173 protein-coding genes and 1 tRNA gene (1 of these 174 only partly in view) are annotated in these 174,009 nt (G+C 62.1%); 75 read left to right on the top strand and 99 right to left on the bottom strand.

The genetic code is table 11. The features are described from left to right. Positions 1-284: 284 nt before the first annotated feature. The 3 genes from RG2_RS20470 to RG2_RS20460 are packed head-to-tail and all read right to left on the bottom strand — an operon-like array spanning position 285 to position 2,158. Complete coding sequence (locus RG2_RS20470; RefSeq protein WP_033234421.1) at positions 285-689, bottom strand: hypothetical protein; 405 nt, start codon at positions 687-689, stop codon at positions 285-287. Between the two features lie 3 nt (positions 690-692). Then, entirely contained in the window at positions 693-1,307 is a 615-nt protein-coding gene (locus RG2_RS20465; protein WP_165826381.1) for a MarC family protein, read from the bottom strand. After that, on the bottom strand, positions 1,304-2,158 hold the full coding sequence (locus RG2_RS20460) for a PHP domain-containing protein (protein ID WP_033234423.1): 855 nt from the start codon (positions 2,156-2,158) through the stop codon (positions 1,304-1,306). Before RG2_RS20460 ends, RG2_RS20465 begins: the two co-directional genes overlap by 4 nt. 120 nt (positions 2,159-2,278) lie before the next feature. Here RG2_RS20460 and RG2_RS20455 point away from each other — a divergent pair, with 120 nt between their 5' ends. Both RG2_RS20455 and RG2_RS20450 read left to right on the top strand, forming a co-directional pair. Continuing rightward, on the top strand, positions 2,279-3,349 hold the full coding sequence (locus tag RG2_RS20455) for a magnesium and cobalt transport protein CorA (protein ID WP_033234424.1): 1,071 nt from the start codon (positions 2,279-2,281) through the stop codon (positions 3,347-3,349). A gap of 136 nt (positions 3,350-3,485) precedes the next feature. Next, entirely contained in the window at positions 3,486-3,938 is a 453-nt protein-coding gene (locus RG2_RS20450; protein WP_033234597.1) for an SRPBCC family protein, read from the top strand. 19 nt (positions 3,939-3,957) lie between these two features. Here RG2_RS20450 and RG2_RS20445 read toward each other — a convergent pair whose 3' ends face one another. The 4 genes from RG2_RS20445 to RG2_RS20430 all read right to left on the bottom strand — a co-directional run bounded on the left by RG2_RS20445 (position 3,958) and on the right by RG2_RS20430 (position 7,316). Then, positions 3,958-4,542 carry a suppressor of fused domain protein gene (locus tag RG2_RS20445; protein WP_033234425.1) on the bottom strand — a complete coding sequence of 195 codons (585 nt, stop codon included), beginning with the start codon at positions 4,540-4,542 and terminating at the stop codon, positions 3,958-3,960. A gap of 71 nt (positions 4,543-4,613) precedes the next feature. Next, the gene (locus tag RG2_RS20440) at positions 4,614-5,720 is read right to left on the bottom strand and encodes a winged helix DNA-binding domain-containing protein (protein ID WP_230590144.1); all 1,107 of its coding nucleotides are present in this window, start codon (positions 5,718-5,720) and stop codon (positions 4,614-4,616) included. Positions 5,721-5,752: 32 nt separating this feature from the next. Then, a complete protein-coding gene (locus RG2_RS20435) occupies positions 5,753-6,247 on the bottom strand; it encodes a YflT domain-containing protein (RefSeq protein ID WP_033234426.1) in 495 nt (164 codons plus the stop codon). A 106-nt stretch (positions 6,248-6,353) separates the two neighbouring features. Next, on the bottom strand, positions 6,354-7,316 hold the full coding sequence (locus RG2_RS20430; protein WP_033234427.1) for an HpcH/HpaI aldolase/citrate lyase family protein: 963 nt from the start codon (positions 7,314-7,316) through the stop codon (positions 6,354-6,356). Between the two features lie 90 nt (positions 7,317-7,406). On the opposite strand from RG2_RS20430, the gene RG2_RS20425 reads away from it, so the two are divergent. The 5 genes from RG2_RS20425 to RG2_RS20405 all read left to right on the top strand — a co-directional run bounded on the left by RG2_RS20425 (position 7,407) and on the right by RG2_RS20405 (position 12,994). Next, positions 7,407-8,693, top strand: a complete 1,287-nt coding sequence (locus RG2_RS20425; protein WP_033234428.1) for a magnesium transporter MgtE N-terminal domain-containing protein — start codon at positions 7,407-7,409, stop codon at positions 8,691-8,693. Next, complete coding sequence (locus tag RG2_RS20420) at positions 8,690-9,238, top strand: DUF1003 domain-containing protein (RefSeq protein ID WP_033234429.1); 549 nt, start codon at positions 8,690-8,692, stop codon at positions 9,236-9,238. The genes RG2_RS20425 and RG2_RS20420 overlap by 4 nt, the downstream gene beginning before the upstream one ends. A 114-nt stretch (positions 9,239-9,352) precedes the next feature. Then, a complete protein-coding gene (locus tag RG2_RS20415; protein WP_230590145.1) occupies positions 9,353-10,801 on the top strand; it encodes a lytic transglycosylase domain-containing protein in 1,449 nt (482 codons plus the stop codon). Positions 10,802-10,972: 171 nt separating this feature from the next. Then, on the top strand, positions 10,973-11,833 hold the full coding sequence (locus tag RG2_RS20410) for a lytic transglycosylase domain-containing protein (protein WP_033234430.1): 861 nt from the start codon (positions 10,973-10,975) through the stop codon (positions 11,831-11,833). Between the two features lie 24 nt (positions 11,834-11,857). Then, on the top strand, positions 11,858-12,994 hold the full coding sequence (locus RG2_RS20405) for an Mrp/NBP35 family ATP-binding protein (protein WP_033234431.1): 1,137 nt from the start codon (positions 11,858-11,860) through the stop codon (positions 12,992-12,994). Between the two features lie 10 nt (positions 12,995-13,004). Here the strand turns inward: RG2_RS20405 and tatB are convergent, their stop codons facing one another. From tatB to sigE, 4 genes are all read right to left on the bottom strand, one after another. Further along, positions 13,005-13,439, bottom strand: a complete 435-nt coding sequence (gene tatB, locus RG2_RS20400) for a Sec-independent protein translocase protein TatB (protein WP_033234432.1) — start codon at positions 13,437-13,439, stop codon at positions 13,005-13,007. A 73-nt stretch (positions 13,440-13,512) separates the two neighbouring features. Further along, complete coding sequence (locus tag RG2_RS20395) at positions 13,513-15,012, bottom strand: S1C family serine protease (RefSeq protein WP_033234433.1); 1,500 nt, start codon at positions 15,010-15,012, stop codon at positions 13,513-13,515. A 90-nt stretch (positions 15,013-15,102) separates the two neighbouring features. After that, on the bottom strand, positions 15,103-15,438 hold the full coding sequence (locus RG2_RS20390; RefSeq protein WP_033234600.1) for an anti-sigma factor: 336 nt from the start codon (positions 15,436-15,438) through the stop codon (positions 15,103-15,105). Positions 15,439-15,472: 34 nt separating this feature from the next. After that, positions 15,473-16,072, bottom strand: a complete 600-nt coding sequence (gene sigE / locus RG2_RS20385; RefSeq protein ID WP_033234434.1) for an RNA polymerase sigma factor SigE — start codon at positions 16,070-16,072, stop codon at positions 15,473-15,475. A 300-nt stretch (positions 16,073-16,372) separates the two neighbouring features. Between sigE and RG2_RS20380 the strand changes: the two genes are divergently transcribed. Then, on the top strand, positions 16,373-17,008 hold the full coding sequence (locus tag RG2_RS20380) for an O-methyltransferase (RefSeq protein ID WP_033234435.1): 636 nt from the start codon (positions 16,373-16,375) through the stop codon (positions 17,006-17,008). On the opposite strand, the gene glgC is transcribed toward RG2_RS20380, so the two are convergent. Then, positions 17,009-18,223 carry a glucose-1-phosphate adenylyltransferase gene (gene glgC, locus RG2_RS20375; protein ID WP_033234436.1) on the bottom strand — a complete coding sequence of 405 codons (1,215 nt, stop codon included), beginning with the start codon at positions 18,221-18,223 and terminating at the stop codon, positions 17,009-17,011. It lies immediately after the preceding gene. 109 nt (positions 18,224-18,332) lie between these two features. Between glgC and glgA the strand changes: the two genes are divergently transcribed. Next, positions 18,333-19,508 (top strand): glycogen synthase, encoded by a 1,176-nt coding sequence (gene glgA, locus RG2_RS20370; RefSeq protein ID WP_033234437.1) that lies wholly within the window; start codon positions 18,333-18,335, stop codon positions 19,506-19,508. Here the strand turns inward: glgA and RG2_RS20365 are convergent. The 10 genes from RG2_RS20365 to dapE all read right to left on the bottom strand — a co-directional run bounded on the left by RG2_RS20365 (position 19,492) and on the right by dapE (position 27,947). Next, positions 19,492-20,361 (bottom strand): putative RNA methyltransferase, encoded by an 870-nt coding sequence (locus RG2_RS20365; protein ID WP_033234438.1) that lies wholly within the window; start codon positions 20,359-20,361, stop codon positions 19,492-19,494. The two genes, glgA and RG2_RS20365, sit on opposite strands and share 17 nt — an antisense overlap. A gap of 110 nt (positions 20,362-20,471) precedes the next feature. Beyond that, positions 20,472-20,639 (bottom strand): DUF3117 domain-containing protein, encoded by a 168-nt coding sequence (locus tag RG2_RS20360; protein ID WP_003945169.1) that lies wholly within the window; start codon positions 20,637-20,639, stop codon positions 20,472-20,474. Between the two features lie 149 nt (positions 20,640-20,788). Next, a complete protein-coding gene (locus RG2_RS20355; protein WP_033234439.1) occupies positions 20,789-21,361 on the bottom strand; it encodes a DNA-3-methyladenine glycosylase I in 573 nt (190 codons plus the stop codon). Then, positions 21,354-21,746 (bottom strand): DivIVA domain-containing protein, encoded by a 393-nt coding sequence (locus tag RG2_RS20350; RefSeq protein WP_033234440.1) that lies wholly within the window; start codon positions 21,744-21,746, stop codon positions 21,354-21,356. Before RG2_RS20350 ends, RG2_RS20355 begins: the two co-directional genes overlap by 8 nt. A 32-nt stretch (positions 21,747-21,778) precedes the next feature. Next, entirely contained in the window at positions 21,779-22,720 is a 942-nt protein-coding gene (locus RG2_RS20345; RefSeq protein ID WP_033234441.1) for a glucosyl-3-phosphoglycerate synthase, read from the bottom strand. Next, on the bottom strand, positions 22,717-23,616 hold the full coding sequence (gene folP, locus RG2_RS20340; RefSeq protein WP_051730498.1) for a dihydropteroate synthase: 900 nt from the start codon (positions 23,614-23,616) through the stop codon (positions 22,717-22,719). Before folP ends, RG2_RS20345 begins: the two co-directional genes overlap by 4 nt. Positions 23,617-23,646: 30 nt before the next feature. Continuing rightward, complete coding sequence (locus tag RG2_RS20335) at positions 23,647-25,419, bottom strand: long-chain-acyl-CoA synthetase (protein ID WP_033234442.1); 1,773 nt, start codon at positions 25,417-25,419, stop codon at positions 23,647-23,649. Positions 25,420-25,504: 85 nt separating this feature from the next. Next, positions 25,505-26,062 carry an LOG family protein gene (locus RG2_RS20330; RefSeq protein WP_033234443.1) on the bottom strand — a complete coding sequence of 186 codons (558 nt, stop codon included), beginning with the start codon at positions 26,060-26,062 and terminating at the stop codon, positions 25,505-25,507. Continuing rightward, complete coding sequence (locus RG2_RS20325) at positions 26,056-26,859, bottom strand: LOG family protein (RefSeq protein ID WP_033234444.1); 804 nt, start codon at positions 26,857-26,859, stop codon at positions 26,056-26,058. The genes RG2_RS20330 and RG2_RS20325 overlap by 7 nt, the downstream gene beginning before the upstream one ends. Before the next feature lie 17 nt (positions 26,860-26,876). Continuing rightward, positions 26,877-27,947 (bottom strand): succinyl-diaminopimelate desuccinylase, encoded by a 1,071-nt coding sequence (gene dapE, locus RG2_RS20320; protein ID WP_230590146.1) that lies wholly within the window; start codon positions 27,945-27,947, stop codon positions 26,877-26,879. A 49-nt stretch (positions 27,948-27,996) separates the two neighbouring features. Between dapE and dapD the strand changes: the two genes are divergently transcribed. Together dapD and RG2_RS20310 are read left to right on the top strand one after the other, a co-directional pair. After that, positions 27,997-28,950, top strand: a complete 954-nt coding sequence (dapD, locus tag RG2_RS20315; RefSeq protein WP_033234446.1) for a 2,3,4,5-tetrahydropyridine-2,6-dicarboxylate N-succinyltransferase — start codon at positions 27,997-27,999, stop codon at positions 28,948-28,950. Then, positions 28,950-30,341, top strand: a complete 1,392-nt coding sequence (locus RG2_RS20310; protein ID WP_033234447.1) for an amino acid permease — start codon at positions 28,950-28,952, stop codon at positions 30,339-30,341. The genes dapD and RG2_RS20310 overlap by 1 nt, the downstream gene beginning before the upstream one ends. A 12-nt stretch (positions 30,342-30,353) precedes the next feature. On the opposite strand, the gene RG2_RS20305 is transcribed toward RG2_RS20310, so the two are convergent. Together RG2_RS20305 and RG2_RS20300 are read right to left on the bottom strand one after the other, a co-directional pair. Then, positions 30,354-30,779 carry a protein-tyrosine phosphatase family protein gene (locus RG2_RS20305; protein WP_033234448.1) on the bottom strand — a complete coding sequence of 142 codons (426 nt, stop codon included), beginning with the start codon at positions 30,777-30,779 and terminating at the stop codon, positions 30,354-30,356. Positions 30,780-30,839: 60 nt separating this feature from the next. Then, the gene (locus tag RG2_RS20300; RefSeq protein ID WP_033234602.1) at positions 30,840-31,691 is read right to left on the bottom strand and encodes a hypothetical protein; all 852 of its coding nucleotides are present in this window, start codon (positions 31,689-31,691) and stop codon (positions 30,840-30,842) included. A gap of 134 nt (positions 31,692-31,825) precedes the next feature. On the opposite strand from RG2_RS20300, the gene RG2_RS20295 reads away from it, so the two are divergent. Further along, on the top strand, positions 31,826-33,097 hold the full coding sequence (locus tag RG2_RS20295) for an HNH endonuclease (protein ID WP_033234603.1): 1,272 nt from the start codon (positions 31,826-31,828) through the stop codon (positions 33,095-33,097). Here the strand turns inward: RG2_RS20295 and RG2_RS20290 are convergent. Further along, positions 33,094-33,348 carry a helix-turn-helix domain-containing protein gene (locus tag RG2_RS20290; RefSeq protein ID WP_033234449.1) on the bottom strand — a complete coding sequence of 85 codons (255 nt, stop codon included), beginning with the start codon at positions 33,346-33,348 and terminating at the stop codon, positions 33,094-33,096. The two genes, RG2_RS20295 and RG2_RS20290, sit on opposite strands and share 4 nt — an antisense overlap. A gap of 54 nt (positions 33,349-33,402) precedes the next feature. Between RG2_RS20290 and map the strand changes: the two genes are divergently transcribed. Next, on the top strand, positions 33,403-34,164 hold the full coding sequence (gene map, locus RG2_RS20285; protein WP_033234450.1) for a type I methionyl aminopeptidase: 762 nt from the start codon (positions 33,403-33,405) through the stop codon (positions 34,162-34,164). Here the strand turns inward: map and RG2_RS20280 are convergent. From RG2_RS20280 to pruA, 4 genes are all read right to left on the bottom strand, one after another. Further along, positions 34,161-35,756 carry a substrate-binding domain-containing protein gene (locus RG2_RS20280; protein WP_033234451.1) on the bottom strand — a complete coding sequence of 532 codons (1,596 nt, stop codon included), beginning with the start codon at positions 35,754-35,756 and terminating at the stop codon, positions 34,161-34,163. The genes map and RG2_RS20280 overlap by 4 nt on opposite strands. Positions 35,757-35,853: 97 nt before the next feature. Then, on the bottom strand, positions 35,854-37,272 hold the full coding sequence (locus RG2_RS20275; protein WP_033234452.1) for an acyl-CoA synthetase: 1,419 nt from the start codon (positions 37,270-37,272) through the stop codon (positions 35,854-35,856). 44 nt (positions 37,273-37,316) lie between these two features. Beyond that, complete coding sequence (locus RG2_RS20270) at positions 37,317-38,258, bottom strand: proline dehydrogenase family protein (RefSeq protein WP_033234453.1); 942 nt, start codon at positions 38,256-38,258, stop codon at positions 37,317-37,319. Next, a complete protein-coding gene (gene pruA, locus RG2_RS20265; protein WP_033234454.1) occupies positions 38,255-39,889 on the bottom strand; it encodes an L-glutamate gamma-semialdehyde dehydrogenase in 1,635 nt (544 codons plus the stop codon). The genes RG2_RS20270 and pruA overlap by 4 nt, the downstream gene beginning before the upstream one ends. A 102-nt stretch (positions 39,890-39,991) precedes the next feature. Here pruA and RG2_RS20260 point away from each other — a divergent pair, with 102 nt between their 5' ends. Then, positions 39,992-40,768, top strand: coding sequence for a cyclase family protein (locus RG2_RS20260; RefSeq protein ID WP_033234604.1), 777 nt, complete (start codon positions 39,992-39,994; stop codon positions 40,766-40,768). Then, entirely contained in the window at positions 40,765-42,417 is a 1,653-nt protein-coding gene (locus RG2_RS20255; RefSeq protein WP_116102074.1) for a thiamine pyrophosphate-binding protein, read from the top strand. Before RG2_RS20260 ends, RG2_RS20255 begins: the two co-directional genes overlap by 4 nt. Here RG2_RS20255 and dapC read toward each other — a convergent pair. The 5 genes from dapC to RG2_RS20230 all read right to left on the bottom strand — a co-directional run bounded on the left by dapC (position 42,414) and on the right by RG2_RS20230 (position 47,506). Then, positions 42,414-43,523, bottom strand: a complete 1,110-nt coding sequence (dapC, locus tag RG2_RS20250; RefSeq protein WP_033234455.1) for a succinyldiaminopimelate transaminase — start codon at positions 43,521-43,523, stop codon at positions 42,414-42,416. The two genes, RG2_RS20255 and dapC, sit on opposite strands and share 4 nt — an antisense overlap. A 5-nt stretch (positions 43,524-43,528) precedes the next feature. Next, positions 43,529-43,852, bottom strand: coding sequence for a ferredoxin (gene fdxA, locus RG2_RS20245; RefSeq protein ID WP_033234456.1), 324 nt, complete (start codon positions 43,850-43,852; stop codon positions 43,529-43,531). A 59-nt stretch (positions 43,853-43,911) separates the two neighbouring features. Continuing rightward, positions 43,912-44,670, bottom strand: coding sequence for a hypothetical protein (locus RG2_RS20240; protein WP_033234457.1), 759 nt, complete (start codon positions 44,668-44,670; stop codon positions 43,912-43,914). Then, entirely contained in the window at positions 44,670-47,222 is a 2,553-nt protein-coding gene (locus tag RG2_RS20235; RefSeq protein ID WP_033234458.1) for a bifunctional FO biosynthesis protein CofGH, read from the bottom strand. Before RG2_RS20235 ends, RG2_RS20240 begins: the two co-directional genes overlap by 1 nt. Positions 47,223-47,317: 95 nt before the next feature. Next, entirely contained in the window at positions 47,318-47,506 is a 189-nt protein-coding gene (locus RG2_RS20230; protein ID WP_033234459.1) for an Rv3202a family protein, read from the bottom strand. Between the two features lie 81 nt (positions 47,507-47,587). Here RG2_RS20230 and RG2_RS20225 point away from each other — a divergent pair, with 81 nt between their 5' ends. Beyond that, positions 47,588-48,091, top strand: a complete 504-nt coding sequence (locus RG2_RS20225) for a PH domain-containing protein (protein WP_033234460.1) — start codon at positions 47,588-47,590, stop codon at positions 48,089-48,091. Further along, positions 48,088-49,635, top strand: coding sequence for a PH domain-containing protein (locus RG2_RS20220; protein WP_033234461.1), 1,548 nt, complete (start codon positions 48,088-48,090; stop codon positions 49,633-49,635). Before RG2_RS20225 ends, RG2_RS20220 begins: the two co-directional genes overlap by 4 nt. Here the strand turns inward: RG2_RS20220 and RG2_RS20215 are convergent. The 5 genes from RG2_RS20215 to typA all read right to left on the bottom strand — a co-directional run bounded on the left by RG2_RS20215 (position 49,595) and on the right by typA (position 55,604). Then, entirely contained in the window at positions 49,595-50,440 is an 846-nt protein-coding gene (locus RG2_RS20215) for a uroporphyrinogen-III synthase (protein ID WP_033234462.1), read from the bottom strand. The genes RG2_RS20220 and RG2_RS20215 overlap by 41 nt on opposite strands. Before the next feature lie 14 nt (positions 50,441-50,454). Then, complete coding sequence (locus RG2_RS20210; RefSeq protein ID WP_033234463.1) at positions 50,455-50,880, bottom strand: hypothetical protein; 426 nt, start codon at positions 50,878-50,880, stop codon at positions 50,455-50,457. Further along, the gene (mshB, locus tag RG2_RS20205; RefSeq protein WP_033234464.1) at positions 50,877-51,758 is read right to left on the bottom strand and encodes an N-acetyl-1-D-myo-inositol-2-amino-2-deoxy-alpha-D-glucopyranoside deacetylase; all 882 of its coding nucleotides are present in this window, start codon (positions 51,756-51,758) and stop codon (positions 50,877-50,879) included. The genes RG2_RS20210 and mshB overlap by 4 nt, the downstream gene beginning before the upstream one ends. After that, positions 51,755-53,542, bottom strand: coding sequence for an ABC transporter family substrate-binding protein (locus RG2_RS20200; RefSeq protein WP_033234465.1), 1,788 nt, complete (start codon positions 53,540-53,542; stop codon positions 51,755-51,757). The genes mshB and RG2_RS20200 overlap by 4 nt, the downstream gene beginning before the upstream one ends. A gap of 154 nt (positions 53,543-53,696) precedes the next feature. Beyond that, entirely contained in the window at positions 53,697-55,604 is a 1,908-nt protein-coding gene (gene typA / locus RG2_RS20195) for a translational GTPase TypA (protein ID WP_033234466.1), read from the bottom strand. A gap of 336 nt (positions 55,605-55,940) precedes the next feature. Here typA and RG2_RS31885 point away from each other — a divergent pair, with 336 nt between their 5' ends. Continuing rightward, a complete protein-coding gene (locus tag RG2_RS31885; protein WP_092807195.1) occupies positions 55,941-56,117 on the top strand; it encodes a hypothetical protein in 177 nt (58 codons plus the stop codon). Here RG2_RS31885 and RG2_RS20190 read toward each other — a convergent pair. Further along, the gene (locus RG2_RS20190; protein ID WP_051730499.1) at positions 56,095-56,538 is read right to left on the bottom strand and encodes a (deoxy)nucleoside triphosphate pyrophosphohydrolase; all 444 of its coding nucleotides are present in this window, start codon (positions 56,536-56,538) and stop codon (positions 56,095-56,097) included. The genes RG2_RS31885 and RG2_RS20190 overlap by 23 nt on opposite strands. A gap of 16 nt (positions 56,539-56,554) precedes the next feature. Here RG2_RS20190 and RG2_RS20185 point away from each other — a divergent pair, with 16 nt between their 5' ends. The 3 genes from RG2_RS20185 to RG2_RS20175 all read left to right on the top strand — a co-directional run bounded on the left by RG2_RS20185 (position 56,555) and on the right by RG2_RS20175 (position 58,257). Then, positions 56,555-56,854, top strand: a complete 300-nt coding sequence (locus RG2_RS20185; protein ID WP_033234468.1) for a 4a-hydroxytetrahydrobiopterin dehydratase — start codon at positions 56,555-56,557, stop codon at positions 56,852-56,854. Between the two features lie 262 nt (positions 56,855-57,116). Continuing rightward, a complete protein-coding gene (locus RG2_RS20180) occupies positions 57,117-57,878 on the top strand; it encodes an Rv1157c family protein (RefSeq protein WP_033234469.1) in 762 nt (253 codons plus the stop codon). Between the two features lie 79 nt (positions 57,879-57,957). Beyond that, positions 57,958-58,257, top strand: coding sequence for a hypothetical protein (locus RG2_RS20175; RefSeq protein WP_045069448.1), 300 nt, complete (start codon positions 57,958-57,960; stop codon positions 58,255-58,257). Here RG2_RS20175 and RG2_RS20170 read toward each other — a convergent pair. Beyond that, on the bottom strand, positions 58,248-58,739 hold the full coding sequence (locus tag RG2_RS20170) for a MarR family winged helix-turn-helix transcriptional regulator (protein WP_045069445.1): 492 nt from the start codon (positions 58,737-58,739) through the stop codon (positions 58,248-58,250). The two genes, RG2_RS20175 and RG2_RS20170, sit on opposite strands and share 10 nt — an antisense overlap. 75 nt (positions 58,740-58,814) lie before the next feature. On the opposite strand from RG2_RS20170, the gene RG2_RS20165 reads away from it, so the two are divergent. Both RG2_RS20165 and RG2_RS20160 read left to right on the top strand, forming a co-directional pair. Further along, entirely contained in the window at positions 58,815-60,278 is a 1,464-nt protein-coding gene (locus RG2_RS20165) for an MFS transporter (protein ID WP_051730500.1), read from the top strand. Between the two features lie 246 nt (positions 60,279-60,524). Next, a complete protein-coding gene (locus tag RG2_RS20160) occupies positions 60,525-61,025 on the top strand; it encodes a nuclear transport factor 2 family protein (protein ID WP_033234471.1) in 501 nt (166 codons plus the stop codon). Here the strand turns inward: RG2_RS20160 and RG2_RS20155 are convergent. Further along, complete coding sequence (locus RG2_RS20155; RefSeq protein ID WP_033234472.1) at positions 61,012-61,776, bottom strand: DUF1906 domain-containing protein; 765 nt, start codon at positions 61,774-61,776, stop codon at positions 61,012-61,014. The two genes, RG2_RS20160 and RG2_RS20155, sit on opposite strands and share 14 nt — an antisense overlap. 841 nt (positions 61,777-62,617) lie before the next feature. Here RG2_RS20155 and RG2_RS20150 point away from each other — a divergent pair. Further along, positions 62,618-62,845, top strand: coding sequence for a PLDc N-terminal domain-containing protein (locus tag RG2_RS20150; RefSeq protein ID WP_033234609.1), 228 nt, complete (start codon positions 62,618-62,620; stop codon positions 62,843-62,845). Here the strand turns inward: RG2_RS20150 and RG2_RS20145 are convergent. The 6 genes from RG2_RS20145 to RG2_RS20120 all read right to left on the bottom strand — a co-directional run bounded on the left by RG2_RS20145 (position 62,833) and on the right by RG2_RS20120 (position 68,701). After that, positions 62,833-63,792 carry an antibiotic biosynthesis monooxygenase gene (locus RG2_RS20145; RefSeq protein WP_033234473.1) on the bottom strand — a complete coding sequence of 320 codons (960 nt, stop codon included), beginning with the start codon at positions 63,790-63,792 and terminating at the stop codon, positions 62,833-62,835. The two genes, RG2_RS20150 and RG2_RS20145, sit on opposite strands and share 13 nt — an antisense overlap. A 1-nt stretch (position 63,793) precedes the next feature. Further along, positions 63,794-65,194, bottom strand: coding sequence for an amidohydrolase family protein (locus tag RG2_RS20140; RefSeq protein ID WP_033234474.1), 1,401 nt, complete (start codon positions 65,192-65,194; stop codon positions 63,794-63,796). A gap of 51 nt (positions 65,195-65,245) precedes the next feature. Further along, on the bottom strand, positions 65,246-66,010 hold the full coding sequence (locus RG2_RS20135; protein WP_033234475.1) for a CPBP family intramembrane glutamic endopeptidase: 765 nt from the start codon (positions 66,008-66,010) through the stop codon (positions 65,246-65,248). Positions 66,011-66,116: 106 nt separating this feature from the next. Further along, positions 66,117-66,590, bottom strand: a complete 474-nt coding sequence (locus RG2_RS20130) for a VOC family protein (protein ID WP_033234476.1) — start codon at positions 66,588-66,590, stop codon at positions 66,117-66,119. A gap of 70 nt (positions 66,591-66,660) precedes the next feature. Next, on the bottom strand, positions 66,661-67,668 hold the full coding sequence (locus RG2_RS20125; protein ID WP_045069438.1) for an alpha/beta hydrolase: 1,008 nt from the start codon (positions 67,666-67,668) through the stop codon (positions 66,661-66,663). 10 nt (positions 67,669-67,678) lie between these two features. After that, a complete protein-coding gene (locus RG2_RS20120) occupies positions 67,679-68,701 on the bottom strand; it encodes an alpha/beta hydrolase (protein ID WP_033234478.1) in 1,023 nt (340 codons plus the stop codon). A 172-nt stretch (positions 68,702-68,873) separates the two neighbouring features. Between RG2_RS20120 and RG2_RS20115 the strand changes: the two genes are divergently transcribed. Continuing rightward, the gene (locus RG2_RS20115; protein WP_033234479.1) at positions 68,874-70,571 is read left to right on the top strand and encodes a fumarate hydratase; all 1,698 of its coding nucleotides are present in this window, start codon (positions 68,874-68,876) and stop codon (positions 70,569-70,571) included. A 61-nt stretch (positions 70,572-70,632) separates the two neighbouring features. On the opposite strand, the gene RG2_RS20110 is transcribed toward RG2_RS20115, so the two are convergent. From RG2_RS20110 to RG2_RS20080, 7 genes are all read right to left on the bottom strand, one after another. Further along, the gene (locus tag RG2_RS20110; RefSeq protein ID WP_033234480.1) at positions 70,633-70,983 is read right to left on the bottom strand and encodes a hypothetical protein; all 351 of its coding nucleotides are present in this window, start codon (positions 70,981-70,983) and stop codon (positions 70,633-70,635) included. Positions 70,984-71,035: 52 nt separating this feature from the next. Then, a complete protein-coding gene (locus RG2_RS20105; protein ID WP_033234481.1) occupies positions 71,036-71,599 on the bottom strand; it encodes a mismatch-specific DNA-glycosylase in 564 nt (187 codons plus the stop codon). A 12-nt stretch (positions 71,600-71,611) separates the two neighbouring features. Further along, positions 71,612-72,949 carry a WS/DGAT domain-containing protein gene (locus RG2_RS20100; RefSeq protein ID WP_033234610.1) on the bottom strand — a complete coding sequence of 446 codons (1,338 nt, stop codon included), beginning with the start codon at positions 72,947-72,949 and terminating at the stop codon, positions 71,612-71,614. 32 nt (positions 72,950-72,981) lie between these two features. Next, entirely contained in the window at positions 72,982-73,458 is a 477-nt protein-coding gene (locus RG2_RS20095; protein ID WP_033234482.1) for an SRPBCC family protein, read from the bottom strand. Between the two features lie 79 nt (positions 73,459-73,537). Beyond that, the gene (locus RG2_RS20090; RefSeq protein WP_230590148.1) at positions 73,538-73,882 is read right to left on the bottom strand and encodes a VOC family protein; all 345 of its coding nucleotides are present in this window, start codon (positions 73,880-73,882) and stop codon (positions 73,538-73,540) included. Between the two features lie 20 nt (positions 73,883-73,902). Beyond that, a complete protein-coding gene (locus RG2_RS20085; protein ID WP_033234484.1) occupies positions 73,903-74,286 on the bottom strand; it encodes a phage holin family protein in 384 nt (127 codons plus the stop codon). Positions 74,287-74,326: 40 nt separating this feature from the next. Beyond that, on the bottom strand, positions 74,327-75,292 hold the full coding sequence (locus RG2_RS20080) for an L-lactate dehydrogenase (RefSeq protein WP_033234485.1): 966 nt from the start codon (positions 75,290-75,292) through the stop codon (positions 74,327-74,329). A 109-nt stretch (positions 75,293-75,401) separates the two neighbouring features. On the opposite strand from RG2_RS20080, the gene RG2_RS20075 reads away from it, so the two are divergent. Next, on the top strand, positions 75,402-76,244 hold the full coding sequence (locus tag RG2_RS20075; protein ID WP_033234611.1) for a PE-PPE domain-containing protein: 843 nt from the start codon (positions 75,402-75,404) through the stop codon (positions 76,242-76,244). Positions 76,245-76,270: 26 nt separating this feature from the next. On the opposite strand, the gene RG2_RS20070 is transcribed toward RG2_RS20075, so the two are convergent. Beyond that, positions 76,271-77,197: a glycoside hydrolase family 43 protein gene (locus RG2_RS20070; RefSeq protein ID WP_051730501.1), complete on the bottom strand. Its 927-nt coding sequence runs from the start codon at positions 77,195-77,197 to the stop codon at positions 76,271-76,273. A 517-nt stretch (positions 77,198-77,714) separates the two neighbouring features. Between RG2_RS20070 and RG2_RS20065 the strand changes: the two genes are divergently transcribed. Next, entirely contained in the window at positions 77,715-78,686 is a 972-nt protein-coding gene (locus RG2_RS20065; protein ID WP_033234487.1) for a pseudouridine synthase, read from the top strand. Positions 78,687-78,771: 85 nt separating this feature from the next. Here the strand turns inward: RG2_RS20065 and ychF are convergent, their stop codons facing one another. Together ychF and RG2_RS20055 are read right to left on the bottom strand one after the other, a co-directional pair. Beyond that, positions 78,772-79,851 (bottom strand): redox-regulated ATPase YchF, encoded by a 1,080-nt coding sequence (ychF, locus tag RG2_RS20060; protein ID WP_033234488.1) that lies wholly within the window; start codon positions 79,849-79,851, stop codon positions 78,772-78,774. Between the two features lie 70 nt (positions 79,852-79,921). Continuing rightward, positions 79,922-80,365 (bottom strand): CD225/dispanin family protein, encoded by a 444-nt coding sequence (locus RG2_RS20055; protein WP_033234489.1) that lies wholly within the window; start codon positions 80,363-80,365, stop codon positions 79,922-79,924. 92 nt (positions 80,366-80,457) lie between these two features. Here RG2_RS20055 and RG2_RS20050 point away from each other — a divergent pair, with 92 nt between their 5' ends. The 3 genes from RG2_RS20050 to RG2_RS20040 all read left to right on the top strand — a co-directional run bounded on the left by RG2_RS20050 (position 80,458) and on the right by RG2_RS20040 (position 84,617). Further along, on the top strand, positions 80,458-82,035 hold the full coding sequence (locus RG2_RS20050; RefSeq protein ID WP_033234612.1) for an FMN-binding glutamate synthase family protein: 1,578 nt from the start codon (positions 80,458-80,460) through the stop codon (positions 82,033-82,035). 102 nt (positions 82,036-82,137) lie between these two features. Then, positions 82,138-84,420: a carbon starvation CstA family protein gene (locus RG2_RS20045; protein WP_033234490.1), complete on the top strand. Its 2,283-nt coding sequence runs from the start codon at positions 82,138-82,140 to the stop codon at positions 84,418-84,420. A gap of 2 nt (positions 84,421-84,422) precedes the next feature. After that, positions 84,423-84,617, top strand: coding sequence for a YbdD/YjiX family protein (locus RG2_RS20040; RefSeq protein ID WP_033234491.1), 195 nt, complete (start codon positions 84,423-84,425; stop codon positions 84,615-84,617). A gap of 7 nt (positions 84,618-84,624) precedes the next feature. Here the strand turns inward: RG2_RS20040 and RG2_RS20035 are convergent, their stop codons facing one another. Further along, positions 84,625-85,029: a hypothetical protein gene (locus RG2_RS20035; protein WP_033234492.1), complete on the bottom strand. Its 405-nt coding sequence runs from the start codon at positions 85,027-85,029 to the stop codon at positions 84,625-84,627. Between the two features lie 156 nt (positions 85,030-85,185). On the opposite strand from RG2_RS20035, the gene RG2_RS20030 reads away from it, so the two are divergent. After that, on the top strand, positions 85,186-86,382 hold the full coding sequence (locus tag RG2_RS20030) for an AI-2E family transporter (protein ID WP_033234493.1): 1,197 nt from the start codon (positions 85,186-85,188) through the stop codon (positions 86,380-86,382). Here RG2_RS20030 and RG2_RS20025 read toward each other — a convergent pair whose 3' ends face one another. Continuing rightward, positions 86,383-89,361, bottom strand: coding sequence for an AAA family ATPase (locus RG2_RS20025; RefSeq protein ID WP_033234494.1), 2,979 nt, complete (start codon positions 89,359-89,361; stop codon positions 86,383-86,385). Continuing rightward, positions 89,358-90,533: an exonuclease SbcCD subunit D gene (locus RG2_RS20020; protein WP_033234495.1), complete on the bottom strand. Its 1,176-nt coding sequence runs from the start codon at positions 90,531-90,533 to the stop codon at positions 89,358-89,360. Before RG2_RS20020 ends, RG2_RS20025 begins: the two co-directional genes overlap by 4 nt. 94 nt (positions 90,534-90,627) lie before the next feature. Here RG2_RS20020 and RG2_RS20015 point away from each other — a divergent pair, with 94 nt between their 5' ends. Beyond that, positions 90,628-91,641 carry a DUF6542 domain-containing protein gene (locus tag RG2_RS20015; RefSeq protein WP_033234496.1) on the top strand — a complete coding sequence of 338 codons (1,014 nt, stop codon included), beginning with the start codon at positions 90,628-90,630 and terminating at the stop codon, positions 91,639-91,641. Between the two features lie 66 nt (positions 91,642-91,707). Here RG2_RS20015 and RG2_RS20010 read toward each other — a convergent pair whose 3' ends face one another. Beyond that, complete coding sequence (locus tag RG2_RS20010; protein ID WP_033234497.1) at positions 91,708-92,718, bottom strand: 4-hydroxy-3-methylbut-2-enyl diphosphate reductase; 1,011 nt, start codon at positions 92,716-92,718, stop codon at positions 91,708-91,710. A 109-nt stretch (positions 92,719-92,827) separates the two neighbouring features. On the opposite strand from RG2_RS20010, the gene RG2_RS20005 reads away from it, so the two are divergent. Genes RG2_RS20005 through RG2_RS19995 form a run of 3 tightly spaced genes read left to right on the top strand, consistent with a single transcriptional unit; the run spans position 92,828 to position 94,898 of the window. Beyond that, entirely contained in the window at positions 92,828-93,403 is a 576-nt protein-coding gene (locus RG2_RS20005; protein ID WP_033234498.1) for a lipid droplet-associated protein, read from the top strand. Continuing rightward, the gene (gene xseA, locus RG2_RS20000; RefSeq protein WP_033234499.1) at positions 93,400-94,671 is read left to right on the top strand and encodes an exodeoxyribonuclease VII large subunit; all 1,272 of its coding nucleotides are present in this window, start codon (positions 93,400-93,402) and stop codon (positions 94,669-94,671) included. The genes RG2_RS20005 and xseA overlap by 4 nt, the downstream gene beginning before the upstream one ends. Further along, the gene (locus tag RG2_RS19995) at positions 94,668-94,898 is read left to right on the top strand and encodes an exodeoxyribonuclease VII small subunit (protein ID WP_033234500.1); all 231 of its coding nucleotides are present in this window, start codon (positions 94,668-94,670) and stop codon (positions 94,896-94,898) included. The genes xseA and RG2_RS19995 overlap by 4 nt, the downstream gene beginning before the upstream one ends. A gap of 24 nt (positions 94,899-94,922) precedes the next feature. Here the strand turns inward: RG2_RS19995 and RG2_RS19990 are convergent, their stop codons facing one another. Then, positions 94,923-95,492, bottom strand: coding sequence for a DUF4245 domain-containing protein (locus RG2_RS19990; RefSeq protein ID WP_033234501.1), 570 nt, complete (start codon positions 95,490-95,492; stop codon positions 94,923-94,925). 180 nt (positions 95,493-95,672) lie between these two features. Here RG2_RS19990 and glpX point away from each other — a divergent pair, with 180 nt between their 5' ends. Continuing rightward, complete coding sequence (gene glpX, locus RG2_RS19985) at positions 95,673-96,707, top strand: class II fructose-bisphosphatase (RefSeq protein ID WP_033234502.1); 1,035 nt, start codon at positions 95,673-95,675, stop codon at positions 96,705-96,707. A gap of 81 nt (positions 96,708-96,788) precedes the next feature. Continuing rightward, on the top strand, positions 96,789-98,192 hold the full coding sequence (locus RG2_RS19980; RefSeq protein ID WP_033234503.1) for a class II fumarate hydratase: 1,404 nt from the start codon (positions 96,789-96,791) through the stop codon (positions 98,190-98,192). Positions 98,193-98,251: 59 nt separating this feature from the next. Here the strand turns inward: RG2_RS19980 and RG2_RS19975 are convergent, their stop codons facing one another. Further along, positions 98,252-98,953, bottom strand: a complete 702-nt coding sequence (locus tag RG2_RS19975) for an NADPH-dependent F420 reductase (protein ID WP_255285230.1) — start codon at positions 98,951-98,953, stop codon at positions 98,252-98,254. A 279-nt stretch (positions 98,954-99,232) separates the two neighbouring features. Here RG2_RS19975 and RG2_RS19970 point away from each other — a divergent pair, with 279 nt between their 5' ends. The 3 genes from RG2_RS19970 to RG2_RS19960 all read left to right on the top strand — a co-directional run bounded on the left by RG2_RS19970 (position 99,233) and on the right by RG2_RS19960 (position 101,810). Next, on the top strand, positions 99,233-100,792 hold the full coding sequence (locus RG2_RS19970; RefSeq protein ID WP_051730502.1) for an RCC1 domain-containing protein: 1,560 nt from the start codon (positions 99,233-99,235) through the stop codon (positions 100,790-100,792). A 154-nt stretch (positions 100,793-100,946) separates the two neighbouring features. Then, positions 100,947-101,375, top strand: coding sequence for a limonene-1,2-epoxide hydrolase family protein (locus tag RG2_RS19965; RefSeq protein ID WP_033234505.1), 429 nt, complete (start codon positions 100,947-100,949; stop codon positions 101,373-101,375). Positions 101,376-101,405: 30 nt separating this feature from the next. Continuing rightward, positions 101,406-101,810, top strand: coding sequence for a carboxymuconolactone decarboxylase family protein (locus tag RG2_RS19960; RefSeq protein ID WP_033234506.1), 405 nt, complete (start codon positions 101,406-101,408; stop codon positions 101,808-101,810). Between the two features lie 44 nt (positions 101,811-101,854). On the opposite strand, the gene phoH2 is transcribed toward RG2_RS19960, so the two are convergent. The 4 genes from phoH2 to RG2_RS19940 form a co-directional block, all read right to left on the bottom strand. After that, positions 101,855-103,234, bottom strand: coding sequence for an RNA 5'-3' helicase PhoH2 (phoH2, locus tag RG2_RS19955; protein WP_033234507.1), 1,380 nt, complete (start codon positions 103,232-103,234; stop codon positions 101,855-101,857). 303 nt (positions 103,235-103,537) lie between these two features. Then, a complete protein-coding gene (locus RG2_RS19950; protein WP_033234508.1) occupies positions 103,538-104,539 on the bottom strand; it encodes a patatin-like phospholipase family protein in 1,002 nt (333 codons plus the stop codon). 75 nt (positions 104,540-104,614) lie between these two features. Further along, positions 104,615-105,922, bottom strand: coding sequence for a serine hydroxymethyltransferase (gene glyA / locus RG2_RS19945; protein ID WP_033234509.1), 1,308 nt, complete (start codon positions 105,920-105,922; stop codon positions 104,615-104,617). Further along, positions 105,919-107,190, bottom strand: coding sequence for a hypothetical protein (locus RG2_RS19940; RefSeq protein ID WP_045069373.1), 1,272 nt, complete (start codon positions 107,188-107,190; stop codon positions 105,919-105,921). The genes glyA and RG2_RS19940 overlap by 4 nt, the downstream gene beginning before the upstream one ends. A 172-nt stretch (positions 107,191-107,362) precedes the next feature. Between RG2_RS19940 and coaA the strand changes: the two genes are divergently transcribed. Then, entirely contained in the window at positions 107,363-108,295 is a 933-nt protein-coding gene (gene coaA / locus RG2_RS19935; RefSeq protein ID WP_033234510.1) for a type I pantothenate kinase, read from the top strand. 6 nt (positions 108,296-108,301) lie between these two features. On the opposite strand, the gene RG2_RS19930 is transcribed toward coaA, so the two are convergent. Beyond that, positions 108,302-109,069 carry an isoprenyl transferase gene (locus tag RG2_RS19930; protein WP_033234511.1) on the bottom strand — a complete coding sequence of 256 codons (768 nt, stop codon included), beginning with the start codon at positions 109,067-109,069 and terminating at the stop codon, positions 108,302-108,304. Between the two features lie 163 nt (positions 109,070-109,232). Between RG2_RS19930 and trhA the strand changes: the two genes are divergently transcribed. Further along, the gene (trhA, locus tag RG2_RS19925) at positions 109,233-109,901 is read left to right on the top strand and encodes a PAQR family membrane homeostasis protein TrhA (RefSeq protein ID WP_033234512.1); all 669 of its coding nucleotides are present in this window, start codon (positions 109,233-109,235) and stop codon (positions 109,899-109,901) included. Positions 109,902-109,905: 4 nt separating this feature from the next. Here trhA and RG2_RS19920 read toward each other — a convergent pair whose 3' ends face one another. After that, a complete protein-coding gene (locus RG2_RS19920; RefSeq protein ID WP_033234513.1) occupies positions 109,906-111,147 on the bottom strand; it encodes a TetR/AcrR family transcriptional regulator in 1,242 nt (413 codons plus the stop codon). A 292-nt stretch (positions 111,148-111,439) separates the two neighbouring features. On the opposite strand from RG2_RS19920, the gene RG2_RS19915 reads away from it, so the two are divergent. The 10 genes from RG2_RS19915 to RG2_RS19870 are packed head-to-tail and all read left to right on the top strand — an operon-like array spanning position 111,440 to position 121,291. Beyond that, positions 111,440-112,249, top strand: coding sequence for an MlaE family ABC transporter permease (locus RG2_RS19915; RefSeq protein WP_033234514.1), 810 nt, complete (start codon positions 111,440-111,442; stop codon positions 112,247-112,249). Further along, the gene (locus RG2_RS19910) at positions 112,249-113,106 is read left to right on the top strand and encodes an MlaE family ABC transporter permease (protein WP_033234515.1); all 858 of its coding nucleotides are present in this window, start codon (positions 112,249-112,251) and stop codon (positions 113,104-113,106) included. The genes RG2_RS19915 and RG2_RS19910 overlap by 1 nt, the downstream gene beginning before the upstream one ends. Positions 113,107-113,109: 3 nt before the next feature. Continuing rightward, complete coding sequence (locus RG2_RS19905; protein ID WP_033234516.1) at positions 113,110-114,360, top strand: MCE family protein; 1,251 nt, start codon at positions 113,110-113,112, stop codon at positions 114,358-114,360. Continuing rightward, the gene (locus RG2_RS19900) at positions 114,357-115,400 is read left to right on the top strand and encodes an MCE family protein (RefSeq protein WP_033234517.1); all 1,044 of its coding nucleotides are present in this window, start codon (positions 114,357-114,359) and stop codon (positions 115,398-115,400) included. The genes RG2_RS19905 and RG2_RS19900 overlap by 4 nt, the downstream gene beginning before the upstream one ends. Continuing rightward, complete coding sequence (locus RG2_RS19895; RefSeq protein ID WP_033234615.1) at positions 115,400-116,455, top strand: MCE family protein; 1,056 nt, start codon at positions 115,400-115,402, stop codon at positions 116,453-116,455. The genes RG2_RS19900 and RG2_RS19895 overlap by 1 nt, the downstream gene beginning before the upstream one ends. Continuing rightward, a complete protein-coding gene (locus RG2_RS19890; RefSeq protein ID WP_033234518.1) occupies positions 116,452-117,549 on the top strand; it encodes an MCE family protein in 1,098 nt (365 codons plus the stop codon). The genes RG2_RS19895 and RG2_RS19890 overlap by 4 nt, the downstream gene beginning before the upstream one ends. After that, on the top strand, positions 117,549-118,616 hold the full coding sequence (locus RG2_RS19885; protein ID WP_033234519.1) for an MCE family protein: 1,068 nt from the start codon (positions 117,549-117,551) through the stop codon (positions 118,614-118,616). Before RG2_RS19890 ends, RG2_RS19885 begins: the two co-directional genes overlap by 1 nt. After that, positions 118,613-119,833 carry an MlaD family protein gene (locus tag RG2_RS19880; RefSeq protein ID WP_033234520.1) on the top strand — a complete coding sequence of 407 codons (1,221 nt, stop codon included), beginning with the start codon at positions 118,613-118,615 and terminating at the stop codon, positions 119,831-119,833. Before RG2_RS19885 ends, RG2_RS19880 begins: the two co-directional genes overlap by 4 nt. Beyond that, on the top strand, positions 119,820-120,377 hold the full coding sequence (locus RG2_RS19875; protein WP_033234521.1) for an Rv1363c family protein: 558 nt from the start codon (positions 119,820-119,822) through the stop codon (positions 120,375-120,377). The genes RG2_RS19880 and RG2_RS19875 overlap by 14 nt, the downstream gene beginning before the upstream one ends. An 8-nt stretch (positions 120,378-120,385) precedes the next feature. Further along, complete coding sequence (locus RG2_RS19870) at positions 120,386-121,291, top strand: oxygenase MpaB family protein (RefSeq protein ID WP_033234522.1); 906 nt, start codon at positions 120,386-120,388, stop codon at positions 121,289-121,291. Between the two features lie 16 nt (positions 121,292-121,307). On the opposite strand, the gene RG2_RS19865 is transcribed toward RG2_RS19870, so the two are convergent. Next, on the bottom strand, positions 121,308-122,090 hold the full coding sequence (locus RG2_RS19865; RefSeq protein ID WP_051730520.1) for an oxygenase MpaB family protein: 783 nt from the start codon (positions 122,088-122,090) through the stop codon (positions 121,308-121,310). 147 nt (positions 122,091-122,237) lie between these two features. Here RG2_RS19865 and RG2_RS19860 point away from each other — a divergent pair, with 147 nt between their 5' ends. Next, on the top strand, positions 122,238-122,858 hold the full coding sequence (locus RG2_RS19860) for a TetR/AcrR family transcriptional regulator (protein WP_051730503.1): 621 nt from the start codon (positions 122,238-122,240) through the stop codon (positions 122,856-122,858). A gap of 16 nt (positions 122,859-122,874) precedes the next feature. On the opposite strand, the gene RG2_RS19855 is transcribed toward RG2_RS19860, so the two are convergent. Together RG2_RS19855 and RG2_RS19850 are read right to left on the bottom strand one after the other, a co-directional pair. Next, positions 122,875-123,567: a GntR family transcriptional regulator gene (locus tag RG2_RS19855; RefSeq protein WP_033234523.1), complete on the bottom strand. Its 693-nt coding sequence runs from the start codon at positions 123,565-123,567 to the stop codon at positions 122,875-122,877. A gap of 9 nt (positions 123,568-123,576) precedes the next feature. Then, complete coding sequence (locus RG2_RS19850) at positions 123,577-124,719, bottom strand: acyl-CoA dehydrogenase family protein (RefSeq protein ID WP_033234524.1); 1,143 nt, start codon at positions 124,717-124,719, stop codon at positions 123,577-123,579. 127 nt (positions 124,720-124,846) lie between these two features. On the opposite strand from RG2_RS19850, the gene RG2_RS19845 reads away from it, so the two are divergent. Continuing rightward, a complete protein-coding gene (locus RG2_RS19845; RefSeq protein WP_033234525.1) occupies positions 124,847-126,355 on the top strand; it encodes an aldehyde dehydrogenase family protein in 1,509 nt (502 codons plus the stop codon). 29 nt (positions 126,356-126,384) lie between these two features. Here RG2_RS19845 and RG2_RS19840 read toward each other — a convergent pair whose 3' ends face one another. From RG2_RS19840 to mca, 3 genes are read right to left on the bottom strand one after another with little or no spacing between them, the layout of a single operon-like run. After that, positions 126,385-128,394: a thioredoxin domain-containing protein gene (locus RG2_RS19840; RefSeq protein WP_033234526.1), complete on the bottom strand. Its 2,010-nt coding sequence runs from the start codon at positions 128,392-128,394 to the stop codon at positions 126,385-126,387. 19 nt (positions 128,395-128,413) lie between these two features. Next, on the bottom strand, positions 128,414-128,728 hold the full coding sequence (locus RG2_RS19835; RefSeq protein WP_033234527.1) for a hypothetical protein: 315 nt from the start codon (positions 128,726-128,728) through the stop codon (positions 128,414-128,416). Positions 128,729-128,730: 2 nt separating this feature from the next. Further along, complete coding sequence (gene mca, locus RG2_RS19830; protein WP_033234618.1) at positions 128,731-129,603, bottom strand: mycothiol conjugate amidase Mca; 873 nt, start codon at positions 129,601-129,603, stop codon at positions 128,731-128,733. Positions 129,604-129,787: 184 nt separating this feature from the next. On the opposite strand from mca, the gene RG2_RS19825 reads away from it, so the two are divergent. Both RG2_RS19825 and greA read left to right on the top strand, forming a co-directional pair. Next, positions 129,788-130,213 carry a DUF4307 domain-containing protein gene (locus RG2_RS19825; RefSeq protein ID WP_033234528.1) on the top strand — a complete coding sequence of 142 codons (426 nt, stop codon included), beginning with the start codon at positions 129,788-129,790 and terminating at the stop codon, positions 130,211-130,213. A 267-nt stretch (positions 130,214-130,480) separates the two neighbouring features. Then, entirely contained in the window at positions 130,481-130,975 is a 495-nt protein-coding gene (gene greA / locus RG2_RS19820; RefSeq protein WP_033234619.1) for a transcription elongation factor GreA, read from the top strand. Between the two features lie 61 nt (positions 130,976-131,036). On the opposite strand, the gene RG2_RS19815 is transcribed toward greA, so the two are convergent. Further along, on the bottom strand, positions 131,037-132,104 hold the full coding sequence (locus tag RG2_RS19815) for a C40 family peptidase (RefSeq protein WP_051730504.1): 1,068 nt from the start codon (positions 132,102-132,104) through the stop codon (positions 131,037-131,039). A 195-nt stretch (positions 132,105-132,299) separates the two neighbouring features. Here RG2_RS19815 and RG2_RS19810 point away from each other — a divergent pair, with 195 nt between their 5' ends. Beyond that, positions 132,300-132,548: a hypothetical protein gene (locus RG2_RS19810; RefSeq protein ID WP_045069867.1), complete on the top strand. Its 249-nt coding sequence runs from the start codon at positions 132,300-132,302 to the stop codon at positions 132,546-132,548. Then, entirely contained in the window at positions 132,545-133,342 is a 798-nt protein-coding gene (locus tag RG2_RS19805) for an FAD:protein FMN transferase (protein WP_033234529.1), read from the top strand. Before RG2_RS19810 ends, RG2_RS19805 begins: the two co-directional genes overlap by 4 nt. 53 nt (positions 133,343-133,395) lie before the next feature. Here RG2_RS19805 and RG2_RS19800 read toward each other — a convergent pair whose 3' ends face one another. The 3 genes from RG2_RS19800 to RG2_RS19790 are packed head-to-tail and all read right to left on the bottom strand — an operon-like array spanning position 133,396 to position 136,593. Beyond that, complete coding sequence (locus RG2_RS19800; protein WP_033234530.1) at positions 133,396-134,568, bottom strand: cystathionine gamma-synthase; 1,173 nt, start codon at positions 134,566-134,568, stop codon at positions 133,396-133,398. Between the two features lie 44 nt (positions 134,569-134,612). After that, the gene (locus RG2_RS19795) at positions 134,613-135,167 is read right to left on the bottom strand and encodes a hypothetical protein (RefSeq protein ID WP_033234531.1); all 555 of its coding nucleotides are present in this window, start codon (positions 135,165-135,167) and stop codon (positions 134,613-134,615) included. Positions 135,168-135,207: 40 nt separating this feature from the next. Continuing rightward, positions 135,208-136,593, bottom strand: coding sequence for a cystathionine beta-synthase (locus RG2_RS19790; protein ID WP_033234532.1), 1,386 nt, complete (start codon positions 136,591-136,593; stop codon positions 135,208-135,210). Positions 136,594-136,664: 71 nt separating this feature from the next. Here RG2_RS19790 and RG2_RS19785 point away from each other — a divergent pair, with 71 nt between their 5' ends. Continuing rightward, a complete protein-coding gene (locus RG2_RS19785) occupies positions 136,665-137,633 on the top strand; it encodes an SGNH/GDSL hydrolase family protein (protein WP_045069350.1) in 969 nt (322 codons plus the stop codon). Positions 137,634-137,756: 123 nt separating this feature from the next. Next, positions 137,757-138,974: an acetyl-CoA C-acetyltransferase gene (locus tag RG2_RS19780; protein WP_033234533.1), complete on the top strand. Its 1,218-nt coding sequence runs from the start codon at positions 137,757-137,759 to the stop codon at positions 138,972-138,974. A gap of 51 nt (positions 138,975-139,025) precedes the next feature. Here RG2_RS19780 and RG2_RS19775 read toward each other — a convergent pair whose 3' ends face one another. Both RG2_RS19775 and RG2_RS19770 read right to left on the bottom strand, forming a co-directional pair. After that, on the bottom strand, positions 139,026-139,769 hold the full coding sequence (locus RG2_RS19775; protein WP_033234534.1) for an enoyl-CoA hydratase/isomerase family protein: 744 nt from the start codon (positions 139,767-139,769) through the stop codon (positions 139,026-139,028). A gap of 89 nt (positions 139,770-139,858) precedes the next feature. Beyond that, entirely contained in the window at positions 139,859-140,701 is an 843-nt protein-coding gene (locus tag RG2_RS19770) for an SDR family oxidoreductase (protein WP_033234535.1), read from the bottom strand. A 115-nt stretch (positions 140,702-140,816) separates the two neighbouring features. On the opposite strand from RG2_RS19770, the gene RG2_RS31880 reads away from it, so the two are divergent. Further along, positions 140,817-141,044: a PLD nuclease N-terminal domain-containing protein gene (locus RG2_RS31880; protein ID WP_204368998.1), complete on the top strand. Its 228-nt coding sequence runs from the start codon at positions 140,817-140,819 to the stop codon at positions 141,042-141,044. Positions 141,045-141,095: 51 nt separating this feature from the next. Here RG2_RS31880 and RG2_RS19760 read toward each other — a convergent pair whose 3' ends face one another. The 7 genes from RG2_RS19760 to RG2_RS19730 form a co-directional block, all read right to left on the bottom strand. Then, entirely contained in the window at positions 141,096-141,953 is an 858-nt protein-coding gene (locus RG2_RS19760) for a Bax inhibitor-1/YccA family protein (protein WP_172937472.1), read from the bottom strand. Between the two features lie 175 nt (positions 141,954-142,128). Continuing rightward, a complete protein-coding gene (locus RG2_RS19755) occupies positions 142,129-143,262 on the bottom strand; it encodes a class I SAM-dependent methyltransferase (protein WP_033234537.1) in 1,134 nt (377 codons plus the stop codon). A gap of 57 nt (positions 143,263-143,319) precedes the next feature. Continuing rightward, positions 143,320-144,006 (bottom strand): nitroreductase, encoded by a 687-nt coding sequence (locus RG2_RS19750; RefSeq protein WP_033234538.1) that lies wholly within the window; start codon positions 144,004-144,006, stop codon positions 143,320-143,322. A gap of 52 nt (positions 144,007-144,058) precedes the next feature. Continuing rightward, the gene (locus RG2_RS19745; protein ID WP_033234539.1) at positions 144,059-144,964 is read right to left on the bottom strand and encodes a TIGR03619 family F420-dependent LLM class oxidoreductase; all 906 of its coding nucleotides are present in this window, start codon (positions 144,962-144,964) and stop codon (positions 144,059-144,061) included. Positions 144,965-144,967: 3 nt separating this feature from the next. Continuing rightward, a complete protein-coding gene (locus tag RG2_RS19740; protein ID WP_051730521.1) occupies positions 144,968-145,759 on the bottom strand; it encodes an SDR family NAD(P)-dependent oxidoreductase in 792 nt (263 codons plus the stop codon). Between the two features lie 128 nt (positions 145,760-145,887). After that, a complete protein-coding gene (locus tag RG2_RS19735; RefSeq protein WP_080711733.1) occupies positions 145,888-148,251 on the bottom strand; it encodes a putative bifunctional diguanylate cyclase/phosphodiesterase in 2,364 nt (787 codons plus the stop codon). Then, complete coding sequence (locus RG2_RS19730) at positions 148,244-150,550, bottom strand: putative bifunctional diguanylate cyclase/phosphodiesterase (RefSeq protein WP_230590150.1); 2,307 nt, start codon at positions 150,548-150,550, stop codon at positions 148,244-148,246. Before RG2_RS19730 ends, RG2_RS19735 begins: the two co-directional genes overlap by 8 nt. Before the next feature lie 393 nt (positions 150,551-150,943). On the opposite strand from RG2_RS19730, the gene RG2_RS19720 reads away from it, so the two are divergent. Both RG2_RS19720 and RG2_RS19715 read left to right on the top strand, forming a co-directional pair. Continuing rightward, positions 150,944-151,621: a TerD family protein gene (locus RG2_RS19720; protein WP_033234542.1), complete on the top strand. Its 678-nt coding sequence runs from the start codon at positions 150,944-150,946 to the stop codon at positions 151,619-151,621. Between the two features lie 306 nt (positions 151,622-151,927). Further along, positions 151,928-152,110, top strand: a complete 183-nt coding sequence (locus RG2_RS19715; protein ID WP_133637969.1) for a hypothetical protein — start codon at positions 151,928-151,930, stop codon at positions 152,108-152,110. A 52-nt stretch (positions 152,111-152,162) separates the two neighbouring features. On the opposite strand, the gene RG2_RS19710 is transcribed toward RG2_RS19715, so the two are convergent. Next, positions 152,163-152,870, bottom strand: coding sequence for a metal-dependent transcriptional regulator (locus RG2_RS19710; protein WP_051730506.1), 708 nt, complete (start codon positions 152,868-152,870; stop codon positions 152,163-152,165). Between the two features lie 104 nt (positions 152,871-152,974). On the opposite strand from RG2_RS19710, the gene RG2_RS19705 reads away from it, so the two are divergent. Then, positions 152,975-153,655, top strand: a complete 681-nt coding sequence (locus RG2_RS19705) for a response regulator transcription factor (RefSeq protein WP_033234544.1) — start codon at positions 152,975-152,977, stop codon at positions 153,653-153,655. Positions 153,656-153,711: 56 nt separating this feature from the next. On the opposite strand, the gene RG2_RS19700 is transcribed toward RG2_RS19705, so the two are convergent. Next, positions 153,712-155,118, bottom strand: a complete 1,407-nt coding sequence (locus tag RG2_RS19700) for a sensor histidine kinase (RefSeq protein ID WP_051730507.1) — start codon at positions 155,116-155,118, stop codon at positions 153,712-153,714. Positions 155,119-155,255: 137 nt separating this feature from the next. Between RG2_RS19700 and RG2_RS19695 the strand changes: the two genes are divergently transcribed. Both RG2_RS19695 and RG2_RS19690 read left to right on the top strand, forming a co-directional pair. Further along, positions 155,256-155,774 (top strand): hypothetical protein, encoded by a 519-nt coding sequence (locus tag RG2_RS19695; RefSeq protein ID WP_033234545.1) that lies wholly within the window; start codon positions 155,256-155,258, stop codon positions 155,772-155,774. A 62-nt stretch (positions 155,775-155,836) separates the two neighbouring features. Beyond that, on the top strand, positions 155,837-156,184 hold the full coding sequence (locus tag RG2_RS19690; RefSeq protein ID WP_033234546.1) for a DUF3703 domain-containing protein: 348 nt from the start codon (positions 155,837-155,839) through the stop codon (positions 156,182-156,184). Positions 156,185-156,325: 141 nt separating this feature from the next. On the opposite strand, the gene RG2_RS19685 is transcribed toward RG2_RS19690, so the two are convergent. The 7 genes from RG2_RS19685 to RG2_RS19655 form a co-directional block, all read right to left on the bottom strand. Then, on the bottom strand, positions 156,326-156,670 hold the full coding sequence (locus tag RG2_RS19685) for a TraR/DksA family transcriptional regulator (RefSeq protein WP_092807355.1): 345 nt from the start codon (positions 156,668-156,670) through the stop codon (positions 156,326-156,328). A 136-nt stretch (positions 156,671-156,806) separates the two neighbouring features. Then, positions 156,807-156,883, bottom strand: a tRNA-Leu gene (locus tag RG2_RS19680). A 100-nt stretch (positions 156,884-156,983) separates the two neighbouring features. Continuing rightward, on the bottom strand, positions 156,984-157,946 hold the full coding sequence (locus RG2_RS19675; RefSeq protein ID WP_033234547.1) for a Ppx/GppA phosphatase family protein: 963 nt from the start codon (positions 157,944-157,946) through the stop codon (positions 156,984-156,986). Continuing rightward, entirely contained in the window at positions 157,943-158,488 is a 546-nt protein-coding gene (locus RG2_RS19670; protein WP_033234548.1) for a DUF501 domain-containing protein, read from the bottom strand. Before RG2_RS19670 ends, RG2_RS19675 begins: the two co-directional genes overlap by 4 nt. After that, on the bottom strand, positions 158,485-159,153 hold the full coding sequence (locus RG2_RS19665; protein WP_033234549.1) for an FtsB family cell division protein: 669 nt from the start codon (positions 159,151-159,153) through the stop codon (positions 158,485-158,487). Before RG2_RS19665 ends, RG2_RS19670 begins: the two co-directional genes overlap by 4 nt. 22 nt (positions 159,154-159,175) lie before the next feature. Next, entirely contained in the window at positions 159,176-160,462 is a 1,287-nt protein-coding gene (gene eno / locus RG2_RS19660) for a phosphopyruvate hydratase (RefSeq protein ID WP_033234550.1), read from the bottom strand. A gap of 196 nt (positions 160,463-160,658) precedes the next feature. Next, positions 160,659-161,369 (bottom strand): lytic transglycosylase domain-containing protein, encoded by a 711-nt coding sequence (locus RG2_RS19655; protein WP_371851326.1) that lies wholly within the window; start codon positions 161,367-161,369, stop codon positions 160,659-160,661. 244 nt (positions 161,370-161,613) lie between these two features. Here RG2_RS19655 and efeU point away from each other — a divergent pair, with 244 nt between their 5' ends. Genes efeU through efeB form a run of 3 tightly spaced genes read left to right on the top strand, consistent with a single transcriptional unit; the run spans position 161,614 to position 164,939 of the window. Continuing rightward, positions 161,614-162,513: an iron uptake transporter permease EfeU gene (gene efeU / locus RG2_RS19650; RefSeq protein WP_033234552.1), complete on the top strand. Its 900-nt coding sequence runs from the start codon at positions 161,614-161,616 to the stop codon at positions 162,511-162,513. A gap of 15 nt (positions 162,514-162,528) precedes the next feature. Further along, a complete protein-coding gene (efeO, locus tag RG2_RS19645) occupies positions 162,529-163,659 on the top strand; it encodes an iron uptake system protein EfeO (protein WP_033234553.1) in 1,131 nt (376 codons plus the stop codon). Further along, the gene (efeB, locus tag RG2_RS19640; protein WP_033234554.1) at positions 163,659-164,939 is read left to right on the top strand and encodes an iron uptake transporter deferrochelatase/peroxidase subunit; all 1,281 of its coding nucleotides are present in this window, start codon (positions 163,659-163,661) and stop codon (positions 164,937-164,939) included. The genes efeO and efeB overlap by 1 nt, the downstream gene beginning before the upstream one ends. Here efeB and RG2_RS19635 read toward each other — a convergent pair. Next, positions 164,912-166,048, bottom strand: a complete 1,137-nt coding sequence (locus RG2_RS19635) for a glycosyltransferase (RefSeq protein ID WP_033234555.1) — start codon at positions 166,046-166,048, stop codon at positions 164,912-164,914. The genes efeB and RG2_RS19635 overlap by 28 nt on opposite strands. Positions 166,049-166,229: 181 nt before the next feature. Between RG2_RS19635 and RG2_RS19630 the strand changes: the two genes are divergently transcribed. The 6 genes in view from RG2_RS19630 to RG2_RS19605 are tightly spaced (at most 10 nt apart) and all read left to right on the top strand, a layout consistent with a single transcriptional unit that may run on beyond the window. After that, complete coding sequence (locus RG2_RS19630; RefSeq protein WP_165826310.1) at positions 166,230-167,999, top strand: alpha/beta hydrolase family protein; 1,770 nt, start codon at positions 166,230-166,232, stop codon at positions 167,997-167,999. Further along, entirely contained in the window at positions 167,996-169,399 is a 1,404-nt protein-coding gene (locus tag RG2_RS32380; protein WP_230590151.1) for an O-antigen ligase family protein, read from the top strand. The genes RG2_RS19630 and RG2_RS32380 overlap by 4 nt, the downstream gene beginning before the upstream one ends. Next, complete coding sequence (locus RG2_RS19620; RefSeq protein WP_230590152.1) at positions 169,345-170,367, top strand: glycosyltransferase family 4 protein; 1,023 nt, start codon at positions 169,345-169,347, stop codon at positions 170,365-170,367. Before RG2_RS32380 ends, RG2_RS19620 begins: the two co-directional genes overlap by 55 nt. A 10-nt stretch (positions 170,368-170,377) precedes the next feature. Continuing rightward, a complete protein-coding gene (locus RG2_RS19615; protein ID WP_033234631.1) occupies positions 170,378-171,967 on the top strand; it encodes a flippase in 1,590 nt (529 codons plus the stop codon). Then, complete coding sequence (locus RG2_RS19610) at positions 171,964-173,046, top strand: glycosyltransferase family 4 protein (protein WP_033234557.1); 1,083 nt, start codon at positions 171,964-171,966, stop codon at positions 173,044-173,046. The genes RG2_RS19615 and RG2_RS19610 overlap by 4 nt, the downstream gene beginning before the upstream one ends. Next, positions 173,039-174,009, top strand: partial view of a GH39 family glycosyl hydrolase gene (locus RG2_RS19605; protein WP_033234558.1) — the 5' portion only. It continues 115 nt past the right edge of the window; the window shows 971 of its 1,086 coding nt (coding positions 1-971); the start codon lies at positions 173,039-173,041; its stop codon lies beyond the right edge, outside the window. Before RG2_RS19610 ends, RG2_RS19605 begins: the two co-directional genes overlap by 8 nt.

Raw genomic sequence — 174,009 nt, 5'->3', positions numbered from 1 at the left:
ATATGACCAGCCGCACTCGGGGCTGGGTTACTGGGAAGTAGTGATCTGACGGCCGAAACAGAACGTTAGCAACGGTCAGAGTCTTTTCTTCCGTGAACAACTGCAGAGAAGAAGAGCATTCGGGTGCGCAAGAAAGTTGGCCGCAATACATCCGAAGCGTCATGGTGTTGGGCGGGTGAGCCCTGGCAGATCCATGCAATTTCTTCATGGCCGGGCTGTGGCGCCGCCTACGAAGTCCCTCCAGTTTGCCACCTGCGCGCGATCACAATCAAATCCTTCGGTCCCTAACCCCACCACTGCGTCACCAGCAGCACCCCGGCAGTTACGAGCACAACCACGGACGCGGCTATTGCGGCAACGCCGCGGCGACGGTCACAGAAGATCTGTGCGACCAGCGCCACTACCGACGCCACGATGTGCGCGGTGATCGATGTGGTGCCCGGTCCGGGAAAGCCCCGATTGCCTCCCAGATACGCCGACGCGATCACCACGACTGTGAGAACAACGATTCCAGCCGCGACGGTCCCACTGAGCGCACGCAGACCACGAATCAACGCCCACTGCTTGGTGTCCGGAGCATCGTAGTAATCGTCATAGCGGTCGTCGTAGTCGTACGAGTTGTCGTAGGCATTGTCGTCCCGGTATGCGTCGTAGCTGTTGTTGTCGTAACCGTTGTTGTCGTAAGTCACGATCTACGCTCCCGTGATGAATCCGCGGACGGACTCCGCGATGAGTTGAACGGCGATGGCGGCAAGCAGCAAACCTGCGATGCGGGCCAGCAGCGAGATTCCGCCAACACCGAGCACACGGATCAAGGCGGTCGAGAATCGCAGCACTATGAACAGAACGAGGTGAATCGAGATGATCGCCAAGGCGATCGCAAGGTACGACGCCGCGTCCCCGTCTGCCTGGGCGACAAAGACGATGACCGCGGCGATCGCGCCGGGGCCGGCCATCATGGGCGTACCCAGCGGAACCAGGGCCACGTTGACGTCGTCGGCGCCCTGCGGACGGTTGGACGTCTTGCCGGTGAGTAGTTCGAGAGCGATCAGCAGAAGGAGCAATCCGCCGGCGCCCTGCAACGCGGGTATTCCGATGTGCAGATAGTTGAGGATTGCCTGCCCGCCGACCGCGAAGACGGAAATAACGGCGAGTGACACTGCCGGGGCCTGCCACGCCGCGCGATTACGGTCGGCACGGTCCTTGCGGCCGACCAGGGACAGGAACACCGGAATGACTCCGGGCGGGTCCATGATGACAAAGAGAGTGATGAAAACCGTGAGGTAGAGCGTCGTGTCCAACATCAGTGTTTCAGCACCTCGACGCCTGTTGCCGCCGACATCAATTCCTCGAAGTCGGCGGGGTCGGTGAGCTCGTCGCCGAGGTCGATCGTCTTGTTGTCTCCGTGGTAGTCCGATGATCCGGTCACCGCGAGGCCGAGTTCGCCGGCCAGTCCGCGGAGGAGAGTCCGATCTGCGGGCGCATGATCCGGGTGATCGACTTCGAGTCCGCCGAGTCCGGAGGCCGCCAGATCGCGAATGTGGCCTAGAGCGAGAACACGACCACGGGTGCGCGCACGACCGTGAGCGATCACCGTCACTCCCCCGGCCGCTGCGACCAGTTCGACGGCGTAGTCGATCGGCGTGTCGTATTTCGGGACGTCGTAGCGCCCGCGGGTTGCCAACAAGTCCTTGAAGGCTTCACCGATGCTCGAGACCACGCCGGCCCGCAGCAGAGCCGCTGCGATGTGCGGACGCCCCACAGAAGGACCAGCCGACGCGAGGATCTCGTCCGGGTCGATCGGCAGCCCGTCGCGGGCCATCAGAGTCGCCATCGTGCGGATTCTTTCGACCCGTTCGCCGCGTAGCCGCTCGCGTTCCTTGGCGAACTCGGGGTGGTCCGGGTCGAACAGGTACGCCAGGAGGTGCACCGCGACCGGCCACCCGTCCTCACCTTCGCCTTCACACGACATTTCCATGCCACGGACGAGTCCGAGCCCGGCAGGCAGTGCGCGCTCCGCCTCCGCCCAGCCGGCGGTGGTGTCGTGATCGGTGAGCGCGACAACGTCGAGTCCGGAGTGGGCAGCGGCGCGCACCAGTTCGGCAGGGGTGTCCGTGCCGTCTGATGCGTTGGAGTGGGTGTGAAGGTCTATTCGCACCGCTCCAGTCTGTCAGCAATCCGCAAGACCATCTCGCTCCGGTCGATTGCCTGAGATCCTGACGTACGATTGCGCGGCAGCAATAGTGCGCTTCGCCTATCTGCGGAGGGAGTAGACACAGTGCCGTCACTACCGAACTGGTCGAACGGCAAATCAGCTCCGCCACCGTTGCCGAGGATTCCCGTCCCCGCAGCTCGTGCCATTGTGGATTGTGCTGTGTACGTGGACGGCACCAGGCTCCCGGGAAAGTTCACTCACAACGCCGCTCTCGATGAAGTGCGCCGACGCGGAAACGGATTCGTCTGGGTTGGTATCCATGCTCCCGACGAATCCCAAATGCAGGACGTGGCAAAGACTTTCGGTCTACACGAGTTGATGGTCGAGGATGCCGTCCACGCACACGAGCGACCCAAACTCGAACGCTACGACGACGTCATGTTTCTCGTCCTTCGAACCGTTGTCTACGTCCCGCACGATTCCGTGGAGACGGCCAACGAAATCGTGGAGACCGGCGAGATCATGGTGTTCGTCGGTCCGGATTTTGTCGTCACGGTTCGGCACGGTGACCATTCCGAACTGGCGAGTGTCCGCAAAGCCCTCGAACAGCTACCCGAGCGTCTCGCCATGGGACCGTGGTCCGTTCTCCATGCCATCACCGACCACGTCGTCGACACGTACCTGTCCGTGACACAACTGGTGGAGCAGGACGTCGACAATATGGAAGAGTTGGTGTTCAACCCACGTAACAGCGTGGCGGTTGAGCACATCTACCTGCTGAAACGGGAAATCGTCGAACTTCGACGGTCGGTCACCCCGCTCGGCATGCCACTCCTGCAACTGACACAACCAGCAGGCGGGTTGGTCCCCAAGGAGATCAGACGCTATTTCCGCGACGTCCGAGACCATCACACCATCGTCTCCGAACGCATCTCCGAGTACGACGAAGTACTGAGTTCGCTCGTGGACGCTGCTCTGGCAAAGATCGCGGTGCAGCAGAACACCGACATGCGCAAGATTTCGGCATGGGTGGCTATCGCGGCCGTACCGACCGGAATTGCCGGCATCTACGGCATGAATTTCGAGAACATGCCGGAACTGGGTTCGCAGTACGGATATCCGATGGTGATGGTGTTCATCGCGTCGGTATGCGTCGGGTTGTTCTTTCTGTTCCGCCGAAACAACTGGCTCTGACTCTGTACTTAGCCACAGTGCAAGCGGACAATGAGTTGTGGGTACCAACACGTATCACGTGTACCCGCGGGTCCCTCGCATCGAAATCACCGCACCCGAAAAATACCTTGCCACAAGCAAATTCGGAGGAGCTACGATGCCTACAGTTGAGCAGTCAGTAATCGTTTCGCGCCCGGTTCCAGAAGTCTTTCAGTACCTCAGCACCGCTGAGAATTGGCCGAACTGGGACAACTCGATTGTCGAATCCCGGCAGATCACGGACGGCCCGATAGGAGTGGGGACCCGCTGGCAGGGAGCCAGCCGAATACTCGGCAAGCGCATCGACTGGACCGCCGAGTTCACGGAATACGATGCGCCCAAGCGAAGTTCGGCAAAGTCTGTCAAAAGCCCCGTCGCTTTCACGCTGACCACTACGTGCGAGGAAGTCGAGAAGGGCACGCGCGTCACCTATCGACTCGACAGTGAAAGTGGCCTTGGCGGAGTGTTCGGCAGAATGGCAGACCCGCTTGTCACCAAGGCATTCGGCCGATCCCAGCAGGCCAGCCTGGAGAATCTGGCCGACCTTCTCGATAACGAAGCCGCACAATAAGATCGGAGCGACGCGGCAGTTAGAGCGACGCCGCCGCTCGGTGCGGATCTCGGACGTCGATGCCCGCCTCAGCCCAGGCTTCACGTAGTGCACCTGCACCGCGCAGACGGACCCAGGCTGCTTCGGTTCCGGTTATGGGGACCACGGCGAGGAACCGAACCGGATCCATCGGCTCGGGGAGCGTCAGATCTTCAATCCCGCTGTCACTGAGAAGGACTGCAGTAAAAGCTGCGCCCTTCCACAGGGGCTCCCCGAGGTCGAGCAGCGCATCGTCGAGCAACACGATGCCCTCGACCGACGGGGCCGCCGCCAGAACAGCCAAGGTGCGCGCGATTCCCGACGCAATACCGGTGCCGCCGCGCAGCGAGAGCACCAGTTCCGCCCGGGGTCCGCGTGTGGGATCGGCGACCAGATCACCCGGATCGCCCATGGGGTGCCGCGAGCACCCCAGTGTTGCGTAGTGCACCACTGAGTCGGGAGATTCGAATCTGAGCACGTCCAGCGGCTCGACACCCAGGAACGTCACCGAGGCCGCAGCCGGCTCCGGCCCCTCGATATTGGCAACGAGGTGCGCGCGGACGGAGGACACAACACTGTCAGACACGCGTCCATCTAAGCACCATCACGGCGCTGATCGCAGCGCAGAGGCCGGGGCGCTTCAGAACGCCTCTTTTGCTAGGTGAGAATTTCGACGGATATCTCGTGCTTGGAGATCGTCGGATGCAGAAATCGCAGCAATGAACGCGCTTCCCTCTCGATGGATGACATGGCGGTTTTCGACTGCTGCGAAAACAGTGACACCGTCAATCGCGCGGTATCACCTTTCGCGGATTCTGCGGTGAATCCCACAACCTTCCCTCGTACCAGCACGGCGGGTTTGATTATTCCGTTCACCGTGAAGACCCGAGTTCGGTACTGCTCATCCATGATTCGCGAGCGATCCGCATGTGAGAGCAAAATGTTGTCGAACGGAGCCAAGATCCGGACCGGTGGTGTGCCGTCGTCCGGGCGTGGAGCGTCTGGCAGGTCGAACAGTTCCGTCCCCTTCTCGTTCACGAACGTCATCAGGTTCGGACGTAGTCGCTCGAAAACCTCTGCCAGCCTGGTTAATCCCGACCACGCCTGGGCGTCCTTCACACTCGCCGGACCGAACGCAGCGAGATAGCGCAACACCAGGGCGTCTGGAACAGGAGTCGAATCCAGCTCTGTGCCCAGCCAACTCTCCAGCGTGGTCAACGCGGGCGGTCCCGATCTACCCCACAACCCGCGAGGCGGTACCTGGACCATCGGCAACAGTCCCCTGATCCCGTGCGCGAGTCCTTCCGGAGAGCGCCCTGGAAAGCGTTCGGCCAGAAGCGGCCTCATCTGCATCTGCGTAAGTGGCCCCTCGGAAACAAGTTCGCGGCCGGCCTGCGCAAGAGCGGCCAGATCCATTCCGCTCAGCGCCGCCCGGTGCGCGGTGTTGGTGTGCAGATCACGGTCCATAATCGACTGAACCGTGCCACGGAAGGGTGCGGCATCAGCGGCCGACATCACAAATACCGTTCCGCGCATCGCAACCAGACGCACCACCTGCCGACGCTCGATCAATGTCGACAACTCTTCTGCCGCAAAGTTTTTGACACGGGCCCACAGGGCAAGGTACGGCGGCGTCGGGGCCTGCGCCTGCAGACCGGCCAGGCGTTCGACGGCTTCGAGGGCAGTGACGTCAGCCCGCTCCAGCAGGAACTGACGCGCAAGAGTCGCCCGACCGAGGGCGCGATCGGTCAGTACACGCGTCACGGTTCCCTCGCGCTCACCGTGCACTGAACCGATCAGATCGCGAGCTTCGCGAGGAGATCGCGGGCAGCCTCGGCTGTCTTCGGCTCACACAGCACGTCGTACCGACCAGCCACCAACTGCATGGTCGAGGCAAAATCTCGCTGGCCGCGCGTCGCTGCGTACGGGATGGTTGTGGTGATCACGCCGAAGATGATGCCGCCGACGATGCCCGTGATCAGTGGCCCGATGAAGCTGGTCGTGAAAAGACCCAGGAGAAGGCCGAAGAACACGCCCAGCCACGCGCCGGACACCAGACCGCCGCCAATCACCTTGGGCCACGTGAGCCGGCCGAGAACCCGTTCGACCTGCATCAGATTCACACCGACGATGGTGACATCCTGGACCGAGAATTCCTGATCGGACAGGTAATCGACGGCGCGCTGCGCCTCCGCATAGGTGGGGTACGACCCGATCGGCCAGCCCGAAGGTGGTGTCGGCAACGCTCCACGGCGCGACCCATTCGGCGATTGTGCGAGCGGATTGGACATGGGTGATCGTGCTCCTTGTTTCGGGCGCGTCATCCGTGACTGAACAACGCGAGACATACAAACCTATTGTGCCCTTTACCTACCCGATTTGTTCGACCGCAGCTGATCAGGCGTGTTCTGGTGGAGTGAATTCCGTTGTCCGGGCCATACCCGCTGCCCGGCCTTTCGCGGAAATCACCAGCGCCATCTTGCGACTTGCCTCGTCGATCATCTCGTCACCGAGCATCACGGCTCCCCGCCCACCGCCGGCCGCGGAGGTGTGGAATGCGTAGGCGTCCAGGATCAATTCAGCGCGATCGTAATCTGATTGCCTCGGGCTGAACACCTCGTTGGCCGCCTCGATCTGAGTCGGGTGCAGTACCCATTTGCCGTCGAAACCCAATGCTGCAGTGCGGGCAGCGCTGCGCGTGAACGCCTCGACGTCACGAATCTGGAGGTACGGACCGTCGATGGCCTGAACCCCGTGCGCCCGCGCAGCCATCAGAATGGTCATCAGGATGTGGTGATAGGCGTCACCACGGTCGTAGCCGTCCGGCTGCTCTCCGACCACCAGGGTGCGCATGTTCAAACTCGCCATGAAATCTGCCGGCCCGAAGACCAACGCCTCGACCCGCGGGCTGGCCGTGGCAATCGCGTCGATGTTGGTCAGGCCGATCGCGTTCTCGATCTGGGGTTCGATGCCGATTCGTCCCACTTCGAGGCCGTTGGCCTTTTCCACCTGAGTCAACAACAGATCAAGTGCCTGCACGTGGCTCGCATCGGGAACTTTGGGCAGCAGAATCGCGTCGAGGTGAGCACCCGCCCGGCCGACAACCTCGACAACATCGGCGTACGTCCATTCGGTGGTCCAGTCGTTCACCCGAACCACCTTGACCTGCTTGCCCCATCCGTCCTCGGCCAGCGCGTCACCGACGGCTTCGCGTGCGGCCTGCTTCGCCAACGGTGCGACCGCGTCTTCGAGGTCGAGGAAGATCTCGTCGGCCGGCAGTCCCTTTGCCTTGTCGATCATCTTGCGACTGCTGCCGGGAACGGCGAGAACTGATCGGCGGGATCGGTTACGTGATGTCATCTCTTTTGAGTGCCCTTCAGAGGTATCGACTCGTACGTTTTCGGCGTCTCTGTTGCAGATAATGACGCGTGAGGAATTAGCCTTGCAATCATGGCAGCAGCAGGCAAGGTATTTGCAGCCAGGCTGGCCGGCCTGGTTGTCCTCGGCCCCGACGGTGAGTCGATCGGGCGAGTGCGCGATGTCGTGATCACGGTCCGCATCGGTCGCCAGCAACCGCGGGTGCTCGGTTTGGTGATCGAAATGTTCACGCGCAAACGCATTTTCGTGCCGATGTTGCGTGTCACCGCGATCGAACCGAGTGCCGTCACACTGACGACCGGCAATGTCAGTATCCGGCGATTCACCCAGCGCCCCGGCGAAGTTCTCGCTCTTGCACAGGTACTCGATTCACATGTGCGAGTGGACGACCCGGAGTTGACCGAACTCCACGGCGTCGACGCCGTTGTCGTCGATCTGGGTATCGAATCGAGGCGCACCCGCGATTGGGTGGTGTCGAAGGTGGCGGTCCGTGGCCATCGCGGACGCCTGGGTCGCCGGGCCGCGATCCACATCGTGGACTGGCAGCACGTTGCCGGCCTTACCCAGAGTGACCTGTCACTGCCGGGGCAGGGCGTCGCCCACCTGCTGCTGCAGTACGAGGGCATGCGTCCGGCCGACGTCGCCAACGCGATGCGTGAACTTCCGGAAAAGCGCCGACACGAGCTAGCCGTAGCCCTCGACGACGAGCGTCTCGCCGACGTCGTGCAGGAACTACCTGCCGACGATCAGACCGATCTCCTCATGCACCTCGAAGTGGAACGGGCGGCCGACCTCCTCGAGGCGATGGACCCGGACGACGCCGCCGACCTACTGGGCGAGTTGCCCGAAACCGAGGCGGAATCGTTGCTGCAGTTGATGGACCCGCAGGACTCGGAACCGGTGCGCCGACTCCTCGAACACTCCCCCGATACGGCTGGTGGTTTGATGACGCCGGAACCAGTGGTGCTGACGGCGTCGACCACGGTGGCGGAAGCTCTCGCCCGGGCCCGCAATTACGACGTCACGCCCGCGTTGTCCAGCATGGTATTTGTCGTGCGCCCGCCGACGGCCACGCCGACCGGACGCTACCTCGGGTGTGTTCATCTGCAGAAGTTGTTACGTGAACCGCCGGCGAGCCTGGTCGGCGGAATTCTGGACAGCGACCTACCCAGTCTCGGGGCCGACGATTCGCTTGCTGTCGTGACGCGATACTTCGCGACGTACAACCTGGTGTGCGGACCGGTGGTGGACGACGAGAACCACCTGATCGGCGCGGTCACCGTCGACGACGTTCTCGATCACCTTCTGCCCGAGGACTGGCGCGAAGACGATTCCGACGACGAGGGGTTGGTCCGATGAGCGATCGGTCTTCCAGCGCCCGTCAGCGCCTAGAGACTCCCCGTGGGAGTCGGCGGTTCCACATCGACTTCGATGTCGAAGCGGTGGGCCGGGTCAGCGAGCGTATTGCGCGTTTCCTCGGCACGGGTCGCTACCTGGCGATTCAGACGATCATCGTCATCGTTTGGATCGCACTCAATGTCTTTGCGGTCAGCTTGCAGTGGGATCCCTATCCGTTCATCCTGCTCAACCTGGCGTTCTCGACGCAGGCCGCGTATGCGGCACCGTTGATCCTCCTGGCCCAGAATCGGCAGGAGAACCGAGACAAGGTCTCGCTCGAAGAGGACCGGATTCGCGCCGAACAGACCAAAGCCGACACAGAGTTCCTCGCCCGGGAACTCGCTGCTCTGCGTATCTCCCTCGGCGAAGTCGCGACTCGTGACTATCTGCGACGCGAACTCGACGAGATCAAATTGCTCCTCACCGCCGAACACGAACCGCCCCCGAAGAAGAAGCATCGCGAATCAGGTTCCTCGAAAAAGAGTCTCGACAGCCGGGATTCTTAGCTGAGGGTTTACTGAGTTTTGCTGCATAGACCGAGACCGATATGTAACGTAAGTCACAGACTCTTATATATATCGGTGGGTACTCCGAACCCGGGCTACCAGCAAAGGGGAATCGTGCGCGTACGAGGATTGATCGCAGCGTCCACGCTACTGGGGGGCCTACTCGCGGCCACCGGACCGGCAGCCCTTACCGCAGGTAGTGCCCCTGCAACGGGATCACCGATACCCATCGCACTCGCAGGTAACGCCGTGAACGCAGCGGACAGCCCCGATTTCCTTCCGACACCTCGCACGGTGCGAACGCAACGATCGGCACCACCGAGCACTACCGCAACAACCACCGCACTGGACCCCGCAGCCGCAACAGTTGTCCTGACCTCACTTGGCATCCCCGAGATCGTCCTCAACGCCTACCGCTCCGCGGAACTGGTGATGATGACGGAGGCACCAGGCTGCGGCGTCCCGTGGCATCTTCTGGCCGGTATCGGCCGAATCGAATCGGGCCATGCCAACGGTGGACGCACCACCTCTGTCGGCACCACTGTGACGCCGATCTTCGGCCCGGTGCTGGACGGCCGCCTGGCCGGCAACCAGATCATCACCGACACCGACAAGGGCCTGATCGACGGCGACCCGACCCACGACCGCGCCGTCGGCCCCATGCAGTTCATTCCGTCGACGTGGGCGCACTACGCCAGTGACGGCAACGGCGACGGTGTTACCGACCCCAACAACGTGTTCGACGCGGCACTCTCGGCGGCCAAATATCTCTGCAGCGGCGGGCTCGATCTCCGCAACCTCGATCAGGAGACCAAAGCCGTTCTCCGATACAACAATTCCGCGGCGTACGCCGCAAACGTCATCATGTGGTCGACGGCGTACAAGAGTGGAGTCCTCCCGTCCGGATCGCTGCCGTACACCGGCGGAATCAATACCGGGAGCATCAACACCGGTAGCTCCGACGCCACGTCGACTGCGGCCATTCTCGCTGCTGCGGCGGCAGTCGATCCGACGGCCGAAAAGAAGGGCGGCGATCAGGCAACGGCCGCAGCTACTCCCGCGCCACTACTCCCCGGCCTGCCCGACATGCCGGCACTCTCGCCGGATCTCCAAGCGCTGATCCCACCCGGAGTGCTCCCCACCACACCGAACCCGTCAGCACCCGGGCTGGCCTCACCCGCCGCGCCCGGTCCTGCCACCACCCCACAGGCTCCGACCGGACCGATCATCCCACTGCCGGTACTCACGTCACGCGGCCTCGTGTGGCCGATTCTGACGCCGACAGGCTGGACGTGGCCAGACGACATGTGCGTGATCCTCCCTGATCCCGTAGCGCTCGCTCAGTTGCAGCCGGGAATCCACCTGCCGTGCGCCGTTCCGACAGCCGAGGCGTCGGCGACCACGCCGGCCCCCGCCACCGATGCCACGACAACAACTCCGTCGTCCGTCCCGGCGACTACATCCGACGCCGCGCCCGCTGCCGTGGCGCCCTCACCCGCTGCCGCACCGGCACCCGCGCCCGCACCACTGCTGCCGGGTTTGCCGTTCATGCCCGTCGCATAACGGTCACGCCGCGATAACGCTCGCGCCGGAAAAATCACGATTGAACTGCGTTGACGGCACAGATCTGCCCACTTAGATCACGGTTGAGTAACGGAAGTGCAACAAATCAGGTAGCCTCGATTCCGTCATTGAACGGAAAACCCCGATTTCGGGGTCCAGGAGGCAGTAACAGTGGGTCGGCACAACAAGAAGACAGATTCGCACATCCGTCGCAACTCGGTCATCGCGCTTTCCGGCCTCATTCCTATCGGTTTGGTTACAGCAGCGAACTCCGCCGGAGCGGCATCCGATATGCCTTTCGTCAATGCCGCCAGCGCCGAAACCGCCTTGGGGTCACTCGAGACCCCGGCCACGCAGGAGCCGCAAGCTCAGATCCTTCCCGTCGCCGACCTGGCCGCAGCGCCGGTAGTTGCCGAGCCCGCCCCGCTCGCACCGGTCCAGGCCACACCCCCACTGCCCGCTTCGATGGCCGAAGGCGCCCTCGGCATCCCCAGCGTGAGCGTCGCCGCCTATCAGAACGCCGAGCGCATCCTCGCTGTCGAGAACCCCACCTGCAACATGCAGTGGACCCTGATGGCAGGAATCGGCCGCGTCGAATCCGGCCACGCCCACGACGGCAAGGACGCCGACGCAAACGGCAACCTCTTCGAACCTGTCATCGGACTGCCCCTCAACGGCAGCCTCCCCGGCCAGGCCGTGATCATGGACACCGACGGCGGCGCACTCGACGGCGACACCGTCTACGACCGCGCAGTCGGCCCGATGCAGTTCATCCCGTCCACGTGGACGCAGTACGCCGGCGACGGCAACGGTGACGGCATCTCCGATCCGCAGAACCTCTTCGACTCGGCACTGACCACCGGAAAGTACCTGTGCGACGGCGGATTGAACATGCAGGACCTCACGCAGGCCGCCAAAGCAATCCATCGCTACAACAACTCGGCTGCCTATGTCGCCAACGTCCTGGCCTGGACTGCCGGTTACTCCACCGGCATCGTGCCCGCCGCATCGGACCTGCCTCGCATTCACTGATCTGCCGACACCTACCATGGAGTCATGTCCGCACTGACCGAGTCCGACGTTCGCTCCGCGCTCGCGCGAGTTCTCGACCCTGAGATCCGCAAACCCATCACCGAATTGGGGATGGTCAGGAACATCACGCTCGCGCAAGACAACAGCGTCGACATCGGGATCTACCTCACCACCGCAGGGTGCCCGATGCGCACCGAGATCACCGAGCGCGTCACCAAGGCAGTTGCCGACGTCGCCGGTGTTGGTGCCATTCGCGTCGAACTCGACGTGATGGACGACGCGCAGCGCACGGAACTTCGCAAGTCACTGCGCGGCGACTCCGCCGAACCGGTGATCCCCTTCGCCCAGCCCGGCTCTCTCACCCGCGTGTACGCCGTGGCCTCCGGCAAGGGTGGTGTCGGAAAGTCCAGTGTGACAGTTAATCTCGCGGCGGCACTAGCAGCACGCGGCCTGTCCGTCGGTGTTCTCGACGCCGATATCTACGGTCATTCCATCCCTCGTATGCTCGGCACCGACGCCAAGCCAACGCAGGTCGAAAAGATGATCATGCCGCCCGTCGCGCATGACGTGAAGATGATTTCCATCGCCCAGTTCACTCAGGGCAACACCCCGGTCGTATGGCGTGGCCCGATGCTGCACCGCGCGCTGCAGCAGTTCCTGGCCGACGTCTTCTGGGGCGATCTGGACATCCTTCTGCTTGACCTTCCGCCGGGAACGGGTGACATCGCCATCTCGGTGGCCCAGCTCATCCCGAGCGCCGAGATTCTGGTGGTCACCACGCCGCAGCAGGCAGCCGCCGAGGTTGCCGAACGCGCCGGTGCCATCGCACTACAGACCCGTCAGCGTGTTGCGGGCGTCGTCGAGAACATGTCGTGGCTCGAACTGCCGGACGGCACCCGCATGGATGTCTTCGGAACGGGCGGCGGCCAGACGGTATCCGATCGCCTCACCAAGGCAGTCGGCGCGAAGGTTCCGCTGCTCGGCCAGATTCCGCTCGATCCGTCGGTTCGTGAAGCCGGTGACGCGGGCACGCCGATCGTGCTGAGTGCACCGGAGAGCGCTGCCGCGAAGGCATTGACGGAGATCGCGGACAAATTGGCCGTCCGTCAGCGCGGACTCGCCGGAATGTCGCTCGGCATCAACACTGTGCGCAATATGTAGCGGGTTGCGCTCAGGTTGCGTCGAGGTCGACCGGTGGACGCTCTCCGGCTGCGAGAGGCTTGTCCTTCGTGAGTGACATCGGTTCCTGAGCGCCACTCTGGGGCTTCACACCGCTGCCGCCCTGGGGCTTGACACCGCTTTGGGACTTCTTGTCGAAGTCTCCGGTGAAGAGGGAGTCGTCTCCGTCGAGAAGATGCTGGGTGATCACAGCGCGCGGGGTCATCCCGCGCAGCTTGTTCAGATCTGCGAGTGGTTTACGCAGATCCTCGAAGTCGGTGCCCAGTTCTTCCTTGAGCTGATTCTGGGCTCCGGAAGCATATTCACGTACCTGCCTCAGTGATCGTGTAACCCAGGAGACCGCGCCCGGAAGCCGCTCAGGTCCCAAAATGACCAGAGCCGCTACGAGGAGGATCATGAACTCGCCCCAACCGATGTTGCCAAACACAGGGCAAGCCTACTGTGTGTCCGGTTGTTGCGCGCAGGTCCGGATCAACCTCACAGCAACCTCGTAGGTTCTCTCAGTCCGAAACCGGCGTGACCGATATGTCTACCTGGCGTCCCTCGCGGATCAACGCGACGTTGACCGGCTGACCGATCGACGCGGCGTTGACCGCCACAACAAATTCGTCGGCGCCTGTCACTTGCCTGTCCCCGACCTTGACGATGACGTCACCCTCGACGATTCCGGCCTGTTGCGCCGGGCTTCCGTCACGGACATTGGCGACCGCAGCACCACTGGTGGCGTCGTTGACGACGGTGCGAACATTGACGCCGATATCCGGGTGGCGTACCGAACCGTCACGGATGATGGCCTGCGCCACCTCGGTGACCGTGTCGATCGGGATCGCAAAACCGAGACCGACGGAACCGCCCGATTCGCTGAGCATCGCGGTGTTGATGCCGATGACGCGGGCTTCCGCATCCACCAGAGCGCCACCGGAATTGCCGTGGTTGATGGCTGCATCCGTCTGGACGGCGTCGATCACCGCGTTGGTATCGGTGCCCTCTCCGGACAACCGCAACGGGCGATTCAGGGCGCTGACGATTCCGCGTGTCACAGTCTTACTCAGTCCCAACGGAGAACCGACGGCCACGACGTCGTCACCCACCTGAACGTCTTCGGAGCGCCCGAGTTGTGCAACCGTCAGATTGCTCGCCGACACCTTCAGCACCGCGAGGTCCGTCTTCACGTCGCGGCCGACAATCTGAGCGTCGGTCTTGGTGCCGTCGGAAAAGATGACCTGGATCCGAGCGTTCTGGGCCGGCGGAGCGGCCGAGGAGATCACGTGGTTGTTGGTGACGATGTATCCCTTGTCGTCGATCACGACGCCCGAACCGGTGCTTCCCTGATCGCCGACGGCAACTTGGATGGAGACAACGGACGGCAGCACCGCGTCGGCGACCTTCGCGACGTCGGATTGCGGCTGTTCACCACCACCGGATTGCACCAACGTGACGTGCGAACTGGTGAGGGAACTTCGGTCGGCAGTGATCACCGTCGCGAGCAGTCCGCCCACCAGGGCAATCACAAGTGCCATTCCGGCGAGTGCAGCCAGCGCGGATGGCGCGACCTTACGCCCGAACAGTACGTCTCGGACATCCAGTTTCGGTGCGGGAGGCAAACTTTCGGGTTGGGTTTCCTGCGCGGGCGAACCAAGAGCCACCGACGACGCCGGATCACGCCACGGGTCGTTCGGGACTTCGTCTTCGGGTTCGGATTCCGTGTCGGCTTCGGGATCACGGCCGATGGATTCCGTGGCGCCCTCGGGGCGACCGAACGCCTCTGCGAGAACCGGATCGGGCGAACCGACTACAACACCGGGCGTCTGCACGCTCCGGGCAGCTGCCTGGGAGAAGGAACCGTCGACGCCGCTCGGCCTACTGAATGCCTGCTGCGACGCCTGATCGATCTGCGGCCGATACACCGGGCGGGGTTCCAGTACAGGCGCGTCTGCCGGTCGATCCACCGAACCGTTTGCCGAAGTAACCGAACCGTTCGCCGAAGTATCGGTATCCACGCCGGAATGCCCCCTCTGTCCGTCAGTCACGCGTTCCAGTATCACTGATCGGTGGATGCACGGCGTCGCTGACTGGGCCGAAAGGACAGGTCATTTACGCCAGCGGCGTGAAAGGCGTTTGCCGATCGCACCGAAACCGGCGTCCGATCCCGGTGAGGTATCGGCAGTATTGGTGGTGCAGGTCGGAATTGCGCTGAGCAGTCCGACAAGCGACAGTGGCATCGTCATCTCGCCGCTCCGCCGGAGCGCACCACGGGCCTGTTGCTGTGCATCGACCGCAGCCGTGCATTCAGCACACAAGGAGATGTGGTGTGAGGCCCGAAGATAGGCCTGCATGCGAAGTTCTCCGTCGACGTAGGCGGCAATTGCCTCACTTGCCAGGTGTTCGGTCGAACCGAACTGGCGGGGTGCCCGCGCCTCCGTCATTCGTCCCTCCAGATGATTGACCAACGTTCCCCCGTCAGACGCCGACACGTTCGGAATCACCGGCGCGTTGTGCTGCTGCCAGATGATCGCGAATCGCTTGTCGTCCACGGTGGATACGGCTCCGAACCGTTCCGAGCTTGACTCCCAGTGTGGCACCGATTTCCTCGTACGACAGACCTTCGATGTCACACAGCACAACAGCGGCACGGAAATCCGGTGCCAAGGAGTCCAGTGCGGCCTGAAGATCGGCGTCGAGACGGGCGTCGTGGTAAATCTGCTCGGGGTCCGGACCGGCTGACGGTACGCGGTCGTAGTCCTCCGGGAGCGCTTCCATGCGGATGCGGTTGCGTCGGCGAACCATGTCGAGGAACAGGTTGGTCGTGATGCGGTGCAGCCAGCCTTCGAACGTGCCCGGCTGGTAGTCGGAGAGGGAACGGAACACACGAATGAACGTGTCCTGGGTCAGATCTTCTGCGTCCTGCGCGTCGCCTGACAGGCGGTACGCAAGGCGGTACACGCGGTCACCGTGTTGGCGGACGAGTTCGTCCCACGACGGCATGGCCGACTTCTCACCCGTTGCGTCGAAAACAGCAGTACCGATCAATTCGGAATCCACAGCCGATTCCGTCGTCATTACTTCCGACTCTCGAGGGCGAGGCTCGTCGTTGATCTGGAAAATAAGTGGATCCTCCTGGTCTTTTCGCACCGCGCGGTCAGCTCACGTGATGATTCGAACAACCGAACACCGAGGCGTTTTGTTCCCGGATCACCTTTGATCAGCTCATCCATCGCCGCCGGATGTTCCGTGCACTTCCGGCGATGTACATACCCTCTCGTACCGCGGTGTGCATGCCATATGAAGAGGCTGAGGGATTCCTGAGAATCTGTCAGGGTGCGCGCCTTGCAGCGTCAATGCGACCGGCCCGATAACCTCATGAGCGTGACCCACGCCGAACAGATACTCCGCCACGTCGAGGACGTTGTTTCCGAGGACGAGATTTTTACCGCGGCGCGGGACCGAGCGTTGGACCTCGGCACCGCACCCGTGACGCCCGCAGTCGGCGCGACACTTGCGATGTTCGCCCGCATGCTCGGCGCGAGGACGGCGGTCGAGGTCGGTACAGGAGCCGGTGTGAGCAGCCTGTGGTTGCTGCACGGTATGCGCGACGACGGTGTCCTGACCACTATCGACAGCGAACCCGAGCATCAGCGCGCAGCCAAATTGACGTTCCGTGAAAGTGGAATCGCTCCCGCTCGCACCCGGTTGATCAACGGCAATGCACTCGACGTGTTGCCGCGCCTCGCCGACGGTGGATACGACTTGGTCTTCGTCGATTGCACCCCGGTCGATCAGCCGCACTACGTGCGTGAAGGTATCCGGTTGTTGCGTCCGGGCGGTGTGATCGTGCTGCACGACGCTCTTGCGGGTGGTCGCGTCGCCGACCCGTCGGCCCGTGATGCCACGACGGTGGCCGTCCGCGAAGCCGCCAAGGCCATCGCGGACGACAAGCGTCTGGTTCGGGTGTTGCTTCCGCTCGGTGAAGGACTGCTCTGCGCTAGCAAGCTCTAGCTAGATCCAGACGCCTTTACCGATTGCGACGACTCCACCGGAGCTGATCGCAAATCGTTCGCGGTCTCGTTCGAGGTCGACGCCGATGATTTCGCCGTCACCGACAACAACGTTCTTGTCGAGGATGGCGCGGCGCACGACTGCTCCCTTGCCGATGCGCACTCCTGGCATCAGGACGCTTCCTTCGACGGTGGCGCCGTCCTCGATCATCACGTTCGAGCTGAGAACCGAGTTGCGCACCGTGGCGGCAGACAGGATCGATCCGGCGCCGACTATCGACTCCTGAGCGAGGCCGCCCTTCACGAACTTGGCCGGTGCCAGGTTCTCGGTGGCGCCGCGGATGGGCCAGCGGCGGTTGTACAGGTTGAAGATGGGGTGGACGGAGACGAGGTCCATGTGTGCGTCGTAGAAGGCGTCGAGGGTGCCGACGTCGCGCCAGTAGCCGCGGTCGCGGTCGGTCGCTCCTGGAACGACGTTGTCCTTGAAGTCGTATACCGAGGCTTCGCCGGCTGCGACGAGGGCGGGGATGATGTCGCCGCCCATGTCGTGATCGGAATCGGAGTTCTCGGAGTCTGCGCGGATGGCGTCGACCAATACCTTCGTGGTGAACACGTAGTTACCCATGGAGGCAAAGGTGGAATTGGGGTCGTCTGGGGTGCCGGGCGGATGAGCCGGCTTCTCGAGGAACTGCGTGATGCGCCCCGACTCGTCGCTGTCGATGCAACCGAAGGCAAACGCCTCACTACGCGGCACCCGGATACCTGCGACGGTCACTCCGGCACCGGAGTCGATGTGGTGCTGCACCATCTGCTCGGGGTCCATGCGGTACACGTGGTCGGCGCCGAACACCACGATGTACTCGGGGTCTTCGTCGTAAACGAGGTTGAGCGACTGCAGGATTGCGTCGGCGCTGCCGGTGTACCAGCGCGGCCCGAGTCGCTGCTGCGCCGGGACCGGGGTGATGTACTCACCCGCAAACCCGGACAACCGCCACGTCTGCGATATATGTCGGTCGAGTGAATGCGACTTGTATTGCGTGAGCACACAGAGACGCAGATAGCCCGCGTTCACCAGGTTGCTCAACACGAAGTCGATCAGTCGATAGGCGCCGCCGAACGGCACCGCTGGTTTAGCTCTATCCGCCGTCAGCGGATAGAGACGTTTGCCCTCGCCCCCGGCGAGCACGATTCCAAGCACATGCGGCTGGCTTCTCACACGCTTAACCTATCCGCACTCCGGTGGTCCCGCTAGCGAAGCGGGCCGCGACACTCTCGAAGTGCGCCGGCCGGTAGCCGGATCGACCACGGGCGGTTAGGTTTAGCCGGTGCGAGTCGCGATGATGACCAAGGAATACCCACCGGAGATCTACGGCGGTGCAGGCGTGCACGTCACCGAGCTGGTCGCTCAGTTGAAACGGCTCGTCGACGTCGACGTTCACTGCATGGGAGCGCCGCGCGACGACGCGATCGTCCACTCCCCCGATCCCGCGTTGGACGGCGCCAACCCCGCGTTGACAACGCTGTCCACCGAGCTTCGGATGGCTGCGGCCGCAAGCGGTGTCGATATTGTCCATTCCCATACCTGGTACACCGGACTGGCCGGGCATCTGGCGTCGGCGCTCTACGACGTCCCCCACATTCTGACCGCGCACTCGCTCGAACCCCGGCGTCCGTGGAAGGCCGAGCAGTTGGGCGGCGGCTACCGCGTCTCGTCGTGGTCCGAGCGCACGGCCGTGGAGCATGCCGACGCTGTCATCGCGGTCAGTGCCGGAATGCGCGCCGACGTCCTCGACGCGTACCCCTCGCTCGATCCCAGCCGTATCCATGTGGTTCGCAACGGGATCGACACGAGTGTGTGGCATCCCGGTCCGGCCGGAACCGGCGAAGCGTCTGCGTTGACGGCGATCGGCGTCGATGTCAGCCAACCGATCGTGGCGTTCGTCGGCCGCATCACACGTCAGAAGGGCGTCGGCCACCTGATCGCGGCGGCACACGATTTCGACCCGTCCATCCAGCTTGTCCTGTGTGCTGGCGCTCCCGATACACCGGAAATAGCGGCCGAGACGGAGCAGGCAGTAGCGGCCCTCGCCGCGCACCGCGGCAACGTATTCTGGGTTCGCGAGATGCTGCCCACCGAACAGATCCGCGAAATACTTTCGGCCGCAACAGTCTTCGTTTGCCCGTCGGTGTACGAGCCGTTGGGGATCGTCAACCTCGAAGCCATGGCCTGCGAAACCGCTGTTGTCGCTTCGGATGTGGGCGGAATCCCCGAGGTGGTCGACGACGGCGTGACCGGGCGACTCGTCCACTACAACGCGTACGAGCCTGCTGCCTTCGAGGAATCCTTGGCCGCGACGGTCAACGAGGTTGTTGCCGACAAAACGGGTGCCGACGCGATGGGGCGGGCCGGCCGGGTCCGCGCCATCGAGCATTTCTCGTGGGCCGAGATCGCCAGACAAACCATCGACGTCTACGACGACGCGATCAGACGCCGCGGTTGACCTTGCGGTAACTGGAGATCGTCGCAGACGCGGTGATCGGTGTGAGTTCGGGCAGTTCCGCTACCGAGGCTTCGAGTTGCTGCGCCGTCAGGTGCCGCGCGGAAGGCCCCATGCCCACCAGATCGAGAACCTCGTCGTGCGTGAGGTGCATGGTGAACTCGACACCCTCGGAGTGTTCGCGCTCGAACAGTCCGGCCATGGACGATCCGAGCCGTTCCACTTTCTTGTCGTCGACGCGAACCATGCCGAGCAACTCGATCAGCTCACACAGATGCCTGTCCGTGGGCGTGAGAACCACGAGAACGCCCTCGTCGGCCAGAACGCGGTGGGACTGCTCACCGTTGCGCGGAGCGAACACACAGAGCACGTGAGAGAGCACGCCGTCACGAATCGGCAGGGGCTGCCACACGTCCGCGACGATCGACCCGATTCTGTCGTGGACCTTGGCTGCTCGCCGGGCCGCGAATTTCGAGACGTCGAGGGCAATTCCCCGAGAATCCGGGAGTCCGCTGATCACATGCTCGAGATATTGTCCTGTGCCGGAACCGATTTCGACAATCCGCGCAGGGTCGACACCCCCTGAGCGAGCACACGCCGCCGTAACCGCTTCCATCAGCGGATCAAAATGCCCACTACCGAGCAGCCTGGATCTGGCCGCAATCATCTCGGCGCTGTCGCCGGTGAATTTGGTGGACCCACCGCTGATCAGGGAAACGTAGCCCTGCCTGGCGATGTCGAATCGGTGGCCTCGGGCACATTCGAGGGCGCGGTCGATCAGATCGAGTTCAAGACTGCACTGCTGGTCCACATAGCACTGCGGGCACGCCAGCAGATCGATCACTTCGGCAAGCACACAACTGCCCTTCCGGCTCGACTCGTACACGCGCCCAGACCAACACACACTTCAGGCCCCGCACCGAAGATCGGTTGCGGAGCCTGGGTGCATTTCCTACCTGGACCCGACTAGCTGGTGACGTTTGTAAGTTCCACACCCAGCGCAGCAGCTTCATCCGGGGTCAGCTCGACGACAAGGCGTCCGCCACCCTCGAGTGGAACCCGCATGACGATTCCTCGTCCCTCTTTGGTTGCTTCGAGGGGACCGTCCCCGGTCCGGGGCTTCATGGCCGCCATCCTCTGCTCCCTCCAGATCTGCGCTGCACTTCACTGCGCGTCGACAAAACGGTGCGCCCCGCCAACGATCAGCGAGGCTCGTAGCCTCCATTGTTCCCTATCCGCCCCCGAACCGGGAATCTGAGTCACATTTACGCGTGTCCGCACTACTACGGCACTACCGGTGGAACCCAACATTCGGCAATGTGATCGTCAACCATTCCGGTGGCCTGCATGAGCGCATATGCCGTGGTAGGGCCGATAAACTTGAAGCCCAGCCGTTTGAGTTCCTTGGCCATGGCGGTTGATTCTTCGGTGATAGCGGGAACGTCTGCAATTGAAGCGAGTCGTGCGGTGCGGCGGGGCGGTGCAAACGACCAGAGCAACGCATCAAGATCCAATTCCGGTGAATTCACGAGAACCCGCGCATTGGAAATTGTTGCCTCGATTTTGGCCCGATTGCGAATTATCGAGGAATCCGCGAGCAAGCGGTCAACGTCCGCTTGGCCGTATTCGGCGACTTTCCCGGGAACAAATCCGTCGAACGCCGATCGGAAAGCATCACGCTTTCGCAAAATCGTGATCCACGACAAACCTGATTGAAATGCTTCGAGTGCGAGTCGCTCGAACAGGGCGTCACGACCGTGGAGGGGTTGCCCCCATTCCTGGTCGTGGTAATCGCGGTACAGCGTGTCTCCAGGTGATTCGATCACCCAGTCGCAGCGAACAATTCCGTCAGACATCGTCCGGGCGCTCACTCACGGCCGCCGCCGCCGAGTCACTCACGGCCGCCGCCTCCGAGCCACTCACGGCCGCCGCCTCCTGGTGCTCCACTTCTGGGGCAGCATCCGATCTTGCTTCCAATTGCGCACGGAGAGAGTCGATTTCCATCCCGAGCCGGTGCAGGGCCCAATCCACTTCACTGGCCTTGTACCCGCGCAGAACCTGCTGAAATCGTAATGCGTCGACGTCGGCGCTTGTCACACCTTCCGCGGGAAGCACCGCCGCTGTGGTGCCGGGAGGAAGCGGCGGCAGTTCTTCCGAGCGCCCGAATACTGCACTCGCGGCAAGGAAAATCATCCCGCCGACAAGCGCCATGACAATCAGGTACAGGAGGATCGTCAACATGACCCGATACTCCCATACACGTTCCGCTGCGGTCAGACCCCCGCGCTGCGGATAATCGAATTCATCGGCGGACGGTCGAGCAACGACACCTCGGTGGTAGCCGGTGCAAACGAATCACCGTCGACCAGGAACTGCGTCAATCCGGCGCCGGAATCCTCGATGCCACAGCGCCGCAGCATCGTCCCGATGATCTGCCGGCTCATCACACCCAGATCGGCAAGCGGCCGATTACGGTGTTTCCGGACACCGAGATTGACCTGACCGATCGCGCTGAGCCCCAGGGTGTCGTAGGTGTCGAGCAACAGCCCGATCTCGACTCCGTAGCCGGGTGCGAACGGCACGGCGGAGAGCAGCTCCCGGGTTCCGGCGTACTCACCGCCCAGTGGTTGCAGAACGGCCGTGAGTTCTGGTCGCAGGGCAGCCAGCATCGGCCGCGCCACCAACTCGGTGACCCGCCCACCACCGTTGGCGTCTTCTGTCCCGCTGACGCGCAACGGACGCCGGTAATACCCCTTCACCAGGTGAATACCGTCGACGGTGAGCAATGGACCCAACAGCTTCGGAACAAACGCCGGGTCCGGATTGATGAGATCGGAATCCACGAACGCGATCAGATCACCCGTGGTGGCCGCGATGGAACGCCACAGGACTTCGCCTTTGCCGGCGGCGGGAGGGAGCGACGGCACCGCGGACTCGCGGCTGATCACCCGTGCGCCTGCGGCCCGTGCCCGCTTCGCGGTGCGGTCGGTAGACCCGGAATCTAGGACGACAAGTTCGTCCACCAACCCGCCGAGCAACGGATGAATGGTGTCGACCACCGATGCGACGGTCTCCTCCTCGTTGAGCGCCGGAAGCACCACGGAGACGGTGCGGCCTGCTTTGGCTCGCTCGAGTTCCTCGACCGTCCAACTGGGGTGATCCCAACTGTTGGCTTCGGACCACGTGCGCGTGGACCCAGTGCCGGTAATGCTCATGCCAGCCCCCGAACTGTTCGAACAGGGGCGCGTCGGCCCTGAATTGCCGCCACCATGTCGACCACGCGGCGCGTAGATGCCACCTCGTGCACCCGGAACACTCGGGCACCGCCCGCCGCGGCCATTGCTGTCGCTGCCAATGTTCCCTCCAGCCTCTCGGAAAGCTCTACCCCCAGAGTCTCCCCGATAAAGTCCTTATTGCTCAGCGCCATCAGCACTGGCCACCCGGTGTTTACAAGAATGTCCACTTTTCGCAACAACTCGAGCCCGTGAAAGGTGTTCTTGCCGAAGTCGTGGGTCGGATCGATCAGAATCGCATCGCGTGGCACGCCTAATGCAAGGGCTCGTTCGGCGGCGGTGACAACCTCGCTCACCACATCGGCAACCACATCGGTGTATCGGACGCGGTGCGGACGCGTCCGCGGCACCGCACCGCCGGTGTGTGAACACACGATGCCCGCACCGGTTTCAGCAGCGACCATCACCAATTCCGGATCGGCGCCGGCCCAGGTGTCGTTGATCAGATCGGCACCTTCCTTACGCGCGAGACGGGCGACGTCGCTGCGCCACGTGTCGATGCTGATCAACAAATCCGGGAACTTGTCCCGGATCGCCGCGACAAAGGGAATGACGCGCCTGACCTCCTCGTCGGTGTCGACCAGATCGCCGGGGCCGGCCTTCACTCCCCCGATATCGACCAGATCGGCGCCTTCGTCGACCGCCCGATCCACCGCAGCCATCGCGGCAGAATCCGAGAACGTCGCACCTTTGTCGTAGAACGAGTCGGGTGTTCGGTTGACGATCGCCATGACCAATGCACGGTCGACCGCGACCGGTCGACCGCACAGAGTGGGCGCCGGATCTGACTGCGCGGATGAACCGGCCAATGAAGACATGCCTTTCATACTGGCATGACGGAACGCGGTCTAGCCCTTGGGTACCGAGCCTGCGGCCACCTCGTCGACGTAACCGTCGTACGAATCGCTGTAGCCGCTCTCACGGCCGGCGAGGACGTGCAGGGTGTCTGCGCCGACGTCGTATCCGTCGTTGCGCAACTCCACCTTGCGCGATTTGAACGTGCTGGTGTGTTCGAGGGAGTCGACGATGCGAACGAACAGCGGCACGGCGTAGCTGGGGAGCTTTCCGTACAAATGGGTGGCGATGTCACCGCCGTCGAAGGAATGACCGTCGCGCAGGGTCACTGCTGCCATACCGGCCCGCCCGTCGGTACCCGGGATCTCGACGCCGTAGACAACGGCCTCTTCGATCACCGGATGTGAACTGAGCGCACCCTCGACCTCGGTGGTTGCGACGTTCTCACCCTTCCACCGGAATGTGTCACCGAGTCGATCGACAAAGGCCACATGGCTCCACCCCTGCTTGCGCACGAGGTCGCCGGTGTCGAACCAGGTGTCACCGTCCTTGAAACCACCCCGCACCAATTTGCTGTTGGTCGCGGCTTCATCGGTGTACCCGTCGAACGGAGCTCGGTCGGTGATTTTGGAAAGCAGTAGTCCAACGGACCCCGTCGAGACTTTGCGCAACCGTCCGTCCGGACCACGCAACGCCTTACCGGTTTCCTCGTCGAATTCGACGACGGCATGCGGCAACGGGCAGATTCCGGCCGTCCGATCGACGTTGAGCGCGTTCACAAAGGCGATATTGCATTCGCTTGCACCGTAGAACTCGGCGACTCGCGCAATACCGAAACGCTCCGTGAACTCCTTCCAGATTTCCGGCCGCAGCCCGTTTCCGACCATCAGTTGAACGGAATTGTCACGGTCGGTGGGCTTCTCGGGCTGATTGAGCAGGTACCGGCACAATTCTCCGATGTAGGTGAAGGCCGTGGCTTTGTTGAGCGCGATATCGTCCCAGAATCTCGACGCCGAGAACTGCCGGCCGATGGCAAGCGTCGCACCCGAAGCCAGCACCGAAGACAACGACACCGTCAAAGCATTGTTGTGATAGAGCGGCAAGCAGCAGTACAGCGTGTCGGACGGACGTAACCGGACACCCATGAGCCCGAGACCGGACATGGACTTGAGCCAGCGGAAGTGAGTCATCAAGCTGGCCTTGGGCATTCCGGTAGTACCCGAGGTGAAGATGTAGAACGCTTTTTCCTTCGCAAGAATCTGGGCCGTCACAGCCGGATTGGTTGCGTCGGCCGTTTTTGCCAGGTCGTCGAGCTCGCTGACCAGAAGTTGCGGCGGTCCGGTAAACCCTTCCGGCAATGATTCGAGCGCTTCTTCGCTCGCATCGGCGACAACGAGCACGCGTGCGCCGAGCAGCGTAAGACTGTGTGCAAGAACGTCATCACGCTGGTTGTAATTCAGCATTCCCGCTGCCGCACCGAGTTTGACGGCAGCCAAGGCGATCAGCAGCGATTCCGGAGTGTTCTTGCCGAGGATCGCCACGACGTCGCCGCGTTGGACGCCGCGCGTGCGCAACACGTCGGCATATCGGTTGACCTGCGCGTTGGCGTCGTCGTAACTTGTTGCATGGCCCTCGAACCGGATAAACGGACGAGTCGGATGTGCTGCGGCGTTCTGCTGGAGAATGAGTCCGATGGACATCGCGGCCGAAGGCTTGCGCAGCAGGCCGGACGCCCCCTTCAGGAGTATCGGCACCTCGGTGATCATCGACGGGAGTTTCACCGCCAGATCCAGCATGCCAACTTTGTCGCGTGCTTCCGAACTCATGTCTCCCCAATCACGTATCCGGCGACTCGACGGCCACCCCCGGGGCCACCTTACTCCACGGTAAGGTGGCCCGTCACGCACTTGGTCAGGAGTTCACACAAGCGTCGAGCGCAGCCTCGACATCAGTCCTGACCAGCAACGTATCCAAAGCTTTCCGGCCCACAAACCCCGTGCCGTCCAATTTGTCCAACCATTCGAGCAGTCCGGTGTAGTGCCCCACCGGATCAAGCAGGACCACAGGCTTGCTGTGCATCCCGAGGTAGCCGGCGGTCCACGTTTCGAACAACTCCTCCAACGTCCCGATACCGCCGGGCAAGGTGATGAACGCGTCCGCGTTGTCTTCCATCAACTGCTTGCGCTGACGCATCGTGTCGGTGACGATCAACTCGTCCGCGTCGACGTCCGCAACTTCCTTGTGCACCAACGCCTTCGGGATGACGCCGACGGTCCACGCGCCCGCAGCCCGAGCCGACTCCGCGACAGCACCCATCATCGAGACGTTGCCACCACCCGAAACCAACTGCCACCCACGTCGACCGATCGCGGTGCCCACCTCGGCGGCCAAAGCCAGGAACGACTCGTCCACCGGACCCGACGCACAGTAGACGCAGATCGAGTACTTCTTGTCGGAATCGGTCACCATTCTTCTTCTTTCCCCAGATCGGCGGCCTCGTCGACGCCTAGATTGGCTTCGGCGACTATCCGGACTGCTTCTTCCACACTGTCAGTGACGTGCAGCAGATTCACATCACCTTCGGAGATCTTTCCGTCATGCTCGAGTGTGTTTCGGATCCACTCGACCAATCCGGACCAGTACTCCGTGCCGAACAGGACAATCGGGAAGCGCGTGACCTTATGGGTCTGCACCAAAGTAAGAGCTTCGAACAATTCGTCCAGCGTTCCGAAGCCGCCAGGCAAGCAGATGAAAGCCTGCGAGTACTTCACGAACATCGTCTTGCGGGCAAAGAAGTACCGGAAGTTGATGCCGAGGTCGACCCACTCGTTGAGCCCCTGCTCGAACGGCAACTCGATGCCGAGTCCGATCGAGTAGCCACCGGCCTCGCTGCAACCGCGGTTGGCGGCTTCCATGACTCCCGGCCCACCACCGGTGATGACGGCGTACCCGGCTTCGGCCAACGCCGTTCCCAGCTCACGGCCGGCCTGGTATTCGGGATGATCGAGAGCGGTGCGTGCCGAACCGAACACGGTGACCGCACGAGGGACCTCAGCGAGCGCCCCGAAACCTTCGATGAATTCGCTCTGGATGCGCAGCACACGCCACGGATCGGTATGGACCCAGTCGGTGGGGCCGCGTTTGTCGAGCAGACGCTGGTCCGTGGTGGTTTTCTCATCCTTGCGTTTGCGTCGGAGTTGAACAGGACCGCGGTGCTTGATCGACGAACTGTGCTTCTTGGAGGCTGAATTCTTCTCTGGTGCCATGCACGCAAGGCTAACGCTCAGGCCGACAAATACTTCCTCAGCACGGCCGCGACGTCGGTGATCTGCTGCACCGGGACGTGCTCGTCACGCTTGTGCGCCAGGTTCGGATCGCCGGGGCCGTAATTCACCGCGGGAATGCCGAGAGCCGAGAATCTGGACACATCGGTCCAGCCGTACTTGGCCCGGAACTGTCCGCCCGCAGCCTCGATCAACGCGGCCGCCGACGGGTTCGCCAGGCCAGGCAGAGCGCCGGGCGACGAGTCCGTGATCTCGAATCCGAGATCCAAGCCGTCGAAGACTTCCCGCACGTGAGCCTCGGCCTGCGCCTCACTGCGATCGGGTGCGAACCGAAAGTTGACGTCCATCTCGGCTGCGTCCGGCACCACGTTCCCCGCGACGCCGCCGGAGATCCGCACGGCTGAGAGCCCCTCGCGGTAGACACAACCGTCGATATCCACCGAACGCGGCGAATAGGCCGACATCCGCTCCAACGCAGTACCGAACTTGTGAATCGCGTTGTCCCCCAACCAGGACCGGGCCGAATGCGCCCTGGTACCTGACGCGGTCAAGCGCACGCGCATCGTTCCCTGACACCCGGCCTCAATGAACCCGGCCGTCGGCTCGCCCAGAATCGCGACATCCGCCGCAAGCCATTGCGGGATCTCGCGTTCGATCCGTCCGAGGCCGTTGTAGGCGGCGGCGATTTCCTCGCAGTCGTAGAACACCAGCGTCAGGTCGTGGGCCAAATTCTCGATCGTCGCCGCGAGATGCAGGAACACTGCGTCGCCGGATTTCATGTCCACGGTGCCGCACCCGTGCAAGATGTCACCCTCACGACGAGACGGAACATTGTCCGCAATCGGAACTGTGTCGAGATGACCGGCAAGCATCACCCGACTCGGCAATCCGCGCGACGTCCGGGCCAGAACCGCATTGCCGTTGCGAATGATCTCGAAGCCGCTGGTCTGCTCGCGCAACGCAACCTCGACGGCGTCCGCGATAGCGGATTCGTCGTGGGAAACGCTGGGAATGTCGACCAGAGCGGCCGTCAGATCGATGGGGTCGGAGGCAAGATCGAGGATGCTCACGGCCACCAGCCTAAGCCCGCAGCCAGCGCACCCAGTAATCTCTAGTCCTGTGAGCGCACACGGAGCATCAGCAGTAGGTATCGCCAACGTGACCGCGGACGGTACCGTCCTCGACACCTGGTTCCCCGCACCGGAGCTGGGAACATTCGAGACGACCGGTACCGAGAACGTCGAGGGAACTGACATTCCTTCCGATCTCGCACTGCTGGCGGGAACCGACGAGGCACGCGAGGTTTCGCAGGTCATCGTCCGCACCACCATCGCTGACCTCTCCAAGGCTCCCGTCGACGCGTACGACGTCTACCTGCGCCTTCACCTGCTTTCCCACCGCCTCGTCGCTCCGCACGGCGTCAACCTCGACGGCCAGTTCGGCCTCCTCGCCAACGTTGTGTGGACCAACTTCGGGCCCTGCGCTGTCGAAGGCTTCGAGCAGGTCCGCTCGCGTCTGCGCATCCGCGGCGTTGTCACCGTCTTCAGCGTCGACAAGTTCCCCCGCATGGTCGACTACGTCGTCCCCTCGGGTGTCCGTATCGCCGACGCCGACCGTGTCCGTCTGGGCGCACACCTCGCCTCCGGCACCACTGTCATGCATGAAGGCTTCGTGAACTTCAACGCCGGCACACTCGGCAACTCCATGGTCGAAGGCCGCATCTCCGCAGGCGTCGTCGTCGACGACGGTTCCGATGTGGGTGGCGGCGCGTCCATCATGGGCACCCTGTCTGGTGGCGGCAAGGAAACGATCTCCGTCGGCAAGCGTTGCCTCCTCGGCGCCAACGCCGGACTCGGCATCTCCCTCGGGGACGACTGCGTCCTCGAAGCCGGTCTGTACGTCACCGCAGGCACCAAGGTCACCGGCCCCGACGGAACCGTCGTCAAGGCATTGGCTCTGAGCGGCAAGTCCAACCTGCTGTTCCGTCGCAACTCCGTTTCTGGTGCCGTCGAGGTCGTGCCGTGGAAGGGCACCGGCGTCGAATTGAATGCCGCACTTCACGCCAACGACTGATGAGTAATACCGACGCCCCCGAAGAAACGACCACCGCTCTCGGCCAGGGTCTCAAGGTCCGCCATCTGACGATGATGGGCCTGGGCTCCGCCATCGGAGCCGGCCTGTTCCTCGGAACGGGCGTCGGTATTGCGACGGCCGGTCCCGCGGTCCTACTGTCCTACATCATCGCGGGCGCCGTAGTCGTCTTCGTGATGCGAATGCTCGGCGAGATGGGCGCTGCGATTCCCGCCAGTGGTTCGTTCTCGCATTACGCGCGCCTCGGGATCGGCGAGTGGGCCGGATTTGTGATGGGCTGGCTCTACTGGTTCATGCTCATCATGGTTTTGGGCGCCGAGATCACCGGGGCGTCCGCCATCGTCAACGAATGGCTGCCGTCGATACCGCAATGGATGATCGCGCTGGTCTTCGTGGTGTTCTTTGCCATCGTGAACCTGGCCAAGGTCAGTAACTTCGGCGAGTTCGAATTCTGGTTCGCGGCAATCAAAGTCACCGTCATCATCGGCTTCCTGATCATCGGTGTACTGCTGGTGTTTGGCCTGCTTCCCGATACTGACCCGGTGGGAACCTCGAACCTCTTCGGACAGGGCGGGTTCATGCCCAACGGGTTCTCGGGTGTCGCTGCCGGCCTTCTTGTTGTTGCCTTCGCGTTCGGCGGTATCGAAATCGTCACCATCGCCGCGGCGGAATCGGAGAATCCGGAACGCTCCATCGCGCTCGCCGTCCGCAGCGTCGTCTGGCGTATCAGCGTCTTCTACATCGGCGCTATCTCGATCATGGTGTTGGTTCTGCCGTGGAACGATCCCGATCTCGAGACAAGTCCCTTTGTCTCCGTCCTCAATCTGGCCAACATCCCCGGTGTTGCCGGGTTCATGGAACTTGTTGTGGTTGTTGCCTTGCTGTCGGCCTTCAACGCCAACATCTACGGCACCTCACGCATGGCCTTCTCTCTGTCACGACGCGGCGACGGCCCCGCATTCATGGCCAAACTCTCGAGCACGGGAGTTCCGACCAATGCGGTATTGCTGTCCGTGTTCTTCGGCTTCGTCTCCGTCATGCTCAACTGGCTTCTGCCAGACGACCTCCTCGGCATCCTGCTCAATGCAGTCGGCGCCGCATTGCTCGTCATCTGGATTTTCATCGTGATCTCCCACCTTCGACTGCGGAAGCAACTCGAAGCCGAAGGCAAACTGACCATCCGCATGTGGCTGTTCCCGTACCTGAGTTACGCCACACTGGCGATGCTCGGAGCGTTTGTTGTCCTCATGCTGTTCGACGAAGACGCCCGGGATCAGTTGATCTCGACGGCAGTCCTTTTTGCGGTGATCGCCGCGCTCGGATACGCAAACTCGCGGTGGCGCAGGAGCAAGGCGCTCGCAGAAACCAGTTAGCTGACTCCCGAGTTACGCGAATCTGGAAACGAACCGCCGCTGCCACGGAGTTTCCACTGCTCGTCGCGAATAGCGTTCGCGCACGTAGGCAACCGCTCCCTCGGCGGCAACACCATCGAGCACCGTCAGACAAGCCAACGCTGTTCCCGTACGACCGAACCCACCGCCACACGCAATCTCCACCCGTTCGGTTTCGGATCGCAGCAAGAGCTCCTCCAGGGCACGCCGAAACTCCGGGCGATCGCTTGGCAGCCAGAAGTCGGGCCAGCGTATCCATCGGCTTTCCCATTCAAACGAAGAAGGTTGACGCGCTTGCGCATACAACCCGAAATCGGGCAGTGGCCCGTCAGGTAGTGGATTGCGCAATCCCCTACCCCGAACCAGCCGCCCCGACGGCAGCGGCATCACTCCATCGGCAGCCACATCCCACAAATTCATTCGAGCTCCTTGTTGCAGTGATCGCCACGCTCGGATACGCAAACTCGCGGTCGCGCAGGCCTACCCGAATGATTCCAACAGCTCGTCGGACGCCTGCAGCGGGGCATACCCGTCGGCGATGACGCGGCGGCAGCCATCGAGCTCGACGGTGAGCAATTGTTCCTGGTTCGTGAAACTGTCCACGTAATTCGTCGACGCCACCTCGGTGGCCACTGCGTCACAGTCGGGTGCGGGTGGGAGACCGTCGATGGTTTCCATTGTCGACGATGTACCGACAAATTCGGTGGAGGAGAATCGACAGAAATAGCTGCCCACAGACAGCGACGTCGGCATCGTGGTACCTGTTGTCGGAGGATGGTACGTCGGCCGGCAATTCGACAGTTCGTAGATCTGATCGTCGGACAACGGTATTCGATGTTCGGTACTGCCGACCGGCGTCAATTCTTTGACAGCGGCCAGGCCGCCGGGTTTCGGCAGTCCACACGAGTCGGAGGGATACCCCGGCCGTATTGCGCGGCCTCGGTCGTCGACCAACCAGAATTCCTCCAGCACGGCCAAGCTGTCGTTGTCGCCGCAGCCGGGAAACCCGGTCCTGTGCGAGGACGAGCGGTTCAGCAGTTCCACCGCCCAACCGAAATCGCCCTCCCAACTGTGCTCAGAGAAGCTGACGGTTCGGTCGGCCGCCACGTCGCCGCTGACAATCGGGTCGCACGTGACAGCCGCGACGGGTACAAAATCGTCCGGAACCGTCGCCCTTGGTGTCGCCTGGAGTGGGCCGATGGGATACGGGGTTGCGCACTCCAGAGTCTCGGCGTCGACGATTACGGCAACAGGACGGTCAGGGGTGGTCAGCTGCCAGATGCCGGCAACAGCGAGTACCACGATCATGATTGCGAACCATCGGCGGAGCATGAGCACACCGTATCGGTCCCAATCTGCGGCGCACGTCAATGTCCTCGAGCCAAAGACCTTCTTTCTGGTCAAAGCTATTGCGCAGGTGGATGTTCGACGGTAAGATCGAATACACGTTCGACATTACCGGGGGCATGATGACGACCGCAGTTTCCGACCACACGATTAAACAGTTTCGTTCAGTACTCATCGACATGGATCGTTCCGTCGACAATGCAGCACGAATTGACTTGCTGCGTGCACTCGAGGAACTGAAAGGCAGTTGTGCAGGCGCACAAGCATTGCTAGCTGCTGATCTAGATGCTTCCACTCGCAAAGACCGTGGCGAACGCGGCGTTCCAGTTGCACATCAGGGTCGCGGAATCAACGCCCAAGTTGCTCTCGCTCGTCGCGAATCAGTCTGGTCAGGCACTCAACACCTGAGCCTTGCCCGCGCATTGAACGACGAGATGCCCTACACACTCAGGCTCCTGATCTACGGTGCCATCAACGAGCAGCGGGCCACCATTCTCATGCGCGAAACCGCCTGCCTCACAGTCCAAGATCGCGCCGCACTCGATCGCGAGTTCTGCTGCGACGCAGATAACCTGGCTGGCTGCGGAGACCAACAACTGACCGCCAGAATCCGCGCACGCACCGCCGAGGTAGATGCTGAAAGCATGGTTCGGCGCGCCCGCAAAGCCGTGGGTGACCGGCGGGTGACATCACGGCCGGCGCCCGACACTATGTGCTACCTCAGTGTTCTGCTCCCTGTCACGGAAGGGGTTGCCGTTCACGCCACATTGATGCGAGATGCAGATTCCATCCTCGCGCGTGGCGATGATCGCACTCGCGCTCAGATCATGGCCGATCTCGTCGTCGAGCGAGTCACCGGAATCGGCCGCGCAACGCCCACACCCGTCACCGTGAATCTTGTGATTTCCGACCAAGCACTGTTCGGCGACGCCACCGATCCCGCGCACGCCAACGGCTACGGGCCTATCCCCGCCGGCATTGCCCGAGAGTGGATTGCGCAGTCCGGCAAAGACATCCGGAGGCTCTATGCCTGCCCCTCCACGGGAGAGCTGACAGCTATGGAGTCCAAGTCCAGAATCTTCCCGAAGGGACTGGCGCAGTTGATCGACCTCCGCGATCGAAGCTGCCGCACACCGTGGTGCGACGCACCCGTTCGTCATCGCGACCACATTCGCGACCACCAGAGAGGCGGCGCCACCAGCGCAGTCAACGGTGCAGGACTGTGCGCGGCATGCAATTACGCCAAACAGGGATTGGACTGGTACGCCGAAACCGACGATCACGCACCCGGCACCAGGCACTCCTTCACGACCACAACGCCTACCGGCCACCGGTATTCGTCGGTCGCTCCACCACTTCCGATGCCGTGGGCCAGCCCCGAAGCCGCCTAAACAGTCACGCGGGCGAGGCAGATCCGGGCAAGCTCGTCGAGTGGCACCGAGAGCACATCGGCGAGTGCGGCAATCGTGACAAACGCCGGCGTCGGCATGCGCCCGGTCTCGATCTTGCGCAGTGTTTCCGGCGAAATCGCGGCGGCCTCCGCCACATCGACAAGCGTGCGACCACCGCGGGCCTGACGCAGATGGGCGCCCAACTGCTGACCGACAGCAAGCTGGGCCGGAGTTAACGGAAGTCGCACCATGCGACCAGAGTACCGTATGGTGGTATTTTAATACCGGCCCGAAAGGAAATTCCTGTGGTGGAACTGAAAACAACCAACGAGATCGAAGCAATGCGCGTCACCGGCGCGTTCATCGCCGAACTACTCGCCGATCTCGCTGCTCGCGCCAAGCCCGGAGTCAATCTCCTCGACCTCGAGCACCGCGCCCGCCACCTGATCGAAGAACGCGGCGCCGTGTCCTGCTACTGGGACTACTCACCGTCCTTCGGACGTGGACCCTTCCGCAACGTCATCTGCCTTTCCGTCAACGACGCAGTGCTGCACGGACTTCCGCACGACTACGTGCTACAGGACGGCGATCTGCTGACCATGGACATCGCGGTCTCCATCGACGGGTGGGTTGCAGACTCGGCGCGCAGTCTCATCGTCGGCGTTCCCCGCGCCGAGGACCAACGCCTCATCGAAGCCACCGAACGTGCCCTCACCGCTGCTATTGCAGTCGCCCGGCCAGGCAATCGCCTCGGCGACATCTCCGCTGCGATCGGCGCTGTCGCAGCCGATTACGGCTACCCCGTCAATACCGAATTCGGTGGCCACGGACTCGGCCGCACCATGCACGAAGATCCGCACATCCCCAACATCGGACGCGCAGGTCGCGGCATGAAACTGCGACGCGGACTGACCCTCGCGATCGAACCCTGGTTCGCTCTCACAACCGACAAGATCATCTTCGACGACGACGGATGGACCATCCGCTCGGCCGACGGATCACGCACAGCGCACAGCGAACACACCATTGCCGTCACCGACGGTGATGCGCTCGTCCTGACGCGCTAAGCGCCGCGGTGAGCCAATGCGTTGACAAATACGCCGGAAATTTCCGACGGATCACGGGCGATGTAGGTGGACCCGCCGGTGACGCGTGAAATGTCTGCCAGCGCAGCCGCATCGGCGTCGTCGGTGATTCCGATGGTCACGATGATCACCGGTCGCGCTGGGTCCTGCTCCCGTTCGAGCACGTCGAGCAACTGCTCGCGCGTGATGCTGTCGGGATCCTCGTTAGCACCGTCGGTCAGGATGATCACACTGTTGACCGCGCGCGGGTCGTACGATTCCTGAACTTTCCGAAACGCCGCGAGCGTGGTGTCGTAGAGGCCCGTTGCGCCGCGCTTGAGTTTCGTCAAGGTCTTGGTCTGCTCTGCCATGAGGCTTCGCTGCGTTAATCCACCAACCATGGTGTCGTAGCGGCGAATCGGAACCAGTTCCTGGTAGTCCTGGGTTCCGTTCATGCCCTGGGAGAAGGCCCAGAGTCCGGCTGCGACACTGTCCGGGAACACCTGGTTGCCGGTGAGCGCGGCAGCTGTCGTGAGGTCCATACGGGTCTTCCCACCGGCGGCCGGGAAGTCCATCGACGACGACACGTCGATCGCGACGAGAGTACGGATCGGTTTAGCCAACAATGCCCAGGATCCGAGCGTCTTGTCGAGCGCGGCTTGATCCGGCACCGGCAAGGCCTGGACAGCTCCGACGCCCCCATCTACCTGTCCCTGGCCGGACGGGTCGCGAAAACCGTTGCGAGACAGTATTTCCTGTGACTCCGGGCTCTCGAAAAGCGCCGCGAGGACTTTTGCTTTCTGCGCCGCGGCGTAATGGCGATCGGGCGCCGAGGCACTTACCACCAACGGATAGTCCATCAGCACGGTTCCGGTGGACGGTACCGTCGCGCTGATGGCGGAGTTTGCGAACTGGGTGACCTGCTGTTCGGTCGACACCCCCACCTTGCCGGTAGTGACAAGTTCGGTCAGCATCTTCGCGCCGACAGGCTGGTCCTCGGCGCGCACACTTTCGGCCTGGGCGTGCGGCACCAAAGCTGTGCGAACAGCATCCGCGCCGCTCCCGCTCTCGGCCAGTGCAGCCTGGATCGGGGCGGACGCGATTCCGGTGGACAGCGGATTGCCGAGGGCAAGATCGGGCACTTGGAGCACCGACAGCCAGTCGGCAAACTCCTCACCTCCGGATGCCAGCACCACTGGAGACGTCGCGATGGAACCGCCGGCGGCGGCAACCGGACCGGCCGCGGTGAGGGCTGCTTTGCTGATCCACGACGTGGAGTCCGGAATCCACAGATCCGGTGCATCGGCGCCCTTACCCAATCGTCCGACCACGTCGCCTGGCAGTGCTGCTTCGACAACGACGTGCATGCAGTCCGTCTGCTCCGGGGTGGTTCCGGCCAACACCTCGGATATCGACGGCGCTATGGACGGGTCTGCTGCCAGGGTGAAGTCTTCGACGCTGTCGCAGGTATCGGGTTGCACGGACTTGAAGACGACAATTCCGGTGGCAACGAGCGCCAGCGCAACCATCCCGCCGACTGCGTAAAAACCGAATGATCGCCCGCTGTCAGCGCTCGAATGCCGTCCGCCCGCCATGAAACCTGTCCCTCCGATGCCAGTTGCGCACGCAACTGGAGCAAGTCTTACCGGCGGGTAGTGTAGCGAAAAACACAGAAAAACCAACCAAACAAGATTATTCGGGCAGTAACAAGCGCTTTTGCACCTTGCCCATCGCGTTCCGCGGCAGGGTGTCGACAAACCGAATTTCGCGTGGACGCTTGTGCGCGGACAACTGCGCACCCACCAGATCCACGAGGTCCGGTTCTGTGACCTCGGGTGTTGAGGGCCGCCGAACAACCCATGCCACAATCCGCTGGCCGAGGTCAGGATCGGGAACGCCGACCACCGCGACCTCGGCGACACCGGGATGCCCCAGGATGGCCGTCTCGATCTCGCCGGCACCCACTCGGAAGCCACCCGTCTTGATCAGATCGATGGATTCACGGCCGACGATGCGGTGGAATCCCTCCTCGTCGACGACCGCGACGTCACCGGTCTTGAAGAAACCGTCCTCGGTCCACGATTCGGCAGTGGCATCAGGGCGATTGAGGTAGCCGTCGAACAGCATGGGTCCACGAACCTGAAGTCCACCGATGCTCTCGCCGTCGTGAGGCACGTCGTTACCGGCCTCGTCGCGCAACCGGGTCTCGACCCCGCGCACCGGTAAACCCACCCAGCCTGGCCGACGCTCGCCGTCCGCACGGGTGCTGAGGGTCAGCATGGTCTCGCTCATTCCGTACCGCTCGATAGGAGCATGGCCGGTGAGGGCGCGCAGCTTCTCGAATACCGGCACGGGCAGCGGTGCGCTACCGGAGACGAGCAGCCGGGCCGAAGCCAACGCCCGCGCCGACGCTTCGTCGTCGGCAATTCGCGACCACACCGTCGGCACCCCGAAGTAGAGGGAGCCGCCGGCGTCCGCGTACGCCTGCGGTGTCGGTTTCACAGTGTGGACCAACCGGCTGCCCACTCGTAGTGGTCCGAGCACGCCCAGGATCAGTCCGTGGACGTGAAAGAGAGGCAATCCGTGGACAACGGTGTCTCGGTGTGTCCACTGCCAGGCCTCCGCCAAGGCATCGAGACCTGCGGCAATTGCCTGCCGACTCAGCAGCACACCCTTCGGCGGTCCGGTCGTTCCCGAGGTGTAGAGGACAAATGCAGTGGATTGCGGCGCCGGTTCCGGGTAGCTGTGCCACGAACGGGCGTGCAGGCGAACCGGAACCACCGGCAGGCCGACGCACAATTCGTCGGTCTCCCCCAGCCACGCCTGGGCGCCGGAGTCCTTCAGTATGTGTTCACGTTCGGCCGTTCCCGAATCCGGTGGCACAGGCACAACAGTGACGCCTGCGATGAGCGCTCCGACTACCGCCAGGATGGTCTTTGCCGTGGGAGTCGCCAGCACCGCAACACGCTCGGCCTGCGCAACCCGCTCTGCCACCGACGTGGCAGCGCCGAGAATATGGCTGCGCGAGAGAACCGTATCCCCGATGGTGATCGCGTCTTCGACGTCGTCGCCGCGGGCGATGGCAAGGGGATTCAGTGATCGAAGCAGCATTTTGACAGCATCTCACAACGCAGAAATCCCACTGCGTCGCAGCATCACTGTCTGGCCACGACCGAGCGCAGGAAGAACGCAAGATTCGCCGGCCGTTCCGCGAGCCTGCGCATGAAATACGGGTACCACGCGGAGCCGTACGGAACATATGTCCGGACGTGCTGCCCCTCGGCAACCAGCCGTGCTTGCTCGGGTTCCCGGATACCGAACAACATCTGGTACTCGAATCGCTCGACACCACGAAACATCCGGGCCGCCGCCGCGATCACCACCGGATCATGCGACGCCACCATCGGGTATCCCGTTCCCCGGCACAGGATATCGAGACACCGCAGGTACGACGCCGTCACATCCTCGCGCCGGATATAGGCCACCGCCTCGGGCTCGTTGTACGCACCCTTGCACAGCCGGATCCGCGCATCATCGAAAGCGAGGCAATCCGATTCGGTGCGCCGCAGGTAGGCCTGCAGGACAGTGCCCAGCCACGGGAAATCGGCGCGCAACGATCGCACGGTCGCGAGCGTCGCATCGGTGGTGGTGTGGTCCTCCGCGTCCACGGTCACCCACACTCCGGCGGACTGAGCTGCCGCGCAAATAGTTCGAGCGTTTTCGGCGGCTACATCGGTATTCAACTCTGCGCCCAACGACGACAGTTTCACCGACACCTCGACCCGCGGTACCGGAGCAAGCGTGCCGGAAAACTTCCCCAATTCCTCGATCAGCGACAGGTATTCGTGCACGGTTGCCCGCGCCGACCCTGCGTCCGTGACGTTCTCTCCCAAGAAGTCGACGGAGACGTACCGGCCGTCGTCGAGTAATCGGCTCACCACCGCTATCGCGTCGCTGCGCTCGCGGCCGGCGACAAACCGGTTCACCACTTGACGGCTGAGCGGCGCCCGGGTAATCGCATGCTCGCATCGAGGAGAACGAGCGACCGCCAGGATGACCGGGCGTAGCGAATTGGTAAGCACAGCAGACGGTTTCACGTCTCGTTCCCCTGGTGCGGATATCGGTAGTCCGTCGGAGCGACAAAGGTTTCCTTGACCGTACGGGCCGACACCCAGCGCAACAGGTTGATGGGCGAACCCGCCTTGTCGTTGGTGCCGGATCCGCGGGCGCCACCAAAAGGTTGTTGCCCCACTACCGCTCCGCTCGGCTTGTCGTTGACGTAGAAATTGCCGGCCGTGAATCGCAGTGCGGCGGTTGCCTGAGCTACTGCCGCTCGATCGGCGGCAAAAATCGATCCCGTCAACGCGTATGGCGTCGCAGCATCCACCTCTTCCAGGATCTGGGCAAAGGAATCGTCGTCGTAGACGTGAATCGAGAGGATCGGACCGAAATACTCGTCGGTCATGGCCTGGTCACGTGGATCGTCCACCAGCAGGACCGTCGGCCGCACGAAGTATCCGACGCTGTCGTCGGACTTGCCGCCGACCGCGATCGTGATACCGGGGGTGGCCCCCGCCCGTTCGATTGCCGCCGCACTCTTGTCGAACGCCCGACGGTCGATGACGGCGCCGCCGAAGTTCTCGAGATCGTTGACGTCGCCGTAACTGATTGCGTCGACCTGCCCGAGAAAGCCGTCCCGCATCGATGTCCACAGACTTCTGGGAATGTAGGCGCGTGAAGCCGCCGAACACTTCTGACCTTGGTATTCGTAGGCACCTCGGATCAGCGCAGTCGTGAGGATCTCCGGGTCCGCCGAGGAATGCGCGACAACAAAGTCCTTGCCGCCGGTCTCGCCGACCAGACGCGGATAACCTGCATATTTGTCGATGTTCGCACCTACCTGCGCCCACAGTGACTTGAATGTTCGGGTCGAACCTGTGAAGTGAATTCCCGCGAGACGTCGATCCTGCAGTGCCACTGCGGAAATGTCCGGGCCGTCGCCGGTCACCAGGTTGATCACGCCAGGAGGCAGACCCGCTTCTTCGAGCAGTTGCAGCGTCAGATACGCCGCCACGCTCTGAGTTGGTGACGGCTTCCAGAGAACGGTGTTGCCCATCAGCGCCGGGGCGGTCGGAAGATTGCCGGCAATCGCGGTGAAATTGAACGGCGTGACTGCGTAGACAAACCCCTCGAGCGGCCGGTAGTCCATCCGATTCCAGACGCCCGGCGACGACTGCGGCTGTTCCTCCAGGATCTGACGCGCGAAGTGCACGTTGAATCGCCAGAAGTCCACCAACTCGCAAGGCGCGTCAATCTCGGCCTGCTGCACCGACTTCGACTGACCCAACATCGTTGCCGCCGCGATCCGCTCGCGCCAGGGCCCGGACAGAAGGTCGGCAGCTCTCAAAAGCACGGCAGCTCGGTCGTCGAACGACAGTTCGCGCCAACCCGGTGCTGCTGCGGACGCGGCCTCGATCGCCCGGGCAGCGTCGTCACCGGTGCCGTTGTGAAACGTGCCGAGGACGTGGGCGCGGCGGTGCGGTTCGACAACATCAACCGACGCACCCGAGCCGCGCACCTCCACTCCACCGATCACATGCGGAATCTCGAGGTGCTCGTCGGACACAGTCCGCAAAGCCGATCGGAGCCTTTTCCGCTCGGGGCTACCGGGCGCATAGGAATGAACCGGCTCGTTGGCCGGAATCGGAACTGCGGTAACGCCGTCCATATCGCCCTCCGTAACCGAAAAACGCCTACCTTCAGTATCTCCCCTGGAATGCCCTCGATAGTGTGCGAATACACCCGCAGCGCTCGAATCGAAGGATGGCTCATGACCACACTGAACGACCTGCTCACAAAAATCGGTTCACAGTCCATCCAGATCGTCGACCTCACCGCCCCCTTGAGTTCCACCACCCCGGTCCTGTCGCTGCCCGAGCCGTTTGCCAACACCATCCCCGCCAGCCTCGAACCCGTCAGCAATTTCGACGACGCCGGTCCGATGTGGAGCTGGAACAATCTGCACACCGGTGAGCACACCGGAACCCACCTCGATGCACCGACGCACTGGGTGAGCGGCCGCGACGGGCTGAGCGTCGATCAGATCCCGCCGAACCGGTTGATCGGCCCCATCGCCGTCATCGACGTCACCGCCGAGGTCGAGAAGAACGCGGACTTCGTGCTCGAACCCGAGCACATCGAAGCCTGGGAATCAGAGAACGGGCCCCTTCCCGAGGGCGCGTGGCTGATCCTGCGCACCGGATGGGGTTCGCGGGTGGGCGACCCGGAGCGCTTTGCCAACGCCGACGCCGACGGCCCGCACACCCCGGGTATCTCGGCAGCGGCAGCGAAGTGGCTGGCCGAATCGAGTCCGATCAGCGGTTTCGGAGTGGAGACGGTGGGAATCGATGCCGGCGCCGCAGGCGGTTTCGAGCCGATGTTTCCGGCGCACTACTACCTGTTGGGCAACAACAAATACGGACTCACCCAGTTGCTGAATGTCGACAAGCTGCCGACACTCGGCGCTGTACTCGTGGTCTCACCCCTGCCGATCGTCGGGGGAACCGGCAGTCCGGCCCGGGTCTTTGCATTGGTCGAGCGCTCGTGACGCTCGTGAATACCGTTGCCGACCTGGTCGGACGCACCCTCGCAGAGTTGGGCGTCGGGTATGCGTTCGGGGTAGTCGGCAGCGGAAACTTCACCGTCACCAATGCGCTACGGCGGCACGGAGTTCCGTTTGTCGCCGCCCGGCACGAGGGCGGCGCTGCCACCATGGCCGATGCCTACGCGCGCATGTCCGGAACGGTCGCCGTGGTCACCACCCATCAGGGATGTGGTTTGACCAATGCTCTGACCGGCATCACCGAAGCCGCCAAGAGTCGCACCCCGCTCATCGTGCTGACCGCCGATACCGCCGGCGCGGCAGTGCAATCCAACTTCAAGATCGACCAGGACGGTCTCGCTCGGAGCGTGGGCGCAGTGGCCGAGCGGGTACACAGCGCGGATTCTGCTGTCGCGGATACCGTTCGAGCGTTCAATACTGCCTGGCGCGAGCGCCGCACCGTCGTACTGAATCTTCCGCTCGATGTGCAAAGCCAGATCGCGGCCAGTGCAAACACGCCACCCAATGCGCCTGCACTCCAACATATTCGGCCGGATGGGATCGCGCTCGAAAAGTTCCTCGAACTACTTGCCGCCGCCGACCGCCCCGTTTTCGTGGCCGGACGCGGTGCTCGTGACGCCGGACCTGAGATCGCGGAACTTGCCCGCCACACCGGCGCGTTGGTTGCGACATCTGCCGTTGCTAACGGCTTGTTCCACTCGGATCCTTTCTCCCTCGGCATCTCCGGCGGGTTCTCGTCCCCTCGATCCGCGGAACTCATCGCCGGCGCCGACCTTGTTGTCGGATGGGGATGCGCGCTCAACATGTGGACCATGCGCCAGGGACATCTGATCGGCAAAGACACGACGGTTGTTCAAATCGATCTCGACTCCGCCGCACTGGGTGCCCACCGGCCGATCCACCTCGGCATTGTCGGCGACAGCGCGGCCACGGCCACCGACGCCTTGGACGCACTCGACAAGGCACCCGTCCGGGTCGGCTACCGCACCGATGCGGTTCGGGATTCGATTGCGACGGAATCGAAGTGGAGTCAGGTTCCGTTCGAGGATCTCAGCACCGAGCACTCGATAGATCCCCGGTTGCTCTCACTCGAACTCGACAGCATCCTCCCCACGGAGCGCACGGTGTCCGTGGATTCGGGGAACTTCATGGGATACCCCAGCGCCTACCTGTCGGTGCCGGATCACTTCGGTTTCTGTTTCACGCAGGCTTTCCAGTCCATCGGATTGGGATTGGCCACCGCTATCGGCACCGCGTTGGCGCAGCCGGATCGTCTGCCCGTTGCAGCCCTCGGCGACGGCGGCTTCCTGATGGGCATTTCGGAGCTGGAAACCGTTGCGCGGCTGAAACTTCCCCTGCTGATCGTGGTCTACAACGACAGCGTGTACGGGGCCGAAGTCCATCATTTCACCGACCCAGACACTGACCGCACTACCGTGACCTTCCCGGACACCGATCTCGCGGCCATTGCCCGCGGTTACGGCGCCGACGGCCTCACGGTACGCACGGCCCGAGACCTGGACGCCGTGCGTACATGGGTAAGCGGGCCACGTAGTGGCCCGCTTGTCATCGACGCCAAGATCAGCAGCGACGGCGGATCCTGGTGGTTAGCCGAAGCCTTTAAGGGCCACTAAAGGCTTGTCGTCAGCCGCTTTGCCGCAGCGGCAATCCGCTCGTCCGTGGCGGTCAGTGCGATCCGCACGTGCTGACCGCCGGTCGGGCCGTAGAACTCGCCCGGTGCAACCAGGATGCCTCGCTCCGCGAACCAGGCAACAGTATCTCGGCAGGCCTCGCCCCGCGTAGCCCACAGGTACAGGCCGGCTTCGGAATTGTCGACGGTGAATCCTGCACTGCGCACCGCGTCGAGCAGGATGGTCCGACGCTCACGGTAACGCTCACGCTGCACATTTTCGTGCAGATCGTCGCCGAGCGCGGCTTCCATCGCGGCCTGGATGGGCAGCGGCAGAATCATTCCAGCGTGCTTGCGGACCTCGAGAAGTTCCGCGACCAATGCCGGATCTCCGGTGACAAAACCGGCGCGGTAGCTCGCGAGATTCGACGTCTTCGACAGTGAATGCACGGCCAGCAGACCAGTGAGGTCACCGTCATTGACGCGGGGATCGAGGATGGACAGTGCGTCCGATTCCCAGGTCAGGCCGAGGTAGCACTCGTCGGATACGACGATGGCTCCGCGCTCACGTGCCCACGCCACCACCTTCTGCAGGTGCTCGAGACCGAGAACCTTGCCGGTGGGGTTGGACGGTGAGTTCACGAAGATCAGCGACGCCGATTCGGGACCGAGCTTGTTCAAGCCGTCGGCCCGCAAGATCCGAGCGCCGGCGAGCTTCGCGGCAACCTCGTAGGTGGGGTATGCCAACTCCGGAATGACCACAAGATCGTCGCCGCCCAGACCCAGAAGGGTCGGCAGCCACGCGATCATTTCCTTGGTACCGATCGCGGGCAGCACTGCCGCCGGATCGATATCGGGGATGTTGTATCGCCGATCGAGTGACTCGGCGATCGCCTCACGCAGGGAGAGGGTGCCGTGGGTGGTCGGGTAGCCCGGAATCTCCGCAACGGATGCAAGAGCTTCCTGGATGAGCGGGTCCACCGGATCCACCGGGGTGCCCACCGACAGATTCACGATGCCGTCGGGATGTGCGTGTGCCGTGGCTGTGACATCCGCCAGGGAGTCCCAGGGAAAATCGGGAAGCCCGGCGGCCACCGGAGTACGAGACAAGATCTCTATTCCTCACCCATGGGAGGCAGCGCCTTGATGAACGGCGTGTCGTAGTCGACCTTGCCGAGCTTGGCGGCTCCACCCGGTGAGCCGAGGTTGTCGAAGAAATCGACGTTTGCGCTGATGTAGGGGCTCCACTGCTCCGGAACGTCGTCTTCGTAGAAGATCGCTTCGACAGGGCAGACAGGTTCACACGCGCCGCAGTCGACACATTCGTCGGGGTGGATGTAGAGCATGCGTCCACCCTCGTAGATGCAGTCGACGGGGCATTCTTCGATACATGCCTTGTCCATCACATCTACACACGGTTCAGCAATCGTGTAGGTCACTGCCTTCTCTCCCTGCCTTCCAGAGGTGCGCCTGCTGCGCGCAAGCGACTTAACACATTTCAGCCTACTGTGGTGGCGTTCCGCGACCGAATCGCGATCCACTTCTCGCCCGCGGACGCGGCCCGCACAAGCGCGCCGCGCTCACCGAAATAGTCCGCGACCACGCCGATCACCGGAATCTTCCCGACGATCTCGTACGGCTTGGTGCGCAGAGGACGCTTATGCAGTTCGTCGCCGATTGCTCGAAAAGTTTGTGCGGTTTGCCAAAGCGTTCCGATCAGAGCGAATGGTCGCCATGTCCCATCCGTACTGGTGACAGCCTTTTCGGTGAAGTCCTCATCGTCCAGCAGATCGCGAGTGCTGACTTCTCGGCGACAGAGAACGGACGCCAGGAGGTCAACCTGCTGATCACGTTCCGTCACGCCGTGCTCGCGGGCGACGGCCACCAGGACAACAGCCTGGTTGGCAAAGGCCAGCAAGTCCTGGATCGGAAACCGGTTGAGCAAAACCCCGAAAATTCCGGGAAATGCCACAGCGACCGTGTTGAGGGCGCCAAGTCGGGTGGTCCACCATTTCGATCGCTGCTCATCCGTCATGACGGACCACGCCGCGGTACCGGGGAACTTGATCACGTCCAGAACCCAGGCAACGGCGTCGAGAACTGTCTCTGCCGCGCTGCGCTCGGGGTCCGTGGGCTCGAAACTACGACGCTTGATGCCGAACGGATCGCTGTACGCGAGGTCGAGGACCGGGTTGATGCCCCAGACCGCTCGATCGAGCACCTCGACTACTCGGCGATCACCCAGGATGTCTGCCATCAGACGGCCACCCCGTCACGACGCGCGTGCGTGGTGGTGCGCTCACGAGCCGGTCGACCGATGCCTTCGGCGATCGCCCGCAGTTCTGCGACGGTCTTCTCGCTGCCGTGCTCGGACCCGGCCATCCGGGAGATGGTCTCTTCCATCAGGGTTCCGCCGAGGTCGTTGGCGCCGCCGTTGAGCATCATCTGCGTTCCGGTGATACCCAGTTTGACCCAGCTGGTCTGGATGTTGGAGATCCGCCCGTGCAGCATGATGCGGGCAAGCGCGTGCGCCGCGCGGTTGTCGCGAATGGTCGGGCCGGGACGGGACGCCCCCGCCAGATACAGCGGGGCGCTCTGATGCACGAAAGGCAGCAACACGAACTCCGTGAATCCGCCTGTACGGTCTTGGATTCCACGTAGCACGTTGAGATGGCCGACCCAGTGGTGCGGCTGATCGACGTGCCCGTACATCATGGTCGAACTCGATCGCAGGCCCACTTCGTGCGCCGTGGTGACCACTTCGATCCACTCGGCCGTAGGCAATTTGCCCTTGGTCAGGATCCAGCGCACCTCGTCGTCGAGGATCTCCGCCGCGGTGCCGGGAATCGTGTCGAGACCGGCTTCGCGCAGCGCCGTGAGCCAGTCGCGGATGCTCTCACCACTACGTGAAGCACCGTTGACGATTTCCATCGGCGAGAACGCGTGGACGTGCATCGACGGCACGCGCTTCTTGACCGCACGCACCAGATCCGCGTAACCGGTGACCGGCAGTTCCGGGTCGATTCCGCCCTGCATGCAGACTTCGGTGGCACCGGCGACGTGCGCCTCCCACGCCCGGTCCGCTACTTCCTCGGCCGAGAGCGTGAAAGCGTCGGCGTCGCCCTTGCGCTGCGCAAATGCGCAGAATCGGCAGCCGGTGTAGCAGATGTTGGTGAAGTTGATGTTCCGGTTCACGACGTAGGTGACGTCTTCGCCGATGGCATCCTTGCGGAGCGCATCTGCCAGTGCCACAACGGCTTCCAGCCCTGGGCCCTCGGCGGTGGCCAGCGCCAGGTATTCGTCGTCGGAGCACCCGGCAGGATCACGCTCGGCACTGCGCAGTGCCGCAAGAAGATCCGTGTCGACGCGAACCGGAGCACTCAATTCCAGAACCTGCTCACGCACGGTTTCCCAGTCACCGAAGGCACTGCCCAGGTCGCTGCGAGTCTCGGTGTTGCGGCCGTCGGTGTCGATCTCGGTGTTGAGGTCGACTCGTCCGCTCGTCTCCCAGGATTCGTCCGGTTCCTGCCACGGCCGGCCCACCGGCTTGGTGTCGAGTTTGGCCAGTCCGGTCTTCGGATCGGCAAGTGCCTGAACGTGACCGGCGATCCGCGGGTCGATCCAGGGAGCACCGGCCAGAACATAGGCGGGCTGAGCGGCGGTGCGTTCGGTGAGCGTGAAGCCGCCTTCCGCACTGATCGCTGCCAGAGTCTCGAGGTTGGGCCACGGACGCTCGGGGTTGACGTGATCCGGAGTCAGGGGCGATACCCCGCCCCAGTCGTCGACGCCCGCGCCGAGAAGCGCAAGGCACTCGCTGTTCGAGACCAGATTCGGCGGACTCTGAATCCGCATCGACGGACCGAGCAGCAGACGCGCCACGGCGATCGCAGCCAGGAACTCGTCAAGCGAGGCGTCCGGGGAGTCTCGCATCGCGGTATCGGGCTTGGCCAGGAAGTTCTGGATGATGACTTCCTGAATATGACCGAAAGCCTTCTGCGACTTACGGATCGCCATGATCGACTCGGCCCGCTCGGCAAAGTTCTCGCCGATGCCGACCAGAATGCCGGTGGTGAACGGCACGTTCAGGCGACCGGCATCGGTCAGGGTCCGCAACCGGACGGCCGGGTCCTTGTCCGGGCTGCCGTAATGGCATTCACCCTTGTCCGTGAACAGCCTGGTAGCGGTGGTCTCGAGCATCATGCCCATCGACGGCGCCACCGGCTTGAGGCGCGAAAGTTCCTGCCAGCTCATCACACCGGGGTTGAGGTGCGGAAGAAGTCCGGTTTCCTCGAGCACCCGAATCGACATCGCCCGCAGGTAGTCCAGAGTCGAATCGTATCCACGCTCGTCGAGCCACTGCTTTGCTTCCGGCCAGCGCGCTTCCGGACGATCCCCCAAGGTGAACAGCGCTTCCTTGCAACCTAATTCAGCGCCCTGACGAGCAATCTCGAGGATCTCATCCGGTTCGAGGTACATGCCGCGTCCCTCGGCCCGCAACTTGCCAGGGACCTTGACAAACGTGCAGTAGTGGCACTTGTCCTGGCACAGGTGGGTCAGCGGAATGAACACCTTGCGCGAGTACGTCACCGTATTCGGGCGGCCGGCGGCTAACAAACCCGCGTCCCGAACCTTGGCCGCCGACGCGCACAGGTCCGCGAGGTCGGTTCCCCGGGCCTGCAGCAGCGTCGTTGCCTCGTCCACGTTCAGCGTCGCGCCGTCGCGAGCGCGGCGCAGCACGCGTCGCATCGCTGATGGGCTAGGCGACGCGGTCCCAGTTGCCGACGCGGACAGTCCAGGCATCGGAAGCATCGTGGGTTTGACGGAGTCATCACCAGTTCGGTTCACCTAGCGATCATGCGCCATACCCGACGACTACTGCCACTCGGTGCCGGAAGTACCAGAACTCAGCTAGGTGGATACTCCTCGTCGATCGCAACTTCACGCCGCTGATCGACAACATCGGCCGCGGGCGCGTCGAGCGGAATATCGGTCAGGTCAGGTTCGTCGGGAGTATTCGGATCTACCGGTGTTGCCTGTTCCAGAGCATCGGACTCCGGTGCCTCCGAGCTGAATGCCGAATCCTGTTCAGTCATCACGTGCTCCCTTCATGGTCGCCACACTCCACCATAGGGTGGTTGTCGACAGAACGCCTCAACTCGACCAAAGTAAGCACCATGACCGCGTCTAACACCATCACCATGGCCGATCCGCTGTGGCGTCCGAGCACCAAAGCACCCAGATTGTGGGCCATCACCGCAGCGCTTTTCTGGGCGCCGGTCATCGTCGCCGAAATTGTCTGCGCGATCCTGATCTCCGGCCTGCCGACCTGGGTGGTGGGGGCAGTAGGTGCGGTCACCGTGTTCTGCGCAGCGGTACACATTCTGATGGTGCCGATGTGGCGTTACCGGGTGCATCGCTGGGAAATCAGCGACACCGCCGTGTACACCCGCACCGGCTGGTTCACGCAGGAACGACGCATCGCCCCGATCTCGCGGGTCCAGACCGTCGACACCGAACGTGGCCCCATCGACCGGATGCTGGGGCTCGCTACCGTCACCGTGACTACGGCGTCGTCGGCAGGTGCCGTGAAGATCTCCGCCCTCGATCAGGACGTGGCCGACCGTACAGTTGCACAACTGACTGCAATCGCCGGGACCAATTCGAGCGACGCGACATGAACGAAATCGACAAACTCATGATCGACATTCCCGACGAAGCAGAATCCGCAGCCGCCGAGGCCGCGGAGCAGGAACAGCCGTGGCTTCGCCTCGACCGACGGATGCTGCTGGTCCATCCGATCAACGAAGTGGTCAAACTGCTTCCGGTCCTGCTGATTTCCTTTGTTCTCGGCAGCCAGAGCGGCAACCACTACTGGGGATTCGGTGTTGTAACGCTGCTCGTGATCTACGGCCTCCTGCGGTATTTCACCACCACCTATCGCATCGGCCCCGTCCACGTTCAGCTGCGCACCGGCGTCTTCCAGAAGAAGCTGCTCTCGGTGCCGCGCAGTCGCATCCGGTCCGTCGACGTCGAAGCCGGAGTCCTGCACCGCGTGCTGGGGCTGTCGATCGTGCGAATCGGCACGGGGCAGCGTGCCGGAAACGGCCATGATTCCAACAAATTCGAGCTCAACGCACTCTCGAGTGCGCTGGTTCCGGATCTACGCGCAGCCTTGCTGAGCGAGTCTCGGGGCACGCCCACACCCGATACACCGACCGCGCCGGTGTCTGCGGACGTCGAAATCGGGCACTGGCACGTGAGCTGGGTTCGGTTTGCGCCCTTCTCTTTCACCGGCATCGCGATCATCGCGGCAATCGTCGGCATCGCGTTCCAATACGGAATCGGCTCTGCGATCGCGAAGTCGTCCGCGGTCACCGGAGGCGTCGAATCGCTCGAAGGCCTCGGCATCACCGTGCTGGTCATTGTTCTGCTGGTGGCACTGCTCATCCTCTCCAGCGCCTTTGCGTGCATTCAGTATCTGATCGCGTTCGGCGACATGACGCTCACCGACAACGGTCGCATCCTGCACGTCAGCCACGGGCTGCTCAAGACCAGGGCGACAACGTTGGACCGGGCCCGGCTGCGCGGTACGACGCTCAAAGAACCTCTCCTGCTTCGACTTGCAGGCGGTGCGCGCCTGGACGCGATCATGACGGGAGTGAGTGCGGAGAAAAAAGAATCCTCGCTCCTGCTGCCGCAAGGCCCACGGGCCGAAGCGGAACGCGTCATGGCAACGGTCATCGGCGACAGCCGGCAGGCGTCCGTTCCGCTCATTCCCCACGGTGGGGCGGCCCGCCGCCGCCGATACACCCGAGCCCTGTTCCCTGCTGTGGCCGTTGCGGTCGCGGCAGTGGGCTGCCTGATCTTCGGAGTTCACGTGCCCACCTATGTCTGGGTCGCCGTCGTCGTGCTCGCTGTGGGCGGAGCGGGGCTTGCCTTCGACCGGTACAACGGACTCGGCCACGCGGTACTACCCGGCTGGCTCATCACCCGCAGCGGCTCCCTCGACCGCAAACGGCACAGCCTCGAAGCCGACGGCGTGATCGGCTGGACGGTCCGTGAAACGTTCTTCCAGCGACGCGCCGGAGTTGCCACCGTCATCGCCGCAACCCCGGCAGGCACCGGCGGCTACGACGTGATCGACCTGCCCGCCGAGAATGCGTGGGGTCTGATCGAAGCCGTCACGCCCGGAGCGCGCGACGTCTGGGCAAATCCTCGATGATCAACCGCGCCAACGCACCGAGGCGCGAGCGTTCCGGTTGGATGGTGGGCACGCCCAGAAGTTCCAACGGTGCGGCCGTCACCGGGCCGACGCAATAGGTTGGCACGTTGTCTCGCATCGCCGCGACGAAGCGTTCCAACTCCCCCATCTCCTTGGCCGTGCTGAGCATGGACGACACTGCCGGGGCGCTGGTGAAAGTGAGCGCGTCGATACTGCCCGAACGCACAGCGGAGACCAGTGCCCGCACCTGCGACTGATCCGGCGGCCGAATCCACCGGTAGACCGAGACTGCCGTGACCACCGCGCCGATGTCGGTCAACGACGCACTCAGATCGGTCAGCGGTTCCCATTCGGTGATGATCCCGTGCAGTTGAACGGCCACGCGAACACCGTCGACGCCCTCGCCGGCCAAGTGCGTCAGCACTTCCTCGGACGACTCCCCCGACGGCGACCATTCCTCACGCAAGCCCGCGCCGCGGATCGCCCCCATCGCCTTCGGACCGCGAGCCACGATGCGAGTCCGGTTCAGCGCGCCGAGAAACTGCTCCGTCAGATCCCACGACTCCACCGCCTCCAGCCAACCGCGGAACCCGATTCCCGTGCTGATCACCACGAGTTCCGGCGGATCCGCAATCAATGCCTCGGTCTGAACTCGCAGATCAGCGTCGTCGACCAGAGGAAGCACATGAATCACCGGGGTCCGGACCGTCTCCGCACCTCGCCGTTCGAGGAGCGTCGCAAATTCTTCCGAACGACGCTCCGCGGTCAGGGCGATCGTGACGCCCGCAAGATCTAGTTCAGCCACACTGCAAGTGTCCCTTATGAACGCTTCGAAGTATCGATAGACGCGAGAGCCTTGCTTGCCACTCGAAACAAAAAGACGATCGCCGGTGCCAGCGCGCCGACAAGCAGCAGGAAAGTGAGCGGCGACGACAACACCAGAACGTCGCCGCCTGGCCCGCCAACCATGCAGAAAAGGAATCCGGCGATCCAACCGGCCAGCGGAAGCGCTGCCTTACCGGTTGTCGTCACTGTCCGCGCCGCGATGACCAACCCGAGGTTGAACACGGCTGCCACCAGGATGCTGACCGGAAACGGTGTGGTGCCGAGGTAGCTCGGGAGAAAAATCACCGACAGTACGGCGCACAGAAATCCGTCGAAGATCAAGACGCCGAGGATGACCGGGTCGAGAAACGCAAATCTACCGTCGGGTGTTTCGACTGCGTCCGGTGAAGCACTGGTCATGAGATCCCACCGAAGAGGTCGCCCTCACGGCCGTCTGCGTCCACCGGACCCAACTCGCCGCGGACAAGCACAAAATGCTCGACCGGCACGATGGGCTGTACGACGTTGTTGGACAACGCGAACTCGGTGCGGCTCGGCGCGACAGTCACCTGCGTGGCGTGCGCGGACAGCGCGCCGGCCTTGGACTCGAGAACGGCGCTCACATCGATCGCCGTCGTGACGTCCGCGTCGACCACACAGGGAAGCTCACCGGGCTCAGGTAGCCGCCACTGCGCCGGCACCTGCGCGATCGACGCGATTGCCCGCTCCAGAGAGCTACGTTCGGTGACGGTCCAGTAGAACTTCTGAGGGCTCCACGGCTCGCCGGCCTCGGGATAGACCGATGTTCCGGCCGCGGCAACGGCAGCGGTTGTGATGGCATTGGCTTGAATGTGATCGGGATGGCCGTACCCGCCGTTGGTGTCGTACGTGATCACCACATGTGGGCGCAGTTCCCGGATCACCTCGACCACGGCGCGAACCGCAACGTCGAGATCGGCGTTGACGAATGCCCGCGGATTGGCAGCTGACGGCGTCCCGGCCATTCCGGAATCACGAAAGTGACCGGCTCCCAGCAGGAATCGGGGTTCACTCACACCGAGACGGGACAACGCCGTGGTCAGCTCCGCAATCCGGTAGCCGCCGAGTTGATCAGCGGCGTCGGCAACCAGTCCGGCCCACCGATCACCGATTACCTCCCCTTCCTCACCCAACGTGCAGGTCAGGACGGTCACCTCGGCACCTTCGTCGACGTACCTGGCGATGGTGCCGCCGGTGGTGATCGTTTCGTCGTCGGGATGCGCGTGAACCAGCAGCAGTCTCTTCTTTACGACGGTCATTCCTTCACCCTCACCCAGTTGGTTGCGTCACCGAATATTCCAACCTGAACCGGACTGGTCAGGGTGACACCTTCGACGCCGGTTCCGAGTGCGGCCAACGTGCGGTCCTGCACGATGGGCAGAACCGCCGCGAGATCCCACAACTTGGGCTCGGCGTCGGCGATCAGCGCCCCGAAATCACCGATCCCGCTGAGAGCTTCGTCGATCCGCGGCTGCAGCGAAGGGTCGCACAGTCCTGAAATATTGCTCGGCGCTTCCGAATCGGACTCGCGGGCCGTAGTCGGCGTCGGCGCGGTAGACGTCGACTCCGGAGTCTCGGTAGTGGTTACCGGCACGGTGGGAGTCAGGGGGCAACTGAACCGAGACGCCAACGACGTGGCAGGGTCGACGCCGGCGCGGATCCAGCCGACCACCATGTCTACGCTCCCCGTCGTGAGCTCCTTACCGTACAGCTCTTCTGCCGGAAGGGATTTCACGGTGGCTGCAATTCCTGCGTCCCGCAGTTCATCGGCAGCGGTGTTGGCCACCGCGATCGCGATGTCGTCGTTCTCCGGCGCCCCGAGCGTCAGTTCGAGCGGCTTGCCGTCACGGACGACGCTTCCGTTTGTTCCCCCGACCACTACCGGTCCCGCCGGCGGCACGACGACGTAGCCGGATTCCACCAATTGCTCCATCGAACGCTCACGACTCTGCTTGGGCGGCGCCGTCGGTACGTAGCCGGGATCGGACGGCGAGAGGATCTGCGCTTTTGCCGGAACCGCAGCAGATTCACTGCCCGCGGCCACTACTGCCAGAAGATCGGAATCCAGAAGTCCCAGAACAGCTTTGCGGACCCGGACATCGGCAAACATGGCACTGCGTCCGTTGACCGTCATGTCGAGGGTGCGCGGCACAAACGTAAAGGCCGTGCTCACTCCCGGAACCGCCGACAGCTGAATGTCGGTAGCACTACCCGCATGAATCTGCGCGATCTGCGAATCGTCGGTGCGCATCGCTTCGGCCAACTGCGCAGCCGACCCGGCCCGGCGCATCACGATCTGATCCGGGTCCGACGGCTCTCCCCAGAACCTGTCGTTGCGTTCGAGGATGATCTCGTCTCGGCCACGGTCGACGGAGCGCACGTGGAAGTGCGCCCCCGACACCGGAATTCCCTCACTCAAACCGGTACTGAAACCGCCGGGGGTGTCCTTCACAAGGTGGGACGGAAGAAGATCCGTGAAGAGTTCACGCCACGCCGGATACGCCGCGCGCATCACGACGTTCACGGTCTTGCCTCCACCGGACGAGGTGACGTCCGAAATCAACTGGTACCCGGCCGGGTTCACAACACCGGGAACCGAAATCATCTGCTGCCACAGGTAGCGGAAATCCTCGGCGGCGATCGGTGCGCCGTCGGACCACTGCGCTTCGTTGCGGAGCTGATAGCGAATCGTGAACGGCGCCTCCGAGACAACTTCCGCGGAAACGGCCAACGAGTCGTCGAGGACCCACTCGGCCTGGCCGGGCTGCACAGGCGAGCTGATCGGACGAAATACGCTGGGCAACACCAAGTTACCGACGGCAGAGTTCACCGGGGACAAATCGGCGAGGAGGTGGGGATTGAATCCGTCACCCACCTGGTCGATAGCCACCGACACCACCCGCATTGCCGGCGTGACGGGCGTCGTAGTCGGCTTGACCGTCTCGGTGCTCTCGACAGGCGGCGGTGGATCAGCAGTGCACGCCGTCAGAGACAACGCTGTCACCGCCACGGCCAACGCCAGGTACCGACGTCCAGCAACCACAGAGATATCCTTCCGTTTTCAGGCACGCGCAGCCTGAGTCCACGGTTTCCCAACCAACACGATGCCTGGAAACCATGAAGGCGAATGTACCTTTTGCCGGAAGAACACCGAGCAAAAGGCACATTCGCCTTGTCATGATTGTTACTGCGAAAGACTACAGAGAAGCCTTGTCGCGGGACTTGCTGCGTGAACGCTCACGAGCGCGCTCGGTTGCGTTGAGGTGCACCTTGCGGACGCGGACGTCCTCCGGGGTGACCTCGACGCACTCGTCGCCGGAGCAGAATTCCATGGCTGCTTCGAGTTCGAGCTTGATCGGCTTTGCGAGGGTCTCCATCACGTCTGCGGAAGACTGACGCATATTGGTCAGCTTCTTCTCGCGGGTGACGTTGATGTCGAGGTCTTCCTGACGCGGGTTGATGCCCACGACCATGCCCTCGTAGGTGTCTGCGCCGGGCTCGACGAAGAACGTTCCACGGTCAGCCAACTGGATCATGGCGAACGGGGTGACGGAGCCGGAGCGGTCCGAAACGAGCGAACCGGTGTGGCGCGCACGGATCTCGCCGGCCCACGGGCCGTAACCGTCGAACACGGCGTTGGCGATACCGGTTCCGCGGGTATCCGTGAGGAATTCCGTACGGAAACCGATGAGCCCACGCGAAGGAACGATGAACTCCATGCGAACCCAGCCCTGGCCGTGGTTCGACATCTGGACCATCTTGCCCTTGCGGTTTGCGAGGAGCTGCGTGATGGCGCCGAGGTATTCCTCCGGGCTGTCGATGGTCAGCTCTTCGAACGGCTCGTGGACCTTGCCGTCGACGACCTGGGTGACAACCTGCGGCTTACCGACGGTGAGCTCGAAGCCCTCGCGACGCATCTGCTCGACGAGGATGGCGAGAGCGAGCTCTCCACGACCCTGGACCTCCCACGCATCGGGGCGACCGATGTCGAGGACCTTGAGCGAGACGTTACCGACGAGCTCCTGGTCGAGGCGAGCCTTGACCATGCGCGAGGTCAGCTTGTGACCCTTGACGCGACCGACGAGCGGCGACGTGTTGGTGCCGATCGTGACCGAGATGGCCGGCTGATCGACGGTGATGCGGGGCAGCGGCACCGGGTTCTCGAGATCAGCGAGGGTGTCGCCGATCATGATGTCCGGGAAGCCTGCCACTGCGCAGATGTCGCCTGCGTAGGCAACCTCTGCCGGAACGCGCTCGACACCGATGGTGGTGAGCAGTTCGGTGATCTTGGTCTTGGTGATGACGGGCTCGCCGTCGACCTCGCGGCACCAGGACACTGTCTGGCCCTTGCGCAGCTCACCGTTGTGGATACGAACCAGCGCGAGGCGGCCGAGGAATGCGGACGCGTCGAGGTTGGTGACGTGAGCCTGCAGGGGTGCGTCGGACGTGCCCTTGGGGGCCGGGACGTACTCCATCAAGACCTGGAAAAGTGCGGTGAGGTCTTCAGCGTCGGGTGCCTGGCCGTTTTCGGGCTGCACGGTCGAGGCCTTGCCCTCACGGCCGGAGGCGTAGAGGACGGGGAGACCGAGCGCGAGCTCAGCGGCTTCGGCGGCTTCGTCGGACAGGTCCGATGCGAGGTCGAGGAGCAGATCCTGTGCCTCGGAGACAACCTCTTCGATGCGGGCGTCAGGGCGGTCGGTCTTGTTGACGACCAGGATGACGGGCAGCGACGCAGCAAGCGCCTTGCGCAGCACGAAGCGTGTCTGAGGAAGCGGGCCCTCGGAAGCGTCGACGAGCAGAACGACACCGTCGACCATGGACAGGCCGCGCTCGACCTCTCCACCGAAGTCGGCGTGGCCGGGGGTGTCGATGACGTTGATGACGGTGATCGAGCCGTCGTCGTTGCGCTTGTGTACGGAGGTGTTCTTCGCGAGAATCGTGATTCCCTTCTCGCGCTCGAGGTCTCCTGAGTCCATGACGCGATCGACCAGCTCGGCGCGCTCCTCGAAGGCGCCGGACTGACGAAGCATGGCGTCAACGAGGGTGGTCTTGCCGTGGTCGACGTGTGCGACGATGGCAACGTTACGGAAGCTGGTGGTGGTCACGCGATGGCTCTCCTGGCTGAGTAATTCGGCTAAGTAATCGGCCACGCGAAACTCGCATCGCACGGCTCTTCTGGTGGCCGCTGCACGAATGTGTGATCCGAGTACGTGCACGAATCGCCTCGAGAAGGCACCGCGGCCTAGTAAATACTACTCGCTCCGAAGACCTGCTCGCGCAAAGTGCGTCCTCTATCACGGCCACGACCTGCAGATAGTGATTTTCGCCACTACTGCAGCAGGTGAATCTTTTGCTGGCAATTCAGCGCTTTTAAGGTTACGCTAACCTTGTCTGCAGTGCGGTTCTCCGCCATCGCCGTTGAAGGAAAGACGCAGTGCCACATGGGAAAAGTTAAGCCAAGCAAAGTTTCGCAGCTCAAGCCCAAGAAGAAGTGCTGCCGCAAGAAGACTCGCTGCGTGAAGTGCCCGGTTGTGATCATGCGGATGCGGAAGCTCGAGAACAACGGCGCCTCCAAGAAGGAACTCAAGGTCGGCCTCAAGATGGCTCGGGCAGCCTGAGCCTGCGCAATTCGGTGAGCAGATCCGGTATCCACGCCTGATCGTTCACCACCATGTCGAACTTTTCCAGATCGTCGGCGTCCACCCACGCAAGCTGCGCATGATCCAGTGCCGCGGGCTCCCCGGCCAGGATGTCCACTCGATACGCTCGCAGAACTCGTCCGCGACCCAGTGCAACGTCGACGCCGATTCGACGCCCGCAGCGGACAACAACACCTAATTCTTCTGCCAGTTCTCTCTCGAGAGCGTGTTGCGGCGTCTCGAACGCCTCGACTTTGCCACCCGGAAGCTCCCACATCCCCGCCAACTCCGGCGGGCGGATGCGCTGCGCCAGCAACAACCGGCCATCACGGAAGATTGCACCGGCCACTATCTCGTACTCGTCGGGAGCCCCGCCACCCCTTGCAGCCTCGTCGCTCATGACACCATGATGGAGTATGGCTTCCGTGATGTCCGATTCCGCGATCGACGCTGCTCTCGCGGAACTGCCCGACTGGCACAGATCCGATAATGCAATCGCGCGGGTGGTCGAATCCGCGACATTTCCCGAAGCCGTCGCGCTGCTTCAGGACGTCGCCGCAGCTGCCGAAGCCGCCGATCATCATCCCGACATGGACGTCCGGTGGCGGAAAGTCACCTACACACTGTCGACACATTCGGCGGGCGGCATTACCGAGCTCGACGTGAAGTTTGCTCGGAAGATCGATGCGCTCGTCGCAGATTCGGCAAAAAACTGACGTCTGAAACCGCCTGAACCGACATAACAGTTGCATCAATATTCACATTGATCACTTCTGTCACAGGGTATGGTCTGCAAGCAATCATTTCGAGGCCAGTCATGTAATAGACTCCACCGGGATCCGTAGCTGCTCAGAAACTGAACGGCTGTACAACCCGGGGCTCTCTTACATAGAGTGACCCCTCGAGCCGTCAACGCGGTCGCTACGGCGCCTGCGCGGTCTGACTAAGGATGGGGAAACAGTGCTTCGAACCCGAGGTATGCGTAAGGCGTTCACCGCCGTCGCAATTGCCGCAGCAGCAGGACTGGCTTTGCCGGCACAGGCAATGGCCGATCCGGCTCCCGCCCCCACACCGGACAGTGTGCCGATCGAGTTCCTGGCATCGTTTGCTCCCGCCATCATCGGCGCAGCCGCAGGACCCGTCGACGCCCAGGGCGTCACCCAGGTTGCCGGCAATCCGCAGGCCGATCTGCTCGCACAGGCTCGCGCGATTCTCAATTCCGCCGGACTCCCGCCCGAGATCAAGGCGACGCTCGAGAAGGTCATCACCTTCCTCGACGGCAGCGGCGGCGGCGGACCGGCGATTCCGGACGAGAACGCACCCGTCATCGCACAGTTCCTGTACCCGACTCTTGGTAAGGGCTGCATCTCCGCGACGGCTGATTCCGTCGGCACCGCACTTGCCGTTCCCGGCCCGGCACACCTGCCGCCTCCGGGACCTGCCGCAGGTCAGGCCGGGTTTGTCTTCACCGCGCTCGGCACTGCTCCGGCCACCGATGACCAGCCCGTCCCGCTGACGGTCACCTGGATCAACATCGACAACGGTCGCAGCGCTACGCAGAATCTCACCACGGCCGCTCGCATCAACCCGGACGGCCCCGCCACCCTGTCGGCTATCGCCGACACCGGCCCGGGACGCGTGCTGTCCGTGATCAGCGGTTCGCTGACCACCCAGCCCGAAGGCGCAGATCGCATCACCTGCAGCTTCCTGCCGACCGTAGGTATGTTCGCAGTGGCTTGATCCACAAACGACGCAAAGAGGCTCGCCGAATTTTCGGCGGGCCTCTTTTGTGTGTGCAGTGCTCGTGATAGACCAAGGAATGGGACATTCCAGATCAATTCTGTCGATCCGCTCCGAAGGATCGATTCTTTCGATCGGTAGCACTCACTCGATCTTGTCGATCGGCAGCGCCTTCTCGATACTGTCGATCGGCAGCATCGGTTCGGCCGGGTCGATCCTGAGCTCTGGTTCCTTTGCCAGTCTCGGATCGGCGTTTTCCGCGCTGTCTCGGTGGTCACTGATGTCGTGGCGCGGAAATCACTCGTCGCCGGACGACCGGCCGAAACTGGTTGTGATTGCGCCCGAACCGGATTCGACGCTAGCTCACACTCAGACGTGATCGTCGGGTGCCGGCCGCGGCCAGGTCCGACCTTCGAGTTCTTCCACCGATTGGTTCAAGTGCCGCAGTAGGTCACCCAACGCCCGACGCGACTCCGGCGTCCAGTTTCGCACCACCTTTGCCACACCGGCAGTCGAATGTTCACGGTCTGCGCGCAGTTGTGCCAGACCGGACTCGGTGGGGCGGACCTTTCTCGCGAGTCCGCCGTCCGGGTCTTCGACGCGTTCGACCAAGCCTTGGCGACGGAGAGCGCCGATCTGCCGATTGATGGTCGAGATGTCCAATCCGAAGGCGCAGGACAGCTCTTTCAAGCTCATCGGTTGTTGTAGTTCCAGGCGCCCGAGTAGCAGGTATGCCGAGCGGTCCAGATGAAGTTCGGCGCGCTGTGCCAGGGCGTGATACCGCGACAACAGCGTCAACTCGTATTCGATGTCGACAAGGTCGCGGTCTGGGTCCGGCTTTTGTCCGTGCGCATTCGTCACGTTGTGCAGGATACACAGAATGTGTAGCGTGCACAGAATAGGTGGCAAGCGCTACCCACATACTTCGGGAGCCGAATGTCCGTTCACGCCCATCCGTCGAACGCGGATACAGCCGTCGACGCGACAGTGTCCCCGCGCCCACGATTGATCCTCACTGTCCTCGGCCTGTGCGGGATCGTCGTCGCCCTGATGCAGACGCTGGTCGTCCCGATCATCCCTCAGCTACCGAGCCTGCTGAACGCGTCGCCGGCCGACACGTCGTGGGCCATCACCGCTACGCTTCTCGCCGCTGCTGTCATCACCCCGATCAGCGGCCGCCTCGGCGACATGTTCGGCAAGAAACGCATGATCCTGGTCAGTCTCGGCCTGGTGGTTCTCGGTTCCGTCATCTGCGCGCTGTCGTCGTCGCTCATCGTGCTGGTGATCGGGCGCGCGCTCCAAGGCGCCTCCGTTGGTGCCATCCCGCTGGGCATTGCCATCCTGCGTGACGTTCTGCCACCGAAGAAGGTGGGCGGCGCGATGGCCGTCATGAGCGCCACCCTGGGCGTCGGCGGCGCTGTCGGCCTTCCCATCGCCGCGCTCATCGCTCAGAGCGCCGATTGGCACTTCCTGTTTGTCGTGTCCGCGGCTCTGGGTTGCCTCTGTATGTTGTTGGTGTTCTTCGTCATTCCCGAGTCATCCGTCCGCAAGCCGGGACGTTTCGACTTCGTCGGCGCCCTCGGCCTGGCCGCTGCCCTGATCGCCCTGCTCCTGCCGATCACCAAGGGCGGCACGTGGGGATGGACCGATCCCAAGACCCTGGGGCTACTGGCGTCGTCGGTCGTCATCTTCGTGGCGTGGGGCTTCTGGGAGCTCAGACGCAGTGCGCCGCTGGTGAATCTGCGAATCGCGGCACGTAAACAAGTGCTGTTCACCAACCTCGCATCCATTGCCATCGGCTTTTCGATGTACGGGAATTCGCTGTCGTTGCCACAACTTCTCATGGCTCCGAAGGACACCGGCTACGGATTCGGATTGTCGATGGTGACCACCGGCCTGGTACTCGCACCCGCCGGACTGGTGATGATGGCACTCTCCCCCGTTTCCGCCCGCATCTCGGATTGGAAGGGTCCGCGCATCACCTTGCTGACCGGATCGCTGGTCATCGGACTCGGTTACGTCGCCGCCCTCTTCGCGACGTCCGCGGTGTGGCAAGTCGCGCTGGCCGGAATGGTGATCGGAGCTGGTGTGGGACTGACATTCTCGGCGATGCCGGCCCTCATCATGAGCTCGGTTCCGATCACGGAATCGGCTGCCGCGAATGGTTTGAACTCACTGATGCGGTCGATCGGAACCTCGAGTTCCGCCGCCGTGGTGAGCGTTGTGCTTGCCGGTGCCACCATCATGGTCCACGACCGCGTCTACCCCACGCTCGATATGTTCAAAGCCACGTTCGTGATTTCGATTGTCGCGGCGGCCGTAGCGATGATCTTCGCGTGGTTGATTCCCAAACGGAAAGCGCCGCACAGGGAATCAACCACGTCGCGGCCGCAAGAATGACACGGCCGTAAGAACTGCGGGAGGTGCTACTTCTCCGAAGCGCCTTCGATGCTGCCGGCAATCTGCAGCTTCGACAGCAGGGTGTAGATGAAGTCGATGAGAAACTCCATGAAAATATTTCCTCTCGCAAATACGGGTCCCGACCCGTCAACGACGGTACCGCAACACAAGATCGGCCGAATCCGCACCTCTCGGACACGAGAACATGTTCTAATTTGACTCGGTCGTCTACCCGAGGAGTCACACATGGCATGGACACGCGCTGAACTCGATCAGGCCTTTACGGGTTTCCAGAACACCGTCGTCGAATGCACGCGCAGCGGCGATTGGAATGCGTTTGCCGACATGTTCACCGAAGACGTCGTCTACGTCGAGCATGCCTTCGGGACCCTCAACGGCCGTGAGGCCGTGCGCAAGTGGGTCACCCGCACGATGACCGAGTTCCCTGGAAAACGCATGACGGAGTTCCCCGCAAACTGGTACGTGATCGACGAGGAGCGCGGGTGGATCATCTGCGAAATCGACAATCCTATGGAAGACCCGGGCGACGGATCCACTCACGGCGCCGCGAACATCACGATCCTGCACTACGCCGGAGACGGATTGTTCTCCCGCGAGGAAGACGCATACAACCCGATGAATTTCCTGGCGATGACCAAAGCCTGGTGCTTGGCCGCCGAAGCCGCGGGCAACCTTCCCGAGGATGCCCGCGCCTGGTTGGCAAAATTCGGCGCTATGGTGCGATAGAGCCGATCGGAATGTTGGGCACGATCGAACCGGCCAATGACCACTGCCCGTAGTCGAGAGCAAGGATCGAATTCAGGTCGACGCCGATACCGTCGACCGTGCGCTTGTCGATCTCGAACTGATGCAGGTGCGCCCGAGGATGGACGTAGCCCTTCGGCGAGCCCCAATTATGTTGCCAGTACCAGGTTCCGACCCCCACGCCGATCATCGCGTCGAGCACGCCGGTGTTTCCGTAGATACCAAGATTCTGATTGCCGACTACCGACGCCCATCCCTCGAGATAGGGCCTGATGAGGTTGTTGATCTCGGCCGGCGACGGGTTGTCGTCGATGGACGCGTAGATCGGACGCCCCTCGGGTCCACCCGCTTGGCGGTGCAATTCGAGGCCCCGTGTTGCATGCCTCTTGCCGCCTTCGCGGCCTTCACGCCAATCGGCCGTCGCACTTTTTCCGAACTGATAGCAGGACACGACCTGCAGTCCCGCTGCTGTCAGAGCGTTCACTTCACCCGCCTTGACTGGCTTCCCCACCATCCAGTTTGCGTCAGGGCGGCGGTCGGATACGTAGCGGATCGCGCCCGCGTAGCCGCCCGCCCGAATCGACTGCGCCGACGGGACCCCGGCGGAGTAGTCGAGCAGAGTTCCGAGCGAGCCGGCATTGGCCACCGTCGCCGTGCCACTGAGCGCGGCCAGTCCAGCGGCGGCAGAACCTGCGGCCGCGTACTTGAACAAACTTCTTCGTGAGACGTGCACACTGCTCCGATCATCGGCGTATCCCGCCCGATCTAGGCGGAAAGTCGAGTTTCTTTATTCACTCGATTGCACCACAGTCACAAGGCCACCGCCTTGCACTTGACCAACACCAGCCACACCACCGCCGTGACCAGCGACAACAAAAACGATGGCCCCCGAAACTTTCGTTTCGAGGGCCATCGTCATCGGCCGTAGCGGCCGGAAGTTATCAGCTGAGCGACGTGAAGAACGTCAGAGCACTGAACAGGTCAGATGCGTTGCTGAGGAAGTCGGTGATGAAAGAGAACTGGCCCGAGAGTTCAGCGCTGGTCATGTGTTAACTCCTGTCGAAGATGAAACATCAGTGGTCTAACAGGCCCTCTTGCTGACCTGCTGGACTAAGACTAGAGGTCTTCCGTTACTTCCGCGACACCAAATGTGTCCGGGACGTTACATCTTCGGACCTAGGCGGCAAACGCATATTCACAGGTAACGCCCAGGAGGCGTGATCCGATCGAGATAATTCGCCCTATTTTTAACGATATCCGAACACGGTTTCCATTAGTGGTTATTACTTCGCAATCTCTCAATTCGGCCAAATGATGTTGGTAAGCCTAACTTAATTGTTCCTGTTTCAGCACTAGCGCCGCCCTGACCAGGAATGGGACGATTCCCCGCGAGGCCGATCGGCGCACGGACGCCATGCCGCGCAACTCTTCAGCCACGGCTGCGATTAACAGAACATCGATGCCTGTCGAGGCCGATCGAAACGAAGCCCGAAACAAACCCGACCTCCCAGAACGTGATGCTATTCACACCAAATGTCCGGGCCGTTGCAGACGCATCGGGCACAGTTGATGTCATGAGCCGCAACAAGAAGTCATGGAGTGAACTCTCACCGCGCCAACGACGCATTGTGATCGTGATGGGGTCGATCCAGTCGATTCTGGCAATCGCCGCCTGGGCCGATCTCGCGAAGCGCGATCGTGCGGCGGTCAACGGCAGTAAGGCCAAATGGGCAGCGATCATCGCGATCAACTTTTTCGGACCGATCACGTACTTCCGGCGCGGCAGGATTCAGTCGAAGTAGTCCCAGAACTGCAACCACTTCACGGAAGCGAACAGCCCGAGCGTCCCGGCATATATCGCCAGGACAGCGGCGGTGCCGAGGACGTTCGTGCGTAGTTTCGCTCCGTCGAACGGGTCGAGCCATCGACCGAACCGACGCGTCGCCGCCGGCATCAGGAACCACGTCATCGCCCCGACGCTGACGATCTGGCTCAGCCACATCGACAGCCAGGGCGGTGCGCCGATCCCGTCGAGCACCGGACCGAGAAATCGCGACAACGTCATCACTGTCGGGTAGAGGACCAGAAGAATGATCATCGCGGTCTTCCAGTTCGGAGTCGCCCGCGTCTGCCCGTTCTCGGTGCGCAAGATCGTGCCGAAAGGGGTGGAGCGCACGGATTCGGTGAAGTCTTCCGCCAACTCCTCGCGAAGCGCAGGCAACACCGCCGCCCGCTGCTCCGATCGCATCCACGCGGACAGTTGCGGTTCCGTCCGGAAGCGCAGAACCGATTGCCACCGCGTCGCATCGGCAGTCGAGCACAGCAGCAATGCACTCTCGTACCCCGAGAAACGCGAACTTTCCGCGATCAGGCGATGCTGGGTCCGCAGAAATTCGTCTTGCCGTCCGGCGACAACCGTGTGGTCGTACACGCCGATGCCGGGCGGCGGCACGGCATCGTCCACAAGGACAAGGTCCGAACTCTTGGCCCGGACCCCGCGCGCCACACCGTCCTCCACGACGCGTGCATGCTCAGGAGAGTCGAGCCAGCCATGCAGCTCGTCGACGCCGGAAAAGGTATGGGACACACCGTAATCGGAAAGCTCTGAACCGTCACTGACTGCGCTGCCGAGATAACCCCGAGCCGATTTTGCCGTTACGACGGCCTGAGCGGCCCACTCAGCGAACAGCTCGTCGCCACCGTTCTCGGGGCGGTGATAGGCCGTGACAACCGTCGCCGAACCGGACACGTCAGGTCGACACCCTGCGACCCTGGACGTACACGTGCGAGATCGCCGGCTCACGCATCGCCATCAACAATCCGAACAGAGTTTGATCACGCGCCAGAATCGGATCAGGCGACCGCGTGCCGAAGTTGATCAGACTGCCCAGCGCCGGCCACCCGGCCGGATCAACGACGAGGAAATCTGCCTCTTTACCGGCGTCGAGGTTTCCGATGCGGTTCTCCATGTCCAGCGCACGCGCTCCGGCCAGTGTTCCCGTGAACAGCAATTCGGCCGGGTGGAGCGAAAGCGCGCTGTCGCCCTCCTCCGAGATGTGCACTTTGAAAGCGTCGCCCAGAACCCGCGACAGGAGGAATTCGTCGCCGCCGCCGAAGTCCGAACCAATCGCGATGTTGACTCCCGCCGCCACCGTTCGCTTCCACGGCATCGTGCCGGAACCGAGGAACTGCTGCGACGTCGGGCAATGAGCAATCGACGTTCCGGTCTCCGCCATCCGAGCCAATTCGGAATCCTGGCAGTGGACGGAGTGCGCAAGAATTGCGCGGGGTCCGAGGAAAGACTTGCCACCGACTTCGGAGCCTGGCAGGAACTTGCCGTCGTACGTATCGAGGTACGACTGAACCTGGTAACGCTCGAGCGTCGTCGCCACTTCGCCTGTGCCCGGCCTGTTGTTCTCGTTGAGGTGACTGTGGAAGTACACGCCACGGCCTCGCACCGAGTCGTACAACTCCCCCAGATTCTTCAAGGTCTCCGTCGTTACGGCCAGAGAAAACCGCGGTACGACGGCAACGTGCAGGAGAGCAGTGTCAACGTCACCGGTGTCCGCACCGTGCCACCGATCGATCTCGTCGCGGGTCAGTGTGATCGCGTCGTCCTCGGACGTGATGAGCGCGGCTGCAGATTCGGGCCCCGTGGTTTGGATGCCACGGCCGCTGACGAGGCGAAGCCCGGTTCGCTGAGTTTCCGCGAACAGCGCGTCCTGCGCATGCGGAAAAGCGGAACCGAAGACCATTGCCGCGGTAGTTCCGGTGGCTATCCGGCGAGCGCAGAACGCGGCAGCGGCGTGCGCGGCAAATTCCGGATCGGCCAATCGTGATTCCGAGGGGAACACGCAGAGATCGAGCCACTCGAGTAGTTGTCCACCGCCGTAGGCGTCACCGGCGTAGATCTGCGGAAAGTGAACGTGAGTGTCGATGAATCCGGGCAGCAGAAACCCTGGGCGATGATCGTGGACGTCGCCGCCGTGCAGATGCTGCGGCAACGCGTCGAATTCACCACAGAAAGCCACAACACCGGCGTCGTCGATCGCGAGCACACCGTCGGGGAGAGAGACGAGCGCGTCGGCCGCGCCCTCGACCGTCGGGCTACCGGAAATGTGGAAGATATGGCCCCGATGCAGCTGTATCACTCATTGAGCAAATCACAGTCGCGGCGATACCGCGCGTTCGAATTGTCCGGATCAGTTCATGGTGGCGTGCCACACGAACGCTGCGGCCAAAGCGCCCGCGCCGTTCAGGGACCAGTGCAATGCGATGGGCGCAAGAAGACTGCCACTTCGATGGCGAAGCCACGTGAAGACGAGACCGGCCGCTGCGGTGGCCAGAACCGCGCCGAGAATACCGGCGATCTGGCCGACGACCCCATTACCGAGGAAGCCGGACAGTCCCGCGTTTCCACTGGTCAGACCCATCGACGACGCGATGTGCCACAGCCCGAACGTCAACGAACCCGCTGCGGCGACGCCCCGGAAGCCACTGACCCGGTTAAGCGTCCCGTGCAGGACACCGCGGAAGGCCAATTCCTCCGGAATGACGGTCTGCAGGGGAATGATGATCATCGACGCGATGATGGCGCCCGAGATGGTCGCGTAACGATCAGCCATGAAGAACGGCCTGGTCAGCGGCAGCAACGCGCCGACCGCCACGACGGTCAGAACCAGTCCGACTGCGATGAGTGCGTACTTCGAACCGCTTTTGAGATGCTTCGGGGACAGGCCCAACTCCGCCCAGCCCAGCCCTCTGCGCTTGCTCATCGCGAGGAGCACAAGCGCCGAGATCGGAACCGTCGCGATGCTCGCCCACACCGTGGTGAAGTGCGCAATCAGATTGGTTCCCACCAGAACCGCGATGACCACCGCGATGTCGATGTACGCGTGGACGCGAGGACGCGAGGTAGACGGGGCCGTGTTCAGGACAGCAGCATCGGACACGGTTGAAAAACTCATATAAGGCCGTCACCCATCGCCGCAGTTAGCTGAAAATTCACTCATTCAAGTGTACCGACGGCGCTGATGTGCCCGCCAGGTTTGCGTCGACACTCACAGTCGACTCTCAGAGTGCGGCACGTTCGAGTTCTGCCACGTCGATCTTCTTCATCTGCATCATCGCGTCCATCACACGCTGGGCTTTTGCGCGATCGGGATCCTGCATCAATTCGATCAATCGGTTCGGCACCACCTGCCACGACAGACCGAACTTGTCCTTGAGCCAACCGCACTGGCTTTCCTCACCGCCCTCGGTCAGAGCCGACCAGTAGTGGTCGACTTCAGCCTGGTCGGCGCACGGAATCTCGAACGACACCGCCTCCGAGAACGTGAACATCGGTCCGCCGTTCAACCCGGTGAATCGCTGTCCGTCGAGTTCGAACACCACCGTCATGACCGAGCCTGCCGGTTGACCGGACGGAGATCCCTCGCCGTATCGCTCGATTCCGATGATTTTCCCTTTGCCGAAAACCGAGATGTAGAACTGTGCTGCTTCCTCCGCTTGCGTGTCGAACCACAGGCACGGGGTGATCGAGGGCATGACTACTCCTTAGGTCGGGTCGGTCTTCATAGGGATAGACCGTCGCGGCCGCCGGAAATCATCGGGTAGTTCAGTCGAACAGAGCCGACTCGATCACCGGCCAGGAACGCGCCAGTTCGTCGGACCAATACGGCCAACCGTGTGTGCCCACCGGTTGCGCGCTGCGCGTGACGTCGACGCCGTGACTGCGGAGCACACCGGAAATCTGATCGGTACACAGATTGGCGCCGAGTTCCATGACACCACCGACGACAACGACCCGAGCAAGGTCGGGCGTCTCGAGTGTTTCGTGGGGACCCGGCAATCCTGTGCCCGATGACAGGTACACCTTTGTGCCGCGAAGCTTGTCCGCGTTGGCAAAGATGTCGTGCTCGCGCCACGCGGGGCTGTCCACCGGACCCCACATCTGCTCCGATGTGGCCATTCCGTTGATGACAACAAGGTCCGTCAGAGCCTTACCGAATCCACCCACCGTCGTGTAGCACCCACTGTAGGCAGCTACCCCGTCGTACAGATCCGGTGCCCGCTGGGCAAGCATGAGCGCGGCCTCGGCCCCCATCGAGATGCCACCGATCGCGTTGCGCCCACTGGTGTCGAACGCCCCGTCGATCAAGGGCGGCAATTCCTTGGTCAGGAATGTCTCCCACTTGAGCTTGCCGAATTTCGGGTGGTCTTCCTGCCAATCGGTGTACATGGTTCCGGTTCCGCCGATCGGCGCAACCACAAAAACGTTCTTGTCCGCGAAGAACTCCCGAGCATTGCCCTTCGTCGGTTCGAACCAGTTGTTGTCCTCGATCTGGCCCGAGTTTCCGTCGAGCAGGTACAGAACGGGCCGAGGCTCCGAACTATCGGCCGGGAGAAACACCCGCACGGCCATCGTGCGGCCCATCGCCGGACTGTCGACGTCGAGCAGCACTTCCCGCTCCGACACCGAAGTGGTCGCGGCGATTCGCGGCGACGCATCGGCGGACACGGTTTGTGCCGGCGGCGCTGCTTCGTCCGCGCTCGCAACGATCGGGAGAGCCACGACCGACGCCAGCGACACGGCACACGCCAGTGCGATCTGAGACATACGCATGCAAAAGTCCTTACAAGCCGAGGGACGCGGCAAACATCGGCCACGAATCGTGCAGGTCGTCCTGCCAGTAGCCCCACGAGTGGGTACCGGCCGGTTTGATGTTGTATCGGATGTTATCCATGCCCAGTGTGGTGGTGCGAGCCGCCAGCTGCATTGTGCAGAAATGTGTCGCAGCCTCGATGCCCCCACCCAGAGCCAGCGTCGCTGCCAGCACCGCGACGTCGTTGTCGATTCGCGGATCTGCCAACGTGTCGTACGGGCCGGGGATGCCCGTTGCGGTCGTGATGTACATCGGAATTCGCGGTAGCTTCTCCGCATTCACCACCGGATCGTGTGCAACCCACGCTGGGTCGTTGTACGGCCCCCACATGTTCTCGGGGTTACCCCCACCGATCCCGACGACCACTTTGACGAAATCCTGTCCCGGACCGGGACTGGTCATCGCGCATCCACTGAACGAAGCGACGCTGTTGTAGACCGTCGGCGCACTCATCGCCAGATTCAACACCGACGTACCCGCCATCGAGATCCCCCCGAGTGCGTTCTCGCCCGTCGTATCGAAGTACTCGTCGATCACGTGCGGCAGTTCCGACGTGAGAAACGTGGTCCACCTGTTCACGCCGTTGTTGTCGTTGATCTGTGCGAGCCCCGGATCCGGCCGCAACCAATCGGTGTAATAGCTGAACGCCCCGTCCAATGGAGTGACCACGTTGACGTGCTTGTCGGCGAAGAACTCCGGCACGTCGGTACGTACCGACCATGTCGCGTCGTTCTTCCCACCATCCACCCCGTTGAGCAGATACAGCGTCGGCGCGGGTGTCGACGTGTCGGCTGGGCGAAGCACCTGGACCGGAATTCCGCGATCCATCGACGGTGAATACACGACGACGTCGACGAGACGGCCTTCCGCGGGTACGGCGCTGATCACGCGTGGACCGCCCGTCTCGGCCACTGCCGGCGACGACACGACAAAGAGAACGGTTGCGGCCGTCGCAGCACCGATCAATGCACGCGCTATGCGGATACCTCTCATGAAAACGTCCCTCGAGTTGCCGAGCACAGATGGACATTATTGCCCGAAATGCTCCGTTTCGAGGGCAAACGACCCAGTCACGACTACCGTCCGACCGCCCGGCGTAATCGAGGAAAACCCCCAACGATAACCTGAACGGGACCTTCGCACGCACCCTTGTTCAGGAGAAAAGATGGCCGACTTCCTCTATGAGGACCTGTTGCCGATCGGTGAGGACACCACCGAGTACCGACTGCTCACCACTGAAGGGGTGTCGACAGTCGAAGGCCCGGACGGTCGGACCTTCCTGAAGGTCGAGCCCGAAGCGATGCGTCTGCTGACCGAAACGGCTCTGCACGACATCTCCCATTACCTGCGCACCGATCACCTGACGCAGCTGGCGAGCATCCTCGACGATCCCGAGGCATCCAACAACGACAAGTTCGTTGCTCTCGATCTCCTGAAGAACGCAAACATCGCAGCCGCTGGTGTTCTCCCGATGTGCCAGGACACCGGTACCGCAATCGTCATGGGCAAGCGCGGACAGCACGTATTGACCCCCGGTGATGACGAGCAGTCCATCGCCCGCGGTGTGTACGACGCCTACACACGCCTCAACCTGCGTTACTCGCAGAACGCCCCCATCACGATGTGGGACGAGAAGAACACCGGAAACAACCTCCCCGCGCAGATCGAGCTGTACGCCGATACTGCTGCCGGACACGAGAACTCGTACAAATTCCTGTTCATGGCCAAGGGCGGCGGCAGCGCAAACAAGTCCTACCTGTACCAGGAAACCAAAGCGATCCTGAACCCCGACTCGATGATGCAGTTCCTCGAGGCAAAGATCCGCTCGCTCGGTACCGCAGCGTGCCCGCCGTACCACCTCGCGATCGTCGTCGGTGGCACGTCTGCCGAGTTCGCGATGAAGACGGCCAAGTACGCGTCCGCGCACTACCTCGACGAGCTCCCCACCGAAGGCGCCATCACGGGCCGCGGCTTCCGCGATCACGAACTCGAGAAGAAGGTCTTCGAGCTCACGCAGAAGATCGGCATCGGCGCACAGTTCGGCGGTAAGTACTTCTGCCACGACGTCCGCGTCGTCCGTCTCCCCCGCCACGGCGCTTCGCTGCCCGTTGCCATTGCCGTGTCGTGCTCCGCAGACCGCCAGGCCAAGGCGAAGATCACGCCCGAGGGTGTCTTCCTCGAACAGCTCGAATTCAACCCGGGCCGTTTCCTGCCCGAGGTCACCGACGCGCAGCTCGACTCCGAAACCGACGGAATCTCCGGAACCGGCAAGGGCGCAGCGGTCAAGATCGACCTCACCAAGCCCATGGCCGAGATCCTCGCCGAGCTGTCCAAGCACCCGGTGAAGACGCGTCTGTCGCTCACCGGTCCGTTGGTCGTGGCCCGCGACATCGCGCACGCCAAGATCAAAGAGCGCCTCGACGCCGGCGAGGAAATGCCGCAGTACCTCAAGGATCACCCGGTGTACTACGCCGGACCTGCCAAGACTCCGGATGGAATGGCCTCCGGTTCGTTCGGCCCGACCACGGCCGGCCGTATGGACTCGTACGTCGAGCAGTTCCAGGCCGCCGGTGGCTCGATGATCATGCTGGCCAAGGGAAACCGTTCCAAGCAGGTCACCGACGCGTGCAACACCCACGGCGGTTTCTACCTCGGATCGATCGGTGGACCGGCGGCTCGTCTGGCACTCGACTGCATCAAGAAGGTCGACATCCTCGAGTACGCCGAACTGGGTATGGAAGCCGTCTGGAAGATCGACGTCGAGGACTTCCCCGCGTTCATCGTCGTAGACGACAAGGGCAACGACTTCTTTGCCCATACCGGTGAAGTAACCCTGACGATCGGCAAGCGTCCGGGTCTGTAGACAGTTCAATAGCAAAGAGCCCCGGCGAATTCCGATTCGCCGGGGCTTGTTTGTGGGTTTGTCAGGTCCAGAGAGCAGCCACAAAAACAGTCACGACGGACAGTCCACCGACCACGTGTACCAGGTTGGGGTTTGGCTGCCCCTTCTTCTGCCTGGCCCGCGTGATCTCCGCCAACGCGACGATGGCCAGTGAAAGTACAAGCTTCACAGCGATTTTCGCGTGAATGTAGTTCTTGTCCAGGGCACCTTCGCCGAGTCCGACGATGATGAGACCGGACAGGAACTGGAGGCGTGCACCCCAGACCATGACCTCGGTGATCTTCGGAGCCTTCAGGACTGTGAAATAGCTACCGACAAGGGCCGCCATACCGAGCAGGTGAATAACTACAAAGATATTGTAAAGAAATGACATATCTGCACTGTAGCGCCTAGTTCACGCCGCTTTTACCGAACTCCGCTATCAGTTACAGGATTCCGGCGTCCCGGGCCGCATCGCGGTATTTAGCGGCGAGCGTATCCACCGTTTCGTGCGCATTGAGCCCACTCGGATTGGGCACGATCCAGAGTTTCGCCCCCTCGAAATCATGGTCCTGATGGCCGGCCTTGGCTTTCTTGTTGCCGAAAGCTGTTCGATAGGCGGTGATCCCGGCGAAGGCAACAACAACAGGCTTGGTGTCCTGCACGATGTTTCGCACCCGAACTCCACCCGCCGCCAGCTCCTCCGGCGTCAATTCATCGGCCCGCGCCGTTGCCCGCACAGCGAGATTCGTTATGCCCACTCCCCGATCGATCAGGTGTTGTGTGTCTGCTGCCGACATACCGTCTGACGGATCTATCGGGCGTTCGATGATGCCTGCCCGCAACAACGCCGGATAGAAACGGTTACCCGGCCTCGCAAAATGCGCACCAGTTGCCGCCGTCCACAATCCCGGGTTGATACCCACGAACAGCAATCGGCAACCCGGTCCGATCAGATCGTCGATCTCGGCGTCGCGATACGACTCCAACTCCGCGCGCGTGAATCCCATAGCGCCAGTACATCAGACCCGCCGCGCAAAGGTATCGCGCACCTCGTCGATCGCGTCATGCATCAACTGTTCGTAGTGATCGATATCCGCAATCGCCGACGGACTGGTTGTGATGCTGATGGTCACGGTGTCACCGATTCCATGGACACCGTGAGTGAGTGACATGACCGGCGACAGGCTCGGAAACCCTGCCGTGAATCGCACCGTTGCGCCGCCGAACACCAAGTCCGCGGCTCCGCGAGCAACACTCGACACCACCGTATTACCCGTCACCGTCTCGGGAATCGCGGTGAAGTCGTATTGCTGCACGCCCCAACGAATCAGCGGCCCCGGAACAGCCTCGAGCGCCCGGTCCGACGCCGCACTGGATGGGTGCGCTGCTCGCGCTCGGCGCTCGGCCAGCGATTCCGTGATGCGTTCGGCTCGCTCGCGAAGATCGGCCACCTCCGGAAACAAACCGACACCTGCGTTCCGGAAGTGGTTGCGCGATTTCGGTTTTCCATCCTTCGCGATCGTGACCTCCGCGCCCAACTCAGGAGGAACGACGCCATCGGCGGCCAGCAGGTACTTGGTCATGGCCACCGAGATAGCCGTCATCGCCCCCACTGTCACGGAGACCCCGTCGGCTCGGAGATCTGCCGCGTCGCGCACGACCATCCGAACAAGCCTGTGCGCATCCGGGGCGATGTTCGAGGTAACCTTCGGACGGTTCGGGGCCTGCGGCGCAACAACTCCCGACTCGGTATCGGCCTGGAGTTGTAGCTGAGCCTGATGACCCGCGCGGCCGTCGCGAAACAGTCGGTAGATCTGGCTGGGCAGGCGCAGTGCCGCCCGGGCGAGTATTTCTACCGAACTGATCGAGCGTCTGTCGATCTCTGTGGTTTTCGGCTCGTCTGCCGAGAACAGCGTGCGGGCAACAGCACTCGCCCGCTTGCCGTCCGCCAGCGAATGAGCCACTTGCAGAACGGCAATCAACGCAGGGCCGTCGCAGCGCGGTGCGCCGTGCACGCCTTCGAAAAGATGCAGCAGCCAGGGTGTCGCGCGCGGATTGACGTGGTTCTCGAGCAACACCTCGATCGCATTGATGCACTGCTCCCACGAAGAGTCGGGAAGTCGATGCGTCACGACCAACGACTGGTCGACCGGCATCGGTTCCCACAGCGGATAATCCAGATGCCACGGCACTTCACGAATCCGCACGCACAGATCCGGAATCGACGACGCGCGATCGAGGACCGCGCGTCGTACATCCTCGAGCGATTCCGATTGCCCCTCGAAGCAGTACAGCAGGAGTTGATCGTTGGGGATCTTTTCCGAAATCCAGAAAGTTTGGGCGTCGGTGGGCGTCATCCGTAACACCGGGTGACGGTACCACCGCGGCATCAGCCCTTTTCGGCTTCGGCTTTCAACTGTGCAAGGCCCTTCTCGAAGTCCTTGCCCACCATCTTGTCCATGCTGAAAATGAATCCGAAAATCTTGAAGAAGAAGTTCTTCTTCCCTGTCATTTGCCATGTCACCCGAGTCGAACTGTCCTGCGGTTCGAGAAGAAACGTCGTGACGTTCTGCGCTTTGAACGGTTTGAGGAAGGAAAGATCCAAGACAACACGGCTACCCGGCACCGATTCGGTGATCTTCATCGAGCCTGAACCGGCCTTCTTGTTGCCAGACCAGGCGTACGACGCACCAACACCGGAATCCGGTCCCGAGTATGTCCGCTGCATCGCCGGGTCCAGTCCTTCCCACGGGGACCAGGTGGTCCAGCGGTGGAAGTCGTTGATCAGATCGAAGACTGTGGCAGCCTCCGCATTGATCACAGCGGAGCGTTCGACAAGAAACTCGTCGGAATTCGGTGAAGCCATAGTCGTCTCTCCAGAAGTTCTCGGGGCGATCAGTCTGACGGAATTATCCACCGTGACGCTGCCGCCGTCGAGACAGAACTCAATCGCGCAGGCACAGGCAGAAGTGATGGCCGACCGGGTCGCGGTAGACCCGGAAAGTCGGATGCTCAGCAATCCCGTCGACGCGTTGCGCTCCGAGGCTCAGTACCCACTCCTCGGCCGGGTCGAAAGCCTCTACCAGGAGATCGAGGTGGATTCCCACACCCACCTTCGGCCAGTCCACCGGAACAAAACCCGGGGCAAGTTGAAACGCGAGTCGTTGACCTGGCAGGCCTTCGATGACGTGCCAATCATCCTCCGCGCGAACAATTCTCCATCTGAGAACCTGTTCGTAGAAGCGTGCCAGCGCAGCCGGATCCGGACAGTCCAGGACTGTGTAGTCCATTCCGATATCCGGGTGCATCGCTAAGCCTTCTTCTCCGCAACTTTCTTACGCACGAAGATGAGTGGGAGCAGCAGAGTCGCGAGGGCCGTGACAAGCCACACGAGGACCGTGCTCATAATCCACGTCGACACACCGGTGATTGTCAGCCCGCCGAAAATCGATGCGATCAGCAGAGCGACGAAAGTCGAGACCAACCCGATTCCGCCGAGGAATGCCGGCGCGTGGCGCTTAGCCATTTTGGCGATGAACGGCGACAGGACCGACTGCGCGATCGCAAAGATGACAACCGCCGTGATGAAACCCGACGCGCTCACAGAAAACCCCGAAAGCAACCACGTCGCAACAAGAAGTCCGACCGCGGCAGACCCGAGGAATATCGCGGCGCGAATCAGAAAACTAATCATTAACCGATCCTATATGCCCGATATACGTCACGGCAGCACTTCACAATCCGAGAGAATCCTGAACGTCGCGCAATGCCCGCGCCGACGCATGCAGACCCTCGCGTTCACCTTCCGACAACGGCACCTCCAGCACTCGGCCGGCTCCGCCGCCACCAACCAGCGTTGGCAACGACAGACATACCCCTTCGAGGTCGTGCACCCCGTTCTGCAGGGTCGAAATCGGCAGCACCCGCTGCTCGTCGCGCAACACCACCTCCACCATGAAGGCGCTCGACAATCCGATGGCCAGATTGGTCGCGCCCTTGCCCTCGATGATCTGATACGCGCTTTGCACCACCGCGGTCGCGACCTCGTCACGGATCGCGCTGTCGAGTGTGTTCCCCGAAGGACCCACAAATGCCGTCGCCGGAACCCCGCCGATGGTGGCGCTGGACCACAAAGGAATTTCGGAGTCCCCATGCTCGCCAACGATGAAGGCGTGCACATTCTCGACCGCCACGCCCAACTTCGACGCCATGAGAAAGCGCAGACGTGCTGTATCCAACACCGTCCCGGATCCGAAAATCCGGTGACGGTACGGCCGACCCGCGGCCTGAACCGCTGCGTACGTCGCGATGTCGACGGGATTGCTGACAAAAAGAATGATTGCTTCGGGCGACTGCGAGAGAAGTTGCTCCGTCAAGGTCTGCACGATCTTGACGTTGACCGCCGCCAACTCGAGACGGGACTGGCCGGGTTTCTGTTTGGCTCCGGCTGTCACTACAACCAGATCGGACCCTGCGGTGACCGCGATGTCGTCACCACCGTCCACCGAACACGGTGGGGTGAACTGAGTGCCGTGGTTGAGATCGAGCACTTCCGCTCGCACCTTCGCGGCGTTTGTGTCGTAGAGGGCCAGTACGTCCGCTGATCCGCGGATGAGGCACGCATAGGCGATAGCCGTGCCGACACTGCCGGCGCCGACGATGGAAACCTTCTTCTTCCGAGAGCGATATGCCGTCGTCATAGCTTTGATGGTGCGCCCTTTATAACGATTCTGCAGGATATCGGGATTGCCAGCGTTCTCTCAGGCTTTGATCGCAGACCTCTCAGAATTGCCGTAGACCATGGTGAACATGACAGAGGTAACGGTTTTTGCAGTCGGCGGCACCGGCGAGTCGTACGACGGTGACACCCGCACCCACGTTGTCGGACTACTGAGCGCTGTCACACGTGAACTCGACGATCGGTTCGACGCGAAGTGGGTGAGTTACCCCGCATCGTACGGACCTGTTGCCGACGGCGGCTCCAGTTTTCGCCGGAGCACCGAAATGGGCGCCCGGGCACTCTTGGCAGCTCTCGCCGAGGTCCGCGGACCCGTCATGCTCATCGGATACTCCCAGGGATGCTCGGTTATTCGCGCCGCCCTGCCAGAAGCGAACGGCAGCAACATCATCGGGATCGGGCTGATCTCCGACCCGCAGCAACCTGTCGGGGTTCTCCCAGGTTGCGACGGGTACGGCGTTGCCGGCGACGGCCCGGAAATCCCGTCGTGGATTCCCGCCAAGTGGATCGGACACCCGCAGGACTTGATCTGCAATGCCAGCGACGACAGCTACATTCGCGACATCGCCGACCTCACCGGCTGGATGTCCTTCACCCAAGCGCGAGTGTGGGCGAACAAGGTGTGGGAACTACTCCGCAGCAACACATTTCAGAACGCACAGAAGACTCGCTTCAGCCCGAGCCAATGGCGCAAAGATCTACGACGCCTACGCACCGCCTTCCTCGAAGTCCTCGGATACCTACCGAGCCTTGTGAGCTGGCGACGCTTTCAGATCCGGAACCCCCGTGGCGGCCGGCATGTCAGCTATGCGAGCGAGGCCTTCGACGCCAGCGGACGCACGGGCTGCCAAGTGCTGGCTGATTGGATGACGGCACAGGCTCAGGACGTCAGGGAGCACGTCCCCGCAGCCTGAATCTGCAGCCCTGCGGGTAGGCGCCGCTACGCCGGCTCTCTCATCACTCCGATATGGCGCACCGTCCCGGACAGACCCGGAAGCTCTTGCGCGTCAGACCACGTGCTCAACCCATCCGTGCTGTCGGAATAGAGATACTTCCCCTCGGTATAGGCGTCGAGATAGAGCCGCCAGGTGCCGTCCGGCAACTGAGCCAAGGCTGGGCCCTCCACCAAGGTGCCCCAATTTCCCGGCGGGACAAAGGAATAGGGTCCCGTCGCCGACGGCGCGACCGCATGCTCGATGACCTTCTTCGTCTCGTTCTTGGTGAACGCATGATAGGTCGATCCCACCTTGACCACGGTGGTGTCGATGTGGTCCGCACCGATCCCGGCGAGCGGAACAGGCAGGCTCCACAACCGCAGCGACGGTTCCAGTGCCGTCATCAGATACGGCACAAATCCTCCACCGGTCGACATAGACACGATGACGTTGACGCGGCCGCCGTCGACGAACCACTCGGGCGCCCAGGCTTTGGTGACGAACGGTGACAACGACGGGCCGTCGCTGAAGCCGGCCGACCCCGAGAAACCCGGCGGGCTCGCTGAACCCGTGCCGTCCCCGGTGCCTGGCATGAAGGCACAGCAGAACGGGAGTGAATAGTTCGCCAGAGGTGTCCAGGTGATGCGGTCGCTACTGCGCGCGAAGCCGATACTCGTTCCGCCCGTTGTGTAGGTGAGGTAATACATTCCGTCTGTATTCCGGAAGATGCTCGGATCACGTACCAGCCCGGACGGGGGCCGATACGCCGACGGTTTGACGAGTTGGAATCCAGTGCCGTCCGCGGACTCGAATACATCCATGTCGCGATCGCTGGCATTGCTGAACGCCACCATCGTGTACCGCCAGGCGGGCGGTTCGGCGCCGCTGGCCGGGGCTGCGACGAGCAATCCCGCGACAACAAGCATCACCATCGATACAGCAGAAAGGACGGTCCGTTTTGTCGGATTCACCGGTGAAGTATCTACGACAACAGGCGAACCATGCGCAACTTTGACCGCAGGTGTCGCTGGATCGTTACCGACGATGGCGAGGACGCCGTTATAGGTACCTGGATAGGTAGTTCAGCGGATGTCTCCAGCCGTCCCCCGCCCGCATTCTGAATCGGTACTTATTCAGGCGATGAAAGGTGACTTCAGGTGATGACCTTGGCGGATCAGCTGGACAACTGTGAATACCTACTGGCTGACGCGGAACTCACCGGCAACGGTGATGCAGTCCGGAGGTTCAGAGAACATCGCCTCAGGTTGGTCGAACAGCTGTCCCGGCTGAGGGCCTCGGGTCGTCGCGTGTAGGAATCAGACGCGCACTTCGGATTTTCCTGAACCGAGAATCTCTGGGTGGCCACCGCTCCGAGTTGGTCCCGGCGTCCCCGCGGGGACGTCTCCGTCAAGGCCCACACCGAATCACCGCTGATCAGCAGTCGATGGGATGATGACCTGCGTGTCCATGTCCCCACCACTGCCCGTCAAGAACGGAGTTGGCCCGACGCGCCTACGCATCCCACCGTCCGGGCCGTGGGCGACGATCGCCGAGTACGTCGTGGCGAAGTTCGACCATCTGGACGCCGAAAACCTGTATCGGCGGTTCGACGACGGCGAGTTCGTGGGTATCGACGGCCACCCGATCTGCCGGAGCACCGAGCTCAGCGCGCACCGGTTCGTCTGGTATTACCGCGAGTTACCGGCGGAGGACCCGGTGCCGTTCCACGAGGAGATCCTGCACGTCGACGACGACCTCGTCGTGATCGACAAACCACATTTTCTCCCGACCACCCCCAGTGGGCGCTACCTGCGCGAGTCCGCGCTTGTCCGACTGCGGGTCCGCCTCGACAACCCAGATCTGACCCCGATCCATCGACTCGACCGCGGCACCGCAGGGGTGGTGATGTTCTCGGCCCGCCCCGCGACACGCGGCGCATACCAGTCACTGTTCGAGAAGCGGCAGGTCACGAAGGTCTACGAGGCGGTGTCGGCGCGACCGCCCCGGTGGGTCCAGGGCGCACCGGGGCTCAGCGAATCCAACGGTCCCCTCGTCTACCGCAACCACATCGAAGCTCGGCGCGGCGAGTTGCGGGTCCTCGTCGACGACAGCCGTGAACCTAACTCCGAGACCATGATCGAGGCGCGAGGGACGGGCGTGAGCGCCTCCGGACGTACTGTGCTGCACACGGTTCTACGTCCGCAATCCGGACGGATGCATCAGTTGCGGGTGCATTTGGCGGCTCTCGGCGCCGGGATCCTGGGCGACCGGCGATACCCCGACCTGTTGCCCGACGCCCCGGACGATCATTCCCTCCCACTCCAATTGCTCGCGCGGGAACTCGAATTCAACGATCCGTTGTCGGGGAAAGCGCGTCGGTTTGTCACACGTCGGACGCTCAGCGAAATTCCAGCAGGGTGAGGACCAGACGCCGCAGGGCGATTATGCATACGCGCGGCTGATAACCCACGCGAGCGCATAATCGCCCTGCGACAGTACAGAGGATTTAGACGTTGAAGCGGAACTCCACCACATCACCGTCGGCCATGATGTAGTCCTTACCCTCCATGCGTACCTTGCCGGCAGCCTTGGCTGCGGCCATGGAACCGGCCTCGACGAGGTCGTCGAAGGACACGATTTCAGCCTTGATGAAGCCTCGCTCGAAGTCGGTGTGAATGACGCCGGCAGCCTGGGGCGCGGTATCGCCCTTGTGGATGGTCCAGGCGCGCGCTTCCTTCGGACCGGCCGTCAGGTAGGTCTGCAGCCCGAGGGTGTGGAAGCCGGTGCGTGCGAGAGCGTGCAGGCCGGGCTCGGTCTGACCGATCGAGTCGAGCATTTCCTGGCGGTCTTCCTCGTCCAGCTCGAGGAGTTCCTGCTCGACCTTCGCGTCGAGGAACACGGCGTCGGCCGGAGCGACGGATGCGCGCAGTTCTTCGACCTTCGCTGCGTCAGTGAGCACAGACTCGTCGGCGTTGAAGACGTACAGGAAGGGCTTGGTGGTGAGCAGGCTCAGTTCACGCAGCAGCGAGAAGTCGAGCTTGTCCTTGACGCTGAAGAGCGTCGTGCCCTCGTTGAGGAAGGCCTGAGCCTTGAGTGCCTCGTCGTGGGCAGGCTTGAGCTCCTTGTTCTTGCGAGCTTCCTTGTCCAGACGCGGGAGAGCCTTCTCGAGCGTCTGCATGTCTGCGATCACGAGCTCGGTCTCGATGACCTCGATATCGGAGGCCGGGTCGACCTTGCCGTCGACGTGGATGACGTCGTCGTCGGCGAAGACGCGCACTACCTGGCAGATTGCGTCAGCTTCACGAATGTTGGCGAGGAACTTGTTTCCAAGGCCTGCGCCCTCGGAGGCGCCCTTCACGATTCCGGCGATGTCGACGAACGACACGGTCGCGGGAAGGATGCGCTCGGAGCCGAAGATCTCGGCGAGCTTCTGCAGCCGCGGATCGGGCAGCTCGACCAGGCCGACGTTGGGTTCGATGGTCGCGAACGGGTAGTTCGCAGCCAACACGTCGTTGTTGGTCAGTGCATTGAAAAGGGTGGACTTGCCGACGTTGGGCAGTCCGACGATTCCGAGGGTAAGGCTCACGGTCTGTGGATTCTACGGCCTCGCGGCGACGCGACGGGTACTCGCCCCACCGTCACGTCGCCGCAGGTGATCAGTTGTAGTTGTAGTTGTCGACGGACGCCACGACCGCGACCAGGAAGATGACGTAGAACGCGATCAGCAGAATCCATCCGATGACGGCAATCAAGAGCGCGATCTGGCCGAGCTTCTTCACCCGCTCTGACGCGTACTGCGCGCCCTGGTGATCGCCCATCGCCCACTTCGGGTAGATATCGTGCAGATGATTGAACGCGGCAAACGCGACGGGCCAGAAGAAGATGATCGCGGCGACGGCCCAACCTGCATTCGATTTCGGCGGACCGTATTGAGGCTGCGCGTAGGACTGCGGGGCGGCGTACTGCTGCGGCGTGCCGTACTGCTGACCTGACGGATACTGCTCGGTCGGGTACTGCTGATACTGCTGGCCGGCGTTGCCCGATTGGTCGTAACTCGGTGTCTCGCCGTAAGTCGGTTTAGGTTCCTGCGGTTCGGTCATCGTTCCCCCAAAAATTCGGTTTAAGTTCCTCTACTGCAGAACCTAACGGAAGCAGGCGTTGCCGTGTCGTAGTGAGCGCCTACGCTCGCGGTGTGACCCGGATGCTGATCGTGCTCGCCATATGGATAGTTGGCCTCGGAGCCGCGACGCTTGCGAGCGTCGTCGTCCCGGGGTGGTGGGTGATCGCTGTCGTCGCGCTCGCTCTGGCAGTGGTGGGCACGTACGACCTGAGTCAACGGCGGCACAGCATTCTGCGCAACTATCCCGTCATCGGACACGCCCGCTTTCTGCTCGAAAAGATTCGACCGGAGATTCAGCAGTACTTCGTCGAATCATCCACCGATGGAACGCCATTCGATCGCGAGACACGCGATCTGGTCTACGAACGCGCCAAAGGCACTCTGGCCGAGGAACCGTTCGGGACCGAGCGCGACGTCAATGCAATCGGCTACGAGTTCATGACACATTCGATCCGGGCCCGCAAGGCCCCCGACACTATTCCGCGAGTGCGTCTCGGCGGACGCGATTGCACCAAACCGTACGACATCGCTCTTCTGAACGTCTCCGCGATGAGCTTCGGGTCGTTGTCCGCCAACGCAATCGAGGCACTCAACGCCGGCGCCGCGAAGGGCGGATTTGCCCACGACACCGGCGAAGGAGCCATCAGTCCGTATCACCGCAAACACGGCGGCGATCTGATCTGGGAAATCGCGTCGGGATACTTCGGATGCCGAACCGCTGACGGGCAATTTGATCCGGACCGCTTTGCCGAGCGTGCGGCTCTTGACCAGGTGAAGGCCATCTCGATCAAGCTCTCGCAGGGCGCCAAGCCCGGATTGGGTGGGGTACTTCCCGGAGTCAAGGTCACCCCCGAAATCGCCGACACCCGAGGCGTTCCCGTCGGCCAGACCGTCATATCGCCGCCTGCGCACACCACATTCAGTACCCCTGTCGAACTGGTCGACTTCGTTCACACTCTGCGGACATTGTCCGGCGGCAAGCCGGTCGGACTGAAACTCTGTGTGGGCTCGCGTCGTGAGTTCCTCGGCATCTGCAAGGCGATGATCGAGCGCGGCGTCACGCCCGACTTCATCATCGTCGACGGTTCCGAGGGCGGAACCGGAGCAGGTCCGGTCGAGTTCGAGGACCACATGGGTATGCCGCTGACCGAGGGATTGATGTTGGTCCACAATGCGTTGGTGGGGACGGGATTACGGGGTCTCGTGAAGGTCGGCGCGTCCGGCAAGGTTGCCAGCGGCTCCGACATCGTCAAACGCATCATTCAGGGAGCCGATTTCACGATGGCCGCCCGCGCCATGATGTTTGCCGTTGGCTGTATTCAGGCCCAGATGTGCCACACCAACCGCTGTCCCGTCGGCGTTGCGACTCAAGACCCGGCCCGCACCCGCGCCCTCGACATCCCCGACAAGAGCGAACGCGTGTATCGATTCCAGAAGGCAACCGTCGCAAGCGCGCAACAGATGATCGCGTCGATGGGTATCGACTCCTTCGATCAGTTGGAACCGGCGATGCTCAACCGCCGGATCGACGGCCTCACAACCCGGACGTATGCCGATCTCTTCGACTGGCTCATGCCTGGCGAACTCCTCGACTCCCCGCCACAAAGCTGGCTCACCGACTGGATCGACGCCGACGCCCATCGATTCTGAAATACCGGCCAGGTGCCGCGCGGATTCACTCTTCTAGTCCTACAGTGACAGATGGCCCGCTGTGACGGCGGCCACATCTGAACTAGTGGACGGAGTTCGACGATGAGCCTGACGACGGCGCCGGAACCGAATGTCGAGTACCTGAAAACAGACCCTGACCTGCCACCCGTCGGCGTGGTGGACCGCACCCCCATCTCACCGACTGCGCGCTTCGTGTTCCTGGTCATCGGACTGGTAGGCGGCCTCGCCTGGTACATGATCGCGATAGTGCGAAACGAACACATCAGCGCCGTCTGGTTCGTGTTGGCCGCAATCTGCACCTACCTGATCGCCTATCGGTTCTACGCGCGGTTGATCGAACGCAAAATCGTCAAACCACGCGACGACGTCGCCACCCCTGCCGAAATCATGGAAAACGGCGCGGACTACATGCCGACGGATCGACGGGTTCTCTTCGGTCACCACTTCGCAGCCATCGCGGGCGCCGGCCCACTGGTCGGTCCGGTCCTGGCCGCGCAAATGGGTTATCTGCCAGGCACTCTGTGGATCATCATCGGAGTCGTCTTTGCCGGTGCCGTACAGGATTTCCTGGTTCTGTGGATCTCGTCCAAACGACGCGGCCGCAGCCTCGGTCAGATGGCTCGTGAAGAACTCGGCCTCGTCGGCGGCGTCGCGGCACTGATCGGCGTTTTTGTCATCATGATCATCCTCATCGCCGTTCTCGGACTTGTGGTTGTCAACGCGCTCGCCGAAAGTCCCTGGGGCGTCTTCTCTATCGCGATGACCATCCCCATCGCACTGTTCATGGGCGTCTACCTGCGTTACCTTCGCCCCGGCAAGGTCTCCGAGGTGTCGCTGATCGGCGTGGTCCTGCTGCTGCTGGCCATCGTCTCCGGCGGCTGGGTCGCCGATACCGGTTGGGGCGCAGACTGGTTCACGCTGTCCAAGGTCACCATCGCGTGGCTGATGATCGCGTACGGATTTGCCGCCTCTGTCCTGCCCGTGTGGCTTCTCCTCGCACCCCGCGACTACCTGTCGACGTTCATGAAGGTCGGCACAATTGCCCTGCTGGCCATCGGAATTCTGGTTGCGCGACCAGCACTGAACATGCCTGCCGTTACGCCATTCGCTTCCAACGGAGAGGGCCCTGCCTTTGCCGGCGCGCTGTTCCCGTTCCTGTTCATCACCATCGCCTGCGGCGCACTCTCGGGGTTCCACGCACTGATCGCGTCGGGAACCACACCGAAGCTGCTGGAGAAGGAAAGCCAGACCAGGATGATCGGCTACGGCGGCATGCTGACCGAATCGTTTGTCGCCATCATGGCCCTGGTTACCGCCTGCATCCTCGATCAGCACCTGTACTTCGCGCTCAACGCTCCCGCCGCACTGACCGGCGGAACACCGGAAACCGCAGCAGAATACGTCAACAACCTGCCCCTCGGAATCGCTCCCATCTCCCCCGACGTCCTGTCTCAGGCAGCTGAGGCCGTCGGAGAGGAATCGATCATCTCGAGAACGGGCGGCGCTCCGACGCTGGCGTTCGGCATGTCCGAAGTCCTCAGCGACGTGTTCGGTGGTGACTCACTGAAATCGTTCTGGTATCACTTCGCGATCATGTTCGAGGCGCTCTTCATTCTCACGACCATCGACGCCGGCACCCGAGTTGCGCGGTTCATGCTCTCGGACTCACTGGGTAACTTCGGCGGTCCCGCAAAGAAGTTCAAGGATCCGTCGTGGCGCATCGGTGCATGGCTCTGCTCGCTGATCGTTGTTGCGGCTTGGGGCGCAATCCTGCTGATGGGCGTCACCGATCCACTCGGCGGCATCAACACGCTCTTCCCCCTGTTCGGAATCGCCAATCAGCTACTCGCAGCCATCGCACTGACAGTGGTCATGACGATCGTGATGAAAAAGGGACTGTTCAAGTGGGCCTGGATCCCCGGAGTTCCGTTGGTGTGGGACTTGATCGTCACCATGACGGCGTCGTGGCAGAAGATCTTCTCCGACAATCCGGCAATCGGATACTGGGCTCAGCACAACGTGTTCAAGGACGCAAAAGCCGCCGGCGAGACGTCGCACGGCTCCGCGAAGACTCCCGAAGCAATCGACGCCGTCATTCGCAACACGTTCATTCAGGGCACGTTGTCGATCATCTTCGCGTCACTCGTCATCGTCGTGGTGATTGCCGGAATCATCGTGTGCATCAAGGCAATCAGGGCCGGTGGACTACCCACAACCGAATCCCCCGAGGAACCGTCGAAGATCTTCGGTCCCGCGAGCTTCATCCCGACACCGGCAGAAAAGGAAGTTCAGAAGGAATGGGACGAGCTCATCAAGGCGGGTAAGGTTCGCGCACCCGGCGCCGCACATGCGGGTGGGCACTGATCATGACTGCACACGTCGCAACAACCCTGCGCGGCATCCTGTGGTGGATCCGTTCGGTGATGGGCGATCTGGACTACGCCCGGTACGTCGAACACACACGGCGGAACCACACCGATGCGCCGCTTCTGAGCGAGCGTGAGTTCTGGCGTCGACGTCACGCAGCAGCGGACAGCAATCCTGGTGCCCGCTGCTGCTGACTGACGATCAGGGGCAGGCTGCCTTGGCCAGAGAGTAAATGTGGTCGGCCTGCTCCTGAGTCGGAACAGTTCCGTTGTTTTCCGCCAGAGTGATGATCTCTGCCTTCACTTCTGCCTCGTCGGTGCCCTTCGCGACTTCGTCACACGTTGTCGTCAGGATCTTCTCGATGTCCGCGTCATCACGATCAGCCGCCAACGGCGCGTACGCACCGCGGAACGTTGCCACGAACAGGGCAGATTTTCCCTGATCGATGGCATTGCCCGCTGACTCTTTTGCAGTCTCGAAAGCCTGCTGCCCACTGGTGATCGCGCTGTTGACCTTGTCCTGTGCATCGTTCGTCTGTTCCTCGCTGCACGCGGTGAGACCCAGAACGACGATTGTTGCTGCCACAACTGCTGCTGCAATTCTCATAACGGAAATGGTAGCCGCGCACCGACGCCGCCAGATACCGATCAACCGTTAGCGTCGCGCGTACTGCACCAAATCGGACAGCGTTACGATCAGGCAAGCGAAACCACGTCAATTACATCGGCGGGGAGAACCCCACGCCGACCGAAAGGACGATCAGTGAGCGAGCAAGGCAACGAGGTAGCTGGGCCGGCTCCCGCGCGTACACGCGACCGCGGCGAGATCATCGGACAGGGCGGCCTTTGGCTCGCCAAATGGTCGTTGGTGCTGGCATCCATTTCGATCGGCGCATTGATTTTCGGCTGGCTCGTCGAAAAGCTGTGGGTAATCGTGCTGCCCGTGGCTCTGGCGATTGTCCTTGCGACTGTCATGTGGCCGCCAACTCGCGAAATGGTCAAACGCGGATTACCGCCGGCAGCCGCTGCCGGCATCACCCTGCTCCTGTCGATCGGAGTGCTCGCCGGTGTGATCGCCGGGATCATCCCGTCGGTAGTCGGGCAGGCCCCTGAACTCGCGAACAAGACAACCGAGGGCATCAACCAAGTTCAGGACTGGCTCCAAGGACCGCCGCTGAACTTGCAAGACGATCAGATCGACAACGCCATCCATTCAGTTGTCGCCAAGGTTCAGGAAAGTGGAACCGCTATCGCCTCAGGCGTTTTCAGTGGCGTGAGTACCGCTGGTTCCCTTCTCGTCACCCTTGGCCTCGTTCTGGTCCTGTCGTTCTTCTTCATCAAGGACGGCCCGCGGTTCATCCCGTGGCTCCACGCGGTGGGCGGCGGAAAGGCCGGACGGCACCTCGAAGAAGTTCTGACGCGCATGTGGGACACCCTTGGTGGGTTCATCCGCACCCAGGCTCTGGTGAGTCTGATCGACGCAGTGTTCATCGGCGCCGGACTGTTGATCCTCGGCGTCCCTCTGGCACCTGTGCTCGCGATTCTCACCTTCATCGGTGGCTTCATTCCGATTGTGGGCGCATTTGTTGCCGGCGCCCTTGCGGTGTTGGTTGCGTTGGTAGCCAACGGCCTGACCACGGCGATCATCGTGTTGATCATCATCCTGCTGGTGCAGCAAATCGAAGGAAACGTCCTTCAGCCTGTCCTGCAAAGCAAGTCGATGAAGCTCCATGCCGTTATCGTGCTTCTCGCCGTCGCGGCGGGTAGCTCCCTCTACGGCATCATCGGCGCATTCCTCGCAGTCCCCGTGGCCGCTGTCGCCGCCGTCGTCATCCGCTACATCGGCGAGCAGATCGACGAACGCGCAACCGACAACGAACCTATGCCGAAGGGCGACGCGGCCGACCTGGTCGAGCAGCCCGAGAACGGTGCAAACACCGCCGGAGACCAGAAGGCCTGATCAGCCGGCAATCAATTCTACCGAGGAGCCTGCACGTCCCCGAATGACGTGCAGGCGACTCGGGATTCGCTGTCGCATTTCGTCGACGTGACTGACTATCCCGACAACACGTCCACCGTCGCGAAGTTCGTCCAGTACACCCATCACCGAGTCGAGTGTGTCTGCATCGAGCGTTCCGAATCCCTCGTCGATGAACATGGTGTCCAGCACAACGCCACCGGATTCAGCCGCAACAACATCGGCAAGCCCCAATGCCAAAGACAGCGACGCCAAGAAGGACTCACCGCCCGACAGCGTTTTTGCCGACCGCACGACGCCCGTGAAATCGTCACGGATATCAAGCCCGAGCCCACCGCGGCGACCACGGGATCCGGCTTCGTCACTGTGAACGAATTCGTATCGTCCACCGGACATTCGACGCAACCGAACCGACGCGGACAGTGCAACTTCCTCGAGCCGCGACGCCAACACATACGACCGCAATGACATCTTGCGGCTGTTCTGCCCCTTGCCCGCGATCACGTCTGCCAGCGCCGCCAACTCGTCGTGGCGCGCACGCTGGGGTGCGATTGCCTCGTAGGCATTCTCGAGTTGGCTGTTAAGCCGCTCGAGGTCCGAAACCCGATTCTCGGCCAAGGACGCCGCTGCCACAGCCTCGTTGACCGCCGCCGCACATTCACGCGAAACCAGCGCCGGTCCATCCACGTCCACAGTCGCAACATCAGCCGTTGCAGCAACATCTGGGTCGTCGAGAACTGACCTCGCGGCTACTCTGCGATCACGTGCCCGGGCAACCTCAGCCTCTAGAGCCGCGACGCGTGCCGGCGTCCGAACAGCTGCCAGCGCGGCCGGAGCCGACTCGAAACCAGCGGAGAGTGCTGCATCAACCAGTTTGGCCGACAACTCGGCAGCTCGAGCCTGTGCTCTGGCCGCGTCGTCGCGGGCTTCCGAAGCCGTCATAGCTGCGGTTGCCCAGGTCTCGAACCGGGCCCGCCTGGCCGAGATGCTCGAATCCTCGCCCGCCGCAGAGACAATCGCGGCACGAATCTCCTGTGCTCGCAGCGTCAGAGCCGAGATGCGCTCGATGACTGTGGCCGCCTCCGTGGCCAACGCTGCGGACTCCTGCTCGAGTGTGTTGTCGCGGCCACTGAGTTCCGCTGCCTTTGCAGCCAAATCGGCTGCCCGACGCGCCGTGGATGTTGCACTCTCGAGCGCCGCTTGTGCCCGCTCTCGCACTGCCTCGAGTTCCGTGACATCACCATCGCCGCCGCGGGCGATCAAACGCTCGATCTCCAACGCCAGAGCGCTCTCCTGCTTGAGAACGACAGTCAAAGCACCTTCTGCGGCGCGTTCGAGAACTGCGGCTTTCTCGACGTCGGCCTCGGTCACGGTGTCGGTTCCGGGCTGCGCCAGAGCGGGATGCTCCGGAGAACCACACACCTGGCACGCGTCACCCGGTTTCAGTGAACCGGCCAGTTCCGCCGCCATTCCCTCGATACGCGTTTGCACGCGATCAAGCCAGCGACCGCGCGCCGCTTGATGGGCGTCCCGCGCATCAAGCACTGTGGCGCGCATTGCCTCGGCCCTTGCCCGCACACCAACGATGTCGCGCGCAGCCGAAGCACTGTCTGCCGCTGCTGCATAGGCAGCTCGAAGACCCGGCAACGACGCTTCGCAGCGCTGCGCATCGGCGAGTTCCGATGCGGCAGAGCTCAATTGTTCCGGCAGCTGCGCGCGCTGGCGGGCGATATCCTCGGTGCGGGCGATCATCTTGGCGTGCCGCGCCGACAGTGTGCCGATCTCCGACTCCGCCGCATCCGCAATCCGCGCCTGCTCGGCCACCGAATCCAGTCGCACGATCTCGTCTCGCCAGTCTCGGACCTGGGCCAAGACCTCGCCGCGTTCACCGTCTCGCGCCGGCCACCCTCCCCCACCGAAGATGTCGGGACCGCCGTGCTCGGAGTAGAGCGTCACCGCCTTCTCAGCCTGGGCGAGTGCCGACGCCACTGCCCGCTGCGCCGAATCCGAATCCTGAGAGATTACCGAAACCGGTTGCGCCCGTGTGGCTGTAGCCAACTCGTCTGCAATGACCGCCAGGTCTGCCGACCCCTCGTCCAGTGCAATGATCTCTGCGCGCGCACGGTCTCGACGACGCACCAAATCCGCAGTACGCTCGGCAACCCCGAGAATTCGGTTTGCCTCCGCTGCAGCAGCTTTGGACTTCTCGAGTACTCCGTTTGCCAGATCGCGGCCGTCTTGCGCCTCCGCGAGCAACTTGCGCGACCATTCGAGCGGATGCGCTTCCGCTCCCACTTCCAAACCCGCCGCAGTCTCGACGCGCGCAAGTAGGACCTGCACGGCCTGCTCTTTGTCGGCGAGAGCGCTGGCACTGACTTTCTTCTTCTCGTCGAACCACGCCTCGACCGACACAAATTTCTTGGTGTCGAACAGTCGCTCGAGCAGCTTGCCGCGCTCCTCGTTCTCGGCTCGAAGGAATTTGGCGAACTCCCCTTGCGGGAGCAGAACAACCTGGAAGAACTGATCGGCACTCATTCCCATCAGTCGGTTGATCTCGTCGCCGATATCCGGAATTCGCGAGAGGTTCTCGCCACGGCCGTCAAGCCACGTCAGTGTCGCCTTGGCATTCTCGACGATCGAACCGGATCCACGTTTTTTCGGACGCGAAAACTCAGGACTACGAACAAGTTTGAGGCGTCGACCGCTGATCGTCGCTTCGAGCGTCACCTGCGGTACGGACCCGACCGGAGCATGATCGGACAGCAACCGCTTGCCCTCGTTTCGAGCACCGGGCACGCGGCCGTACAACGCAAAGGCCACGGCGTCGAGGACAGTGGTTTTGCCCGCACCGGTATCACCGTGCAACAGGAAAAGTCCGTCGGCCCCCAGCCTGTCGAAATCGACCGTGACGGTGTCAGCGAACGGGCCGAAGGCCCTGACCTCGAGCGTATGAAGTCTCACGCGCTCACGCCCAGTTCAGCTGTGGCTTCGTCGGCTCGATCAGCCGAACCGAGTGCAGCTTCCATCAGAGAGATTTCGCCCTCGGTAGGCTCGCTGCGGACCGCGGAAACAAACCCCCGGGCGATTTCGATATCGTCTCGACCACGCACTGCGTCGCGGTATTTGAGTTCCGAATTACCTTCTGGCCGCTGCCATTCGAGATGGACGGCAAACGGGAACCTCGTGTGCAACGCGCGCATCGCATCGATCGGGCGAACCTGATCGGTAAGCAGCGCCGAGACGTAACAATCCTCGGCATCGTCGTAATCCGACGAGCTCAGCAACACCTCGAGGGTGCCCGTCAACTGTCGCAATCCCCGAACAATCGGAAGATCGAGACGCGACGTCGAGACGAGGCCGCTGCCGTCGAGTTCAACCAACAACGCCGCTTTCCTATGGCTGCGCTCACCGAACGAGTACGGCAACGGCGAACCTGAATACCAGACCCGCTCCGACAACGTCTGCGGCGAATGGAGATGGCCCAACGCGACGTAATCGACACCGTCGAACTCCGCTGCCGACACCGTCTCGACGCCACCCACAGAAATGGAACGCTCCTCACCCGTCGCCTCGCCGCCGACTACAAAGGCATGTGCCAAAAGCACCGACCGGGTTTTCGGGTCGCTCTCTTGCCGACCCGTCAGGTCTGCCCGCACCCGGGCCATAGCGGCCCCGAGAACGTCCGAGTGGCTACGCGCACGGGGCACATCCAACTCGACTCTCGTAATCTCCGGTTCGAGATACGGAATTCCGTAGAACACCACGGGGCCGAACTCGTCCTCGACCACAACCGGTGAATCGACCTGACCAACTCGAGTGATCAGATGCAGCCCGCCGGCCGCGGCAAACGACGCACCGGCACCCAAGCGCACGGCCGAATCATGATTGCCGGACGTGGCGACGATGATCGCCCCGGCATCACGAATGGCCTCGAACCCTCGATTGCACACCGTGACCGCGTCGGAACTGGGAATGGAGCGATCGTAGATATCCCCCGGAACAACCACGACGTCCACGCCGTGCTCACGGACCAGAGCCGCAATGGTGTTCAACACACTCGCCTGATCGGCCAACAAGTCCACACCATGGAAAGTGCGACCTATGTGCCAATCAGACGTGTGCAGGATCTTCATTCCAGTGACGGTAGAGGACCCCACCGACAGATAAACCCGAAGCCACGACCGGCACAAACACTGCTCACACCGAGAAAGCGGCTAATGTCAATGTGTGTCTGCAACCCAACGTGCTCGCTCCGGGGTACCGCTGGACAAACGATCTCTGGTCGTCACAGTCCCCGGCCTGCCCTGGTGGGGAGTCATTCTGCTCGCTGCCGGAGTCACTTCGATCGGTGTCCTGATCGATGCATCCGGCGGTGGCGGCGAGCTGACCTCCGTCTTCTCGACGTTCTACTTCCTCGGTTGCCTGTTCGCCGTGGTTGCCGCCGCAAACAAGTCACTGTTCACGGCGATGGCGCAGCCCCCGCTCCTGCTTCTGGTCGCGGTACCGGTTGCTCAGACCCTGATCGGCAAGGAAAACAGCACTTCACTCCGCGACATTGCCATCAACATCGCATACCCGCTGGTAGACCGCTTCCCCGTCATGCTGGCTACCAGCATCGTGGTCCTGATTATCGGCTGCCTGCGTTACTTCCTGCTGCAGCAGCGTCCGACGGGTCCGGTTCGATCCACCCGAACCCGGCGCGACACGCCGCCGGCCAAGAGCTCACGTAGTACGGGCGACGATTCTGCGCAACGTCGTCGCCGTCGGCCGGAACCGAGCCGACCGGATGCCGCAGAGGCAACGGACCTGATCCCGCCGCAACCCCGGCGACGCGAGGCCGATCGCCCGGCGTACAGCGAACGTCCCGTCTACAACGAGCGGCCGTCGTACCGCCCGGCTGCCGCGCCTGATCGCACACCACCGCGTCGTAGCTCCACTCCCGTCGACCACGATCGCTACCAACCAGACCACGATCGCTACCAACCGCCGCGACGCAACCAACCGGTCAGCGAGCGGAGCGACTCCCCTTCGTACGGCGAGCGCCGCGAGTACCCGTCGTATGGAGAGCGTCGTACCACTGAAGCCGGTCGCCCCTCCGAAGAACGCATGGAACCGTTCTTTGCCTCGGGCGGGGCCGACGACGTGCCGCTCCCCCCGCGTCGGCGCCCAGCGGGCGCGGACCTGCCGGCCTACCCGGCTCCGCGCGTGCGTTACCGCGACCGCGACGAAACGCCGACCTGACGCACTTGTACCAAACGAAAAACCCCGAACCTGTGTGTGCTGGTTCGGGGTTTTTCGTAGCGACTACTAGGTGCGAGCTGCTCGCAGCTCGCGCGGGAGCGCAAACACCAGCGTCTCGTTGGCTGTGGTCACCGACTGCACATCCTTGAAACCATGATCTGCCAGCAGGTCGATCACTCCGCGAACCAGCACCTCCGGGACGGAAGCGCCGGACGTGATTCCGACCGTCTCGACGCCCTCGAGCCAGCTCAGATCAACTTCACGGGCATAGTCGACCAGGTACGACGCCCGGGCGCCCGCACCGAGTGCGACCTCGACCAACCGAACCGAGTTCGAGGAGTTGCGCGAGCCGACCACGATCACCAGATCGCATTCGGGCGCCATGGCCTTGACCGCGACCTGACGGTTCTGCGTCGCGTAGCAAATGTCGTCGGACGGCGGATCCTGCAGATTCGGGAAGCGATCTCGCAGACGAGCGACAGTCTGCATCGTCTCGTCGACGCTCAACGTGGTCTGCGACAGCCAGATCACTTTGTTCTCGTCGCGGACAGTGACCGCATCCACAGAGTCGGGGCCGTCGACGATCGTGACGTGGTTGGGTGCCTCACCTGCGGTGCCTTCGACTTCCTCATGGCCTTCGTGGCCGATGAGCAGGATGTCGTAGTCGTCTCGTGCAAACCGCTTTGCTTCCTGGTGCACCTTGGTGACCAGTGGGCACGTCGCGTCGATGGTGCGCAGATTGCGTTCGGCAGCCGATTCGTGGACGGCCGGTGAAACGCCGTGCGCGGAGAAGACCAGAAGGGAACCCTCGGGAACCTCGTCGGTTTCGTCGACGAAGATCACTCCCTGATCTTCCAACGTCTCGACGACGTGACGGTTGTGAACAATTTCCTTGCGCACGTAGATGGGCGCGCCATGCTTTTCCAGCGCCTTTTCGACGGTCTCCACCGCCCGGTCGACGCCGGCGCAGTAGCCGCGTGGCTCAGCGAGAAGTACCCGCTTGCCTGTGCCCTTGCGAATGGACGCCGAATCCGCGGAGTGCGCGATACCGAGATTGAGAGGAACAGCCGAAGACATGGCACCAGCCTACTGGCAGCTTCCTTGTGCAACACTTCGGCGAAGGTCTACCTCCGCGCTAGCGCCGAGTCGGCTACCGATTGTCGGTGCTTTACGGCAAGCTGTTGGAATGATTCGACCCCCGTTCGTGGCACGTGTGGCTGCAGGACTCGCCGTCACCGCGTTGGAAGAAGCCAAGAAGCTTCCGGAAACCGCAGTCGCCCTGCCCATGACCGCCGTCAGTCAGATGCTCCAGACGAGCATGCGGCTACAGCAGTCCATCACGTCGCTCGCAATCAAGGGCGATCAGGCGTTTGCGCTGCTCAGCTGGTCCGGCGACGACGAGCAGCCGGAGTGGGCCGTTTTCGACGAGGACGTGAAGCCGTCGTCGCCGAAGACTCGGGAAAGCCCGACCAACGCCGGACGGTTCGCTCTCTACTCCGTCGATCCCACAGCTGATACCGCGCCCCAACCGGACGCGGAGGCTGATCTCGACAGTGATACCGACAACACTGCTGCGTCGGAACCGCCCATTGTTGCCGAACTGGACTACGCCAACCTCACGCTCGCGGAGCTGCGTGCCCGCATCAAGTCGTTGAGCGTCGAGAACCTGACGACGCTGCTCGACTACGAGAACGCAACTCGTTCGCGCGCGCCGTACGTCACCATGTTGACCAACCGCATCACCACAGCCAAGGCAAAGTGACTTCCGCCCAGCGTCCGCCCGCACAGCAACGCCCGACAGGTTCGGGTGCCAGCTCCCCCGAACAACCGTGGCCGGTTCGTACCGTCTCGGCCAAGGTCGCAGGATGGATCGACCGTCTCGGCAGCATTTGGGTCGAGGGCCAGATCACCCAGATCAATGCGCGCCCCGGCACCCGGACGGCGTTTCTGGTTCTTCGTGATCCGTCAGCTGACATGTCGTTGTCCGTGACGTGCTCACCGCAACTACTGCACAACTCTCCCGTCCCGTTGACGGAAGGTTCTCGGGTAGTGATGTTCGGGAAGCTCTCGTTCTACACCGGACGCGGCACCGTCTCGCTGCGCGTAACCGAGATCCGGGCCATCGGCATCGGTGAACTGCTCGCGCGCATCGAGCGACTACGCGCACTGCTTGCCGCCGAGGGGCTGTTCGATCCCCGGCTCAAGCGTCCGTTGCCGTTCCTGCCCGGGACAATCGGGCTGATCACCGGACGAGCCAGTGCAGCCGAGAAGGACGTCGTGTCCGTCGCTCATCGTCGCTGGCCCGCTGTCGCAATTGCGGTGCGCAACACAGCAGTTCAAGGTCCGACAGCCGTGCCTCAGATCATCGAGGCGTTGAAGGATCTCGACGCGAACCCCGAAGTCGATGTCATCATCCTCGCGCGCGGCGGCGGAAGCGTCGAAGATCTGCTTCCGTTCTCCGACGAAGCGTTGTGCCGGGCCATCGTCGCCTGTACTACGCCTGTCGTCAGCGCAATCGGCCACGAACCCGACAGTCCGTTGAGCGACCACGTCGCCGACCTACGCGCCGCCACCCCTACCGATGCTGCCAAGCGGGTAGTTCCCGACGCCGTTGCGGAAGCAGCGCTGGTCTCCGAACTCCGCGATCGCAGTGCCGCAGCGCTACGCAGTTGGGTCAAGCGCGAGTCTCACCTCATCGAGCAACTGCGCACCCGCCCCGTGATGGCGTCGCCGCTACTGGCCATCGACCGTCGGGCCGAGGAAATCGAACGACTGCAAGCCGCAGGCCGACGTGATGTCACCAGGCTGATCGACTCCGAATCACGAACCGTCGAGCACTTGCGGGCACGCCTGACAACTCTTGGTCCGGCAGCCACACTGGCCCGGGGCTATGCCGTGGTGCAGCGCATCATCGCCGACGGAGATCCGGAAGTGCTGCGCTCGGTCGAGGATGCGCCGCCCGGCACTCAGATACGAGTTCGACTTGCAGACGGCGCTGTTCGCGCCGCAGTAATGGGAAGAGAAAAATGAGCAACGCCGAGAACAACCCCGCAGACGTCGACATCAGCGAACTCGGGTACGAAGCTGCCCGCGACGAACTGGTGGGCGTCGTGAAGATCCTCGAGCAGGGCGGCCTGGACCTCGACGCCTCGTTGGCCCTGTGGGAGCGTGGCGAAGCGCTCGCCAAGCGCTGTGAGGAGCACCTGGCGGGCGCTAGGGCTCGCGTGGAGACGGCACTGTCCGGGTCGGACGAGTAGAGGCTGTCCGCGTCGGACGAGTAGCTAGGGAACGATCGGCTCGGCCTGGCCGGCGTTGCGCGCCAAGGTCGTGAAGTCCTCGGCCGGAGCGGCGCCGGTGATCAGGAGACGAACTCCGTCGACGTCGGTTACCCAGATCGACTCGACGCCCTCGCCGCCGAAGACGTTCCAGGTATGGCCGTCGATGTCCTCGACACCCGTCGCGAAACGCTGTCCGCCTGCTACGTAGGACACCAGGGGGAATTCTTCGGCATTGCTCTGCGTCAGCTGAATGTAGCTACCGTTGGTCGTGATGAATCCCACAGTGCTGGAATCGCCGCCGCCGTCGCCGGTGATCACTTTCCGACTACCCGAGTTCGGGGTCCAGCCCTCGGGAACTACAGGTTTGCGGATCGGGAAACCCAGTTCCTTGGCGTCGTAGTTCAGCGCTGCGTCGATGTCGACGCTCGGGATCGGTCCCTGAGTGGGGCCTCCCGGGCTGAACGTGCACTGGCTGGCGATGCCCGCGATGATGATGCAAAACAGCACCAGCGGTACGAGAGACCAGACCATGTCTTTGTTGTCTTCGAGAATGCGGGGTTTCTTCGATGCCACACTCCCAGTATCCAGGTACCGGCCGCTTGTAACGATTCCCGGTACCCCTAAGCGTGACAAATCACCACGCCCCTGACCCAGCAGCGCACACAGTGGCTCCCATCTGGGACAATCACGCCTGTAGAAACCACTTGCGTCGACACACCCCGTCGACCGCGACCGCGCCAGGAGGCACCGCACATGACGGCCAGCAGCATTCATCGTGAGACCCCGGACCGTAACCTTGCTCTCGAATTGGTCCGAGTCACCGAAGCCGGCGCGATGGCTGCAGGTCGCTGGGTAGGACGCGGCGACAAGGAAGGCGGCGACGGAGCTGCCGTCGACGCGATGCGTCAGCTCGTTTCTTCGGTGTCCATGCGCGGCATCGTTGTGATCGGCGAAGGCGAGAAGGACGAAGCGCCGATGCTGTTCAACGGCGAAGAGGTCGGCAACGGCGACGGCCCGGACTGCGACTTCGCTGTCGATCCGGTTGACGGAACCACGCTGATGTCCAAGGGCATGCCCAACGCCATCTCGGTGTTGGCTGTTGCCGAGCGCGGCGCGATGTTCGATCCGTCTGCTGTGTTCTACATGGAGAAGATCGCTGTCGGACCGGACGCTGCAGATGTCATCGACATCAGCGCGCCGATCGCCGAGAACATCAAGCGCGTCGCCAAGGTCAAGAAGGCGTCGGTCTCCGACATCACGATCTGCATCCTGGACCGTCCTCGCCACAACCAGCTGATCCAGGACGTTCGCGACACGGGCGCTCGGATCCGCCTGATCTCCGACGGTGACGTTGCCGGCGCTATCGCCGCAGCGCGTCCGGAGTCCGGCACCGACATGCTCGTCGGCATCGGCGGCACCCCTGAGGGCATCATCGCCGCTGCGGCCATGCGCTGCATGGGCGGATCGTTGCAGGGCAAGCTGGCTCCCACCGACGACGAAGAGCGTCAGAAGGCCATCGACGCCGGTCACGATCTCGATCGCATCCTGACCACCGAAGATCTGGTCTCGGGCGAGAACGTCTTCTTCTGCGCCACCGGCGTCACCGACGGTGACCTGCTGCGCGGTGTCCGCTACTACGGCGGCGGCGCCAGTACGCAGTCCATCGTGATGCGCAGCAAGTCCGGCACCGTCCGCATGATCGACGCGTACCACCGCCTCGAGAAGCTCCGCGAGTACAGCTCGGTGGACTTCGACGGCGAAGAGGGCGCGGTTCCGCCGACGTTCTGACAGGCTCCGCCCTGTGCGCCTTTCTGGTAGTCACCGCTACCAAAAAGGCGCACAGGGGCCGAAGGCCCCTACTCTGGAACCATGACGGAAAGCAACGAACAGCAGTTCCGGATCGAACACGACACCATGGGTGAAGTTCGGGTGCCCATCGACGCACTGTGGCGAGCGCAAACCCAACGCGCAGTCGAGAATTTCCCGATCAGCGGCCGACCTCTCGAACGCACTCAGATTCGTGCGATGGGCCTTCTCAAAGCCGCGTGTGCGCAGGTCAACAAAGATCTTGGCCTGCTCGACGCGGACAAGGCCGATGCCATCATCTCGGCAGCCAATGAAATCGCCGACGGCAAGCACGACGATCAGTTCCCCATCGATGTCTTTCAGACCGGTTCCGGCACCAGTTCCAACATGAACGCCAACGAGGTCATCGCATCGATCTCACAGGCCAACGACGTGGATGTGCATCCGAACGATCACGTCAACATGTCACAGTCCTCCAACGACACCTTCCCGACGGCCACGCACGTCGCAGCGACGGAAGCCGCCGTCACGGATCTTGTTCCTGCTCTGGAGCATTTGCACGCTGCACTCGCCGCGAAGTCCGCGGAGTGGAAGTCCGTCGTCAAGTCCGGACGCACCCACCTGATGGACGCAGTTCCGGTGACCCTCGGCCAGGAGTTCGGCGGTTACGCCCGCCAGATCGAGGCAGGCATCGAACGAATCAAGGCAACGCTCCCCCGACTCGGCGAACTACCGATCGGCGGCACCGCAGTGGGCACCGGACTCAACGCACCGGACGGATTCGGTCCCAAAGTTGTTGCAGAACTGGTCAAGTCGACAGGCATCGACGCGCTGACCCCCGCAAAGAACAGCTTCGAGGCGCAGGCAGCCCGTGACGGACTGGTGGAAGCGTCAGGCGCCCTGCGCACCATCGCGGTCTCACTGACGAAGATTGCCAACGACATTCGCTGGATGGGGTCGGGACCGTTGACGGGCCTCGGCGAGATAGCGCTCCCCGACTTGCAGCCGGGTAGCTCGATCATGCCGGGCAAGGTCAATCCGGTTCTGCCGGAGGCTGTTACGCAGGTAGCCGCACAGGTGATCGGAAACGACGCGGCCATCGCGTGGGGCGGCGCTGCCGGCGCTTTCGAGCTCAACGTCTACATCCCGATGATGGCACGTAATATACTCGAGTCATTCACGTTGCTGGCCAACGTTTCTCGGTTGTTCGCGGACAAGTGCGTCAGCGGTTTGGTTGCGCACGAGGAACACCTCAAGACTCTCGCCGAGTCCTCGCCGTCCATCGTGACGCCACTCAACTCGGCTATCGGATACGAGGAAGCCGCGTCCGTTGCCAAGCAAGCATTGAAGGAGAAAAAGACGATTCGGCAGGTTGTGCTCGAGCGCGGACTGGTTCCGGACAAGCTCAGCGAAGCCGAGCTCGACAAGCGCCTCGACGTGCTCGCGATGGCGAAGGTCAAGGACTAACCCACCGGCCCCGCGGCGGTTCCGCATTCGGGAACCGCCGCGAGGCACAGGTCAGTCAGTCACTCCGCGACAGCTCGCCACTCGTCCGTGCGCTCGGGAGTTGCCTCCGCCAGCGCCTTCAACGTAGCGTCGCGACCAAAATCCTTGCCGTAGACCGGAGTTCCCGGCTGCTGGCGCCAGGAGTCTTCGATGGTGCCCGCGTCGACGGGGTCGAAGCCGAGCTGATTGATCAGGTCGAAGACAACCTGCTTCTTCAGCTCGTCGTCACCGGCGATGGGGAGCGCGATGCGGCCGCTCGACCCTTCCGGTAGACCCTTCTCGAGCAGGTGCTTCCACCAGATTCCGTTAAATGCCTTGAAGACCGGAACTCCGAGGCGCTCTTGCACCCAATCGCTTTCTGCCTGACCGTCTTCGATTGCGGCGATCAATCCGTCTCGCTGCTGCGGGTAGTAGTTGTTGGTCTCGATCACCGGAGCGCCGTCGGCAGCGCCCGCGAGAATGCCGGCGGGAAGGTCCACGACGTTCTTCTGCGGGATGCTCACGATCACCAGGTCTGCACCTTCGGCGGCTTCGGTGTTCAGTACCGCTTTTGCACCGGTTTCCGCCTCGAGGTCTGCCAGAGTGTCGGGCGTCCGAGAGTTCGAGACGCGCACGTCGTGACCAAGCGCGGTCAGCCTGCGGGTAAGCGTTCCACCGATCTGACCAGCTCCGATAATTCCGATGCGCATGTTCTTGTGCTCCTTCGTCGAGTGTCGCGACACTCCGCGACTGCTGCATGCCTCAACAACGGATCACCGCGGGCTAATTCCGCACCGGCACATTCAATTCGCACTGATTCAAATGCTTGCCTTGGGCCGCGTGGGGCGCGCTGTTCACAGCTCGGCACAAGAAGGCCATTTTCGGCCATCAATGCCCTCTGTCCTAAAATGGCCAGCAAAAATGGGCGTTTTGTGCCTCCCCGCCCGTTATCGTCACTGCGTGGTCACTAACCGTGGCCGCACCGCCCTCCCGGCGGAATCCGCCAGGAAAGGCACACCACGATGGCACCACTCGATCACCGTCACAGACCTCACCGAGGCAGACGACTGCGAGGGCTCACCGCTCTCATTGCCGCTGGAGCACTCGCCCTCGCCGCTGCGACCACTGCCGCGGCGGAAGGTGTGCCGGTCACCGATCCCGGCACAATCACAGGTTGGGGCTACGGGGTAGGGGGAAACAACGACAACGGGCAGCTCGACAACTTCCCGGCGGGAGGCGGTTACACCGCCATCGCGGCCGGCTACTCCCATTCGTTGGCGTTGACCGCCGACGGCTCCATCGTGGGGTGGGGGAACAACAATGACGGTCAACTCGACAACATCCCGGCCGGCAGCGGCCACAAAGCCATCGCCGTCGGCGCCTTTCATTCAGTGGCGTTAACCGCCGACGGCACCATCGTGGCTTGGGGAGCCAGCAGCCTCGGGCAACTCGCTAACATCCCAGTTGGTAACGGCTACAAAGCCATCGCGGCCGGCGGTTACCATTCGTTGGCGTTGACCGCCGACGGCACCGTCGTGGGCTGGGGTTACAACTACTGGAAACAGGCCAACACGCTTCCTGGCAACGGCTATAAAGCCATCGCAGCCGGCAGCCTTCATTCGTTGGCGTTGACCGCCGACGGCGCCATCGTCGGCTGGGGATACAACTACGAAGGTCAGACCAACACTCCGACCGGTAACGGCTACACCACTATTGCTTCAGGAGGTTTCCATGGGTTGGCGTTGACCGCCGACGGCACGATCACAACCTGGGGACAAAGTGGCAACGGGTTAGGCACCGTCCCAAGGGGCAACGGCTACACCGCCATCGGTGGCGGCGACTTCCATTCACTGGCTTTGACTGCCGAGGGCACCATCGCAGAATGGGGAAGCAGCGGTGGTGGGCAGCTTCCCGCCCCGACCGGTACCGGCTACACCGCCATCGCCGGCGGCGGCAACCGTTCATTGGCATTGAAAACTGCAACCGCTTCTGCGTTCACCGATGCGGGCCCCGTCACCGTAAACGGTATTGCCGGAACAGCAATCTCCCACGCGTTCACCACCACCGGAAACCCCACCCCCGTTGTCACCGCCACCGGACTCCCGGCCGGACTCACGCTCAGTGAAACTGGGGCTCTGACCGGAACACCCACCACCGAAGGATCGTTCCCCTTCACGGTCAGCGCCACCAACGGCGTCGGAAATCCGGCAACGCTCAACGCCACCCTCATCGTCGCAGCAGCACCCGCCGCCCCGATGTTCACCGATGCCGGACCCGTGACGCTCGATGCTGTTGCCGGAACAGCACTTACCCGTGAATTCACCGTCACCGGTAACCCTGCCCCCACCATCACAGTGATCGACCCGGCAAAACTGCCCACCGGCATGGTTTTCACTAACGGAACACTGTCCGGAACACCCGCCGCTGCAGGCTCTTACACGTTCACCCTCAACGCCACCAACGGCGTCAATCCCGACCTGACCCTTGTCGTTACCGTCAATGTCGCCGAGGCCCCGATCACACCCGAACAACCCACCACAGGATCCCTGGGATCACTCGAGTTCACCGGATTCGGTAGCTGACCTCACGGGATCTCCCAGATAGTCGATCGAACAGAACCATCCCGAGCCATATTCGACGGAAACTCGCTAACCTTGGAATACTTCGACAGCGACGGTTTGGGCACATTTGTCAGAGCACCGAATGAACACAGGCTCGTGATGAACAGGGGTTTCGATGAACACTGATTCGGTCACCACAGTTCGAAAGATGTTCCGCGCCCTCACCGATTTCGATGTGGACGGCGCCGCCGAGTTGATGACCGAGGACATCATCTGGCAGAACGTCTCGCTGCCGACGTTGCGCGGGAGAAATGCCGTGGTCCGGGCGCTTCGAATGGTCACGAAGCCGTCACTCAAGTTCGAGGCCGACATGCATCACATCATCGGCGACGAGTTCACCGTCCTCACCGAACGCACCGACATCCTGACCGTCGGACCACTGCGCATCGAGTTCTGGGTGTGTGGAACTTTCGAATTACGCGACGGCAAGATCGCCGTGTGGCGGGACTACTTCTCGCTGCGCGACGTTGCGTGGGGTGTGGTGACCGCGATCGGGCAGGCGGTGTTGGGTATCGGCTCTCGCAGTAGGCTGGCTCCGGCCTGACAACACCTGCCGGAAGAGAGCACTCGCCCGATGACCGAATACAACACATCCGATTCCTTCGACGCCGGACTGGCCGTGCGCACAGAAGTCATGGGTGCCGATTTTGTCGACGCAGCGTTCGAGCGCACCCGCGGAACCGACAGCGAAGAATTGCAGAACTTCGTGACGGCCAATGTGTGGGGATCTGTGTGGACGCGTCCCGGCCTCGATCGACGCAGTCGCAGCCTGATCAATCTGGGAATGCTGATCGCCCTGCGGGCGGAGAACGAACTGAAAGGCCACGTCCGCGGCGCATTGCGAAATGGCTTGACGCGCACCGAGATCGTCGAAACAGTGATACATGCCAGCGCATACTGCGGCGCCCCGGCCGGACTCGCTGCTATGCGCGTTGTCCAGGAAGTCCTCAACGCGGAATTGGGACCGCTGGAGAACTGAGCCACTCCCCGTGCGGCAAGAATGCCGCACGGGGAGAACTATTCTCAGGGAGTCGGTCCGAACTCCTCCAACATTTCGGTAACCAACTCGGCGATCGGCGAACGCTCGCTTCGAGTGAGCGTGATATGCGCAAACAGTGGATGCCCCTTCAGCTTTTCGATCACGGCGGCAACACCGTCGTGGCGGCCGACTCGCAGGTTGTCACGCTGCGCGACGTCATGCGTCAACACCACTCGCGATCCGGTTCCGAGTCGAGAAAGCACCGTCAGCAACACATTTCGTTCGAGGGACTGCGCCTCGTCGACGATCACGAACGAATCGTGCAGAGAACGTCCACGAATGTGCGTGAGCGGCAAGACTTCCAACATCCCCCGAGCTTGGACCTCTTCGAGAACTTCGGGTGACGCCAACCCGTCGAGTGTGTCGAAGACGGCCTGAGCCCACGGGCCCATCTTCTCACTCTCGCTGCCCGGGAGATATCCGAGTTCCTGTCCGCCAACGGCATACAGTGGCCGGAAGACCACCACCTTGCGTTGGCTTCGACGCTCGAGCACCGCTTCGAGTCCCGCGGTCAAGGCCAGCGCCGACTTTCCGGTACCCGCTTTGCCGCCGAGAGAGACGATTCCGATGCTTTCGTCCATCAGCAATTCCAGTGCAATCCGCTGCTCGGCGCTGCGGCCGTGCAGACCGAATGCCTCACGCTCACCGCGGACAAGCTGAATCCGTTTGTCCGGTGTCACCCTCCCCAACGCACTGGACGAACCGCCGAGCAGCCGAACCCCGGTGTGACACGGCAGATCTCGCCCCTCCTCGAGATCGAGAAAGCCCTCGGAGAACAGTTCGTCGATGTCCGTCGACGCGACATCACACTCAGTCATACCGGTCCACCCGGAGGGAACGACGTCGTGCGCGTGGTACTCGTCGGCGGGAAGCCCCACGGCGCCCGCTTTGACTCGGAGCGGAATGTCTTTGCTGACCAGGACTACATCTTTGCCTTCGGCCGCAAGATTGAGCGCGCAGGCAAGTATCCTCGAATCATTACTGTCCGTGCGGAATCCGACGGGGAGTACCGCGGGATCAGTGTGATTGAGTTCGACTTGCAAGGTACCGTTCTCGCTACCGATCGGCACCGGACGGTCGAGCCGGCCGTATTCGATCCGGAGGTCGTCGAGCATGCGGAGTGCTTCTCGCGCAAACCATCCCAGTTCGTGATGATGTCGCTTGCCTTCGAGTTCACTGACCACAACAAGGGGCAGAACCACATTGTGCTCGGCAAATCTGGTGACGGCCCACGGATCGGACAGTAAGACCGACGTATCCAAGACATACGTGCGAAGTGCATCTACCGAATGACTCCCGGCTGAATTACCGGCTGAAATACTGCCCGGAACCGAGTGGGCAGAAACGGAGCGTGATGCAGTCACGGTGGGCTCCTAGGTCTGCGCTACGCCGCACAAACTAGTTCTCGCTGGACCGGTCGGCTCTTGTGTCAGGTGACACGAGGGCCGGGCGCCGGCCCTCTCGCACTGAATGTTTCAGTCACGATCAGAACCTCCCGCACAAGTAACTTCTGCGCTACTCGATACTGCCGACGGTACTGTGCTTCGGGCCATCCCGCCACGAATTCCGACACACAATGCGTGAACGCCAGGTTACAAAATGCCACTCGTGTCATTTACCGCCACAGCGGTGCTTGTCGACGCCGTCCGCACTATCGGCGCGTGAGCTCAGAAATCCTCGGCATCGAGCGCCGACTCGGTCAAAACCCGACCGATCGCGATCATCTCGGTAGCCCGCGCAAAGTCGAGACTCCTGGCCGATTTGCGGGGTACCTGGATAAGAATGTCCGGTGGATACACGGCGAGCTGGTACCTGGCCAGCGCGGACTGCACGACCTCGAGTGAACGACCCATGATCTCCAAACGCCCGATCTTCGGAGCGATATCACGACCCGTATCGACGACTCCCTCGTCCAGGCTCACCTCGTCCACACTCACCTCATCCAGGCCCACCTCTTCAAGACCCAGGCCCGTCGAGTGACCACCGAATCGAGACACCACAGACTTCACTGTCTCCCGATCGAGAAACTGGGCGGTGCCCCGTTTGAATCGGCCGACCCACTCGTCGACGGGCCGTGGCTCCGTACCCACCCGAGCGGGCGTGCGATTCTCACGGGCGTCCGCGCCCAAACTGACACCGATCGTCAGGTCTGCACGAATCGAGAGCGTCGGCGCGACGGGAAGAGGATCGAGGATGCCGCCGTCCACCAGCACCCGGCCGTTGAGAACCAACGGAGTGATGACTCCGGGGATAGCGATGGACGCACGAATCGCGGCGTCGACCGGCCCGTGCTGAAACCACACAGACCTACCCGCCGCCAGGTCGGTGGCCACGGCGGTGAACGGGATGCGCATGTCTTCGATGCACGTTTCGCCCAGGATCTCTCGAACCCGCCCGAGTACCTTCTCCGCGTGGATGGCCCCGGGCGCTGACATGGATACGTCGAGCAACCGAACAACGTCGCGGGCCTTCAGCGTCGTCGCCCACTCGGTGAATTCATCGAGTTTCCCAGCTGCGTACAAGCCGCCGATCAACGCGCCCATCGACGAACCTGCCACCCCGACTATCGAGTAGCCACGTTCCTCGAGCACCTGGATGACACCGATGTGGGCGTAGCCTCGCGCGCCACCGGAACCGAGTGCCAATGCAACTGTCCGAGACTGAGCCATTGGCCCATCGTAGGCGCCGTAAGAACGCCGACAGCCCGGCACCACAACGGGTACCGGGCTGTCGGGAACTACTGCTTAGACGTTCTTGCTGAGCAAGCCCCAGTCCTCGAGTCCGTCGTACAACGGGACGTCGAGAGCGAGCTTGGCAACGCGGGCGCGCAGGGCAACCAGATCGGCATCGCCGGCGAGGGCGGTGCCGATGATGTCGGCGACCTCGGTGAACTCGGCGTCGCCGAATCCGCGAGTAGCCAAGGCTGCGGTGCCGATACGCAGACCGGAGGTGGTCATCGGCGGGCGGGGATCGAACGGAACTGCGTTGCGGTTGACGGTGATGCCGACCTCGTGCAGAAGGTCCTCACCCTGCTGGCCGTCGAGCTTGGAGTTGCGCAGGTCCACGAGAACGAGGTGGACGTCGGTTCCACCGGTCAGAACGCTGATGCCCTGATCTGCGACGTCCTTGTTGCCGAGACGCTCGGCGAGGATGCGTGCACCGGAGAGGGTACGCACCTGACGGTCCTTGAACTCTTCACCGGCAGCGATCTTGAAGGTGACGGCCTTGGCTGCGATGGCGTGCATGAGCGGTCCACCCTGCTGGCCGGGGAAGACTGCGGAGTTGAGCTTCTTGGCCCATTCCTTCTTCGCCAGGATCAGGCCGGAGCGCGGGCCACCGAGGGTCTTGTGGACGGTGGAGGACACGACGTCGGCGTACGGGACGGGCGACGGGTGCAGACCAGCGGCAACCAGACCGGCGAAGTGCGCCATGTCGACCCACAGGTACGCACCGACCTCGTCGGCGATGGCACGGAAGGCTGCGAAGTCCTGCTGACGCGGGTACGCGGACCAACCGGCGACGATGACCTTGGGCTTCTCGGCGAGGGCGATGGTACGCACCTCGTCCATGTCGATGCGGTGATCTTCCTTGCTCACGCCGTAGGACGCGACGTCGTACAACTTGCCGGAGAAGTTGAGCTTCATGCCGTGCGTGAGGTGACCACCGTGAGCGAGGTCGAGGCCGAGCAGCTTCTCACCCGGGTTCATCAGAGCCATCAGAACGGCAGCGTTGGCCTGTGCGCCCGAGTGCGGCTGCACGTTGGCGAACTCGGCGCCGAAGAGTTCCTTGGCACGGTTACGGGCGAGGTCCTCGATGATGTCGACGTTCTCGCAGCCACCGTAGTAACGGCGTCCCGGGTAGCCTTCGGCGTACTTGTTGGTCAGGACGCTGCCCTGAGCCTGCAGAACCGAGCGGGGGACGAAGTTCTCCGACGCGATCATCTCGAGAGTGTCGCGCTGACGAGCCAATTCACCCGCCATAGCTTCGGCGACCTCGGGGTCGAGTTCGGCGAGTGGTGCAGAGTTGACGTCGGAGCCAGGCACAGCGGTCATCGAGGAATCTCCAAGGTGGATGCGGGATCGAATGTGTCCAGTCTACGAAGGTCACCCGACGTGTCTCCACCCGGTGCCGAACGCAGTGAGCTCGGCACCAGCGGCTCGTCCAACAGACGCCGGAATCGGTCTGTACGGTCGGCTGGCGTTGCAGCCTGATCGAGCCACCCGCCGAGCAACCGGTATCCCTCGACGTACGTGCTGGTGTACGCCCGCCACAACGGGGAGGACAGGAATCGCAGCGACTGCCGTGCCCGCTCCGGCGTCGACAGTGACCACCGCTCGAGGAATCCGGCAACGTCGTCGTGGCTGCGTCCCTCGTCGTGCAGCATCAGCGCAGCGTCCTGCCGCACACTGATCAGCTGGCCCGATGCCGCCGACAGTTGCTGGGCCTTCTCTCCGTCGAATGCCAGCCCCAGATCCGCGTAGATCTCCTGCGCCCACAGTCCCCAGTCGTGGCCGACTATCGCTTCGAGTGCCAAATCCGCCAGGCCCTCTGCCATGAGGCACTGCGGCGTGTTCACCAGAAAGAGCGTCTGCTCGAGTTGCCCGGCACCCACCAATCCGGCTTCCTTGCGGCAATGTTCGGTGTGATGGCCCGGATACGACTCGTGGGCAATCAGTCTCGGCAGATTCGCCATGAACTGTGGGAGATCGGAATTGATCGCAACTTTGGAGCGATAGTCACCGAGGTAGTAGTTGAACCCGGACCACGGCTTGTCCCCCACCACTTCGTATTCGACGGTTTCCGACGCCGGCAGCGGGAACGTGCCACGCACCAGATCACGCAGGGCACTGGACATCGCGTCGACGCACTCGGCCAGTTTCGCAGCCGGAATCTCGTCGGCCTTGCGATGTGCCTGCACGCGCTCCACCAGCGTTCCCGGGCCTGGTAGCACCTCACCCATCAGGCGGTGAGCATCGCCGTATGCGTCTTCGTTTCCCTTCGAAATTCGCACGTCGAAGTAGGCCTCGACCTCGTCGACAAACCCGATCTCCTCGCCCGCGAACTTGCGGCCGGAGCATTCGAGAGCCCGTAGGTGAACGTCGATGAAGTGAGCCCGGTCGGCGTTCAGACCACTTGCCGGCAACTCGGCGCGAAGCTCTCGAGCGGTGCGGGCGAGTACGCCCGGATCGGGCTTCGTTGCATTTTCAACTTGCTGACGGAGTGCCGGATCGCCGGTGAACGCGTCGACAAACCCTTCCTCGAGTCGATCGAAACCTAGTCCCAGCAGCAGATATCGGCGAACGAGCGAGTCTGGATCCATAAGGCACAAGCCTAGCGCCCGCGCCCGGAATGCGACCCGACGACAACTCCTTACGTGGCACCAAGCACAATTCGGTTATGCACTTGGATCGTGCGCACTCGCGCCTGGCTTGCTCGCACGCTTCGCCCGTACCAACGGCATCACAGTTCCTCGGCACCGGCGAGCTGCGCTGATGGCACGCGCCGGCGAATCCAGCCCGTATGTCGAGTTCGACCGTAAGCAGTGGCGCACACTGCGTAAGTCGACTCCGCTCGTCCTGACGGAGGACGAACTGTACGGCCTCCGCGGCCTCGGTGAGCAGATCGACCTCGAGGAAGTTGCCGAGGTGTACCTCCCGCTGGCTCGACTGATCCACCTACAGGTTGCCGCAAGGCAGCGACTGTTTGCCGCTACCGCAACGTTCCTCGGCGAGAAACACCCCGATCGACAAGTTCCCTTCGTCATCGGCGTGGCCGGTTCGGTGGCCGTCGGCAAATCCACGACGGCCCGTGTGCTGCAAGCACTCCTGGCCCGATGGGACCATCACCCGCGCGTCGATCTTGTCACCACCGACGGGTTCTTGTACCCCACCAAAGAACTGCACCGTCGGGGCATGATGCACCGCAAGGGTTTTCCCGAGAGCTACGATCGCCGCAAACTCCTGCGATTCGTGACCGAGGTGAAATCGGGCGCCGAAGAGGTAGCGGCCCCGGTCTATTCGCATACTCTGTACGACATCATCCCCGGCCAATTCCACCTGATCCGTCAGCCCGACATCCTCATCATCGAGGGCCTCAACGTGCTGCAGACCGGTCCGCGTCTGATGGTCTCGGATCTGTTCGACTTCTCCATCTACGTCGATGCCCGGATCGAGGACATCGAAGCTTGGTACATCGAACGGTTCCTGGCACTACGGAAAACGTCGTTTGCCGACCCGAACGCGCACTTCCACCATTACTCGGGACTATCGGACCGCGACGCGACCAGCGCCGCCAAGGACATCTGGAACTCGATCAATCAACCGAACCTGGTGGAGAACATCCTCCCCACCCGTCCGCGAGCAACGCTGGTGTTGCGCAAGGACTCCGATCACACGATCAACCGGCTGCGCCTGCGCAAGCTCTGATACTGCTCAGGCGCCGAACCGGCGGTGCCTTGCCGCATAGTCACGAAGGGCCCGGAGGAAGTCGACCCGGCGGAACTCGGGCCAGTACGCCTCGGTGAACCAAATCTCCGAATAGGCACTCTGCCACAACAGGAATCCCGAAAGCCGCTGCTCCCCCGACGTGCGGATCACCAGGTCGGGATCGGGCTGACCTGACGTATAGAGGTGACTGTCGATACCGTCGACGGTGATCGCCTGGACCAGTTCGTCGCCACTGAGTCCTTGGCTGAGCTTCTCACTCAGCAGCGACTGAACGGCGTCGGCGATCTCCTGGCGGCCGCCGTATCCGATCGCGATGTTGACGTGAGTTCCGGTGCGGCCTTCGGTTCCGTCCGCGGCATCACGAAGGCGCCGCGACTGCTCGGCCGGCAACAGATCCAGAGCGCCGACGATCTGCACGCTCCAGTTCTTACTCGGCCCGGAAATCTCCTCGACCACATCGGTGATGATTTCGAGGAGTGTGTCCAACTCTTCGGGGTCCCGGCGCAGATTCTCGGTGGAGAGTAGGTAGATCGTTGCCATCTCGATTCCGGCGGCATCGCACCAGTCGAGCAGTTCGGAGATCTTGAGTGCGCCCATCCGGTGCCCGTGACTGACGTCCGTGAAACCGTTCTCGCGCGCCCAGCGTCGGTTACCGTCACACATCACCGCGACGTGCCTCGGATGGGTGAGTCCATCCAAATGCTTCAAGAGCCGTCGCTCGTAGATGCTGTACAGCAGTCCGCGCACCTTCACCGTGACATCACCATGGTGACAAAGACTACGCCGGGACCTTGTCCCCACTTGCGAGCGCCGTCACGCTTTATGGGCGCGTCGAAAAGCTGCAGGTAGGTTATGCTACTGACACGTAACCTACGGTACCGTAGGTTCTGGCAGCGTTGCCGAAAGGAGTTAAACGATGACAGCACTCGGGTTGGATGCACTTCCGGTCAAACCACGCATGCGCGGATGGATCCATCTGTGGGCACTCTGCGTTTCCGTCGTAGCGGGCATCGTTCTCGTCGCGGTGGCGGGCGCTCAAGTCGGAGCCAAGGCGGCCTTGGCCACGGCGATCTACAGCATCACCATCTGTGGCCTTTTCGGCATCAGCGCGACCTATCACCGCATCCACTGGAAAACCGTCGACGCCCGCATCTGGATGAAGCGCGCCGACCATTCGATGATCTTCCTGTTCATCGCGGGCAGCTACACACCGTTTGCGATGCTGGGCTTGCCCAGCGAGACCGGCACTGTCGTCCTTGCGGTCGTCTGGGCTGGTGCACTCGCAGGCGTTGCGCTCAAGATGCTGTGGCCGACAGCCCCTAAGTGGGTGGGTGTGCCGCTGTACCTGATTCTGGGATGGGCCATCGTGCCCGTCGCCGGTGAGATGACCCACCAGGTTGGCGTCGCGCCGATGGTGCTGTTACTGGTCGGCGGAATCCTCTACAGCGTCGGAGCAATTCTCTACGCCACCAAATGGCCGAACCCGTGGCCCACGACGTTCGGACATCACGAGTTCTTCCACGCCGCAACGGTCGTCGCGGCAATCTGCCACTACATCGCCGTCTGGCTCGTCGTCTTCAACTGACGCATCACCGCTGCGCTGGTCCACCGAACAGAACTGCCGAAACCAAGCAGTGAACTTTCCACACATTCTCCGGCCCAGGATCGAATCCGAGCAGACGGCCGACATCGGGAACCACGTTCAGCGCAGCATGCACGACGAACATGCTCTCGGGCTCCGTGAGCTCCGGTCGGATCTCACGGAGCAATCGCGCCCATTCGACCACGTAGAGTTTTTGCCGACTCTTCAAGTCATTTCGATGACTGGGCAACAGATTGTGCATCTCGGAGAAGTAGATGGACATCAACTCGTGTTGCGCAAAAGACAAGTCGACATACATCAACGACAGTGATGCCAGTGCCTCGGCCGGCGAATCCGACGCGTCCAGCACCGACACCGTAGCGACGTCCAGGCGATCTGCAGCCCGGTAGAAGATGGCGGAGAGAAGGTCGGCTTTGCTCGGGAAGTATCGGTACATGCCGGACGCGTTCAAACCAGCTGCGGCAGCTATCTCTTCGATCTTGACGTCGTGGTAGCCATGGGAGTCGAAGAGCCGCACCGCTTCATGCAGTAGACGCTCCCGCTTGTTGTCCCCCAGCGGCGCAAGCACCGAGCGGCGGCTTTGTGGATTGTCCTGGCGACCTCGCGCAAATCTCGCCTGATCTATCGCCACACATGCACTCAGCAGGATGCGTTCAATTGTCTTCTGCGGCAAGACGAGATTGTGGGCCGTGATGCTTCCGATCGCGCTGAACATCGCGGCCACCACAAGCCTTGCGTCGCGCTCACTGACCGGAGTGTCCGACGGTGACAAATGGGCACCCACCCGGCGATTGATCAGAATCGAATGCTCGCGAATCACCGCTTTGTCTGATGGTTCGAGAAACCTGCTCTCCCAACGGTAGATACCCGCGGTCCGGCGATTGCTGATCGTGGTTCGGATTACAGCCAGCAGATCGCGCGGAAGCCGATCGGCATCTTGCCCGCTGCTCTCCACCGCATCGAGAGCCTCGGTGAGCGCTTCCATCAACGACAGCGCCGAATACTGAAACAGTGCGTACTTCTTCGGAAAATGGCGGTAGAGAGCCGAGGGCGAGATGCCCACCGACGACGCGATGTCTTCGACACTGACACCGTGGTAGCCGCGCTCACTGAAGGCGATTGCCGCTGCGGCCGCAATTTGTGCCTTGCGGTCTTTCGGTCTCTTCTTTGCTTCGACCGCACGACTCCGACCGACGGCCGGAGCAACCCTCAGGTCTCTTGTTGTCACTGTCTCCGGCCTGCTTCCCTATCGAGAATAGTCATACACATCTTGCGCGCACCTACCGTGCACGCACTCGAAGATGCAGCTTTCAACTGTAGTTATATCAAGTTTCCGTCGCCAACCAGACAAGTTCTGAGAAGAATTCCCATTCACATAACTATTGCCGCACGCGAGTTGCTGTGAAATGATTCACACATAATCCGCCACGATCGCACCCCTGCACGTCGGCCCGTCTCGACGCCTGAACACACTCGACATCTTCAATGAAAGAACTTGAGCTGCAAAGGAATAGAACCAGGTGACGTACGAACTGCCAGCCTCGAAAGGCCCGGTACGAGACGTAGCGCTCGAGGGCGGCTACCTGATCGGATTCTCGGTGCAGGCACTGTTCGGCCTGTTCACGGCCATCATCCGCAGGCGGCTCTCGTTGCACGAGACGATAACTCAAACGCTCTTCATCGGCCGGGTGAGCACCGGTCCGTCCCTGCTGCTCATGATCCCGATCGGGGTCTTCATCGCGGTATCGGTCGGTGAGCTCGCGGGGCGAATCGGCGCAGGCGGTTACTCCGGTGCAGTTGTCGCGTTCATCATCGTGGGTCAGGCCGCAGCGCTGGTGTGCGCGCTGATGATGGCAGGGGTTGCCGGATCGGCAATCTGCACCGATCTGGGCTCACGGAAGATCCGCGAAGAGATCGACGCCATGGAAGTCATGGGTATCGACGTCATCGAGCGTCTTGTTGCTCCGAGATTGGTTGCAGCGGTAGTTGTTTCCCTGGCACTATGTTCCATGGTCACGTTCGGCGGAGTGATTGCGTGCTACCTCTACCACATCTACGTTCAGCATCTGCCTGCCGGAACATTCATGGCGACGTTCAGCCAGTACGGCCGGTCATCCGACTTTGTCATGGCCTTGGTCAAGGCCGCGATCTTCGGTATCGCTTCGACTTTGGTCGCCACCTTCAAAGGACTCCACGCCAAGGGCGGCCCCCGCGGCGTCGCCGATGCCGTCAACGAAGCCGTGGTCATCGCCTTTGCTCTGGTCTTCATCGCCAACACGGTTCTGTCCGCGCTGTATACCGTGATAGTTCCGGCAGTCGGTGAATTCTGATGTCGCTCGTCGATCTACGGATCAGAGCCCACCAGGCGAGCAGACCGCTGCGGACCGCTGCCGACGGTTTGGTGTCGCTCGGTCAGCATGTGACGTTCTACGTCCGTACAGTCGCGTCAATTCCGTTTGCCCTCACCAAGTATCGCAAGCATGTACTCGGTCAGATCAGCGAAGTCAGCTTCGGCACGAACTCGCTGCTGTCGGGCGGCGGAACTATCGGCATCGTGTTCGCGATGTCCCTGGCAGCCGCAATGATGCTGGGTGTCGAAATGCATCGAGGACTCGAACTCGTGGGCATGACCTCACTGTCCGGAATGCTGTCGGCCGTTGCCAACACACGTGAACTTGCGCCGGTTGTTGTTGCAATTGCGTTGGCCGCCAAGGTCGGAACGGGCTTTACCGCGCAAATCGGCGCCATGCGCATCTCCGACGAGATCGATGCCTTGGACTCGATGGCGATCAGATCCATCCCGTTCCTCGCCGGCACTCGGGTGATCGCGGCAATGATCTGCGTCATTCCGATCTACATGATCGGTCTGCTGGCCAGCTACCTGTCGACCCGCCTTGTCGTCGTGTTCTTCAATGGCGCATCGGCGGGAACGTACGACTACTTCTTCCACCTCGCGATCTCCCCACAGGATCTTCTCTACTCCGGTCTCAAAGCCGTGGTCTTCGCAGCCGTTGTCGCGCTTGTGCACTGCGCCTACGGATATTACGCCTCCGGTGGACCGGCGGGTGTGGGTCAGGCGGCCGGCCGCGCGCTCCGCACTGCAATCCTGGCGATCGGAATCCTGGACGTCATCATGACTTTCGGCCTGTGGGGTCTCGTTCCCCAAATCCCCGGAATGGGGGTCTGAGCCGTGGACAGACTTACTACGCGCACCAAGATGGCCTACGCACTGCGCGGCGCGGTGGCTATAGCGGTAGCCGTCGTCGCCGCCGTCGCCATGGTGTTGCGCGGCTCGGGCAATCTCGAACGCAGCACCGATGTGTACGTCGCGGTTCCTGCCGACGCCGGGTTGATCAGTGGCGAGGCCCCGGTTCGATACCACGGGGTCAATATCGGCCGCATCGGCGACATCGATTCGGGTACTACAGAATCGGTGGTGCAGCTGCAGATCGATACCGGTGAAGCGTCGAAGATCCCGGCAGACGTCGTGGCACGGGTAGTACCCCGGACATTTTTCGGCGACATCTACATGCAGCTTGTCGACAATCCGAATGCCCAGAGTCAGACAACGCTGTCGCAGGGCGACACCATCCCCATGGACACCGGTCCCGAAGCCGTCGCACTCTACGACGTGTACACCGAACTGGTGTCGGTACTCACCGCGATGCGCCCCGAGAAAATGCACACCGCTCTGACCGCGCTGGGTCAGGCCTTGGACGGGAACGGCGCCGAAATCGGTGCCACTATCGACAATCTCAGCGCCGCCTCGGCAGTGCTGACACCGGCGGCACACCAATTCCTCGATTCGACACCGGAATTCACGTCGGTTGTCGACGCATTGGACCGCGCAACTCCCGACATACTCGACACCCTTGCAGCGGCCACGTCAGTCTCCAACAGCATGGTCGCCAACCAGGAAAACCTCGAGAGGTCGATGAGTGCGGCCGCGGTCTTCGCCGCGACGCTCGACAACTTTGTCGCCGAGAACACCGGCAACATCATCACCGTCATCGACTCCACCGGAAAGATACTCGCAACAACAGCAGCCAACCCCGAAGGCCTACGCTCCACTCTGGCCAATGCCGGCGCTTTCGGCGCCGCCGGTGCGCGGGTATTCTCCACCGGAAAATTCAACATCACAGCAGTTCCCACGTTTGCCGATCCGCTTCCGTACACAGGCGAGGATTGCCCTCAGTACGTGGATGAGCGCGGCGCGCAGTGTTCGGGTACCAATCTGAGTTCGGGCACCACTCTGATTCCGGTTACCGGTGGCGCTGACGAAGCCTCAGCGCTTCTCTTTCTCGAGGATCAGCTGCTCGGCAACCCGCCACTCGACAACACGCCACTCGACAACACGGCCGGCGATGCCACCGCTCCCAACCCCGCAACAACTCTCATGTTGGGGCCGTTGGTCCGGGGAAACGAGGTGAGTATTCCGTGAAAATTCGGACCGCTCAGGTAGTTCGCTTGTCACTGTTCTGTATCACCGGGCTCGCGTGCGCGTCGTTCGTGGCAAACACGCTGTCGGTACCGGTTCGTGGGGACACCGCTTCCTATTCGTTCGAGTTCACGGACGTGGAGGGCTTGAATCCCGGTAATCCGGTGACCATGTCGGGTGTCCGGATCGGCAGGGTGGACTCGGTCGCGTTTGCCGACAACGGTGGTGGCACAAGCAAAGCGATCGTCGACGTGGAGATCGAATCGCAGTATTCTCTCGCGTCCGACGTTCGGGCTACCGTCCGCTACGGCGACATGTTGGGCGCCCGCTACCTCGCACTGACTCACAATGACGATGCGCACTCGGGACCAGCATCGGTGTCAGCGAGAACGCTGGAACCTGGTGGGACTGTTCCGCTGACGCAGACAACGCCCCCGATCAACCTGACCGCGTTGATGAACGGCTTCAAACCACTGTTTGCCGCATTACAACCCGAGCAGGTCAACACACTCACTCGGAGTTTTGTCGAAACGTTCAACGGGCAAGGTGGCGCGATCTCCGCGCTTCTCGACCAGATCGCCGTCATGACATCAGGTCTCGTCGACCGCCAAGATGTTTTTGCGCAACTGTTGACGAACATGAACACACTCCTCACCTCCGTCGACGATCGCCAACCCGAAATGGTCAGCCTCCTTGACGGTTTGAACGGTCTCAGTACCTCGGTTGTCGAACAGAACGACCAACTTGCCACACTTCTGGATCAGGGAAACCGCACCGTCTCGTCGTTGGCTCAGCTGATGACCGGATCGAACGGATCTTTCGGCACGACGGTTGCACAACTCGAAAATGTTACCGCCGGTTGGATTGCGAGCACCGACGAATTCAATCGACTTGTCGCGAACCTCCCCCAGTTTGCCGATGCCGCAAACAGGATCGGCAGCTACGGAAGTTTCATCAATCTTTATCTGTGCAATTTCACACTGAAGGCAGGGGACGTGGAAGCCAATATCTTCGGCGCAACACATTCGCCGGTGTGCTCATGATGTTTCTGGTCAAGCTGATCGACGTTTTTGTCGGCATCATGCTCTTTCTGTTCAAAGGGGACCGTCGCCAGAGCGGCAGCGGAACGGCTTTGGCGTTGGGCAGCCTCGGGATCTTTGTTCTGGTGGTCGGACTGGCTGCCGCGCTGGGTATTCCGAAACTCTGGTACAACGTTCGAACGTCGGCATACACAGCTGAATTTGCCAATGCCAGTGGACTTTCCGACACCGACCCGGTGTACGTAGCCGGAGTTCCCGCCGGACGGGTGGATTCCATCGAACTTGCCGGAGACCACGTGATCGTCAGCTTCCGCCTGGACAAGGATCAACCGTTGGGCAACCAGAGCACCGCCACCGTCCGACTCAAGACCGTCCTGGGTAAGCGTTACCTCGAAGTGGTGCCTGCCGGTGTTGTGGACGACAACGACGGACGCGTCATCCCGCTCTCGCGAACAACGGTGCCGTACAGCCTCGACGACGTCAGCGCCGACGCAACCCACGCGGCAACCGGCGTAGATCTGCAAGCGATGGAGTCGATGATGGACACTCTCTCGCAGGTGATTCCGACCGACTCCGATCAGGTCGGCCGAGCGCTGGCCGGAATCAGTGGTGCCTCCGCAGCCTTCGCACAGAACGGCGAGCAGATCGACCAAATCCTGACGATGTCGCGAGAGCTGTCGGACATGGCTGTGGCGCAGACTGATTCGATAGTGAACACGGCCGCAAACGCTCAGACCATCGTGCGCACACTTGCCATGCGCAAGGACGCCCTCACTCAACTCGTCGACAACCTGACGATCATCATCTCGAAGCTTTCCACTACGTTCACCGCGCACGAGGGCGAATTCGGAGCACTGACAGACAACCTGGTCGCCGTCACCACAACGCTGAAGAACAATGCTGATCAGATCGACCTGCTGATGACACGTCTTCCGTCTGCACTGCGCTCGGTCACCGACGCCACCGGCACGGGCGACTGGACCGACGTCAATGCACCGGCAGCCGTGATCCCGGATAATCTGCTCTGCGCGCTCGGCATCATGGAGGGCTGCAAGTGAATCCACGAAAAGCTGTCACTGCCCTGCTCGTCGTGACCCTCGCGATCGCGCTGCCAGGCTGGTACATCTTCGGACGAACCGATCAGTCGACGACCGTCTACGCCGATTTCAGTTACGTCGGGGGGATCTACGAGGGAAGCAAGGTCACAGTTCTCGGTGTCGGCGTCGGGACAGTCACGTCGGTCGAGCCCCGCGGAACATCGGTTCGGGTGGCGATGTCCATGCCGACCTCCGTGGAACTTCCGGCAGATGCGTCGGCGTATGTTCTCAATCCTTCGGTGATCAGTGATCGCCACATCGAACTCGGACCGGCGTACACCGGCGGAGACACTTTGGAAGACGGCGATCAGATTCCCGTCGAACGCGCACATTCCCCAATCGATTTCGACGGTTTGATGGGAAGCGTCAGCACCTTGGCCGAAGCATTTGCCGGCGACGGCGGCAATCTCGGGGATCTTGTCAGTCGCGGTGCGGCCGGGTGGGCGGGCCAGGGCGATCAATTCAACACCGCAATCCGAAACCTCAGTACGGCAACGGGAGTAGTCGGTGCTCGGTCCGAAGACATCGGCGCACTCGTCGACAACCTCAGCACCTTGATGGCCGCTCTCGACGCCCGGCAGGTCAGTCTCGACGAACTGGTCGGCGACTTGGGCCAATTGGGTGATCAGTGGTCGAGCCAGAACATGGACATCTCCCAACCACTTCAGGATTTACAGGTAGTGTTCGATCAGCTGGAGCGCTTCATGACCACTCACGGCGACGACGTCGGTGCCATCGCCGGCAACGTTGCGGTCCTCGGCGACGTACTGGCGGCAAAACAACCGGGTCTCGCCGAATTCATGGACCTTGTGCCGTTGATGATGGCAAACCTGTCCGGCACCATCGGCCCCGATCAGCGTGGACGTATTCGACTCAATGTCTCGACAGCACTGACGCAATTTGCTGTGGCGCAACCGTTGTGCGAGACGTACAAGCTGCCGATCTGCACCGGCGCCGGCTTCACCAACCCCATTTCCTTCCCGCTCAGTGAGTCCGATCCGCTCGGAATCGCGTCTGCGGTATCCGGCGGCGTGGCCTCGGGAGGTGGCAACTGATGCGGCAGTCTGTTCGGATAGTCACCGCAGTCGCGGCAGTAGGTGTTGGTTGCGCGGTGGTCTTTGCGTTCGGCGGTTGCAGCGCCGGTATCCAGGATCTTCCGTTGGGCCGCTCGGCAGACGGTGATGCGTACACCGTGGCAGTGCAGTTGGCGGGCGCTGACGGTCTTGTTCTGGGAGCCGACGTCCGCAGTGGTCAGAAGGTGATCGGACGGGTATCCGCACTGTCCGCAGACGTGGTCGGAGCCCGGGTGAGTCTGAGTCTGGACACTGCGACTCAGTTGCCGGACAATGTCGAAGCATCCGTCGAACTTCCCTCAGCGCTGGGTAATCCGTTCATTCGACTACTTCTGCCGGAAGTACCATCGAGTTCGGTGTTGAGCGACGGTGACACCATTCCGGAGTCCCGCACCGAGATCGGCCCGCAGGTGGAAAGTGCACTCGCGACACTCGGGACAGTTCTCACCGGGAGCGGCATCGACCAACTCGATACCGTCGTGAGAGAACTCAACACTGCGTTCTCCGGCCGGTCCGGTGAGGTGCGCTCCCTGACCGATACTCTCACCTCCCTCATGGCGGAAGCCAGTAGTCATCAGGACGAGTTCAACGAGGCCGTCGATCTCGCCGCTCGGGTCTCCTCGCAGCTTGCCGGGCAACGCGAGATCATCGACAACTATTTGGATTCCGTCCCTCAGGTGGTGTCGATTCTTGTCGGTCAGAAGGATCAGATTTCCAGCCTGTTGAACTCGACGGTTCAACTCGCCGTCAACGCGAACACGATTCTGGACTCCTCTCCGGGCGGGCTCGACAGCATGCTCCAGGATGCGTCGACCGTTGTCGGGACTCTCGATTCGTTCAACTCCGAGATGGGCCAGACACTGGCAAATATGAACGGAATGCTCGAAAGTTTCACCTATGCGGTGCGCGGCGACTACCTGATGTTCGACGGCGCCCTCGACATTCCCGGCACGATCGACAAACTCTGGACCGGTGGGATGGCCGGCGGCGCAGCAGCTATTGCGGCGCCCGGAACTCTGACCGATCTTCTGCAGGGAGGCCGACGATGAAACGTCTTGCGCTCGTGCAACTTGTCTTGTTTGCGCTCACCGCTGCCGTCGTCATTCCGTTCGGCATCGTCTACGTCGTCGGTCCACAAGGTTTCGGAGATCACATCCGGCTTCACGCCACCATGTCCGACGCTTTCGGCCTGACCGCGGGAACGGTGGTCACGTACCGCGGGGTGCAGGTGGGAAAGGTCAGCGGGGTTGCTCTCGACTCGAGTACCCGTTCCGCTCGCGTAGAGCTCTCGCTCAACGAAAACGCCGAGATACCCGCCGACAGTGTTGCCAAAGTGACGATGGGAACTGCCGCCGGAATTCAGAACGTGGACATCTATCCCAACACCGATCAGGGACCTTACCTTCAGGACGGCGACGAGATCGCGATGCCGGCGGATCAACAGCCGGTTCAGATGAGCCAGTTGATGCTTCAGGCGTCGGATGTGCTCGAGGGTCTCGATCCGCAGGCGATCAGCGACATCGGAACCGAATTGGGAAACTCGTTCAACGGACTCGGCCCAAGTCTGTCCACGATGATCGAGAACGGTGGGACGCTGTCCGCACAGTTGAACGATCAGTCCGCGGAACTCGCGGCGCTGCTCTCACGCACCTCGACCTTGGTTGATTCCATGGCAACACAATCGGATTCGTTTGTCCGCGGGATGTCGGCTGCCAAGAACTTCACCGAGCAACTCGATTCCAACGCGCCGGTGCTGATCTACCTCACCGATCATTCACCGGCAGCGTTGAGCAGTGCACAACAGTTGTTCGACCAGTACCACAACACTTTTGGAGCCGTGTTGGCCAATCTCGTGACAGTTGCTCCGATCATCTCCGACCGCACGGATGCCCTGGAAACGGGATTGGTCACGATCCCTCGAGGCCTCGCGGATCTGGCTTCGATCGTGAAGGGTGATCGCGCCGATTTTGCGCTGGTCGCCACACAAGGACCGGTATGCAACTACGACACTCCCAGGCGCGAAGTCGGTGATCTCTCCCCCACCAGCCCGAACCTCGCGATGTACTGCCCACCGGCCGATGATCTGGTCCAACGCGGAGCGCGGAATGCTCCGCGACCGAACGATCTCGGATTGCAGAATGCCACCATCCCCGGCACGCCGATCGGCCCGCCGGTTGTCGATGATCCCATTCTCATTCCGACCGGCGTAGACGCACTGAACTATTGGAGATCGATGTTGGAAGGACTGGGAAATGGCACCCGCTGAAAGCACACTGATGGACAAGACCGAGCAGGAATCGGGTGACCAGCCGGACCGTCCGTCGTTACTGCGACGCCTGAAGACGCCGCGCACCGCCCTGACTGCCGTATTGGCTCTGGCACTGGTCGCAGCAGTGGCGGCGTGGGGATTTCAGATGTATTCGGAAAGCCAGGACAACACTCTGCGCCAGGAAGCTCTCGACACTGCCCGCGAATACTCGGTCATCATGTCTTCCTTCGATTACCAGGATCTGGACGCGAACAAGGACTCGATTGCCTCCATGTCGACCGACGAGTTTGCCGGCACTTACCGAACCATGGTCGATTCGCTGCGCGATGTCGTCGCCGGCGGGCAGGGGCAGGCAACCGCTACGGCGGCACACGTAGGTATCGAGTCCATGGACAGTTCATCGGCAACAGTTCTGGTGTTCGTCGATCAGGAAGCCAAAAATGTTGCTGCGCCGCAAGGGAATGCGCAGAAGTATCGGATGGTCATCTCGATGGTCAGATCGAACGACCAGTGGCTCGTCAGCAACGTAGAGACGAAATAGGAGGGTCGATGCCCACTCATTACCTGGATTCCGAACAGACCGAGTCGTCACTTCGAACCGATCAGACGCGAATCACCATCACCGGCCTGCGCCGGCGGTGGGCCAGGAAACCTGCTCACATCACCGATGCGCTCGACTTCTGGTCGTTTGCCGGCGCCGCCGCCAACGTCGTCCTGCAACTCGGCTGGCCGGAAGTGGCGTACGGCGTCATGGAAAGCAAGGTCGAATCAGGCGCTCTGACGGCACATCCGTGGAAACGCGCGCGGACCACCACGCAATATCTGACTGTCGCGATTCTGGGTAACGAGGAAGAGCGTCTGGCGTACCGCGAAGCAGTCAACTCGGTGCACCGGCACGTACGGTCAGATGCAAACAGCCCGGTCAAGTACAACGCCTTCAACCGTGAACTCCAATTATGGGTCGCGGCTTGCCTGTTCATCGGATTCGAAGACAGTCACCAGTTGCTGCACGGTGTGATGTCCGAAGAACAGGCGGAGTCGTTCTACCAATCCGCCTCTACTCTGGGAACCACTCTGCAGGTCACCGAAGAGATGTGGCCGGCCACGCGCGCGGATTTCGAACGTTACTGGAACGTCGGCTGTGAACGTGTGATCATCGACGAACGCACCAGCCGGTATCTGAACGATCTGATCGACTTACGCATGATTGCCTGGCCACTGCGCCTGGTGTTTCGAAACCTGCTGCGATTTCTGACAATCGGGTTTCTTCCCCCGATCTACCGTGACCAACTCGGACTCGAGTGGACCGAGGACGACCGTCGACGCTTCGAACATCTCTTCATCTTCGTGTCCTTCGTCAACAGATTCATACCTCGATCGATCCGGCAGGCAGGCAACACCATTCAGATGCGCGACCTCCGTCGCCGGATCAAACGAAGCAAGAACCTCGTCTGAACTGTGGACTGTCCCGTCAGACCAACGGAATCCCCTTGGCAATTCGACGACGCAGATCCCACAGGTAAAAGTTGTACGGGAACATGCGAATGACCTTCGGGGTAACTCGATTGACTGCCGCCGCGACGCGCATCGATCGGTCGAATCCGCGCTGCCTCCGTTCGGACCACGGGAGGCGCATTTCGTCCCGGAAGGATTGCGGCAGGAATCCCGTCGTGAGAAAGCGATTGAGCGGGCCGACCAAGGGATGCAACAGCTTCGGGGTGAAAGTAGCCGATGCGATCCCGTACAGGTGCTCACGGATCGTGTCGTCGATGCTGACCTTGTTCAGGTTCTCGTTCCAGTAGACCTCGAACGCATCTCGGTCCACCGGCCACATGTCGCGGCGCATCTGGAGGGTGGTGCCAAAACTTGAACTACGCTGATAGAAGGCGTCCTGGGTTGCGGGGTCGAGATCTCCGTACAGTGCCTTGTAGACGTCCTCGAAGCCGCGGTACAGGCAGGCAGCAACCCACAACTGGAGTTCGGGGTCGAACGCGTTGTACTCGACGGCACTGTTCTCGTCCGAACGGACATACTTGTGTGCTCCGTTGACTGCGCGCCGGTACTGCTTCTTCTCGTCCTCGGTGGCGAGGCTTGCCACCGCCAGGTAGGTCAGCGTTGTGCGAGTGCGCTTGACCGGATGACGGTCCAACCTGCCGGTCTCGACCTTGCTCTCGTACACGCCGTAACCCACCGCGGGGCGCGCAAGTTGCATGATCACGTTTGCGCCGGCGGCCAACAGTCCCAACCCGGACATCGCCTTCTCGACCTCAGCATCGATGTCGATCGAATCTCTACTCACCGTCACGGCATTAACCCCTTCGAGTCGGATATCTGCGAACGCGTGTTCTCAGATGAGTGAAGCGCTGAAACCTCACGATGTCAATAGCTTCGAGATGCCAAGATGGTCTACATGAATGACCAACCGCGTTTGTACGGTGGCGTCGACGGCGCCCTCCGCGTCGCTGCGCGCCGCGAGACGCTGATCGAAGCCGGGCTCGAACTGATGGGATCAGCCGAACCCGAACTGACGGTGCGTGGGGTGTGCAAACAGGCTGGTGTAGCTGCCCGGTACTTCTACGAGAGCTTCACCGACCGCGACGCCCTGATCTCCGCGGTGTACGACACGGTCATCACGGATATCGCCGTCTCCACCCAGGCAGCAGTGGACGCGGCCGACGCCGAACGAGACAAGGCAGTGGCGGCCATAGCCAACATCGTCCGCACCGTTGCCCGCGACCCAAGGCGCGGGCGACTACTCTTCTCGAGCGCGCTCACAAGCCCGCTCCTCGTCGAGAAACGCCGGGCGTCGACCACGATATTCATCGGTCTCCTCGCCGCCAACGCCAAGAGCTTCTACCGACTCGGCGACAGCGGCCAGCTGACGCTGACGGCAACCTTCCTGGTCGGCGGCCTCGCTCAAACGCTGAGCGCATGGCTCGACGGATACATCGACGTCACCGAAGAAGAACTAGTCGCCGAATGTGCGGCGATCCTGCTCGCTCCCGCAATGCCGCCGTCCTGAGGGCCCTACTCGAAGCTCAGTCCCAGAGGCCGATGTTGTCGAGGTGGGCGAGCAGACGAGCGGCACCGTCGGAGAACTGAACTCGCATCTGCGCGTCCACTTGCTCGAGGTCTCGTTTCTCGAACGCCTCGATCAACTTGTCGTGGCTCGACACCGCAAGCTCACCCCAGCCCGCGTCGGTCGCGTACAGCCGCGCCGGGGTGTAGCGGATTGCACCGAACAGGAACCACGCCAACTTTGCCCCGCCCGCAGCAAGATTGATCAGGCGGTGAAATTGGAATTCGCACTGCTCGATCGCAGCAGCATCCGACGCGTCGACCGCTGCCCGTAAATCGGCATTGAGCTCGACCAACTCTGCAAGCTGGTCAGCGGTGATCTTGTCAGCGGCCCGCAACGCCAATTTGACTGCAATCTGTCCCTGCAACCAGAAGATGTCTTCGATGTCCTGGCGACTGAGCGGCGATACCAGATAGCCGCGGTGGGGAACCAACTCGACCATCCCCTCGCCGCGCAACGCGACCAGAGCCTCCCGAACTGGCGTGACGCTGACCCCGAGGTCGGCTGCGGTTTCGTCGAGGCGAACGAACTCGCCCGGACGAACCTCCCCGGACATGATGAGGTTGCGAACATGGTTCGCCACATCCTCGGACAGCTGTGGCCGTCTCCTCAGCTCAGACGTCACCCTCCGAGTGCGTGCAGACGTTGCCACAACCGATCCTCACAGTCCGTACGTTTTGCCGATGATGTCTCGCTGAATCTCGTTGGTACCACCATAAATGGAAGACACCAGAGTCTTTCGCACATGATGCTCCATGTCGAATTCCGTGGCGTAACCGTACCCGCCCATCATCTGCATGCCCTCGAGCGCAACCTTCTTGGCGGTTTCGGTGAGCTTCAGTTTTGCCATCGACGCCTCGCGCGGGAACATCTTCGTCGGATTGGCGTCGACCATCCTGGCGACGCTGTAGACCAGCAGTCGGCCGCATTCGATCTCCGTAGCCAGATCCGCGACGCGGTGCCGAAGCGCCTGGAACGAACCGACAGGACGCCCGAATTGCTTACGGGTGGTGATGAATTCGAGAGTGTCGTCGAAAGCCCGCTGCGCCGTTCCGAGCATCATCGCCGCCAGGATGAGCCGTTCGATATTGAGCCCCGCCATGAGTTGACGCCAGCCGTTGCCGACCTCGCCGACCACAGCGTCGTCAGGCAGCAGGACGTCGGTGAAGTAGAGGTCGTTGACCTCCTTGCCGCCCATCGTGTCGATTCCGCTGATCTTCAGGCCGGAAATATCTGCCGGAACGTGGAACATCGTCAGGCCCTCGTGCTTGCCCTCACCTCTCGACGTACGGGCAACCAACAGGATGTTCTCGGCGAAGTGCGCATTGGAGCACCACGTCTTCTGTCCGTTGATCAGCCATCCACCGTCGACCTTCTCGGCACGGCAACTCAAGTTACCGACGTCCGAGCCCGCCTCGGGTTCCGACATCGAGATCGACTGCGACGCCCCTCGAACGATGCCGCCGAGTACCGCTTCCTTCTGCGCCGGACTGCCGAACTTCTCGTACGCCGCCCCCGTGATGACCGTTGGGCCGAGTCCGCCGATCGGCGCCATCCCCTTGGCCGCTTCCTCGAGGAAGATGCACAGGTCAACCGTGCTGCCGGCCGATCCGCCGTACTCCTCCGGCACAGTCAGTCCAAGCCATCCCAGTTCCGCCATTTTCTCGTAGTACGCCTGATTGTGGTTGTGCGCTCCGTGATCGGTCAGCAGGTCTCGCTGCTCGCGCGTACCGCTTTCCTTCTTGCAGAACGCGGCCACCGACTTGGCAAAATCAGACTGCTCCTGCGTGAAATCCATGTGCATCGAAAACTCCCGGGTGAGAAATGGCTGGAGGCTTGTCGGAGCTCCGTCCGACGCATACTGTGACTACCAGCACAGTAAATCACATCACATATATGTGATGCGTCGACTCCTGGAGGATCTGAGAAATATGACCGAACAGCTCGGCCGACACAGCACGTCCACAGATCCGACGTCAGGCGATCCCACCTTCGCGAGCCTCGACCCTCGCGATGACACCGTGATCGCGCAGTACCCCGTCGCCGATCAGCAGGCGGTCGACAAGGCCGTGGCCGCAGCACACACCGCAGCGGCGTGGTGGGATCAACTCGGTTTTGCAGGGCGAAAGAAAGTCCTAGGTGACTTCCGGGCTGCCATTGCCTCCCACGCGGATTCGATGGCGTCGATCATCTCCACGGAAACCGGAAAGCCGAGCGACGACGCGCTACTCGAAGTGATGTTGGCAGTCGAACATCTCGACTGGGCCGCCCGCAACGCACAGAAGGTGTTGCGCCGCAGACGCGTCGGTGCAGGCTTGATCAGCGCCAACCAATCTGCCTCCGTCGGCTATCGGCCGATGGGCGTCGTCGGTGTAATCGGTCCGTGGAACTATCCGCTGTACACACCGATGGGGTCGATCGGGTACGCACTGGCCGCCGGCAACGCCGTCGTCTTCAAGCCAAGCGAACTCTCACCAGGCGTCGGTGTCGAACTGGCCCGCCTGTGGAACCTCGCAGCACCCGGACATCCTGTCCTCCAAACGATTACCGGCGACGGCAAGACCGGCGCACTGCTGTGTTCGTCCGGGGTGAACAAGATTGCGTTCACCGGCTCGACGGCCACCGCAAAACGCGTCATGGCTGCCTGCGCCGATACCCTGACTCCCCTGGTTGCCGAGTGCGGCGGCAAGGACGCCATGCTGGTGGATTCCGACGCCAACCTTGATGCCGCCGTAGCCTTCGCGGCATTCGGTGCGGTCGGCAACGCCGGACAAACCTGCGCCGGTGTCGAGCGCATCTACGTCGCCGCCCCGGTCTACGACGCCTTCCTGTCGAAACTCACTGCGGCGCTGCGCGATGCCCACGCCGGTTCGACCTACGGCCCCATGACGCTGGGCAAGCAGACGGCGATCGTGCGAGGTCAGATCGAAGACGCGCTCGGCCGAGGAGCCAAAGCTGTTCTCGGCGGCCTCGAGTCCTTCCGCGGCCCGTTCATCGACCCGATCGTCCTGACCGACGTACCGGAAGATTCCACCGCGGTCACCGAGGAAACGTTCGGACCGAGCGTCGTGGTGAACAAGGTTGCCGACATGAACGAAGGCATCGAGCGCGCCAACGCGTCGAAGTACGGATTGGGCGCGTCGGTGTTCACGAAGAGCACATCGAAGGGGCGGGCAATTGCCGAGAAACTCGAATGTGGTGTGGTCACCGTCAATTCGGTTCTCGGATTTGCCGGAATCGCCGCCCTCCCGTTCGGCGGTGTCGGTGATTCCGGATTCGGCCGCATCCACGGGGCAGACGGACTGCGCGAGTTCAGCAGCGTCAAATCGATGGCAGTTCAGAAGTTCAGCGCACCACTGGATCTACTGACCATCGAGCGGAAGGCGCGCGACATGAAGATCTCGCGCTGGATGTTGGCAAAGCGGCACGCCAAGTCCTGACCAGGTTACTGCGCCAGCGAGCGACCCGCTCAGTGCGCCAGCGCAAGCGCCAAGCCTGCTTCGTCTGTGACCGGGCGGTCACAGACGAAGCCTCGGCAGACGTAGGCCGCTTGAGCGCCGTCGACCAGAGGCCGATCTGCCAGCAGCGGTGAGGAATCCGGCTCACCTGCGACGATCACGGCGCCGCCGGGGGCGAGGCGACGGGCCGCGTCCAGCAGATCACCGTCACCCACAACAGCTACCTGGATCGGCCCGCGCAGCGATGCTTCCGCCACCGCGAGCCAATGCCCGGCCGAGCGCGGAGCACGCTCGAGCGGCAACGTTGCGCGTGCAAGTGAGTCGGATACGGCTTGGGCATAGAGGGAGGCACGCTCGGGTTCGGTGAGCGCAGCCGCCGTCAACAGCGCCTCCGTGACAGTTGACGCTCCCGACGGTGTTGCGCCGTCCATCGGATCGCGGGGTCGGGTCACCAAGCTTTCGGCAAAATCTGCTGTGTCGAACCAACTTCCGGGCTCGGCTGGGTCGGCAAAATGATCGAGAGTGAGGTCGAGCAACTGCCGGGCGGTGTCGAGCCACTCCGATTCCCCGGTTGCCTGGTACAGCGCGAGGAGTCCGGTGGCCAGGGCCGCGTAGTCCTCGAGGACCCCGGCGGGCTCACCGACAACGCCACCGAGAGATGCGCGGCGCAATCTGCCGTCAACGAGATGCAGGCCGAGAAGGGTGTGCGCGCACACCCGTGCAGCGTCAATCCATTCGGGTCGATTCAGTGCAAGCCCGGCTTCCGTCAAGGCGGTGATGCTGAGCCCGTTCCATGCGGTCACGACTTTGTCGTCTCGGCCCGGCTGCGGACGGTCTTTTCGCACTGCGCGCAGTGCGTCGGAAACCTTCTGCCAGCGCGACCAATCGTCGGGATCGCTGAGCAACTGCAACACCGATGCACCATCTTCGAAGGTTCCGTCGTCGGTGACGCGGAACAACTCTGCCGCCCACCGTCCGTCGTCCTCGCCGAGCGCATCGATCAGCTGGCTGGGCGTCCACACATAGGTCGATCCTTCGACGCCGTTGGTGTCCGCGTCCAGAGCCGAAGCGAAGCAGCCGTTTTCGGTTCGCAGATCGCCGAGAATAAATCCTGCGGTTTCCTCAGTGATGCGGGCTGCCAACTCGGAACCCGTCCGACGTGCCCAGTGCGCGTAGAACCGGAGCAGCAACGCATTGTCGTAGAGCATCTTCTCGAAATGCGGAACCACCCACTCCGCGTCGACGGAGTAACGGGAGAAACCGCCGCCCAACTGGTCGTAGATGCCACCGCGCGCCATGGCTTCACCAGTGCGCTGCAGTCCACCGAGAATATTGTTCGAACCGGTCCGCTCGAACTGCCGCAGCAGTCCTTCGAGCAACGCGGACGGCGGAAACTTCGGGGCGCCGCCGAAACCGCCGCGGGGCAGGTCCTCATCCGCCAATACTGCTTGGCCCGCTGCGTCGAGGAGCGCGGCATCGATCGGCGCACCGCTGTACGGGATTCCACCCGACGCGCGCGCCAACTCCGTCACGATCGACGACGCAGCATCGTCGACCTCGCCGCGACGGTTGGCAAATGTCTCGGCAATCGCTTCGAGAAGCTGTATGAACGAAGGCATTCCACCACGCGGCGCCGGCGGGTAGTACGTGCCGCAGTAGAACGGCGAACCGTCAGGAGTCAGGAAACACGTCATCGGCCAGCCACCCTGACCGGTCATCGCGACCGTGGCATTCATGTAGACGGCGTCGATGTCAGGCCGCTCTTCGCGGTCCACCTTCACACAGACGAAGTTGTCGTTCATGACCGCCGCAATGTCGCCGTTCTCGAACGATTCGTGGGCCATCACGTGGCACCAGTGGCACGCCGAGTATCCGATCGACAACAGAATCGGCACGTTACGTTCGTGTGCCCACTCCATGGCCTCCGGCCCCCACTGCTGCCAGTGGACCGGATTGTCGGCGTGCTGACGAAGGTAGGGACTGGTGGACCCACCCAGATTGTTCTTCATCCGTGGGTCCATGTGCCCTACCTCGCTCGCGTCAGGAATCGTGCTTGGGAGTCTTCTCGGCTGATGCGTCGCCGGCATCCGTTTCCGGCGTGGCGATCGCACCACGATCCGTTCCTTCATCCAACTGCTGATCGGCTTCCGGGTGTTCGGGTTCGAAAGTTTCCGGCAACTTCTTGAGCTGACGGTTCATCGACACGACCAACAGGATCACACCGATGAACAATGCCAAGACGACAACCAGTCCGACCGGCGACGACTTGCCGAACTCAGGGCCCGAGGGGTTACTCGGGCTCTGTGCAAGCAATTGTGTTGTGCCGATTACCAACTCGGCGGATAGTGCATTCACTTTCAGACGTCCTCTTCAAGACCTGCGAACAGGTCGGTTTCCGGGATGGACGTAGAAACCCGCGTCTTCGCGAGTTCGAATTCTTCTGTGGGCCAGATCTTCTGCTGAATATCGAGCGGCACCGCAAAGAACGAACCATTGGGGTCGATCTGCGTCGCATGCGCACGCAAAGCGTCGTCGCGCTGGGGGAAGTAATCGCCGCAGGCGATCTGGGTGGTGACCCGGACCATCATGTCACCGCGCTCGGTCTTCCACTTCTTGAGCCAATCCGCCATGGGGAACGGCTCGCCGCGGCGCTCGTACTCCTCCTGGAAGAGTTCGAGACGCTTACGGATGAAGCCGTGCGAGTAATAGACCTTCTTGATCTCCCACGGTTCGCCGTCCTCGGGATGATACTCCGGGTCGGCAGCCGCTTCGTACGCAGCCATCGACACCTCGTGGCACCGAATGTGGTCGGGGTGCGGGTATCCACCGTTCTCGTCGTACGTCGTGATGACGTGCGGACGGAATTCGCGGAACACCTTGACGAGTGCGCGCGTCGATTCCTCGAGCGGCACCAGCGCAAAGCAGCCCTCCGGAAGCGGCGGCAACGGATCACCCTCGGGCAGGCCCGAGTCGACGAAGCCCAGCCAGCGGTGCTTGACGCCCAGAATCCGCGCAGCTTCCGCCATTTCTTCCTGGCGCACCTCGCTGATGCGGTCGCGGACGCCGGGGACATCCATGGCCGGGTTGAGAATGTCGCCACGTTCACCCCCGGTGAGCGTCAGGACCATCACTTCATGGCCTTCGGCTGCATAACGGGCGGTGGTGGCCGCACCCTTGCTCGACTCGTCGTCGGGATGGGCATGGACGGCCATGAGCCGGAATCCGCTCACGTGTTCGTTCACCTCAACTTCACCTGTAGCCGTTACCGGCGTCTGCTCCGAACTCTTGCCGTCAAACCTACCGGCAGCGCCAGTGGGCGCGTCCTCTATAGTTCCACCCGAGAGTTCCTGATGCAGCCATGACCCCAGTCCGCGGTTGCGTAGAACACGAACTCGAGTCTTCGAGAGCAGAGTGATGAGTAATACGCTTCCCCAAGATCGGTACCCGAGCGCGACTCGCACGGGCGGTTCCAAGAAGTGGATCGTGTGGGCTCTGACCGCCCTCGTCATCGTTGTGGGCACCGGTATCGCCTACGTCGGATACACCAAATTCTCGGTGAAAGAGATCACGACCGAGACGATCTCGTACGACATCGCCGACGACTCGACCATGAAGATCCGGTTCACCGTCACGCGTGACGATCCGAGCCAGGAAGCTGTGTGCATCGTTCGCGCCCGCTCCAAGGGCGGATCCGAAACCGGTCGACGCGAGGTTTACGTTCCGGCTACGACGTACCAGACCTTGGAGTTCAACACCGAGATCAAAACGTCCCTCCCACCAGGCATGGCCGACGTCTTCGGATGCAGCCTCGACGTCCCGGAGTATCTGACCAAAAACTGACTGCGCCTACTACCCGCCCTGCCCGACGTTTGAGTTCCGACAGGGCGGGTAGTCCTGCGTGATAGAATTGCTTGGTACACGGTTCCGGGTGGAACCGTGTATTGCTGCATTGACGGCCAGGTTGGCGTCGAGCGCAGCGCTGACGGCAAGATCACGCCTAGCCCAGGCGCGTTCGAGCCGTTGTTTATTGCTGTTGCAGTGAGTTCAGTGCTGTCGCAGTGATCTGTCGAGGGAGCCCCCGGCTCCGACTACTAGGGAGTGATCGAGATGACCGAGACCCAGGTGACCTGGCTTACGCAGGAATCACATGACAGGCTCAAGAAGGAACTCGACCAGCTCATCGCGTACCGCCCCATCATCGCCGCCGAGATCAACGAGCGTCGCGAAGAGGGCGATCTGAAGGAGAACGGCGGCTACCACGCTGCACGCGAAGATCAGGGGCAGCAGGAAGCTCGTATCCGCCAGCTTCAGGATCTGCTCAACAGCGCAAAGGTCGGCGAAGCACCCACTCAGTCCGGTGTTGCACTCCCGGGTTCGGTAGTGAAGGTGTACTACGACGGCGACGAGAGCGACACCGAGACCTTCCTGATCGCAACCCGCGAAGAGGGCGCGCGTGACGCCAAGCTCGAGGTGTACTCCCCCAACTCTCCGCTGGGTAGCGCACTTCTCGAGGCCAAGGAAGGCGAGACTCGCGAGTACAACCTGCCTAACGGCGGCACCATGAAGGTCACCCTCGTTAGCGCGGAGCCGTACCACAGCTGATCGGTTACACACGAAACAAACGTCGCCCGGACATACTCGTCCGGGCGACGTTTTTTCTTGCCTAGATCACTCGTCGCGCCTTCATACCGGCGAAGATCGGACCGACTTTCACTACGTCACCGAAGGTCGGCGCGTGCAGCATCTGCCCGTTTCCGACGTAGATCGCGACGTGTCCGGGGCCGCCTGCCTGCCAGTTTCCGAACAGCAGATCACCTGGTTGCGCTTGATCGAGGGGAATCTCGACGCCAACACCCCATTGGGTTTCCGACGTGCGTGGCAAAGTGATCCCGGTTGCGGCGTGGATGGCGTACGACGTCAGTCCCGAGCAGTCGAACCCGCCCATCGACGGACCGTTGATGTTTCCTCCGCCCCACACGTACGGCAGTCCGAGGAATTTCAGTCCGGCTTGGACTACACCGCCTACCGCGGCCGCAAGATTGTTGTAATTGAACGGCGCAAGCATCAGGGCAAAGGAATCCTGCAAGGACGTGACCTGCGCGACGAAGGGTGCCGCAGTCTGATCCTGCGGAACGCCGTGCGCTGCCCGCACTGCCTCGGGCCCGACGTCGTAGGCTGCCAGCGCCAGTTCGACGGTATCGCCCTGGACCTCCCCTGATTGCTGCCACGACTGGGCCTGCTTCACCAGTTCACACAGTCGGTAGCCGGACGTCATCACGGGGTCTGCGACACCGAAGATGTCCATCTTGCCGTCGCCGTCGCCGTCCTTGCCGTACGCCGTCCACGCTGCTGTGGTGAATCGGCCAGGTCCGCGCCCACCCTCGTCCGACACTTCTGCGCCGGGGCCGTATTGAAAGCCGCTACGAGTCGAATACAGCGACGCCACCACAGCCGGCGTGATCTCCGAGCAGATTGCGCCCGCTTTCTTGACCCACGGCGCGAATACCGCGACCGCGCCAACCGGTGCCAGAGCAGCCCCGGGAAAATTGGACGGCACCGAAGGCACAAGCCCTTCCGGATTCTCTTGTGCTCGCACCGGCCCGCCCAATGCCGCGAGTGAGATTTCCGCGGCGGGAGCTGCATTCGCCTCGGCGGGCGTCCCCAGTGTTGCTCCTATCACCCCCAGTGCAGTACCGATCGACACAGTGATCGCCAGGACACTCACTGCCATCAAAAACCTCCGGTAACTGATCGATCCACGAGCCTGTCGAACCTGTCGGTGGCACCGCCTAGGGTTTCGAACATGCATTCGATACCCCCGGTGGCGCACCAACCTGTAACCAATGTCTCATTTATCACGTCAGACGTTACCCAAATGACCACATACCCCAAGGCTTTTCTCAGGTTCGGCGGGCAGTCTGTGGACATGAGCGACGATCGGACACGGCCCACTCGGGCTCGCACCTCGGCATACCGACCCGTTCACCTCGCGCTTGCTGCGACGGCTGTTGCGGGCGCCATCGCAAGTGGTGGCTTATCCCTCGTATCCAACCCCACCGACAGTTCCACCACGACGGCCATCTCCACCGACACCACCTCGAAGCATGCGGCCGCATCACGGCTGGTCGTAGCCAGCGGGTTCGGAGTTCCGGACGCCGTCTCCAACGGTTCGTGAACGCACCACGCGCCGCAACCGAATGGCTCACCTGGGGCGTCCAGGCACGCGTAGTCGTCACCGATCCCGGTGCCCTCGCCTCCGCCGCCAGTCTCGTGCGGGGTTATCTGAGCGCTGCCGACGCGGCCACCAATCGCGATCGCGCAGACTCCGAGATCCGCACATTCGGATCCGGGCCGGCTCTCGAGGTCGACGGCGCCCCCATAACGCCGATGTTTGCGCATTTCCTCACGGACGCACTCGCGATCGCGCGCCTCACCGACGGCAAACTCACCCCAACGGCAGGCTCGCGAGATCCACACTCCTGGTGGAAGATCCGCGTCGAGAGCAACCGGGTGTTCAGCCCGGCCGACGTTGTCCTCGATCTATCCGCCACTGCGCGCGCCAGTTCGGCTGACCATTGCGCCGCAACCACAGCCGAACTTCTCGGCTGCGGGGTTCTCGTTGCCTTGGGCGGAGACATAGCCGTGGCCGGACCGTCGCCGGAAGGCGGCTGGCAGATTCAGGTTCAAGATCTCCCGGGTGACCCCACGTGTCAGGTTGCCGTTCCTTCCGGGTGCGGCATCGCGACGGCCAGCACCGTCAAGCCGCTTGCCCGGGAATCGACGGCAACATCGATGTGGCGCACGGTATCGGTGATAGCCGAATCCTGTGCGGAGGCAGCAGCACTGAGCCGGGTAGCCGTGGGAATGAGCGGCTCCGCCATCGATTGGCTGCACAAGCTGGATCGCCCGGCCCGCCTGGTCGATCAGGAGTTCCGGGTCACCACCCTGGCGGGGTGGCCGGACGACTGACACTGTGCGCCTTTGTCAACCGCCCGCGGTTGACAAAGGCGCACAGCACAGAGTTACGCCAGCGCCTGCTCGATATCGCCGACCAGGTCGGAGGCATCTTCGATACCAACCGACAGACGGACCAGGTCGTCGGGAACCTCGAGCGCCGAACCGGCGGTCGACGCGTGGGTCATGGCGCCGGGGAACTCGATGAGCGATTCGACGCCGCCGAGAGATTCTGCGAGCGTGAAGATTTCGGTGCGTGAGCACAGTTCGAGCGCGGCAGCTTTGCCACCCTTGAGGCGCACCGAGATCATGCCGCCGAATCGCCGCATCTGCTTGGCCGCAACCTTGTGCGACGGATGCGAGGCGAGACCCGGGTAGATGACGCTCGCGACGGCGGGGTGCCCGTCGAGCAGTTCGACAACCTTTTCGGCGTTGTCGCTGTGACGCTCCATCCGCAATGCCAGTGTCTTGATGCCGCGTAGCGTGAGGAAGGCGTCGAACGGACCGGGAACGCCGCCGGAACCGTTCTGCAGGAACGCGAAAGCGTGGTCGAGCTCTTCGTCGTCGCAGACCAGTGCGCCACCGACCACATCGGAGTGTCCACCGATGTACTTGGTAGTGGAATGCAGAGCGATGTCGGCGCCCAACTGCAGGGGCTGCTGCAAGTAGGGCGAGGCAAAGGTGTTGTCCACCACGATCTTTGCATTGCCCTCGTGCGCAACCTCGGCCAGGAGTTCGATGTCACCGATGTTGAGCAGTGGGTTCGTGGGTGTTTCCACCCACACCAGCTTGGTGTTGGGTCGCATCGCTGCGCGTACCGCGTCGACGTCCGAGACCGGAGCCGGGGTGTACTCGATGCCCCACTGCGTGAAGACCTTGTCGATGAGTCGGAAGGTTCCGCCGTAAGCGTCGTCTGGGATGACGAGGTGGTCACCCGGGCGCAGAACGGATCGGAGGAGGCAGTCAGTGGCAGCCATGCCCGAGCTGAAAGCCCGACCGTAGCTACCTGATTCGAGTGCCGCCAGGTTCGCTTCGAGCGGTCGACGAGTGGGATTGCCCGTGCGCGCGTACTCGAACCCACTGCGCATCCCACCCACACCGTCTTGCGCGAAGGTGGAACTCGCGTAGATCGGAACGTTGACGGCACCGGTCAGCGGATCGGGCTCGTAGCCCGCGTGTACCGCTTTCGTGGAGAAACCCTGCCAGCTGATGTTGTCGGCCTTGCTGCGTTGCTCGCTCATGCCCACCAGACTAGTAGCCACCTCGCCGATGCAGGGCGGCTGTGTCAGTTCTCGACCAACTCCACGACTCTGATTGCCGCATCCAACGCGGCGGTCTCGGCGAGGTCGGGGCTGTACATCACCATGGTCATGTGTTCGGGAGAGAGAACAGTGATCGTCAGACCACCTTTGGCAACCGCACCCAAACTTCTCAGTCGCGGGTCCTGCAGGTCGTATCCACTTTTTGCCATCGTGTCGCGCGTACTCTGCGAGTTGGTCATCGTAAAGGACGTGATGGCGATGGACCTGCCGCCGTCCATCCAGATGCACCCGTTCGGCATGTCGTTGGGGGCGCCGTACGGTTCGACGATGTCACGGACTGCCGGCATGAGGGTCGAGCATTTCACCGAGCCTGAGAAGGCCGGAGCGAGCGATGCCGTCGGCTTGACCGTCGTCGGCGCCGTTTCGGTGGTAGTCGACTTCCCAGACGGGGCGCTAGTCGACACCGCTACCTTTGCCCCCGATGCTGCTTGCGGAGTGCCGGCAACCGTCGAACTACACGCCGTTGTCACCAGCACTGCCGCAAGAACACCGATATATCCGACGAGTTTGTCCCCCATGGGCGCTGACCCTACCTTCCGGGGGACAAACTCGGATGTCTCAGGATCCGGCGCTGAGGAATCCCAAAAGGTCGTGGCGGGTGATGACACCGACGGGCTTACCGTCGTCGACGACCATGAGGGCGTCAGTATCGCCGAGTGCCTTGGTCGCGGCCGAGACCGGCTCGCCCGATCCGATGAGCGGGAACGGCGCACTCATGTGCTTTTCGACCGAATCGGCAAGTTGCGCACGGCCTTCGAAGACTGCGCTGAGCAGATCACGTTCGGTGACACTGCCGGCCACCTCACCTGCCATGACGGGCGGTTCGGCACCAACCACCGGCATCTGTGACACACCGTATTCACGCAGGATCTCGATGGCGTCACGCAAGGTTTCCGACGGGTGCGTGTGCACGAGATCGGGCAGTTCGCCCGACTTTCCGCGCAGCACGTCGCCCACGGTGGGGACGTTTGCCTTGCCGTCGAGCGGAGTCCGCAGGAAACCGTACGACGCCATCCACTGATCGTTGAAGATCTTGGACAGGTAGCCGCGGCCACCGTCGGGAAGGAGTACGACAACAAGTGCGTCGGGGCCTTCGCGCTTGGCGACCTCGAGTGCCGCGACGACAGCCATGCCGCACGATCCACCGACCAGCAGGCCTTCTTCACGGGCCAGACGACGCGTCATCTCGAAGGAGTCCGCATCCGACACGGCGATGATCTCGTCCGGAATGGACGGATCGTAAGCCGTGGGCCAGAAATCTTCGCCGACACCTTCGACCAGGTACGGACGACCCGTGCCGCCGGAGTAGACGGAACCTTCGGGGTCGACGCCGACAACCTTGACCTTGCCGCCCGACACCTCCTTGAGGTAGCGGCCGGTGCCGGTGATGGTTCCACCGGTGCCGACGCCGGCGACGAAGTGCGTGATCTTGCCGTCGGTGTCTGCCCAGATCTCGGGGCCGGTGGTCTCGTAGTGGCTTGCCGGTCCGCCTGGGTTGGAGTACTGGTTGGGCTTCCAGGCACCCGGGATCTCACGGGTGAGCCGATCGGAGACGCTGTAGTAACTGTTGGGGTGCTCGGGTGCGACGGCTGTGGGGCAGACGACTACCTCGGCTCCGTAAGCACGCAGAACGTTTCGCTTGTCTTCGCTGACCTTGTCGGGGCAGACGAACACGCACTTGTATCCGCGTTTCTGAGCGACGAGCGCCAAACCGATTCCGGTGTTGCCTGACGTCGGTTCGACGATGGTGCCGCCCGGCTTCAATTCTCCGGAGGCCTCCGCCGCGTCGATCATCTTGACGGCGATACGGTCCTTGGAGCTACCGCCCGGGTTGAGGTATTCGACCTTGGCTGCCACAGTGCCGTAGTTCTCGCCCGTGACGGACGTGAGTTTGACGAGTGGGGTGTTGCCGATGAGGTCTACGACGTGTTCCGCGATGCGCATCGCTCCATGTTCCCAGATCCGGCGAATCGCTGCGCGTAGACGTCGGGCGAAGGTGCGGCGATCCGGCTAGATTGACCACTGTGAGTCGGACCGGAGTGAAAGCGTCGGTGGCCACAGTGGTGGCCGGGTCGAGCGCCGGCACGGCGACGTGGTTGGCGTACCAGTACCTGATGTCGCAGGCCGGTGCCGCACGCGGCTTGATCGGACGCAATGTCTCCAAACCACCCGAAGCGGACGGTGTGTATTCGCCGGGCATCGACGCACCGGAGCGGTGGTGGCGCGGCGTTCCGTTCGACCTCCATCTGATGATTTTCGGCGATTCGTCAGCCGCTGGTGTTGGCGCCGTGACGGCGGACGAGGTACCGGGGGTGCGGATCGCAAAACTCCTCTCGGAGGAGACCGGGAAGCGAATCCGCCTGAGTACCAAGGCTATCGGCGGCGCCACGTCGCGCGGTTTGAGTGGCCAGGTCGACGCCATGTTCATTGCCGGGGCGGCGCCGGACGCGGCGGTGATCCTGATCGGCGCAAACGACGTGACTGCCAAGAACGCTATTCGAGCATCGGCCAGGCGTCTCGGTGACGCAGTACGGCGCTTGCGTGAGAGCGGCGCCGTCGTCGTGGTCGGCACGTGTCCCGATCTGGGGGTGGTCACCGCGATCCCACAACCGCTGCGAACCGTCGTACGCGAGTGGGGACATCGTTTGGCGGCAGCGCAGGCGTCGGCGACAAGAGCTGCGGGTGGGCATCCTGTTCCGCTGGCCGATCTGCTCGCAAAAGAATTCCTCGCTTCGCCTGACACGATGTTCTCGGCTGATCGGTTCCACCCGTCGGCGGCCGGCTACGAGCTCGCGGCCCGCCAGATCGTGCCGGTGCTCGCTGCGGCGTTAGGCGAATGGACTGGCGGACCACTCCCCGATCTCCCCCAGATCTCGGACGCCGCACAGGCACAGACGATGGCTGCCCGCGTATCCACTGCTCTGCACCGCGTTGGGTGGATCGGCCACCCGAAACCCGCAGTACAGGAGCTTGGCGACGACTGAGTGAGACTCCGTGCCCCTGTTTTCGGGTCGGCAACGTAAATTGGCAGTCGAAGCTGCATTCATCTTGCCCTGCTCGTCGCGCAGTCGTCTGCGCCGACCACGCAGTACACAAAAGGAGTTTTCATGCCCGAGGCAGTAATCGTCTCAGCAGTACGGTCGCCCATCGGCCGCGCAATGAAGGGTTCACTCAAGGACATCCGCCCCGATGACCTCGCCACCCAGATGGTTGCAGCCGCGCTGGCGAAGATCCCCGAGCTCGACCCCACCGAGATCGACGACCTCATCATGGGTTGCGGTCAGCCTGCCGGACAGTCGGGCTTCAACATCGCCCGCGTCGTCGCAGTTCAGCTGGGCTACGACTTCCTCCCCGGCGTGACGGTCAACCGTTACTGCTCCTCGTCGCTGCAGACCACCCGTATGGCACTGCACGCCATCCGCGCAGGCGAGGGTGACGTCTTCATCTCCGCCGGCGTCGAGTCCGTCTCCAGCTTTGTCACGGGCAACGCAGACGGCCTGCCGAACACCAAGAACCCGCTCTTCGACGCAGCGCAGGCGCGTAGCGCCAAGCTCGCCGAAGGTGGAGTCGCCTGGACCGATCCTCGCGAAGAGGGCCTGCTCCCCGACGTCTACCTGGGCATGGGCCAGACGGCAGAGAACGTTGCCTCCGCTACCGGCATCAGCCGCGAAGATCAGGACCGCTTCGCTGTTCGCAGCCAGAACCGCGCAGAGGAAGCCATCAACCGTGGCTTCTTCGAGCGTGAGATCACCCCGGTCACCCTCGCCGACGGCACCGTCGTCTCCAAGGATGACGGCCCGCGCGCCGGCACCACCTACGAAGGCATCAGCGGCCTCAAGCCCGTCTTCCGTCCCGACGGCACCGTCACCGCAGGCAACGCCTGCCCGCTCAACGACGGCGCTGCCGCTCTGGTGATCATGTCCGACACCAAGGCCAAGGCGCTGGGCCTGACGCCCCTCGCCCGCATCGTCTCCACCGGCGTCTCGGGTCTGTCCCCCGAGATCATGGGCCTCGGCCCGATCCAGGCCGTCAAGAACGCTCTGAAGTTCGCGGGCAAGTCGATTTCCGACATCGACCTGTTCGAGATCAACGAGGCATTTGCGGTCCAGGTCATCGGATCTGCTCGTGAGCTCGGCATCGACGAGGACAAGCTCAACATCTCCGGCGGTGCACTCGCACTCGGCCACCCCTTCGGTATGACCGGTGCACGTATCACCAACACCCTGATCAACAACCTGCGCGAGCAGGACAAGACCTTCGGCGTCGAGACCATGTGTGTCGGCGGCGGACAGGGCATGGCAATGGTGATCGAGCGCCTCAGCTGATCTACTGAGCACGTCGAAAACGGCCGCCCGGCTTCTGCCGGGCGGCCGTTTTCAGGTAGTCGTGAATTTCTGAGCAAAACTTCCCAACTCGCGGATCAGCTCGCGCGCGGCATCGTCTTCGCGTTGGACCGCCGCTCGGGCTTCCTCTGACCATCCTTGGCGCAGTAGCTTTTTCGCGGCCAGGACTGCGGGCCCGACATTGCCGGCGATCTGCGACGCAGCCTCCATCGCTCGGGGATGTAGCTGATCAGCCGGAACTGCCGCGACCGCAATGCCGATCTCGGCTGCTTCTACTCCACTGAGCCACCTAGCCGTCAACAGAAGTTCGGACGCGCGTTGCGCGCCGATCACCTTGGGCAGCATCCAACTACTTGCCGCTTCGGGCACTGTTCCGAGTGATGTGAACGGAGCACGCAACCGAGCGTCGTCGGCAACGTAGACGACGTCGCAGAAGAGCAGCATCGTCAGACCGATGCCGACAGCGGCGCCGTGCACGGCAGCGACGAGCGGCTTCGGGAACTCCACCAGCGCCACGATCAAAGGAGCAAATGCGTGTCCGAAATCAGCGGTGTCCGCCCCAGGTGCGGAGAGCGCGCGCAGGTCCACTCCGCTCGAAAATGCCTTGCCCGCACCCTCGATCACCACCACCGCGACTCTTGAATCTGCGGCCGCGTCGTCGAGCGCTTTGGTCAGAGCCCGGAAGCCTGCGGCATCAAAAGCGTTGAGTCGCTCCGGTTTGTTGAACGTCACTGTCCGTACAGATCCGTTGTCCGAGACGAGTACAGGTGTCGACATGGATATACGCACGCCCTTCAGGTAGAGGAACCAAGCAACTGCTAGGTATCCCAAGCACCGTAACCCGGTCGCACCGACAAAAGAAGTTGTCAGGAGTCGTAGGACAGAGATTCCGAAAGGCCACGGTTCGCATCGATCTGGCCCGAAATGACGACGAGATTCTGCTCGACTCCGCTTATTGCGTCAGTGCCGGCGACGAATCGCAGCGGCAATGTCTCCGAGTCGGAAAGAGTAACGAGAGCTCGGGCGAGCTTCTTGGGGTCGCCTCCCTGCTGTCCGTTCATGATCTTCCACGCCTCGATCGTCTGAGCAGTACGTTCCGCGTAGTCCTCGATCTCGAGCTCCGGCCAGATCGTGGACGAGCCTTCGACCAACAGTTCCGTCCGGAAGAACCCGGGCTCCACAGCCATCGTGCTGATGCCGTACGGCTCGAGATCGAAGCGCAGAGACTCCATCCACCCTTCCAGAGCGAACTTCGATGCGGCGTAGGCGGCACAGAACTCCTGACCGATCAGACCGGCAGTGGACGTGATGGTGATGACCTGACCTCTGCGCTGGCGCCGCATGACGGGGAGGACAGCACGAGTCACGTTGAGCGGGCCGAAAAAATTGGTTTCCATCTGCGCCCGGAACTGTTCAGGACTGATGTTCTCGAAGTAACCGGCGTAGAAGTTTCCGGCGTTGTTGACCAACACGTCGATTCGACCGAATCGTTCGACTGCAGTCGCAGCTGCCGCCTGCGCCGCTTCGGTTGAGGTGATATCGAGAGCAACGGCGAGTAGCTCCTCATGTGCACCGATAGCCTTCTCGACCCGGTCCGCGTTTCGTCCCGTCGCGACGACCGAATGTCCGGCGGCGAGCGCGGCTTGGGCGATGTCGACACCCATTCCTCGACCAGCGCCGGTAATGAACCACACCTTCTTTTCAGACATGACACACAGTCAAACTCGGTTTGTCCGAAGGAGGGAGACCCTGTCTATACGGTTAATGCCAGTGCCTCCCTGGACTCGTCTACGGGGGACGGGAGCGGGAATGGAGGAGCACGACGTGAATGAAGAGACTCACAATCCGACGGTGCCGATCGGTTTCGACATCGCTTGGTCTGTGTTCATGCTGTTGTGGATCGTTCTCACGGTGACTGCGGTGGTGTCCATCGTGAGGTCCGATGCCGATCCGGTCGCAAAAATCGGATGGTCTGCCCTCTCCGTCATCCTGCCGATCGTCGGGCCTGCGGCGTGGTTCTTCGCGAGCAGGCGTCGACAGAACGCACTATGACAAAAGAAATGGCCCCCGCATCGCGGAGGCCATTCTTGTTACTGCGAGTTGTCAGTCGCGACTGAAGTAGCTCAGCAGGCGCAGGATCTCGACGTACAGCCAGACCAAGGTGACGGTGAGGCCGAGGGCGACGCCCCACGCTGCCTTCTCCGGAGCCTGAGCGCGGATCAGCTGATCAGCGGCATCGAAGTCGAGCAGGAAGCTGAAGGCTGCGAGACCGATGCAGACCAGGCTGAAGATAATGGCGATTGGTCCACCGTCACGCAGGCCGAGTCCGCCGTCGATAAAGAAGCTGGCGACGAGGTTACCCAGAGCCAGAACCACGACGCCGATCAAGGCACCGATGATCATGCGGGTCAGTCGCGGCGTCACACGAATGGCGCCGGTCTTGTAGACCACAAGCATGCCGAAGAACACGCCGAACGTGCCGAGAACTGCCTGTGAGATCAGCACCGAGGCCGACACACCGCCAGCCGCTTCGATCGGGGCAGTGAACATGAATGACAGAGCCCCCAGGAAGAGGCCCTCGAACGCGGCATAAGCCAGCACGATGGCCGGGTTGTCCATCTTGCGACCGAAAGTCGCAACGAGAACCAGGACAAGTCCGACCAGACCGCCGACGATCACAAACGGCGATGCGAGACTCGGGTCGTTGTTCACGAGGAAGTACGAGACCAGCGCGGTCAACGCAAGCACACCGAGCGTCATGCCCGTCTTGGTGACAACATCGTCGATTGTCATAGCCCGCGAGGTGGGGCCGGTCTGGTACGGCTCGGCCGGAGCGTACTGCGGCTGGCCGAACTGCTGGGTGACCTGCGAGGCGCCCGCCGTCGCAGATCCGAACGAGGCGTATCCGTTGCCCTCTTGCTTGGGCAGATTGCGGAACACCGGGTTGCTGGTGGTGCGCACCGTGATCATCCCTTCATCGTGGTGACCTGCGACGGGTGCGTCGCGGGTTCGCCGAACGGATCCGAGTTTCCGACCGGTCCGTGTACTCACTAAAAGTAAAGCACTCGTAATTTACAACGTCGGAGCGTTCGCCGTAGTTCCCGGCAGGTTTCCGGTGGGTCAACAGTTCCCGATACTAGGACGCTTTGATCGATCGCATGACGATGAACTTCGCGTTCTTCGCCATCGCTTGACTCTCACCGACTGCTGCTTTCAACGGTTCCCGGTATCCCAGGTGGGCGTTGTGCACGGTCCATAGCTGCCCGCCCGGACGCAGTACCCGACCTGCTGCCTCGAACAGCTTGAGTGCACCACCGGTATGAACGGCGGCACCGACGTGGAACGGCGGGTTCAGGAGGACCAGGTCGACACTGGCGTCGGGCAGAGTGCTCATGGCGTCGTCCCGCAGGCCGCGAACTCGATCTCCGACGCCGTTGGCCGACGCCGTGGCGATCGCCGACGCCACCGCCGCCGACGACTGGTCCGTGGCAACGACCTGCGCGTCTGCGAACTTCAGCGCGATCGCTGTCGCCAGAATGCCACTGCCACAGCCCAGGTCGACGACGTCGCGGGGCGCGATGTCGATCTTGCCTAGATTCTCGAGCAACAACCGGGTTCCGATGTCGAGACTCGCACCGGCAAACACCGCTCCGTGTGCAACCACGTCGAGACCGAATTCGTCGAGCCACTCGGTCATCGGGAAGGTGACGGCGACGTCGGCCTTCGGCTCAGCAGCCCGCAGAACCCGGGACTTCTGCCGGCCTCGCGACGCGCTTACCGCCGAAAAGGACTCTGCGAGAACCTTGTTCATGGCCGGGGTGATGTGCTTGTCGCGCCCGCCTGCAAAGACGCGTACCTCCGGATCGGCGTGCAGCGCAATCAGCTGGCTGATCTCCCCCAGCTCGGCGAGGCTGCGCGGCAACTGCATGAGGATAACGCGAGCGCCGCGCAGCAGGGCTTCGCCCAGTCCGTGCGACGTATAGCGCTCGGTGAATCCGAGTTCGCGGGCATTGTTCGCCAACGCCAGTTCGCCGGTGAGCGGGTCCTGGTAGACACGCACCTCGGACCGGCCGTGCTCGAGAACCGCTCCGGCCGTCAACGCTCCGTAGTGATCGCCGACAACAACTACCGATCCCGACGGCGCCGCCGCAAGTGCGTCAGCTGCCTCGTCGAGGATCAGCCGATCAGCCGCATCGACAGCAAATAGATTGGGTGCCTCGATGTCGGGAAAGCGGCGGAGTCGATCGAACATTTCGGGGGTGTCGGACATGCGGACCAGTCTCTCAGGTCCGCCTGCCCAACACTCAATCCCGCTCCGAGCAGGTGATCAGTTCGACATCCACTGCACGACGTTGTCGACGTCCTCGCGAGCAGTGCGGAACCCGTTCACGGGGTGTTCCGTGTCCGCGTATCCGAAGGAGATCGCGCACACGACCTTGCGGGTGTCGTCGATGCCGAAGTGCTCGTGGATGAACTTGGAGCAACCGGCAAGTGCCGCCTGCGGGATCGTCGCGACGCCAAGGCTTTGAGCAGCGAGGAGAAAGCTGTTGACGTAAAGCCCACAGTCGACGGCCCCGTAGGTCCCCAAAGCCTCGTCCGTGGTGATGATGGCGACGTGCGGAGCGCCGAAGAGCTCGAAGTTCTTCATGGTCTGAGCTCCGGACCCGGCGCGGTCACCGTGTTCGATTCCGACGCTCGAGTACAGTGCCATCGCGCAATCGAACCGGCGCGACTTGTAGACACCTTGATACTCGCGCGGGAACTCGAAATCGGATTCCTGCGGATTGGCCATGACATAAGCGCCTAGACCGGCCCGGAACTTTTCGGTGCCCTCGCCTTCGGTGATTGCCACCTGCCACGGTTGGGTGTTGCACCACGACGGTGTCTTCTGCGCGAGCCGCAGGATCTCGTTGATGACATCACGAGGAACCTGACGATCCTCATAGGCCCGGCAACTGATTCGGGAGTCGAGGAGCGATTCGAGGCTCGACAGGGTGGCGGTGTTCTCGGTCATGTATGCGTCTCCTCGGTCTTGACCAGCGTGTCTTTCTAGCGTTCGTTAGACCCTAACCGGTTGCGGTTTTGAAGGCCGACGCCAGTTCCCCGAAGACAGCCACTGCCTCGTCCGGGTTCGGATCGAGAGCTCCGAGTGCCACCAGCACATCGGTCGCGCCGGCCTCGACAAGTTCTTCGGCCCCGAGCATCGTTGCACGTAGATCGATCGATCCGTCCGACGCCCTGGCAATCGTCAAACGTCCACGAATGTCCAGGGTCGACGCATCCCGTCCGAGATCAGCCATCGCCTTACGGATGAGCGCTCCACCCTCTCGCAGGTCGTCGTTGGTTGCGCCCATGATCGGAATCCACCCGTCACCCCAGGTTGCGACACGTCGCACGACGGCCTTCGACAACGAACCGGACACCCAGATCGGGATTCCAGTGGCCGGCCGAGGCGCGCAGTACACGTCGTCGAACTTCAGGCGGGGTGTGTCGATGCTTGCCGGTGCCGAAGTCCACAGTGCCCGGCAGATCGCCAATGCGTCGTCGAGAAGCGGGCCGCGCTTGCCGAAATCGATTCCCGCAGCATCGTATTCACGTTCCTGCCAACCGGTTCCGACTCCGAGATCCAAGCGGCCCCGCGAGAGAAGGTCGATGGTCGCCGCGGTCTTGGCCAGCACGGCTCCCCCGCGCAACGCCGCGATCACGATGCCAGTGCCCAGTCGAATCGTTGTGGTCTGTCCGGCAACAAAAGCCAGCACGCTCAAGGGTTCGAGCCAATTCGCGTCCGGCTCGGTGGGAAACGCCGACCATGTGTATGCGGAGTTGTCCGAACCCATCACGACGTGATCGGTGACCAGGACTCGATCGAACCCGGCTGACTCCGCGCTTTGACAGACCTGAACCAGTTTCCCGTAGGAATCCGCTGCCAACGTAGTGCCGAAGTTCGGAACGTTGAGACTCAAAGTTGTCATGGGTCAAGCCTTTCGGGGGCGGTTGGTCCAACCACCCTCTTCGGTGGGGAACCAACCGCCCGCGGCGTGGGAGCCACCGTCGACATGGATGACGGTGCCGGTGATGTACCGCGCCAGGTCTGATGCAAGAAACAGTGCCGGCCCGGCGATATCCACTGCTTGCCCCGGACCACCCAACGGTGCCCACTGCGGCCACTTGGCCCAGTCGTCGGCGGCCACGATCGACCGGTACGGCACCTGCACGGACTCGATGAGATCGGGCGCAATTGCGTTGACGCGCACGCCTGTTCTACCGATCTCGACGCCGAGGCTTCTGGTGAACTGCGTCAGCGCGGCCTTGTACGCCGAGTACACGGTGTGTCCCGGGATTGCCCGATGCGCTTCCACCGTGGTCAGATTCAGGATCGATCCGCCTGCGCCGCGTTCGATCATGCCGGGAAGCAGCGCATGTGTCAGGCGCAGAACCTGGTCGAAGTTGATATTGCCCATGTCCGACCAGAACGCCGGCGTCGTGGCTGAAAAGGTTTGCGGCGGTGCCAGAAAGTGGCCGACGTTGTTCACCAGAATGTCCGGTGCGAAGTCGATCAGCTCCTGCGGAATTTCGGCCTTGCGGACGTCGTAGGACAAACTTGCAACCGAACCACCTGCTGTGGAATCGAATTCGATGTCCGCGACAGGCTCGGTGTCGACGTCGACAACAAGCACCTGGGCGCCATGACTCGCATAGGCCCGTGCGATTGCGGCGCCGATGGCGTGCGCGCCACCCGTCACCACCGCCTTCTTGCCCACCAACATCGGCCCCGGGACAAACGCCGAATCGCTCACCACACATCACTCCGTCACTGTTCTCGCTCGGCAACTCGAGATGAGGCCGCTCCGCAATGCACCATCACACAAAGAGAAACCAAACGCGGCGCGCGTTCTCACTCAGCGGCAGAAGGCAATCTGTAATTCCGGCGAGACTCGATGAACGCGTCGACGTCCGCCGCCGGCATCGGGCGACCTTCCAGATAGCCCTGAACGACGCGGCAGCCACACTCGGTCACCACGGCTCTCTGACGATCGGTTTCGACGCCCTCGGCAACCGTTTCCAAGCCCATCGACTCGGCAATGTCGACAATGGCGCGAAATACCGCGGTTCTCGACTCCGTCGGATCCGCGTCCAGTTGACTCACGAAAGCTCGGTCGATCTTCAATCTGTCCACCGGCAGCAAGGACAGGCTCGCGACCGAGGAGTACCCGGTGCCGAAATCGTCCATGGCAATGGCAACACCTAACTCCGCGATCCGTAGCAGGACTTCTCGATCCGAGTCGTCGATGACCAGCGACTCCGTCACCTCGATCTCCAGTCGCTCCGCAGCCAAGCCTGTTTCGCGGAGAACGTCGCGAACGGAGTCGACGTACCCCACGGAACGCAACTGCACCTGAGAAACATTCACTGCAATACGCACGTGATCGGGCCACGTCGTCGCCAGTGCGGATGCGGTGCGCAAGACCTCTGCCCCGATAGGAACGATAAGCCCTGTTTCCTCCGCGACCGAGATGAAGTCAGCCGGTGAAACCACACCCGAGACGGGGTGGTTCCACCTCAGTAACGCCTCGAATCCCACGACCGCTCCAGTAGCTGCCGACACCTGCGGTTGGTAGGCAAGTTCGAACTCGCCGTTCTGCACCGCCATTCGAAGATCCAGGAGTGCCCTGGCCCTACCGGTAGCGCGCTCACGCAGAGTCGAGTCGAACCGTCGAATCTGATTCCGACCACTCACCTTCGCGTGATAAAGCGCGAGGTCCGCGACAACGACCAAATCGTCGAGGTTTGCCGCATCATTCGGAAGTGAACCGTATCCAAGACTTCCCCGAACCCGAATCGAGTTGCCGGCGAGGTCGAATGGAACATCGATCGCATCGACGATCGACTGGAACCGCTCCTTGACTTCCTGCTCGTCGTCGATCCCGCTGAAAGCCACGGCAAATTCGTCCCCACCGAGTCGAGCACAGATTTCCGTCAGGCGCAGCACGGCGTTCAGCCGCGCCGCCACATCGACCAGCACGTTATCGCCGACGCGGTGCCCCCAGCGGTCGTTGATCGACTTGAAATTGTCGAGGTCGAGCATGGCCAGCCAGACATCGTCTCCGTCGGCGATCATCTTCGACAACCGCGCCGTGAACGTGTACCGATTCTGAAGTCCGGTGAGCGAATCCACCTCGGCAAGTTCGCGAATGTACTCCCGCTGCTGATGAACGCGCGTGATGTCGGAGCCGACGCCGCGCCAACCGCCGTCGGAAAGGCTGTCACTCCTACGATGCCCGGACATCGACCACCGTCGAGGTCGACCGCCGATCCACACGTCCAATTCGATGTCACGGAATGCGTCACCGTTGTCGAGGCGCTCGACAAGTGTGTCGAGCGCAATGCGTCCGGTCGCTGTTCTGTCGGCCCCGACGCCCTTCAGAATCTCGCTCATAGCCCGTCCACTGATCTCGGCGGCCGGCAATCCCAGACTCTCCGCAAAACGATGGGACACAGCCACCGCGATACCCTTGTCGTCGGTTTCCCACAGCCAGTCCTGCGCACCGTCTTCGAGATCGTTGAGTAGCAGTTCGACAAGATCGCGCTGATCCTCCGCGTTGAGTTCTGCGCGGAGGCGACGCTCGAAAACGTTTGCCAACACCAATGTTCCGCATTGGAGCGACACGAGATAGAGACCGAGCAATCCTAGTAGTACCCAACGCTCCGAACCTGGTTCAGTCCAGAATCCCCACGCCAGACCACCGCCGACAATCACGATCCACACAGTCGTCAAACCCCGGAACATCACTACCGGAATGATCCCAACTACCACGCCTCCCAACAAAATTGCCGTCAGCGTCAGCTCTTGGGCCGCTCCGAGAATTGGAAAGAGAACAAAAGCGGCCCAAGCCAGCAACGCCGCCCATGTGACTACCTGAATCGCCACGACGACAAGATCCGTGATCTCCCGCTCGGCCTCGCGTTTTTTGAGTCTCGTGAACCAGAACACGGCGAGCGAGATATTGGATCCAAGTACCAAAGCCATCCAAGTCCACCGGAACCAACCGGTTTCGACAGGCATAAAAGCGACGACCAAGCTCAGTGAGAATGCCGCGACGAGGAATGCCATGGGCGCGACGCGCGCAGAGTAGTGCAATCGGCGGATGAGAAGTCTTCGATCTTCGTAGTACGACGCGGGGTCGCCCGTCCACGACGGATCGATGAGATGAAACACCGTGTGGAATGCCTGCTGCCTCATCCCTCTGCTCTCACTCATGGTGCACCGACAAGATCCGCATCAGATTCTCGAGCGTCATCGCCTCACCCGCGACACGACCCTGCACCGTCCGCACTTTCATGTCGGCCGCACCCGCGAGTTGCTCCTCGCTGTCGACCCCCAGCATCACCGCCTCCAAACCCAACGACTCGACCAAGGTCACAACGGCGGCAAGAATCGGCCACTGCCCCGGAACGGTTCCCGAGAACGACCGATCGACGCGGACGCGAGTAAAAGGGAGATCCGACAGCGATGCAAGGGACGAGAATCCGGTTCCGAACTCGTCGACGGTCAACGAAACACCAAGCCCAGCCACCCCACGCATCCCAGCCTTCGCTCGATCCGAGATCGCCGATGATTCGGTGAGCTGCAACTCGATTCGACGAGCAAGAACACCCCATCTGTCGAGTGCGTCCGCAACATGGTCGACAAGCCCATCCGATTCGAGTTCGCGCCCAGAGACGCTGATTGCCAACCGGATATCACCCGGCATTTTCGACGCAGCGCTGCATGCCTTCTCGAACAGCATCGAGCCGACGGTCGACGACAGTCCGGCGTCGTCGACAACAACCATGAATTCGGTTGCCGGCACCATTCCCAGCCTCGCGTTGTTCCACGTCGCTTTGACCTCGACCGCGACTATCGAGCGCGAAGCCACGTCGAGCTGCGGCAGAAAGCGGAGCTCGATGTCGTCGGGCGATACGCCATTTCCGATGTCTTCCAACAGATGTGCGCGTCTGGTCGCGGTCAGTTGCATCGAATGCTGATACTGGAGGATTGTTCCTCGCCCCGATTCTTTGGCTGCGTAGAGCGCAAGGTCCGCCGCCACCAGTAGCGCATCAGCGGTTTGTCCCCGATCAGCCGGAACGTGGAACCCTATGCTGCATCCGATATCCAACCGGTTACCGGACACCAAAACCGGTTCTCGGAGAATATCGACGTAACTCAGCAGATCCGTGTGCACGCTATCGTGATCGTCAACCGTTCGGAACAAGATTGCGAACTCGTCACCGCCGAGACGCGCACACAGGTGTGCTGCTCCGCCTACCTCCACCAGGCGTGCTCCCACCTCTTTCAACACTTCGTCGCCTATCGAATGTCCCAGCGTGTCGTTCACCGATTTGAAGTTGTCGAGGTCGAGCATCGCAAGCGCGATCCGAGGTTTCCCTTGCTCCGAGTTACGCACGCTGCGTTCGAGTTCCAACCAGAAATTGTGTCGGTTGGGCATCCCGGTCAGCGCGTCGATCAGACCCATGCGAACGATTTCGTCGCTCTGAATCTTCACATCGGTGACGTCCGAGCCGACGCCTCGCCAGACAAAATCGTCAGGTGCCAGTCCGGGGGTAGGCCGACCGGACAGTTTCCACCACCGTATGGCGTCGCGTACCCGCACCGGAAGCATGACGTCGACAAACGCGTCCTTTGCGCTGCGAGCCTTCTCCAGTTCCAACAACGCGTCACGTCCACCAGGTAGCTCATATGACCCCAGCTCGGCAAAGAGTTGCTGCCATGACACACCTCGCACCGCAGCCGGATCGATCCCGGCGTCGAACGCGAGCCTGCTGGGAATCCGCAAGAACCGACCTTTGCTATCGGTCTCCCACACAAAATCCGCGGCATTGCCTTCGAAATCGTCGAGCAGCATTTGCGCAACAGTCCGCTCTGCCGCGGCGCTGAGTTCCGCTTTGTAGCGCCCTTCGATATGCCCCGATACCACGATCGTGCCGGCGATCAGCGCGGTTCCGTATACCAGGAGACTGATCAGAAGCCGTCCGAACTCCGGGCCTGGTTGCTGCCAGAACGCGATGCCGAGAATCACCGTACTCGACAGAATCCAGATGACACCTAGAGAACGCAGCACCGCCGTAGTCAGCGCACCCGCACCGATAATCGCCGCCATCGTGCCCGTCATCACCAGGTCGCCGGCGTCGTCGAGGATCGGGTACAACACAATCGCCAGCGCGGAGTAGAGGACGCCCGCGGCGGCAAACTCGAATGCCAGGAAAATATAGGCAAGGTGCTCGGACTGCACGATCGCCCCTCGTCTGACGGCAACCCCTACATACGCGCCGACAATGCCGACTACTCCTGCAGCAATCGGCCAGGCCCTGAGCAAAAGGCCGCCGTCCTCGGGAATGACGTACATCGACAATCCGAGTACAACCAGAAGGTGTACCGCTGCTGCCCAGGGCAACATCGTGAAGCTGACGGTGATCTGCCGGTTCCTGAGGTCACGCCGCTGCGCCGCTGTCAGTGCGCGCTGCTCGGCGAGCAGTGCCGAACGTGGTTCGAAACCCATCGAGCCCCCTCGCCCGTCGGACTCTGTGCGGACCGACCTACATGCAGCCTTGCACCAATCGGGCAATTATGCCGTAACAAGAATTAACCCATCGATACGGACGTCCAAGTGGCACTACGGTAGGAAACCACACGATTGCCCCAAAGTCAGCAAACCACGAGCGCCGCCATGGCAACATCATGTGAATCGGCCGGACACCGGCCGTGACACCGGCCGTGACACCGGCAGGGTTCCGCACCGGCCGAGGAGGCTCGGTTGATGTCCACACCGTCACCAAAATCGGACATCAGGAACAATGGGATCTGATCGACCATCACAACGGACAAAATTCGCAACTGATCGCGCACCAGGTTCCACGATCGAACTCTTCGGGTTCAGAGAAGGACAACTACGATGGCAATCGACTACACCCGGCGCCCCTCGGAATCCACACCCTCCACAGGCTCGGTCAATCTGAGCAAGATCACACTGACCAAAGCCGCACCGACGGTCAATCTCGCCAAGGCCGGCGAACGCCAGGGAAACATGCGTGTGAATCTCAACTGGTCACAAGGTGCCGCGCCGAAGAAAACGGGTTTCCTGGCCAAACTCGCCGGCGCAGGATCTGGTGCCGTCGATCTCGACCTCGGCTGTCTCTACGAACTCGCAGACGGTTCCAAAGGGGTTGTCCAGGCACTGGGCAACAGCTTCGGAGCATTGAATACCGCGCCGTTCATCATGTTGGACGGCGACGATCGCAGCGGTTCGAACACCGGCGGCGAGAACATGCACGTCAATCTCGCCGACCCGAGCGTCTTCCGACGGATTCTGATCTTCGCGATGATCTACGACGGCGCACCCAACTGGGCTGCCGTCGACGGCGTTGTCACCCTGGAGCCGACCACTGGACCCCAAGTGGAAGTTCGACTGGACTCTGCGAGCAATCAGGCTCGCATCTGCGCAATCGCCTTCATCCAGAGTTCTGGACAGGGCGTGAGTGTTACCCGGGAAGTGCAGTACATCAACGGCAGTCAGTCCGACCTCGACCGCGCCTACAGTTGGGGCATGCAGTGGTCTGCGGGCCGTAAATAGGCAGCGACGAGACCAATCAGGGTCTGCCACTATTGCGCAATTTGTCCATATTTGACTGTGGAATTGGCTAGGCTCGATTTCTGTGGGGTCAGACATGAGGGGTCAACTCGACACCGATAGTGGGTCGGCCGTGCTATGTGCTTAGCCTGGTCGGCGGTGGTGCCCCGATTCCCTCGAGATCGGGGCATCACCTAGCTCCGTCGCCACGTAATGCGCCGCAATTTCGCCATTTCACACGCGGTTTCGCGGCTCACCGGCACGGGTACCAGAGAGGAAGTTCTCCTCGAGCTTCTCAAGACTGAACTGGTGATCCGAATGTGGGTGAAGCGAACCGACACAGTGCTGATCGTCATCGTTGCCGTCATCCTCGGGATCATGGTGTGGATCTCGAGTTCTCACCTCGCCGCGTCGATCGGGGTCACCGTCGCCGCTGCCGCAACCTTCTGGATCGCCTGCGGATTCATCCACGGATTCCATTCCCCGAAATGACCTTCATCCCTGCCGTAAACGAATAGTCAAGTACCGCAATAATTCTGACCTGTCAGCTGAATGCCGATATATTCGAAGAAGTGGACGTGCAGTCGACATCAATGATGTGGGCCAGCTTCTTCGGGATTTCGATCTCATCAAGACCTCTGACAGCGTAGGACTTTCCACTCGGCCTGATCGTCACGCGGGCACCGGGAATGACGCCGGCGTTGACCAGGAACCTGATGAGTTCGGGATCGGACTGCGCATGTTCGGAAATGGACCTGACGACGCCGGCCACAGGCAGTGTCGATTCCGGAATGTCGGCCAGTTTTGTTGCTGCACCCGTTGATTCAACTGTAATTCCGAAGTGCTCCAGCCCCGGGATGGGATTTCCCCACGGCGAAGTGGTCGGACCACCGAGGAGGTCGACAATGCGCCGCTCAGCCTCCTCACTCATGACGTGTTGCAGGCGGCTGGCTTCCCCATGCACAAGTGTCGTTGGCATGTTGATGACGTCGGTGAGCAGTCGCTCGGCAAGTCGATGTTTGCGAGTCACCTCGATCGCACGGATGCTTCCCGGATCGGTAAGTTCAATGAGGTTATCGTCGGCAATCGAGACCAGACCGGCTCGTTTCATTCGTGTCACAGTGTGAAATACCGTCGCAGCGGCTTGGTGCATTCGTTCGATCAAGCGAGATTGCCGCACCGGGACACGATCCTCGTTGAGGTCGTAGATGGTGCGCAGATACATCTCAGTGGTGTTGACGATTTCCTTCACGCGGCCAGATGCCTTTCCAAACAGAAGTCGTGCTTGCTCGAACGCAGTGATGGTTCCGATACCGGACTTTGGTGGTGCCGGACCGGAGCAGGGATAGTAGAGCCGTGCGAATTCTTGTGGTGGACGACGACCGTAATGTCGCGGAAACTGTGCGCCGGATGCTGGTGACCGAAGGCTGGGTCGTGGACGTGGAACATGACGGCCGCGCTGGGCTGGAGAAGGCGACTACAGAGCATTTCGACGTCGTGATACTCGACATCATGATGCCTGCACTCAACGGGTACGAGGTGGTGCGCCAGCTGCGCCGCGACGGTGTGTGGACACCAGTATTGATGCTGACCGCCAAGGACGGAGAGTACGACCAGGCCGATGCCTTCGATTTCGGCGCTGACGACTATCTGACAAAGCCTTTCTCGTTTGTCGTGTTGATCGCGCGCTTGCGAGCTCTGGTGCGCCGCGGCGCACCGGAGCGGCCGGTGGTGCTGACTGCGGGTTCGCTGAGCGTCGATCCCACGTCTCACGTTGCCAAACGAGGAGATATCGAGTTGACCTTGGCACCAAGGGAATTCGGAATGCTCGAGTTCTTGATGCGCCACAAGGGCGAAGTAGTGACCAAAACCGAAATCCTCCAGTCCGTGTGGGATATCAACTACCGAGGCGACGAGAACGTCGTGGAGGTGTACGTCAGCTACCTCCGGCGACGGATCGACACCCCGTTCGGGTGCAAGTCGATCGAAACGATTCGTGGAGTCGGCTACCGGTTGGCAGCCGACGGCGGAGGCTAGTCGCTCCACGGTACCGATCGTGGAGGCTATTCGCTCCACGGCACCGATCGTGGAGGCTATTCGCTCCACGGTGGCACCGGGAGCGTGAATCCGACTGTGGCGCCGCCGTCGGGAGCATCTGCAACAGTGACGTTTCCGTGGTGGGCCCGCACGATTTCGTCGACAATCGCCAAACCGAGACCTGAACCCCCACTGCTACGTTCGCGAACAGTGTCGAGACGGACAAAGCGTTGCAGTACTCGCGATTTATCGGCATCGGCAATCCCGGGCCCATTGTCGGACACGGTCACACTCACATGACGCCGATCGGCGTCGACGGTTATCGCGAAGTCCAGACGGTCATGAGTGTGATGGGATGCATTGTCCGCGATGTTACGCAAGGCACGAGCCAGTTTCTCGCCGTCACCTTGCACCCGCACCGCGCTGATCTTCGCGGTAATCGTATGCCGACCAAGCGCTTCGAGCCGTGCAACCTCGGCGCTGACCACCTCGTCGATGTCAACGTCGGCCAGCCGCAGCGGCACACCGCGTTCGTCGGCGCGTGCGAGGAACAACAGGTCGGAAACCATCCCTTGCAGCCGAAGTGCCTCAGGCATCATGACTGTCGCGACGGTCTCCGGGTCGATGGGCTGCTTCGTTGTCCGGGACAAATCAAGCAGACCCACCAATGTGGTCAACGGACTGTTGAGCTCGTGCGACGCGTCGTTCACGAAGCGCATCTGCTCGGCCCGGGCAGTGCCGATGCGTTCGAGCATTGCATTCATTGTGGTTGCCAGAGTGGCGATCTCGTCGCCGGTATCCGGTACAGGCACCCGCTGATCGAGGTCTCCACCGGTAATGTCGTCAACCTGTCGACGAATGTCGTCAACCGGTTTCAGGGTCCGGGCGACAAAGTAATGGGTCAAGACAGCTGTCCCGATCACGATGATCGGGATCATCACGGCGGCCAGCACAGCAACAAAGCGAAAGAGCGAGTCGAGGCGACTCTCGGCCGCCCCGACTTCCACCGTGACCACTTCACCACCCGGGGCGAGTGCACCGACAAGTGCCCCGCGATACGCGGGACCGTCCGGGGTTGTCTGCAAACCGCTTTCGCGTCGTTCCTCGCCAGGCCGCAGCCCCGAGCCGAGCGGACCAGCCGGATAACGCTCCCCGCTGAACACCACGTGCCCCGCGTCGTCCACCACCTGAATGATGTCGACGTACCGACTATCGGTCAGCAACGACTCGTCGAGGCCGGCAAGCCCCTTCGATTCGACGACCGCCGCGATCTGCCTCGCGCGGGCTGTCGTTGCCACGTCGGCTGACTGGCGCGACGACTGGTACAGGGCGTAGAGCACTGCGCCTGCCGCAACAGTCAACGTGAGAGCTACCAACAACGTCGCCAGCACCGTCAGACGGGTACGCACAGGCCTGAGCCGCCGACGAATTCGGCCGGTCCACGCAGTGAGTGATGAGTGCACGAGTAAGACAGTAGACGCGCCATGCGCTCGATCCGTAGCGCAACTCAGCGTCCCCTAAGTATTGCTGGTCCAGGATGCATTCTGTGCGACTTGCCGTAGATGCTGTCGTCACCACACGAACCGAAGGGACACCATTCATGGCTACTCGTACCGGGCACCGCCTGGCCGTCGCCGGCACCATTGCCGGCCTGTCGGCACTCGCCCTCGTCGTCAACCCGGCAATCGGCTCCGCAGCGATTACCGGCGGCGCATCCGTGCATGCCAACGCCGGCGCAGGCACCATCACGACCTCGATCACCGGCCTCAACACCACCAAGGCTTTCGTCAAATGTGAGGGCACCGTTTACCGCGCCGACGCCACCATCCTCGACTCGACCACCAAGGTCGGCTCGAGCTACCTCGTCGTGGGCGACACCATGGTCGCCGGTCAGGTACTGACCAACGCCTCCGGCATCGGCACCTCTGCAGTCTTCCCCGACGGCGAGTACCAGGTCCGCACCAAGTGCAAGGAAGACGGCGACACCGACTACCAGGATCCGATCGCATCGGTCCGCGTCACGGTCACCAGCACCACTCCGCCGGCCACCGGTTCGCTTGACCCGGCGGCCCTGCTGCAGGGCCTGCTCAACGGCGTCTTGAGCCAGTTCGGCAGCTAGAGCATCTGATTGCATACGCGGCGCGAACACCACACAGTCGAATCCGAACGAAGGAACCCGCCATGACAAGGATGCCCGAGCGTATTCGCGCCGCGTATAACGCCGAAATGTACGACGTCGGAACTACCAGCGACGACGCGCAGAAATGGATTCACCTCGAACAGGCGCACATCTTGGCGCAGCCATACCCCTGGCCGCACACGCGCAATCACGTCGCCATGCTCACACTGGCACTGCGGCAACGCGATTGGCGTGAAGTGCGCGGACAGCTCGTGCGGATCGTTGTTGCGGCACCCGGTTCGGCCCTTCGCCGCTACCCCTCCGGCAACACCGGACGCACTGCTGCTGGGCTCACGACACCGATGCCAATACCGGATCAGCTGGCGAACCTTCTCACCAATTCGGCTTAGCCGACCCGCCACCGGATTCGGTGGCGACTCGAACTGGAATGGCGGGCGGGAACTGTGCGGACCATCGCGACTGCTCGACATCGATCCGTGCTACAGGGGCGCAGGACAGTCTTCTCGATGCCGGATACACGCACAGAACTGTCATCGACTCCGTCGCACACACTCGATGCACTGCCGCGCAGTGGGTAGCGCCTCCAGTCTGGCGTCTGCAATCGGCTCCTGGCAGACCTCACAAATTCCGTATTCACCTGACCGGAGGCGGGTTGTCGCCGCTTCCAAATCCCGCAATTCGGCTTCGGTATCGGCAATGAGAGACGCGATTTTGGCCCGCTCGAACGCGATGGTCGACCCTTCGGGATCGTGTTCATCGTCGTCGGTAGTCCAGCGGGAACCTTCGATTATGGATTCGAGTCCTTCGCGGAGTGATGCCAAGCGGTGCTCTGCCCGCCGCCGTTCCAGGCCGATGGTCGCGTGGAAATCCTGCATCATAGTATTCAACGCTGCCCAAGCACCGCGCACAATGCGTGCGATCGGCTGGTCGGAGAGCTGCGTACCCTCTGCGTACCGAAGCGAAGTTGGATGAACATCCGAGGCTTCGAATTGTGCGGTGAGCTGGTCTTTTTGGTGCCCCCAGTCGGACTTGAACCGACACTTGACGGATTTTAAGTCCGTTGCCTCTGCCAATTGGGCTATGGGGGCCTTCCCTGCTGTTGCCGGTTTCCCGGCAACAACAGGGATCACACTATCGTGCGCTCTCAGGCATCGTAATCAGACCCACCGATCGTGATGCCCATCAGCACTATTGGGATGCGGGCAGCGGAATCGACATGGCAATACCGTCGAGGATGTCGTGCTCGCTGACCACCAGTTCGGTGATTCCCGCTTTGTCCTCGAATGCCCGCGCGAGGATGGTGGTGACGATCGCTCCGCCGCCGATCACGTCGACGCGTCCGGGATGCATGGGCCCGAATTTCGCTCGTTCGGCGCGCGGCATCGCGGTGAGGCGCTCGCACACGTCGATCAACTGGCCGAACGAGATTCGGGACAGGTGCACCTTGTCTGCGTCGTAGTCCGGCAGATCCTGCGCGATTGCCGAGAGCGTCGTCATGGTTCCCGCGACACCCACAAAAGTCCGAGCCTTCTCGATGGGAACAACCGCAAAGGCTTCCGCAAGCTTCGCGGACGCGAATTCTGTTGCATCGGAGACCTGTTCAGTGGTCGGAGGATCGGAATGCAGGCACCGCTCTGTCACCCGCACACAGCCGATATCGGTGGAATACGCAGCCTGAACACCAGCAGAGTCGCCGAGAACCAACTCGGTGGAACCGCCGCCGAGATCGACCACCACAAACGGACCCTCGGACGGATCAAGCTCTCCCACAGCACCACTGAACGAGAGTCGCGCTTCCTCGTCGCCGGAGATCACCTCGGCTCCCGCACCGGGAATCACGCCGCCCAGCACTTCCTGCGTCATCGCGAAGAAGTCGTCGCGGTTGGAAGCATCGCGCGTCGCGGATGTAGCAACCATCCGAACGGCGCTTGCTCCGGCTTCGGCGATCATGCCCGCGTACTCGACCAATGCGATACGGGTGCGTTCGATGGCTTCGGGAGCCAAAGTTCCTGTTGCGTCAACACCTTGACCGAGACGGACAACCCGCATTTCGCGGCGGACGTCAACCAATCGCCCGTCTGCACCGACATCCGCGATCAGTAGGCGGATCGAATTGGTGCCGCAATCGACGGCGGCAACGCGACCCTTCACTTCTCGGGATCTACCGCGTCGTCGATGCCCGGCCAATCAGCGGGGATGGCGGTGCCGCGCAGCTTGCCCTTCCCTGCCAGAGCCACCGACTCGTCACCGAGCGGGTTGACGCCAGGCCCCTTGGCCAGTGAATGCGCCATCAGAACGTGCAGGCACTTGACGCGATCCGGCATCCCGCCACCGGCGAAGTCGGTACCGAGGGATTCGATGGCGTCGCGCTCGGCAAGATACGACTCGTACGCGCGGCGGTACGCAGCAGCCAGTTCGGGATCCTGCGTCAGGCGCTCGGTCATCTCACGCATCACACCGGCAGATTCCTGACGGCTGGCCTCTGCGGTCAGCCTGGGGTCTGTCAAGTAGTAGAGCGTCGGAAAAGGTGTTCCGTCAGGAAGTTTGGGAGCTGTCTTGACTACACCTGGGGTGCCGTCGGGACTGCGGTATGCAATCTCGAGCACTCCGCGCGGCTCACGGCCCAACTGAGCTGCGACGGCGTCAAGATCTGCCTGCGCGACGTGAGGGGAATTTTCGGACGGCTTGCTCACCCGGTGGGTACTCCTTGTTCTTCTGACTGCTCTGTCGGCATCACCGGCATCGGCGCCGGCGTTGCCTTCGTCTCGGGAACCACTGGTGGCTCCGAAATCGTTTGCCACAGATCGCGATACCACGGACCTGTCAGCGGGGCTTCTTCAACTTGCTTCTTCTCGGGTTCTTGATAGTCACCGGGAAGTTGTACCTGGAACGGCGTCTCGCCAGGCTTGACGTACCGAAGGCGTTCCCGCGCAAGCGCTTCGACATACGCGGGATCATCGAAACGCGCATTCTGCTGCCGGAGCGCGTCAACTTCCTCCTGGAGTACCCGTCGTTCGGCAGCGATCTGAGCGGCATCGGAACGCTGAGAAATGTACGTGCGCAACGGCACCGCCAACGTCAACGCGAGCATCAGAACAACCATCGCGAGAATGACAGCCCGGCTGGTCGAGAGCCCGAAGACTGTGTTGTCGGAACTGGGCAGTCTCGACCAGAACTTACGCGTCGAGGCCGACGTTGCCTTTGCCCCGGTCGACGCTGCTTCCGCCGACTCGGCTTCCGTGCCGCGTGCCCGGCGGGTGCTGCCGGGTTTGGTGCGACGAGCAGTGTCCGCGCGCCCGGAACCACGACCCCCCGGACTTCCGCCGGGGGATCGTGGTTTACCGCGTTGTGCAGACACTGCTGATACCTAAATGTGTTGCTCAGGCCTCGAATGCGAAGCGCGGGAATGCAACCTCGCCGGCGTAACGAGCGGCATCACCGAGGTTCTCCTCGATGCGCAGCAACTGGTTGTACTTGGCGACGCGCTCGCTACGAGCCGGCGCACCCGTCTTGATCTGGCCGCTGCCGACGGCAACTGCGAGGTCCGCGATGGTGGTGTCCTCGGTCTCGCCGGACCGGTGGCTCATCATCGTCTTGTAGCCGTTGCGGTGAGCGAGGTCGACTGCGTCGAGGGTCTCGGTCAGCGTGCCGATCTGGTTGACCTTGACCAGCAGTGCGTTTGCCGCGCCCTTGACGATGCCCTCTTCGAGGCGCTCGGGGTTGGTGACGAACAGATCGTCGCCGACGAGCTGAACCTTGTTGCCGATCTGGTCGGTGAGTGCAACCCAGCCATCCCAGTCGTCTTCGTCGAGCGGATCCTCGATGGAGACGAGCGGGTACGCGTCGATGAGCTCGGCGTAGAACGCTGCCATCTCGGCTGCCGTGCGATTCTTGCCCTCGAACTTGTAGCCGGTGCCGTCGGTGTAGAACTCGGTGGCTGCAACGTCGAGCGCGAGCGCGACATCGGTACCCAGCTTGAGGCCGGTCTTGTTCACGGCGATCGTGATGAGGTCGAGAGCTTCCTTGGTGCCGGCAACGTCAGGCGCGAAGCCGCCTTCGTCTCCGAGGCCCGTGGACAGACCCTTTTCCTTCAGGACGGACTTGAGGGAGTGGTAAACCTCGGCACCCCAGCGCAGGGATTCCTTGAAGCTCGGTGCACCGATCGGAGCAACCATGAACTCCTGGACGTCGACGCCGGTGTCGGCGTGAGCGCCACCGTTGAGGATGTTCATCATCGGGACGGGCAGGACGTGGGCGTTGGGGCCACCGACGTAGCGGAACAGCTCGAGGCCCGAGGACTCCGCTGCGGCGCGGGCAACTGCCAGCGAAGCGCCGAGGAGTGCGTTGGCACCGAGGCGAGACTTGTCCGGGGTGCCGTCTGCGTCGAGCAGCGCCTGGTCGACGGTGCGCTGTTCGGTGGCGTCGATGCCGATGATTGCGGGCGCGATCTCGCCGAGAACTGCCTCGACTGCCTTCTCGACACCCTTTCCGCCGTAGCGAGCGCCACCATCGCGCAACTCGACGGCTTCGTGCTCACCGGTGGATGCGCCGGAGGGCACTGCGGCCCGGGCGAAACTTCCGTCGTCGAGCAAAACCTCAACTTCAACCGTGGGGTTGCCACGGGAATCAAGGATCTCGCGAGCTCCGACCTGCTCAATACTGGCCACTGTGTGGTTCTCCTTCGATGGGCTTCGCATTGGGGCGCACTCCGCGTGCGTGGACATTGGGACACACACTGCGTGCATGGGCATTGGACCACGATCGTGCCGGGGCCCCCGTAGTGCCAGCACACAGCCTAACCGCAGCGCGCGAAGGCTTCTTTATCGACGCGCACACACCGGCCTGAACTGCGGTCATGAGCACTCATGCCGGCCGCGTTCCCACCGAGTATGCCGAAGCCCGATCACGCACGAGCGCGAGGTAGTCCCCGGAGAGGTTGTACGCCATCAGAGCCTGCTGCCACCCTGCGGCTGTGGTCAGGTCTCCCCCGCGGGCACACAGATACCGCGCCGCGGTGAGGGCGGCGTCATCGATATTGTCTGGATCGATACGACCGTCACCGTTGGCGTCGACGCCCCACTTCAACCAGGTTTCCGGGATGAACTGCATCGGTCCCATCGCGCGATCGTGGACAGAATCTCCGTCCATGGTGCCGCCGTCGGTGTCGGGAATCTCGGCTACGCCCGGCCCACCGTCGAGTGGTATGCCGCGAATGATCGGACTGACTTGACCCACGGCGTCTACCGCTGAACCGTCGTACGTTCCGTGACGGCTTTCGACGCTCCCGATCCCCGCGAGGGTCGTCCACCCGATCCCGCAACCGGGCAACGTCTCAGCCATCACGGCGGCGGCGTACCCGTAGGCCGTGAGCGCAGTCGTACCGATTCCGACGTCACTGCTCAGTCCGGCGGCCCAATCACCGAGTTGATCTGCGCTGCGGCCCGGTGCATTGATGTCGATCGGCGGTGTCGGCAAGCCAACGCCCGGCGGGATTCCTTCGGGAATCGCGATCTTCGGTTCGTCGGATCCACACGCTGCAATACCCACTCCGGCAAGCACCGTTCCGGCAGCTATCGCGGCGACGACGCGCACGACGCGCCGGGGTCTCGAGGTCTTGGCAGTGGTTCGGTACACCCCTCCATCATCCACACGAGTCGACTGAACACCCGAATTTGATAGTAAAGAGAATCAAAAGGCCTGGTCAGGGTGTGGATAGCAGCCGCAAGGTGGAGTATCTTCATCGGAGTTAAGGCTGTCCTACTTTTGGCCGATTCCGTGAAGCTGCCGAGCTTCCTCCAGTTAAGGAGCATCCGTGCCCGTGTCGGTACTCGCAGCGTCGAGCAGTCCGTCAGTTGCCACGCAGCTATTCGGCAGTGGCCTGATCGGTCTCCGCGAAGGCCTCGAAGCCGGCATCGTTGTCATGATCCTGGCCGCGTACCTCGTCAAGGCACAGCGGCGGGACGCACTGAAGTGGGTGTGGCTCGGCGTTTTTGCCGCCGTGGCGATGGTCGCGATCATTTTCCTTGTCATCCACTACGGCACATCCACCGTCGACGGCCTTACCGCGGAAGTCATCGCCGGAATTGCGTCACTGATCGCCGTGGTGATCGTGACTGCGATGGTGTTGTGGATGCGAACCGCGGCCAAGACCATCTCCGGCGACCTCAAGGCCGGAATGGAAAAGGCCCTCGTCGCTGGACCGATCGCAATCCTGACGCTCGCATTCTTTGCTGTCGGCCGCGAAGGCGTCGAGACGGCACTGCTGATGGTCGGGTACGCCGAGAACATGGCAGGCAGTTCCTGGCCACTCATCGGATTGCTGCTCGGCATTCTCCTGGCCGCCATCCTAACCGTCGCCATGTACTTCGGGGCGCTACGTCTGAATCTCACGACGTTCTTCCGCTACACCGCGATTTTCCTCATCGTCGTGGCCGCCGGAATCCTCTCGTACGGCATCCGCGCCCTGCAGATCGGGAACGTCCTGCCAGGAGCCGAAAACATCGCCTTCAACCTCACCCCGGGCTACGACCCGTCCACGTGGTACGGCACTGTCCTGGCCGGCATCTTCAACTTCCGCCCTGACCCGACGGTTCTGCAAGCGACCGCGTGGGTCGTGTATCTCGTCGTCGTGCTGGCGCTCTTCCTGCGTCCGCAATCGTCACCGGCACCTGCCATCGCTGCATCGCCGACCACTTCGTCCGAACCGACAGAATCCTGAAAGGCACTTCCAACGATGCGCAAATCCACTCTCGTGCTCGCGACAGCCGCGGTACTCCCCTTCTCACTTGCCGCGTGCACCGAGAAGTCGACGGCAAGCGACGGCGACGTCATCGTCACTGCCACCGATGATTCGTGCGACGTCAGTGCCACCACGGGTACGACGGGCAAGTCGACGTTCCAGGTCACCAACAACGGCACGAAGGTCACCGAGTTCTACGTCTTCGCCGAGGGTGACCGCGCGATGGGCGAGGTCGAGAACATCGGGCCCGGTCTGACGCGTCAGCTCATCGTCTCACTCCCAGAGGCAGCGACGTATCAGCTTGCGTGCAAGCCCGGAATGGTCGGAACCGGTATCCGACAGGACTTTGTCGTCACCGGCGATTCGCAGGCAGCCACCGACGAGAGTGGCCAGCTCACAGAAGCAGCAGACGGGTACCGCCGATACATCCGCAGCCAGATCGTGGCACTACAGGACACCGCCGCTCAGTTCGTCGCAGCCGTTCAGTCGGGCGACATCGAGCAGGCAAAGGCGCTGTTCCCGATCACTCGCACGTACTACGAACGCATCGAGCCCGAGGCCGAGAGCTTCGGTGAGCTCGATCCCAAGCTCGACTTGCGTGAGGCAGACCTAGAGCCCGGCCAGGTCTGGACCGGCTTCCACCGCCTCGAGAAGGATCTGTGGGTCACCGGTCTGCAGCCCGACACCAATGCCGTCGCAGATCAGCTGCTCGTCGATATCCAGTATCTGGCTGATCAGGTAAACGCCGAAGACTACTCGGTCGATCCCACCAAGATCGCCGGCGATGCACAGGGACTGCTCGACGAGATCTCGACATCCAAGATCACCGGCGAAGAAGACATCTTCTCGCACACCGACCTGTGGGACTTCCAAGCCAACGTCGACGGCTCCCAGGCTGCGATCGCCGCTCTGAACCCGATTCTGCAGGAACGTAATCCCGAACTTGCCCAGCGCATCTCGGATCGATTTGCCGACCTCGACGCAGCGCTCGCGCAGTTCCGCGTCGGCGACGGATTTGTCTTCTACGACACCGTCACCGAAGCTCAGCGCCAGGAACTTTCACGTAAGATCGACGCTCTGTCCGCAGAGGTCAGCCAGGTTCAGGAAGTAGTTGCGGGGCAGTAATGACTGATGCACCACAGGGCACACCTAGCCCGGAAAATCCGACACCGCAAGGACTCTCACGGCGCAAACTGTTCGGCGCCGTGGGAGCCGGTGTTGCCCTCGCTGGTGCCGGTGCTGTTGTCGGACGGGTCACCGCTGACAACAGTTCCAGCACCGACAACTCAGCCGTGGTGGCTTTTCGTGGTGACCATCAGGCCGGCATCACAACGCCCGCCCAGGATCGTATGCACTTCGTCGCGTTCGACGTGACGACGACGTCCCGCGACGAACTGATCGCTTTGTTGCAGACCTGGACCACTATGGCCGAGCGAATGACAAAGGGTGAGGAAGCAACCGAGGACGGTGCAACCGGTGACGGCCCGTATGCACCGCCGAGCGATACCGGCGAGGCACTCGACCTTGTTGCCTCACAACTGACGCTCACTATCGGTTTCGGACCGTCACTGTTCGACGACCGTTTCGGACTGGCTGACAAGAAGCCTGCTGCGCTACTGGACCTTCCGCATTTCCGGGCCGACAACCTCGATCCGGCGCGCAGTGGCGGCGACATCGCAATCCAGGCGTGCGCCAACGATCCCCAGGTCGCGGTTCATGCCATCCGCAACCTCGCGCGCGTGGCCTTCGGAACGGCGTCGGTCAAATGGTCGCAACTAGGATTCGGGCGAACATCCTCGACGTCCACGACACAACAAACTCCGCGAAACCTGTTCGGGTTCAAGGACGGAACCGCCAACATCAAGGCGGAGGATCCAGCGCTACTGAGCGAACACGTCTGGGTCGACGGCGCCGACGATCAGGAATGGATGGCGGGGGGATCATTTCTGGTCGCCCGCCGCATCCGGATGCTGATCGAGCAATGGGATCGCACAGTCCTCAAGGAACAGGAAGCCGTCATCGGCAGGTCGAAGCGCAGTGGCGCTCCGCTCGGTGGAAAGGACGAGTTCGACGAACTCGATCTGGACTCGAAGGAAGGCCACGACTTTGTCATTCCCGAGGACGCGCACGTCCGTCTGGCGTCTTCCGAAGAACTGGGCGGAATCCAAATCCTGCGGCGCGGATACAACTTCACCGATGGTTCCGACGGGCTCGGTCACCTCGACGCCGGCTTGTTCTTTGTTGCGTACTGCCGGAACCCTGTCGAGCAGTTTGTTCCGATGCAGCAAAACCTCTCCCGGCACGACGCACTGAACGAGTACATCCAGCACGTCGGTTCTGCCGTCTTCGCCTGCCCCGGCGGGCTTTCAGGTGAAAGTTATTGGGGATCTAAACTTTTCACATAGGCGGCCGATTCGACGCCCGTCCACATCGCTATCTCCTCATGGAAGCGCCGCACCGAGTACTTGCCATACGTGTTCGACCTGACAATACTCACGCGGTCGATCTCCTGAATGCACTCTGCAATCGACTCCCACCGGTCATCGTGAAAATGCAGCCCGTCGACGCCATGCGTCACAGTCTCCGCAGCACCTCCCATGCTGTTCGTAATCAGTCGGGCGCCGGCTGCCATGGCCTCCACCGGCATGATCCCGAAGTCCTCGATAGGCGGAAACACGTACGCAAGCGCGCGCTGGTACAAAGCGAACAGCAAAGCGTCCGACGGTCGATGAATAATCCGCACCGGCACCGAGGCTTCGGAAGCCATTGAACGAAGTCGCTCCTCCTCCGGCCCCGACCCGGCAATAACAGCCGCAACGCCGGCTTTCTCTGCGGCACGGATCACCCAGTCAAGCCGCTTGTACGGAATGAATCTAGATGCACCCAAAACGAACACGGGGGGCATGCTGAAAAGTAACTGAAGTTCTTCCGGTGACAATTTCAACCTCCAGTCGTCAACAGCGACAATTCGATCGACATCAACCGGCGGATGAATAACCTTGGAACTCACACCCCAAGCGCGTTCTATTCGTTTGCTGACAAACTCACTGTTGGCCGCAAAAGACGCGCCTTCGGAGGCGCGCTTACGATCAATTCGCCGCAGCATCGGCGACGCCATCCGCGCCGAGAGTGAATTACCACGCTCGTCGAGTTCCGGATTCCACACATAACGGGCAGGCGTGTGAACATAAACGAATTTACGTAATTCCGGGGACGCTCCGGCGAATGTTGCGTGGTGAGCAAATAGATGAGAACTGATCAAAGCGAAATCGTAGTCACGATTTTCGAGACCACGCCACGTGAACGGCATCGCCGGAAGTGCCATCGCTTTCCTACCGCGTAGAGGCGTTCCAGCCAACACGCTCTCGCGGACATTTGTCGCCGGATATCGATCCGGAGCGTCGTTCCAGAGACAGTAGACATCCGCGTCCGGATAGCAATTGACAAACTCGTCGAGAACCTTCTCCGCTCCCCCAGAACGTTCGATCCATTCATGGACCAGAACACCAGCCATTTCGGACTCCAGTACGCGTCAATTGTACGATTTGATACTTTGCGCCCGTAAAAGCGCGATCAAACAAACCGATGGTATGTTTACTAGCAACATACAGGCAACCTCAATCGACGGCCGCCCTCCTCACGGTGAGGTCGGCAACAGCACGTCAATATTCAAATTCGGCAGCCAACAACACGGAGTGATCACCATCGAGACTCAATTGGCCACATGGTTCGGCCCGGCGGAGGCACCACTGCTCGGATTCGTCCATGTTCCGACATCGGGTATTGCGCGCGAAGCGGTCGTGCTGTGTTCACCCATCGGCAAGGAGCACATCGATACCTACCGCGGAATGCGACTTCTGGCAGACGAACTGGCCGCCCGAGGAATAGTCGCGTTTCGCTTCGACTACGAGGGTGTCGGTGATTCGTCGGGCAATGAGGATGCACCCGACGCGATGGATCGATGGCGCAGCAGCATCGTCAGCGCAGTTGACTTCGTACGTCAGTGCGGTGCTCAATCCGTCAGCATCGTCGGTTTACGACTCGGCGCACTATTGGCCGCTTCAGCTCTCGAAGGCTGCGGGACAATCAATTCGGTGGTCCTATGGGATCCGGTTGTCAACGGACGCAGCTTCATCCGGGAGCAACGAGCGTTCTACTCCATCAGCGTCGGAGAAGACGACCCCACCGACCCGCGCGTATCGATCATGGGTGGCGCACTGGCACCAGAATGCGCCGACGGACTCACCCAGACCCAATTGAAATACCCATTCCCGGGAAACCCGCAGACCCTCCTTGCCGTCCGGTCCTCGATGAAGGGCAGCGGCGCGATCACCCGCTTGACCTCCGAACTACAGCCCGATGTGCTGACACTGGAGAATCACGAGGCATTCACTTCGCCGCCAAGCTTCTACGTCGATATCCCATACCGCCACATCGACGAGATCGCCGGATGGATCGACCGTCATGCACCGGCAACGACGCATACCGTCAGTCCCACAATCGAACTCACTGCGCGAGTAGCGGTGACGCCGACGGGTGACGACGTCTACGAGTTGCTCGAACGAGTCGGCGCGGATCAACTGTTCGCAATCCGGACCCATCCCGCAACCTCGGTCGCGCATACCTCCGTCGACGCCTCGGCTGCCTCTTTCGGAAAACCCGAGCGCGGCATGGTTTTCTTCACAACTGCGATCGAGCACCGCATCGGACCCGGCCGATCTTGGGTACACATTGCACGCGATGCCGCCGAGCACTCCGTTACCAGCTTACGGTTCGACCGACGTGGAGTCGGCGACACCGGACATATCGATGCAAACAATCCAACGTCTGTGTATTCAAGGGCCGCAGACGAAGACGCGCTGACAGCTGTCGCCGCGCTCGGCGCTGCACCTGAAAACGTCATACTCGCGGGATTGTGCTCGGGTGGATGGACGGCGGCGTCGGTGGCCCTGAGGCTTGGTGCTCGGTCGACAATTCTTGTGAATACCATCTTGTGGTCGACGCGCAGGAAGCGGTCGCTCACCGATGCGATTCTGCCCGAATCTCCGAAGATCACTTCGGGCACCGACACCACCAAACCTCCCTTACGTGCGGTGATCAAGGCACAGCTTCAATCACGTCTTCCGTATTTCGCATGGAAGATGCTGGGAAACAGGGGAATAACCCAAGTTCCCGAAGTCTTGCTGGACGCATTGCGCAGGCGTGGCGTCCCGACGAAAGTAATTCTCTCACCTGCTGACGCCGAGTGGTTCCGTCAGCAGCGAGGAGACGAGGGCATTGCGCGAATGACTCGACGTGGGTATGCGTTCGACGCTGTCATGGCAGAGGTCGGCGATCACCCGTCGTACCATCGTGACCTTCGCAGCATCATCCGCAGAGAATCGATGTCGGTGGTGGCAAAGCAATTCGGAAGAGCCGCAACACAACCGATCTACAGTCCTCCGCCGAAGCGGTCAACCGTGTGAACCCTGTGATCATTGCGTTCGGCGCGGTGGCGGCAGCCCCGGTGGCGCGGGCCCTCTATCGTCGGCCGCAGCGTGGACTCCTCCTCCTCGCACTTTTTGCGCCCCTTCACGGACTACTGGCGATCATCCCGAGTGGGCAATCGTTGGCAGGCTGGAAGGAAGGGCTCATTTTGCTCACGCTGCTGAGCACTTTTGTGAGTCCGAATCGTCACCGTGTCGTGCACCCGTCGATGCCATGGTGGCCAGCCGCCCTTGCCTGGGTTGTACTCGGGTCGGCGTCTGCCCTCATCCTGTCCGGAATCGGCGGGGTGGGTTCGATCAAGATCACGTACTTTTACGCTCTGATCCCGGTAATCCTCTGGAGAGCGCCCTTCACCCGATCGGACCGAGACCATCTCGTCACGATTCTGATGGGGATGGGCATTCTCACCTCGGTGATCGGCCTGCTTCAGCAACTCGTCGGGCCGGAGTATCTGGTCGAACTCGGCTACAGCTACACCGAACAGATCAGAATTACCGGTTCTCTGCTGCGCAGTTTCAGCACGTTCACCGGACCATTCGCGTTTGCGCTGTTTGTCAGCCTCAGCCTGATTGTCGGTATTTCTGTCAGCCTTGCTGATCCGAAGCGCTTGCGGAACATCATCTTTCTCGCCTCAACTCCGATCATGATTGCCGGGATGGGCGTTTCGATCGTGCGCGCCAGCTACATCGCTTTTGCTGTGGGTCTCTTCTGCTTGGCGATCTACCGCTACCGCTCATTGCTAGTCGTCTTCGCCGGCGTTGCCGTGGCAGTTCCGGTTGCGCTATTGCTCGCGCCGTCGTCGATCGTCGCTCCGTTGTTCTCGTCGTACAGCCTCTCGGAACGTGGCAATGGTTGGTCGTCCACGATCAGTTCGCTGTACGTCCATCCGCTCGGCCAGGGACTTGGCGCCACCGGATCTGCCGCGGCGAAAGCCGCTGAAACCGCTCACCCGATGCTGGACACGCTGACTATCAAGGCAGCCACCACGCTGGGATTGATTCCGTATCAACCCGACAACTACTACATGAAAGTCGCGGTCGAACTCGGCCCGATCGGGGTGTGGATATTTCTCCTACTCCTTGTCTCGGCGACGGTCACCGCACTTCGAAGTTCTCGGGTACTTCGGGGCCAGGACAGCGCATTCGCCTTGGGTGTCAGTGCTTCCGTCATCGCCGCGGCCTGTGCATCGGTTTTTGCCACTTACTTCGAGATTTTCCCTCTCGACCTCTATTTCTGGTTACTGATTGGAACTGTGGGATGCGCATTGAGTCAACACCACTCAGACGAACACACGATGTCCGTTCGGAGATCACCTTCGGAGCAATGGCCCTGCGCCCCGGCGGAGGCGGCGTACAAACCTACGCTCGTGAAATCCTGAAAGAAATCGCCCTGCAGGTCGACGGATCGGTGAAGTTGAGCGCGGCAATCCAGAGCGACGCCGTCGCCGAAATTCCGTCGTCGCTCAGCGCGATCGAGCGACCGGTCGTCGCCGGCGCCCGTAGGGCTGCCTGGGCCATGGTTCCTATTGCCGGGTCAGCTTTGTACCACAGCCTCGACGTGGATCTACCGATCAGGCAAGCGGGCGTTACGGTCTCGACGTTTCACGACATGTCGGTATTCGATGTTCCGTGGGCATTCAGCAAGTTCCGGGCGGCCGGTGAACGGCAACTACTCTCACGAGCCCTACGCAAAGCGGACGTGCTCATCGCGGTGTCCGACTTCACCGCCGAACGAATCAAATCTTTCAGTGGGCGAGCGGCGGTGGTCACCCCGTTGGCCCCCGCACCGTGGGCTGTCGTTCCCACCCCGACTGCAGTCGCAGACGTCCGCGTTCGACTGAATTTGCCCGAGAGGTTCGTGCTTCAGGTCGGAACGATCGAACCTCGTAAGGACGTCGCGCTTGTTGCCGAGGCCTGCTCAGAACTTTCCATTCCATTTGTGCTCGCGGGGTCCGGCTCGCGCGGACCTTCCGCACCCAGTTCTGCGATAGGACTCGGATACGTTGCAACAGAGGATCTTCCCGCGCTGTATTCCGCGGCCACAGTCGTTGCCTACGCCTCACACTACGAAGGTTTTGGGCTACCACCACTCGAAGCCATGGCCTGCGGCAGTGCGGTAGTCGCCAGCGCCGTCGGCGGACTTCCCGATTTCGCCGGCGAAGCCGCGATACTGGTGAAGACCCATGACAAGAACTCGTGGGTGCGTGCTCTGCGCTCAGCGATCGACGATCCAGAATGCAACGTGGCTCTACGGACCGCCGCACCCCAGGTCGCATCACGACTCACCTGGGCGCGAACTGCCGAACTCACCGTCGGCGCATACCGATCCGCTGGATTGAGTGTCTGAATTGCGCTTCATGACAAAACGCCGCGAAACGGACCGCGAGTACGTATCGCAGCGAGAATTCGCAGAACTGAAAAGAGCCGCACTCGAGACGTTCGAACAGGAACGGCGCGAACGGGAAACCAAGATATACGAACCGTCGACGCCCGAATTGACTGCGAACGCAGCCCGCCGCAGCACCGTCATCATGCTGGGGAGCAGGGTCGCTGTAGCAACAATGGGCTGGATCGGCTCCGTCCTGATCGCTCGCGCCATCAGCCCCGAGCAATTCGGACAGTTCTCGTTGATCTTCGGTCTGCTCGGATTGTTGTCCGTCATCACCGATCTCGGAGTCGGTCGAGTCGTCCTTGCGAAACTGGTCGAAAGCAATCCTTGGGAAATATCGCTGGTCACGACAGCCTTTATTTCGCTGCGCGTCGTCCTGGGACTACTGGGGTACATCCTCGCTGTTGGCTACGTCTGGTTGTTGAGTTATCCGGCGGAAGTCGTCGAAGCGACAGCCGTTGCCGGTCTCGTCGTTGTTGTCGCGACGCCGAGTCACGCACTGTCCGTTATGTATCAAAGCCGCCTCAAGATGACATACGTGGCAGTCGCCGAAGGAGCCGGGCAACTTGCTCAACTGATCGCGACCATCGCAGCGGTTCTATGGCAACCGATCCTGATCGTCTTCGTAATTCCTGCATTGATCAACGAAGTGGTCGCCGCCGCAATCAAGATCCGAGGTGTTCGCCAAGGAATCGCCGGTCCGCTCCCGGCGTCGCGTGCTCAATTTCGGCGATGGAAGGAAATGCTGGTCGAGGCAATCCCGCTGAGCATCGGATTTGCTTTCATCACACTACTTTCCCGCGTCGATGTACTCATGCTCGGACAACTCGATTCTTTCGAGTCTGTCGGGTTGTACAGCATCGGATACAAGTTCGCGGATCTCCTACAGATCGTCGCGATCACCATCGTCACGCCCGTGACGACACTCCTCGTGGCGTCGTGGCCCGACAAACTCGACGCATTCCGGGAACGAAGCCGAGAAGCGTTCATTGTCCTGACTGTCCTCGGTGGCGCATCCATTGCTGCTTTCTGGCCGGCAGCGGCAGAGGTTCTCTCACTGCTGTACGGCGAGAGATTCACCGTTGCAGGCACTTCGACACGACTGCTGGTGCTTGGCGCATGCTTCTCGATGCTGACACAACTCGGCCTGATGATGCTGGTTGCCAGTGGACGGCATCGGACGTATCCATGGGTCGCTCTCGGCGGTCTGGGCGTCAATGTCGTTCTCAACTTCGTCCTGATCCCCCGGTTGTCGTTCAACGGCGCCGCACTGGCAACGGTGCTGACCGAAATCCTCCTGTTCGTTGCGATGTGGACGGTCATTTTTCGGACACTTCCAGTGCGCAAACTGTTTCCGGCAGTCCCGTTCATCGCAACGTCCCTCGTGGGCGCATTGGCCGCGATCACGGGAACCCTCGGTGTCGAACGTTTCGGCATTCCGTGGCCGATCGTCGCCATCGTCGCACCTGTCGTCGTCATCGGGATCTTCGTAGTACTCCCGATTTCCGGCGGGAAGCCCTTGTTGTCACTCATCAAACCCGGTGGAGAAACCGCATGACTCGAACGTTGATCTTCGTCAGCCATACCGGTGAAGTATCCGGAGCCGAACTCGTCATGATCCAAGTGATGACGCTTGCACGAGACCGCGGGTCCACGGTGATATTGGCCTGCCCGAACGGACCGTTACGCGAACGCGTCACCGGTATCTGTGAAGTTGTCGAGCTACCTGTCCTCGGGCTCAGGGGAGAGGGCGGCGTCCGTCGAATTCTCGGTATCGCCACAGTGGCGAAGAACTGGCGGATCGCCGGACGCGTCATTGCCGCCCGCGCGCTGGCCGAGAACGCCAAAGTTATTGTCAACTCACTGTTTGCCTTGCCCGCAATCAGGCTCGGCCGTGTGAGAGGCGGCGCGACCTGGCTCATCCACGACACTCTGTCCAACACCAAACAGAACATCGTCGTACGGATCGCGAGGCCATCGATCCGACGCGCGGTTGCCGTGTCCGGACCAACCGCAATACCGGTACGCGCACTCGGTATTCCCACGAGTGTCGCGAGACTCGGCGTTGCGGTTCCTGCCGAAGCCGCGAAAATTCAGTCCCCCGCCGGGCGCATCGTGGGAATCATCGGATCCATCACTCCGTGGAAGGGACATACCGTTCTGCTGGACGCCCTTGCCCGAACGCCCGATGTCCATCTCGAGATCGGCGGCGTCCCGTTTCCTGGAGACGAACCGTACGCCGAAGCACTGCAACAACGGTCTAACGAGCCGGACCTGCTGGGCCGCGTGAAATTCCTCGGATATGTCGATTCACTGTCCACTCTGAGGAATTGGGACCTCGCCATCTCGGCCAGCACGTCGCCGGAAGCCAGCCCCTTGGTGGTTCTCGAAGCGATGAGCGTCGGAATTGCAGTCATCGGAACAGATCACGGTGGAACCAGCGAGTTATTGGCGGGTGGCGCCGGTTCACTCGTCCCGGTCGACGACCCGACTCGCCTGGCCGCAGAAATCACCAGGCTTCTAGGCGACGACAATGCCCGCTCCGCGTTCGCTCGTGCCGGACGAGAAAAGGTTGTCGACCGGTACGACATACAAAAGAATCTTCCGGCGCTACTCGAGGAACTCGTCCATGACTAAATTGATTCGACTATCAGCAGCCGCGATCGTTCTCGTCGGCATGGGCATTGTCGTGCACTCTTCAGGTCCCGCGTTAGGGCAACCATGTGCGACGGCTCCTCCAACAGACAACACCGGCATCGCACTCGGATCCGGTTACACGTCATTGGACCAATCGGAAATGCAGCAGGTTGTCGAAGACATTCGATCATCCGGCGCGCATTGGATCAGATTCGATTTCGACTGGTCGTATATCGAATCCACTCAGGGAACCTTCGACTGGTCCGGGACCGACAGACTGGTCGACACAGCGACAGATTCAGGACTCGAGGTGCTCGGCCTGATCACCTACACGCCGGAGTGGGCACGTGATCCTTCCGTCGCCGAATCCGACAGCCATACCCGCCCCGCTGACCCGAATACTTTTGCCACCTTCGCCGGCCTCGCGGCGGAACGTTACGCCGATTCTGTGTCTTCGTGGGAAATCTGGAACGAACCTAATCTGCGGGCCTTCTACAATCCGGTGCCCGATGCGACCTCGTACGCCGAACTGCTCACGGCGGCAAGTACCTCGATCAGAGAGTCCCAACCGAACGCGACAATCGTCTCCGGTGGGCTGTCACCGGCGACGGACAACGGCACCGATATCAGCCCCACGACGTTTCTCACCGACCTGTACGAGGCCGGGGCTGGACCGCAGTTCGACGTCGTCGGGATGCACCCGTACAGTTTCCCCGCGCTCCCCTCCGATTCGCTGACACAAAGCTGGAATTCGTTTTATCGAATGAGACTTATGCGCGACACCATGATCGAGAACGGCGACACGACAAAGTCGATCTGGGCAACGGAATTCGGTTCCCCGACCGGGGACGGCCCGGACGCTGTCACCGAGGCCGTCCAAGCCGAAATTCTCCAGGACGGACTTAACGAAGCTCGCGCACTGGGATTCATCGCGAAGATATTTGTGTACAGCCTCCAGGACCG

Source organism: Rhodococcus globerulus NBRC 14531, assembly GCF_001894805.1.
GTDB lineage: Bacteria > Actinomycetota > Actinomycetes > Mycobacteriales > Mycobacteriaceae > Rhodococcus_F > Rhodococcus_F globerula.
The sequence above is the reverse complement of the archived record's forward strand: the minus strand, read 5'-3'. Positions and strand labels throughout refer to the sequence as shown.

Excerpts from the sequence above, each read along its gene's own strand:
- RG2_RS20425 (WP_033234428.1), top strand. The coding sequence starts at position 7,407 with ATGGCAGCAGCAGGCAAGGTATTTGCAGCCAGGCTGGCCGGCCTGGTT.
- efeO (WP_033234553.1), top strand. The coding sequence starts at position 162,529 with ATGCGCAAATCCACTCTCGTGCTCGCGACAGCCGCGGTACTCCCCTTC.
- RG2_RS19970 (WP_051730502.1), top strand. The coding sequence starts at position 99,233 with ATGGCACCACTCGATCACCGTCACAGACCTCACCGAGGCAGACGACTG.
- RG2_RS19845 (WP_033234525.1), top strand. The coding sequence starts at position 124,847 with ATGACCGAACAGCTCGGCCGACACAGCACGTCCACAGATCCGACGTCA.
- RG2_RS19730 (WP_230590150.1), bottom strand. The coding sequence starts at position 150,550 with ATGGGTTTCGAACCACGTTCGGCACTGCTCGCCGAGCAGCGCGCACTG.
- RG2_RS20330 (WP_033234443.1), bottom strand. The coding sequence starts at position 26,062 with ATGGTGACCGATTCCGACAAGAAGTACTCGATCTGCGTCTACTGTGCG.
- RG2_RS20290 (WP_033234449.1), bottom strand. The coding sequence starts at position 33,348 with ATGGTGCGACTTCCGTTAACTCCGGCCCAGCTTGCTGTCGGTCAGCAG.
- RG2_RS19870 (WP_033234522.1), top strand. The coding sequence starts at position 120,386 with ATGCCCACTCATTACCTGGATTCCGAACAGACCGAGTCGTCACTTCGA.
- RG2_RS19810 (WP_045069867.1), top strand. The coding sequence starts at position 132,300 with ATGAGCGACGATCGGACACGGCCCACTCGGGCTCGCACCTCGGCATAC.
- RG2_RS19825 (WP_033234528.1), top strand. The coding sequence starts at position 129,788 with ATGAGTAATACGCTTCCCCAAGATCGGTACCCGAGCGCGACTCGCACG.
- RG2_RS20420 (WP_033234429.1), top strand. The coding sequence starts at position 8,690 with ATGAGCGATCGGTCTTCCAGCGCCCGTCAGCGCCTAGAGACTCCCCGT.
- coaA (WP_033234510.1), top strand. The coding sequence starts at position 107,363 with ATGGCACGCGCCGGCGAATCCAGCCCGTATGTCGAGTTCGACCGTAAG.
- RG2_RS20175 (WP_045069448.1), top strand. The coding sequence starts at position 57,958 with ATGGGACATTCCAGATCAATTCTGTCGATCCGCTCCGAAGGATCGATT.
- RG2_RS20150 (WP_033234609.1), top strand. The coding sequence starts at position 62,618 with ATGAGCCGCAACAAGAAGTCATGGAGTGAACTCTCACCGCGCCAACGA.
- RG2_RS20075 (WP_033234611.1), top strand. The coding sequence starts at position 75,402 with ATGACAGAGGTAACGGTTTTTGCAGTCGGCGGCACCGGCGAGTCGTAC.
- RG2_RS20125 (WP_045069438.1), bottom strand. The coding sequence starts at position 67,668 with ATGCGTATGTCTCAGATCGCACTGGCGTGTGCCGTGTCGCTGGCGTCG.
- RG2_RS20165 (WP_051730500.1), top strand. The coding sequence starts at position 58,815 with ATGTCCGTTCACGCCCATCCGTCGAACGCGGATACAGCCGTCGACGCG.
- RG2_RS19885 (WP_033234519.1), top strand. The coding sequence starts at position 117,549 with ATGCGGCAGTCTGTTCGGATAGTCACCGCAGTCGCGGCAGTAGGTGTT.
- RG2_RS19745 (WP_033234539.1), bottom strand. The coding sequence starts at position 144,964 with ATGACAACTTTGAGTCTCAACGTTCCGAACTTCGGCACTACGTTGGCA.
- folP (WP_051730498.1), bottom strand. The coding sequence starts at position 23,616 with ATGTCTTCATTGGCCGGTTCATCCGCGCAGTCAGATCCGGCGCCCACT.
- RG2_RS20450 (WP_033234597.1), top strand. The coding sequence starts at position 3,486 with ATGCCTACAGTTGAGCAGTCAGTAATCGTTTCGCGCCCGGTTCCAGAA.
- RG2_RS20070 (WP_051730501.1), bottom strand. The coding sequence starts at position 77,197 with ATGGTGATGCTTGTTGTCGCGGGATTGCTCGTCGCAGCCCCGGCCAGC.
- RG2_RS20280 (WP_033234451.1), bottom strand. The coding sequence starts at position 35,756 with ATGGCGGGCGGACGGCATTCGAGCGCTGACAGCGGGCGATCATTCGGT.
- RG2_RS19690 (WP_033234546.1), top strand. The coding sequence starts at position 155,837 with ATGACAAGGATGCCCGAGCGTATTCGCGCCGCGTATAACGCCGAAATG.
- RG2_RS20185 (WP_033234468.1), top strand. The coding sequence starts at position 56,555 with ATGGCTTCCGTGATGTCCGATTCCGCGATCGACGCTGCTCTCGCGGAA.
- RG2_RS20435 (WP_033234426.1), bottom strand. The coding sequence starts at position 6,247 with ATGTCCAATCCGCTCGCACAATCGCCGAATGGGTCGCGCCGTGGAGCG.
- RG2_RS20230 (WP_033234459.1), bottom strand. The coding sequence starts at position 47,506 with ATGACTGAACAGGATTCGGCATTCAGCTCGGAGGCACCGGAGTCCGAT.
- RG2_RS20260 (WP_033234604.1), top strand. The coding sequence starts at position 39,992 with ATGACCACACTGAACGACCTGCTCACAAAAATCGGTTCACAGTCCATC.
- RG2_RS20105 (WP_033234481.1), bottom strand. The coding sequence starts at position 71,599 with ATGGGATTCACGCGCGCGGAGTTGGAGTCGTATCGCGACGCCGAGATC.
- RG2_RS19775 (WP_033234534.1), bottom strand. The coding sequence starts at position 139,769 with ATGTCGACACCTGTACTCGTCTCGGACAACGGATCTGTACGGACAGTG.
- RG2_RS20045 (WP_033234490.1), top strand. The coding sequence starts at position 82,138 with ATGAGCCTGACGACGGCGCCGGAACCGAATGTCGAGTACCTGAAAACA.
- RG2_RS20220 (WP_033234461.1), top strand. The coding sequence starts at position 48,088 with ATGAACGAAATCGACAAACTCATGATCGACATTCCCGACGAAGCAGAA.
- RG2_RS20005 (WP_033234498.1), top strand. The coding sequence starts at position 92,828 with ATGATTCGACCCCCGTTCGTGGCACGTGTGGCTGCAGGACTCGCCGTC.
- RG2_RS19960 (WP_033234506.1), top strand. The coding sequence starts at position 101,406 with ATGACCGAATACAACACATCCGATTCCTTCGACGCCGGACTGGCCGTG.
- RG2_RS20190 (WP_051730499.1), bottom strand. The coding sequence starts at position 56,538 with ATGAGCGACGAGGCTGCAAGGGGTGGCGGGGCTCCCGACGAGTACGAG.
- RG2_RS19865 (WP_051730520.1), bottom strand. The coding sequence starts at position 122,090 with ATGTCCGGGTTGGGACTGTTGGCCGCCGGCGCAAACGTGATCATGCAA.
- RG2_RS19910 (WP_033234515.1), top strand. The coding sequence starts at position 112,249 with ATGTCGCTCGTCGATCTACGGATCAGAGCCCACCAGGCGAGCAGACCG.
- RG2_RS19695 (WP_033234545.1), top strand. The coding sequence starts at position 155,256 with ATGGCTACTCGTACCGGGCACCGCCTGGCCGTCGCCGGCACCATTGCC.
- RG2_RS20130 (WP_033234476.1), bottom strand. The coding sequence starts at position 66,590 with ATGCCCTCGATCACCCCGTGCCTGTGGTTCGACACGCAAGCGGAGGAA.
- RG2_RS19795 (WP_033234531.1), bottom strand. The coding sequence starts at position 135,167 with ATGGGGGACAAACTCGTCGGATATATCGGTGTTCTTGCGGCAGTGCTG.
- RG2_RS20345 (WP_033234441.1), bottom strand. The coding sequence starts at position 22,720 with ATGAGCATTACCGGCACTGGGTCCACGCGCACGTGGTCCGAAGCCAAC.
- RG2_RS19965 (WP_033234505.1), top strand. The coding sequence starts at position 100,947 with ATGAACACTGATTCGGTCACCACAGTTCGAAAGATGTTCCGCGCCCTC.
- RG2_RS19950 (WP_033234508.1), bottom strand. The coding sequence starts at position 104,539 with ATGGCTCAGTCTCGGACAGTTGCATTGGCACTCGGTTCCGGTGGCGCG.
- RG2_RS20235 (WP_033234458.1), bottom strand. The coding sequence starts at position 47,222 with ATGCTTCCGATGCCTGGACTGTCCGCGTCGGCAACTGGGACCGCGTCG.
- RG2_RS19880 (WP_033234520.1), top strand. The coding sequence starts at position 118,613 with ATGAAACGTCTTGCGCTCGTGCAACTTGTCTTGTTTGCGCTCACCGCT.
- RG2_RS20305 (WP_033234448.1), bottom strand. The coding sequence starts at position 30,779 with ATGAATTTGTGGGATGTGGCTGCCGATGGAGTGATGCCGCTGCCGTCG.
- trhA (WP_033234512.1), top strand. The coding sequence starts at position 109,233 with ATGACAGCACTCGGGTTGGATGCACTTCCGGTCAAACCACGCATGCGC.
- RG2_RS20040 (WP_033234491.1), top strand. The coding sequence starts at position 84,423 with ATGACTGCACACGTCGCAACAACCCTGCGCGGCATCCTGTGGTGGATC.
- RG2_RS20080 (WP_033234485.1), bottom strand. The coding sequence starts at position 75,292 with ATGACGACGGCATATCGCTCTCGGAAGAAGAAGGTTTCCATCGTCGGC.
- RG2_RS19755 (WP_033234537.1), bottom strand. The coding sequence starts at position 143,262 with ATGTCCGACACCCCCGAAATGTTCGATCGACTCCGCCGCTTTCCCGAC.
- RG2_RS20120 (WP_033234478.1), bottom strand. The coding sequence starts at position 68,701 with ATGAGAGGTATCCGCATAGCGCGTGCATTGATCGGTGCTGCGACGGCC.
- RG2_RS19940 (WP_045069373.1), bottom strand. The coding sequence starts at position 107,190 with ATGGATCCAGACTCGCTCGTTCGCCGATATCTGCTGCTGGGACTAGGT.
- RG2_RS19850 (WP_033234524.1), bottom strand. The coding sequence starts at position 124,719 with ATGCACATGGATTTCACGCAGGAGCAGTCTGATTTTGCCAAGTCGGTG.
- glyA (WP_033234509.1), bottom strand. The coding sequence starts at position 105,922 with ATGACCGCTGTGCCTGGCTCCGACGTCAACTCTGCACCACTCGCCGAA.
- RG2_RS19800 (WP_033234530.1), bottom strand. The coding sequence starts at position 134,568 with ATGAGCGAGCAACGCAGCAAGGCCGACAACATCAGCTGGCAGGGTTTC.
- RG2_RS20110 (WP_033234480.1), bottom strand. The coding sequence starts at position 70,983 with ATGTCATTTCTTTACAATATCTTTGTAGTTATTCACCTGCTCGGTATG.
- RG2_RS19995 (WP_033234500.1), top strand. The coding sequence starts at position 94,668 with ATGAGCAACGCCGAGAACAACCCCGCAGACGTCGACATCAGCGAACTC.
- RG2_RS19980 (WP_033234503.1), top strand. The coding sequence starts at position 96,789 with ATGACGGAAAGCAACGAACAGCAGTTCCGGATCGAACACGACACCATG.
- RG2_RS20085 (WP_033234484.1), bottom strand. The coding sequence starts at position 74,286 with ATGATTAGTTTTCTGATTCGCGCCGCGATATTCCTCGGGTCTGCCGCG.
- RG2_RS19635 (WP_033234555.1), bottom strand. The coding sequence starts at position 166,048 with ATGGCTGGTGTTCTGGTCCATGAATGGATCGAACGTTCTGGGGGAGCG.
- RG2_RS20065 (WP_033234487.1), top strand. The coding sequence starts at position 77,715 with ATGATGACCTGCGTGTCCATGTCCCCACCACTGCCCGTCAAGAACGGA.
- RG2_RS20090 (WP_230590148.1), bottom strand. The coding sequence starts at position 73,882 with ATGGACTACACAGTCCTGGACTGTCCGGATCCGGCTGCGCTGGCACGC.
- RG2_RS20380 (WP_033234435.1), top strand. The coding sequence starts at position 16,373 with ATGAGCGTGACCCACGCCGAACAGATACTCCGCCACGTCGAGGACGTT.
- RG2_RS20160 (WP_033234471.1), top strand. The coding sequence starts at position 60,525 with ATGGCATGGACACGCGCTGAACTCGATCAGGCCTTTACGGGTTTCCAG.
- RG2_RS31885 (WP_092807195.1), top strand. The coding sequence starts at position 55,941 with ATGGGAAAAGTTAAGCCAAGCAAAGTTTCGCAGCTCAAGCCCAAGAAG.
- RG2_RS19750 (WP_033234538.1), bottom strand. The coding sequence starts at position 144,006 with ATGACCGAGAACACCGCCACCCTGTCGAGCCTCGAATCGCTCCTCGAC.
- RG2_RS20135 (WP_033234475.1), bottom strand. The coding sequence starts at position 66,010 with ATGAGTTTTTCAACCGTGTCCGATGCTGCTGTCCTGAACACGGCCCCG.
- RG2_RS19735 (WP_080711733.1), bottom strand. The coding sequence starts at position 148,251 with ATGAGTGAGAGCAGAGGGATGAGGCAGCAGGCATTCCACACGGTGTTT.
- RG2_RS20210 (WP_033234463.1), bottom strand. The coding sequence starts at position 50,880 with ATGACCAGTGCTTCACCGGACGCAGTCGAAACACCCGACGGTAGATTT.
- RG2_RS20010 (WP_033234497.1), bottom strand. The coding sequence starts at position 92,718 with ATGTCTTCGGCTGTTCCTCTCAATCTCGGTATCGCGCACTCCGCGGAT.
- RG2_RS19875 (WP_033234521.1), top strand. The coding sequence starts at position 119,820 with ATGGCACCCGCTGAAAGCACACTGATGGACAAGACCGAGCAGGAATCG.
- RG2_RS19840 (WP_033234526.1), bottom strand. The coding sequence starts at position 128,394 with ATGGACCCACGGATGAAGAACAATCTGGGTGGGTCCACCAGTCCCTAC.
- RG2_RS20180 (WP_033234469.1), top strand. The coding sequence starts at position 57,117 with ATGCGTAAGGCGTTCACCGCCGTCGCAATTGCCGCAGCAGCAGGACTG.
- RG2_RS19720 (WP_033234542.1), top strand. The coding sequence starts at position 150,944 with ATGGCAATCGACTACACCCGGCGCCCCTCGGAATCCACACCCTCCACA.
- RG2_RS19610 (WP_033234557.1), top strand. The coding sequence starts at position 171,964 with ATGACTCGAACGTTGATCTTCGTCAGCCATACCGGTGAAGTATCCGGA.
- RG2_RS19780 (WP_033234533.1), top strand. The coding sequence starts at position 137,757 with ATGCCCGAGGCAGTAATCGTCTCAGCAGTACGGTCGCCCATCGGCCGC.
- RG2_RS20405 (WP_033234431.1), top strand. The coding sequence starts at position 11,858 with ATGTCCGCACTGACCGAGTCCGACGTTCGCTCCGCGCTCGCGCGAGTT.
- RG2_RS20300 (WP_033234602.1), bottom strand. The coding sequence starts at position 31,691 with ATGCTCCGCCGATGGTTCGCAATCATGATCGTGGTACTCGCTGTTGCC.
- RG2_RS20325 (WP_033234444.1), bottom strand. The coding sequence starts at position 26,859 with ATGGCACCAGAGAAGAATTCAGCCTCCAAGAAGCACAGTTCGTCGATC.
- glpX (WP_033234502.1), top strand. The coding sequence starts at position 95,673 with ATGACGGCCAGCAGCATTCATCGTGAGACCCCGGACCGTAACCTTGCT.
- RG2_RS19815 (WP_051730504.1), bottom strand. The coding sequence starts at position 132,104 with ATGGCAGTGAGTGTCCTGGCGATCACTGTGTCGATCGGTACTGCACTG.
- RG2_RS20360 (WP_003945169.1), bottom strand. The coding sequence starts at position 20,639 with ATGGCGGCCATGAAGCCCCGGACCGGGGACGGTCCCCTCGAAGCAACC.
- RG2_RS20335 (WP_033234442.1), bottom strand. The coding sequence starts at position 25,419 with ATGAGTTCGGAAGCACGCGACAAAGTTGGCATGCTGGATCTGGCGGTG.
- RG2_RS20020 (WP_033234495.1), bottom strand. The coding sequence starts at position 90,533 with ATGAAGATCCTGCACACGTCTGATTGGCACATAGGTCGCACTTTCCAT.
- RG2_RS20350 (WP_033234440.1), bottom strand. The coding sequence starts at position 21,746 with ATGTTGACGATCCTCCTGTACCTGATTGTCATGGCGCTTGTCGGCGGG.
- efeB (WP_033234554.1), top strand. The coding sequence starts at position 163,659 with ATGACTGATGCACCACAGGGCACACCTAGCCCGGAAAATCCGACACCG.
- RG2_RS20275 (WP_033234452.1), bottom strand. The coding sequence starts at position 37,272 with ATGCTGCTTCGATCACTGAATCCCCTTGCCATCGCCCGCGGCGACGAC.
- RG2_RS20035 (WP_033234492.1), bottom strand. The coding sequence starts at position 85,029 with ATGAGAATTGCAGCAGCAGTTGTGGCAGCAACAATCGTCGTTCTGGGT.
- RG2_RS20115 (WP_033234479.1), top strand. The coding sequence starts at position 68,874 with ATGGCCGACTTCCTCTATGAGGACCTGTTGCCGATCGGTGAGGACACC.
- RG2_RS20100 (WP_033234610.1), bottom strand. The coding sequence starts at position 72,949 with ATGACGCCCACCGACGCCCAAACTTTCTGGATTTCGGAAAAGATCCCC.
- RG2_RS20055 (WP_033234489.1), bottom strand. The coding sequence starts at position 80,365 with ATGACCGAACCGCAGGAACCTAAACCGACTTACGGCGAGACACCGAGT.
- RG2_RS20430 (WP_033234427.1), bottom strand. The coding sequence starts at position 7,316 with ATGACATCACGTAACCGATCCCGCCGATCAGTTCTCGCCGTTCCCGGC.
- RG2_RS20355 (WP_033234439.1), bottom strand. The coding sequence starts at position 21,361 with ATGTCTGACGGAATTGTTCGCTGCGACTGGGTGATCGAATCACCTGGA.
- RG2_RS19895 (WP_033234615.1), top strand. The coding sequence starts at position 115,400 with ATGTTTCTGGTCAAGCTGATCGACGTTTTTGTCGGCATCATGCTCTTT.
- sigE (WP_033234434.1), bottom strand. The coding sequence starts at position 16,072 with ATGACGACGGAATCGGCTGTGGATTCCGAATTGATCGGTACTGCTGTT.
- RG2_RS19860 (WP_051730503.1), top strand. The coding sequence starts at position 122,238 with ATGGTCTACATGAATGACCAACCGCGTTTGTACGGTGGCGTCGACGGC.
- RG2_RS19790 (WP_033234532.1), bottom strand. The coding sequence starts at position 136,593 with ATGCGCATCGCGGAACACGTCGTAGACCTCATCGGCAACACCCCACTC.
- RG2_RS19685 (WP_092807355.1), bottom strand. The coding sequence starts at position 156,670 with ATGCAGGATTTCCACGCGACCATCGGCCTGGAACGGCGGCGGGCAGAG.
- RG2_RS19615 (WP_033234631.1), top strand. The coding sequence starts at position 170,378 with ATGACAAAACGCCGCGAAACGGACCGCGAGTACGTATCGCAGCGAGAA.
- greA (WP_033234619.1), top strand. The coding sequence starts at position 130,481 with ATGACCGAGACCCAGGTGACCTGGCTTACGCAGGAATCACATGACAGG.
- RG2_RS20095 (WP_033234482.1), bottom strand. The coding sequence starts at position 73,458 with ATGGCTTCACCGAATTCCGACGAGTTTCTTGTCGAACGCTCCGCTGTG.
- RG2_RS20225 (WP_033234460.1), top strand. The coding sequence starts at position 47,588 with ATGACCGCGTCTAACACCATCACCATGGCCGATCCGCTGTGGCGTCCG.
- RG2_RS20390 (WP_033234600.1), bottom strand. The coding sequence starts at position 15,438 with ATGACGGAGGCGCGGGCACCCCGCCAGTTCGGTTCGACCGAACACCTG.
- RG2_RS20295 (WP_033234603.1), top strand. The coding sequence starts at position 31,826 with ATGATGACGACCGCAGTTTCCGACCACACGATTAAACAGTTTCGTTCA.
- RG2_RS20240 (WP_033234457.1), bottom strand. The coding sequence starts at position 44,670 with ATGGCAGACATCCTGGGTGATCGCCGAGTAGTCGAGGTGCTCGATCGA.
- RG2_RS19740 (WP_051730521.1), bottom strand. The coding sequence starts at position 145,759 with ATGTTGGTGGGCAAGAAGGCGGTGGTGACGGGTGGCGCGCACGCCATC.
- RG2_RS19770 (WP_033234535.1), bottom strand. The coding sequence starts at position 140,701 with ATGTCTGAAAAGAAGGTGTGGTTCATTACCGGCGCTGGTCGAGGAATG.
- RG2_RS20310 (WP_033234447.1), top strand. The coding sequence starts at position 28,950 with ATGAGTAATACCGACGCCCCCGAAGAAACGACCACCGCTCTCGGCCAG.
- mshB (WP_033234464.1), bottom strand. The coding sequence starts at position 51,758 with ATGACCGTCGTAAAGAAGAGACTGCTGCTGGTTCACGCGCATCCCGAC.
- pruA (WP_033234454.1), bottom strand. The coding sequence starts at position 39,889 with ATGGACGGCGTTACCGCAGTTCCGATTCCGGCCAACGAGCCGGTTCAT.
- RG2_RS19620 (WP_230590152.1), top strand. The coding sequence starts at position 169,345 with ATGGCCCTGCGCCCCGGCGGAGGCGGCGTACAAACCTACGCTCGTGAA.